This window comes from Corynebacterium aquilae DSM 44791 (assembly GCF_001941445.1).
GTDB lineage: Bacteria > Actinomycetota > Actinomycetes > Mycobacteriales > Mycobacteriaceae > Corynebacterium > Corynebacterium aquilae.
On record NZ_CP009245.1, the window covers coordinates 1,845,227 to 2,075,912 of the forward strand.

Consider the following 230,686-nt stretch of genomic DNA (forward strand, 5'->3'; position numbering starts at 1 on the left):
ATGCGCGGCTGGGTGGGCCCCTTCTTGGCGGGTTTGCGCTTGCCGTTTTTACCCTTGCGTCCCTTGGGCTTTTTCTTCGTGGCGCTGCGGGAACCACCCATCCCGAACTGGCCGGCCATCTGCCCCATCATCTTCTTGGCTTCGAAGAAGCGCTCCACCAGCTGGTTAACGTCGGACACCTTCACGCCGGAGCCTTCGGCGATGCGCTTGCGGCGGGAGGCGTTGAGGATCTTCGGGTTCGCGCGCTCTTCAGGGGTCATACCGCGAATAATGGCCTGGATGCGGTCGAGCTGTTTCTCATCGACCATGTCCGCCATCTGGTTCATCTGCTTGCCACCCGGCAGCATCTTCAGCAGGTTGCCGATGGGGCCCATGCGACGCACCATGAGCATCTGGTTGAGGAAGTCCTCCAGGGTCAACTCCCCGGACACCAGCTTGTTGGCGGTCGTCATCGCGTCTTCTTGATCAATGACGCTTTCGGCCTGCTCAATCAGGCTCAGCACGTCACCCATGCCCAGGATGCGGCTGGCCATGCGCTCCGGGTGGAACACATCGAAGTCTTCGAGCTTTTCGCCGGTGGAGGCAAACAGAATCGGCTTGCCGGTGACTTCACGGATCGACAGGGCGGCACCACCACGGGCATCGCCATCGAGCTTGGTGAGGACGACACCAGTGAAATCCACACCGTCGCGGAAGGCCTCGGCGGTGGACACGGCGTCCTGACCGATCATCGCGTCGATGACGAACAGCACTTCGTCCGGGTTGACGGCGTCGCGGATGTTGCGGGCCTGGGTCATCAACTCCTCGTCGATACCCAAACGACCCGCGGTGTCGACGATGACGATGTCGTGGTTGGTGCGCTGTGCTTCCTCGATACCGGCCTGGGCGACCGCCACCGGGTCACCGTGGCTGGTGCCCATCTCATGGTCGAGGGTGTCCAGCGCGGTGCCCGGGTCCGGGGCGAAGCAGTCCACCCCGGCGCGCTCGGCGACGATCTGCAGCTGCTGCACCGCGCCTGGGCGCTGCAGGTCGCAGGCCACCAGCATGGGGGCGTGGCCTTTTTTGGCTAGGTGTTTGGCGAGCTTGCCGGCCAGGGTGGTTTTACCAGCGCCTTGGAGGCCGGCGAGCATGATGACGGTGGGTGGGTTTTTCGCCAGGGTGATGCGGCGGGTTTCGCCGCCGAGGATCTCGATGAGTTCCTCGTTGACGATTTTGATGACCTGCTGGGCGGGGTTTAGCGCGGTGGAGACGTCGGCACCGTTGGCGCGTTCTTTGATGCGTTTGATGAAGGCGCGGACGACGGGGAGGGAGACGTCGGCGTCTAGCAGCGCGAGGCGGATTTCGCGGGCGGTGGCGTTGATGTCAGCTTCGGTGAGCTTGCCTTTGCCTTTGAGTCCGGTGAGGGCGCTTGTTAGGCGGTCTGACAAGGATTCGAACACGGTGGTTTTTCTCCCCTTCGATGTGGTGTGTGGGACGCGGCGAAACCGTTGGTGTCGTCACGGGCGCGCGGTGCAGCGGGGCTGGCACCGCAGGGTTTGTCTTCCCGGTGCGGTGGGGTGCGCGCGCCACAAGTTATTTTTTCGCTTGTGCCATCTTAGCGGCCGTGGGGCGCAGCGTGGGCAGTTAGCCCCACGGTACCCGGTGTTGGATTGGGTGTGTGTCCGGCTGCTTGTGGGGTGGTGGGGCTAGTTGCTTAGGCGCGCCATGTCTCGTTCCACCTGTGCGCGCTGGAATCCGCCGGCCAGGTGGGCGGTGGCGATCATGGTGGCGCCGGTGGTGGTCATCGATAGCCAGTTGAAGTCGGGTAGCAGTCCGATGACGGCACCGAGGAGGGCTTTTTGGTCGACGGCTCTGACTTCGATGGTGTTGCCGTGCCATACGGTGTTGACGGGTACGGGGGTGGTGGGGGGCAGCATGGAAAAGACCCCGGATTTGTAGGCCTGGATGAATTCGGCTTCGTCGAGGGTTCCGACGGCTCCGCGGACTTCGAATTCGGCCATGCAGGCCTTGGTGGTGCCGTCCGGTTCGTGGTGGTTGACCATGCGGGCTGCACTGATGGTGAGTCCTTTGGCGGCGATGAGTGCGAGCACGCGGACGGATTCTCGGGGGTAGTCGCCGGCCCAGTGGATGTTGTAGCCGCCGTCGATGCGGCTAAGGCCGAGGTCGTTGGGGGCGACGACGTAGGGGCGGGCGGGTGGCAGGTGGGTCATGTGCCTGCGGGCGTTGGCGCACAGGGTGAATACGTGGCGGGCGAGCCGGTGGGTCCACACGGTGGGCCCGGTGGCTTGGGCGTCGGCTTCGGCGAGTACTTCTAATAGGTCCAGGATGAGCGGGTTGTAGTGCACTGCGTCGAGGACTTGGTCGATGGCGTCTTGGTCGTTGGGGTCAATGGTTGCTGCCATGCGGGCCAGGAGGGTGTGTTCGGCGACGAGGGTTTGCACGATCATGATGTCGCGGGGGTTGAGCCCCATGCGGGCTGCCATGCGGGCGACTTGTTCGGCGCCGACTTGTTCGTGGGGGCGGTCGTAGCCTTTGCCGATGTCGTGGTAGAGGGCGGCGAGGAGTAGTAGGTCGGGGCGGGCGACGCCGACGGTGTTGTGGCCGAGCCGGGCGAGTGTGTCGAGGGTGTGGTGGTCGACGGTGTGGATGTGGCTGGGTTCGCGGGGCATGAGTCCGCGGATGTGGTCCCATTCGTTCACGATGGGTGCCCAGAGTCCGGCGTCGTCGAGGGTGCGTACGACGTGGTGGGTGTAGGCGGGGGAGGCCAGGGTTGCGATGAAGTCGCTGACGGCGGCTTTGGGCCATTGTGGTGGCAGTGGGGGCACGCTGCGCAGTTGGGACAGTGCTGTGGGTGAGATGGGCAGGCCGGTGCGGGCGGAGGCGGCGGCGACTCGCAGCACGAGTCCGGGGTCGCTCAAGTTGGGGGTGCGGGAAAGCCCGATGGTGCCGCCGATTTCGACGACATCGGTGTCTAGGGGGCGGCGTTGGGTGTGGCGTTGGGGGCTGGTGCGCCGCAGGATGGCGCGGGCTTGTCCGAGCGCATTGGTTAGTGCCTGGTCGATGGTGCGGGCGGCCAGGGCAAGGGCGCGGGAGAGGGCGTAGCGGTCGGGGTAGTCCAGGGCGAGGGCGACGTCGATGGCGTATTCGGGATCCAGGATGTCGCGGCGGCGCCGGATGGATTCGTGGAGCAGGGTGCGCGAGTCCAGCAGTAGCCGGTGTTCGGTGTCTAGGGGCGGGATGTCGCACACTTGCCCGAGGGCTAGTGCCCTGATCAGGGCCAGGTCTCTGAGTCCCCCGCGGCCGTTTTTTATATCTGGGCGGGTCATGGCTACCACGGATCCGGAGCGCCGCCAGCGGGCGATTGCGGAGTCGAGTACTTCGTCGAAGGTGCGCGGCAGGATCGTCCGCCAGTGTTTGAGGATGCTGGCGCGGGCGTGTTCGACGAGTTCGTGGGATCCCGCCATGTGGGTGAGCTCCAGCAAGGCTAGGGCGGCTGTGGTGTCCTCGTCCATCACCTGTAGGCATTGGGCGGTGGTGCGTACGGAGTGGTCGACTTTGACCTTGGCGTCCCACAGTGGGTACAGGATTTCGTCGACGGCGGCGGAAATGTCTGCGTCCGGGGCGGAGTCTGGGATGAGGATGACCAGGTCGATATCGGAGTAGTTGGTCATTTCCGCCCGGCCACAGGAACCGGTGACTGCCAGCGCCCACCCGTCTGGGATCTGCAGTTGTTGCAGCAGCCTGGCGGTGGCGTGTTGGCGCTGGGCGCGCAGGTGCGCGGCGTATTCCGCGCCGGATGGGGGAAAACCGGTCTCGGGTGGGGGCAGGGATGCCACGGGTGCGCCGTTTCTTGTGCGGGAAGGATTCTCTGAAGGGGGTCGGGCTGGCCGGGGTGGGGGTTAGATGGCTTGGACGCCACGTTCGCCGGTGCGGACGCGCACGATGTCTTCGACGGGGGTGACCCAGAGTTTGCCGTCGCCGATTTTGCCGGTGCTTGCGGATTCCACGATGGCGTCGATGACGTCTTCGACGTCTTCGTCGTCGACGACGATTTCGAGTTTGACTTTCGGGACGAAGTCGACGGCGTATTCGGCGCCGCGGTAGACCTCGGTGTGGCCTTTTTGTTGGCCAAAACCTTGGGATTCGGTGACGGTCATGCCGTTGATGCCGAGCTGTTCGAGTGCTTCCTGGACTTCTGCCAGGGTAAATGGCTTGATGACTGCGGTGATGAGCTTCACGAAAAACCTTCTTTTGTCCTAGTGCGCGGCGCCGGCGCGGGGCACGGTCTCACGGGGCGAAAGGGGCGGGTTGGCTGGTGGGTGCCCCGGGTGTGCTGTGTGCAAGTCTAGCTAACTGACGGGTCAGCGGCGGGAGTCTCGGGAGTGGATGTGTCCGCCGAACACGGCGGCGTGGGTGTCGTAGGCGGATTCGCCGTGGATGGAGGTATCGATGCCGCCGCGTTCTTCCTCTGGGTCGATGCGCCAGCCGACGGTGCGGGCGATGATGAGTCCGAGCACCCCGGTCACGAGTGCAGACAAGGCCATGGCTGCCAGGGCCACCAGGGTTTGGATGGCTACCAGCTTGGTGCCGGCGGCGATTCCGCCGCCGGTGAAAAGTCCCCTATCGGTGGCGACGAAGCCAACGGCGATGGTGCCCCACAGGGCACCGACCAGGTGCACGCCGACAACGTCGAGGGAGTCGTCGAAGCGGTAGCGGAATTTGAGGGTGACCGCGAGCGCGGCCAGCATGCCGCCGGTCAAGCCGAGAACCAGTGCCCATCCGGGGCGTACGTCGCCGGCGGCGGGGGTGATGGTGACCAGTCCGGCGATGATGCCGGAGGCGGCACCCAGGCTGGTGGCGTGGCCGTCGCGGATTTTTTCCACGATCAACCAGCCGCAGAGGCCGGCTGCTGCGGCCGCGGTGGTGTTGAGCCAGGCCAGCCCCGCCAGGCCTAGATCACCCAGGGCGGAGCCGGCGTTGAAGCCGAGCCAACCGAACCACAATAGCGCCGCCCCGAGCATCACCATGGGCAGGTTGTGGGGGCGGTGGGTGGCTGGGGGGAAGCCGCGCCGGCGGCCGACGATGATGGCCAAAACGAGTGCCGCAGTGCCGGCGGAGATGTGCACCACGGTGCCGCCGGCGAAGTCGATGGGGGCGATTGCGGCCTCCCCGTGGCTGGTACGGCCGAACAGCAGGGCGGATAGGGAGTCGTGGGACTCCGACAATAGGCCTGCGCCCCAGACCTGGTGTGCCAGCGGGTAGTAGCACAAAGATACCCACACGGCGGCGAACATCATCCACGCATCGAACTTCACGCGTTCTGCCAGCGCGCCGCTGATCAGCGCCACGGAGATCACCGCGAAGGTGAGCTGAAAGCACACGTCGATGATCTCCGGGTAGCCGTTGGCACCCCCGGCCGGGGTGTTCGCGAGGTGGCTGATGACCTGGTTGAGCATGAGGTTGTCGGCGGGGTTGGCCACCAGCCCGCCGAGCATGCTGGGCCCATAGGAGGCGGCGTAGCCGTAGGCGATGTAGGTGATGGTGACGATGCCTAGGGAGCTAAAGCTCATCATCATCATGTTCAGCACCGACTTTTGGCGGCTCATGCCGCCATAGAACAGGGCCAGTGCCGGGGTCATCAGCAGCACCAGGCAGGCGCTGATGAGCACCCAGGTGGCGGCACCGGTGTCGGTGGTGGCCGTGGGGGCAGCGGTGATGATGGGGGCGGTGTCCCAGTCCATGGGGTGGGCCATAGTGGTGTCCTCCTGTGGCGGCCGGGGTATGGGATGCGGATGTGGGTGGGTGGCAGGTGCTGCCAGCACCCACCCAATATCTAACTATAAGTCGATAGATATTTGCCACTATGCTTTTGACCTGCACTAACACCACACCTAAGCATGCAAAAAGGTGGCCGCAGCTCATGCTGCGACCACCTTAAGGCTGCGGGCTCGCTCAAGGATCTTTACTCCCCGGGCAACCGGTACACCGGGTTAGCAATTAGGAAGCGGAAGTCCCTAACAACGCGTCGACGAAGCTATCGACCTCGAAGGGGGCCAGATCATCGGCGCCTTCGCCCAGGCCCACCAGTTTCACCGGCACGCCCAGTTCTTCTTGCACCTGGAAGACAATGCCACCCTTGGCGGTGCCGTCCAGCTTGGTCAACACCACGCCGGTGATATCGACGACGTCGCGGAAGGTGCGCGCCTGCATCAGCCCGTTTTGGCCGATGGTGGCGTCGAGCACTAGCAGCACCTCATCAACTTGGGCTTTCTTTTCGACGACGCGTTTGACCTTGCCGAGCTGATCCATCAGGCCGACGGAGGTGTGCAGGCGGCCGGCGGTGTCAACGAGCACCACATCGACGCCTTCATCCACACCCCGGGCGACCGCATCGAAGGCCACGGATGCCGGGTCCGCGCCTTCGGCGCCACGCACGGTTTCCGCGCCGACGCGGCGACCCCAGGTCTCCAATTGGTCGGCGGCTGCGGCACGGAAAGTATCGGCAGCCCCCAGCAGGACCTTGTGCCCCATGGACACCAGCACGCGCGCCAGTTTGCCGGTGGTGGTGGTCTTTCCGGTGCCGTTGACTCCAACGACTAGCACCACGGCCGGTTTGCCCTCGTAGGGCATTGCCTTGATGGAGCGATCCAGCTCGGGCTTGCAGGCCTCGATCAGGGTCTCGCGCAGCATCGCGCGCGCCTCAGCCTCGCTGGACACGCCACGCGCCGCGATCTTGTCGCGGAGGTTCTCGACCACCTTCACGGTGGTTGCCGTACCTAGGTCGGCCATCAGCAGGGTGTCTTCGATTTCCTCCCACGCGTCCTCATCAAGGTCGCCGGCGGACAGGATGCCGAGCACGCCCTGACCGATGACGTTTTGGGAACGCGACAGGCGCCCGCGCAGGCGCCCCAGGCGGCCTTCCGCCGGAGCAATGTCATCCTGCAGGGCGGGCTGCTGGGCAGCCTGCGACACCTGCTGGGTGTCTTCCTGGGCCTGCGGGGACTGGGTGGTCTCCCGAGCGGCTGCCGCGGCGGCTGCTGCCGCCCCTGCCGCCAAGGCAGCTTCCTCAACTTCTGCGACATCAGCCTCACCGGGCTGGTGTTCAGGCTGCTCAGTCGCCTCGTCCGCCGGCGCGGCCGCGGATTCTTCCGCACCATCAGCCGGAGTAGCTGCGTCCTCGAGCACCGGCGCCGCGTCGGCGTCGCGCGTATCGGAGACTTCGCCCTGCTCTGCAGCGTTAAGAGCTGGCGCATCCCCCTCAGTGACAGCCGGCTCAGTGGTGACAGCCGGCTCAGTGGTGGCAGCAGCATTGGCCGCAGCGTCATCAGTGGCAGTCGGGGCTTGTTCTGCAGGATTGGGGTGCGGGGCCGCTTCGGCTTCTTGCACCGACGGGGCCGCCTCGGCGATCTCGGTGGCATCCGCACCATCCAAGGCGGCGGCAGCATCGCCGCCAGCTGCGTTTTCACGCGCAGCGTCCTCGACCGGGCGCACAGGGTCAGCCGCCACTTCTTCCGCTACGGCTTCCTCATCGGCAGATTCGGCCTCATCTACACTTGCAGACGGCGCGTCCGTTCCACCAAGCACCACCTCAGGCTGAACCGGATCCTGGGAGGGGCTGACCACCTCCACGGCGGGGGCATCCTCTACAGGTTCGCCCGGGTGAGCGGATACATCTTCAGCGATATCAGCATCAATGTCTTCCGGGCTCAGCTTCCGGCTGTGCGTCAGCTGTGCCGCATCCTCCGGGCACTGTGCCGGCTCGGGAGCTTCAGGGCCATCGGCGGCAGGCTTGACCTCCGGGACGACCGGATTGGCTGCGGGAGCTTCCGGCTGGGAAGGCTGCTGCGCACGCAGCTGCTCATTAACGCTATCGACCAGGTCATCTTTGGCCTGTTTTGCCGAAGCCGCAGAAGCTGCAGCCGCCCCGGCGGCCCCAGCTGCGGCCGCGGCAGCCGCACCCGTAGCCGCGCTGCGGGCGCGCTCCACCGGCTGCTTCGGGGTTGCCGGCGCAAAGTTGAAATTGCTTTTGGCCTGGTAGTTTCCAGACTTCTCTTCCTTGGTGAGCTCCTTGGGCTCTTCCTTAGTTTCGAAAGAAACAGTCTTTTGCTTCTTGCGGTTCAAACCGATGATGACGACCAAAGCAACCAGGATCGCAATAACGACCAGGGCTGCAACCGCAATCATCGCGGGGGACAAAGTTGAAAGATCCATGCCTTCTATAGTGGCAGGTTTTGGTGGTTTAGGTAATTTCTCCCCACAACTAGACAGTTCTGTCTATTTAAAATAGACTGCACCGTACTTTCGTTGTCGACCCAACCACAAAGCACATGAATACCCCACCCACAAAGCCCATCACCCGACGCACCGCCCTCCGCACACTCTCCGCCCTCGGAGCCGGCGCAACCCTAGCGCTGAGCGGATGCGCCCCACCACGCGCCCACTCACACACCACCCCCACCACCGAACTCACCATCGGCTACGTCCCCATTGCCTGCACCACCTCCCTGATCCTCGCCGACGCCCACCAACACTTCGCCGCCGCCGGGCTCAAAGTACGCCTGCGAAAATTCGCCGGCTGGTCCGAACTATGGTCCGCATACGTCACCCAAGACATCGACGTCGCCCACATGCTCTCCCCCATGCCCATCGCCATCAACAGCGGGGCCACCGGCGGGCGACGCGAAACCACCATCGCAGCCACCCTCAACACCAACGGACAAGCCTTCGTCCTGGCCAACAAACACCGGCACACGGTGCGCAAACTCGAAGATGTCCGCGGCTTTAGCCTCGGCATCCCCTTCGACTACTCCGTCCACGCGCTCCTGCTACGCGACGCACTAGCCACCGCAGGCCTCGACCCCGACCGCGACGTCAACCTCAGACTGCTGCGCCCCGCAGACATGGTCGCCCAGCTAGCCACCGGCACCATCGACGGCTTCGTCGGCCCGGAACCACTCACCCAACGAGCAATCGACCAAGGTTTCGGCCGCGCATTCGCCCTGACCAAGCAGTGGTGGGACAACCACCCCTGCTGCTGCATCGCAGTCGCCACCGAACTCACCGACAGCCACCCGCACCTGGTGGGGAATGTAAGAAACGCCCTAACCGCCGCCACCGCGCACCTCCCGGAGGCAACAACTCCCCACATCCTGGCCCGAGAAAACTATCTCAACCAGCCCGAACAATTCATCGCATCCGCTTTGGCCGGCCGCTACATCAACTGGTCCGGGCAACTGGTGGTCGATCCTGAACGAATGCGCTTCGATAGCGACACCGACGCGGCAGCGGTGACCTGGATGGCCGCCCAATTGGCTCGCTGGGACCTAGGGATCGCGCCGAAAGAAGCAGACATCATCTCCGCCGCACACAAAGTCCTCCCAGCTAATACCCCCAGCAGCTCAACCCTGCACATCTCAGGACAACCCTTCAACCCCCGCCAGCCACTATCCACCTACCAGCTCAACCCCACCTAAAAACCACCATGACTACAAAAACTGCGCTGCCCCAACCACACGCAACCACCAACTCCCACCCCACTAACGCACCTTCCGGCGACACCACCGCGAAAGCCCCCGGTGCACGGCCCCGCACCCGGGTTGGGATTCGGCTGCGACCCATCCACCTGACGCTAATTGCCACCCTGATCGCGCTAGCCACCTGGCATATCCTCAACCTCACCGGCGTGCTCTCCCCCATCGCCCCCACCCCGCAAGGAGTCGCCAAACGAGGATGGGAAATCCTCACAGACCCCTTCTACCAACGCGGCCCCGCAAGCGTCGGCATCTTCTGGCACCTGACCGCCAGCCTGGGACGGGTCGCCGCCGGCTTCGCTATCGCAACCGCAATCGCCATCCCCCTAGGTCTCACGGCGGGACTGCACCCCCTGATTCGCACAGCCACAGAACCCTTCGTGCAAATTCTGCGCCCCGTCTCACCGCTAGCCTGGCTGCCCCTCGGACTGGCACTGCTGCGCAACGCCGAGTCCACCGCAATTTTCGTCATCGTGCTCACCGCAATGTGGCCCACCTTCTTATCCACCATGGAGGCAGTGCGCAATGTTCCCACAACCTACCTGCACCTCGCCCAAACCCTAGGCACATCCAAGACAGCAACGCTGATCCACATCATTTTCCCGGCCGCACTGCCCGCCATCGCTACCGGCCTGCGCCTATCCCTATCCACCTCCTGGCTCGTGATCATCGCCGCCGAAATGCTCGTCGGCGGGCGCGGAATGGGCTTTTTCGTGTGGAACATGTGGAACCGACTCGACACCAACGCCATCGTCATCGCCATCCTCATCATCGGCGTCACCGGATTCATTCTTGATGCCGCCGTCAACGCACTCGAAAAGGCCCTCCGCCATGACTAACCCCCACCCCACCGCCACCAACACAGCCACAAGCATCCCCACCCCGGCAATCGAACTACGGTCGGTCGGCCAAAGCTACGGAAAAACCACCATCATCGAACCCACCACCCTCACGGTGGAACCGGGCGAATTCCTGGTCATCCTCGGCCCCTCCGGGTGCGGAAAATCCACGCTGCTCAACATCATCGCCGGGCTCAAAAAGCCCACCCAAGGCAGCGCCCACAGCTTCGGCCAGCCCATCACCGGCCCCGGGCCAGACCGCGCAGTAGTCTTCCAACACCACGCACTCCTTCCCTGGAAAACCGCCCACGCCAACATCACCTTCGGGCTATCCTCCGCACGGCCGGAACTCACCCGGGAACAAAGACACACCATCGCCGATCAAGCACTGGACATGGTGGGACTGTCCCACGCCGCGCGCAGGCGCCCCGATCAACTATCCGGAGGAATGCAACAACGCGTCGGCATCGCCCGCGCCTTTTCCCTCCACTCCGACATCCTGCTGCTCGACGAGCCCTTCGGGGCCCTCGACGCACTAACCAGGACGGAACTACAACGCCTGCTCAAACAAATCTGTGCACAACAAAGCACCACAGCTGTGCTGATCACCCACGACGTCGACGAAGCGCTATACCTGGCCGACCGCATCGTGGTGATGAGCGCCAGCCCGCATGCCAGCGTGATCGAAGACGTCCGGCCCGCACACTGGGAGCACGACGCCCTCAGAGAACACATTCTGAGCCTGCTGGGATACGGAAAATAACAACGGGGCCAACCACCACAACAGGTGGCTGGCCCCGAGCACAGCTTCAAGGGGGGTGTCGCCGACTAGTCGGAGAGCTCCGGGTGCAAAGCCGACAGCACCATAGCCTCAGCGGCAATCAAGTCGCCGGTCACCAGATCCGGAACCAACTCGGCAAGCTGAGCCCAGCCGGGGGTTGCTGCGGCCAGCACCTTTGACTTGCCCATCATGCCGTGAGCATGCATACGGGCCGACAACGCGAACACGATGGAAACCACCGGTGCCAGCGCCCAGCGGGCATCCGGGGAATCGGTGTCCACCCCGTCGAGCTTGTCGAAACGAATACGGGCAGCGGCAAACAGGTGGCGGTTAGCCCCACGCATCGCGCGCAGCAAGCTCACCGCAGCCTGAATCAACTCCTCATTGCCCAGCAGTGCAGCCACCTCCTCACGCTGATTAAAAGCCTCAAAGACAGCCAACAGGCGGGCCGAATCATCCATGATGGGGCCGGGCACAATGTGTGCTTGCTGGAAGAACATCTCCAACACCGCCTCTTGCTGGGCTGCGGGCATCTTCGCGATCGCAACCGTAGAGGCATCGATGCAGGCGGTCTCCAGGGTGGCATCGCGGCCGGTGCGCAGCGTTTCCGCCAAGCGGTCGCCCGCAACCGTAGAAATCTTTGCCAGTGCAGCACGCACCGCCTTCGGATCCACCGGCGAGGGCGCGACAGGCTCCGCAGCCTGCTGGTCATCCGTGGCGTTCTCAGCCACAGTGGGGCTGACCAGCGCCGGCAGATCAGCAAGGTGCTCCAGCGCGGCAATCCAGGCGGTCCGGTGCACCCCCTCACCCGAAGCCAGCGGCTGCTGGGCCGCGAAATCAGCGGTAACCAACCCGGTCTTAATCAACTGGCCGGGCTGCTTATCGGCAGGCACCTCACTGGCAGACAGGCCCGTGAGCGCACCACGCGGGTGCGCTGCCAAAGCAGCAATCGCCAAGGTCGCCGTCTGTCCGGCAGCCTCATGCCCGGTCACGAAATCCCACAACAGAGGCCACAGCGCCTTATCATCAGGCACCTGCTCGGTCAGACCAGCGAAAAACTCCGCCAACTGACTGCGCGCAGGATCAGCATCCCCAAAGAATCCTTCCTGCTCCACCAGGAAGGAACCCGGGCCGGGAACCAGCGGGGCACGCATCGAAGAAAAAGGATCCGCAGTGTGCAGCTGCACACTCAACGAGCCTGCACCGCGCAGATTCTCCGGAAGTTCAATGCGAGCATCGCTCACAGCCAACCGCACGCCGGCCGCCCAGGGGGCGGTCACCGGCCATACCCAAGCACCCAAAGCCCGGTCCTCGGCAACTTCCTCCAACAGGATCGCTGTCCCGTCTTCGGACAATTGCGCACCGGTAGCTGCGGGAGTGTTGGTGATTGTTGCCAGGTTCACCGAGACACGCTTGTCAGCCACCACATCGGTCCACTCCACGTCGAGGCGACCGGACACCATTGACCCCATCGCCTGCGACAGCGCCGCAAACGGTGCGATCATGGTGACAGGATCCTCCGCGGTCATCTTCACCGTCCGCAAAGGTGTGCCATGATGGTTGCGCACACTGACCTGGGCGTCTTTCAACGCACCCGGCTTTCCAGCTACCCGCACCCGCACAACGCCATCGGCGTCGAAGGAACGAGTGGAGGTCACCATGCGGGTTGCCCGCCACCGCGTCGGCTGCCCCACCAAGGGAATATCGAAGCGCAGTCGCGGGGGCTTAAACCAGATGGGCATCTGGTCGCCTTCTTCAGTGGCGACCGTGAATTCAGCACCCGGAGCATGACCGGCAACATGCACATTCTTCGGGGTGACCTGGAAAGGCTTCTCGCCACTGCGAACCGTCAGCGTCGCCTCCGACAAACCACCCTGGGCCGGAATCCGGAAACTGGAAGACAACCCTGCCGACTCATAGGTCGCAGACAAACCCTCCACGATGGCGTACTCGTGGCGGAAAGACTCGTTACGCGGACCGCGCAAACGCACCAGGTATTCGCCCACCCACGGGGCGTCGTACAAACCCGGATCGAAAATATCGAACACGCCGCCTTCGGCCGGAACAATCAACGGCTCCGCCGGGGCGACCTCTTCGCCAGAGTTTCCGGCACCCGCAAACGAGGAAATCGTCAAGAACCAGGTCTCCTCCTCGCCGGTAACCGTCGGTGGGAATTCCGCGATCAGGGAGCGGGCGTAGACCGGTAGTCGAGTCACGGAACGCAAACCAGCAACCGGCTGTTCCGGGTCGACGAAGCGCACCCGTCGCCGAGCATCCACACTGCGGATCGGGGCGGCCAAGGTGGCAGTGGCCCCGGGGGCGACGATCTGCAAACTCACCGCATTTTCGCACTCCACGGTGAGGGCCTCCCAGCCATCCCAGCCCACGACCTCGACGCGATCGGTAACGGTGAGCTGTTGACCCAACACGGTGTCATAAGCTTCGGAACCCGCCGGGGCGACAACCCGCACCGCCCCATGGTGCACGGAGCGCATCGCGGACAGGTTCTGCCCTTTAAGGCTAAAAATCAGCGCCGGATCGTCTTTTTCCGCCACCACAGCAACGACCCATTGGGTGCCGGTATCGGCATCGGTGACGGTGACTTCCCGGACCTGGCGCGCAATTGGCACATCGATGGCCTGGGACAGAAGATTGACCTCGCCCCAGGGCTTGCCGGTGCGGTACACCGTAGTGGTGCCGTCCACCCGCACCCGCCACGACCGCTGCTGAGCGGTATCAGACAAAGGCAATTCCGGCAGACGCAAACACACCTTCGAGCGCACCGCATCAAAAATGATGCGCGGCGCGATCTCGCGAGTGGCAGTGCCCACCGCGAACCGTCGGCCAACAGTACCGGCGGGTCGCTCCTTAAGTTCCGCCCGAACAGCATCCAACACATTCGGCGACAACACTGCCGCATCCCCGCTGGGAGTCACTGGGAAAGGGGCATCCGGATTTGCCGCCGAATAGCCGTACAGATCGGCTGCACCGCGAATTTGTTCCTCAGTGATCTTCTCCCCCGCCGCGGCACAAGCAAGTGCCACGGATAGCGGAGCGGCCAAGCGATCATCGTGGTCTTCGCCAAAATGCTCGGAAACATCGCCCGCGCGCAGCGCCTCAAGGATGATGCTGGTGCGCTGCTCCACGCTCAGCTCAGGACCCGGACACAAGCCGTCCATCAGCTCCAGCAAATCAGGAATGTCGCAATCAATCAGCCCGGCGTGCTGGCCGAGTAGTGCCACCTGGGCTGGGATCTGCAACTCGATCTCTCCGGTTGCGAAAGTGCTTCGCAAGCCGGCCATTGCGAGGATTTCCTCAACCAGCCCCAAGATGAGCTCATCTGGATTGTCTCCAACGAGTGCAGCATCGACGCCGAGACCGGCAAGCAATTCAGTGCCGAACTGGGCGGGGTCGACCAGTTTTTGTGCCCGGTAGGTCAGCACCACCGACATCACGGAGGGAACCAAGCGGACGAGCGCGGTGAAGTCACCTCCGGCAGTTAGCTGGCGGGTGATAAACAAACCCAGGAAGCGTTCGTAGACTTCCATGGTGTCGGTTTCGATCCGCGCTTGGGCGACAAAGTCGTGGGCAGAAAACGCCTGTTGGAGGGCAATCTCGGAGTTTGAGGCCCACCCCAAAAGGGAATCTTGGGGGTCGGCAATGGGCGAGGCTTCGCCAGCGTTCACAGGTTCTTACTCCCTTGGATGATGCAGTGGTTGCGTCAAGATGCAAAGCCAAAAATATATCAGCATCGCGGTGGCGCGGTGACGCGTGGTCGACACCAGGATTGTCTCGAATTAGGCGGCCGCGGATTTGCCTGGGAAAACCGGTTGATGGCGGAGATGCCGGCCACGGCCGCGGCGGTTGCGAGAACGGTGTCGCGCGTATTGCTGGCAAGTCTAGCGACAATCCCTCATCGCAGTTTCCCTGCAGCACAGGTGCAGCACATAAACTTGCGCTCTGGTCTGCGTGAATGCCGCGCCGGGGTTAGTCGGTGGTGACGGGATTCATGCGCTGGCTGATCACCCGGGTGACGCCGTCGCCACGCATGGTCACGCCGTAGAGCACGTTGGCGACATCCATGGTGGGTTTTTGGTGGGTGATCACGATGAGCTGCGAGCTGGCTCGCAGCTGCTCAAACAGGGCAATCAGGCGGCGCAGGTTGACGTCGTCGAGGGCGGCTTCGACCTCGTCCATGACGTAGAAGGGGCTGGGGCGCGCTTTGAAGATGGCGACCAGCAACGCCAGCGCGGTGAGTGATTTTTCGCCACCGGATAGCAACGACAGTCGGGTGACGCGTTTTCCTGGGGGCCGGGCGTGTACTTCGATGCCGGTGGTGAGCATGTCCTGTGGGTCGGTGAGCTCCAGCCGGCCTTCTCCCCCGGGAAACAGGGTGGAGAAGACCTCGGGGAAGGCCTTTTCGACATCCAACCATGCTTCGGTGAACAGGTTGAGGATCTTTTCGTCGACGTCAACGATGACTTGCTTGAGGTCTTTTCGGGCTTGTTCGACGTCGGCAAGTTGGGTGGCAAGGAAGTCGTAGCGCTCCTGGAGGGCTTTGTATTCTTCCAGGGCCAAGGGGTTGACTTTGCCGAGGGCGGCGAGGTCTTTTTCGGCTTTTTTAGCGGCGGCTTGGGTGGCGCTGCGGTCGAAGTCTGGCCCGGGGGCGTGCTCGGAGATGATGGTTTCTGCGGGCAGTCCCAGCTGTTCGACGATGGACGCTTCGGCTTGTTCGCGGCGCACTTGTGCTTGGGACAATGCGATTTCTGCGTCGTGTGCGCTGCTGGATAGGCGCGCTGCTTCCTGGGTCAGGGCGCTGGCTTTGTCTTTAGCTTGGCTCAGCTCGGTGATCAGCTGTTTGCGTTCAAAATCGACGTCGTCTTTGCGTTCGCTGGCTTGCTCCACGGCGAGTTGGGCGCGGTGCGCGATGTCGTCGGCCAGCTCGGCGATGACGCTGGCGAGTTCTGCTTTTTTAGCCCGGCGCGCCATGTTTTCTGCGTGTCGTTGGGCGGCTAGTTTTTCTTGTTGGGCTTGACGGTTGAGGCTGGCTGCTTGGTTTTTGGTTTGTTCTGCCCGGTCTTGGGCGGTGCGTAGCGCGAGGCGGGCTTCCATTTCCATCGCTTTGATTTGGGCGAGGGTTTCTTGGGCGGTGTCGCGGGCTGCGGTGGTGGGTTCTTCGGGTTCGTCTGTGTGCTCGACGCGGGCGAGTCGGTCGCGGGTGTCGGCGAGTTCTTTTTCGGCGGTTGCCCGGGTGTCGAGTGCTTGTTGTTCGCGTTGTTGGGCGCGGTTGTGGGCGCGTTTGGCGAAGTCGAGTTCGTTGCTGATGCGGGTGGTGTCGCTGCGGGCTTGGCTGAGGGTGAGGTCGTGTTCGTGGAGTGCGGCTTGGGCGGTGGCTTGGGCGACGGCGAGTTCTTCGCTGGCGGCTTGGGCGCCGGCGAGGGTTCCGGCGTGGTCGTTGAGGCTGGTGGTGAGTTTTTCGAGTTCGGTGCGGGCGGTGGCGATGGTGCCGGCGACGTCGACGGGGGTGGGGGTGGTTTGGCCGATGGTGAGCCATCCGGCGCCGACGAGTTGGCCGTCTGGGGTGACGGCGCGGAGTCTTTCGTCGGTGGCTACTGCGGCGCGGGCGGTGGCGAGGTCGTCTGCGAGGACGATGTCTGCGAGCATGCGGGCGATGGGTGCGGCGCTGGCTTTGAGGTGGATGTGGGTGTGTAGCCAGCTGCATCCTGTGGGCAGGGTGGCGTCGATGTTCCAGGTGGTGGTGTCGCCGGTGGCGGTGGTGTCTTCTGCGATGACGATGGTGCGTTCGCAGGAGGCGTGTGCGGTGTTTTCGACGGTGTCGGGGTCGAGGGGGCCGATGATGCCGGTGGCGACGTTTCCGAGGGCGGCGGTGACGGCTTGGGTGTGGGTGGGGTCGACTGTGAGGTGGTCGCTGAGGGGGCCGAAGGCGTCGCCGAGGAGTTCCGCGGCGGCGGCTTTGGGCATTTGGGTTTGGAGTGTTTCGATGCGGGATTCGAGCCGGGAGACTTTGCGTTCTGCGTCGCGTTCGAGGCTGCGGATTTCTTCGAGTCGTTGTTTGGCGCCGCGGGTTTCGGCGGTGGCGGCTTCGACGGCTGCGACGAGTGGTTGTCGGGCGGTTTCGGCTGCGGCGAGGGTTTCTTCGGCGGCGTGGAGTTGGGTGGTCAGTTCGGTGACGCGGGTTTTGGCTTCTTGGGCTTCTTGGGCCATGCGGGTGGCGTCATGGGTGGCTTGTTCGACTCGGGCTGCGAGGGATTCTTCGGCGGCGAGGAGTCGGACGACGCCTTCGCGCCGGTCGGCGATCGCGCGCAGCTGTGCCATGTGTTCTTTGTCGGCTGCTTCGGCGGCTTCTTGGGCGGAGGCGGCTTCTTCTTGGATGGATTCCAGTCGTGAGGAAGCTACTTCGACTTCTTGTTGGAGGCGCGCGTATTCTTCTTCGGCGCGTTCGGCGCGGGCAGCCAGTTGCGCGGGGTCGGGTCCGCGGTATTCTTCGACGCCTAGGTGGTTGTTGGCGCGTTCGCGGGCAATGCGCCCGGTGGCGGAGATGCGTTCTGCGAGCGCGGTGAGGTCGAAGTAGGCGCGTTGTGCTTGTTCGGCTTGGGGAGTGAGGGCTTGGAGCTGGGCGTCGAGTTCGTCGCGGGCTTCTACGGCGGCGTTGGCTGTTGTGTGCGCGGTTTCTAGGCGCGCTGTGATTTCCTCGAAGGTGGCGGCGGCTTTCTTTTCTGTCTCTGAGAGCCGGATGAGTCGGTCTGCGCCGAGGGCTAGGCGGGCGGCGCGCAGTTCGGCTTGTACGGTGGCGGCTTTGCTGGCGGCCTCTGCTTGGCGGGCGAGGGGTTTGAGTTGTTTGCCTAGTTCGCCTGTCAGATCCTGGAGGCGGTCCAGGTTGGTTTGCATGCCCACGAGTTTGCGTTGGGCTTTTTCTTTGCGGCGTCGGTGTTTGAGGACGCCGGCTGCTTCTTCGATGAAAGCGCGTCGGTCTTCGGGGCGGGCTTCCAGGATTGAGGCGAGGCGGCCTTGGCCGACGATGACGTGCATTTCGCGACCGATGCCGGAGTCGGAGAGCAGCTCTTGGATGTCCATCAAGCGGGCTTTGGCGCCGTTGATTTCGTATTCGCTGGCGCCGTCGCGGAACATGCGGCGGGTGACGGAGACTTCGGTGTAGTCGATGGGCAGCGCGCCGTCGGAGTTGTCGATGGTGAGGGTGACTTCCGCACGCCCCAGTGGTTTGCGGTCGCCGGCACCGGCGAAGATGACGTCTTCCATCTTTCCGCCGCGCAGTGTTTTTGCGCCTTGTTCGCCCATCACCCAGGCGAGCGCGTCGACGACGTTGGATTTTCCGGAACCGTTGGGCCCGACCACGGCGCAGATGCCGGGTTCGAATTTTAGGGTCGTCGCTGACGCGAAGGACTTAAAGCCTTTGAGGGTCAACGATTTCAGGTGCACGTCTTGGCAGTCTAGTAGATGTCGCGTATTGGTCCCGGTCGATAATGATCGCCGGCGGTGTTAGCGCATGTCGAAGCCTTCGACACCGCGGGGCTTGGCCCATTGTTCTACGACTGTTTGTACGCATCCGGGCCGCCCACTGTGGGTTTTAGGCTCCCGCAGTCTGGTGAGCATTTCGCGAACCGCATCGTTTTCGCCTTCGACGACGACGCAGACTCGCCCGTCTGGCAGGTTCGTTGCGGATCCTTGGAGTCCTAATTCCATGGCCTGGCTGCGGGTCCACCAACGAAAACCGACACCTTGGACACGACCGTGAACGAAGGCGGTGAGTCGAGTGGAGTCTGCGGGGGCTTCGGTTGCAGTCATGTCGGCGTGTCCTTGGTGTGGTGCGGATTCGATGATGGTTGGTTGCGCCAATTTTATCGCTGCACAGGAACTCAGTAGTGGGGATTGCTGGATTATTCTGTTGTATTTTGGCGCCGCGGTTGTGGTTTTTGGGCGCCGCTAGTGTGCACGAAATCCGTCGACGAGTTCTTCCAACCTGCGCAGCACCACCGGATAGTCTTCGGCCCAGTCGATGATTCGAAGGCCAGCAACATCGCGGTTGTATGGCTGGTCGACGATGATTGATTCGATCCCTTGCTTTTTCAAGGCCGCAATGTTTGTTGGTGCGTCTTCGATGTATAGGTCTGCATCGACGGAGTCTTTGAGTCCGGTGAAGCAGAGGGATCTGTAGGGAAAGCCGTTGTCGTCTAACCATTTCGCGGTGTCGCTGATGGCGATTTGGTGGTGGCCGGCAACCAGGAGTCGGTGGGTGACGATGCGGATGTGTACGCCTGCATCAGAGATTTTCTGCATGGCTTCTGCTGCCCCGGGGATGACCGGGCCTGTTGCAAACATGTGTTTACTGACTGCGTCTGTGTGACAGGCCAGGTAGTCCCAGTGGTCTTTGAATCCCCATGCCGTGGCGATGTCGTAGGTTTGTTGGTCGCCGAGGTTTTGCTCGGGCACGCGCAGCCAGCGGGCGGCGAAGGGGCGAAAGGCTTGGGAGTAGTCCATGCAGACCCCGTCGAGGTCGACTCCTAGAACGGGGCGTGCGGGTCGAGTTTTCATTGCGTCTCCTGGCAGGCTGCCGGTGTGTGAGATGGCTTTTCCGGGTGTGTGGTTCTTGTCCCGTCAGCGCGGTGGAAGGTGGGAAGAGTGCATGGGGCCTAGTCCAAGCAGGTGCGCAGCAGTTCCCAGTCCCGAGCTTTGTGGGTAGCTCGCGTACCCCAGTTGTCGTCGGGGCTGAAAAAGTGTGGACTGTCGAAAGCCCCTGTTTCCGTGGCGGCGATGACGTCTCGGTCATCGGGGGCGAAGGGGAGTCTTTTGTCGACGTAGATGCACACGTCGTTGAAAAACGATACGAAGTCTGCGTTTTCGTTTTTCCTCCGCCACCCGCGTGAGCGTTGGGAGATGCCCTCGGCTACTTTTTCTCCCCAGCTTTCGCCCAGTTTTGAGCGCCTGCGTGCCCGGGATAGTGCGCTGACGCGGTAGAGCAAGCTGATAAAGAAAGCTACCGAAATGCAGGTGACAGCTATCTTTGCGTCGAGCTGCCACGTTGAGTGTTCTGTAATGATTGGGGCTTTTCTCAGCAGATACACGATCGGGAAGATAGCAACGCTGAAGATGGTGGAGTGGTTCAAGATCGCTTGCACCGGCGAGTACAGCCTGCGGGTGACACGGTGCGTTCCGATGCTGAAAAATAACGCACCAAAGGTACCAACGAGCAGGGTGACTAGTGCGATGGTGACGCTAAGGTCAACTGCGTTCACGCACCAGAGGAAAGCCATCGCGGTGAGTAGGACCGCACACACCACTGCAGCGGCAATGTTCACCGCGCTGGTTCTGCTGGGCAGCAAATTGACGTAGAACACGCCGATGGGGTTCATCGGTTCCTTTGCTGCCACGATATGGATCGATTTTTGGGAAGAACGACACGACCCGTATTCCCCGTCGTCTGATTGGGGCGCGGTTGCGTGTCCACCGTCCTCAGGTTTTGGCCGGGTGTGGTCCCACCGCGTGTCGAATGCCTGGTGAAAGCCTGCGAGGGGGAATGGTCGACCGGAAAGCTCCCCGGCGGTAATACTTGCCAACCGTGCGCCGTCGGGAAGACCGATTTCCAGGTGGGTGCTGTTGGCGGACATGGCCGCGTAGCGGACAGGAACTGTGATTCCGATGTCGCCGCCGAAAAAGTTCTTCAGTCTGCTGGCGCCGGTGTCGTAGCCGGCATGGCGCCAGGAGTCGATTTCTGTGGTTTCGGCATCGCATGACAGTTTGATGATTTCCCTGCGCGCCACCGGCAATGCGGTGTTCTCATCGCGATCGAAGTCGATGGCTGCCGAAAAGAGGTAGTTTGTCGACAGTGTCGACAACAGGGTGCAGTAGAACTCAACTTGGCACAGCCTGAGCAGCTTTTCATCGACGTCGTTGAGATCGGGGCACGGATCCTGCGGTGGATTCTCGTCACCAGAACTAGACAGGTCTTCGAAGGACCGTTGGGACGTGGTCCACACCGGTCCAGCTGCTTGTTTCACCGCGTCAATGATGGCAATGGCCAAAAGGGTGACCAAGGGGGAAGAGTCGAGTTCTTCAACGCTGTCAGCATCTTTGGAATCTTTAGTCGCACACATCCAGGCGGTGATATCGCTGGCCCACTCGTTGCTGGAACGGTTGCCTTCAAGTTGTTTGTGCATGCGCGGAAGAAACAGCAGCCTGTTAAGCGACTCGAGGGTTTCTTTATCCGGTTTTTGGTGTGCTTCTGTGCTGTCTTTATCGCCTAGCTTTAGCTGTTGGCCATCTCCTTGCGGGATGCATCCGCACATGTGCTCTAGCGTGCGGCGTGCCACGAAAGCCAAGGCCGCTAGCGAACCAAACAGTCTTTTGCGGTAGATTTCCTGTTCCCTATTGCGCAGCCCGCCCCGGTATTTGGTCTTATCGACGTTGCGGCTCATGATGATGTCCAACAATGCGCCCTGGTGGATGCGGTTGGCGATTTCTGTGCTGCCTAGCTCGGGGCCCAATCGGTTGTTAATCAGCTGAGGTATGTTCAGCAACTCCCCCAGGTGCTGCAGTGGGTAGTAGGTCAAGACGGTGTTGTTTGCGGTGCCCAGGGATGGGATGGCCTCGCCGGCGGCGTTGACGAGGTCGAGATTAACCAGCATTCCTTTGCGCAAAAACGTCAAGGGAACGGCCATCTGGTTACTTCCCCCGCCCCGAATGGCAACTGTGCCGCGGCGGGTGGGATCCTCCTCGGAGTCGCCCTTTTTGTCTGCTTCACGGCCTGTCGTGTCATTGGGTTGCTGCTTATAAGCTGGGCTCGGTGGGTGCTTGCGAAACTGCCCGGCGACATAGTCGCCACTACTGCCCAGCAGGGGAAGCGTAAATTCTTCTTCTTGGTTGCTCAGGGTGAAGTCGAAGGTTAAACGCCTGCGGGTTTGGCGTTGGGTGTTGATGTCGATGCGTTCGTTTCGGCGGTCCATCCAGCGCCAGTCCACGAGCAGTCCGAGCATTCTTTGTGCCAACGCCTGGGTGCGGGAATCGTGATGTTCGAACTCCCCCAAGCTGGTGGCGGATTCCCATGGTTCGGGAAGCAGCGGCGGCAAGCGATGCTGGCGTGTTTTCTCCGCCGTGTTTTCTGCTTTATTCGAGCTAGCTGTACTGCCTGTGTTGTCGTGACTGCTATAGGCGCGCCAATGGTCGTTTAGCCGCTTCCACGCTTCCACCACGTTGTCGGCCTGATGATTCGCTTGCGTGGTGAAATCTTCGAAGGACATTTCTGTGGAAGTGTCGGCCATGGCGAACTTCTTTCGGCGAGGGGCGTGGGGCATGGGGTGCTGTGTGAAATCTTAAAACAGCTATTTGGCCTAAGAACATAGTTTGGGGATGCAAAAACGCCACCACGCTCCCCCACCGCAACCCGGTTGCGCGGGTGTCTTGGTGGATCGGGCGTGGTGGCGTGCGGGGTTTTATGCCCCTTAAAGCGTCGGGCGGAGGGTGGAAGCTTTTCTACTTTGCTTCGTATTCCGCGCGGGCCTGTGCGAGTACTGGTTCGTATTCTGCGGTGGTGTGGGTCAGCGGGTCGGTGCCATCCCAGCATTCCATGCCGTCCCAGCCACGGATACCGGGCACATCCTCGCGGCGGAAGATCGGGTTCAGGCCAGCGACGCGCTGGACGGTGAAGTTCTTCAGCACCGCCACGGCCACACCGCACAGCGGGACGATGGCCAGGAGGTTCACGAAAACCATCAGCGCGGAGAACACGTCGGCCAGCGACCACACCAGCGGCACCTTGCCGAGCGCGCCAGCAAACACGCACAACACGACGAGGAAGCGCACCACGTTTAGCACGGCTTTTTTGCCGGTGAGGAATTCGATGTTGGCTTCGCCGTAGTAGTAGTTGCCGATGATGGAGGAAAACGCCAGGAAGAGGATGACGATGGTCAGGAAGTGGATACCCCAGCCACCGACGCTATCGGCGAGGGCGTTTTGGGTCACCGCGATGCCGTCTTCCTCGGTGACCGACGGGTCGGCCAGCAGGATGATGAAGGCGGTGATGGAGCAGACGATGATGGTGTCGAAGTAGACGCCGAGAGTCTGGATCAGGCCCTGCTTGGCCGGGTGCGAAACGGAGGCGGTGGCAGCGGCATTGGGCACAGAACCCATACCGGCCTCGTTGGAGAACAGGCCACGCTTAACACCGGTCATGATGATGTAGCCCAGGGTGGCGCCGCCGAATTGGCGCAGGCCGAAGGCGTTTTCGACGATGTGGGCGATCATGGACGGCACCTCAGAGATGTTGAGGATGACGACGATGATGCCGACGATGATGTACAGCACAGCCATGACGGGCACGATGATCTGGGTGACGCTGGCGATGCGCTGCACGCCACCGAAAATCACGGCTGCGGTCAAAGCGGCCAGAACGATGCCGACGATGAGCTTGACCTGGTTTTCCGAGACCGTGTCGAAGGAGGTCACCATGGAGCCAGCAATCGAGTTGGATTGCACGGCGTTGAACACAAAACCGTAGGTGATGGTGATGAGGATGGCGAAGATAGTGGCCAGCCACTTCCAACCCAGGGCTTTAGTGATGTAGTAGGCGGGGCCGCCCCGGTAGGAATCGGTGTCGCGCACCTTGTACACCTGGGCGAGGGTGGACTCCACGAAGCTGGTGGCACCACCGATGATGGCGAGCATCCACATCCAAAACACCGCGCCCGGACCGCCGGCGGTCACGGCGATGGCCACACCGGCGACGTTGCCGGTGCCGACGCGGGAAGCGGCGGAGATGGTGAAGGCCTTAAAGGCGGAGATGCCGTCCTTGCCGGATTCCGACTGGGAAGGCTTTTCGGTGATGGCGCTGAACATCGCCGGGATGTAGCGCAGCTGCACGACAATGGTGCGCACACAGAAGTACAGGCCAGCTGCTACGAGGATGTAGACAAGCACGGACCACAGGCTGTTAGACGCACTGTCTACCAGGGTTTGCAAAAGTTCCATGCAGGCTACTTTAAGGTATCCACCCCACGTGCTGTTAATGCTGGTCAAGACAAAAAACACCAATACCTGTCGAGGTATCGACAGTGAGCTTTGGCGTTGGGTGGAGCCCACCCCGATTGACGTGGGTTTTTCGCAACTTAACCCGCCACAGTCCCGGTGATCAACGTTACAGTCCAAATGGGGTGCGCAGCCCTTGAGCGTTGTTCTACTACCCGCTTATGGGGGATAGTTTTCGTCAAGTGGTGACTGGATCCCACCGGGAGGCGCACTGTTTTAATGAGCCCGTTGGCATGTGGGGCAGAACGTGGCGGAACGCCCGCGAAACATTTCTTTCACCATCGGGGTCGCACACCGACCGCAGGGCAACCCGGCCTGACCGTAGGCGTTGAGCGAACGATCGAAATAGCCTGATTGACCGTTGACATTGACATAGAGGTCATCGAAGCTGGTGCCGCCTTGGGCAATGGCTTCGCTGAGCACATCTTGGCCACACCGCAGCAGGTTTTCGATGCGGGCAAGCGACAGGCGGGAGGCGTTTTGTTTGGGGCTGATCCCGGCCCGCCACAGCATTTCGTCCGCGTAGATGTTGCCGATGCCGCTCACCACGGTCTGATCCAGCAGTTGCACCTTGATCGGCGCTGTGCGGTTTTTGATGCTGCGCGCCAATTCTTCGATATCGGCAGCTGGGTCGACGAGATCGCGGGCGATGTGGTTGAGGGACTCGGGGATGCCGCCAACCAGGTCGCTGGTGCGCCAGTAGCCGAAGGTGCGTTGGTCGACGAACCACAGGGCATTGCCGTCGGAGAGTTGGGCGCGGGCGCGCATGTGTTTGTGGTTGGGGTCGCTGACTCCCGCGCGGGAGTCTTTGATGAGCATCTGCCCGCTCATGCCGAGGTGAACCACGAGCGATAGTGCACCGTCGGTGGTGTCGTCGTTGAGGGTGAACCACATGAATTTGCCGCGCCTGCCGGTGCCGGAGACGTGGGCGTTTTCCAGCAGGCCGGCGAGTTCTGCACGCCCGCCGAGGTTGTGCCGGGCGGTGCGGTCGTGGTGGATGGTCACGAATTCGAAGTTGCGCCCCACGACGTGGGTGTCTAGCCCGCGGCGGACTGTTTCGACTTCGGGCAGCTCTGGCATCGGTTCTCGCTTCCGGGTGCTGGGGTGGGTGGGGTGTGGCTATGGCCATTTTGCGGCGGGGTGTGAGGGGTTAGCGCACAGCACCACAGAAGGTGGGGCTGTGCAGGTTGTTCAGCCCCACCTTCTGTGGTGTCGTGGTGCGCGGATCAGCGCAGTTCGAGCGGGCACTGCTTGCTGCCCAGCAGGAGGAATGCTTGGTGTGCTGCTTGTTGCTCGGCTTTCTTTTTGTTGTGGCCTTCACCCACCCCGATTTCGATACCTCCGGAACTGACGTGCGCGGTAAACCAGCGGTCATGGTCGGGGCCGACACTGGTGGAGGTGTATTCGGGCAGTTGGTGTTTGCGTTCCGCGAGCCGTTCCTGGAGTGCGGTCTTCCAGTCTTGGGTGAAGTTGGAGGCGCTGGCGTGGTCGATTTTGTCGGCGAAAAGCCGCAGGATGACGGCGCGCGCGACCTCGAAGCCGTGTTCGCGGTAGATGGCACCGAAAAGCGCTTCGGTGGTGTCGGCGAGGATGGAGTCTTTGTCGTGCCCATCGGTCATGCGTTCGCCGCGGCCGAGCAGGATGTGTTTGCCGAGGTCGAGCTGGCGGGCGATGTCGGCGAGCCCGTAGCGGGAGACCATGCCGGCGCGCATTTTGGAGATATCCGATTCAGCGCGGGTGGGATAGGTGTCGAAGAGTTTGGAGGCTACGGACAGCCCGAGGACGGCGTCGCCGAGGAATTCGAGCCGCTCGTTGTTGGGCAGCATGCCGTGTTCGTTGGCGAAGCTGCGGTGGGTCAGCGCGAGGCGAAGCAGGTCGTCGGAGAGGCCGACTCCGAGGGCGTCGAGGAGGGGTTGGTGGTCGACGGCTTGGTAGGCCTTGGTGAGGATTTCTTCGCCGGTGAGTTTCTTTTTGGGGCTCACTTGAATTTCTCCAGCCCTGCCCAGCGGGGATCGAGGAGGTTTTTTTCGTCCTTGCCGGATTCGCCGTCGGGGGCGGGCACGTCGTCGTTGTTGCATTCGCGCCCGTAGTCTTCGCACACGGGGCTAAATGGCCAGCTGAGTCCGGCTTCGTCGATGAGTGCTTGGGTGAGGTCGACGTTGGTGCCGGTGATGGTTTCGATGCCTTCGTCGTCGCTAGCGTCACCATCGCCTTCGACGAAGTTGGGGTCGCTGGTGTAGACCCGGTTGACGTCGATGGTGGTGTCCACGGTGAAGGTTTCCAGGCAGCGGCCACAGTGCACGGTGATGGGGCCTGCGATGGTGGCGTAGGCGTTGAGGGTTTCCCCGCCGAGCGGGGTGAAGTGCGCGTTGACGGAAAGGGGTGCGTCTTTGTCGAAGGCGACCATGTTCAGGCCGATGCGCTCTGGGGCGGGCCCGGTGGCGTCAAGGTTGAGGGAGTTTCCCGATCCGCGGAGGACGGTGTTCACGTCGAAAACAAGTGGTGATGTCATGGCGCCGTTTAGCCTACCCGGCGAGTGCGCCGACTAGCTACACGTGTGTAGGCGTTGTTTTTCACTTAAGGCGGCTAACCTTTATCCAGGCTGCGGTGCGGTGTGATGGGTGTTTGTCACAAAGCTTCGCCCGGCATCACGGCGGGTGTGTGATGCCGGGCGGTGGTTGCTCTACCGGACGGTTGACCTAGCGAGCGCGTCCTGGGGTGTGGGCGGGCGGTGGATGTATGTTTTTTCCGTGCTGGTGTGTGCTGCCGCCGGCCCTTTTTTAAAGGGGTTTAGTCTTCGTAGTCGACGTCGAAGGTGTCTTGGGGGTCTGTGGTGTGGGGGCGGTCGTAGCCTTCGAAGGTGCCGGCGACACCGGCGCCGCGGCGCAGGGCGCTGCGGTCGCGTTCGATGCGGCGCAGGGTTTCGCTGAGGCTGGTTTGGAGTTCGCCGAGTTTGCCGTCGACGAAGTCGTCGCAATCGCGGCGCAGGGCGAGGGAGTCGGCGTGTGCGGTGTCGACGATGCGGTGTGCTTCGGCTTCGGCGCGGCGGACGACCTCGGCGTCGGAGATCAGGAATTCTTGCTGCTGGCGGGCGTCTTCGAGGATGCGGTTGTATTCGCTGTTGGCGTTTTCCAGCATGCGGTCGCGTTTTAAGGTGGCGTCTTCCATGAGCTCGTGGGCGTCGCGGCGGGCGTCGTCGACGGCGCGGGCGGCGCGTTCTGCGGCTTCGGCGACGGTGCGTTGGGCTTGTCGCTTGGCTTCTTCGACGGCGTCGGCGGCCTGCTGGCGGGCGTCTTCGAGGATGCGGTTGGCTTCTTCGTCGGCGCTGATCAGCAGGGCGTCGGCGCGGTGTTGTGCTTCGTTGAGGATGTCTTCTTCTTCGGCGAGGACCTCGGCGGCGTTTTCGAGGTTGTCGGGAAGATCATCGCGGATGGCCTCTAATTGGGTCAGCACTGTTGCCCGGGGCACCATACAGTTTTGGGAAAGTGGGACCTGGTGGGCGGTTTCGACGAGTTCGATGAGTTCAGACAGGTTTGATAGCACGGTATACATGCGCAAAATGTTACCGCGGTAGACCTATGTGACTGGTGATAACACGCAGGTGTGGGGGCGGAAAAACTGCTTTTGCGCCCCCTTTGGCAGCCCGGGTTTCCCCAAAAAACACGGATGCGTGCCGCTAGGCCACTATGGGCTGCCTTTGGGCGGGGCGCCTGCAGGTGCGCTGAAAACCCCGCTGCCCCGCCAGCGTGTTTAAGCGTGGCGGGGCAGCGGGGTTCTAGGAGATGCGCGCTTAGCGCGCGGGCGTGATGCCGGGTGTCTTTTTAGATGACGCCCTGGGCGATCATGGCGTCGGCAACCTTCTTGAAGCCGGCGATGTTGGCGCCGATGACGTAGTCGCCTTCGTGGCCGTATTCCTTGGCGGTTTCTGCACAAGCGGTGAAGATGTTGCTCATGATGTCGTGCAGACGCTCGTCGGTTTCTTCGAAGGTCCAGGAGGAACGGCAGGCGTTTTGCTGCATCTCCAGCTGGGAGGTGGCCACGCCGCCGGCGTTGGCGGCCTTACCCGGGCCGAAGTGGATGCCGCGCTCGCGGTAGACCTCGATGGCGTCGGCGGTGGAGGGCATGTTGGCGCCCTCAGCGACGAAGCGGCAGCCGTTGTCGGCCAGCTTGGCGGCGTGCTCGCCGTCGAGCTCGTTCTGGGTGGCGCAAGGCAGGGCGATATCGCACGCGAGATCCCAGATGGAACCGTCGGTGTGGTACTCCGCACCTTCGACCTCGTCGACGTAGGCGGTGACGCGCTCGCGGCGAACTTCCTTGATTTCCTTGAGCTTGGCAACGTCCACACCGTTGGGGGTGTGCACCCAGCCGGAGGAGTCGGAGAAAGCGATGACGGTAGCACCCAGCTCCTGGGCCTTCTCGATGGCGTAGATGGCGACGTTACCGGAACCGGAAACGATGACCTTGGCGCCGGAGAAGGAAGCGCCGTGCGCGGCGAGCATTTCCTTGGTGAAGTACACCAGGCCGTAGCCGGTGGCCTCGGTGCGGACCAGGGAGCCGCCCCAGGAAAGACCCTTACCGGTCAACACGCCGGAGTCGTGGGCGTTGCGCATGCGACGGTACTGGCCGAACAGGAAGCCGATTTCGCGGCCGCCAACTCCGATGTCGCCGGCGGGAACGTCGACGTTCTCGCCGATGTGGCGGGACAGCTCAGTCATGAAGGACTGGCAGAAACGCATGATCTCGGCGTCGGACTTGCCCTTGGGGTCGAAGTCGGAGCCACCCTTGCCGCCACCGATGGGCAGGCCGGTCAGGGAGTTCTTAAAGATCTGCTCGAAACCGAGGAACTTGATGATGCCCAGGTTCACCGAGGGGTGGAAGCGCAGGCCGCCCTTGTAGGGGCCGATGGCGGAGTTGAACTGGACACGGAAGCCGCGGTTGACCTGGACGTTGCCCTCATCGTCAACCCAGGGAACGCGGAACATGATCTGACGCTCCGGCTCGCACAGGCGCTCGATCAGACCGTTGTCGGCGTAGTGGGGATCCTTCTCCAAAACGATGGCCAGGGAGTCCAGCACCTCGCGGACGGCCTGGTGGAACTCGGGCTCGCCAGCGTTGCGCTTGAGGAGCTTGTCGTAGATGTCGGAGACCTGCTGTTCAACGGTCATGGTTCTACTCCTTTACGAAGGGGTTAAAAGCATCTCGCCCGGCGGTGTGCCACTCCCCTGCCAAGAAAACTAAGCCGAGGATGCTGCACCCGGTGGTGGGGGCAGTTCGGGTGGGCGTTACAGATACCATTCTGCCGTTCGATAGAAATTAACGCAAGTCGCCTAGCCCAAGGTGTAAGACACCGCATCCCGCTTCGTGGGATAAAAACCGAGTTTTCGCAGGTTATCCGCCACAGAAATATCCCCCATCCACGCCCCCAACGGCACCCGCGGACAGGCCACCCCCACCCCCACAGAACCCAACTGCTCAGCCGTTTTCCCCTCCAGCAACGCCACCACCACATCAATCGCAGTGGGGTTATAGGGCAAAAACATATGCCCACCCAAGTTGCCCGGACACACATCCTGAATCCACACATGACTTCCCGGACGCGACAACAACTCCTGGTTTTTCCCCTCCGGCATCATCTCATCGAACCGCGTACCAATCGTGTACCCCACAACCCCCTCCGGCAGCTCCCCACCAGCATTCAAACCCTCCACAAACGCACTACCGGCCACCAGCTCCAGCAACGCCGGCGAGACAAACGCCTGCCGCAGCCACGCCGGCAACACATCCACCATCGGCGCCAACCCATAAAACGACCCACCCCGCGTCGGCGACGCCAACCCAATAAAGCCATGCACCTGCCCCGGGCGGGCATGCCACTTCATCCACGCCCGCGCCACGCTCGCCCCCTGAGAAAAACCAATCACATCCACCTGCTGGGCCTTGGAACTCGCCATCGCGGCTCCCACCAACTCATCGACCTGCGCGGCAGACTGCTCCATCGGCTGCCACCCAAAACCATCGCCCTTTTTCGGACCCAAGCCATAATCCAGCCCAAAAACACACCACCCACGATCCACCAAAACAGGCCCCAACAGGGAATAATCCTCATAGAACGTGGAATCCGTGCCGTGCAACAACACGATCGCCCGTGGGTGTGCTGCATCCACCCGACAGTTCGGATCATTGGTTCCGCGCGGCTTTAACACCGGCTCCGGGGAACGCATCCGCAACCATTTCGCCTCCGCCAGGTTGTGTGCCTCCGGCCCATCCACCCCCACCGCACGCACCGGCCGCGCCTGGCCTTCGGCCCCCAACTCATCTCGCACCGTCGCCTGCGCGGGCAGCGGTGCCACCACCATTCCCACGGCCGCCACCAACACAACCAACACAACCAACGCAACCAACACCGGCCGCACAGCACTTCTAACCCCCACCGGCGGCAAACTCCAACCGCACACCCGCTTGCCTGCACGCCGCCTATCAGCCCCACCAGCTGGCAACTTCATCATCGAGCTCAACCTCTCATCCACTCCAAGCAGCGCATCTGCACAACACACAGGAAACAAACGCTGTGAAAAATAATTAAACAAAGACACACAACTTCAGGCACAACCACTGGGAAAACCCGCCGAAAAAGCGCTGTCTTCACGCACCGTAAAGCTAGGTAGGCTAAAAGTTACCAACACCACGCTCACGGCGTGCTCAGCTGCGCCGACCACACCAATCAGGACAACACACAGTGAACTATCTGCCCATCGCCTTCGCACTCGAAAAACTCGGCGACCTGACTCCCGGCGCCCTCGTCGAATGCGTCGACGCCACGATGGAATCTTTCGACACCATCGATTATGACGCCATCGCCTACGATCTTGTCTCCCAAATGACCGGCGATGAGATCACTTGCCCCACCGTCACCGCCGACGGGCGACTCACCGAGGCCACCTACCTGTTGGCTTCTTTTGAGGCTGAAGACGACAATGGCCAGCCCCAGCCGGCCGAGCTGCAGGCAGTCATCGACTGCGCACCCCTGACCCAGGAAAGCGAAGGCGACACCTACGGCGTCGGCGTGCTCATCGCCGACGCGCTCAGCCGGGGTGCCACCACCATCGCTTTGCTCACCGACGGGGTACACACCAGCGATGGGGGCACCGGCATCCTGGTTGCCCTCGGCGCACAGTTCTACACCGATGACGGCCGCATGGTTGCCCGCGGCAAGGTTGAAGACATCGCCACCATTGATGCCGCCCAGTTCAACATGCAAGCACTCGGCGCCAATTACCTCGTGCTCGGTGGCGCGGACGCGCTGCTGCCCGCCCCCACAAACTGCGCACAGGTCTGCAGCGTCCTCGACGTCGACGGCACCCAAGTCGGCATGGGGGCCGGCGGCGGTATCGGTTTGGCGTTGTCGTGGATTCGCCCCGACGCCGAGCACATGATCGCCCCCAAAGCGCTCTACATCGCCAACCTTGCCGGACACCTCGACCCCGATGTTCTTGCGATCGCCGTCGTCGATGAGATGACCGCCGAAGACATCACCGACCCCGCCACCGCGATTGGCGCGCTAGCAGCCGGCCAGGTTCCCATGATCGTGGTAGCCCGCAGTGTGCCCGCCGCCTTCGGCAAGACCGGCATCATCGCCAACATGCCCGTTCCCACCATGGTCGTCGAAGACACCACCACAAAAGCGGTCACCCAGACCCTCACCCAAGCAGTCCAGCACTTCCTCCGCGCCCAAGACGAAGCCAACGCTGCCCCGGAAGATCCCGCCTAAGCCGACAACGGGCAACAGACCACGACAGAAAAACCACCAGGCGCCCCCAAGGGCTGTGTGCCGCAAGCAGGAAAACCAGCAGCTCACAGCCAGATCCCCTGCGTGGTTTTCCTGAGAGGCCTGCACAGATCTTGTGCAATGAGCCCGGCATGACGCTTAAAAGCCACTGCCGGTCATGCCACTGTGACACCCAAAAAAGCTCGGCGAGTACAAACAGCACCTACGGGCCTTGGGTGTTACACGGTCTTCGCAGGAGCCCACGCGGATCTTCACCCCTGCTTCAACGGCGCCGACTAAGGCCTGGCACGCGAAGATGGCCTGGCCAGCCCACCTGGCAAACTTACGACTAGGGGCGAACCGACACCGTCCACGGGTAGGTGTCAGGAACCTCAAACAATTCATCGTTTTCACGCAAAGCAGCCTCCCCCGGCAGGGTTGCCGGTGGAGTCAGCAGACGAGCAAACCACATCGTCAATTCATTGAGGCTGCCGGCGTACCCCTGCGGCGACAGCGTGATGTCGTATACATCGGCGTCTTCCAAATCCATCTCGTCGTGCTGCTCGCGATAAATGGCGCGCAGCTGCTTATCGACCTCTCCCCCGCGTGCACGCGATTCGGCGGCGACAACGCCACAAGAGTCGAAACGGCCCTGAGCAGCCATGGCCGCTGAAAGGTTTTCGAACTGTGCGACCAGGGAGTCGAATTCGGTGGTGGGCACCAGTGCGGTGAAAATGATGGAAGGCATGGCACACACCTTATCCCACCACCACGCCAGGTGTAAGGGTGTCCTTAGACACAAGGCTTGCGGTTTCTAAAAGCCCAGTTAAGGGCGGTATCAGTCCTGCTTCAGCCGCGAAAAAGACTAGAATTGAAAACACTATGACTTCCTCGCTCCACGCCCGCCACACCCCCATGCAGACCATGGCGGACGGCACCATCAAACAGGTCAACCCGTTCTCCGGCACTGAAGTCTGGACCGTACCCGGTCGCGGAAATCGCCCCCTGGCCTCCAATCTTCCAGAACCCACCATGCTGGAAGCCGACGCCAACGCCACCACCTGCGCTTTTTGCACCGACAGGATGCTGGAAACACCCCCAGAAAAATCCCGCATGGTCTACACCGGGGCAGACAATGACCTCGATGGTTTCGACATCATCCAAGGCGTGCTGCCAGAGGAGCTTCACGCCACAACTCCCCTTTTCCGCCGGGTACCCAACCTGTTCGAAATCGTATCTTTCGATTACTGGGAGAAAAACTACGGGCGAGAGATGACGCCGCAGCAACAAGCGCGCATGGATGCCTACGTCAACGCCCCCGGGGGCTTCGAACACGTGAAGAAAATCGTGTCCACCAAAATGAAGGCCGCCCACACCACCGATGCCGACATTGCTGCGCTTTCCCGAGAAGATATCCTGCAGGCGTCGCGGGCCTTTTTCGCCGGCGGACACGACGTGATCATTGGTCGCCGCCACTATCAAGAAGACGCCGTCGATTCCACCCAACTGGCATCCTCCGGCTCCCTCAGTGTTGCCGAGCACCGCGCCCTGATCCGCTTCACCATCGCCGCCGCTGCAGATCTCTACGCCTCCAATCGCTACGCCCCCTACGTTGCGATTTTTCAAAACTGGCTCAAACCGGCCGGCGCCAGCTTCGACCATTTGCACAAGCAACTAGTCGCCATAGATGAGCGCGGCTTCCAGGCAGAGGAAGAAATCACCCGGCTGCGGGCAAATCCGAACATGTACAACGAGTGGGCCGTCGACTACGCCGGCTACCACAACCTCATCATTGCCGAAAACGACCACGCCGTGGTTTTCGCCGGCTTCGGGCACCGGTACCCAGCCTTGGAAGTTTTCTCCAAATCCGCCACCCCGGAGCCCTGGAAACAAACCCCCGCAGAGGTGGCAGCGATGGCCGACCTCATCCACGCCTGCCATGCGGCAGCAGGCCCCCACGTGCCCTGCAACGAGGAATGGCACCACAAACCCATCGACCTGGATATCCCCATGCCCTGGCGGGTGGTCATTAAATGGCGCGTGTCGACCCTGGCAGGCTTTGAGGGAGGAACGAAGGTGTATCTAAACACCATCTCCCCGCAAGACGCCCGCGATCGTATGGTCTCCGCCATGTATCGCCTACGCGACGAGGGAAAAATCGCCGCCGATATCCGGATTGCTACCGAATGCACGGTGGAAAGAAACAGCCTGAAATACAACCCCCTGCTGTAGGAGAAAAAGGCCCCAAGCCACCGGCGAGTAAGCAGCTGCCATCTGGCCGGTGTATCTGCACATACTCGTGCAATGTGCCATCGCTAGCGCTAAGTTAGTCCCTAGCGACCTCGGGTGCGTCGCAGCACACGTCGCTGTGCTAGCGCTGGACAAACAGCGCCCGGCGCATCCTGGCACGTTGCCCATTTGCGTTGAGCCTCCTGGGTTAAAAACCCATATGACTCAACAGCTTTTCCCAAAACCTTTTTCGATGATTTTTTCATAGCCAACCCCCAAAAGACTCCGCGCCGACTGCGCGTGGTTATAACGGGTGTCGTTGGAGTTAGGCACAACAAGCACACATGACTGCATATACCGCGATTTCACAACTTCTCGACAACCACGGCGTCGATTTGTCCTGGCAACAAGGGCTCTATGAGCATTTACACGCCAATCCCGAGTTGAGCCTGGAAGAGGAACAAACCGCCGAACGCATCGCGGAAAAACTCTCCGAATTTACCTGCCAAGTGGTCCGCAACATCGGCGGCCACGGACTGGTAGGAATTTTTAGCAACGGTCCCGGGCCGACGGTGCTGTTTCGCGCAGACTTTGACGGGCTACCAGTAACCGAAACTTCTGGCGCCCCGTACGCTTCCACCAAGGTCGTCACCCGCGTCGATGGCTCCACCACCGGGGTGATGCACGCCTGCGGTCACGACATGCACACCACATCTCTGTTGGGTGCCTGCGCCATCCTTGACGCCCGCCGCGATGCCTGGTCGGGCACGTTTATTGCACTGTTCCAGCCGGCTGAAGAAATCAGCGCCGGTGCGGAAAACATGGTCAACGCAGGCCTGGCAACCAAGATTCCCACCCCCGATGTGTGCCTGGGCCAGCACGTCATTCCCGGCCCAGCCGGTCACGTGATGACCATGCCGGGGCCAACGCTTGCCGCCTGCGACACCATTACCGTCACCCTGTTCGGGCGCTCCGCCCACGGCTCCATGCCGCATAACTCTATCGACCCCACCTACCTGGCCAGCCTGATCGTGGTGCGGTTGCAGGGCATTGTCGCCCGCGAGGTCTCCCCCTTCGATTTCGCCGTGGTTTCCGTGGGCACCTTGTCTTCCGGAAACACCAACAACACCATTCCGGCGGAAGCCACCCTGGTGTTGAACTGCCGCTTCTACTCGGAAGCTGTGCGCGACAAAGTGTATGCGGCCATCGAACGGGTGGTTCGGGCTGAAGCCGCAGCCTCCGGGTGCGAGAAAGATCCAGTGATCGAATGGTCCTGCCACGGTGAGCTCACCGACAACGACCACACCGCCTTCGAGACGGTGCGCCCCGTGTTCGATGAAGTCTTCGGCGAGGATTCCGTCAACGCCACCCCGTGGACGGCCTCGGAGGACTTCTCCAATATTCCGCGGCACTTCGGCTGCCCCTACCTGTTCTGGATGGTTGGTGTCACCCCGCGGGCCCAATGGGACGCCGCGGTCGCCCAAGACCGAGTAGCCCAACTGATTCCCGGCAACCACATGGGCGATTTCCTCCCCGACTACGAGCCCAGCATGCGGGCGTGCACGCTGGCCGCGACAGCTGGAGTGTTGGCCTACCTGGCGCCGAAGGCCTAACACAGCACACAGCCTAAAGAGTAAAGAAGTCTCCAGGGAATACACTGTTTTCTTCCGTGGGGACTTCTTCGCTTGTTGCGGTGGTGTTCGCACGGCCCACACTGGAGTCGGTATGTGTGCGGGCGCTATTGCCTTCAGCACCCAAGTACGGGTGTGACCTGCACCAAACTTGCGGGGTTCTAGGGGGTACTGCTGGGGCACTTTTTCACGCTGGCTACTAGGCTGGAGGGCTGTTGCGTCGTCATGTCCCCAACCCCGATTGTTGGTTGGGACGATAGCCTCGAGCCTCACCCGCATCCGGCGGGAGTAGCTGGCACAGCGGCGCCATACGCCGCTGCACGCTGTAGACGTGGCCACAACGGACTGCGTGCGCACAAGCTCACCCACAATGTAGGAAGTACTTCTCGTATGACTGAAAATTCCCATCCCCGCGCCCTCGACGCCAGCACCGTCGGTGGCTATGTTCGCTCCTATTCCGGTGTGATCCCGCAAGACGCCACGAACCGTAAATTCTGGTTCGGCCTGTCCGCCTCCGTGATGGAGCAGCTCGCCGACAACTGGGAGAAAACCACCGCTGCCTACCGCGCCACCCGCCAGCAGCACTACTTCTCTGCAGAGTTCCTCATGGGCCGTGCGCTGCTGAACAACCTCACCAACCTGGATTTGGTGGAAGAGGCAAAAGCCGCGGTGGCCGCCAATGGTCACGAGCTGGGCGATGTCCTGGAAGCTGAAAACGACGCGGCACTGGGCAACGGTGGCCTGGGCCGTCTGGCAGCCTGCTTCCTGGATTCCTGCGCCACCCAGGATCTTCCGGTCACCGGCTACGGCATCCTCTACCGCTACGGCCTGTTCAAGCAGAACATTGAGTCCGGTTACCAGGCAGAAGAACCCGATGCGTGGATGGAGGACGGTTACCCCTTCGTGGTGCGCCGCGAGGAGCAGGAACGCGTCGTCACCTTCGACGACATGGTCACCCGCGCGGTTCCCTACGACATGCCGATCACCGGCTACGGCACCAACAACGTCGGCACCCTGCGCCTGTGGAAGGCTGAGCCGCTGGAAGAGTTCGACTACGACGCCTTCAACTCCCAGCGCTTCACCGACGCCATCGTCGAGCGTGAGCGCATCAACGACCTGTGCCGCGTTTTGTACCCGAACGACACCACCTACGCCGGCAAGGTGCTGCGCGTGCGTCAGCAGTACTTCTTCGTGTCCGCCTCCCTGCAGGCCATGATTGACGCCTACATCGCCGAGCACGGTGAAGATCTGTCCGATTTCGCCAAGTACAACTGCATTCAGCTCAACGACACCCACCCGGTGCTCGCCATTCCGGAGCTGATGCGCCTGCTCATGGACGAGCACAACCTGGGTTGGGATAAGGCCTGGGCCATTGTCCAGCAGACCTTCGCATACACCAACCACACCGTGCTGGCCGAGGCCCTGGAGCAGTGGGAAGTTTCCATCTTCCAACAGCTGTTCTACCGCGTGTGGGAAATCGTGCAGGAAATCGACCGTCGCTTCCGAGAGGAACTGCGTGGCCTCGGCGTCGACGAGGGCACCATTCACTACCTGTCCCCCGTGCACGACGGCAACGTCTACATGGCGTGGATCGCCTGCTACGCCGCCTACTCCATCAACGGTGTGGCCGCGCTGCACACGGAGATCATCAAGGCAGAAACCTTGAAGCAGTGGCACGACCTGTGGCCGGAGAAGTTCAACAACAAGACCAACGGTGTCACCCCGCGCCGCTGGCTGACCATGTGCAACCCACGCCTGGCCGACCTGCTGACCCGTGAGCTCGGCAACGACGCGTGGGTGACCAACCTGGATGAGCTGAAAAAGCTCACCTCCCGCGCCGACGATGATGCGCTCATGGATGAGCTGATGGACATCAAGGCCGCCAACAAGGCCGATTTTGCCGAGTGGATCCTGGAACGCCAAGGCGAAAAGATTGATCCCTCCTCCATCTTCGACGTCCAGATCAAGCGCCTCCACGAGTACAAGCGCCAGCTGATGAACGCCCTGTACATCCTGGACCTGTACTTCCGCATCAAGGATGGCGAGCTCGACGTCAACGACGTTCCGAAGCGCACCTTCATCTTCGGCGCGAAGGCTGCCCCGGGCTACGTGCGCGCCAAGGCCATCATCAAGCTGATCAACGAGATCGCCCGCCTGGTCAACAACGACGAGGTTGTCTCCAAGGTTCTCCACGTCGTGTTCGTGGAAAACTACAACGTCTCCCCCGCCGAGCACATCATCCCGGCCGCCGACGTCAGCGAGCAGATCTCCACTGCTGGCAAGGAAGCCTCCGGCACCTCCAACATGAAGTTCATTATGAATGGTGCACTCACCCTGGGCACTCTGGATGGCGCGAACGTTGAGATTGTCGACGCTGTTGGCAACGACAACGCCTACATCTTCGGCGCCAAGGTTGAGGAACTGCCGGCGCTGAAGGCGTCCTACAACCCGCACGCAGTCTACGAAAACACCAAGGGACTCAAGCGTGTTCTCGACGCGCTCGTCGACGGCACCCTCAACGACGACCACTCCGGCGCTTTCCATGATCTGCGCGGCAGCCTGCTCGACGGCAACGGCTGGGAGACCCCGGACGTGTACTACGTCCTGGGCGACTTCGAGTCCTTCCGCGAGACCCGCGACCGCATGGCCGCCGACTATGTCGCCGACCAGCGTGCTTGGGCCCGCAAGTGCTGGATCAACATTTGCGAATCCGGTCGTTTCTCCTCTGACCGCACCATTAGCGACTACGCCCGCGAGGTGTGGAAGCTGGAAGCTACCCCGATCAACTAAGAGTCGATCGCCCCGATAGCCCACGTCCCGCCGACGTCCCAGCACCCGCTGTGACGTCGGCGGGTTTTTTATAGCCCCAAATTGAGCTCAACTATTCACCGGGCGCCGAGTACAGGCTCTCCAACCGCCGCTTGAAAGCATCATCGATGGGTTCCGGTCGCTTCGTGGCCGGATCCAAAACCACGATGGTGCTAGTGGAAAACACACGGGTAGTTCCTTCCTGTACCAGTTCATGACTGACCTGATAGGAGGTGCGCCCAATGCGGGAAATCCACGCGTAGCCATCCACGATGACCGGACCGTCGTCGTCCGAGTGGTAGTTCAACTCGTCGTCGTATCTGACTTCCAGCGTGCGCACGACCCGAGGATCACCGTGCGTTGCGCCCGGTTCCCACAGCGTGCCCGAACGCACGCGTAATTCCTCCAGCAACGTCACAATCGTTGCATTGTTCACGTGGTGATTCGCATCCTGATCCGACCACCGAAGCTCCATCGAGACGTGAACCGCCTCGGCGGGAACACTTTGTGGGCGTGTACTCACATCAGCCCCCTTCTTGAGATCTGCTTGGAAAAGTTTCATCGGGGGAAAACCAGCGTTGACGCAAGATTTCTCCCCACACCACAAGAAAATGTGGCGCAGCTTACTTTTTCTAACGTACCGTTGTTGACGCTTATTCACATCGTTTTTTGCCGCCATCGGCTCCGGCTTCGTTAATATCTTCCCCATGAGCGACCTGACTTTGCGTCGACTGCGCCCGGAGGACGAAGACGCGGTGCGGGCCATCCACGAAGAATTTAAGAAAGACAATTTCAAGTTCCTCCTGTTTGACGGCACCTGGCCGGAGGTTTTAGCAGCAGAGAGGAAGTACACCGAAGGTGTCAACCTCCCCAGTCACCGGGTTTCCGCAGATTTTTTTCTGGCCGTGCGCGATGACACCATCGTCGGGCGTGTTTCTATTCGGCACCGACTTAACGACAATCTGCTGTAATACGCCGGCCATATTGGATACGGCGTCGCGCCCGCTTTTCGCAATCAGGGAATTGCCACCGAAATCTTGCGACTCAGCATTGACAGGCTCCACGCAATGGGTACCCACCGCATTCTTGTCACCTGCGACGAAGACGACATCGCCTCGCGGAAGGTCATCGAAAAATGCGGTGGCGTGGAAGACGATGCGCCCCGTTCGCCTCGCTACCCGTCGACGGTTCGCTATTGGATCGACTCCTAATCCAGTGTGAGGCCACCCTGGCGCCTTCGTACGCAACCGAAGCGATACCCCGGTAAGGACGGGTGATTTTCATGCGGACTCCCCTGGGATAGTCTCGGGCCATGCGAGCCTGCGCTCGCCGAGCACTACCACCGAGATTGGCGAGGAATTGGGAGTCAACGATGACTGTTTTTTCACCTCGACTGCGGTTGAGCACGGTGTATCTCGGTGGGTTTATCGGGCCTTTCACCGGGCAGGCCATCGCGGCGATTTTGCCGAGCGTGTCGCGCACATACGGCATTAGTGTGGCGCAGGCGTCGATGGGTATCACCATGTATTTGGCACCGTTTGCGCTGACGATGCTTTTTTCTTCCGCGCTGGTGAAAGATCTTGCTCTGCACAGGGTGATTCGTTGGGCTTATGTGGTGATTACTCCTGCGGCTGTGTTGCAGGCATTCGGACAAAAATGGGCTGTGTTTTTGGCACTGTGCGCGGTGATGGGGGTGTGTAATGCTTTCACCACTCCCCTGTTTCAGATCATCCTTAAGTCTGTGGTGCCTGCGGATCGCTTGGGCACTGCCTTAGGCACGTATGCTGCGATGCAGTCTTTGGGACTTTTGAGCGCGCCGCTGGTGGCGGGGTTTCTCGCCGAGAATTTTTCGTGGCAGTACATCTATCTGATTGTGGCGGTGTTGTCTGGCTGGGTGCTGTTGGTGGGTGCGCCGTATGCGTCATTTTCGCATCGGCAGTCTGCACAAGGCGAGCGGATGAGGTGGGGGTCGACGATGGTGTTTTTGTTGACTTGTTTTGTTATTGGTTTGTGCGTTGTTGGCGAAGGCTTCATGGTGGCGCTGTTTGTGGGTGACTTTTTTGGTTTAACTCCTTCTGCGGTCGGCGTGGTGGTGGCTTTGGGTGGGGCTGCTGGTTTTTTGTTTGTTCGCTTAATTGGCCGTCAGGCGGATCGGCGCGGTCCGGTGCCGGTGTTGATTGTGGCGAATGTGGTGGGCGCTTTCGCCATGGGGGTTATTCCTTTTGCCCCGGTGGTCGCTGTTGCCGCTGCAGGGTGGGCCTTGGCGGTTCTTGCTGGTCAAGGTATGCAGATGAGCATTAATATGCTGGTGTTGCGTAGCCCGGGTGGCGCGTCGTTGATTTCTACGGTGCAGGCGTTTCGCTTTATCGGGGTGGCGGTGGCGCCGGTGGTGTTTTTGCCGTTGTACTTGTCGCATCCCGTGGCAGCGTTTTCAATGTGTTGTGGGGCTTTGTTGGTTGCGGCGCTGGTCAACGTTGGTTTGGCTCGTTGGGGAGGTGTCGCCGTCAAACAGTGAAAGGATAGAGTTTTTTGCTGCTGCAGTAGTGCGACTTCGTCGGCGTAGAATTGGCATCGAGTGGCAGTAATGGTCTTGCCTGGCAAAAGTTTTATGGTGCAACTGCACACGCCGTGCCGGGGTTGCGTGGCCTGAAGCTGTGGCCTTAAATCATCGGATTTTTTCACGAAGGACTGTGTGATGAATTCTTCCCCTCGCACGCACCACTGGATCGCCTTGTTGGTTGGTGCGCTTTACATCCTGACGGGTGTCATCATTTTCTTTAACCCGTTGTGGAATATGGCTTTAATGGGCGTGTATTTGTCGTTGATGATCACGCTGGGTGGATTTTTTGATTTGTGGCGTTATTTTGCGATTCCTAAGCGCTTCCGCCGTGCGACGAGTTTGCTGTTGTCGGTGGTCACCATCGTGTTGGGCATTGTGTTGTTGACGAGTTCTTTCGCCGAGCAGGTGACTTTGGTTCCGATCTTCATCGCGTTTTGGTTGATTTTCGCGGGCGCTTTCCGTATTTCGATGGGCGTGATGATTAAAAAGACTGCCCGGGATGCCGGCAAGCGTGTGATGTGGTCGGGTATTGGGGTGGTTGTTCTTGGTGTGGCGATGACTGTCGCTCCGGTGTTCTCCGCGGAGGTCATCAGTTACACGATCGCTTTTGGCTTTTTGACCATTGGTATTGCGAAGGTGGTTGATTTCTTCACTGGTCGTTCATCGATCAATGAGTTCAGCTGGCTCTAAGGCCTGTTGGTTTTCCTTTTAGCCTCTTTTGAGGCGTTCTTAAAGGAGGAAAGCAAAAGATGAGGGGTGTGGTTTCCACGTTTTGTGGAAGCCACACCCCTCATGCTGTGCGGGAAGTGCTGTTAGGAGCTACTTCTTCTTGGACTTCTTTTTGCCTTTGGACTTGGAGTCCTTTTTGGCGGAAGTTTCGGTGTTTTTGCCGCTGGCTGCGACGTCCGCTTTGACGGAGTCGGCGGGCGGCAGGTGGGTGTCTTCACCGAGCAGGTGCACGTGGATCATGTTGGTGTTACCAGCGACTCCCGGAGGGGTACCGGCAACGACGACCATCATGTCGTCGCGCTTGTACTCTTCCATGGCCAGCAGCTGGGAATCGACCTGACGCATCATATCGTCGGTGTCTTCGACCGGGTCGGTGAGGAAGGTTTGTGCACCCCAGGTCAGGGCCAGCTGGCTGCGGACGGCGATGTTCGGGGTGAACACCAGCAGCGGCAGGTGGGAATGCAGGCGTGCCAGGCGCTTGGCGGTGTCACCGGAGGTGGTGAAGGCCACCAGAGCCTTGGCGTTGAGTCGCTCAGCGATTTCGCGAGCGGAGTAGGAAATCACGCCACGCTTGGTGCGGGGCATGTGGCTCAGCGGCGGGACGTGGCCGTCGGACTCGGCGACACGCACGATGCGGGCCATGGTGCGGACCACGTTTTGCGGGTCTTTACCGACGGAGGTTTCACCGGAGAGCATGACGGCGTCGGCACCGTCGAGGACGGCATTGGCGACGTCGGAGGCTTCCGCACGGGTCGGGCGGGAGTTCTCGATCATGGAGTCGAGCATCTGGGTGGCCACGATGACCGGCTTGGCGTTTTCGCGGGCGATTTGGATGGCTCGCTTTTGGACCAGCGGGACGTCTTCGAGGGGAACCTCAACGCCGAGGTCACCGCGGGCGATCATAACGGCGTCGAAGGCCAGGATGATGGATTCGAGAGCGTCGACTGCTTCGGGCTTTTCCAGTTTGGCGATAACGGGGACGCGACGTCCCTCTTCGTCCATGACGGCGTGCACGAGCTCGATGTCGGCGGGGGAACGCACGAAGGACAGGGCGATGAAGTCAACGCCGAGCTTCAGCGCGAAGCGCAGGTCGGCGATGTCTTTTTCGCTCAGTGCGGGGACGGAGATGTCCATGCCGGGCAGGGACACGCCCTTGTTGTTGGAGACGGGGCCGCCTTCCACGACCTCGCACACCACGTCGTTACCTTCGACGTTGACGCACACGAGGCCGACCTTGCCGTCGTCGACCAGGAGTCGGTCGCCGGGCTTGGCGTCTTTGGCGAGGTTCTTGTAGGTCGTCGATACGCGATCGTGGGTGCCGGCCACATCGTCGACGGTGATGCGGACGGTTTCGCCGGTCTCCCAGTAGGTGCTGCCGTCGACGAAGCGTCCCAGGCGGATCTTGGGGCCCTGCAGGTCGGCCAGGACGCCGATGGCGCGGCCGGTCTCGTCAGTGGCCTCACGGACCCACTTGTAGTTCTTTTCGTGGTCCGGGTAGTCGCCGTGAGAGAAGTTCAGGCGGGCGACGTCCATGCCGGCTTGCGCCAGCCCAAGGATGCCCTCCTTGCTGGCGACAGCGGGGCCGAGGGTACATACAATCTTTGTTCGTCTTTCCACGTCCCCCACACTAGTGACCTTGGTGTGGTTTCTGCTATCGGTCACACTGTTGCAGCCTGCTGGTTATGCCCAGTGAACACCGCGAATCCGAAGATCCGGATCGTGCCGGAACTCATGCATCACATGCCCTTTGCCCACATAAACGGGCACAAACAAACATTTTGCCAACATTCCGAGGCCTTCCCGAGACCTGACTCACACCACCAATGCAGTCGGGTTTGATGTTCATCACATTTAGGGCGGAGGACGCGGAATCGCCGTCGGACCGTTATCGGTGGTCGTTTTCTCCGACCGGTGATTGCTAATTAGGACCCGACCACACCCAACGCAACCACGCCAGCCATGTACACCCCAGTGCCACCCACGAGGGCGAGCATCATCGACCGCCGCCACCACTGCAGCAGCACCGTGCACACTCCCGCGAACACCCCCAGCACGGGATGCTCCATACCCACCGCGCCGTCAACGGCAAGCACGGTCATCACTCCCAAGGGCAACACCACGCTCGCCCGTGACAAGATCTGCGAATGCTTGAGCGCATGGGCAGCCACAAAGGGCACCGCCCGGAGAACCAACGTCACCGCACCAACAAGGGCGACCACAGCAATCGCATGAGACAGTCGCACGCCCTCCGGCAATCCAAAACGACCCGGCGCGACCGAGGCGGCCGCCCACGTCACCGCCATTGCTTCACTCATTGTTTTGCCTTTGTCATCCGGCGGATTTTTGTGGTGGCTGGTTTCGTCGTAGCCAATCCGGGGGCCATCGCGATGGTTGCGTACATAACCAGTGCGATCATTAGCGCCGCGCTGGGTGCAGCAATGGTGGTTAGTGCGATGCACCCCACGGCCACAGCCACCAGGCGGGGTGCTCGGGCACTGCGGTAGGCTTCGGTCGCTAGCGCTGCGAATAGTGCCGGCAGGATGAAATCAATTCCTGGTAGTTGGCCGGGGATTCGGGCACCGATGATCGCGCCGATGATGCCGGGAATGACCCATGCGAGCTGACAGAAAAGGTGCAACCACACGAGTAGGCGTGGCGAGGTTTTGGTTTTTCCTGCTAGGAGCGCGTATGCCTCATCGGTGAGTGAGTACACGGTATAGGCGCCTGCTAGTCCCGTGGTTCGGGGATGGGTTAGTCCGTAGAAGATGTGGCGGAAATTTACTACTAGCGCGGTGACCGCTGCGGTCACTAGCCCCGCGCCGGAGCTGATGAGTCCCAGCGCTAGAAATTCCATGCTTCCCGAGTAGATCACGAGCGAGAGGATGGGCGCCCAAAACCAGGCGAAACCCGACTGGGTGACCACGATGCCGAAGGCTAGCCCTAGGGGCACTAGGCCCAGCAGCATTGGTGCGCACAGTTGGGCTGCTTGCCTGCATTCGCTGGGTTTTGGGGGTGTGGGCGTGGTGGGTTGGTTCATTGCCTTTGTCTGCAGCTTCTGACTGCTGTCGTGGGACAAAGTTCGAGGGCTCTACTTTGTGTACGGCGCTTGGGAGGGTGTGACTAGGACGTGTTCTAGCGTGTTTCTTGTGCGCCCGGTGTGTTGGTGGAGGTGGTCGCAGCGCCCGTAGCGGGGTCGGTGGTGGTCGCTGTTGGTGCGCGTAGTGGTTGCTCACCGCGGACTTGTTCGGGGGTTTCTCGCCATTTGCGCATCAGTACGAAGATCGCAAGGAATACGACGAACAAGACGGTGTACATCACCGAGTTGACGCGGAATCCGAAAAGCAGTGTGGCGGCATCGGAGCGCATGAGCTCGACAAAGAATCGCCCGAATGAGTAGGCCACCACATAGGCCACGAATACGGAGCCTCGGCCCAGTCGGAAGCGGCGGTCAATGAGAATCAGTGCGACGCACACGGCGACATTCCACACCAATTCGTAGAGGAAGGTGGGATGAACTACCGCGAGGACGTGGCCGTCAGAGTGCCCGTTGAGCGGGGCTAGCGCCCCGGTGGCGTCGACGCGTCGGTAAATTTCCAGGCCCCATGGCACATCGGTGGGGCGCCCGTAGAGTTCCTGGTTGAACCAGTTTCCTAGGCGGCCGATGCCTTGCGCCAAGATGAGGCCGGGGGCGATTGAGTCCGCCAGTGGGCCGAGGGGCAGTTTGCGGTAGCGCATCAGTGCCCATACGCCAAGCCCCCCCAGTACCACGGCGCCGAGGATGCCCAGCCCACCGTTGGTGATCTTGAATACGTCCCATGGGTTGCAGTCGGCACAGAAATACTTCTCGTGGTCGGTCAGCACGTGGTAGATGCGTCCGCCGATGATGCCGGCGGGAACGATGACTAGTGCGGCTTCATCGATGATGGCGGGATCGCCACCGCGTGCGACGTAGCGCTTCTTCGACAGCCACAATGCGACGAGGATGCCGGCAATGATGCACAGTGCGTATGCGCGCAAGGGAATGGGGCCCACATGCCACACTCCCTGTGGCGGGGAAGGAATCAGCGCGAGGTTGAGGGTATTCACAAGCACCTAGTGTGCCTTATTCCGCCGGTGCCCCGCACCGTTGGGTAGAACTTCGGTTTGCCGAGAGGACTTCATTTGTTTGCTGGGAGGTCCTCCCCCACCCCGGGCGGGGCTTTAGAAGCTACTGGGGCAGGCTGGGTGTTGGCCTGCTGCGACGAGCTGGCGGCACAGCGAGGCGGGTTGGGATGCGGTGACTAATTCTTCACCGATGACCACGGCATCGGCACCGGCGCCGGCGTATGCCATCAGGTCTCGGGCGGTGCGTACCCCAGACAGGGCGATCTTGACGACCTCCCGAGGAAGCCCGGGTGCGATGTCAGCGAAAGCTTCCCGGTTGAGGGTCATGGTGCGCAGGTTGCGGGCGTTCACCCCGATGACGCGGGCACCGGCATCGACTGCCAGGGAGGCTTCCTCCGGGGATTGGACCTCTACCAGGGCGACCATGCCTAAGGATTGGATACGGTCCAACAAGGAGGCCATGTGTGAGGGGTCGAGGGCGCTGACCAGCAAGGGCACCATGTCGGCCCCGAAATAGCGGGCCTCGTGGATTTGGTAGGGATCCACGATGAAGTCTTTGCACATCACGGGAACCTGCACGGCCTTTTTCACCGCTGCGAGATCCTCCAGCGACCCTTTGAAGCGACGGCGTTCCGTTTGGCAACCGATCATCGCTGCGCCACCCATTTCGAAGGCTTGGGCCAGGCTGGCGGCGGAATCGATGCGCGCGATCTCCCCTTTCGCGGGGGTGGCGCGCTTAATTTCGGCAATCACGGCACAGCCGGGAACCTTCAGGGCAGCCAGTGCGTCACGGGGGGCGGGAACACTGCGGGACATGGCTTTGATGTCCTGAAAACTCACCACCGCTTCGCGCGCTGCGACGTCTTCTCTGACTCCGGCGATGATCTGGTCGAAAACGGTGGTCAAGTCCTGCCCCCTTTCGTGTCCTCAAGGTCAGCTTGCTCTGTACGAGGCTGGGGTGACGGTGGAGTCACCACACGACCCTCGGTGTTATCTCCGACACTATCTGGCAAAAGCACTAATAGGAAATCGAATACGCATGCTTATTGAGCCGCCACCCATGATGGGAAAACTCCATCAGCACGGCTTGGGGGTCAAGCTGCGCCTTTGTGCCGCAACGTGGCTTCACCGGCCGACGCTAGGCAGTGGGATCAATGTCCGCGTCGAGCGCATCCCACATCACTCGGGGCGCATCACCGGTGGTGAGTTTTTCTTGTTTGATCTTTGCAACGTCCTCGCTGAGCCGCTCGCGACGCGCGGCGGTCGCCTCGTAGGCGTTGCGTTTAGCGGAATCCGTCCCCGGCTTGACCGCCACTACTAGCCCGCCAATCAGCGCGATGGCGCACCCCGCGAAGGCCAGGTAGGGGCCGGTGGGGTGCACGCTGATGCTTTCCACGGTGGCCCATTGGCTAATGCGCGCCTGGGTGGCTTGGCCGGTGGTAGCACCAGCGGTCAAAAGCCCTTGGGCGCGCTGCAGGGAGGGGCTGCCGGCAACGACCGCCAGGGGCGACCAGCTGGCAGCGATGGCGGCAACGGCGGCGATGCCCCCGACCACGCGACGCCCCAAGGCCCGCAGCGCGAAAGCCGCGATGGCCGCAACAATGACCACGAAAGCCAGGGCGGCGAGCTCTGTCGACCAGGTCGATCCCGCCAGCTGGTGGGTGGCGGTGCCGGATTTGTCGTCGAAGGATTCGACTGTCATCCAGTCCATGCGCCCGGCAGCCCACATGACGACACCACCGACGGCCATGGCAAGCGCCCCCAGGCGTGACGCCCGGCGGTTTTCGCTGGCGGCGGCGGTGCTGGGTGCGGTCGTGGGGGTGTCTGCCATGGGGTTTTCCTTGAAGGTGACGGCCGCGTCGCGGCGGGTCGGGATTTTTTAAGCAGGGGGGTTAAAAATGCTGCGCTCGTCGAAACAGGTGCGTTGGCCTGTGTGGCAGGCGGCACCGGTCTGTTCGACGGTCATCAGGACGGTATCACCGTCGCAGTCAAGGGCCACATCAATGACTTTTTGAAAGTGTCCACTGGTCAGCCCTTTGATCCAGTACTCCTGCCTGCTGCGGGAGTAGTAGGTGCCACGCCCGGTGGCCAGGGTGTAGGCCAAGGCGTGTGCATCCTGCCAGGCCAGCATCAGCACTTCGTTGTCGGTGGATTGCACGATGGCGGGCACCAGACCATCGGAGTTGAACCGCACCTGTGCACTGATATCGGCGGGTAGTTCGAAGTCGGCGGGGTTATCGTCGCTGGTGGCTCCGGTGGAATAACTGATGCTCATCGTCGTACCTCGTATCCTGCGTCGGCGAGGGTTTTCTTGCACTCGTCGATGGTGACTTGTTGGAAGTGGAAGATGGTGGCGGCGAGCGCCGCGTCCGCGCCGGCGGCGATGGCGGGCGGGAAGTCGGCGGCTTTACCGGCGCCGCCGGAGGCGATCACGGGAATGCTGACCCGGGCACGCACCTTGGAGATCAGTTCGGTATCGAAGCCATCGGTGGTGCCGTCGCCGTCCATGGAGTTCAAAAGAATTTCACCGACTCCGAGTTCTTCGCCGCGGGCTGCCCATTCGACGGCGTCGATGCCGGCGGAGCGGGTGCCACCGTGGGTGGTGACTTCGAATCCGCTGGGCTGGGGCTGTCCCCCCTCGGGCACTCGGCGGGCGTCGACGCTGAGCACGATGCATTGGGCGCCGAAGCGTTGGGACAGCTCGGTGAGCAGCTCGGGGCGGGCGATGGCGGAGGTGTTAACGCTGACTTTGTCCGCACCGGCGCGCAACAGCTGGTCCACGTCGTCTGCGCTGCGCACACCGCCGCCCACGGTGAGGGGAATGAAGACACAGTCTGCGGTGCGTCGTACGACGTCAAGCATAGTGCCGCGTCCGGCTTTGGAGGCGGACACGTCGAGGAAGGTTAGTTCGTCGGCGCCTTCTTGGTCGTATCGGCGGGCGAGTTCCACCGGGTCGCCGGCGTCGCGGAGGTTATCGAAGTTCACGCCCTTGACGACTCGTCCCATATCGACGTCAAGGCAGGGAATGATGCGTACGGCAACGCCCACGGATGGCTCCTTGTGGTGTTTGTGTGTGTTTGGATGCTGCTTGTGCAACACCGTTGTGTGTTTAGGCCGGCAGCGGGCACCGGGTGTGGTGGCGCGCGCTGATGCGGTTAGCGGTTAGCAGTGTATCGCGTGCAGGTATGCCCCTGAGGCTAGACGTCACCTAGCTGGGGTGTTCGGTTCTAGCGGGGGGCTCGCAGTCGCTGGCGGCGAGGCAGCCGATATGCGAGGAGATGGTGGCGTGTACTTCGTCTTGGCCGGCGATGATGCCCATTCCGCTGTCCGCGCGCCAGGGTTTGCCTTCCAGGTCGGTGACGGTGCGACCGGCGGCTTGGCACAGCAGGGCGCCGGCGGCATTGTCCCAGGCGTGGGGGCTGAAGGTGACGGCGGCATCGAAGACTCCCAGCGCGGTGAGCGCGAGGTCGACGCCGACGGAGCCGGTGATGCGCAGTCGCGGGTAGGTGACGGACAGGTCGCCGAGTAGGCGGTGGCGCAGCACTGTGGGGAAACGCGAGTCTGCGGGGGAGACGATGGATCCGAATCCGACCAGGGTGGCGTCGGTCAGTGGTTGGGGTACTGCGGGGGTGTCGGCGCGTTGACCGACTAGGGGGGATTGCCCGGCGCGCAGGTGCATGCCTTGGTTCCAGATGCCGGTGGTTCCGGCTTGGGCGCTGATCATGGTGGAAAACAGCGGTAGTGCGGTGACTGCGACGATGGGTTCGCCGTTTTCGATTAGGGCGATGAGGATGGCGCAGTTGGGGTTTCCGGTGGCGTAGTTGGTGGTGCCGTCGATGGGGTCGACGATCCAGAAGGTGCCGGTGGTTTGGCCGCCGAATTCTTCGCCGCAGACGTTGATGCCGGTGGCAGAGAGGGTGTTGCGGAGTTGGCGTTCGATGTCGAGGTCGGCGCCGGTGGCAAAGCCCCCGTCGGCTTTGATGATTTCGATGTCGCAGGTGGCCCTGGCTGCGATGAAGGTTTGGGCTGCTGCGTCGGCGGCGGTAATGGCGAAGTGGCGTAGTTCGCTGAGTTTTTCCGGCTGGTGGCGCAGGAGTGCGGTGTCGTTCATGGCTTGCCTTGGGGGTGTGACGCGGCGCGCGTGGGGTGTCCGTACCTTGCGGGTATGGGGGTGGTGTTAGTGGTTGAGGGCGTTGACCGCGTCGAGGGCTTCGCGGAGGGTGAAGCGGTTTTCGTAGAGGGCTTTTCCGATGATGGCGGAGTCGATGCCTTCGTCTTGGTAGGCGGCGATGTCGAGGACGTCTTGGAGGGTGGCGATGCCGCCGGAGGCGACGACGGGGGCGTCGGTGGCGGCGGAGACGTCGCGGAGCAGTTCGATGTTGGGGCCTGCCAGGGTGCCGTCTTTGGAGACGTCGGTGACGACGAAGCGGGCGCAGCCGGCGGCGTCGAGGCGTTCAACGACTTCCCATAGGTCGCCGCCGTCGGAGACCCAGCCGTTGCCTTTGGTGCGCCATTCGCCGTCTTCGTAGCGTACGGCGATGTCGACGGCGATTTTGTCGCCGTGTTGGGCGATGGCTTGGGCGATCCATTCGGGTTTTTCTAGCGCGGCGGTGCCGATGTTGACGCGGCGGGCGCCGGTTGCCAGTGCGCGTTCGAGGGAGGCGTCGTCGCGGATGCCGCCGGTGAGTTCGACGTTAATGTCGAGGTTTTTGACGATGTCGGCCATGAGTTCGTGGTTGGAGCCCCGGTTGAAGGCAGCGTCGAGGTCGACGAAGTGGAGCCAGGTGGCGCCTTGGTTTTGCCATTCGAGGGCCATTTCGAGGGGGGAGCCGTAGATTTTTTCGCTTCCGGCTTCGCCTTGGTTGAGGCGGACGGCTTGGCCGTTGACGACGTCGACTGCGGGCAGCAAGGTGAAGGTCATGGTGTTTTGGGGTCCTTGGGGTGCGGGGTGGGTTGTAAAACTCGGGAGAGTTTAGAGGATGTCGAGCCAGTTTTTGAGGAGTTGGGCGCCGGCGTCTGCTGATTTTTCGGGGTGAAATTGGGTGGCCCAGAGGGGGCCGTTTTCTACGGCGGCGACGAAGTCGCAGTTTTCGTGGGTGGCCCAGGTGACTTGGGGCGGGGTGGTCAGCCCGTCGTCTTCGAATTCCCAGTTGGTGACCGCGTAGGAGTGGACGAAGTAGAAGCGTTCCTCGGGGTCGAAGCCGCTAAACATTTGGGAGTTTTCGGGCGGGCGGACGGTGTTCCATCCCATGTGTGGGAGCACGGTGGCGTTGAGTTTTTCGACCGTGCCGGGCCATTGGCCGCAGCCGGTGGCGTCGACGCCGTGTTCGACGCCACGGTCGAACATGATTTGCATGCCGACGCAGATGCCCATCACGGGGCGGCTGCCGGCGAGGCGTTCGCCGATCATGCGTTCGCCGTGTACTGCGGTCAGGCCTTGCATGCAGGCGCCGTAGGCTCCGACGCCGGGGACGAGAAGGCCGTCGACGGCGAGCACGGTGGCGGGGTCGTGGGTGACGGTGACCTCTGCACCGACGCGTTCGAGGGCGCGTTGGGCGGAGCGGATGTTGCCGGATCCGTAGTCGAGGAGGGCTACTTTCTTTGCCATGTTCACCCATGCTAGTCGGCTGGGCTGGTTGGTTCCTGGTCGGGTCGTGGTGCGGTTGCTGCTGTGTGGGCCGCGGCGGGCGGGGGACGACGGGTGTGGGGGGTGTTTGTGCCGGTGCCTGACGTCGGCTTGGAGATGGAGTTGGGGTGGCAACGGGTGTGGTTGCGGTGGATGGAGGTGGTTGGGATGGGAGTCGGTGGGTAGGAGTTCCGGCGGCGAGGCATTCTCCCCCACCCACATCAATCACCCGTTCGTGCACCCCCCTCCCGCCTAGAGACACCCGCCCACACCAACTACACCGAAACCACTTAGTGAAAACAATCCCACCCATAATATGCTGCATGATTTTCATTAAGGTCTGCTTTTAGACAGCCCGAACATCCCACAACCCATACCCACAAACCACCCCCACCCACCACCAAGTTAAGGCTTAACGTCCGCTACTTGTCCCACCGGGCACTAACGTAAGGCGCGGATTGGTCTTGCACCGTGTTGACGATTGCCGCCCCGCCAACGCACCTCCCCCACTCAGGGAACACGCAACCGATCCTGCCGACTGTCACCCCGCACACAACCCTTCTCGGCCGCCAGAACAACCACCGGTCGCCGTCGTGCCACAAGGGTTTTAGGAGAGTGTGCCCACGCCCCGGTGATCCACAGCAGCAGGATCTGTGCGCCACGCCACCACCCCGGACGGAGGTGCACCTTCCAGCCACTGGAAGCGGGCCATTCACCCCCGCTGCGCACACGGCGCGCGGGAGGATAGTTCCACACGTTTTTCTTTCATAAAGGTTTTGCCATGAGTACCTCCGCCCTACCCCAGTCTTCGTCCGCCACCTGGAACCGACGCATGCGCCGCACCGCTCTGGCGGCAGTGCTTTCCTCGGCTCTCATCGCCACCGCCTGCTCCAACCCCGACGGCGGATCCACCAGCGCCGAAGGTGCCAGCGACGCCGACAAAAACGACACCGTTGTCCTACTGACCGGCGACGAGCTCGGCCAGTACAACCCCATCGGCGTCCACGGCCGCTCCGGCGACTCCCACATCTTCGAAGGCCTCTACCGGGTCGAACCCGGCGTCGTCGACAAGCAGCCGGAACTACAGCCGGTCCTGGCCGCCGGCCCCGCCACCGCCAACTCCGACAACACCGTCTGGACCGTCCCTGTCGCCAGCGGCATTAAGTTCTCCGACGGCACCGACTTCGGGCCTGAGGACGTCGTCGCCACCTTTAAAGCCATCCAAGATGAGCGCTCCGCCTCCGAAGAAGCCTCCACCTGGGATTTCGTCAAGAGCGTGGAAGAAAAAGACGGCAACGTCGTCTTCACCCTTGAGCGCCCCTTCGCCGAATTCCCCCGCCTGCTGCTCAACGGAATCGCCCCCTCCGAAGCCTTCGACTTCAACAACCTCGGCCCCGCAGAGGACTCCGAACTCAACACCAAGCCCGTAGGCACCGGCCCCTACAAGCTGGAATCGCTGCGCGCCGACGAAGCAGTGCTCACCGCCCGCGATGACTACCGCGCCGGCGCCCCGGAAGTGAAAAAGATCGTCGTGCGCCACGCACCCGACGAAAACTCCCGCGCCCAACAAATCAAGAGCGGTGAAGGCGACGGCACCATCCTGGAACCCAAACTCGCCCTCGACTTCGATGGCCAAGACGGCTACACCGTCACCGCCGCCACCTCCGCCGACTGGCGCGGCATCACCCTGCCGTCTGGCAACCCCTTCACCGGTGACGCCAAAGTCCGCCAGGCTCTGAACTACGCCATCGACCGCGACGCCATGGTGCGCGACGTACTCGACGGCAAGGGCCACGCCAACTCCACCTTCTTCGCATCCTTCTACGGCAAAGCCTTCGACAAGGACTCCCAGTTCACCCACGACCAGGAAAAGGCCGAAAAACTCCTCGACGAAGCCGGCTGGACCAAGGGCGCAGACGGCATCCGCGAAAAGGACGGCCAAAAAGCCTCCTTCGACATCATCTACTTCCCCAACCGCGACGCCGCCCGCCTCGACCTGACCCTGGCCACCGTCTCCGACCTGAAAAAGATCGGCGTCGAAGCCAACCCGGTTGCCATCGAACCGAAAAACATCTCCGCCGACCAAGTCCACACCACCCCGGTGATGCTCGGCGGCGGCGAACTGCCCTACACCGTCGACTCCCAGATCTACCGCCTCCTGCACGGCAAATACGCCGTCGCCGGCCAAGGCGGCAAGTTCGACAACGCCTCCGACTACTCCAACCCCGCCATCGACGCACTGCTCGACGCGGCACGCTCGGAGTCTGACGCCGACAAACGCGACGAACTCTACCGCTCCCTGCAGCGCGAATACATCGAAAACCCCGCCATGCTGCAAATCGCCTACGTCGACCACATGTACGTCACCCGCGACCAGGGCTACAAGACCTCCCCGCTGGTCCTTGAACCCCACTCCCACGGCGTGACCTTCGGCCCGTGGCTGCACATCAACGAGTGGACCAAGAAGTAACCCCTTCCCCACCACATCACACCCGCGGGAGCCCAGCCGGCTCCCGCGGGCCTTGAGACACCTCGCGCACCCACCGAAGGACGCCACCCCCAAGGCCGCGTGAAAGGAACCCTGCAGCTCGTGTCCACCCCTGAAACCATCCCACCCGACCAGCTCGGCAGCCCCACCGCCGCCGCGCACGCCACCGCCGCCATCAACCCCGGCCTGCGCGCCCGCATCACCCGGCGCCGCACCGACATCGGCCACATGGTGGTGCGCCGCCTGGCCGTGTTCATCCCACTGCTGCTACTGATCACCCTCGCCGTGTTCGGACTCGCCGCCGTCAGCCCCTTCGACCCCCTCGAGGCATACACCGGAGGCCGCGCCGGCAACCTCAGCACCGAACAAGCCGAAAAACTCTCCCACACCCTCGGACTCGACATCCCCTGGTGGCAAGCCTGGATGACCTGGATCGCAGACCTTCTCCGCGGAGACCTGGGAACCTCCCGCTACTACCGCATGCCAGTATCGGAAGTCCTCGCCCAACGCCTGCCCTGGACCCTGCTACTCGGCAGCCTCGGACTACTACTGGCCATCGTGCTCGCCGTCATCCTCGGCACCATCGCAGGCGTTCGCCCCCACTCCCCTACCGCCAAAATCACCGACGCTCTAGCCGGGCTGCTTCAAGCCACCCCGCCCTTCGTGCTCGCCCTCGGCGCCCTCAGCGTCTTCGCGCTCTACCTCCGCTGGGTCCCCACCGGAGGACTCACCGACCCCGGCGCAGACGTCACCTTCACCGGCACTGTCCGCCACATCATCACCCCGGCGGTGGTGCTAGGACTAAGCCAACTGCCATGGCTGGTACTCAGCCTCAAAGAATCCGTGCGGGCAACAATGGGCAGCGACGCCATTCGAGGCGCACGCGTGCGCGGCCTAGACGAAAAAACCATTGTGCGCGGGCACGTCATTCCCGCCGCCCTACCACCCTTTGTGGCGCTCATCGGCACCCGACTGCCGGAGTTGATTGTCGGTTCCACCCTCGTGGAGGCAGTGTTTTCCTGGCCCGGACTAGGATTCGCCCTGGTTCAGGCCTGCCAGTCCATGGACTTCCCACTCCTAGCGTTTTTGACGCTGGCCACCACCGCGGTGGTCCTCCTGGGAAACCTGCTCGCAGACATCCTGATCGTCGTCAGTGACCCACGGGTGGATGCCGATGTCTAACCAGGCCTGCCCCAACACAACCACCCGCTGGACCGCGCCCAAACCCGCCGATGCGACCCGCAGATTCTTCCGCCGCTTCGCATCCGCATCCTCCATGATCGGCCTGATCGTGCTCGTGGCCTTGACCACCTATGCGATCGTGGTGCCCATCGTCGCCCACATCGATCCCGCCATGACTGATTTCGCGAACCGGGGCTTAAGCCCCAGCGCAGAGCATCTATTCGGCACAGATTCAAAAGGACGCGACGTATTCGTGCGCCTCGCCGCCGGCTTAAGGATTTCACTGCTCATCGCGCTGCTCACAGCAATCATTTCCACCGTCGTCGGCACCACCATCGGCGTGGTCTCAGCACTGCTGGGCGGCGTGGTCGACCAGGTGCTCATGCGAGTGACCGACACGGTCAATGCGCTGCCTCACCTGCTGTTAGGCCTGCTGATCGTCAGCATGTTCCCCGGCAACATCGTGGCCATCGTGGCGTCCTTGGTGCTCACCCACTGGGTCAGCACCGCCCGCACCGTGCGTGCCCAAGTGCTGTCCGTGCGCACCGCTTCCTTCGTATCGCTGAGCTACCTGCAGGGCGCAAGTACCCAACAAGTCCTGTGGCGTCACTTTGTGCCGGCAGCAATGGGCCAGGCACTGGTCGGTCTGGTGCTGCTGATCCCGCACGCCGTCTGGCACGAATCAACCCTGTCATTCTTGGGTGTTGGCCTGCCACCACACCACCCGTCGCTGGGCACCATCCTGTCGGACGCCGAAGGCGCATTGTTGCTGGGGCACTGGTGGATCCTGGTGATTCCGGCAACCCTGTTGATCGCCACGACACTGTCGATCGGGGCCGTAGGCAAGGGGCTGGCTGCCGCCGCCCACGGCGTTGGAGGTGAATCACGGGTATGAGCAATTTCGATCACCGCACCCCTATCGTGAGCCTGCAAAATCTGACTGTGCGGATCCCGCTGGCAGACACCCGCCAGGTAGTGCACGCCGCCACCGACGTAAGCCTCGATATCTTCCCCGGCCAAGTTCTCGCCATCGTCGGTGAATCGGGCTGTGGCAAATCCATCATCGCCAGCGCGATGACCGGCGGGTTGCAGCTAGCCGCCAGCGTCACCGGAACAGTGTCCGCGTCCCTGCCCCAGCTGGGCACAGTCAACCTTGTCGAAGAAAACAAGCGGCTGGGCTTTTACACCCCGCCACGCGGTGTGCTGGGCCATCACATTGCCCTAGTGCCCCAATCAGCGGCCACCTTCCTCACACCGGTGCGCACCGTAGGCAGCCAACTGGAAGAAACTGTGGTCGCCCTGGGAAACAAAACCACCCTCGATGAGCTCTTAGAGATGGTCGAGCTCGAACAGTCCGTGTTGGGCCTGTACCCGCACGAAATGTCCGGCGGCATGGCACAGCGCGCCGCGATCGCTTTCGCCGTGGCGGGCCGCCCAGAAGTGATTGTGGCCGATGAGCCAACCGCATCCCTCGACCCAGAACGCACCCGCCACATTTTCACCCTGCTGGGTTCACTCGCCGCCGCGGGCGCGGCGGTAGTGCTCATCACCCACGACATCGCCGATGTCCGCCACACCAAGGTCGCCGACCGCGCGGCCGTGGTGTATGCCTCCCGCATCGTGGAGCACGGCCCGGCCGAAAAAGTACTGCGCACACCCAAGCACCCCTACACCAGGGATCTTCTCGCCGCATTACCGGAAAACGGCATGCACCCCATGCCCGGTGTTCCCCCAACGTTGACGGACTTAGCTGAGGACTACACCTACGACACTCGGCTGGCACAGCATGCCGAGCTCATGGCGCGTCTGGCCGGAAAGGACCCATCATGACCGAAACCAACCGGTGGTGTGCCCGCGACGTGGTTTATCGCGTACCTGGCGCGAACGGGCAGAAAAAGACCTTGCTTGATGGGGTGAGCCTGCAGATAAACCCGGGGAGCGTGGTAGGGCTGACCGGGCCGTCCGGGATTGGAAAATCGACGCTGGGCGCGGTGATGGCGGGCCTGGCGATCCCCGACTCCGGTGAAGTCACCTGTGACGGCCTGGCGGTGAAAAATGTGCGCAGCAGGCGCAACCCGGCACGTGGCCTGATTGGGATGATTGCGCAATCCCCACGGTTGAGTTTCGACCCACGGATCCGGATTGGTCGATCGATCGCGTTTTCGGCGGCTGCTGGCGCGGATGTGGACGCGCTGATGGCACGGTGCGCGCTCACCCCAGATTTGTTGAATCGTTTTCCGGCACAAGTCTCCGATGGGCAGCTGCAGCGCGCAGCCACCGTGCGCACGTTAGCAGCCCGCCCCCGCTACATCGTGTGTGACGAGGTTTCGGCAATGCTGGACGCAGCGACCGCTGCCGCCATCGTCAACGTGCTGCGTGAACAAGCCCAGACTGGGGTGGGGATTTTGATGATTAGTCACGACCACCCCCTGCTCAATGCCTGCGCGGATGAAGTCATAGATTTTTCCGCGCTGCTGTGATCCCAACCCCCAGCTGCTAAACGCCGGGTAGGCGATCCCTCCGACCCCCTGCCCGTCTGGATCAGTACCCTGACCTCTTAAGGCCCCAACCCCAACAGCTCGTTGTGGGATGGGGTCTTAAGCCATGACGAGGAGTTTGAACCCTTGGCACCGGTGATCCGGCACCTTGCCGTGTTTTGCCGGGGAGTTAGTTCTGGTTGGGGGCGTCCGGCTCAGAAGCGCGACGAGCTTTCTTTCGGCCCGGGCTGGCCTTGCGGGTGGCCAGCAGTTTGGTGGTGGGCTGCAGTTTCGGTTTCGGGGTCAGCTTGCCAACATTGGCGACGGTACGCACCGTGGATTTTGCTGCCGTTTGGGAGGCGAACAAGCCGGCTTTACCCATGGCTTTGGCGCCGCGCACCGCGGTGCGGGTGCCGCGCACGGCTGCGCGGGCCGCGGGCACCCGCCGCAGGGTAGCGCGGGTGTTGTTGTATTCGGCAATACGGTGGCGCCCCACCACCTTGTCGGCGATGGTCAGCATCAGTGCGAACACCACCAATAGGGCGGCCACGGTGTAGGCGCCGTTGTAGGCCAGGTGTCCGGCAACAATACCCAACACCGCAGAGCCCAGGCCGGTGCCGGAGTCGAAGGAGATGTTCCACAGTGCGGAGGCATCGGAGACGCGACTGCGCGGCAGTCGGGCGAACATCAGCATGAGGACTTCGTTTTGTCCCGCACCAAAGCCGAGTCCAAACAAGAGGGCTGCCAGGACGGTCAGCCACACCGACCAGCCCATGGTGAGCACCAGGGCGATGAGTCCCAATCCGGCGATGATCAGTACCAGGCAGGTGACCATGAGAGTGCCGGCTTCGGCGCGACGGTCGGCGATAACACCGGCGGTGTAGCGGGAGACCATTTGGGCGCCTCCGACCACGGACAGCACCAGGCCACCCACGATGGCACCGGCAACCGGGTCTTGCTCCTTGACGGCAGCCGCCAAGAAAGCAGAGATGGCACCGAAGCCCATGGCGGAAGCGCACATCGCCACGGCGGGAACGGTGACCAGCTTCCAGGTCGCGGCGGTGGGCACGCTGGAGGAGGATTCCTCCGACTGCTTGGGGTCGGCTTTGATGCGCGGAATCGTCGCACACATGAACCCCGCAACCAATCCGATGGCGGATCCGGCGAGGTAGACGACGTGGAAGCCGATGGAGTTGGCGAGGTACAGACCCAACGGCATGAAGGTCATTTGGGCCAGGCCCACGGTCAAGCCCAGCATGCCGGAGGCTTTACCCAAAAAGCGCAGCGGCACCAGTTCGGCGATCAGGGCAGACTCGGCGACGGTCAGCGCGCCGAAACCGACACCGCGGATTCCGGAAATGACCAGCACCGGTACCGGGGCGATGGAGAACACGTACAGCGCCGAGGGCACGCCCAACAGTAGCGCGGAGACAATCATCACGGGCACGTACCCGAAGCGGCGCAGCAGTTTGGGGGTGGCCATCTGGGTGAGCACGGTGCACAGCATGAACACGCCGGTGGTCATACCGGCCAGCGCGTCAGATCCGCCCTCGTTGAGAACGTTGAGGGGCACCACGGGAAGCAGCATGGACCAGGAGCCGAAGGCACTGGCCACAGCAATCAGCGTTGCAATAAGGCCGGGGCTCTTCCACATGCTGTCCAGCTGTTCAAGTTGGTCACGGGTAAGAGCCTGTTTAGCCACTATTCCATCGCTCCAATCATCCAAAAACAGGCTGCGGCGAAAGCCACCGCAGAAATTAACGTTGCAATCACGGTCAGGGCTTTATGGTGCCCGCCCTGATACGAGGCCCACGCACCGCCGGCGCTTAAACCGGCGATGGCGAACAAGGCATATACCCCGGCGTTGGTTGCGGGTGCCTGGGGTGTCTGTGCTGACCATTCCACAAAACGGGTGGTCGCTTCAAGTCCTAGGACTCCCCCACTCACAGAGAGCCTTTCGTGGAGGGAATGCCGGTGACCCGGGGATCAGGTTCGCACGCTTCGCGCAGTGCCCGCGCCACCGCCTTGTATTCGGCTTCGGTGATGTGGTGGGGGTCGCGGCCGTAGTGGCAGCGCACGTGCAGCGCGATGCGGGCGTTCATCGCCAGCGTTTCAAAAAAGTGCTCGTTGATGACGGTGGCGTAGTGCCCGCCGATCACCGCGGTGAGCATGTGGTCGGGTTCTCCGTTGATGACGAAGTAGGGGCGTCCGGACACATCAACGATGGCTTCGCACAGGGTTTCGTCCATGGGCAGCTGCTGGGAACCGAAGCGGCGGATCCCGGACTTATCGCCCAAAGCTTGCGCCAGGGCGGTACCCATCACGATGGCGGTGTCTTCGACGGTGTGGTGGGCGTCGATGTGGGTGTCACCATCGGCGTGCACGGTCAGGTCGAATCGGCCGTGGGAGCCGAATGCGGTGAGCATGTGGTCGAAGAAGGGCACGCCAGTGTTGATGTCGGTGACACCGGTGCCATCGAGGTTAATTTCGACGGTGATGTTCGATTCGCTGGTCGTGCGCTGCGCCCGCCCGATGCGGGGGGCGTTGGGGTGCACAAGCGCTGCAGTCATGGGTTAACCGATCCTTGGGAAAATCTGTCCTCTATGGGGTGGCCGCGTGGTGGGGTTGCCCCGCAAGGAAGATGGGTAAGACGCTGCATCCAGGGTAACGATCCCCGGGTGCGGTGGTGTGCTTGGGGGTGGGCCGGGTGTTAGCGTTCGGCGGCCAGGGCTTCGGCGACCGCGAGGAAAGCATCGTTTTCTTCCGGCAGGCCGATGGTGGTGCGCAGGTATCCGGGGGTGCCGACGTCGCGGATGAGGACCCCGTCGTCGAGGAAGCGCTGCCAGGTGGCGGCGGTGTCGGCGAAGTGCCCAAAGAACACGAAGTTGGATTTCGATTCGATGACGGCATAGCCCAGTTGCTCCAGGCGGGCGACCACCCGGTCGCGTTCTTGGGCGAGTTTGGCGACGGTGGATAGGGTGTCGTCGCTGTGCTTGAGCGCGACGGTTGCCGCCAGCTGGCTCAGGGAGGACAGGTGGTAGGGCAGGCGCACCAGGAGCACTGCCTCGACGAAGGCGGGTGCGGCCACGAAGTAGCCGAGCCGGCCGCCGGCGAAGTCGAAGGCCTTAGACATGGTGCGTGAGACCACCAGTTTGGTGGGGTATTGCTCGATGAGGGTGACGGCGGAGGGGCCGTCGTCGAATTCCGCGTAGGCTTCGTCGACGATGACGATGCCGGGGGCGGCGTTGAGGATGGTCTCAATGTCGGCCAGGCTGGTGGTGCCACCGGTGGGGTTGTTGGGGGTGGTCACGAAGATGACGTCGGGCTGGTATTCGGCGATGCCTGCCAGGGCTTTGTCGATGTCGATGGCGAAACCATTGGCGGCGTCACGTTCGATGGCGTGGAAGGTGGTGTGGGTACCCGCGGACAGAATTGGGTGCATCGAGTAGCTGGGGGTAAAGCCCAGGGCACAGCGGCCGGGGCCGCCGAAGGCTTGGAGCAGCTGCTGGAGGACTTCGTTGGAGCCGTTGGCGGCCCACAGGTTGTCCTCGGTGACGGCGACTCCGGTGCGGCGGGTGATGTAGTCGGCCAGGGCGGTGCGCAATTCAACGGCGTCGCGTTCGGGGTAGCGGTTGAGTTCCCCCATGATGCCGCGGGCTTGGGTGAGGAAGTCTTCGATAATCGCCGGCGAGGGCGAGTAGGGGTTTTCGTTGGTGTTGAGGCGCACGTCGACGTTGAGCTGGGGGGCTCCGTAGGCTTTTTCTTGGCGCAGTTCTTCCCGCAGGGGCAGCTCGGCCAGGGTGGTGGTGGAGGCAAGCGGGGTGGTGCTGGTGCTCATGTGTGGTGTGTTTTCTGCTGTGTGTGAGTGGTTGACGGCCCGTGGGCTAATGGGGCACGCCAGCCCCCGTCGGTGGGGGGCTGGCGTTGTTGGTTGGTGCGGCGCGGTGTGGGTTAGAGGGTTTCGAAGCGGGCCCGGATGGCTTCGCCGTGGGCGGGCAGCGCTTCGGCGTCGGCGAGGGTGACGACGGTGTCGGCGATGTCTTTCAGGGCGGCCTCGTCGTAGGAGATCACGTGCACCGCTTTGAGGAAGGTGTGGGTGGATAGCCCGGAGGAGTAGCGGGCGGAGCCGCTGGTGGGAAGCACGTGGTTGGAGCCGGCGGCGTAGTCACCGAGCGGTACCGGCGCGTAGTTGCCGACGAAGATGGCGCCGGCGCAGGTGACGCGGTCGGCTACGGCGGCAGCGTTGGCGGTGTGGATTTCGAGGTGTTCGGCGGCGTAGGCGTCGACGACGCGCAGGCCTTGTTCGATGTCGTCGACGAGCACGATGCCGGATTGGGGGCCGGATAGTGCTTGCTTGACGCGGTCGGCGTTGAGGGTGACCTGGTAGCGCTGTGCGACTTCGTCGCGCACCCGGTTGGCGAGTTCCTCGGAGTCGGTGACCAGCACGCTGGCGGCAAGCACGTCGTGTTCGGCTTGGGAGATGAGGTCGTAGGCGACGCACACCGGGTCGGCGGTGTGGTCGGCGAGGATAGCGATTTCGGTGGGGCCGGCTTCGGAGTCGATGCCGACGACGCTGCGGCACAGTCGCTTGGCGGCGGTGACGAAGATGTTGCCGGGGCCGGTGATCATGTCGACGGGGACGAGGTTTTCTGCGCAGTCTTCGTCGCCGTAGGCCATTAGGGCGACGGCTTGGGCGCCGCCAACGGCCCACACTTCGTCGACGCCGAGCAGTTTCGCGGCGGCGAGGATGGTGGGGTGGGGCCAGCCGCCGTGGTCTGCTTGCGGCGGGGAGGCGACCACCAGCGAGCCGACGCCGGCTTCTTGGGCGGGCACCACGTTCATGATGACGGAGGAGGGGTAGACGGCGTTGCCGCCGGGGACGTAGAGGCCGACGCGTCCGACGGGAATGAATTTTTCGGTCACCACGCCGCCGCTTGCGACGGTGACGCTGGTGTCGGTGGGGCGGGTGGCGCTGTGGACGGCGCGGACGCGGGCGATGGCTTCGTTGAGGGCCTCGATGACGGTTTCGTCGAGGCTGGCGGCAGCCTGGTCGATGATTTCGGCGGGGACCCGGATGCTGGTGGGGCGAATCTTGTCGAACTGTTCGCTGTAATCCTGGGCGGCGTCCGCGCCGCGCTGTTTGACGGCGTCGACGACGGGTTTGACGGTGGGGAGCACGGAGTCGATGTCGGTGCCGCCGCGGGGTAGGGCGCGGCGCAGTTGGCTCACGGTGGGGGTGGTTCCCCGCAGGTCGGTCACATCAAGCATGGGCATGGTGGGGTGCTTCTTCTTAGGTTTTGTGTCGAACAGGAGGATCCCTGCGCGCCGGCGCCGGGAGTGTTGGAACCGTCCGAGGGTGACTGCGGGGTTGCGGTGCGCTTTCCCACGGTCAGGTGGAGTTGGCGCAGCGTCGGTGGCCGGGTCGGGTCTCGGGGTGATGCTCTTTAGTGTAGCGGGAGGTGCCGGGGGCATTTTTGCCCGGGTCACTAGTTGGGGGTGCTCGGTGCTGGTTCTTCGCTGTGGTGGTGTGTGGTGTGGTGGCCGGGCCGGTCTTGGATGTAGCGGATGGCGAGGTAGATCCACAGTGATAGGCAGGCCATGGCGGGTGCGAAGGCCAGCGCCATGCCGGGTTCAATGAACATGATTGATGAGACCTGGCCGGGCTGGTCGCCGGGTGGTGCGGGATAGCGTTGTGCGGAGATGAAGGAGCCGAGAAACCAGGCCAGGGCGGTGAGTCCGGTGGTGTAGACGCCCATGAGGAAGATCGTTGCGGGGTTGTGGGCGAAGATGGGTTTCATCCCGACATAGGGGCCGGTGAACACGCCGAGGGTGCCGGTGGCGATGACGAAGATGAACCAGGCGCGCACGTCGGGCCAGTTGACGCCGTCGAAGGCGACGTAGGTGCCGTCGGTATCGACGGGGGCGATGGTCAGGCCCCAGATCAGGGCGAGCACAAGGTAGGCGGCGGCGAGGCTGGCGCCGGTGCGTCCGAGTGCACGGCCGGTGGCTCCCATGTGGTGCCGGGTGGTGGCGCGTGGGGGTTCGGTGGTGGCCTGGCTGCTGGTCGTTTCCATGGTGACCTAGCTTAACCCGGCGGGTGGGTTTAGCGTTGGCCGAGGTAGGCGGAGTCGACGGCGCCGTGGCGGGAGCAGGCGGCGTCCCAGCCGTCGGGGCGGACTTGGACGACCATTTTGCGGCCGCACAGTTGGCAGTAGCGGGGCGCTTCGAGTCCGGCGCGGGCGGAGGGGGAGAGTTTAATCTCGACGCCGTCGGCGATCTGTTGTCCGGTGTTGGGGTGGTAGATGGGTTTATCGCCGGTGACCATGGCGACGAGCAGGTCGTCGCAGTCTGGGATCCTCATGGTGGTGTGGGGGTTTAGGCTTTCGCGCGGTGGTGGGTGCGGTAGAAAAGGGGCGCCCGCCCCGACGCGGTGTGAGCGTCGGGGCGTTGGCGGCTGGGTTTTTAGACGGTGGCGTTGAGCGCCTTGATGGGCAGACGCAGTTTGCCCATCATTTCCAGGTCTTGTTCCTGGGGGCGGCCGAGGGTGGTCAGATAGTTGCCGACGATGATGGCGTTGATGCCGCCGAGTAGGCCTTGTTCGGCGCCGAGGTCGCCGAGGGTGAGTTCGCGGCCGCCGGCGAAACGCAGGATGGTTTTCGGCAGGGCGAGTCGGAAGGCACCGATGGCGCGCAGCGCGTCGGCGGTTTCCATGACCTCGTAGTCGGCAAAGGGGGTGCCGGGGCGGGGGTCGAGGAAGTTCATGGGCACTTCGTCGGGTTCCAGGGCGGCGAGGTCGGCGGCGAATTCGGCGCGCTGTTCGAGGGTTTCGCCCATGCCGAGGATGCCGCCGGAGCAGACTTCCATGCCGGCTTCTTTGACCATGCGCAGGGTTTCGCGGCGGGTTTCCCAGCTGTGGGTGGTGACCACGTTGGGGAAGAAGGAGCGGGAGGTTTCCAGGTTGTGGTTGTAGCGGTGGACGCCGGCGGCGGCGAGCCGGTCGACCTGCTCCTGGGTGAGGATGCCGACGGAGGCGGCGACCTGAATGTCGACCTCGGCCTTGATGGCTGCGACGGCTTGTTCGAGCTGGCTGAGTAGCTTCTCGTCGGGGCCTTTGACGGCGGCGACGATGCAGAATTCGGTGGCCCCGGTTTTGGCGGTCTGCTTGGCGGCTTCGACCAGGGCGGGGATGTCCAGCCACGCGGAGCGCACGGGGGATTCGAACAGGCCAGACTGGGAGCAGAAGTGGCAGTCTTCGGGGCAGCCGCCGGTCTTCAGCGAGATGATGCCCTCAACTTCGACTTCTTCGCCGCACCACTTCAGGCGCACCTCGTGCGCCAGGCCGAGCAGTTCTTCCAGGCGATCGTCGCCGAGTTGGAGGACCCGCAGGGTTTCTTCCTGGTTGAGTCCTTCGCCGCGGCCTAGGACCTTGTCGCGGGCGATGGCGAGGATGTCGCGGTCTGCGGTGTCGTGGGCTGTGGTCACGCTGGGGCCTTCTTTTCGGGTCGGGTGCGGTGATGTCTGTGAACCAAACTACCCCGATACTTAAACGCCGTTCAAACAAACGGGGGTGACGCCCATCACCCCAACGCTTTCTTATGTATCCCGGACAGGCCGCCCCACGCCCCTCTCCCCCACCCCATACCAACAGCCTTAGCAATGACCAACGCCCCGCGAAGCCCTGTTTCCTTTCAGGGCCCCACGGGGCGTAGCAGATGAGCGCTGTAGTGCCGCTCACCTCACAGCACCCGGCACCATCACGGCACCATCACGGCAACTGTGTCACAAAAATTAGTCGCACAGCTTCCACTGGCCGCCCTCACGGGCAAAGCGCACGGTACCGGAACGCTCCTGGCCACCAGAGTTGGTGGTGACCTGTGCGGACATCTCATCGCCATCGACGACAACATCGTTGATCGCGCCGACCGTGGTCGGAGCGTAGTCGGGCAGCATGGTCACCGGAATATCCGGAACCGCGCTGATATCAAACGCGGCAGCACCACCGTTTTGATCCAATACCCGCGAACAGGTGCTGTTCTTCAGGGTGTTGAGCACCTCGTGGGTGGTCTTGCCGGAGTTAATGGTCTCCATCACGCCACGCACCGCGGCCTCATCCTCCGGGGTGCCGGGCTGGCCACCCGCAACCGGGGTCACCGGCGGGATAGCATTGAGGTCAATACCCGCCGGAGCCGGAATCGGCGCCGGAGCGGGCTCGGGGGCGGGCGCATCCGGGGTCACGGTGTCAGCCGGAGGCTGATCCGCCGGCGGCTTCTCGCCGGTGTCCTCAGGCTTGTTCTCCTCGCTCGGAGCAGCCTCCGACGTCGCCGGAGCCTCAGAAGTAGCAGTCGTCGTGGTCGTGGTGGTGGTCGAAGTCGCCGTGCTGCTGGGAGTCGCAGAGGCTTCGTCATCCTTGCTTCCGCAAGCGGTCAAAGCGACCGGCGCAAGAAGCACGGCGCAGGCAGCAGTCGCGCGGACAAAAGAGTGTCGAGAGTTCAAGTGTTTCTCCTAGATTTACGGCAATGATAATCACGCCACCGGCCACGCAATCGCTTCCGGGCACAAGCCCCGCGACCGCCGGCAGCGGCCCATAGATTAAGCCACTCACACACAGTGAGCACTCACCTCACGCAACGGCCCACCACGACCCAAAGTTCCACCCGGAAGACAACAAAACCCAACCAGGAAAACAACGAGCCGCAGGCAACCGCCGACGAAAAGTCCCGTCGCACCACATCACCACCAACAGCACCCGACACAAACCATGCCGCGCACCCGGTAATGCAATGCCACGTATCTATTACACAAGTCATAACCCTAGCACCGCCCACCTACTATGCCCCCGCAAACCACACCACCAACCCCCACGCCCCACGCCCCACCCACACCACGCACAAGCCAAAACCCACCCCCTGAACCCACCACAAAACCCGCCTCCACAACCCCAGCGCGGCGGTATGCTTAACCCCGTGCAACTCACCCGCCCCGCTATCCTCACCGCCGCGATCGCCATCCTCGACGAGTACGGACTCGCCGACACCACCATGCGCCGCATCGCGAAACAGCTCGGCGTAGCCCCCGGGGCCCTGTACTGGCACTTCCCCAACAAACAGGCCCTACTCGCCGGCATCGCCGACGAACTCCTGCGGCCCCTGCTAACCCACGCCGACGAACCCGCCGACAGCCAGCCCCAAACCAGCTGGGACCAAGGCCTACACATGGCCGCCACCAGCCTGCACGACTGCATGCTCAGCGTCACCGATGGCGCCGACGTCATCGCCACCGCACTCGCCAACCCCCAACTGCGCCAACGCGTCCTCGCCGCCTGCGCCGCACCCCTGGCCCAGCACCCCACCATCAACGTCGACGACCCCCTCGCCCTAGAAGCAGCCGCCACCATTGTCGACTACGTCGTCGGCGCCACCATCGGCGAACAATCCCGCCTCCGGCTCGCACAATTCGCCACCACAACCACCCCCAAAGACAACAAGCCCAACACCCCCAACACGCCCACCAGCGACCCCGCACCCACCACCCCCACCATGCGCGTTAGCGACGGCGTCAGCATCATCATCGACGGCATCACCACCCGCCTCTAACTCCCACTCCCCACCACGGCCACCCCAGCGCCCATCCCCAGCCACCCCAGCCACACCAACCCCTTCCCCACAACCACCCGCACAAGGTACCCCACCAGCCACCCGGCAAGGACCCGCCAGCGCGAGTTGTTTGACGCACCCGCCACGGTTAAACGTAGGATGACTAGCTATGGAAGGCGAAATGGCTCACAACTTGCAAATATGGCCCGGCGAAGCGTATCCCCTGGGATCCACCTACGACGGCGCCGGCACAAACTTTGCGCTGTTCTCGCACGTCGCTGAAGCAGTCGAACTCTGCCTCATCGACGACGACGGCACCGAAACCCGCGTCCCCATCGACGAAGTCGACGCCCACATCTGGCACTGCTACCTCCCCGGCATCGGCCCCGGCCAACGCTACGGATACCGCGTCCACGGCCCCTACGACCCCTCCCAAGGCCTGCGCTGCGATCCCAGCAAACTCCTCGTCGACCCCTACGCCAAAGCCTTCGACGGCGAATTCGACGGCCACCCCTCCCTGTTCTCCTACGACATCACCGACCCGGACAACCCCCACGGCCGCAACACCGAAGACTCCCTCGGCCACACCATGCTGTCCGTCGTCATCAACCCCTTCTTCGACTGGGCCAACGACCGCAGCCCCCGCACCCCCTACCACGAGACCGTCATCTACGAAGCCCACGTCAAGGGCATGACGATGACCCACCCCGACGTGCCCGAAGAACTCCGCGGCACCTACGCCGGTCTCGCCCACCCTGCGATCATCGCCTACCTCAAAGACCTCGGCGTCACCGCCATCGAACTGATGCCCGTCCACCAGTTCCTCCAAGACGACCGCCTCCGCGAACTCGGCCTACGCAACTACTGGGGCTACAACACCTTCGGATTCCTCGCACCCCACCACGACTACGCCGCCTCCTCCACCCCCGGCGGCGCCGTCAGCGAATTCAAACGCATGGTGCGCAGCTTCCACGAAGAAGGCATCGAAGTCATCCTCGACGTCGTCTACAACCACACCGCCGAAGGCAACCGACTCGGCCCCACCATCGCCTTCCGCGGCATCGACAACGCCGCCTACTACCGACTCGTCGACGGCGACAAGCAGTACTACATGGACTACACCGGCACCGGAAACAGCCTCAACGTCCGCCACCCCCACACCCTGCAGCTCATCATGGACTCCCTACGCTACTGGGTCACCGAAATGCACGTCGACGGCTTCCGCTTCGACCTGGCCTCCACCCTGGCCCGCGAACTCCACGACGTCGACAAGCTCTCCGCCTTCTTCGACCTCGTCCAACAAGACCCAGTAGTCAGCCAAGTCAAACTCATCGCCGAACCCTGGGACGTCGGCGAAGGCGGCTACCAAGTCGGCAACTTCCCGCCCCTGTGGACCGAATGGAACGGCAAATACCGCGACACCGTCCGCGACTTCTGGCGCGGCGAACCCGCCACCCTCGGCGAATTCGCCTCCCGCCTCACCGGCTCCTCCGACCTCTACGCCAACAACGGACGCCGCCCCACCGCCTCCATCAACTTCGTCACCGCCCACGACGGCTTCACCCTCAACGACCTCGTCAGCTACAACAACAAACACAACGACGCCAACGGCGAAGGCGGACGCGACGGCGAAAGCCACAACCGCTCCTGGAACTGCGGCGTCGAAGGCCCCACCGACGACCCCGAAATCAAAAAGCTGCGCGCCCAACAACGCCGCAACTTCCTCACCACCCTCCTGCTGTCCCAAGGCACCCCCATGATCGCCCACGGCGACGAAATGGGCCGCACCCAAATGGGCAACAACAACGTCTACTGCCAAGACTCCGAACTGTCCTGGATGAACTGGCAACAAGCAGAAGACAACGCCGGACTCGTCGCCTTCACCAAACGACTCCTGCGCATCCGCGCCAACCACCCCGTCTTCCGCCGTCGCCGCTTCCTCGCCGGAGGCCCCCTCGGCGACGACGAACACTCCAACCGCGACATCGCCTGGCTGGTACCCTCCGGCAAACTGATGACCCAATCCGACTGGGACTTCACCTTCGGCAAATCCCTCATGGTGTACCTCAACGGCGACGCCATCGTCGAAACCGACTCCCGCGGACAACGCATCACCGACGACTCCTTCATCCTGTGCTTCAACGCCCACTACGAAGCACTCGAATTCACCCTGCCGTCCCTCCGCTTCGGGCGCTCCTGGAAACTCATCGTCGACACCACCGAAGAAACCGGCTACCCCCTCGAAGACACCGTCGTCGAAGCCTGCGGCTCCATCGTGGTACCAGCCCGCTCCACCGTCATCCTCAAACAACTCGAACCCCCCGTCTTCGACGACACCTGCCTCGAATGCGAACACCTCGTCGAAAACGACCCGATCGATGACTCCGACAAACAAGTCACCACGATCGACATGAGCGAGGACCAAGCAGCCGCCATGCGCGAAAAAATGGCCAACCACGGCCCAGACACCACCCCGCGCAGCCACCCCCACGGCGTCGCACCCACCGTCGACGACGACGAGTACCTCCGCGACGACAACTCCTACTAAACACCCCGCACCCGCGGCCCCACCACAGCGAAACTTTCGCCTGCGGTGGGGCCTTGGCCCTATCGACCCACCCGACAGCCACCTGCCCACGTTGGCTAAACTGACGACATGCCCGCATACGCCCACGGCACCACCATCAGCGTGTCCCGCCCCGATCACCGCGTCCACCTCACCCCCAGCGACCTGCAGGCCAGTCTCGGCGCCACCCGAAAAGACTTCGACCTCAGCGCCATCACCCAGGTGAGCACCACCGCACCCACCGCCCTGATCGACGGGGAAATCTTCCTCCACGGGCCGGATATCGCCATCACCTTCGCCCCCGGGCAAAAAGACGCCGCGGAACAACTCGCCCGCGACCTCACCGCCATCATCGCCGGGGGCAGCGCACCCAGCCTCATCGACGGCGACACCACCACCGGCGAGCCCATCCCCGGCTTCAATTTCGTCGCCCTCGACGTCGAAACCGCCAACGCCGACAACGGCTCCATCTGCCAAATCGGCCTCGCCCGCGTCATCAACGGCCACATCGTCGAAACCTTCAGCTCCCTGTGCACACCCCCAGGTGCGCTCAACCACTTCGAAGAAGGCAACATCAACATCCACGGCATCCACCCCGAAGATGTCGCCAACGCTGAGGATTTCGCCACCGTCTGGCAGCGCGCCGCCGAATTCATCGGCGACGCCCTCGTCGTCAGCCACTACGTCCAATTCGACGCCACCGCCGTATCCCGCGCCCTCGACGCCGCCGGAATCACCACCGCACCCCTAACCACCGCCTGCTCCCTAGCACTGTCCCGCGCCACCGACGTCGGCCAAGAACGCAACGGACTCAAGCCCATGTGCGCCGCCCTCGGCATCGACCTACGCAACCACCACGACGCCGAAGCCGACGCCGTCGCCTGCGCCGAAATCTTCATCCGACTGGCCCGCAAAGACAACTTCACCGGCAGCGCCCACGACTACTTCCACCACCGCGGATTCACCCTCGGCGGCGTCGACGGATCGCTAGTCACCCCCGTGCTCAAAGACATCGATGAAACCAAAATCCCCGCCCAAAGAAACGAGCTGGGATTAGCACCCCTGCCCGGGATGGACCCCACCCCCACCCAAAAACCGGCCCAGAAAAAGACCTCCGGCGGGCGCAAACGCCCCGCCTGGGCCAAAGCCCGCACCCCAGACACCATCCCCGAACCCAACCCCACCCCGGACGAAAACTCCCCCTTCATCAACCAAGTCGTCGTCTTCACCGGCGACTTCGGCGACAAGGACAAAGGTGAACTGTGGGCCAAAGTCGCCGCCCTCGGCGGCCAAGTCGCCAAAAACGTCACCAAGAAAACAACCATGCTGATCCTGGGCGCCTGGGAAGGGGTCACCACCAAACAAAAACGCGCCGAAGAACTCATCGCCAAAGGCCAAGACATCCACCTCATCAGCGGGGATGAACTGCTCGACATGCTAGGTGCGTTCCCAGAGGTCGAAAACGTCGGGGTTCCTGCCACCGCCACCGATGGTGGCGACGGATTCACCCCAGAGGATCTCACCCCACCGTTTTAAAAAAACACGGGCTCACCCCCGGGGGAACACCTCCGCGAACCGAAAACAGCGCACAGCGCATCAGACGGGATGAAAGAAATCGTCCACCTCACCCACGGTGGCTCATCCCCCACGATGGCCCACCGCGTGTTTTTAGGGTTTGCCACCATGTCACCTCACCTTTTGCCCCTCCACCCCGACCGGGCACGCACCAGCCTGCCCCGCCTGGTCGCCCGCGGCCAACACCCCACCCAGCCTGAAAGTCGCCACAGCGCCGCCCAAGTCGCGTTATCGCACAGCCTGGCCACGCAGCTTCACACCGCAGACGGACCCATCACCTGGGACCAGCTGCGCCACCTGCCAGGTTCCACCATCAGCTGGTGGAACCGCAGCGCAGAAAACCTCCTCAGGACAGCATCTAGCGGGGATGTTCCCTACCAATTCATCGCACTGCGTGGGGTACTACCCCGCCGGGAGCGCCACAGCCACACCCCGGCGGCGAACCCACCGAAATTTTTCGAGGTTCACACCACCGAAGCCCTGCAAGCCAGCTCCTGGCTCAGCCACCCCGCCTGCTTTCAGCTACTCCACGATGCAGCCACCCAAAGGCTCAAGCACGCACCGTTTTTCCTCCCCTTGGCCTCCGGTCAGCTCCTGGTCGCATCCACCCCAAATCAACGGCTGCTCCACGCGGCAGCCGAGGCGGTAGGCGATAGCCCGCTCACAGCGGGCCCAGTGCAATGCCACCACGGTTTCCCAGTGGTGGTCGGGCAGGATCGGGTCCCGCCAGTGCGGGGAATTCACCCCACCTTGCGTGGTCCGATGGCGCATGCCAACGCCGCCTAAACCCCACAACAAGTTACCCTTGGTCAGTTTTTCTCCCCGCTAGGGTGCGCTGAGCCCCAACCCGAAACCTTGTCAGCACTATGCTTGACCCTGCCATGCCACACAAAAAGATTCCCGCGCTCAAGGCCAGCTACAACGAATTCCGCCGCACCTATCCGCTCGCGGCGGATGATTTTGTCGACGCCATCGAAGAGCTCCTGTCTGATGCCGGTGTGAACTACGACCGGGTCACCGCCCGCGTGAAACAATGGCGCTCATTGAAGGCCAAAGCCCTAAAGAAAGGCGCCGATGGCCACCCGCTGTACGGCGATCCCTGGCACGAGATCGTCGACATCGTCGGAGTGCGCGTCACCACGTACAACTCGACCGCCATCCCGGATGTCATTGGGGTGCTCAAGAAATCTTTCGCGGTGAAAAAGCAGGTCGACAAGGCCGCCCAGACCCGTATTTCCGGTGGCTTCGGCTACGGCAGCCACCACCTCGTGCTGCAAGTGACAGAGGCTTGCGAGGATCTGCAGGATTACCTTGGCCTTGTCTTTGAGGTGCAGGTGCGCACCGTGCTGCAGCACGCCTGGGCGGAATTCGAACACGACATCCGCTACAAGGGTGCTGGGGGCGAGTTCGACCCCCGCGTCGACCGCGCGTTCACTCTCGCGGCCGGCCTGATCGAATTGGCGGATCAACAATTCGACCAGATCGCCGCCATCCAGCAAGAAGTACCGGCGGGCAGTAAGGATGTGGAATTGTCTGCAGACACTTTGCCCGGCATCCTGACGATGCTGAACGGCACTCGCTTCCCGCGCGCCAAGACGGAGTACTACCCGTGGATGGAGGACCTCCTTATCAGCAACGGGGTCACCACGGTCGCCGATTTGAAAAAGCTGCTCAACGAAGCCGACATCAGTGCCGTGGAGTCCAGCATGAAATACCGTTTCCCGCCATCGCAGCTGCGCATTATTGATGACCTGTTGCTTCGCAAATTCGGAACCGCCTACATTGAGCGCACCAAAGACACCGGCAACCGTGCCTCTCAGCGGGCGGGGCGTTTGCGTAAGCGGCTGAAGATCATGCAGGCCGCCGGGGTGCTCGACAGCGATAAATAATCACCTGCAAGGTGTGTGAAACCTGGCAATCCCCTTGGGGTGTGGCGTTTTCCGCCCACCGCAGTCCCGTATGGGGGTAGGGTTGAAGACCACGCGAACGTGTGATGGTTTCTCGCCGAGGGCGGCGAAGAAATCATCACGATGTGTTAGGAGAATCTCGGTTTTATGTCTTTGCAGGATTTCCCCCAGGTTGCCGATTTTGTGCATGTGTGGGCTCTGTCGATTGCCGACTTCTTCCGCGGGTTTGGCATCGATTTTCCGCCCGCCCATTGGGGCACGCACGGCAGTAGCTAGGCATACCGGCCGCTAAGGCTGGCAGCTGAAAGCCACGACAAAGGGGTGGTGGTGAGAACTCGTTGGTTCTCACCACCACCCCTTATTTTTTGTTTTGTGCTTAACTGCGTCCACGGAGCTTGTCGAGTTCTCGACGTTCTCGCTTGGTGGGGCGCCCCGCACCACGATCGCGGCGCGGAATACTAGCCAGAATCTCCTTCGGTGGTGGGGGTGGCGAATGGTCGATGTAGCAGGTACGAGCAATAGCTGCTCCGACTCGTTTGCTGATGACCTCCACAACTTCTACGTCGTGTTCCCGGTGATCAACCCACACCCGCACCCGGTCTCCCACGGTGACTGGCTGGGAGGGTTTTACGGCTGCGCCGTTGAGTTTCACGTGGCCGGCTTTGCAGGCCGTCGCGGCTTGGGAGCGGGTCTTCATTAAACGAACCGACCACACCCACGCGTCGATGCGGGCAGAAGATGCCACGTCCTTCGACCTCCTTGTTGCGTGTTAAACCATCCCATCACGTCCCTTGACCTCATGATGGGCGAGGCGGATCTGCGGCGCGGTTGTTTATTGCGGGTCGCGGTGGTTGATGATCTTGTTGACCCGGCTGTAGTTAACGAATCCTCCGGCCACCGCGATGACCAGGCCCAGGATGAACAGAGTCCAGGAACCAGCCAGCAGCCCCAGGGCGATACCACCGATGAGGCCGCCGGCGACCTCGATGGTGCCACGGGTGGTGTAAGTGCGCACTGCTTGCTTGCGCTGTTCAATCGGGTTGTGGGGATATTGCTGCATGCTCATGATGGGGACTAATTCTACCCGCCGAATGTGGAAGGTGTTGCGAAAGATCCTTACTGACCTGTCCACCACAAAATTTGGTCAAGCATGAGGGTGGCACGCAGTAGGCTGCGAAGTTATGAAGACCATCTCGCCCTCGCTTGCTTTTCGGCTGCTTAGGTTTGTTCGGCGCCTGCGGAAAAGCCGTCGCGTGGTGGTGTATTTCCACGGTGGGGGCTTTCGAGATGCCTTTGACGACAACCATGTGCAAATCAGTCGTTGGGTGGGCCGGTGTTTGCACGCACGGGTGCTGGTGTGCGAATACCCCTTGGGAGTGGATGCGGACTGTGTGCGCGTCGCAGCAGCCGAACAAGTACGCCTGGCTAGTGCACGCGGCCCCGTCGTGGTCGCCGGGGATAGCGCCGGGGCAAACCTAGCGCTGTATGTGGCACAAACTTCTCCGGACAAGGTGTGCGGGGTGGTGCTGCTGTGCCCCTGGCTGGATTTGACCCTCAGCGCGGTAAGCCGGCAACGGGATGCGGTGCTTGATTGCCGGGAGCTTAAAAACATGGCGACCCCTTTCATCGGGGACAGGGAACTGAACGATCCTGTCGTCAGTCCCCTGTTTGGCCCTCACTGCCAGCAGCCGGTTTTTGTAGCGACTGGGGGTGAGGATCTGTTGGCCCCGGATGGGCAGCGATATGTGGCTCAACACCCAACAACTGCCACCGGTATTCATCGCCGGAGGGGTTTTCACGACTTCATGGCAGCGTGGTGGTCTGTCGATGCGCTGGCGGTATGGGTGGCTTTGCGGCGCTGGGGCAGGCAGGAATTGTAGGCAAAAGGTGGCCGGGGCCTGCCGGTCTCCTTGGATCTTTGTCGACTTTTAAGTGGGGGTTTCGACCCACCGTTGACCGGCTGCGCGGGGTTGTACTTCCCCACTCGTTAGCCCGGCAAGGGTTCCGGCAAGAGCTTCGCCGGCTCCCGGCTGACAGGCGATCGACAAGGTTACTTCGGCACCGTATTCGGTGTCGATGATGCTAAATCCGCGGCCGCGTAGCTCGGCATCGATGCGTCCGGCAGTGGCGTGATCGAGGCTGACGCTGAAAATATCTTGCACACTGCGGGTGGAGGTGGTCACCTGTGACAGCGCCTGGGCAGTGGCGTCGGAGTAGGCGCGAACAAGCCCGCCGGTTCCTAGTTTGACGCCCCCGAAGTAGCGCACCACCACGGCAGCGATGTCGAGGAGTCCGCTGCCGCGCAGCACATCCAGCATGGGCATTCCGGCAGTGCCGGACGGTTCCCCATCGTCGCTGGAACGCTCGACTGGGTTGGAGTTTTCTACGTGATAGATGAAGGCGCTGCAGTGGTGCCGGGCATCTGGGTATGCCTGTTTGATCTCATGAATAAATGCCCGGGCTTCGTCTTCGTTTCCGACCCGGCGCAGGTGAGTGATAAATCGGGAGCGTTTGATCTCAAGCTCGGTGAGAATATCTGTGCCCGGGGCGGGGCAGTTATAGCTTTGGTTCACTTCACGTTCCTCATCACTGCGGCGAACATTCCGGCAGCCATGACAGCGCCAGTGATACAGGCTGCGACGACACCATAGGAAAATGCGTCGTTGACTTGGGCTAGTACGCCTGGGGTGGGGGCAAGTTGCTGTGCTTGAGTCAGTGACTGGGCGGCTTGTTTCGGCAGTTCATCGGGCAAGGTGGCGGCAAAGACTCCCATGAGAATTGAGCCCAACACAGCGGTGCCCAGGGCGCCTCCGAGTTCGTATCCGGTTTCGCTCAAAGAGGCAGCGGCCCCGGCCCGCGCCGGTGGTGCGGCTTCTAGGATGAAGGCGTTGGATACCGGGTCGATCATTCCAAGCGAGCAGTTTAAGAAGATAAAGGCGACGGCGATTGCCAGCCCGCTTTCCCACCATGCGCCCAGGCCCATCAGTAGGCAGCCAACTCCGGCCCCGATGAGTGCTGCTAGCAGGAGCCGGCGCGCTGAGCGGTAAGCCATGACTCGACCGGTAATCAGGGTGGATACCACCACCAGAACCAAGCCAGGAAACATCAGCCATCCGGCCTGGGTGATGGTGTACCCGGACACTGACTGTAAATATTGGGAGAGGAAGAACAGCACACCCAGGTAGAGGAACATGCTGGCTCCGTTGACGGTGACGATGGTCGCGAACTTGGGGTTGCGGAGCAATTCCACGTCGATGACTGGGTTGGTGGCTGTTTTGAGATGCTTCAGCAACGCCACGGTCGCGATGAGGGCAAGGATCGCGGAGACGATGACTAAGCGGGTTAGCCCTTCGTGGGGAAGCATCTTCATGACGTAGACGATGCTCAACAACGCCACGATGGATAGCAGTGCCCCAAAAACGTCGAGGGTGGGCGGGTTGTTTGCTCTTGAGGTGGGAAGGAAAAGCAACCCGCCGATGATCACGATGATGCTCAACGGAACGTTGATGAAGAAAATGGCACCCCAGTGGAAGTGGTTGAGCAAAAATCCACCGACAAGGGGGCCTGCGGCGGCTGCGGCCGAGTAGGTGGCGACCCACACAGACACTGCTTTGGCACGTTCCCGCGGGTCGGCAAACATCGCCGAGATCAGTGACAGGGTTGAGGGCATCAGGCACGCGCCTGCCGCGCCCTGAATGAAGCGGGCGATGATAAGCATTTCCGGGGTGGTGGAAAAACCCGCAGCCATGGAGGAAATCCCGAAAAAGGCGGTGCCCCACAGCAGCACGTTGCGGCGTCCAAAGCGGTCGCCAACATTGCCCATGGTCACGAGCAAAGCCGCCAATGCAAAGGCATAAATGTCGACGATCCACAGCATTTCCGGGGCAGTGGGGTTCACATCGGCGGTAATCGCCGGGATTGCGAAGTTGAGGGCGGTGGCGTCGATGGCTAGCAATGCAAGCGCGAACATGAGGACGACGACGCCTTGCCAGCGTTGAGGCCACGACTGGCGGGTGGTGGTGTCGGCCTCGGGGTGCACTATGGGCTCGCTTTCTAGGGTGACTGTGGTGTGTCCGCGAAAAATCACCCCGTCATCTACGGGTACTCCTGAAGCCAGAGGCGACGATGACTGGGGTGTTTTGTTGTTTCTAGCCTAGCTGGCAGTAGTTTTTCCCGCTAGCTGGGTTTTCTTGGAGAAAACACAACGGCTAAACGGTGGTGTTTTCTCTGCGGCAGATACGGGGATTGCAAAGCCACGAAGCTTATGTGGGTATTGAAAAAGCGAGTACCCGTCGATTTTGTGACGGGTACTCGCGACTAGAGGGGCTTGATCGCCTGCGGAGTTTTTTAGGTGAGGAATTCGTATTCGGGGGATCCCGGCTGCAGCTGTTGACAGGAAATACGGGAGTTCGCCATGCGCTCGAGGAGGGGTTCGAGATCGGTGGCGGAGCCCAGCTGCAAGCCGACCAGCGCGGTTCCAGTTTCACGGTTGTTACGTTTGAGGTACTCGAACAGCGTGATGTCGTCGTTGGGGCCGAGGATTTCTTCGAGGAACATCCGCAATTGGCCAGGTTCCTGGGGGAAGTTCACCAGGAAGTAGTGCTTGAGTCCGCGGTGCACCAGGGAGCGTTCGACGATTTCGTTGTAGCGCAACACGTCGTTGTTGCCGCCGGAGATGATGCAGACAACCACCTCACCAGGACGGGTTTGTAGCTGGGTGAGCCCGGTGACGCTCAGCGCACCGGCGGGCTCAGCCACGATGCCTTCGTTTTGATACAGGCCGAGCATTTCGGTGCACACGGCGCCTTCGGAGACGGACATCATGTGGACGCGGGATCGATTGGCGTCGATGACCTGGTAATTGGCGTCGCCGATGCGTTTGACGGCGGCACCGTCGACGAACGGGTCGATTGCTTCCAGAGTGATAGGGCCGTCGTTGTCGAGAGCTGCTTGCATGCTGGCTGCGCTGGCAGGTTCTACGCCGACGATCGCGGTGTGAGGCGCCATGTCGTGCAGGTAGGAGGCGACACCGGCGATCAGTCCACCACCGCCGACGGGCACAACGATGGTGTCTGCTTGCTTGCCCATGGCGGTGAGCTGGGCCAGGATTTCCGCGGCCACGGTGCCCTGACCGATGATGGTGTTCCTAGCATCGAAAGGTTCCACCATGGTGGCCCCCGTTTCCAGGGAGTACGCGTGGGCCGCGGCGGAAGCTTCGTCGAAGCTGTCGCCAGTGACAATTACCTCCACCCAATCGCCACCATGGACCATGATGCGGTCGCGCTTTTGCTTCGGGGTTTGGTTGGGGACGTAAATGCGCCCGGTGATTTCCAGGGTGCGGCAGGCATAGGCAACGCCTTGGGCGTGATTGCCGGCGGATGCGGCCACGATGCCAGCACCGCGTTCTTCAGCGGTTAGCTGGCTGATGTTGTTGTAGGCGCCGCGGATTTTGTAGGAGCGGACGTCTTGGAGGTCTTCGCGTTTCAGGTAGACCTCCGCGCCGGTTTCTTCCGACAGTCGCGGGCAGTACTGCAACGGGGTCGGCGCAATGACGGCGGAAATTCGTGCTTGAGCCAACTGGATGTCTGCTGCGTGAATATCTGTCGTCTGTGCGCCGGTGGCGCCCTGGGCTTGCGAAGTCATGGGCAAAAGTATAAACCGCTTGGTGCCTAGGTGCGTTGTTCCAGGGCTCCCTTAGGCGGGAAGATCACACAGTGGGGTGAGTTTTAGGCCCCGAAGATCACCCCGGCGGCATAAGTGATAGCCAAGCCGATGGCACCTCCGATGACCAATCGTGCGATGGAGCGCGACGAAGAGGTTCCGGACAGCCGGGCGGACAAGAAACCAGTCAGCGCCAGGGTTCCCAGGGTTGCGACGACGAGCACCGCCATCGCTTGTGCTTGCGGGCTGAGCAGCACGGCGATCATCGGGAGCGCTGCACCAATGGTGAAAGATATCGCGGAGGCGAAAGCTGCGACCCAGGGGTTGGTGAGTTCTTCCTCGTCGAGTCCGAGTTCCAGCTGGAGATGTGCTGCCAGCGGGTCGTGGCGCTCGATGTCACGGACTGCTTTTTCGGCGGTAGCGTTCTCGATGCCATAGCTGGCAAGAATCCCCACCAACTCGTCGTGTTCTTGCTGGGGGATGGTGGCGAGTTCGTGTTTTTCTTTAGCGATCAGGGCGGACTCGGTATCGCGTTGGGCGGAAACCGAAACGTATTCTCCTAGCGCCATAGAAACGGCGCCAGCGATGGTGGCTGCCAATCCTGTGATGAGCACGGTGGTGCTGTCAGCGCGTGCGGCGAGCACGCCCATTAGCAGTGCTGCAACACTGACGATGCCGTCGTTGGCGCCCAAAACTCCTGCCCGCAGCCAGTTCAGTTTGTGGCCGAGGTCTTGCCCGTGTGGTTCTTCCGGGTGTTGGGCGGGCTGGGTTGAAGCTGCTGCAGTTGGCGTGCTCATAGTCACACTCAAACAGGCAAAAACCCCCGCCCGCAAGGGTGATACGCCTAGCCTTTCTACTGGCAGGCGCACGGTCGGTGGCTAAGCCTAAGATCACCGTGGCACTGGAAAACCTCCAATGCCAAGGGTGCAGTGTTAGCTGTCCGTCTGGTTTTTCGAGGCTTTATTGTCGGGATCGAGTTTTTCTGCCGCAACGGCGAGCGTTTGGGCCATTTTGCGCTTTCCGGCGGTTGCGGCTTCTTGACTTTTGTCCTGAACGTATTCGGCGCTGCTGCCGATGGCTTTTGTTGTTGCTTTGGCCATCCGCTTAGTCTTTTCAGCGTTGGCTTGCACTGCGTCACCAGCAGCTTTGAACCAACCGGGGATGCCTTCGAAATTTGGGCTTTCCAGCTCGAGTTCGACAAAACGGGCAAAGGTTAAAAGCTGCTCACGACTGACAAGAAGGCTGGTATGCGCTTTTATCGCGACACGTGGATGGAGCAGCTTTAGTTTTGCAATCTTTGTCGAAGCGTCCGCTAACTGAGCGAATAGCGTGTTGAGGTGCTCGCGTATCGCTTCGAGGCGTTGCTTTCGGGCAGCGTAAACACCGTTTGTGTATTTTTCGATTTCCTGGATGTTTTCGCCGAGGGCCCGTTCTAGCTCAAGGCGTGAAAGTCGATCATTGAGAATGAGTGAGTTGGCGATGTAGCCCAGCCAGTGCTGAAGTTCGGATTCGAGGGTGCCGAGTGCTTTGGTGAATTCGTTTGTACTGCTGGCGCGTTGAAGTTCTCGGGTCAGGGAGTCGATCTTGCGGAGTGAGTATCCGCGGACACCGCCGAGTATTTGGGCGTTGCCGCTGAGTTTGGACCAGGCGGTTTCGGAAACGCTGCCAGTTTCGCGTTGAATGATTTCCGCTTCGACGATCGTGTCCAGGACTCCCGCGAGGTCTTTTACGGTCTGATCTTTGTGATCTTCGAGGAGATGGTCGAGCTTCTGATCGATGGTTTCGAGGTATTCCGACACTTCCGCCATGGCTTGTTCGAGGGCAAGTTGTGCCATGACGGCACCTACTCCCCCAACAGCTGCGGGGCTGATTTTTGCTGTTGGGTCGAAGTGGAGTTGTTTCGCGAATTTTCCGTGTGCGTCGCGAAGAACTCCTACGCCCTCTTTCATGCCATATTTTTTGACGTCGGCGGCTGATTGCTTGGTTAGTTTTACCCAGCGCCCGCTGTGTTCCATTGCTTGAGCGGCTAGATCGAGTGTTTGACCAGCAATGCGGGTGGTATTTGCGTCGAAGGCTTTTGCGGATAGGCCTTCTTGTTTGAGAAAACGGTCAACGGTTGCGGGATGTCCGAACAGTGCTAGGCCGTAGTCGTCGCGGATGAATTGGATCTCGTCGGAGTGTTTCTCGTCGGTCATGGGATCTTTCTGGCGCTGCGGTGGTGCTGCTGATCATCCTAAGACTAAACGGGGAGCCATTTTCTGGTTATTTTCAGTCCGTGGTGTGGTTCTGTTCCTGAAATAAGTGTGCCAGGGCAGGAACTGGTGTTTCTGCCCTGGCTTGCGGATGGATGCTTGCTAGCTGATAGTTTCGCCGAGGATGCCGGTTCCCATGGTGGCTTTGAGGTCACCCATCAAGGATCCGGAACGGTTGACGCGGAGGTTTTCTCCGAGCACGACCATGGTGGTTTGGTCGGCGCAGGTGAGGTTGACGTATACGTCGGATTCACCGGGGTGGGCGGTGAGGACCTCTTTGAGTTTGATGAGGTTTTGGGGGGTGCACTGTTCGGTGCGGAGAGTGAGCTTGAGGGGTAGTCCCCCTCCGTTTCCTGCGCCGAGGTCTGGGGATTTCAGGTCGTCGCAGAAGACGCTCATGCGGTCGTCGCGGATACTGATGTGGGCTTTGGCGAGGACGATGTTGTCTTCCACGATTTGGGTGGAGACCATGGAGTAGACCTTGTTGAAGACCAGCAGTTCGACCTGGGCGCCGTTGTGGTCTTCGATGGTGACGATGGCCCAGGGGGAGCCGTCTTTTTTGGAGAACCTGCGGTCGACGCCGCTGATGATGCCACCGATGATGATTTCGGTGCCGTGACTGAGTTCGCCGCCGAGCACGGTGGTCAGTTCGGTGTTGGTGTGGGCGGCGAGTGCGCCTTCGAAGCCGTCGAGCGGGTGGCCGGAGACGTAGAGGCCGAGCATGTCGCGTTCTTCGGCGAGTTCGTATTTGCGTTCCCAGCTGTGGTCGGGAATGTCGACGGTGAAGGCTTCGGCGAAGTCGTTGGCTTCGTCGCCACCAAATCCGGCGAACAGGTCGTATTGGCCTTTGTCGGCGGCTTTTTTGGTGGATAGGACGCTGTCGATGGCGGTTTCGTGGATGTCCCACAGGCCGCGGCGGGAGTGTTCGAGGGAGTCGAAGGCGCCGGCTTTGATCAGTGAGCCGGTGACGCGCTTGGAGCAGGCGGCGGTTTCGATTTTGTTGATGTAGTCGGAGAAGGAGGTGAATTTTCCTTTTTCTTCGCGGGTTTTGACGATGCTGGCCACGACGTCTTCGCCGACGTTGCGGATGGCGCCGAGGCCGAAGCGGATGTCTTTGCCGACGGCCTGGAAGGTGAGCTTGGATTCGTTGACGTCTGGGGAGAGCACGTGGACGCCGAGGTGGCGGCAGTCTGCAAGGTAGATGGCGGATTTGTCTTTTTTGTCCGCAACCGAGGTCAGCAGTGCTGCCATATATTCCGCGGTGTAGTTGGCTTTGAGGTAGGCGGTCCAGAAACTGACCAGTCCGTAGCCGGCGGCGTGGGATTTGTTGAACGCGTAGGAGGCGAAGGGCTCGATGGTGTCCCACAGGGCTTTGATGGCGGCGGAGGAAAAGCCGTTGTCCTTCATGCCTTTTTCGAAGGTGATGAATTCCTTGGCGAGGACTTCGGGCTTCTTTTTACCCATGGCTTTACGGAAGCCGTCTGCTTGGCCGGCGGTGTAATTTGCGACCTTTTGGGAGATCCTCATGATCTGCTCCTGGTACACGATGAGACCGTAGGTCTCTTCCAGGATTTCTTTGAGGGGTTCTTCCAGTTCGGGGTGGATGGGGGTGATTTCTTCGCGGCCGTTTTTGCGGTCGGCGTATGCCCAGTGGGCGCCCATGCCCATGGGGCCGGGTCGGTAGAGTGCGAGCGCGGCGACGATGTCGTCGAAGCCGGTGGGCTCCATTCGTTTGAGCAGTTCGCGCATGCCGCCGGAGTCGAGCTGGAAGACGCCGAGGGTGTCGCCGCGGGCGAGCAGTTGGTAGGCGGCTTCGTCTTCGGTGGTCAGTGCTTCCAGGTCGAGGTCGATGCCGCGGTTGGCTTTGATGTTGTCGATGCAGTCGCCGATGACGGTGAGGTTGCGCAGGCCGAGGAAGTCCATCTTCAGCAGGCCGATGGCTTCACAGGCGGGGTAGGGCCAGCCGGTGATCAGTGCGCCGTCTTGGGCGCGTTTCCACATGGGGATGCAGTCGAGCAGCGGCACGGAGGCCATAATCACGGCGCAGGCGTGCACACCTGCCTGGCGGACCACGCCTTCGAGGCCGAGGGCGGTGTCGTAGATTTTTTTCAGCTCGGGGTCGCCCTCGATGAGATGGCGGACTTCGCCGGCTTCGCCGTAGCGGGGGTGGTCGGGGTCAAAGATGCCGGACAGTGGAATGTCTTTGGCCATGATGGCTGGTGGCAGGGCGGCGGTGATGGTTTCTGCCATTTTGTAGCCGGGCTGGCCGTGTTGCACGCGGGCGGAGTCTTTGAGCGCCTGTTTGGTTTTCACGGTGCCGAAGGTGATCACCTGGGCGACTTTGTCTTCACCCCAGTTGTCGGCGGCGTAGCGGATCATTTCGCCACGACGACGATCGTCGAAGTCGATATCGATATCGGGTGCGGAGGGGCGTTCGGGGTTGAGGAATCGCTCGAACAGTAGTCCGTGTTCGATGGGGTCGATGTTGGTGATCGTCAGGGCGTAGGCGACGAGGGCGCCGGCGGCGGAGCCACGGCCGGGTCCGACGCGGATGCCGATGGAGCGGGCGTGTTTGATGAGGTCAGCGACGATGAGGAAGTAGGACGGGTAGCCCTTCATGTCGATGACTTCGATTTCGTAGTTGGCGCGGTCGACGTATTCCTGGGGGACCTGGCCGCCGTTGAAGCGGTCTTTGAGGCCTTCCATGACTTGGTGGGTGAGCCAGGAGGTGGGGGTGTGTCCACTGGGCACATCCGCGATGGGCATGCGGTCGTGGGTGTGGGGTTCCCAGATGGAGGAGTAGTCCTGGACGCGTTCGGCGATGAGCAGGGTGTTGTCGCAGGCGCCGGGGACGAGGTTGTCCCAGGTGTCGCGCATTTCGGCGGCGGATTTGATGTAGTAGCCTTCGCCGTCGAATTTGAAGCGGTCGGGGTCGGCGAGGGTTTTGCCGGTTTGCACACACAGCATGGCCTCGTGGGCTTTGGCTTGTGATTTGAGCACGTAGTGGCAGTCGTTGGTGACCAGTGGCGGTAGGTCGAGTTTGCGGCCGATTTCGAGTAGTTCGTCGCGGACGCGGCGTTCGATTTCGATGCCGTGGTCCATCAGTTCGAGGAAGTAGTTTTCTTTGCCGTAGATGTCTTGCCACATGGCGGCCGCTTCGAGTGCTTCGTTGAATTGGCCGAGGCGCAGACGGGTTTGGACGTCGCCGGAGGGGCAGCCGGTGGTGGCGATGATGCCGGTGGCGTTTTCGGCGATGATGTCGGCGTCCATGCGGGGCCATTTGCCGAGTTGGCCTTCGTAGGAGGCCATGGAGGACAGGTAGAAGAGGTTGTGGAGGCCTTCGGCGGTTTCGGCGACCATGGTTTGGTGGAGGTAGGCGCCGGAGGCGGAGACGTCGTCGCTTTTCTGGCTGGCGTCGCCCCAGCGGACGCGTTGTTTGTTGAAGCGGGAGTCGGGCGCCATGTAGGCCTCGATGCCGATGATGGGTTTGATACCGGCGTCGGTCATGGTGCGGTAGAACGCGTCGGAGCCGAACATGTTGCCGTGGTCGGTCATGCCGACGGCGGGCATGCCTTGGCGTTGGACTTCTTCGGCCAGAAGCTCCACTTTGGCCATGCCGTCCAGCATGGAGTATTCGGTGTGGTTGTGCAGGTGGACGAAGGAGGAGCCGCTCATGGTTGGCCATCTTAATGGTGTGTGGGCGTGTAGCCTACCTTGCTGGTCGGGGCGCATTTCGGCGGTGTTGGGGCTGGCGCCCAGCTACTTTATTGGACTTCGGTGTCGATTGCTTAAGGGGGTCGCCGGGACAGTTTCGGGGTTTGGGGCAGCGGTATTGACATGTCGGAAAGTCCACATTTTCTTTTCGTGAGATCGCGGTCACTTACAGCACTATCCTTGCGACGCCTCACCTGTTTTTTGGGGCGCCTAGCTGGGTTTTTGAGGGGCACATCACAGACAACTGCGGGTGCGTACAACATCATAGATTTTTTGTTTCTTTTTGCCTTCCCGTGGCTAGACTTTCCGATTTGCGCGGAAATAGAATCATTCCCACATAACCGGACATGCCGCGGTTGCTTCCCATCACCACGGCCTGCCCAATGAATTCCCTTTTGTCTGTTGAGAAAGAACCCCGTTTTTCACCATGTCGCTGTTTAGCTTCCCGTCTTTGGTCACCGCCTCCACCGAGCGTTTGGCTGCCCTGCTGCCGTCGGCACAGATCGGCGCACAGGCCGCACCGCGCCCCTTTGACGGCTCCCGCGACCGCGAGGTCGTCGACGGCTGCTCTCGCGACTGGATCTAAACCTCTAGGGGTTGTACTAACCGCCACCTTCCCGCAACCTGCCACTGGTTGCCAGGAGGGTGGTTTTTGTTTTGTCTTTTTAAAAACACCGCGCCGGTGCCTTGGTGTCGTGATTTTTTAAGCCCCGACTGGTGTCATCGCCTAAAGTGTGAGCAATGTTCTATGGGTTAGCTGCTTACATCTTGTGGGGGGCGTTTCCGGCCTACTTCCCGCTGCTTCAGCCGGCGTCCCCGTTTGAGATTTTGGCGCACCGGATTGTGTGGACGGCCGTCGCCATGGTGATTGTCATGGCGGTGCGTGGCACCTGGCGAGAATTGTTGCGCATTGATGCGAAAACCTGGGCTACGACCGCGTTGCTTGCGGTGCTGATTGCCACGAACTGGCTTTTGTATGTCATCACGGTCAACAGCGATCACGTGGCCGAGGCCGCGTTGGGTTATTTCATTAACCCTTTGGTCTCAATCGCTTTGGGCATGCTGATTTTGAAGGAGCAGCTGCGCCGGCTGCAGGCCGCCTCGGTGGTGTTGGCGGCGATCGCGGTGGGCTATTTGACGATTTTGGGCGGTCATCCGCCGTTGCTGGGTTTGGGCTTGGCGTTTTCTTTCGGCCTATATGGTTTGGTGAAAAAGCAGATCAAGCTCAATGCCACCGCGTCTTTGGCTGCCGAAACTGTCTTTTTGACCCCGCTGGCGTTGGGCTATTTGTTGTTTCTTTCGGCCACGGGGCGTGGCACTTTCACCAGCGAAGGCCCCGGGCACATGCTGCTGTTGATGTCGACGGGTGTGGTCACCGCGGTGCCACTATTGTTGTTTGGCATTGCGGCGAAAAAGATTCCCCTTTCCACCGTTGGCATGCTGCAGTACATCACCCCAACTTTGCAGATGTTGTGGGCGGTGTTTGTGGTCAACGAGCATCTTGATGCCAATCGCTGGATCGGGTTCAGCATTATCTGGGTGGCGGTGGTGTTGTATCTCGTCGATACCGCCACTCACGCTGCCCCGCGGCGAACACGGCGGCGCGATCGGACTAGCTCCTCCCCTACCCCGCCCGCCGGATAGTGCTGTGTCTGGCCGGCGGTGAACTGGTGGGCGGCCAGCCTTGGGGGGTGTGCGTATTTATTTGGGGTGCGGTTTAACGCTGAGGTTGTTCTTCGAGCCGTTTGACGGGCTGGATGCCGAAACGGCCCCACACCGCACCTTCCGGGGCGGGGTCGATGGCGATTATGCCGCTTTGCCCTTCGAGCTTTTTCAACTGGCCTGCCGTGGCGTACACCACCACCCCGTCGATCCCTTTGACGTCGAGTCCGGCTCGACGCGCCCGCTGGAGCCATTGTTCGAACACGTCGGAGCGGGTGGCTCCTGCGGTGGGTTCTGGTAGGGCGAGTTCTTTGGCGCCGTCGAAAACCATGGCGTCGACGCGTTGGAAGCCGATGGGTTCGAGGATGCCGCCGGCCTGTGCGGGGGTGAGTGGCTGGGAGAAGGTGATCAGCGCGAACACGGTGCGATCGTCGGGTATGTCCGCCAGCGCACGGTGAGTGCGGGCGGTGTAGTCGGCCATGGTTTCTTGATAATCACGGCCGATGACGTCACCGTTAGGAGCCATGGGTTTGGAGGTTTTATCCGAGTTCATCAAGAATGCCCCGAGGGTGAGAATGAGGGCGATGATGAGGATGAGCGCGCCGATGCGGCGGCGCCGGTAGATGATGTCGGGGTGGCGTGGTGGCTGGCGGCGGGGTTGCCGGGGACCGGGGGCTTGGGTGCGGGCGTGGTGGGATGCGGTGGGGACGATGACCCGCCGCGCCCTCGGCGGGGTGTGTTCGCTCATGTGCGGTGGCCTTGGGTGCTGTGAAAGTGCCTGGGTGGGGTGATGTTGTGAGGTTATTCGCTGCGCAGCACGTCGAGGGCGTGCTGGAGGTCGTCCGGGTAGGGGCTTTCGATGGTCATGGCGCGGCCGTCGGCGGGGTGGGTGAAGCCGAGGCTGACGGCGTGGAGCCATTGGCGGGTCAGTCCGAGTTTTTCGTTGAGGCGGGGGTCGCTGCCGTACATGGGGTCACCACAGCAGGGGTGGTGGAGGGCGGAGAAGTGGACGCGGATTTGGTGGGTGCGGCCGGTTTCGAGGTGTACGTCGACGAGGGTGGCTTCGCGGAAAGCTTCGATGGTGTCGTAGTGGGTGACGGAGTGTTTGCCGTCGCTGGTGACGGCAAATCGCCACCCGGCGGAGGGGTGCCGGCCGATGGGTGCTTCGATGGTGCCGGTCAGGGGGTCTGGGTGGCCTTGGACGAGGGCGTGGTAGGTCTTGGTGACGGTGCGGTAGCGGAAGGCGCGTTTGAGGTGGGTGTAGGCGCGTTCGCTGGCGGCGACGACCATCACGCCGCTGGTTCCCACGTCGAGGCGTTGGACGATGCCTTGGCGTTCCGGGGGCCCGGAGGTGGAGATGCGGTAGCCGGCGGCGGCGAGTCCTCCGACGACGGTGGGACCGTCCCAGCCGACGGTGGGGTGGGCGGCTACTCCGACGGGTTTGTCGACGGCGATGAGGTCGTCGTCGGAGTAGAGGATGTTCATGCCTTCGACGGGTTCGGCGGTCGGCATGAGGGGTTTGGGTGCTTCAGGCAGGGTGACGATGAGGAAGGCGTCGGCTGTGAGTCGGTCGGATTTGCCGACTGCTACCCCGTCGAGCAGGATGTCGCCGGCGGTGGCTAGTTCTGCTGCCGCGGTGCGGGAGATACCGAGCAGTTTGGCGATGCCGGCGTCAACCCGCATGCCGGCGAGTCCGTCGGGTACGGGCAGCTGTCGTACGTCACGCATGGGCGGTGTCCTCCTTGGTGGTGCGGCCGGGTGTGTCACTGGGGTGTTTTTTGTCGCCGATGAAGCTTAAGAGCACGAGCAGGGCCGCGCCGCAGGTAATCGCGCTGTCTGCCACGTTGAAGATGGCGAAGTTGCCGATGGAGATGAAGTCGACGACGTGGCCGAAGCCGAAACTTGGGGCCCGGAACAGCCGGTCGATGAGGTTGCCGGCGGCGCCTCCGGCGATCAGGGCCGCGCCGATGGCGTTGGCGGGGCTGGTGATGTAGCGGGAGGCGATGGCCACACCGATGACGAAGGCGGCCTGGATGAGGGTGAAGATCCAGGTGTGGCCGCTGCCCATGGAGAACGCGGCTCCAGAGTTGAAGGTCAGATACAGGCGGGCGAAGTCGCCGATGACTGGGGTGGGCACGCCCGGGGTTTGGGTTGCGAGGATGAGCCACTTGCTGAGCTGATCCAAGGCAACCACGACCAGCGCGATGGCCAGCATTAAGAGGGGAATTCTGCTGCGTTGGGGCACCCCGCCATCTTTTCACATCGTTGACGTTGCTTCACCTTTCGGCCACCACTGCGTGTCTTTGGGTGGGCTGGTGCTCGGGTGGGTGCTTCTGGTGGGCTGGCGGGTTGGGGGTGATTTCCCCGTCGCTCGTGGGGCTGCCATGTATGTTGGGGCTTATGGTTATGTCGCGGAATTTTGCCTTGTCCACTTTCAGCGCTGTTACCGTGTGCGCCCTGGCTTTTGGGGTTGGGGCGTGTGGTAGCGCTACCGAGGAGTCGACTCAGGCGGCGGCGACGGCGACTGAGGATGCGGGTGCGCTCAACGTTGATGCGCCGAAGCTGACTCTGGTCGATGAGGGCACCGGTGAAAAGCGGGTGTTGGAATACGACCTGACGGGCAAGAAAGATGTGGTGGATTCCGGCCACCTATATGTGGCGCAGGGCTTTAGCCAGCAGATGCTTCCTGCAGAGGGGCTGAATCCGCTTCCCCCGGAGCAGTCCGATGTGATCGGGCTCAACGCCGATTATGAGGCGACTTCGGTGTCTTCGCCTGATGCGTCCATGGTGGATATTGTGCTGGCATCGAGTCGTTTTGATGATTTGTCGCGGGCGGAGCAGGTGCAAAGCGCGGCCGATGGTTTCGATGTGAAGCTGTCGACGTTGCCGACAGGTCAGATCCGCACGGTGTCTTTGACGGCACCGCAAGACAGTGCGGATGAGGGGCGTGCCGCGGTGGAGTCCTTGGTGATGGCGTTGCTGGCTACCCCGGTACAGTTTCCGACCGATCCGGTCGGTGAGGGTGCCGTGTGGGAGTTGGATTCGCGGGTTCCGGGTAGCAATGCTTTGTTGCAGAAGACGACGCTGACTGCCACGAAGATCAGCGATAGTGGTGTGGATCTGGAGGTCAGTATCCAGCAGCGCCCCACGCAGGGGGCGCTGGATTTGGGTGATGTTGGTTTGACCGGTGAGTTGAAGGTGCAGTCCAGCCAGACGTTGTCGCGCGGAAAGCTGCATGTTGATTTCACCAAGCCGGTGCCGACTTCCGGCAAGGTGGAGTCGATCACTCGTATCGTCTATGGCCGTGCCGGCGATGAGGGGGCCGATTCGACTCGCGTGGTCCAGGACATGTCTACCCAGGTGGAATACTCTTAAAAACCTGTCTCCCCCACCGCTGTTTCTTGGCGGTAACACGCAGCTAGCGCGGGACGGCATGGCACCGGCGATGGTGCCTTGCTGCGACGTGGGGGGTGCGCGTAAAAAGACGCCACCGCGCCTCGAAACTGATTCGGCGGCGCGGTGGCGTCGTTGCTTAGCCCGGGCTGCGATGCGGCGGGCTTGGGTGTTAGTTGGCGGGTGCTTCGGCCGGTGCGGGCTGCTCGCCCTCGGCCGGTGCCGGCTGCTCACCTTCGGCCGGCGCGGGCTGCTCACCTTCGGCCGGCGCGTCGGCGGCGGGTGCAGGCATCGGGGCGACCTCAGACTGGCACATCGCCGGGACCTGATCCGGGGAAACGGTGTTGGTGATCAGGGTGCACGCCCAGGAGCGAGACAGCTTCCACTGTCCATCTTCGTAGACGAACTCCACGTTTTTGGCGATCTCGGCGGGGCGCTCCGGGAGGGTGTAGGAGACGCTAGCCAAGACACTGTTGGGGGCGTAGCCCGGCAGCACCGGGTTGACGACCTGGAAGTCCGCGCCGGATTCTTCCTTGGAACGGGTCATGGTCTCAAACAGTTCGGGGGCGCTGTCGCCGTCCTGCACGGTGGAGACCTTTTCTTCGACCGGCAGGTTGGGGTCGGTGGCGCGCGCCAGAACCTCGTTGAGTTCTTCCGCGGTCGGCATCGGAGCGACTTCCGCGGCGGTGGCCGGGGCGGCCTCGGCGGCGCTGGTGGCGGCCGCGGTGGTTTTGGCGGCCTCGTCAGCGTCGTTGGAGCAAGCGCCAAGGGTCAGTGCGCACGCCATCACGGCAGCACATGCAGCAGCAGGGGTGATCTTCATATCTCTCCATTGAGCCTTACCCATTCCCCACCCCCAAACCGGGTGGCGGGAAACTAAGCAACGGCGTTGTTCGATGTTCGCGCGGATTGTCGTTGTAGCTGGCGCAGCCTGCGAGATCGCTGGATCTCCTGCCCCTTAGGCAGCTGAGCTGGCCGAGACGAACAAACCTCAGATTGCTTTGATGGTGGCGTTAGACAGCCACACATAACGATGCCATGTTACACCTGTGACTGGTGTGAAACTAATAAACTCGTGGGTTTTTCGTGGGGAGTGTGGGATAGTACACACGAAAAACAGCGGGGGCTAAGCTCCCGCAGGGGTAATAAACCACTGCCCCGAAGCACAGAAACTGTGGCACGATGAACCCATGACTTCAGCCGCATCCAACGCATCGGACAACCCCCAAGACACCACCACCGAGGCCGTGCCGAAAAAAATCGTCGTATTAACCACCGGCGGCACCATCGCATGCACCCACGCCCCGGGTGGTGAGCTGCTTCCCACGGTCTCCGGGGAAGAACTTGTCGCACCCGTGCGCGCCCGTTTCGAATCAACCGGCGTCGACATCGTCGTCCGCGAACTCAACCGGATGGATTCCTCCTCCATGACCTTCGCCGACATCGACGAAATCGTCGAGGCCGTCCACGACGCCCTCGACGACGAAGATGTCACCGGCGTGGTCGTCACCCACGGAACGGACTCCATGGAGGAAACCGCCGTGGCCGTCGATACCTTCCACAACGACCCTCGCCCGGTCATTTTCACCGGCGCCCAGCACTCCTTCGACCACCCCCAAGCAGACGGGCCCGGCAACCTGTTTGAAGCCATCGTCATCGCCGGCGACTCCAGCGCCCGCGATATTGGTGCGCTGATCGTCTTCGGACACGCCGTCATCCCGGCGCGCGGCGCGACAAAGTGGCACACCTCCGATGAGTTGGCCTTTGCCACCAATGGCCCGGAGGAGCCGACCCGCCCCGATCCGATCGCCCCGCACAAGCTGGCGGATGTTCGCGTCGACATTGTTCACGCCTACGCCGGCGCGTCTGGTGACGTGGTCGACGCCCTCGTTGAGGCGGGTTCTCAAGGGCTGGTGGTTGAGGCCATGGGCTCCGGCAACGTCGGATCCGCAATGGGGGCGGCCCTTGCCCGCGCCATGGATAAAGACATCCCCGTGGTGATTTCCACCCGCGTTCCCCGCGGTGAGGTTTATGGTGCTTATGGCGGCGCCGGCGGCGGGGCCACCTTAAAAGCCAAGGGGGCGACGGGGTCGACGTATATGCGCTCCCCGCAGGCCCGCGTGCTACTGGCCATTGCGATTGCCACCGGCCACCACCCGGCCACCCTGTTCTAGGCTGATATCGGTCAACACCAAACCCCCGCTCTTCTTCCCACCGCCCATCGCGAGCTTTATTCGCGGTGGGCGGTGTTGTTGTCATTTGGCAGCAGGGGGCTGCTCGCCTACATCCAACGCTTGGGCGCGTTGCTTTTCGCGCGGCCCCAGTCCCCACTCCAGGCTGTCGAGGGGATCCGCGGGCTCAAGCAGCGGGTCATCTACCCTAAACGACCGGGTTACTCCGCGGGTGGTGGTGCGGGTTTCGAAACGCACACTGACCACCCCCAGCCCACTGCCCTGCACCCACCCATGCCCAAAATCTGGGTGGTACACATCCCGCGTCGGCCACCATTGATGCGAGGAATCCTGCCCTTGCACCGACTGCAGAGCATCACTACCCCCAGCCAAAGTCATGGAAGCTTCCATATCTTCCTCGCTGAGGCTTTCTGTCTCCTGACGGGTTGTCACCAAAAGCCGATCCAGCTCCGGGAACATCACCTGCTGGTTCATGTCCTCCAGCCCAGAAAAACTCACCCCCACCAGTCGGATCGGTCCGGTGTCTTTGGGGTAGCGGATGAGGTTTTGTGCCTGCATCCACAGCAGCTCGCGATCATCGGTGGGGTGCGGCAGCGTCGCCGAGCGGGTGTGCTGGCTAAAATCCGCCAGCTTCATCTTCACCGTCACCGTTTTCGCGCCCCGGCGATCCTTAGCGAAACGCACAAACGCCTGCTCAAACGCGCGGCGCAACGCCACATCGACCTCGGCGACGGTGAGCAAATCCTGCGCATAGGTGTGCTCAGCGCCAATGGACTTCGACTCCGCCCGCGGGGCGGTGGGGCGCTCATCCACGCCGCGTGCCAGCGCGTGCAAACTACCCCCCACCGTCTTGCCCAACACTGCCCGCGCGGTATCGGCATCCATGGCGGCAAATTCCCCAATCGTGCGAATGCCCACCTGATGAAGTTTGCTTTCAGCCACCGGGCCTATGCCCCACAGCTTGCGCACCGGCAGCGGATTAAGCACCTGCGCCTGCTGCTCATGGGTGATCACCCGCACCCCATCAGGTTTTGCCAAACCAGAGGCGATCTTGGCGTATTGCTTTCCTGAGCCAGCCCCCACCGAGGACGGCAGGCCGGTAGCTTCCTTGATCGCAGCCCGCAGGTCTTGTGCCCAGGCTTCTACCTGGGAGGCTGTCGCCCCCTGTAGGTGGGCGGGCTCCAAAAAAGCCTCGTCGATAGACAGCTGCTCCATCACCCCGGCATGACGGGCCACAATGTCAAACACCTTCCGCGAGGCCGCCACGTACACGCTGCGCCGGGGGCGCACAATCACCGCAGAAAAACCCGCCCGCTTTTTTGCTTGCCACATCGGCATCGCCGAGTGCACCCCGAAGCGTCGCGCTTCATAGGACGCACCGGCCACCACTCCCCTGCCGGACACCCCGCCCACCAAGACCGGTCGGCCCCGCAACGTCGGGCGGGTTAGTTGCTCCACCGAGGCGAAAAACGCATCCATGTCGATATGCAAAACCCACCGGCGCGGCCTGTGGTCACTGCCGGTCGAAGACATCGAAGACGAAAAATCTGGACGGGACACTATGCGCCCCAGTCTATCGTTGAAGCTTTAGGGCTGCGGGTGCGGGGAGTCGTCTCCATCGAACAACTCCGGCACATCGGTGGCGGTGACTGTTCCCATCGCGGTGGCCGCCATCGCGATGGTCGCCTGCGGCTGCTGCACGTCAGCAATAGCCTCGGCTGCATCCCAATCGGCAGGATCCGCCTGGGGCGCCAGCTGAGGCTTGGTGGAAATCTCCGCCGGGCTAGAGCTGCGGCGGCTGGCTACCGCGATCACCACCAACGCGATTCCGAACATCTCCCACAGCGACAGGCTTTGGCCCAACACCACCACCCCCAACACCGCAGCAGTCACCGGGTAAAGAGCCGACAACACCGAAAACACATCACGCCCCGCCAAGCGCATGGCGTACTGATCGCACAAGGTGGGCACCACGGTCGACAAGAAAGCCAAAGCCACAATCAAGCCACCAAGCTTTCCGGGTGACACCGTCCAGCCGGGCCAGTAGTAGATCATGATCGGGCTGGTGATCAGCGCCGCGTACACAAAGGCAATGCCGAGGCTTTGCTGGGACAGCCCCGCGCCCGCAATCTTGACCCCCGCGATGATGTAGAGCGCCCAGCCGGCGGCCGAACCTAAGGCAAACAGCACCCCAATGGGGCTGCCAGCCCACTGGGCGCCTGAGACGATCACCACGCCCGTCACCGTGGCGACCAGGATCATCCAGTCCCGCACCGTACGGCTACCCAAAGCCGCCACCACCGCAGGTCCCAGAAACTCGATCGCCACCGCAGTACCCATGGGGATGCGATCGATGGCCTCATAAAAAGTCATGTTCATCGTCACCATGGCCAGCCCGAACACCACCGCAATTCGGCCGGCGCGCCCCGTGAAGTTTTCTTTTTTGGGGCGAAAGACAATCAGCAGGATTACGCCGGCGACAAAAATTCGCAGCCACGCCACCACCAGGGGGCTCAGGGAGGCAAACAAACCAATGGCCACGGCCGCACCGCTATACAGCGAGGTGGCCGACGCCACCATCAGCGCCGGTGCTGCCAGGCGTGAGCGGACCATAAAACTACCCCTAGAACCCTTCTCATGGCGGTTGAGCGCCACCACTTTTATGATGCTGAAGCGCGTTGAATCAGACGCAAACTATCGCAGCATACCGAGGCGGGGATATTTTTCATAGACACGTGTGAGCACACACAAAAAGACCCGCGTAGTGTGACTGCCTCGCCGCGCGAGCGCGCCAAGTTGCCGGTTCAACCACCACCTGTGTGCCCCTGTGTGCCTGGATGCCTGTGTGCCTGGGGGCCTGGGTGCCGACGGCATGATCCGCATCCCCGCACCCAGCGCGAACAGATCGCTTTTGGGGTTGTTGTTGCAGCTTTGGGGGTTTCCTGGGCAACCGAGGGTGTCTGGTGGGTTCATCCGCCCCTTTGCCCCGAGATATGCCAAACCCCACCCGTATCCCCGCGGCTGGCGCGGGGATACGGGTGGGGCTAGTAAAGCTGGCGAGCTACTCGCTGGCTGTGCTTAGGCCACAGTGGAGCACACTGCGGTCACCCCGGGGACGATGTCGTGGGCGCCGTCGGCGAGCGCGTCGGTGACGATCTCGAATTCGGTGGCCAGCACCTCACCGGCGATAAGGTCCTTGTGGCGGTTAGCCCACTCGAGGCGTTCTTCCGGCACCGACAGGGTCACAGAAATCCGGTCGGAGACCTCGAAGGCGTTGGCCTTGCGGGCGTCTTGCAGTCCGCGGATCACATCGGCTGCCCAGCCCTCGGCCTCGAGTTGTTCGGTCACCGTCATGTCGAGCACCACCAGGCCACCGACGCCTTCGATTTGGGCGGTGGAGTCGGGGTCTTCGGCAACGAGTTTCTCGGTGAACTCGCCGGGATTCAGGATCAGCCCATCAGCGACGACGGTGTCGCCCTCGCGGGTGTAGTTGCCGGCCTTGACGGCCTTGATGGCGCGCTGCACGTCGCCGCCGAGGCGCGGGCCTGCCACCCGGGCGTTGACGACCACGTCAAAGCGGCCGACGGAATCCACATCGTCAGTCAGGGATACTTCCTTGACGTTGACTTCGTCGCGGATGATGTCCTTGAAGGGGTCCAGGGCGGCAGAGTTCGGCAGCGCCACGGTCAGCTTCGGCAACGGCAGGCGGTTACGCAGCTTGTGGGACTTGCGCACGCTGGAAGCGGCAGAACACACGGCGCGGGTTTCGTCCATGGCGCTCACCAACGCATCGTCGGCCGGGTAGTCGGCCGGGTTGGGGTAGTCGGTCAGGTGCACGGAGCGCTCGCCGGTCAGGCCCTTGTACATCACCTCGGTGGCGTAGGGCAGCAGCGGTGCAGCCACGCGGGTGAGGGTTTCCAGCACGGTGTAGAGGGTGTTGAAGGCCTCCGGGTGTGCCTCATCGCCGGCCCAGAAACGCTCGCGGGAGCGGCGCACGTACCAGTTGGTCAGCGCGTCACAGAACCAGCGCACCTCGTCGCAGGCGCGGGCGATGTTGGTGTCGTCCAAGGCCTCCTGCACGCTGGCCACCAGGTTGTGGGTCTTAGCCAGGATGTAGCGGTCGAGGACGTTGGTGGAGGAGGTATCGAAGGTGGCTGCCTTGGTGGAGTACAGCGTCAGGAAGGAGTAGGCGTTCCACATCGGCAGCAGTGCTTGGCGCACGCCCTCACGGATGCCTTGCTCGGTGACGATGAGGTTGCCGCCGCGCAGGATCGGCGAGGACATCAAGAACCACCGCATCGCATCGGAGCCGTCGCGGTCGAAGACCTCGTTGACGTTGGGGTAGTTGCCCTTGGACTTACTCATCTTCAGTCCGTCGTCGCCGAGCACGATGCCGTGTGCGACGACCTTGGAGTAGGCGGCCTTGTCGAACAGGGCGGTGGCCAGCACGTGCATGGTGTAGAACCAGCCGCGGGTCTGGCCGGAGTATTCCACGATGAAGTCCGCCGGGAAGTGCTCCTCGCACCACTGCTTGTTTTCGAAGGGGTAGTGCTTCTGGGCGAAGAACATCGAGCCGGACTCGAACCAGCAGTCCAGCACCTCCGGGACGCGACGCATGGTGGACTTGCCGGTCGGGTCGTCGGGGTTGGGGCGGGTCAGCTCGTCGATGTAGGGGCGGTGCAGGGAGGTGGGGCGAACCCCGAAGTCGCGCTCCAGTTCGTCCAAGGAGCCGTAGACGTCGACGCGGGGGTAGTTGTCGTCGTCGGAGACCCACACCGGGATGGGCGAGCCCCAGTAGCGGTTGCGGGAGATGTTCCAGTCGCGCGCGCCTTCCAGCCACTTGCCGAACTGGCCGTCGCGGATGTGGGCGGGCATCCATTCGATCTGTTCGCGGTTGAGTTCGACCATGCGGTCGCGGAACTTGGTGACGGCGACGAACCAGGAGGGCAGCGCCATGTAGATCAGGGGCTCCCCGGAGCGCCAGGAGTGCGGGTAGGAGTGCTCGATGGTCTGGTGGCGCAGGACGCGGCCGGCGGACTTGAGGTCCTTGATGATGTCCTTGTTGGCGTCGAAGACCAGCTGGCCTTCGTAGTCGGGCACCAGGTTGGTGAATTTGCCGTCCATGTCGACGGGGATGACCAGCTCGATGCCGTAGGCGGCGCAGGTGTTCATATCGTCTTCACCGAAGGCGGGGGCCTGGTGGACGATACCGGTGCCGTCTTCGACGGTGACGTAGTCGGCGGACAGGATCTGGAAGGCCTTGGGGTGGTCGGCGAAGTAGTCGAACACCGGGGTGTAGGTCAGGCCGACCAGCTGGGCGCCGGTGAAGGTGGCGAGCACCTCGTGGTCCTTGCCGAATTCCTTGGCGTATCCGCCAAGAAGCGGGGCGGCGATGAGGAAGGTGCGGCCGACGAATTCTGCCAGGCCTTTCTCCCCTACTTTCACCAGGGCGTAGTCGACCTCGGGGTTGACGGCCAGGGCGAGGTTGGACGGCAGGGTCCAGGGGGTGGTGGTCCAGGCCAGGGCGGCGGCGTCGGCCAGCTCGGGGTGGGCGGCCAGCGTGTCGACGGCGGCGGAGCCGTCGACGGCGCCGGTGATCGGCAGGGTGACCGTCAGTGTCGGGTCCTGGCGCATGCGGTAGGAGTCGTCCATGCGGGTTTCCTGGTTGGACAGCGGGGTGTGCTCCGCCCAGGAGTAGGGCAGGACGCGGAAGCCCTGGTAGATCAGGCCCTTGTCGTAAAGGGTTTTAAAGGCCCACATGACCGATTCCATGAAGTCCATGTCCATGGTTTTGTAGCCGTTGTCAAAGTCGACCCAGCGGGCCTGGCGGGTGACGTATTCTTTCCATTCTTCGGTGTAGCGAAGCACGGAGGTGGCACAGTAGTCGTTGAACTTTTCCAAGCCCATGGACTCGATTTCGCCTTTGTCTTTGATGCCGAGTTGCTTTTCGGCTTCAAGTTCTGCGGGCAGGCCGTGGCAGTCCCAGCCGAAAACACGGCCGACTTTTTTGCCACGCATGGTCTGGTAGCGCGGGATGATGTCTTTGACGTAGCCGGTCAGGAGGTGACCGTAGTGGGGCAAGCCGTTGGCGAAGGGCGGGCCGTCGAAGAAGGTGTATTCTTCGCAGCCGTCGCGCTGGTCAATGGAAGCCTGGAAGGTGTTGTCCGAGTTCCAGAACTCGAGCACGTGGGCTTCCATGTCGGGAAAGCGGGTGGAGCCACCCGTCAGATCGACTTTGGGGTAGACAGAACCGGTATTTTCGGCCATCGCTAAAGGTTGTCCTTCATTCCTCGTTGGCGCGGCGGGAAACGATCCACACGGTCCTCCCACGGGGTGGGTGGTTGTGTTTTCTGCCCGCCGGGCGCTTTTTGTCGGCAAGTCCCCCACCACTGCGCGTTTGTTGCCACAAGATGCAAAAACGCGCATAACCTCGCAACACAGTGCCGGGCTCATCGGATGATGGGTCTGGCCACAGCTGTGAGACGGTGTGGGTTATGCGCACTGAACAGGGACGCGTGCGAATCGCGGTACCACCCTGCTTGGATTGCCGTCAAAGGGATTCTTTGGTGGCAATCCCACTTCGTTTGTTTGCTTTGTGGGCATTAAGGCGCGTGGTCGTGCCTTCGAGGAATATCGGATCCATAGCCGCCCGGTTCTACTTCCCAGCTGGTGGGGTTCTTCCGGGGCGCTCCCCAGTGATGGCTGGATCAAAGCGCACGTTTGCCTAAAAACTACCTGCGCTTGGCGAAGTGGTCAAGTGCGAAAAGCACTAGTCCGATGAGCACATCGATGATGAGGAGGTACAGCCACACATCCGAGGTGGATTGGACGGCGAACACCAGCAGTACGAAACCGATGATGGCACAAGCGATTGCTGCCACGAGCATGACGGTGGTTTACTCCCCTAGCGCGAGTTGAAAAAGGTGATCGGTGGGGCGCATCTGCCGCCTACACCGGTGTGGGCGGGGTGAGAAAAGGGTGGGATGCGCAATGCTAAACCCCCGACCGCCAAAGCGTCGGGGGTTGTACAGCATGGGGGTTAGGAGTTTTCCGGGTTGCCGGCGGGTGCGGCGGTGCCACGGGTTGCGAGCTCTTCGAGCTGGCTCTCCAGGTAGGTCTTGAGGCGGGTGCGGTACTCGCGCTCGAAGGTGCGCAGCTCGGCGATGCGGGCTTCGAGTGCGGTCTGCTGCTTCTTGACGGTCGCCATGATTTCGGTGTGCTTGCGCTCGGCGTCTTCCTGCAGCGCGTTGGCCTTGTCGGTGGCCTGCTTGATCTGGGCCTCGGACTGGGCGTTGGCCTCGGCGATCATGGTTTCGGACTTTTCCTTAGCCTGAGCAACCATGGTCTCGGACTTCTCGGTGGCCTCGGCAATCGCCTTGTCGGCGCGTGCCTTGGCGTCAGCCAGGGTGGAGCTGGCTTCTGCGTTGGCCTTGTCGACGGTGGCCTTGGAGGAGGCGTTGGCCTCGGACAGGGTCTTCTCCGCGGCGGCGCGAGCCTCGTCCAGCATGGACTTGGACTCGGAGCGAGCGTCGTTGGTGAGGCGGTCGGCCATTTCCTGAGCCAGGCCCAGGACGCGGGCGGCCTGCATGTGGGTTTCGGCGGTGGCCATCTCCCCGGCTGCCGGGTCGGCGACGGCTGCTGCGGCGGCCGGCTGGGTGGCGGCTGCCTTGCCGGCATCCTTCTTGGCTGCGGCGGCTTCTTCGCGCGCAGCCTTGGCCTCGGCCTGAGCCTTTTCGGTGGCCTTGGTGGCTTCAGCGAGCTTCTTGTCGTAGTCGGCACGCAGTTCAGCTTCGATCTCCTTGCGGAGGGCGGCTGCGTCAACCTTGGAGTCGGCCTTGGCGTCGGTCTTGACTGCGGCTGCTGCGGGGGCGCCACCCTTGCTCTTCAGCTCAGCTTCGAGCTCTTCGACGTGCTGGCGAAGATCGGCGTTTTCTTCCTGCAGCTGTTCCAGAGTGTCTTCAACCAGATCGAGGAACTGGTCGACCTCATCCTCGTTGTAGCCACGCTTTCCGATCGGCGGCTTGCTAAATGCGACATTGTGCACGTCGGCTGGAGTCAGCGGCATGAACGGTACCTTTCCTACACGGTATGACGGCGGAAAATTTTTCCGCTGCCGAACCTATTCTAAAAGCTTCTTTGAAGGTGTTACCCGACAAGTGTACCCAGGCGCACCCGTCGACGTGTGTAAACCTATGCCAATTGTGTGGCGTGTCGACAAAAACCTCAACTTTTTCTACGCTTTTCTCCCCCGTATCGGGGTTAGTGTCGCGCGGAAGTCTCCGGTCGCCTGGAAGTCGCCACAAATGTTACACCCATGTGTGGCTTTAACAACAGTGGCCAGCTATTTCTGGGGCACTTTGAGCCTTTAAGCCTTGCGCCTTATACCCCGAAGCCCCCTCACCCGAACAGTGTAAATGGGTGGGTTGTTGGTGAATATTTTTCTCCTGGAAAAAATTCACAACACAGCCCTTTTCCAGTCAAGAAGCTGCACCCCCACCCCCTTTAACATGCTTACTACAGCATGGTTCGCAGCAGGATTTGGGCCAGCATGATGGCGAGGAACAGCACCATGACCGATAGGTCCAGGCCCACATTGCCCATCCGCACCGGGGGAATCAGGCGACGCAGGGCACGCACCGGCGGATCAGTAATGATGAATAGCGGTTCGCTGATGAGCGCAAACCAGCGGGGCGGGCGGAAATCGCGCGAAAAGGACGCGATCATCTCCACGATGATGCGCCCGAGCAGGATGTAGCTAAACAGCTGCAGCGCGATGATAAGGATCGAAATTACGGTCGTCACAGTTGACCACCCTACAAAAAATCCCACCCGAACTCCCGCCCCACCCGCCACACGCCGAAAGTCAGCTGGGCACAAAGCGATTGCTTGCGGCAGGTATAGACATGAATAAACCCCACGTGGGCTGCCTCGCCGGCGCGACCGCGACAGTCGCGCAGACGCCTCAAGAAAAGTCAGCCACGTGGGGTGGAAAAGGTGCGGGGCGCGCCCCGCCGACCGCAGGGTTTAACGCTGGAAGAAGGTTTCCTGCAGGTCGTGGTCGCTGAAGGGGGTGTTCTTGTCCATCAAGGCCCACACCCCGTCGGTCACCTTCCGCAAGGTGCCACTGAGCGCGAAGGCCAGGCCGGTGGCGAAGTCGAAGATGCGGTTGCGGTCAGCCGGAGACATTCCAGCCATGTCGAAGATCACTGCATCGCCCTCGGTGAAGGGGGTGCCGATCTTCGGGGCGTCCTCGTAGCGGTTGACAACCACCGTCACGATGGCGTTCGTGGTCGGGCGAATGTAGTCGCGCGGGGAGGAAAGCTCCTCGCGGGGGGCAACATCGGCGTAGTCGTCGTGGTACTCGTTCGGGTTGAGTCCGAAGAATTCTTTGACGGAGTTCATCATGGTCATGAGGTTCCTTAATGGGGTGTGGTTGGGGGTGCGCGCCAACGAAGAAGAAAAAGCTTCACCAGTCAATGCAAACGCCGCAAGCGCTTTAAACAACCGGGCCTGAAAAGCTCAAGCGCAATGGCGGTAAAAAGCCCTCAAAGCGACCGCGTTTTCCTGCTTAAGGCTAGTCAGCAGCTCGCTGTGGAGTGTGCGTGACACGCGCGTGAATGGGACAAGTTGTCAATGAAATTTTTAGTGGTTTTGCCGCCACCGGCCGGGCACCTACCGGCCGGTCGCGAACAACGCCCGGCACTTAGATGGCCTGCAGTGGCTGACCCGTCAACCAGGTCACGCACGCCTGCCGGCCACAGGTGCCTTGGCGGCGGTAAGAGAAGTAATTCTCATCCGCAATGGTGCAGTCGGGGTTGACGGTGACATTGTCGACACCCAACTGCCCCAGCTGGTGCAGCACGCCCCGCCGAATATCCAATCCGGTAGAGCCCGCCACCGTGGTGGTGCGGCTGCCCGGCAGTTTGGCTTCAACGTCGCGGGCCATCGCCTCAGGCACCTCGTAGAGCGCCCCAGAGGCCGCAGCACCCAACAGGGCGTGCGTGGTCGCCGGGTCCGCGCCGAGATCCCGCATGGCTTCCACGGTGCGACGCACGATCCCGTTGCGCGCACCGATCCGCCCAGCATGCACGGCAGCTACCACCCCATGCACCGGGTCGCTAAGAAGCACCGGCACACAGTCCGCGGTCAACACCACCAAAGCCAAGCCACTGCGGGTTGTAACAATGGCGTCGGTTGCGGGCACGATGTGCTGGCTGCCGTCGACCTCAGTGACAGTGTTGGTGTGCAGCTGCTCCATGTAAATCACCTGCTGCTCATCAACCCCAATAATCTCGGCCAAGCGGCGCCGATTCGCGGCAACACTTCTCGGGTCGTCGCCGACATGATCGCCGAGGTTAAAAGAGTCATAAGCCCCGGAGCTAACACCACCATGACGGTTGGTGTAGACGGTACGCACCGGCCGCGCATCGGCTGCCGACTGCTGAAACTGTTCAACCATGCTGGGGTCGTCAGCTCCTTTCACAAGTGAGGGGGTGTGGGGCGGCGGTGAGGAAGAAAAGCTCAACAAAAGTTCCTCACCACAGCCCACGAGGCTCGAGGTGCGGATTAGCGCAGGAAGTCCGGAACTTCCAGATCGTCCTCGCCACCGCGGTGGCTGCTGTATCCGGAACGACGATCGGTGTACATCCCGCCACGGGAATGCTCCTCACGCACGCTGCGGTAAATCGGCTCCTGCGGCACCTGACGCGGCTCCGCCACCGGCTGCTGCGGCTCCTCCGGCTGCTGCGCCGGCTGTGCCGGGGCCTGCTGCTGGGACTGGAAGTGCTCAGCGCGGTGCGCGCCCGACTGGCTGAAAGACAGGCCAGCAGCCGGAGCTTCCTGCTGCGGCTGTGCCTTCGGGGCGGGAGTCGGGTTCGCATCGGCAGCGGGCGCCTGGAACGCAGCGGCCGGAGCCTGCTGCGCCTGCGACTGAGTCTGCGGCTGCGGCTGTGCCGGGGTGGTGGCGGCCAGCGTCGGGCTTTGCGCCTTAGCCTCCTCATTGAAACCAGCGGCGATGACAGTGATGCGCACCTCGTCGCCCAGGTTGTCGTCCACCACAGAACCGAAGATGATGTTGGCGTCCTCGTCGCACAGCTCACGCACCACAGAAGCAGCCGCGTTGACTTCCTTCAGTCCGATATCGGAGCCACCGGCAATCGACATCAGCACGCCACGAGCACCGTTCATGGAAGACTCCAGCAGCGGCGAATTGATCGCATCGTGCACAGCCTTGGTCGCACGGTCCTCACCGCGCGCAGAACCAATACCCATCAGGGCGGAACCAGCATCCTTGATCACGGAACGCACATCGGCGAAGTCCACGTTGATGATGCCGGGGGTGGTGATCAGGTCGGTGATGCCCTGCACACCGTTGTGCAACACATCATCAGCCTTGCGGAAAGCCTCCATCATGGACAGATCGTCCACGTCCAGCTCCAGCAGACGATCGTTTGGAATCACGATCAGGGTGTCACACACGCTCGCCAGCTCAGTGATGCCCTCCTGCGCCTGGCGGGTACGACGCTTACCCTCGAAACCGAAGGGGCGGGTGACCACGCCGACCGTCAAAGCGCCCAGCTTCTTGGCGATAGCAGCCACCACCGGGGCAGCACCGGTACCCGTGCCACCGCCCTCACCGGCAGTCACGAAAACCATGTCCGCACCCTTGAGGGACTCCTCAATTTCCTGCTTGTGATCCTCAGCAGAGGTGTGACCGACAGAAGGATCGGCGCCCGCGCCCAGGCCACGGGTCGCTTCACGTCCAATATCGAGCTTGATGTCCGCATCGGAGAACATCAAAGCCTGCGAATCGGTGTTGATGGCAATGAACTCAACACCTTTGAGGCCCTGATCGATCATGCGGTTGACAGCGTTGCAACCGCCACCGCCGACACCGACAACTTTGATGTCGGCGAGGTAATTCGGGCTAGCCATACTTGGCGAAGTCATAGGGGAAAATCTCGCTTTTCGAGTGGGGGATCTTGGTTGGTTTACATCTTGAAGCACGAAGCTGGAAAAACTCTGGACATTTTCCCGCGTGTTGCACTCTCAACCATTACTTTAAGGTTAGTGACCAGGGCTTTTAATCCAATCTGCCCCAAACTTTTCTCCCCACCAACCCCCCTGCCACCACACCCCCACTCCCATCAGAACCACCCACCAAACACCAACACCACATACAAGCACTCACCACCACCGAAAAAACAGGCCCCACGCTAGACAAAAGCGTGGGGCCAAACGTCTTCGCGGCGTTTTAATCCTTCACCGTCACCAAAAACGGGTCAGACACATTCCAATGCTTACCCGGCTGCGTCAACACCGTCCCCGTCACCTTCGCCTTGGCCTCCGCCTCATCACTACTACCCCAATACACACTGCGATCCTCAGGCGCCAACAAGGTAATCCGATCCGGGGAAGCAATATCGATCGCGGAAATCTGCGCCCGCACCTCAGGTGCTAAAGAACGCACCACCTTCGCCGCCACCTGAAGCGTCTCCGGATCATCCTCGACAGTTCCCAACACCTCCACCGCGCCGGCAGGCGGCGGCGCAATCACAAACGGCACCCCCTGATCATCGATGAGATGATCCCCATCCGCCCGGTGCGCAAACAGCAACGGCGTGCGCTCATGCACCTCAATGTTGATCGTCGACGGAGCCTGCCGCTCCACCCGCACCTTCGAAATCCACGGCAAATCATGCACCCGGCGGGAAGCCTGCGCCACATCCGCCGTCAACAGATTCTGGCCCTCCGTCAAACCGCTCGCCTGCAACACCTCCTCATAAGTGGTGTTCTCATTGCCCTCCACGGTGATGTTTTTCACCGTCAAAATCGGAAAACTCACCAAACACGCCACCAGCACCCCCAACACAACCACCACAGCCACCGCCGAGGTCGCGAACTTCTTCGCGGTGCTCATAGAGGAGAAAAACGCGCGCATAGGAAAACAGTCCGTCCTAGAAAAAGAAGGCAAAAAACAAAGCGGCCGAACACTTAGTTCGCAGTAGCCAGACGATCCAAAATCTCATCCGCGAGCATCGTCACGCTGCCCGCACCCATCGTCAAAATCAAATCATCCGGCTGCGCCAAGGACGCAACCACCTCAGCCACCCGAGAAAAATCAGGCTCATACACCACATCAGCAGTGACCTTATCCGCGATGATCCGGCCATCAACACCCGGAACCGGCTGCTCACGGGCACCATAAACATCCAACACCACGACCTTATCCGCCAAAGACAACGCCTCAGCGAACTGCTCAGAAAACTCCATCGTGCGCGAATACATGTGAGGCTGGAACACCACCACCACACGACCCGTGTTCTGCGCCTGCACCTTCGAATGACTTGCCCGCAACACCGCAGCCACCTCCGTGGGATGATGCGCATAATCATCAAAGACACGCGCCCCCGCAAACGGACCATCAGCAATAGTGCCACGGTGCTCAAAACGACGACGCACACCGGTAAACCCGCTCAGCCCCTCCGCCAGCTTGGTCACATCGCCACCAACAATGCTGCCAGCAAGCAACGCCGCCGCAGCATTAAGCATCATGTGCTCACCCGGCACATGCATATCCACAGTCACAGTCTGCGGCGCACCTCCCGCAACCGCCGTCACCTCGCACTCAAAAGACGTGCCAAAATCAGTCACCGTCGACGACGTAATCAACCCACGGCACTCAATATCAGGCCACTGCTGGGCAGCCTGCACCGTGCCATAGCCCGCAACCCGAATACCCCGCTGCGCAGCCCGCTGCCCCAACTCCGCAGCATGCGGATCATTCAAACACACCACCAACGTGCCATCCTCAGTGATCCGATCAGCGAACTGATCGAACACCTCAAAATAAGCCTCAGCGGTCTTGAAATAATCCAAATGATCCGGCTCCACATTCGTGACCACCGCAACCTTCGGCCGATAACGCAACAGCGACGCATCCGACTCATCAGCCTCCGCCACAAACACATCCCCCGTGCCGTGGTGAGCATTAGTGCCAGCCTTATTCAACTGCCCACCAATCGCAAAACTCGGATCCAGGCCAGCAGCCTGCAAAGCCACCACCGTCATCGACGTCGTAGACGTCTTTCCATGCGTGCCAGCCAACAACAGCTCAGTGTGCTCACTCATCAACTCAGCCAACAAATCAGAACGACGCAACACCGCAATACCGTTCTCCCGGGCCGCCACCAACTCCGGATTATCCTGCGGAATCGCCGCAAAACTGGTCACCACAGCCGTCGGCAACTCACCGGTCAAGCGCAAATTGTCCGCATCATGACCGATAGCGATCTGGGCCCCCATCGACCGCAACGCCAAAATCACGCGCGAATCCTTCGCATCAGAACCAGTGACAGTCGCCCCCTTCGACAACAAAATACGGGCAACACCCGACATGCCGGCACCACCAATACCAATCAGATGGACACGCGACAGGTCAACAGGAGAAGTGGTGGAAGAAGAATCTGCGGAGCTCATGGAAGTCCTTCACAATAAAAAAGGGATGAATGCAATCAACTGTGCCACAGGCACACAACAAAACCACAGCCCAAACACCAGGAAACAACGCACCCGGCGGCCGTGAGAAAACTCAACTACTGCGCCGGCGCCACCCCAACAGCCTCAGCAACCATTTCGGCAATCACCCGGGCAGCATCCCCCACCCCACTAGCACCCGCCGCAGCCTGCATCACGGCGGCAGTATTCTCATCGCCAAGAATCTCACGCACCTCACGCACCACCCGATCCGGGGAAAGATCCGCATCCGCCACCAGCCGGGCCGCCCCAGCAGCCACCACATCGGAAGCGTTCAAAGCCTGCTCCCCATTGCCGTGAGGCAGCGGCACATACACCGCCGGCACCCGAGCTGCAGTGGTCTCAGCCACCGTCATCGCCCCGGAACGACAGATCACCATGTCAGCCACCGCCAAGGCCAAATCCATATTCGAAATATAGGGCACCGGAACATAACCCGGCTGGGCGGCCGGAAGCTCATTTTTCTTACCCACCGCGTGCAACACCTGAAAACCAGCGGCCGTGATCTCAGCAACCGCCCCAGCGACCGCAGTATTGATACTGCGAGCCCCCTGGGAACCACCGGTGACCAACACCGTCCTTTTCGCAGGATCCAAACCAAAAAGCTCATAGCCCGCGGCGGCACGCGCAGCACGCTCCGCCGGATCAGTCGTGGCCAAGCCGGCACGAATCGGCACCCCCACAACCTCGCCTGGCAAACCGGAATCAGCCACCGCATTCAAACCGCGACCGCCCAAAGCAACACCTAGCTTGTTCGCCATACCGGCCCGGGCGTTGGATTCGTGCACAAAGAAAGGAATCTTTTTCGCACGCGCCGCCAAATACGCCGGGGCGGACACATAACCGCCAAACCCGATCACCGCATCCGCTTCATGCTCCGCGAGGACCTTTTTCGCCTGGCCGACCGCCTTGAGCACCCGGCCGGGAAGCTTGAGCAGATCCATGCTGGGTTTGCGGGGAACCGGCACCGGATCAATCAACCGCAGCTCGAATCCGCGCTCCGGGACCAGGAAAGTTTCCAAACCTTTTGTGGTTCCCAACGCCACCACTTCGGCGCCATAATGCTGCTGCAACGCCTCGGCGACCGCCAACGCAGGCTCGATGTGTCCAGCGGTGCCACCGCCCGCGACGACAACCCGGAACTTCTTCGTATTCACCTGGGGATCAACCACCTTTACGTCGTGTCTGTGTGCGGTGCGTGGCCAGCGACCACAGCTGCCGACAGCGAAAAATTCTGACTATCAGAAAACTTTCTTGCACCCCGGCAACAAGTGCCTAGAGATAGTGCTTCCGAGTCTAAGCGCGCAACCCTCACTCCTGCTGCTACGAAACAGCTTTCGTGGCAATTCACCGACAAGCTAGAGCACGCAACCGGGGCATAGACAAAGGAAAACCACCACGCCAACAGCGTGGTGGTTTTCCTCAAATCACAGCCCCCGGCTAGCTGCGGCGGCGACGCCGCTCCGGCGAACCCCCAGTACGTCCACCAGGTGTGTGCGGACGACCAGAACCGGTGCGCCGAGACTGGCTCGGGCGCGGCCGGGGTGGGACAGCACCGGATCCTTTATCGCCTGCCGGCGGCGTATCGCGTCGCGCGTTTCCTCCCGCCACACCTCTCCCCGACCGGCGTTGACGCTCATCGTCACTGGACACGCGCGCCCTGCTGCTGCGGTCGCCGCGGATTGTTTTCGACCGCGCCGTCACCGGAAGCTGGCGGGCAGTCTTGTGAGAATCCTCATCCGCACCGTCCCGGCGTCCACGTCCGGCCACGCCAGTGTGGCGACGCTGGAGGCTATCGTCTGCCGGTGCAGCCGGCACAAAAGGCTTCGGCGCCGGCAAGAACAACCACTTATCAAAGTTCGAACGACCACGATCCTGGATGGCAGACACCGTTTCCGGTTCGTGGCGGGCACAGTTAGCCACCAAGCCAAGTGACGCCAACGTGATGATGGTGGAGGTACCGCCCACAGAAATCAGCGGCAGCTGAATACCAGTCACCGGCAACAGACCCACCACGTAGCCGATGTTGTACATCGCCTGGAACACAATGCCCAGGGTCAAACCACCCGCCAGGAGCCGCAGATAGGGGTCAGCGTTGCGAGTCGCGGCCCGCATCCCAAAAAATCCCAGGCCAGCAAACAGCAGCAGCACCGCGATCGCGCCCACGGTTCCCAGTTCCTCACCGACGATGGCGAACACGAAGTCGTTTTTCGCCTCCGGCAGATAAAACCACTTCGCGCGCGACTGGCCCACACCAACACCAAACAGTCCGCCCTCCGCCAGGGACAGAAAACCCTGATACGACTGAAAGGCCTCGCTTTGAGTGTTGGTGAAGTTTCCGGTGAACGCGTCGATGAACGTCGTCAAGCGGGAAGCGCGGAAGTTCGATCCGCCGCCGTGGCCCCGCAGGATGTAGAAGATGGCGACGGCACCACCGAAAGCGCCGGCACCGGCAATGGTGGAGTAACCAACACCTGCCAAAAACGCGACGATGCCACCGACCACCAACACCGTGATCGCCATACCGAGGTCTTTTTCCAGCAGAATGAGAACCACAATGAGGACCAGCATGACGGTGTAGGTGGCCATGGAATCCCACCGCCGCGGCCGGTTCCGGCGTCGCGCAGCCGTAGCGCTAATACCGGCAAGAATATCTGCCCCCCACATCACCAACGCCAGCTTTGCGACCTCACTGGGCTGCAAGCGCAGCGGACCGAGCTTGAGCCAAGACTGCGAGCCTTTTTCCGCCTCGCCAATACCGATGGGGGTGAACACCAACAGCAGCAGGAACAAGGCCAGCCCAATCACCCACGGCGACAAGCGCCGCAGCGTGGTCGGGGGAATACGCAACGCGAAATAGAAAGACACCAAGCCCAAGGTCACCATGATGGCCTGGCGGAAGAACTGCCCGTAGACGCTGGCGCCGGAAATATAGCGCCCGGAGTCGTCATAAAACGAAGACGGCCCGGTAATGCTGGCCGCCATAATCAGGCCAATAAAAGTCAATGCGCCCGTGATGATGAGCAGCATGGTGTAGTCGACGCTGGGGCGGGATAGAAAGTCCGACAGGCGATCGCCAATCTTTCCCACCACAGAAGTACCCGACGGGCGCGCAGCAGCCACCGCCTGCACCCCAGAGTCCTTCGGCGCGGCAGATGGTTGAGCCACACCTTGGCGTGTGGGGCGCCCACTGCGGGCAGCGGTGCGCTGGCGAGGCTCAGTAGTTCTGCCTTGCGCGCGCTGCGCACTACGCGCCTGGGTGCGGCGGCCGGGGCGTTGGGATTTACTCATATACTCCCCTGTCTCCTTAGCTGGTGGCCGTCAAAGCGCGGGCGGCATGCGCGAACATGTCTCCGCGCTGGCTCATCCCGGTGTACATGTCCAGTGAGGCTGCCGCCGGCGCAAGCACCACCGCAGCACCCGGCTGCGCATAACGCAACGCCGCCTGCATCGCCTCATCCATCGCCTGCGCCGGGTCGGTGGTAGCAACCACCGTATACGGCACATCCGGGGCGTACTCATCAAGTGCAGCGGCAATCAGCGGCGCGTCGACACCGATGATCGATACTCCCAACAAGCGGTGGGCATGATCGCGCACCAACCCGGCAACCTCAGCACCTTTGAGTTGGCCTCCGGCCACCCACACGAGCTTGTCGTGGCCTGCCAACGCCTGGTCGGCGGCGTGCGGGTTGGTGGCCTTGGAGTTGTCGATAAACACAATGGGAGGCAGGTTTTCCTCAACCACCACGCTGTGCACGATTTGGCCCCGGTGCTGGGACACTTCGAAGCTTTCCAAGGCGGAAACGATATCGGCCGGCGGAATCGACTGAGACAACGCCACCGCGGCCGCCGCTAGCGCATCGCTGACACCTGCGGGACCGGGCGGGGAAATGCCTGCCGCAGAACACAACGCACCATGGCCAAAGGCATTGTCGTAGAGCATTCCATCAACCACACCCAACTGGCCTTCAGCAGGCGCACCTAAGGTGAAACCCACCACGGTGGTGTTGGGATCGTTGAGTCGCTCCAGCTGAGCCACCGCGGCGGGGCAATCCAGCCCCACGACCGCCACGTCACCGGTTAACGCCTTAGCTTTCGCCGCCGCATAGCCCGGCATGCCGCCGTGCCAATCGAGGTGATCCTCAGCGATGTTGAGCAAGACTCCGGCAGCGGGGTGCAAAGTATCCGACCAGTGCAGCTGGAAGGAGGACATCTCCGCGACCAGGATGTCGATCCGCTCCGCCGCGGTCAAAGCATCACCAATGGCAACCCCAATGTTGCCGACCGCTTGGGCTTTGGCTTGCCCGGTATCCATCATGGCGGCCAACATGGCTGTAGTGGTGGTTTTGCCATTGGTTCCGGTGACCACCAGCCAGGTGCGGGGAGCGCCGAAGCACCCAGCCTGATCCAACTGCCACGCCAACTCCACATCGCCCATGACGGTGTGTCCCGCCTGCTGAGCTTTTTGCAGCAGCGGGCTAGCCGGGCTCCAGCCCGGAGAAGTCACCACGGCGCTAAACGAGTCCATGCGCTCGGCGGCGGTGGCGGTGTCAATACCGCGCGCCCCGGTCGCTTCAGTGACCCGCAAAAGCGCGGTCTCATTGTCGTCGGCGACAACGACATCCACTCCTAAGGTGGTGAGCATGTGTGCGCACCCGGCACCGGACACGCCCGCACCGCACACCAACACGGTGCCCTGAAGATTACTGGGCACTTGCTGGGAAAATTTTTCGTTCGACACGATACGGAAAACACAACCTTTCACCGACGCATAGGTGGTCTATACCGTGCCGATACTACTGCCCCACCCACCACAATCGTCCCGCTGACACAGGTAGCACCGCGCATTTTTCATCCCACCCCAAGGCTTTCGCAACAAAAACAGGTGCCCTCCCCCACCTTGAGGGAAGAACACCTGCCACAAAACTCACTACACGCGGGCTACACGCTGACTGCTGTCAACCATTCCGAGTAGAACAACGCGATACCCACCAAGCACGCCATCGCGGTAATCAGCCAGAAACGGATAACCACAGTGGTTTCCGCCCAGCCACCATTTTCGAAGTGGTGGTGGAAGGGAGCCATTCGGAAAAAGCGCGTACCGCGGGTCTTGAAGACAGCCACCTGGATGACCACGCTGGCGGCCTCCATCACGAACAGGGAACCGATGATGATCATCAGCAGTTCGGTGCGGCTGGCCACCGAAATACCGGCGACCAGACCACCGAGTGCCAAAGAGCCGGTGTCGCCCATGAAGATCTTTGCCGGGGCGGCGTTCCACCACAAAAAGCCCAAGCATGCGCCCATGCCAGCAGCGGTCAAAATTGCCAGATCCAAGGGGTCTCGCACCTGGTAGCAGCCCGGCTCGGCATGCACCGCACAAGAGTTACGGAACTGCCAGAACGTGATCAACGCATAGGCGCCCATCACCATGGCCGTCGAACCGGCCGCCAGGCCATCCAAACCATCAGTCAGGTTGACCGCATTCGACCAAGCACTGATGACAATAGTGATGAACACCAGGAACATCACCAAGCCCAAGACCGTCACCGAAACCTTGATGGGGAAAGTGTCAATGTCGCGGATAAACGACAGCTTCCCGGAGCCGGGGGTCAGCCCCTGGGCGTTGGGCAGCTGCAGCACGCCCCAACCGAAAGCCAAAGACACGCCAAGCTGACCGATGAGTTTGGCCTTCTTGTTCAGACCAAGGTTTCGTCCCTTTGCGAGCTTGATGTAGTCATCGGCAAAGCCCAGAAGACCTAAGCAGACAGTCAAGCCCAAGACCATCAATCCGGAGGCGGTAAACCCGCCGGTGCCCCGGGCTAGGGAAATCAGGTTGGTCACCACATAGGCGACAACGATGCCAGTCAAGATGGCAATGCCACCCATGGTGGGGGTGCCACGCTTACGCAGGTGGGATTTCGGTCCTTCCTCGCGGATCTCTTGGCCCAAACCTTCGGCGCTGAAAAAGCGGATCAAAGCTGGGGTGAAGAAGATCGACACCAGGAAACTTAATGCCCCACTGATAATGATCTGTTGCACGTGTAGTCGGTCCTTTGGGTGGTTGAGCTAAGTGGCGTGTGGTTGTTTTCGTTCACTCTGAACTGCCGTGCGGTGCGCGACAGCAAAATGAGTAGTTTAGGCCGGGTTCCCGACGAGTCCGTGTGCGACTCGCCACAGTCCTTCGGCGTAGGAGGCCTTCACCAAGACCACTGGGGAGGGTACACCGTCGGCAATCACCGTGGCGAGTTCGTTTTCGACGAGATTGATGGCGGCATCCACACTGTCGGCGGTCATGGTGTGAACTCCGATCTCGGCGGCGCGGTTCGCCAAAGCCCCAGTGTGCACCCCAGTTCCCACCGCGACCAGCGTGCTAATACCACGCTCGTGCAGCACCTCCGCCAGGGCGACGTGCTCCTCGGTGGAGGCCTCGCCGAGCTCGCCCATTTGGCCCAACACGGCGATGGTGTGTGCCCCACCACGTGCCGCGCTAATTCGAGCCAGCGCATCAATGCCGGCGCGCATGGAGTCGGGGTTAGCATTGTAGGAGTCGTTGATCACGGTGAGCCCATCCGGGCGGGACTGGATGTCCATGCGGTTGGCACTTGCGGCGGTGTGGTGTGCCATCGCCTCCACCGCCTTTTCCAGGGCGATCCCGGATTCCACGGCGGCGGCGATCGCGGCCAAGGCATTGGCAACCTGATGTTCACCGGAGACGTGCAAGGTCAGCGGGATGCGGTGCTGTGCATGGCACACCACGAAGCTGGGGCGCGCCAGTTCGTCCAAGGTGATCTCGTCAGCGAAGTATTCGGCTGCCGGGTCTTGGGTGCTAAATCGCACCACTTTAGCTTGCGTGCGCTCAGCCATCGCGGAGACAAAAGCATCGTCGGCGTTGAGTACCGCCACCCCGCCGTCGGCTGCTGCGGGCAGTGCTTCGACGAGTTCGCCCTTTGCTTGGGCGATGACTTCGCGACCGCCGAATTCCCCCAGGTGTGCCGTGCCGACGTTGAGCACCACGCCGATGCGTGGGGGCGCAACCTGCGCGAGGTGGGCGACGTGCCCCAGCCCGCGGGCGGACATTTCAGCAACCAGGTACTTGGTTGTCCGGTCGCACTTCAACACCGTGTACGGGTGGCCGATTTCGTTGTTGAAGCTTCCCGGCGGCGCCACGGTGGGGCCGGCCGCGGAAAACACGGTAGCCATCATGTCCTTGGTGGAGGTCTTACCCGCAGAACCGGTGACCCCAATGATGGTCATGCCGCGGTGCACCAGATCGTCGGCGACGTGGCGGGCTAGTGCGGACATGGCGGCCAGCACTGTCGCTGCAGCACCGGTCGGATCGTTGGCGAAGGCTTCCGCGTTGTCTTCGGGCTGCTCTTGGGCGGGCGCGATGACCGCTGGGGCGTCCACGGGACGGGCAGCCAACGCGGCCACCGCACCATGGTTTTTTACCGCGTCGCGGGCGAAATCGTGACCGTCGACCCGTAGTCCCGGCAAGGCCACAAACAACCCGCCGGGTTGCAGTTTGCGGGAGTCGAATTCCACCCCGGCGGTGACCTGGATGCTGGGATCGTCGACAAGATCGCAGGTTCCACCGGTGATGGTTGCAATCTCGTCCAGAGTTAAAGGAATCATTGGTCTCGCCTCATGGTTAAGCTGGTGCGCCCCACACATGCCTAGCGTCCCGCTAACGGGGGCGTAGGACAATGTGCAGGCTGGTGTGGGCGGTGGCGCCACTAGTTAGTGAAAAATCTACCGGCAGCAGCCGGCATAGGCTCAAAGGCGCAGTGCAACGCCCCGGAAAACTTCGGCGGGCGTACACCCACGCGACCTTTCCTTAAAGAAATCTTAGAATACTGGACGCATGGGGAACAGCGCCGCCGGCCCGGACGGGTTATTTTTTGTTAAAACCTCAGCGCCGGTGCCCCTTCGCGTCTTGTGCCCGGGCAAGCCACACCGGGGAGACAGTGAGCTGTGGGTGGTTTTTATAGTCGGCCACGCTGAGCGCGCTGCATCAGGGAGCGTCGCAGCTCTACCCGATCGTCGAAGGGGTGGGTTACCCCATTAATCAACTGGCCGGTTTCGTGTCCTTTTCCGGCGACCACGATGGCGTCACCTGGTTGGGCCCAGTTGACGACCGCGTCGATGGCGCGGGCACGGTCCCCAATGACGACGACGTCGACTTCCCGGTCGAGTTCGCGGCGGGCGGCGTGGGCGCCTTCTTCCACCGCATCACGAATCAGCTCGGGGTCTTCGCTACGCGGGTTGTCATCGGTGATCACCACGAAATCGGCGCCTTTGACTGCCTCGGCACCCATGATGGGGCGTTTGCCAGCGTCACGATCGCCGCCGGCGCCGACGACGATGCCGATCCGGCCCGGTACTTGGCCGCGCAGAGTTTCCAATACAGCTGCGATTGCAGCGGGCTTGTGGGCGTAGTCCACCACGGCGATGAACCGCTGGCCGACGTCGACGCGTTCCATCCGGCCGGGTACCGCCAGCTCGCGCAGTGCGTTCGCACACGAGTGCAGGTCTTCGCCCACCTCGGCCAGCATGCCCAGGGCGAGCGCCGCGTTGGCGACGTTGAAGCGGCCGGGCAACGGCAGGGTGACCACGGTTTGTTTGCCGGTTTTTTCGTCCACGAAGGTGAAACTGTGCCCGCCACCCTCGGTGGGGATGGCATCGCGAACGACGAAGCGTGCGGGAGCATCGATGCCCGCGTTGACGTCTACGGCGTCGGCGAAGTCGGCGTGTTCTTCGGCCAGTCGGGCACCCCACTGGTCGGCGAGGACCACCACGGCTCGGCAGTCGTCGTTGAGGTCGGTAAACCATTGGGCTTTCGCCTCGTAGTACTCCTGCATGCTGTGGTGGAAGTCGAGGTGGTCTTGGGAGAGGTTGCTAAAACCTTTGACCGCGAAGCGGGTGCCCGCGACTCGACCGAGGGTAATAGCGTGGGAGGACACTTCCATGACTACGTGGGTGACCCCCTTGTCGACCATGGTGGCAAACAGCTGCTGCAGGGTCGGGGCCTCCGGGGTGGTCAGGGAGGTCGGGATTGGTTCGCCGTTGATGCGGGTGCCGGTGGTGCCGATCAAGCCCACGGAGTGTCCGGCTTTCATCAGCGCTGCCTCCACCAGGTAGCTGGTGGTGGTTTTGCCACTGGTTCCGGTCATGCCGATGATGGTCAGTTTGTGGCTGGGGTTGCCGTAGAGTTCGGAGCTGGTCGGCCCCAGGACGCGGCGAACGTTGTCGACCACCACCAGGGGGCGGGTATCGCCGGCGGCTTGCAGGATTGCGGCGCCGTCGGCGTCGGTGATAATGACCCCGGCAGCGCTGTCGGCGGCATATTCAGCGCCGTGGGCGCGGGTGCCGGGGACGGCCGCAAATACGTCTTGCTGGCCGCATGCCTGGGCGTTGATGCTGATTCCGGCGACGGTTAGCTCGGCGGGGTGAACAATACGGCCACCGGCAACTTCAGCGAGATGCTCCAAGGTAATCGACACGCTGCTCCCTCTCTTCGTTCCTCTCAGTGCGCACCGTCGCCCTTAGGTGTTTTCAACCACTGGGTGAGCGGCCCGGTGGGTCTGGTGCGCGCCAGCCATGCCATATGCATGGCTGTGTTCTAGTCGTCTAAGCCTAGCCGAAAAGATGAATGTGCCGAAGATGATCAGGCAGTGTTGCCGGTGCACTGCGGTAGTGTTCGCACTCCCGGCGGGCAGTGGGCCTTGGGGGTTTGAAAAGCTTCACCCCACCGCATCGGCGGGTTGCCGATGCGGTGGGGTGGGGTTGTCAGTTGGGGGCTTGCAGAATCAGTTGGCCCGGGGGCGGCGGCGACAGGGGCACGTTGTCTCGGTCGAGTAGCCAGGAGGCAATGTCGTGGAACAGCGGCGCGGCGGATTGTCCGCCTTCACCGTGGACGCCGCGCTGGGGGTTATCGAGCATGAGCGCGATGACGAAGCGGGGGTCGTCTGCGGGGGCGATGCCGGCGAAGGTGATCCAGTAGTTGGAGTTGGAGTAGCACTTGCAGTTGGGGTCGATCTGCTGTGCGGTGCCGGTTTTACCGGCGATTTGATAGCCCTCGACGCCGGCACCCGCGCCGGTGCCTTGTTGCACTCCGGTGGGGTCGCGTTGGATGACTGCCTGGAACATGCTGCGGAGGGTGGCGGCGGTTTCTGGGGAAATCACCCGGTGGCTGGGGGCGGGGTCTGGGGTGGTGACGGTGCCGTCGGGTCCGATGACGTCTTTAATGATGCGCGGTTCGACGCGCACGCCGTCGTTGGCGACGGTTTGGTAGATACCGGCCATTTGGAGCAGGTTCAGGGAGAAGCCTTGGCCGATGGGGAGGTTGGCGAAGGTTCCGCCGGACCATTGGTCTTTCGGGGGCAGGAATCCGGGGTTTTCTCCGGGGAGTTCGATACCGGTGGGGGTGCCGACGCCGAATTTTTTCAGCAGGCTGGCGAAGCGGTCTTCGCCGACGCGCTGGGCCAGCATCAGGGTGCCGACGTTGGAGGATTTTCCGAACACGCCGGTGGTGGTGTACGGAACCACGCCGTGTTCCCAGGCGTCTTTGACGGTGGCGGATCCCATGGTGATCTGGCCCGGTACTTGGAGCACTTCGTCGGGGGTTGTTTTGCCGTCTTCGATGGCGCCTGCCGCGGTGACGATTTTGGCGACACTGCCGGGTTCAAAGGCGGCGTAGAGGGATTCGTTGGTGAAGTCTTTGCCCTCTTCAAGCTGTTTGGCGACGTCACCGTTGGGGTTGACGGTGCCGGAATTAGCCATGGCGAGGACGGTGCCGTTTTTGGCGTCGAGGACGACGGCGGAGGCGGTTTTTGCTCCGGAGTTCGCGACGGCTTGTTCGAGCTGTTGCTGGACGTAGGCCTGGAGGTCGATGTCGAGGGTCAGTTCGATGGAGGAGCCGTTGGTGACCGGCAGGGTTTCTTCGAGGGAGCCTGGGATGACTTGGCCGCGTACGGAGACTTCTTGTTTGCGCATGCCGGCGTGGCCGGACAGGGTGGAGTCGGCGCTGGCTTCGAGTCCGAATTGGCCGACGCCGCTCATTTCTGTGCGACCGATGATGTTTTCGCCGATGGCCCCGTTGGGGTATTGGCGGATGTCTTGGCGGTCGGCGGCGACTTCGGGAACATCGCGGGCGACGAGGGTGGCGATGTCGGGGTCGACGTTGCGGATGAGGACTTCGTACTGGCTGTCTTTGTGCAGGGTGTCCAGGATGTCGTCGACTTTGACTTTTTCGGCCATGGCGGCGCCGCCGTATTGGGCGACGGCGTCGTGGATTTTGTTGGCCAGCGTGGTCAGTTGTTTGTCGACGGTGTTGGCCGGGTTGTAGCGGGCGGGCTCTTGGGCATCGAGTCGCACTCGGTTGGGGCTGATCGTCAGGGAGCGGGCGGGCAGCGTGAACGCGAGGTTCGCCCCGTTGCGGTCGAGGATGGCGCCGCGCCGTGGGGGTTCATTGTAGATGCGGGTGCGCTGGTCGAGGGCGTTGGCTTTGAGTTCGTTGCCGTGGAAGGCGTGAAGCCAACCGATGCGGATGACGATGAGCACCACGAGGGTGAGCACCACGAGTTGCAGGATGCGGGAGCGGGAGGAAAAGGTGGTGCTGGCGTTGCGATGTTGTTGGGTCGCCGGATCGTAGGTGAGCTGTTGCCGTACCTTGCTCAGCAGGCTGGGCGCACCTTCGGCCCGGTTGTGGGGTGCGCTGGAAACACCACGACCCCCCTGACCGGCGCCTGTGGTGCGGCGCTGTTGGGGGGTTTGGTTGGGTGCGGGGCGTGGGGTTCGTCGCCGCGGGTTACGCTCGTCGCGTGGGCTCACTGATTATCCCTTCGCGTGGCCTCGTAGGGTGCGGTTGCTGGCAGTGGCTGCAGGTTGGCTCCTGCCCCGGGGATTGCTTGGGGTGCGGGGACGACCTGGTCGGCGACTGCGGCAACGTCTGCCGGGTTGGTGGTCGGTGCCAGTGGCTTGATTTTTTCGCCGTTGATGTCGACCAGCGGGCGGGTCTTGGACGGGTCCGCTTCTCGCAACTGTACGACTTCACCCTTATCGTTTACTGCCAAAACACCGGGTTGATCCGGAACAACCATGCCCATTTCCACAGCGCGCCGTGCGATTTCGGCGGCACTGCCGGCGTTGCGGACGTTGCGGTTGAGGGTATCGATCTGGTTGTCGAGGAGTTCTTCGTTGGCTTTGAGCTGGGCTAGTTCGAAGGATTGTTTGGTGGCTTGGCCACTGAAGAACATGGTGATGGCGACGCCCATGATGAGGAGCGCGGTGAGGATCACGGCGAAGCGGATGAACGCCGGATCGGATTTCGGCATCGGCACTCGCCGGCCGCGGGTGCGGCTGGGCAGTACGGTGGTGCCGGTGGTGTTGGGCAGCGTAGTGGGGCGACGCACACCGGGTGTGGCCGGTCGGGTGCGCAGCGCCGCAGGCCCGGTGGTGCGCAAGGGCCGGGTCGTGCTGACGCGTGCGGTGGCCTGCTGGGACTGGTGAGGTGCTGCCATGGTCATCGCGGTTTACGCTCCCTTGATGGTGTCGGGGGTGTCTGTCAGTTGTTCGGCTCGTACGCGCCGTGCGGCGCGGACTCTGACCGGCGCGGAGCGGGGGTTTCTGTCCACTTCTTCCGGGGTGGCTTTTTCTGCACCCCGGGTCAGTAGCTCATAGTCAGGTGCGGTGCCGGGCAGGTCGATGGGCAGACCCGCCGGGGTGGTGGAGGTGGTGAGGGTTTTGAGTGCCTTTTTGACGATGACGTCTTCGAGGGACTGGTAGCTCATGAACACCATCGTTGCCCCCACCGCCATGTGTGCGCTCATGGTGGGGATGAGTTGCGCCAGCGAGTCCAGTTCGCTGTTGACCTCCACGCGTAGCGCCTGGAAGGTGCGCTTGGCGGGGTGGCCGCCGGTGCGGCGGGTGGCGGCGGGAATGGTGTTGTAGAGCAGTTCGACCAGTCGCGCAGAGGTGGTGAAGGGCTGCTTTTCACGTTCCTTGAGCACCGCTGACGCGATTTTTCCGGCGAATCGCTCATCGCCGTATTCCTTGAGGACTCGTGCGAGATCGCCGTGGCTGTAGGTGTTGAGGATGTCGGCGGCGGTGACGTTAAGGCGTTTGTCCATCCGCATGTCCAGGGGCGCATCGACCCGGTAGGCGAAACCTCGCTCTTCCTGGTCGAGCTGCATGGAAGAAACCCCCAGGTCGAAAAGTGCGGCGGCGACCCCGTGTGCGCGAGCGGCGTCGAAGGCCGGCCCCTGCCCTTCAGCTAGGACCTCGGCAACCCCATCGAAGCGGGTGTGCACCCCGACGAAGCGTTCGCCAAAGCCAGCCAGCCTTTCACGAGCCCCGCTGAGCGCGATCTCATCCCGGTCGAGCCCGATCACGAAGGCGTCGGGGAAGGTCCGAAGGAAATGCTCGGTGTGTCCACCAGCACCTAAGGTTCCGTCGATGATGACCGCGTTGCTGCCCAGGGCTTGCACCCCGGGGGCGAGCAGTTCGGTGACTCGATCCCGCATCACGGGGACGTGACCATGGTTGGCCTGCAAATCGGCATGAATGTCGTGCTGATCAGCCATGATGGCACCCCCCTTAAGGCAAGGATTCGTGGTGTGAACTAGAGAAAAATGTGGCCGCCCCGGGGCGGCCAGGCAGAGTGCGTACAGAGCTCCGCTCGGACGTAGTGACCCTCTGATGTTGGGGAAGTGCACCAGAGATTGGTCCCTTACAGCCCGAGCAGAGTTCGTACACGCACTCTGACTCGAATCTCACCGCAAAAACGCGGTGAAGAATTCAGGTTGTTTAGTTGTCGAGGTTGTCCCGCTAGAGCAGTTCCATCAGCACAGCATCCTCGCCAGCGGAAAACGTTGCTTCGTTTTCCTTCTGGTAGGTCGCCCAGGCTTCCGCATCCCAGATTTCGAGGAAATCCACGGAACCGATGACCACGCAGTCTTTCGTCAAGCCCGCGTATTCCCGGTGCTCGGCGGACAACTTGATGCGGCCGTTGCCGTCGGGGCGCTGCTCATCGGCGCTGGCCGCCAACGTGCGGATGAAGGCACGCGCCTCCGGATTGGACCGCGACTTTTCGGCCACTTTGCGCAAACGCTGCTCGAAAGCTTCCTTCGGATGCACCGCCAGGCTGCGATCCTGCCCCTTAACGATCGCCAGTCCGCCGGCAAGTTCATCCCTGAACTTGGCGGGCAAAGTCAATCGCCCTTTGTCATCCAGCTTGGGCGTGTAGGTGCCAAGAAACACTGAACTGGCACCGTCCTTCCCATGCTGCAGAGTCATGATCGTCACCTGAAGGCCAAAACCTCCGGGCTGCGCAGGCGTCGTATCTCCCCGTCTCACCTCGCCGAATAGCCGAAGCAGCCAGCGACAGATATGAAACTTTGAGACACTCTTCCTTTACGCGTCCCCCACAATACCCCACTTTGCCCCACATTCGGAAGAAAAAACACCAAAACTTCTTTCAATTAAGCATTAAAGCGCTGGTCAACTACAGGAACTTCAGGTGGGGCGCCAACCCCACAGCACCCCCACCCAAACCACGCAACACCTCCCCCACCCACCCACAAACCCACCACCCTACAAACCCAAATAGAGCGAATAACCAGCACTTTTACCCACAGCACGAAGCAAAAACCCAAACATGCCCCACAGCAGATATGACTGGCGTGGGGCAAAGTGGGGCAAAAGGGAGAAATCGCAAAAACCCGCGTCCCGGTGGGGCGCGGTGGGCCAGTGTGGGGCCACAACGCTTCAGGCATAAAAAAAGAGGGCCAGCATCACGCTGACCCTCTGCGCGGTTGCTACACAACCAACATCACAGACGTTACTGTTCGAAACGCTTGCGGAAGTTATCCTCCATGCGCTGACCCAAGCCCGAATCCCCCGCAGACTTCGGCATCTTGCTCACCCCACGCGGACCACGCGACAGCGAGACGGAAGCATCCTCGGCATCATCGGAGGATCCCCCCTGCAAAACCCAAATACCGGTACCGAACATCACCACGAAGCCGACCACAGACAGCCACATAAAGTAATGCGAAATGGTGAACAGGGCGATACCGCCAATCAGCAGCACCAGCCCGAGCAGCCCGAACGCCACAGCCTTAGCGCTGAAACCCGGCTTGCGCGCACCAGCGCCACCAAAGGCCGGATCGTCAGCATACAACTGGGCTTCAATTTCGCGAAGCATCCTCTGCTCCTGCTCAGATAGAGCCACTGTTCCTCCTGTATGCAATGGGTAATGCAATATCGTTTGGCCTGCACTCCATTGTAGGACGAACGCAAATACCGACCGAAACGGCATCGACCTTCACCCGCCAACAGCAACGTGCACGCGGTGCCCGTGCGCCAACCATCACCACTTCCCCAACAGCCCAACACGGGGCCTGTCGACGAGTGGGCGTGTACTGCGGTGGTTTCACAGCATGGTGCGCACAGGCGGTTTATTCATGTAACGACAACACTACCGACAAAGTTCCGGCCACAGCGAACAATTCACAGAAGTTCTACCCCAGCCTTAACACCCACAAGGATTGTCACCGCTATGCAGCAGCCGCAGTGTGACCTTCTCCACCAACAGTCTGCGCATTGAAATCCTGCACCAGCGCGATGAGCTCATCTAGCACGTCCACAGGCACATGCGGCTCAATGCCACTGGCAACACGCGAACGAATCCGCGAAAACGAACCCAACTTTTCCGCCCACGCGGCAGATTCCGCACCGACGAGAGCCAACTGCTCCCACGCCCCGGAAGGAAGACGCTTGCGGGCAGCAATCACCGGGGAGGAGGCAATGCGGGCACCGGCAGTACGCAAACCCGCCTGATACGCATACTCCAAGGCAGTAGCCAGATCTTGTGAAGCTCGCGCCGCCAGCGCCTGTTCAAGCAAGGCATCGGCGCTTTCCAAGAAAGATTCACGGCTTCGCGAACGCGTACCAGCCTTCGCAGAATGACGAATTTTCGACAGCGTCGCCGAGGGAATGCGCACCGGCGCGCGGTCATGCCCCTGCACAGCCTGTGCCGGGACCACAAAAAGTGCATTCTCCTTGACAGCCATGGCCATCTCCTTTTCGTCAAACTCTTATCACCGCGCTCACCCATTGGCGCGAGCAAGCATGTGGTGTTTTTGTTAGCCGTCACTCTAAGAGGACGTCCGCAAGACCATTCTACAAATCTTCGAACAAGTTTTCTATCCCCTGTGGAAAACCATCCCTCCCCCACCTCGCTTCTCTCGAGCAAAAACCCCGCCCAATCGAAACACTGCTAGTCCCCCAATCCCGAACAAGCTGGCGAAGACCCCAAAAGCACAAAGTAGCACCACCAACCGACTGCACTCCGGGGAAGAAATCCAGTAATGCCCAGACAAAAATCTCCACACGTGCCACGATGGAAAAGTGAGTTTTTCCGTCGAGCACGTTGCACCCCACCAGTTCGCGGCCCTATGCCCCCGACTGGTGGACATCTATCTCTCGGCAATGGACTACCCCAAAGAGATGTTCGACCACCGAGTCCCCGCCTGGATCCGGGCTATCTACCAGCCGGGTTTCAGCGCTGTTGTGGCCTTCCACACCGAGGTCGACGACCCCAATAGCCTCCCAACCCCCATCGGCGTGGCCTACGGCTCCCTCGGCACCCACCTCGACTGGTGGCACAGCAACGTCCGCCAAGGACTCATCGAACGGGGCTTAAGCACCGACGTCCTGCACAACTACTTCGAACTCACCGAAGTTCACGTCCACCCCACCCAGCAGGGACAAGGCATCGGCAGGCAACTGATCGAAAAACTTGCCCAGACCACCAGCGCTGAGAAAATACTGCTGTCCACACCGGAAGTCCCGGATGAGCACAACAGGGCCTTCCACCTCTACCGGGATCTGGGTTTCACGGACGTTCTCCGACACTTCCACTTTCCCGGCGACGAACGACCCTTTGCCATTTTGGGCGCCCCGCTACCCCTCGCCGAGCGCCAACCCCACCCCTAAGTCGCACCCGACAAGAACAACAGGGGAAATTAACGCAAAACGTCCTGGCCGTGGGCTGCATCCCACGCCGGCGCCATACCCAAATTGTGCAGCACCTCCTGCGTAGCGCGCGCAAAGTTCAGCGTCATGAAGTGCAAGTCCGGCACTCCTTCTGCAATGAGACGCTCCGCCATCGCGGTGGAATATTCAATACCCACCTTGCGGATGTCATCGCGATTGGCTTGTTCATCGCCACGGGCGGCCTTTTCTAGACGCTCCTCCAACTCTCGGGGAAGGTGTGCACCCGACAGCTCGACCTGGCGACGCACGGATCGTAGAGAAGTAATCGGCATCAGACCAGGAATGATCGGCTTTTCTCCCTGCACCGGATCCAAAGCTGCGATCCTGTCTCGAAGCCGCAGATAGTACTCCGGGTCGAAAAACATCTGAGTGATGGAGTAATTCGCGCCAGCCCGCAGCTTATTGACCGTGTGCAAAGTATCTTCTTCGAGAGTGCTCGCCCGATAGTGACCTTCGGGGAAAGATGCGATACCGATATCAAAGTGCGCGCACTCATCAATCGAACGCACCAGCTCGATCAGTTCGCTGGCATAGCGCAGTCCGCCTTCAACCGGAGTCCACTCCCCCAACGGGTCCCCGGGCGGATCGCCGCGAAGCGCCAGCAGATTAGATAAGCCCGCGTGAGCGTAAGCCTTGAGGATGTCACGCAACTCGTCTTCAGTGTGCTCCACCAAAGTCAGGTGCACGAGAGTCGTTAATGGCTTCTGGGCAAGCTGTTCGGCAACACGCTGCGTGCGTGCCCTCGTGCTGCCGCCGGCACCATAGGTGACAGAGACGAAACTTGCACCCAAGTCATGGAAAGTTGCTGCGGCACGATTCAGCCGCTGTTCGGCAGTGTCGTCTCGTGGTGGCATAAATTCCACCGAAAAAGGCACCCGACCAGCCGGTGTCCTGCGGAGCACGTCCGTGATTCCGAGTTGATAATTTTCCATAAGTGGACTTTGTGATGACATAGACGCCCATTCTAGGTGCCAAAAGACGATTGTGTACAGCACAAACACACCCTTAATGGACAGCTTTGTTCAGTTTTACTTGCCCAAGCTGTTCACATGCGGTTAAGCACCCCAAAGTCCCAACGACACCACCACCCCACTACGACCAGCAATACCCCCAGTTACCCCCATTCGGGCGCCGACGCAGAACTTCAGCAGTTCCCACAACACTAACAAACAGCCAGGCATATACGAGGGGCAGGTACCCCCGCGGTCCGTTGCTGGGCCGGTGGAAAAACATGGAAGAATAGGAAGCCATGAGCACCGCTGACGTTTCCGCCCTCACCCCAGACAACTTGCCTGCCGCTGTCACTCAGCGCCTGGACGAATTCCTCACCGCCCAATGCGCCGTTGTCGATGACATTGACAATTCTATTTCTTATGCGGGTCAACTGCTCAAGGATTTTTGCCTGGGTGGCGGTAAACGCATTCGCCCCTTGTACGCATGGGCCGGTTTCGTTGGCGCCGGCGGACTCGACACGTCAATCAACCCCGATCACGTGCTTTCCGCTATCTCCTCCCTGGAACTCATCCAGGCCTGCGCGCTCATCCACGATGACATCATTGATGCCTCCGATACCCGCCGCGGGCAGCCCACCGTGCACAAAGCGGTGCAAGCCCGCCACTCAGCCCACAGCCTCGCCGGGGACGGCGCAGACTTCGGCGCCGCCGTGGCCATCCTCCTCGGAGACTTAGCCCTTGCTTGGTCGGACGACATGCTTTTAACCTCCGGCTTGGACGGGGAAATCCTCGCCCGCGTGCGCACCCCTTGGCAGGCCATGCGCACAGAGGTCATCGGTGGCCAGATCCTCGATATTTCGGCCCACGCCGCCGGGGACGAATCCATGGAGGAAGCCTGGAAGATTAATCGCTTCAAAACAGCGGCGTACACCATCGAGCGCCCGCTGCACATCGGGGCCGCTATCGCCGGCGCCGACGCCGACATCATCCAGGCCTACCGCGCTTATGGCCGCGACATCGGAATCGCTTTCCAGCTACGCGATGATCTCCTCGGCGTTTTCGGCGACCCCGCCGTCACCGGCAAACCCGCCGGCGATGACCTGCGCGAAGGTAAACGCACCGTGTTGTTCGCCACCGCCGTGCAGCAGGCCGACAAAACCAACCCCGAAGCAGCTCGCTACCTGCGGGACAACATTGGACGGGTGGAAACCCCCGAGGACATCCGCACCATGTCCAACCTCCTTATTGAACTTGGCGCCGTCGACCGGGTAGAAGAACACATCTCCCAGCTAACGGCTTCGGGGCTTGCCGCCCTGGAAAACGTCACGCTGGCTGAAGGTGTGGGAGAAATGCTCACCAACCTGGCCATCAAAGCCACCGCCCGGCGCGCATGAGGACCGCTCAGGTGAATGAGACCGCCGTGGCATCGGGTGCCGCTGATAGTGGGGAGTTTCCCGATGCTGCGCATTCGCGCCTGCTGCAGGTTGCGGGTGTCGTTGGTGCGGTAGGTGCTGCGCTGATTGCGCTGGGTTCTTATGGTGCTGGGGCGATTCGTTACCGGGGTGGTGTGGCGGATGCTGTGGGCTTGGTGTGGTTGACCTATGGCCATGGCGCGAATGTGTCCAACGTTGCTTTTTGGTCTGGTTTGACGTTGCTTGTCGCTGGCTGGGTGTTGTTGGGCAAGGGCGCCATTTTTGATGCTGGTGGGGTGGTTGTTGAGCATGTGTTGCGTACTCGGGCGGTGGTGCGTTGTGTGGTTTTGTGGACGGTTCCTTTGGTGTTTGCGGCCCCGGTGCTGAGTAGGGATGTGTATTCCTATTTGATGCAGGGCGCGATGACGCGTGATGGTTTTGATGCTTATAGCCAGGGCGCGATTGCGGATCCGGGTGTGTATCTCTATGAGGTGTCGCATGATTGGCGCACTACGACGACGCCTTATGGTCCTTTGCATTTGTTTATTGGCAAGGTGGTGACCAGCATTGCGGGCGATAATGTGTCGCTGGGTGTGGTGTTGTTTAAGGCGTTGGCGGTTTTTGGTTTTGTGTTGATTGGGTGGACGTCTGCGCGGATTGCGGTGGAGTTGGGTGGGAATCCGGCTTTGGCTTTGTGGTTGGGGGCTGCGAATCCGGTGGTGCTGACGCATTTGATTGGTGGTCTGCACAATGAGGCGTTGATGGTGGGGGCCTCGGGTGTGGCGGTGTTGTTGGCGGTGCGGCGCCGGTTGGTGTTGGCGACGGCGGTGTTGGCTGTGGCTATTGCTATTAAGGCGACGGCGATTATTATTTTGCCGTTTTTTGCGTGGATGGCTGTGGATCGTTTGGTGGCGTCGCGCTCTTTGGGGTGGGGTTTTCCGGCCCGGGTGGGTGCTGCTGTGGGGGCTGGGGTGGCTTTGGCTGCGGAGTTGTTGGCGGTGTTGGCGGTGATTACTGCTGTGACTCGTACGAGTTGGGGGTGGGTTGGTGAGATTAGTGGTAATGGGAAGGTGATTAATCCTTTGGCGGCGCCGTCTTTTGTGGCGGGTGCGGTGATTCCTTATGTTCGGCTTTTTGATGAGGATGCGTCGTTTAACACGGTGTTGGCGCTGACCCGGGTGGTCTCGGGTGTGTTGTTGTTGGTTGGTTTGGCGGCGTGTTGGTTTGTGTTTCACGGCTCGGCGCGGCGTGCGGTGGCTGGCATGGTGGCGGCTTTTGCGGTGGCGACTGTGTTTAATGCGGTGGCTTTGCCGTGGTATTACATCAGCCCGTTGGCGTTGGTGGGTGCGGTTCGTCCTTCTCGCCGGGTGGTGGGTTTTGTGGTGTGGGCGTCGATTGTGGTGGGGATGTCGTTTACGGCGTCGGGTAATCACAAGTTGTATGACGCGCCGTGGATTGTGCCGTTGGGGTTGTTGGCGTGGGGTGTGACGTTGTGGTTGTTGGGGGCGCGGGTTCCGCTGAGTGTGCGGGTGGGGTCAGCCTCGCAGCGTTAGGGCGCGGGTGCGGCGTTTGAGGGGTGCGGATACACTACAGCCCGGCCTGGCGGTTTCCCTGTGTGGGTAACTGCCGGGTCGGGCTGTGCTGTGTGGTGGTGGGTTAGAGGGCCATTGCTTGGGCGCGGCGCATGACTTCGCGGGCGAGGTGTCCGTGGAGGGCGTCGACGGGGCGGCCGGGGAGGGAGTCGTCTTCGGTGAAGAGGAATTGGAGGATTTCTTCGTCGGTGTAGGAGCCGTCGGAGAGGAGTTTGATGACTCCGGGGACGAACTTGTTGATGGTGCCGTCTGCGTGGAAGTACTTTTCTGGCAGTTGGGCGACGCCGTCTTTGGTGACGGCGATGAGTTCGTGTTGTTTGAGGAGGTTTTGCAGGCAGGTGACGACGACGCCCATGCGTTCTGCGGCATCTGGCACGGTGATGACGGGTTCGCCGTCGGGCAGGATGCTGTAGTCGGGGCGGCTAGCGACGGCGGGTGCGAGGTCTTTGTCGTCTACGCTTCCGCGGAGGTCGCGGCCTTGTCCGCGGGGCACGAAGGTCATTTGTGGGCGACGTCGGCCGCGGGCGGAGTTTTTGAGGGTCTTTTTCTTTCCAGACACGTTTCCCAACATTAGTTGTTGTTGGTGTGTTGGTGGCAATTTTTGGGGTGTTTTTGGATGCGTGGTGGTGGGTTTTGGGGGTTGGGTGGTGTGCCGGAGGTGTCGTGGCGGGGGATGTTCTGTAACACTTGGCGTATGGCTTTGCTTAACCAGGGTGATCTTCTCGACGGTCGTTATCGTATTGATACTCCGATCGCTAAGGGCGGTATGTCTGTTGTGTACCGCTGTATTGATATGCGTTTGGGGCGTGCTGTTGCGGCGAAGGTGCTCAATGAGGAGTTTGCGGGCGATGAGCTGTTTCGGGCGCGGTTTCGGCGGGAGGCGCGTTCGATGGCGCGGTTGTCGCATCCGTGTTTGGTGAATGTGTATGACACGTCGTCGTCGGGGGAGCATGTTTTTTTGATCATGGAGTTGATCACGGGGGGCACGTTGCGGGAGTTGTTGGCGGAGCGTGGTCCGATGCCGCCGTATGCGGCTGCGGCGGTGTTGCGCCCGATGTTGACGGGGTTGGCGGTGGCGCATCAGGCCGGCATGATTCACCGCGATATTAAGCCCGATAATGTGTTGATTAATGCTGATCATCAGGTGAAGTTGGCTGATTTTGGGTTGGTGCGGGGCACGAATCGGGGTGATGAGGTTGAGCAGACGATTATGGGTACGGCGGCGTATTTGTCGCCGGAGCAGGTGCGTGGTCAGCAGTTGTCGCAGTCTAGTGATGTGTTTGCCGCTGGGGTGGTGCTGTATGAGTTGTTGACGGGGCAGACGCCTTTTGGGGGTGATTCTTTGAAGGAGGTGGCCTATGCGCGGCTGTCGCAGCGGGTGCCTGCACCGAGTGGGGTGATTGATGGGGTGCCGCCGGAGTTTGATGAGTTGGTGTTGCGGGCGACCGAGCCGGAGTCTTTTGATCGTTTTGGCGATGCTGGGGAGTTTTTGGAGGCGCTGGATGGGGTGGCGCGTGCAGTGGGGTTGCATGATTTTGAGGTGCCAGTGCCGACGAATGCGGCGGCACATCGGGCGAGTGCGGTGCCGACGGAGTTTACGGATTTGTTGACGGCTCAGATTGATCGTTGTGGTGAGCAGTCTGACGGGGTAGCGGATGCGGCGACTGAGGTGTTGCCGCAGTCGGCGGCGGGGGTGGCTGCTGATGCTGAGCCGACGTCGATAATCGCTGGGCACCAGCCTGGTGCGCAGCAGGTGTCCGGGGTGGATGAGACGGCGGTGATTCCGGCGCAGGAGTATTACCCGGAGGTTGAGCCGGAGACGGCGGTGTACCCGTCTTCGCAGCCGGCGGCCGAGGTGGATGTGGCGCCGGCGCAGGCGCCGCGCCCGCATTATGTGCGCCACGATGAGCAGGAGGGGTTGGCCGGCCCGGGCCGGTTGCCGCAGGCCCCTGCGGTGGTTGATGAGCCGCCGGAGCTGGCGCCGGTGCGTAATCGTTCGGCGGTGTCGGTGGTTTTGTGGATTGTGATTGTGGTGTTGTTGTTGGGCACGTTGGGTTTGGGGGGCTGGTGGTTGGGTTCTGGTCGCTATGGGGATATTCCGATCGTGGTGGGCCAGGATTCTGCGCAGGCGGTGGTGTCTTTGGAGCAGGCGGGTTTTTCCCCGGAGACGGTCAAGCAGTATTCGGATACGGTGCCGGTGGCGGAGGTCATCGGTACGGAGCCCGCGGGTGGTGAGCGCCTCCCAAAAGGTAGGACGGTCCGGCTGCTGTTGTCGCTGGGCCGGCCGACGGTTCCGGATTATCCTGCAGATCGCGATGTGCAGGCGTTTTATGAGCAGTTGTCGCAGCGCACGTTGGTGCCCACCCGTGGGGAGGATAAGTTCAGCGATGAGGTTCCGGCGGGTCAGGTGGTTTCCACTGAGCCGCCGCCTGGCGCCGCGTTGAACGTCGGCGCTAAAGTGATAGTTCACGTTTCGAAGGGGCCTGCGCCGGTGAAGGTGCCGGACCTGAAAAACGTCACTGTTGACAAGGCACGTCAGCTGCTGGACAAGGCCGGACTCATCGTGGGAAACACCCGAGAAGAGTTCGACCCCAACGCCGACGGCGGCAACGTCGCCGGTTCCTCCCCGGCCGCCGGGGAGGAACTCCTGCGTGGCTCTAGCGTCGACTTGATCGTGTCCACCGCGCTCAAGGTCCCGAAGGTCGCTGGCCTGTCCAAGGATACGGCCGAGAAAGCCCTGCAGGATGCTGGGCTGCGCGTCGGTAGCGTGACCTACTCCGATAAGCCGGCCCGTGCTGCCACCGTCGTCGAGTCCTATCCCGCCGCCGGTGAACGCGTGGATCCCGCCTACCCGGACGTGGATTTGGTGCTGCCCGCCAAGGTGCAGGTCCCTTCCGTGACGGGCAAGAAAGTCAAAGACGCCCGCAGCGTGTTGGAAAAGGCCGGCTTTAAAGTCGACGCCGACGGCGCCGGCGACGGCGCCAGGGTCATCACCACCAGCCCCAAATCCGGTGAGGATGCCGCGGCCGGGTCAACAGTGGTTTTAAAAACGCTCGGATAAAAAAGAGGTACCGGTGACGTCCTTTGCGGCCAGAAACCACACCATCGCCCGCTGGCTAACCCGACCCTTCGTGGCCTACCTTCTCGGGTTGGCCGGCATAGCCGGGTTCTTCCTCTTTCACCCCTGCCCCACCGGGCCCGGGCTGTGTCTGAGCATTCGCCGCGTCATCGACACCGGTGTTTACTGGGCGGGCGCCCGCGCCTTCATCACCGGCGCGCCCCTCTACGACGTGGGTTTTCCCACCGTCGGCACCACCCTGCCGTTTACCTATCCCCCCAGCGCCGCCCTCGCGTTTGTGCCGCTGACCATCTTCAACCAAGACACCGCCGGCTGGGTGTTCAGCGCCGTCAACCTGTGCTGGCTTGCGGTGATCCTCCGGATGCTGCTGCCCCAGGCCAGCCCCCGGCTCCGGGCCTGGCTGTGGTGCCTGGCACTGCTGGCAGACCCCGTGATCAACACCATCGGCTACGGCCAAATCAACCTCGCCCTCATGGCCCTGGTTCTGCTCGACATCACCCGCGGCCGGGGCCTCGGTCGCGCCCAAGTACTTATCAAAGCCATCCCACCCGGAATGCTCATCGGCGTGGCCGCCGCCATCAAACTCACCCCCTTAATTTTTGTGCTGGTCTACCTCATCCGCCGTGAGCCCAAAGCAATCCTCGGCATGATCGCCGGCGCCGGGATCTCCATCGCCGCCGCAGCAGCACTACGCCCCAGCCTGACCTGGACGTTCTACACCAACACCATCTTCCACGCCGGGCGCATCGGCGACCCCGCCTACGCGCTCAATGTCTCCGCCCGCGCCATCGCGGTGCGCGCCACCGACAACCCCACCACCCAACTGCTGCTGTGGGCGGTCTTGTGTGCCACCACCCTGCTGCTAGTCAGCTGGGCCGGCTGGCGCCACCGGGCAAACCCCACCACGCTAACCACCATCGTCGCCCTCGGCGGGCTCATCATCTCCCCCGTCAGCTGGGCCCACCACTGGGTCTGGCTCATCGCTGCCGCCATCGTGTGCTGGGCGAGCGCCCGCTGGTTAAGCGTCTGGATCGCCATCGCCACCATCATCGCCCCCACCCACGACTTCCTGCCGCGGGGCAACATGGTCGAATACACCTACACCGCAGCCCAGCAACTCGCCTGCGCCCACTACGTCATCCTGGCACTAATCATCTGCCTCACCCTCGCCATCCGAGGTCCCGAAAAGCCGGGCACTCACTGCAAGAACTCATCCACCTCGGCCACAAACTTCATGATCTCAAAACGCAACGGATGAGAGACCAGCTCCGCGTCGGAAAAACACTCCAACGCCTCCATGGCTAAACTGCGCGCCTGCTCCAGTGCGCCCTGCGAACCCGCAATACGGCCCCGCACATACAACACCTCAGCCCGCTTCACCGCGAAACCAGTCTGCTCGAACCCATCTACGGCGGCCACCAAGAAATCCGCCGCCTGCGTCGGATAGCCCGCATTAAAACTGGCCAACCCCATCTCCAACGCCCACTGCGCCTCCCGCGCCACCGGTGTGGTCTCCGCATCGCCCGGAACATTCGCGATCTCCGCACCATGCACCGGATCCAGCAGCAAACGCCGGCGCCTATCCATCAGCTCCTCAATGGTTGCCATATCCTCCACCGACGCCGTACCCGGCCGCTGCGACAAGCCAGAAACCAACGCCAGCAGCGCATCCGCATACTCCCCCATCACTCCCTCATCACGATCCGGCGCCTGGGAAAGGCGCTGCAAAATGTGCACCGCCTCCCGCAAACAACTCACCCCCTCGTCGTACAACTGCGCCTCGAAGAACTGACGCGCAGCCATCGACAACGCCTCCTGGCTGCTGCGCGGCGACTCCACCTGGCCCGCCAATTGGGCCTGCTCCACCAGGGCGCGGGCTGCGGTCTCGTGGTGGCCGAGTTCCACACTCGCATTAGCCAACGCGCCATAAAGATGCGCCCGCACCAACACCGCATCCCCCGCGAACCCGGCGCGCTCGCACGCATCCAAGGCATTCTGGGCCACATCGGCGGCCTCAATAAATCGCTCCTGCCGGTCCAGCAGCAGCGACAAACTCAACCCCGCGGCGGCGTGTGCGAAATTCAGCCCCGCGGCCGCTGAGAGGTTGACCATGTGGCGCAAGTGCTCAGCCGCGTCCCCCAGCTCTCCCAAAGCCACCGCGGCGCGGGAGGAGAACCGGGCGGCACAAAAACGCACCGCCAGGCTGGATGTGGTTTCGCTGCGGCAGGCCCGGTCGCTGGCCTCAATGACGGTGGGGAAATCGTCATACATCAAGGCGGTGGCGGCCTCCACTAGTGTGGCCCATGCCGGCTCCATCTCGTGGGGTTCCTGGCCGATGACGTCCTCGAGCTGTTCCAGGCTGGGGCCTCCCACCACCCGCTCGATGGGGGCCAGCCACAGGGCTGCCCGCAACGCGTTAAAGGCGTGCAGCCAGGCTAGGGCCTGCAGTTCGGAGAGCTGGTCGACGATGTTGGGGTCTTGCAGTGCGCTATCTGCGGCGATTTTTTCGATGGCGACCAGGGTGGCCATGTCGGTGTACAGCATCCCGCGGCGGGCCATGTCGTCGAGGAGTTGTTCAAATTGCCAGCCCAGTTCCGGCGGGTGTACGTCCAGGGCCACGTAGGGCTGCTGCTGGGATGCCGGATCTTTCGGGCTGGTTGCGGTGTCGCCACTGCTCGTCGGTGTCTTTGAGGCAGCGGTGGATGGTTGCCAGGCGGCTGTCATGCCGCTGACGTCGGCGACTTGGTTTGCGCTTGCACCCGTTGGGGCGGGTACGGGTTCGACATCGTAGAGGGCGTCGATTTCTTGGGTTGCGAGATAGGGGTGTGGGTGGCCTGGGCGCGCGTCGAAAGCTTCGGCGATGTCGCGGGCGAGGGTTTCGAAGAAGCCGCGGGCTTGGGCGACGGTGGGCTGTTCCAGATCGGCCCGGGCGAAAAAGGGCAGGCTGGCGCCGGGGATGGTGGTGCTAAGGATTTGGTCGGGGTGGGTGCTTTCGACCGCGTGGAGGAGCAGCGCGGCGGCGGTGGCGGCTTCCAATAGGACCAGCGGTGATTCGGCGTGTTTAAACCAGGGCATGTGGCGCTGCAGGATGCGCACACCACGGTCGAGCCGGTCGGGGCGGCCAGCCGCCCCGGAGATCGCCAGGTAGCGCAGGTGCAGGGGCAAGCTTTCGAAGAAGCGGGGCGATTGTTGGTAGCGGCGGTAGGCCCGGATGTGGGCGGCCCAGGCCCGGTCGTCGCGGCCGGTGCGCAGCCAGGGTTCCAATAGGATGCTCAGGAGTTCTTCCGGGTTGCGGTCGCATTGGGGGGCGTCGACGGCGAGTGCCTGGTCGCCGAGTTCGACAGCTTTTTCCCATTGCTTGTCCCTGATGGCGTGCATGATTTCGTAGCCGGGTTCGCAGCCGAGGCAGTCGCTGAGTTCGCTGCGGGGGGCTGCGAGGTATTTGTGGAAGTAGGTTTCGGCGGCAGCGGTTTCGCCCATTTCGCGCAGCCAGCTGTAGCGGCGGATGTAGACGGGGCGCAAGGATTGGCCGCGGGAGAGGTAGAACTTCTCCATGTGGTCGAAGATGTCTTCGCACTGTTGGTAGGGCACCGTGGGCACGGAGCGGACGGCGACGAGGACGTACTTGTAGTACCAGCCGACGTCGTTGCGGGCGTCGTCGTCGAAGAGTTCCGGGTGGCTGTTCAGCGTGGATTCTAGCCACACGAACGGGGCGATGACCTCGGTGAGTTGGCCGCCCATGGCATAGGCCCCGCAGAGTTGGCTGTAGCAGTAGACGGCGAGTTCCATCTCGCCTGCGTCTTCGGCGGCGGTGGCGGCTTGGGCCCATAGGGCGGAACAGCTCGGCCCCCAGGGTGCGCCGAGCGCACGGTCGATGAGGTCGTCAAGATCGCGGTCGGGGCTTTGGGGGTTTTGCTGTTCGTCCATACCCAAAACTTACCCGTTTGCGGGGTTGGTTTTTGTACTTTGCGGGTCGTGGTGTGGCGGGGTTTAGCCCGGTGTTAGGTGGATAGGCAGCGGGCGATGAGGGTGCTGAAGACACTGGTGGACCAGGATCTAGCTTGGGCGTTCATGGGGTGGCGGCCCGCCAGGAGGGCTTGGACGTAAAAGCCGCGGATGGCGGAGAATACGATTTCTTCGTCGCTGATTTTGCCGGCGAGTTCGTAGACGATGGTGGCGTGGGCGTTAAAGACGAGCATGCCGCGCCCCCGGCTGGCGGAGGTGGCGGAGCGGGCTTTGTCCATGGCGTCGACGAGCCCGGCGAAGGGGCCACTGGCGGTGTCTTTGGATTGGGTGGAGATGACCCGGCCGGCGATGTCGGCGTCGGGTAGGAACAAGACCGGCAGGGTGGTGGGTTCGAAGCTGCGGATTTCCACGGTGATGTTTTGTCCGGCCAGGGCTCGTTCGGCGAGTGCTTTTAGTGGCAGCAGCGCGGCTTCGTCGGCGATGTCTAGCGGGTCGAGGACACCGATGATTTCTTCGATATCCAGGGCGCTGATGCGTGCCTGTGGCCGGTCGAGGGCGTATTGGCCGAGGAGTTGTTCATCGAAGGCGTATCCGGCGTTGATGATGCATAGCCCGTTGGCGGCCGCGACGGGTTCGATGGTGCGGAATTGGGTGTCGTTGGGGCAGTAGCGAACGGCCCCGTATTCCTCGATGATGGCGTCGAGGGTTTTGCTGCCGACGGTGGTGCTGAAGGGCACGGTGCGGGCGATCAGGTCGCGGGTGTCGCGGTCGGCGATGGCTAGCGATTTGAGGCCTTGGATGTGGGCGGCGGCAAAGCGGGAGAATTTTTCGGGGTTGCTGTCGGCGAGGGTGTTGAGCCAGTCGCGGATTTGGGCGCCAAGCGCCTCGCGGGTGTCGGCGAGGAGTTCGTCGTCGAAGAGTTGTTCCCGGGAGGCGGTGGGTTTGAGTTGGTCGCTGTCGATGACCAGTCGCACGAAGTAGGCCCAGGGTGGCAGCAGGTTGGTGATGTTGTCGCCGAGCAGCATGCGGCGCAGGTAGACGCGGTGGTTTTGGATGGAGCCGGGGGCTACTCCCCCATCGACGATGTAGGCAACCCCCACCAGGCCTGCGGCGGGAACGTCGACGGTGAAGGAGTCTAAGGGGTTAAAACCGAAGTTGCTGGCGCACCAGGCGTCGCGTTCGCGGCTGCGCATCTCAAAGGGGGCGGGCTGGCGGCACAGTTGTGAGGAGGTGAAGCTGTCGCTTGCGCGTTCCACGGTGACGTCGAGCGGGAGGTAGCGGCCGTAGTGTTCGATCAGGCGGCCGAGTACGCCGATGGTGTTGAGGCGGTCGCCGGGGCGCAGGGTGAGTACGACGGCGGTGCCGGCTTCGGGTAGCTGGGTGGGGGCGGTGTCGGCGGCTGCTTGGCGCACGCTCCAGGTGCCGCCGGCGTGCCCGGACCAGACGATGGTGTCGGGGTTGGGGGTGCGGGCGCTGCGGGAGTAGACCTCGATGGTGGAGGACACCATGAAGCAGGACAGAAGGCCGATGCCGAATTGGCCGAGGAAGTCTTGGCGGGCCATGCCCCATTCGTCTTTTTTCGACGATGCCCCGATGGTGGACAGGAGCTGTTCGGCGTCTTCAAGAGTGAGCCCGATGCCGGTGTCGATGATGGTGAGGGTGGTTTCGCCCAGGATGAAACGCATCCGGGTGGGGCAGTCGGGGTCGATGTCTTGGCGAGCGGTGATGGCGTCGAGCCCGTTTTGGAGTAGTTCCCTGACGAATACGGTGGGCCCCGAATAAAGGTTGGTGCTGAGCAGTTCGACGATGCCTGCGAGATCCACTTGGAAGTTGTGAACAGGTGTGGTCATGCTGGGTTACCAACCTTTCGTGCGTCTTAAGGTGTCGGGGCCGGGTGGGTGGGTTGGGGGTTAGGGTGCGGCGATGAGTTGGGGGTCGAAGGTGGCGACGTAGTCTTCCATGCTTTCCAGGCAGGCGGCCAGGGCGGTCATGAGGAATTCTTCGAGTTGCTCGTCGGTGAGTCCGTGGCGGACTTCGAGGTTGCATTCGACGCGGGCGAAGATGTGGCCGCTGTCGAGTTGGTCGGGGAAGGCCATGCCGTAGACGGTGGAGGCGTTCCATTTGTTGGCCCACGCCGCCAGCGAGGATAGGGCTTCGGCGGGCAGCATTTTGTTGCTGGAGGCCATCGACACGGTCAAAAAGGGGCTTAAGGTGGCGGGGTCGATGATGGTGCCGAAGGAGGAGAAGGCGGTGACGATGAGGTTGGGGTTGTCCTCGCTGGTGTCGTAGCGGACGTTTTTGTTGTCGAGCAGCTGCGTGACACGGGCGCGGGTGATTGCTGGGGTGTTGTCTGCCATGGTGCTAGTTCTTTTCGCTGGTGTCGTTGAGGTTCATGCCGGCGTTGCCGCGATTGCTGTCGGCGCTGTCGGGTGCTGGTGGCGCGATGTCGGGGAAGTGTTCGGCTAGCCGTTGCGCCATGTGGCCCATGCTGCCGATGGAGGAGCGGAAAAAGCCGGTGAGTTGCTCATCGGTGGCGCCGGTGCGGGTGGGAAGTGCGGTCGACATGAGGATGCGGGAGGGTTTCTCGTCGACGATGCACAGTTTTGGCACCAGCATTTCTTTGTTGAGTTCGGGTACGAGCCGGTGGGCGCGGGTGAGGTGTTCGCCGGTGATTTCTGCTTGCCACATGGCGTAGATGTGCAGGTAGTTGTCGGTGATTTTGACCCAGGTGACCAGGTTGATGAAGGGGATGATGATTTCGTCGTCGCCTTCGGGCCGGTAGTTGAGGTTGTCGGCGGCCGCGATGGCGGCGATGCGTTGTTGGGTGCAGGCTGGCAATGTCATTGTGTGTCCCTTGGGGTGGCGGGCTGTGGGCGACGGTGGGGTTCGCCGTGGGGTGGTTGTCGCGGCTTACAGTCGCCGGGTTGTGGCGGGCCCTGGGCCGGCTGCGGCTGGCTGGGCGGGTGGTTTCTAGTGTATCGGCGTCTTTGTGGCCAACTGGGGTGGTGGGTGCTTGGGTGGGGCGGGATATGCCACACCCCGCAGGCGCGGGTTGGGTGCGCGTGCGGGGTGTGGGGGCTACCGCGTGGTGCGGCGGGGGTTTTAGGCGCCCTTGCGGGTGTTGCGGAGCATTTCTGCGACGAGGAAGGCCAGCTCCAGCGACTGCTGGGTGTTCAGGCGGGGGTCGCAGGCGGACTCGTAGCGGCCCGGCAGGTCGATGTCGGTGATATCTTCGGCACCGCCGAGGCATTCGGTGACGTTTTCGCCGGTGAGCTCGATGTGGATGCCGCCCGGGTGGGAGCCCAGTGCGCGGTGCACCTCGAAGAAGCCTTGGACTTCGTCGATGACTTTGTCGAAGTGGCGGGTCTTGTAGCCGTTGGAGGAGGTGGTGGTGTTGCCGTGCATGGGGTCACACTGCCAGACCACTTTGTGTCCGCTGGCTTCGACGGCCTGCACGATGGCAGGCAGCACGGAACGGACCTTGTCGTGTCCCATGCGGGCAACCATGGTGAGGTGGCCGGGCTCGAAGTTCGGGTCGAGGCGGTCGGCGTAGGCGACGGCTTCTTCCGGGGTGCAGGTGGGGCCGATCTTGATGCCGACGGGGTTGCCGATCAGGGCGGCGAAGTTGACGTGGAAGTCTTCCAGGCCGCGGGTGCGTTCGCCGATCCACACCTGGTGTGCGGACAGGTCGTACAGTTCGGTGTCGCCGAACTCGTTTTCGGCTAGGCGCAGCATGGCGCGCTCGTAGTCGACCAGCAGTGCTTCGTGGGAGCAGTAGATGTCGGCGGTGCGCAGGTTGTGGTCGGCCACGCCGCAAGCGGCCATGAAGTTCAGGCCGGCTTCGATTTCGCTGGCCAGTGCTTCGTAGCGGGCGCCGGCCGGGGAGTTCGCGACGAATTCGCGGTTCCACTCGTTGAGGCGATGCAGGTCGGCGGTGCCGGAGCCGGTCAGGGAGCGCACGAGGTTCATGGCGGCAGAGGAGTTCGCGTAGGCGCGAATCATGCGGGCCGGGTCGTGGCGGCGGCCTTCCGGGGTGGCTTCCACGGAGTTGACGATGTCGCCGCGGTAGTTCGGCAGGCCGTTTTCGTCCAGGTCGGAGGAACGCGGCTTGGCGTACTGGCCGGCGATGCGGGCCATTTTCACCACCGGGGTGGAGGCACCATAGGTGAGCACCACGGCCATCTGGAGAAGGGTCTTAATGTTTGCGCGGATGTGCGGTTCGGTGTTCGACTCGAACGTTTCGGCGCAGTCGCCGCCTTGGAGCAGGAAGGCGCGGCCGAGGGCGACCTCGGCGAGCTGCTGCTTCAGCCGGATAATTTCGGGGGCGACGACGATTGGCGGCACCGATTCGAGGATCTTGCGGACCACGTCGGCCTGCTTCTGATCCCAGCTCGGCTGCTGCTTGGCGTCGCGGCCAACAACATCGTTAAAACGTTCCTGAATGGCGCCGGGCAACGGCGGCAGGTCGGGAAGCTCTTCTACAGGTAAATCTACGGTCCAACTCACGGGACTATTTGTACCACGCCACCACCCTTGCAGCCGAAGTTGGGGCTACCCTTCCTGCGGGTTTTGCGGCTATCTTTCCCATAGTGCTGCAGCAGTTGTGCTGGTCGCGGGCGTTTTTCTGCGCAAAAATACCCGGCTGTTTGCTCAGGGCACTGCCGTTAATCCCGGCTGGTGCGGGCGGTGCCGTCGGGGCGCAAGTTCAAGGTTTTAGAGATGACCTCGTATTTGGCTTTGTTATGCCGGGCATCGACCAGTGCGTCGTGGGCGCCCTGCGGGATGGGGGGAAGCTGGGGCCGGCCGGCCAGCACCCACAGTTGTTTCAGCTCCCCGGTGTAGTGGGGCAGCCCCTTGGGCATATCCGGCATCGCCCCATACAGTTGCGCCAGCACGACGTGGTCGTAGGACCCCACCCAGGCAAACAGCTCGCAGCGCCCTTTGGCGGTGAGGAAGTCTTTGACCTCCCGGGCGATGGTTTCTTTGGACCGCCACGCCTTATCCGCCGGGCTGGGCAGCTGGTTCAGCACGTGGGTTTTCACCCACGAGTTGGCTTTTTTCGCATCGAAGTCCGTGGACACGGCGTAATATTCGCGGCCGTCTTCGGCAACGATTCCGATCGAGACCAGCTCAATGGTGGTGCCGTCTTCGATGAACTCCGTGTCGTAGAAATAGCGCATGGCCACCTACTCTAGCCCCGGGTGGATCGGCGGCCAGCGTTTAGCCCCACTCGATCGGTGCGGATCCCCACTATCGGCACCGCGACCGTCCGCCATCAGCCCCGTGGTGTTCAACGCCAAAAAGGTAGGGCGGCCACGGAGGTGAGGGGTTCGTGGCAGCTGGGCTATCCGGTGGTGGTTGAGGTGCGGGTGGCGGGCGCGCCGGCAGCGGCGGTGGTGGGAGTAGCCGCCCCAGCGCCGCGGAGGCGGGGGAAGAACTTCGCGATCGGTGGGGGCGCCACGATCCAGCCCGCCACCGGCACCATGGACAGAAAGTACACGGCGGCACACCCCGTGAGGCACATCGCCAGCTGCAGCAGGAACCACAGGTTCAGGTGGGGTTCGAAGTCGATGCCGCGCACCGTGAAAAGGTGCATGAAGGCGAACATGCCCAGCGGGTGGCCAATGTAGAACACCAAAGTGTTGCGCCCCAAAAACTGCACAAAGGTGGTGATTCCGGGCAGCTTACTGACCACCACCGCCACCGCCACCGCGGTGGGAATTAACGCCAAACGGTAGATGAATTCCACCAGGATATTGACGTCGTTTTGGTCGATAACGGCAGGACCCAAAACCATCGGATCGAACAGGGCCCCGTCGCTGGACAGGCCCCGAAACACCCGATACCGGGCCTCAATGAGAACCCCCATGGCAATCAGCCCGGTCGCCACCAGCGGATGGTGGGAAAAGTCCGCGATCACGGTCACCAGGTCTTTACCGCGGGCACCCAGCATGAAGATCGGTACGAACACCATGATCTTGAACTGCCAGTCCGGCACCATCTGTTCCTGGGCGAGCAAGAGCAGCGGCGCCAGGGAGGCGATGAGAACGAAGAAGGTGTTCAGCCTGCGGGTCAGCCACAAAAAGAGGTTGGCGACCACCAGCATCTGGAAAAACCAGTACACGGTAATGCCCTGGAGCACCCGGTCACCCCAGGCTGCAAAGGTTAGGGCACCGGTGGACTGCATTGCGGTGGATGCTGCCGCAGATTGCACGATGTCCACGCTCGCCCACACCAGGTAGGGCACCAGGAAAAACCACAGGCGCTTCACGCACAATTCGCTCAAACTTTGGCGCAGCACCTTGCCGGAAAAATAGCCACTGATGAGGAAAAATAGCGGCAGGCGAACCGGGGTGAGCGCCTCGTTAAGGGGCTGGATGATGGTGGAGGATTCCGCCGGAATCGAGGTCGAGGCGTGCAACAGCACCACCCCCAGAATCGACAGGCCACGACCAATGTCCGGCCACGCCAAACGCCCCCCGGAGCGTTGCGCTGCGGGGGTGGGGGTGATGGTGCGTTGCTTCGTTAGGAAAGAGATGACGGCTCGGCTCCCTCGGGGTAGCCCAAGCCTTGCGCCAGGTGGGCTTTCACATCGGCGGCGTACATGTCGACGTACTCGTTGCCGGTCATGTCGGTCAGAATGCGCTGCACATGATCCGCCAAGGCGCGCTGCGCCTCGCGGGAGGCGGGATCCAGCCCCTTGGACTCCACGTAGGCGATCGGATCAATCGGCGCGCCCAAAGCGATGCGCACCTTTGCGGGGCGCACGATCCACGAGCCGATGGGGTTGGCCTTGCGGGAACCAAACATCGCCACCGGAACGATGGGAGCGCCAGTGTTCAGCGCGATGCGGGCCATGCCAGTCTTCGCCTTGTAGATGCGGCCATCCGGGGAACGGGTGCCTTCGGGATAAATGCCCAACACATCCCCCTTGGCCAGCACCTTCTCCGCCGCATCCAGGGCGTCCTTGGCGGCGCTTTCGTTGCCACGCTCAATCGGCACCTGGCCCACGGAGGTGAAAAACCAGCGCTGCAGCGCGCCGACGAAGCCAGTGCCAGTGAAGTATTCGCTCTTGGCCAAGAAGGTGATCTGCCGGGAGACCAGCAGCGGAAGATAGAAGGAATCCATCACCGACTGGTGATTGGACGCCAAAATGGCGGGTCCGGAGGAAGGGAGATTAGACAAACCGGTGATTTCGGGCCGGTTGTACACCCGCAAAGCGGGGCCGAACAGGATGTTCTTAAAAACCCAGTACCACTTGTTATGCATGGTGATTGGCTGCCTTCCGAAGCTCGCGTGGGGTGAAAAGTACCCCAGTAGTTGCCCAAAAACCCTACCCCGCCGCGGGGGATGATGCCCTACCCGCAGGGGTGATTTCAGGGGTAGTAAAAAGATTGATTAGGGGCGGGTTTTTTCTCATTTACTGCCGGGGGTCGCCCGCAGCATCCGCGCTGGCGGCACGCCGCGCCAAATCCGCCACCCCAATGAGACCCGCATGCGAACCCAAAGCCGCCACCTCAACCACCGGTTTCGGCCGGAACTGTCCCCCCACCATCGTCTGTCCCATCACCTCCACCGCACGCTGAAGATACATATCAGCATCACCAACCACTCCCCCACCCAACACGATCAACCCCGGCTCAACAATGTCGGCAACCATCGCAAAACCCCGCCCCATCCAGGTCGCAAAATCCGCCACCGCAGCCTCAGCCAACTCATCACCTTCCCGGCAGGCCACCATCACGTCCTTGCCAGAGACCGCATCCGCAGTCAACCGCGTCGACAGTCGCCCCTCATGAATCAGCTCCACCGCGGTCGTCGCCAAAGCCGTACCCGAACAATAACGCTCCAAACACCCCCGCTTCCCGCAAGAACAGGGACGGCCATCCGGAACTGCCGCAATGTGGCCGAACTCCCCCGCCGTGCCAAAAGCACCGCGCATAATGCGCCCATCAATAACGATCGCACCCCCAATACCGGTGCCCACCGCAAACAGCACCCACATATCCTGGCCCTGGGCCGCGCCATAGCGGTACTCGCCCCACGCCGCCGCATTAGCGTCGTGCTCCAGCACCACCGGCAGGCCCAACCGGGCACTCAAACGCTGCTTCACCTCGGTATCGCGCCACGGCAAGTGCGGGGCAAAACGCACCGTGTCACACTCACGGTTCAAAAAACCCGCCACCGCCAACCCCACAGCATCCACCTCATAAGAGGCACGCAAAAGGTCAACAACCTCAACGATCGCATCAAACAAGCCATCGGAATCCGCCGGGGTGGGCCGCTGCACCTGCGCAATAATGCGGCCCGCGCTATCGACCACCCCACCACGCAAATTCGTGCCGCCAATATCAAAACCGATGGTCAACGGCAGCTGCGCATCCGCGCGCAACACCGCGATCTCATCAAGGGCCTTGGGCAACTCACGACAGGACTGGGAAATCATGAAAAAAAGTCTTTGCTTTCAAAAAAGGGACGGGCCACAGGGGATCATGGCTGGCTAGTAGGGTACCCGGATTCTGCTAGGGAACAGCAATCCCCTCAAAGCCCCAATGCCCGCTTAAGCCGCGCGCACTGGCGGCCCCACGACCACTGCTGTTGCACATGCTGCCGGCCAAGCCGCCCCATCGCCCGTCGATGCTGTGCAGGCGCCGACAGCAGCTCGATGAGCTGATTGGCCAACTCAACGGTGTCACGGCCGGACACCACCACGCCCGCCCCATCCCCGACGGTTTCCGGCGCCCCACCGGAATCCCCCGCGATGACCGGAACGCCACAGGCCTGCGCCTCCAAAAACACAATCCCCAAACCCTCCACATCCAAACCGGCACCCCGGGTACGGCACGGAGTAGCCGCCACCCATGCGCTAGCCAAAAGATCCCGCATCTCCCCCCGATCCAAACGACCGCAAAACATCACGCTATCGCGACACTGCTCCGGCAAACCCGCACGCAGCTTCTCCAATCGGCCACGATAAGGCCCTTGACCGACGAACAATAGATGCGCGTCCCCCGCCACCTGACGCACCGCAGGCCACGACCGGATGAGTTGATCCTGCCCCTTGCGGGCAACCAGCCGCGAACAGCACACCACCAGCGGTGTGGACGCGTTTAAGCCAAAACGCCTAAGGACAGCATCGCGCGCCTCATCCGACACAGGGGCAAAAAAGTCAGCATCGACCCCGCTGGGCATGCGCATCCACGTGGTCGCAGGGCCAAAAGCGCCCCGCAGGCGCCCAAGGGTGTAATCGGAGATAAACGTGACCACATCGCAACCGGATCCAATGCGCCGGAGCAGCTGGCGGGCCACGGGCACCATTGACCACCCCACCTCATGACCGTGTGTAGAGGCCACGATGCGGCGGGCCCCCGCCGCACGCGCTGCTGAGGCCAAAAGCCCCAACGGGGCCGCCGCCCCGAACCACACCACCTCGATCCCCTCCGCGGCAATGAGCTCCCGCATACGGCGCGCCACAGCAGGCGTCGGCAGCATCACCGCACCCGGATACCGCACAACCCGATACGGCACCTGAGCGTCATACGCGCGGGCGGCCTCCGCATCCTGGGTAGAGGCGAAAACGATAACGCTGTCCGGATCCAAACAGCCTACAAAATCCGCCAAGTACGACTGAATCCCGCCCACAGTGGGCGGGAAATCGTTAGTTACCAGCAGAATCTTCGGTCCCGGCGCATGCTTTTTCACACCAGCCATGCTAGTGAAAGCCCCTAGCGGACTCTAATAGCGACGTGCGCCGACAAAAGGCATCGCATCGAAAGAGACGACCTGAACCGGAATGCCGTAGTCGGCAGCGTGAACGACCTTGCCGTCACCGATGTACATGCCCACGTGGGTGGCGCCCGGGTAGTAGCCGATGAGGTCACCCGGCTGAAGTTTGTCTTTGGGAATCGGGATACCCGAACCCATCTGCGCCTGGCTGGTTCGCGGAATGGACTTGCCCTGCTGTTGGTAGGCCCACACCATCAAACCCGAACAGTCAAAAGCATCAGGTCCGGTAGCGCCCCAGGAATATGGGGAGCCAACTTTGCTCAACGCCGCCTTGACTGCATCGACACCGGCGGGGTTCTCCCCGTTAATCAGCTCCGGATCGAACTCGAAGGTCGGGCCGTTTTTATTCTCCCAACGCTGACGCTGCTCTGCTTCTAAAGCATCAACCCGGGAACGAATTTCGTTGGTGCGCTGCTCCAGCTCGGCGCGTTTCTCGTCGAGAGTTTCGCGCTCTTTGCGCAACTGGGCCAGTTGGAACTGGGCCTCGGCCTGCGCACGAGAAGCCTGGCTATGCGCCTCAGAAGCCTCCGCAGCAGCCTTTTCTAGCTCTTTACTGGCATGCTCGGTGCGGCGTGCAAGAGCCTGCAAGTAGGCGGTGCGATCGATCGCCGATTGGGGGCTAGTAGCGGAAGCCACTGAAGTAATCGGGTCAACGTTGGCGCCACGATACTTCGCCAGCGCAATACGATCGACTTCTTCCTGGGTACGACGGGCGTTTTCCTTAGCCTCGTCGGCCTTCTTGGTGGCCTCATCGACGCGTCGCTCATAGTCGGCGACCTCGGCCTCCTTGGCCTCCAGGTCCTGCTCCAGGTGCTTAACTTGCTCAGCCTGCGCCTCAGCCTCGCGGCTGACCTGCTCCATCGTGGCAATTAGGGTATCCAGGTTTTCCGGATCGCCGAAGGCGCTCGGAAGCGGGGCGAGCCCGATGACGAGTGCGGTAGCGACGGAAATGGCACCGAGCCGCAAACGGTGACTGGTCTGCACGACGAGCGTCCTCAAATCTTTTGAGCAGGAGAAATCTTGATTCCTAAGAATAGCCTAAGTGTGAGCGCGTGAGCAACACCTTCAAATTCCATCGGTGGTATTTGCGCGAAAATCACCCCAAAATGGGGTTTCCCCCGGCCAGAGAGACGAAAAGAGCGCGAAAACCCCGCCAGTGGAACCAAGAAAACCATGCACCCAGCCTTAAAAATGTTCAGCAAAGCCCCCGCATTCGGAACGAACACACAGCAAAGAAAAAAGGCCAGCCCCAAAAGTAGGGACTGGCCTTGCACGCTAGGCGCGCAACTCAGCTTCGCTTAGAAGCGGACAGCAGAGTGGAAAGGCATGTAGTTGACGCTGGTCTCGCCCAGCGGAGTGCCGGAGTTGATGGCGTGGATGACGGTGCCGTGGCCGGTGTAGATACCGACGTGGGAGGCGCCAGAGTAGAAAGCGACAATGTCGCCAGCACGCATGGCGTTGAAGGGAACCGGGGTACCCTGTGCGGCCTGCGCGTAGGAGGTGCGCGGAATGTGCTTACCAACCTGAGCATATGCCCAAGAGGTCAGGCCAGAGCAGTCGAATGCGTTCGGGCCGGTTGCGCCCCACACGTAGGGAGCGCCGATCTTGGAGGCTGCGGCGTTGACGATGGCCTGACCCTGATCGGGGGCCGGGGCCGGAGCCGGAGCAACGAAGTTGGCAACGGCGTTGTAGTTAGCCGGTGCAGCCTGGTTTGCGAGGGAGGGAACCCAAGCGGCAACGCCAGGAACGTTGGCGATGTTCGGAACATTCTCGAGGCCTGCAACCTCGAAGCGGATGTCGCTGTTAGGAACAACGACCTCAGCGGCCTGTGCCGGCTGCGCCAGGCTGGCGGCGGCACCAATGGTCAGAGCAGATGCAACGGCGGTGTTGCGAGCGGTGCTCGACGTCCGGCGGCTGTGCTTACCCACGAATAATTCTCCAAATCTTCCTGTTTCCTACCGGGTTAGCTGTCGGGTTCGGAAACAGAAAGCTCCCTACCTCTTCACTCCACTCCGACGTGTCGTCGGCAGCTCTCGTATTAAAGAAGAGGATTCACCCCAGAGGAATTCTTGGTTCCCCGGCCCGCCACCATCCTTCGGCGGCGGAAAGGTATATCAAATTGTTCGGTCATGAAGCGAACCGCCCTTAGGGGGCTGCTGCAATGTCTCGATAAGGTTACGAAACGGTCACGGGCACTGTCCAACGGTTTGCCAAAACTCGGCTTGTTATCAGTTCGTTATCAAGCCGTGTCCAAAGCGCCACAAACTCCCCCATTGGTCTGACAACACCGCCCCAAAGAGAAAACTCGGGGACGGATAGCTCCACGTCATGAAACCCTTTTCAGCCTGCTTTCAGGAATTGTGACGATTCGACAATACTGCGTCAGCAGTCTTTCGCAGCACCTTCAAAAACACTATTGTGTTCCTTATCACACAACCCCTAGGGGGAGCGGTTTGCCCGGTTTTCGGCTCGAAAAACTCGCCTCCAGCCCACCTAACAACAGTGCACAAAAACCTCACAAACCACAGTAATTAGACCGGTATAAACCGCAGCCCAGAACACCTTTCCCCCCAAAAATGCACTTTTGGTCACTAAGCTGCATCTTTCACCATCCAACGACCACCGCAGGGCTTTAACACCGATCCCCAACCCACACGCTGTGGCACCCCACAGGTAATTCGCCTGGCTCAAAAGTTGCGAAGTCTTGACCTTTGCACGATTTTCACCCCGGATCTCCTCTGCATTATCTAACTGATCCGGCGCTACACATGAACGTGCGCCTACGGACTGAAGTCCCTTTATAGAGACCTCCGACGTTTGCGCCAGGACAAAAAGGGCTCCTCCCCCACTAACCAGCCGTGAATTCGGGAGACTTGCTCCCCAAAACACCCCAGACTCCCCGCCCGAGAGCGCCTAAAGTTCTCGGCGCTTGCACGGCACCTATATATAGGTATTAGGGAGTGTGTCAAGTTTTTTGTGTGTGAACTTCGGCTTACAGGTAAGGCTCGAACCGATCCGGGTAATGTGCTGACAGCTGATTGATGGCCGCAACCCACCCAGTCACACGCACCCCCTCAACAAACCGGCTCGTTCCCGCACGGGCACGCCCGGCCTTCTTTTTCGTTTTCTCCGCCTGCCGGTCCTCGATGTGGCAGATCATCAACCACAACGCCTTGACCGCGGCAGCATCATTAGGAAACTGCCCCCGATTCCTTGTCGCTTTACGCAACTGCGCATTCATCGACTCGATCGCATTCGTGGTGTAGACAACCTTCCTCGCCTGCGGCGGGAACTGCAAAAACGGTATGAAACGCTCCCACGCATCCCGCCAAGCCTTCACCGCCTGCGGATACTTCAGCCCCATGTCGCTGGCATCAAACTCGTCCAAAAACGCAAGCGCCTGCTCTGCCGTTGCAGCGGTGTAGATCTTCTTCAAAGCAGCCGCGACCGCGCTACGGTCCTTTGCCGCCACCCACCGCAGTGCGGTGCGGATCAGGTGCACCACACAGGTCTGCACCATCGCATCAGGCCAGGTGGCCTGCACCGCCTGTTCGAAACCTTTCAGCCCATCACAGCAGACGATGAACACATCTTTGACCCCACGGTTAGCCAACTCCGCACAGACCTGGGCCCAAAACGCCGCGCCCTCATTGTTTGCGATCCACAGCCCCAAGATCTGCCGGGTACCCTCCATGGTGATGCCGACCGCCATATAGCAGGCCTTGTTGACGACCCGGGCACCATCACGGATTTTGATGCGCAAAGCATCCAGGTAGATCACCGGGTAGAACTCCTCTAAGTCCCGGTGCTGCCAGGCAAGTACCTCATCTAGGACCTGGTCGGTGATCTGGGAGATCGTCTCATGCGACAAATCCACACCCAACGTGGTGGCCAGGTGGTGCTGGATGTCACGAAGGCTGGTGCCTGCGGCATACAGAGAGATGATCAGGTCGTCGACATCGGTGATCCTGCGGGCTCCTTTGGGCACCATCCGTGGGGTGAAGCTGCCGCTGCGATCCCTGGGCACGGTGATGTCGATAGGCCCGTACTGGGACTGGACGGTTTTGTTGTAGGAGCCGTTGCGGTGATTGTCGGCCGTGCCGTGGCGGGCTTTGCCTGTGCGGTCTCCTGCTTGGTAACCGAGGTGGGCGTCCATTTCGGCTTGCAGTGCGGTGTTGATCCCGGTCTGGATCATCGAACGCACCATGTCGTTGATGTCGGTTGATGATGTGGCGAACTCTTTGAGGATCTCGGCGAGTTCAGGGCTGGACATCAGTCGCTTCTCTAGTTGTTTAAGCCGGGCTTTGTCTTGCGGGTCGCGGGTGGTCATGGTGGTCATTGTGGAGCATCCTCCTCGATGGGTGGTGATTTAACACGTCACACACAAACCATCTGACACTCTCGTATTAGGTTTCTGCGGAACTACCGCGCCTTCTGTGATTAAAGACCTGTCGTTAAACCAGTTGTCCACAGCGTGCTCATGTAGCGGAAGAATTCGAGATTCGCTCGGAAAGCACCCCACGGACCTGAGCACAGACGAATTCCTACAGCTGGGTCCAAAGCCGTGCACCGCACTTCTTCAGCGTTGCATTGCTCATACAGATAGGGGGAGTTCCCGCATGAACCGTCAGGCAGGCATTGAGAGCGCTTTACCGCCCCCAACCCGATGGAGGCGCCATAGCGCCGATGAAGACGTTTTAGCTGTGCAGTATCCACCCCGTCGGACCCCAAAACCGAGAACCTGGAAAACCGTACGGCAGACAGTGCGCGAGAGAAATGATGAAGGGCATTACGAGCGCTTCGTTCTACCGTGGCTTGTAGCACGTGAATCGGTGGTCACTTTGCTATGGAGTTTGTAGCGAAGCCTCCGCGGGACTCATTTCTTGCGCCCTAGTCCGACAACGGAGTCTCGAACGAGTATGCAGCTAGCAGCGCTGTGCGCGATTTGGGCTGATGTTGTGGCTAGGACTTCCGGGGTATTGATTAGTACGCAACGCCGAAGCCCCCAAGCTCTTCCGGGGAAGGGCTTGGGGGCTTGTGAGGCAGTTGGTACGTTCTATCCCTCGCAGTGGTGGGGATGAAACGAACTGTTTAGTGCTTCTCGGCGTCGGCTGCGCGGTTGCGCTCGTTGAGAGCGTCGAGCATTGCAACCTCTTCTTCGTGGTTTGCGTGCTCGATGGCTGCAGCCTTGTCGGCAATCTCCTTGGAGTCGGGGCTGAAGAAGGAGCCACGACCCGGGTGACCGGCGAAGCCGAGCTGGTTCATCTGCTTCGGGACAGCAGCACCGGCGTACTCGAGCGGGATCGGGTGACCGTGCTCGTCGACCGGACCCAGCGGCTGGTGAACCTCGATGAAGGCACCGTTGGGCAGCTGGTTGATGACACCGGTCTCGATACCGTGCTCCAGGACCTCGCGGTCGGAGCGCTGCAGGCCGATGCAGATGCGGTAGGTAGCCAAGTACACCAGCGGCGGAACGATGATCAGGCCGATACGACCAACCCAGGTCATCGCGTTCAGCGAGACGTGGAAGTGGTAGGCCCACAGGTCGTTACCACCGGAGAGGGTGAGCAGGGCGTAGAAGGACAGTGCCATCATGCCCAGGGAGGTACGAACCGGAACGTCGCGGGGACGCTGCAGGATGTTGTGGTGTGCGTCGTCGCCGGTGATCTTCTTTTCGATCCAGGGGTATGCGAACAGCAGGACCACGAGGATACCGAGGAGAACAGCGACCCAGAACACGGCCGGGACGGTGTAGTTACCGAGGTAGAGCTCCCATGCCGGCATGACACGAGCAGCACCGTCAGTCCACAGCATGTAGATATCCGGCTGGGAACCAGCGGAGACCTGAGACGGGTTGTAGGGGCCGAGGTTCCAGATGGCGTTGATCTGGAAGGCACCTGCCATGAAGGCCAGAAGGCCGAAGGTGATAGCACCGAAGGCGACGGACTTGACGGCGAAGACCGGCAGGATGCGGACGCCGACGACGTTGTTCTCGGTACGACCAGCGCCCGGGAACTGGGTGTGCTTCTGGTACCAGACCAGAGCCAGGTGGGCTGCGATGAGGCCGAGCAGGATGCCCGGAATCAGCAGCACGTGGGCGATATAGAAGCGGTCCAGCATGATTTCGGACGGGAAGTCGCCGCCGAAGATCATCCAGTGCATCCAGGTACCGATGACCGGGATGGAGATGACGATTGCGGACATGATTCGCAGACCAACACCAGAGAGCAGGTCGTCCGGCAGGGAGTAGCCCATGAAGCCTTCGGCCACGGACAGCAGCAGCAGGACGCAACCGATGATCCAGTTGGCCTCACGCGGGCGACGGAATGCGCCGGTGAAGAAGATGCGGAACATGTGGACCATGATGGACACGGCGAACATCAGTGCAGCCCAGTGGTGGAGCTGACGGATGAACAGGCCACCACGAACCTCGAAGGAGAGGTTCAGTGCGGTCTCGTAAGCACGAGACATCTCCACACCACGCAACGGCAGGTAAGCGCCGTCGTAGATGACCTTGGTGATGGAGGGGTCGAAGAACAGGGTCAGGTAGATACCCGAGAGCAGCAGCACTACGAAGGAGTAGAGCGCGATCTCACCCAGCAGGAAGGACCAGTGGGTCGGGAAGACCTTGTTAATTTGGGTACGCAGGCCGCCAGACAGGGTGTAGCGGGAGTCTACGTTGTTACCGATTTGGGCTAGTTTCTTGTTGCTCATGAACGACGCTCCCAGAATGCCGGGCCGACGGGCTCGACGAAGTTGCCGGCGGCGACGAGGTACCCCTCGTCATCAACGGTGATGGGCAGCTGCGGCAGTGCACGAGCGGCGGGGCCGAAGACCGGCTTGCCGTAGTGCAGCGCGTTGAACTGCGACTGGTGGCACGGGCACAGGATGCGGTTGGTCTGCTGCTCGTACAGAGACGTGGGGCAACCGATGTGCGTGCAAATCTTGGAGTAGGCGTAGTAATCGCCGTAGTGGAAGTCCTCTTGGCCTTCACGCTGCACAGCCTTGAGCGCATCTTCGGTGCGCAGGCGGATCAGCATGACGGGGTTACGGGGACCGTGCACGGAGTGCATCTGCATCTCGTAGACGTCGCGGTTGGGGTCGTAGGACTCGCCATCGTTGACGTACTCAGCGGGAAGCGGGAAGACGGTTTCCATGGAGCCGGCGGACAGATCCTCCGGGCGCATACGGACCAGGCGGGAAATGCCCTGGGTGCTGTAGTGGCCGTGGTGCTCCTCGGCGATGGCGCCGGTGTCGCGACCTAGGTACAGCTTGACGCCTTCGTTGGACAGGGTCCAACCGGAGGTCCACAGGGTGCCGTCGCCCTGGATGCCCAGCGGGCCCTTCTTCCAGGGGTTCTTGATCATGCCGCCGAGCGGAGCCATGACAGCCAAGCCGGCGAGCACTGCGCCGCCAGCCATGGCACCCTTGAGCACCTTGCGGCGACCCAGGGTGGAGGTCTCCCAAGAGTCGTTCAGCAGTGCGACCAGGGTACGGCGGTCGACCTCTTCGGAGGGGCCGTCGTGGCGACGCTGAACGGAAATCTCTTCCGGAATGAACTTCTTGACGTACTGCACGGCGCCCACACCCATGGACATGATGGAAAGACCCATCGTGATGCCCAGCAGCGGGGTGTACAGGGTGTACTGCCAGAGGCCTTCGGATCCAAGATCCTTGTAGTGCCACGGCCAGAACAGGTAGATGGCCATGAATGCCAAGGCGAGGACGATGCCGAGCACGAACCAGATGGTGATGGCGCGTTCTGCGCGCTTTTCAGCCGGGTCGTTGGCGATCGGGAAGCGTTCCTTGCGGTACGCAACGGTGACCTCGTCGAGCTCGGTGCCGAGGCGGGCGAGCTCTTCGTTACTCATGGAGTTCAGCTCCTGAGTGGTGTACTTCTTTTGTTCTTTACTCATGAGCGGGATCCAATCCACAGTGCTGCGACAACACAAACAACGATGCCGAAGAGCCACATCATCAGACCTTCAGCCACGGGGCCGATGCCGCCGAGGCCCCAGCCACCCTGGGAGGGGGTGTCCTTCTGGGACTTGATGAAGGCGATGATGTCCTTCTTCTCGTCAGCGGTGAGCTGACGATCGGAGAACTTGGGCATGTTCTGCGGGCCGGTCAGCATAGCCTGGTAGATCTCCTGCTCGTTTGCGGGATCCAGAACCGGGGCGAACTTACCGGAGGACAGTGCGCCACCACGACCGGTGAAGTTGTGGCAAGACGCACAGTTCAGGCGGAAGAGCTCGGAGCCACGGGCAACGTCGGCCGGGTCGATCTTGCCGTCTTTGTAGTGAGCGCCACGGAGGTCTTCCATGGCGATGGTGCCGTCCTCGTTGCGGACAATGCCGGGGCCGCCACCGTTGGCGTCAACGTAAGCGGCGAGGGCGAGGGTCTGCTCCAGGTTGTAGCGAGGCGCCTTGCGCATCGCCTGGGAGCTGTTGCTCAGCATCGGCATACGGCCGGAGTGCACCTGGAAGTACACTGCGCCTTCGCCAACACCGATGAGCGAAGGGCCGCGGCCCTTGACGCCCTGCAGGTTCGCACCGTGGCAGGTGATACAAGCAACGTCGTAGAGGTCTTTACCCTCAGCGACGAGGGCTTGCTTGTCCTGGCTTGCGGTGGCGACCTGTGCATCGGGGGTAAGTGCGTTGGCCAACAGGCCAGCGCCGGTCAGACCCAGGGTCAGCGCAGCAGCACCAGCGATGGTGCGGCGGGCCTTCCGGCGGGCCTTGACCTTTTTCGCCGAGGCGGCTGCCGGAGCAACCTTCTCGGTGGTCTCGGGGGTGGTTTCCATCATTTCCCTTATGTCTCTGGTCGGAAAGTGAAGGGCTGTAGGCCGCAGGTCTCGCTCCTCCCCTGGGTGAAGGGGCGGGCGTGGCCTGTTGCCACTACGGCCTACTTAATGAAGTAAATGGTGATGAACAGGCCGATCCAGACGGCATCGACGAAGTGCCAGTAATAAGACACAACCATCGCTGCGGTCGCCTGGGCCGGAGTGAACTTCGACTTCGAGACGCGAAGAAGCACGACCACGAAGGCGAGAACACCAGCCAGAACGTGTGCTGCGTGGAAGCCGGTCGTAATGAAGAAGACCGATCCGTAGACACTGTTCTGAATGGTGAGACCCTCGTGAACGAGGTGGTAGTACTCGTAGCCCTGTGCACACAGGAAGACTGTGCCCATCAGAGCCGAAAGTGCGTACCAGCGTCGAAGTCCGAAGACGTCACCGCGTTCAGCCGCGAATACGCCTGCCTGTGCCGTAAAGGAGGAACTGACCAGAATGATCGTTGCCACCGTGGCATAGGGGACGTTGAGATGGCCGGCGTCGACCTCCCACTGGTTTCCCTGGCCGTTTGCGCGAGATACGAAGTACATCGCGAAGAGGCCAGCGAAGAACATCAATTCCTGAGACAGGAACACAACGGTGCCGACACTGACCATATTGGGTCGGTTCAGTGCCGCAACACGTTGTGGTGCTGCCATATCTGTGTTTCCAACTGCGCTCGTCACGCCTTCTAGTATGGCGGTTTCACTACGCAATGTCACCTCGTTTGGGGGCGAGTTTTCCACAGGCGACTGACAAAAATGCTGGTTGAGGGCTGACAGGTAGTTCTCAAAATTTTTTTGAAACTTTCGGGAACTTTTTGCCCGAGCTAAACGACGGCTTGTTTATGCAGGTTGATTAGCCATTCGCGCGAACCAGCCACATTCGGGGGCAGTTTTTCACACCTGGTTTGAACATTGGGCGAGTTTTTTCAATTTTCCCCCACCCCGACCGGGCGTGATACATCTCTCAATCCCATACGGGAACTGGCACACGTGCATACAACTTTCGATTGATAATGGCCTCATACCTTAGCGTGTAATGGGGGCTAATCCAACGGGCTATTGCCTACCGCCCCTCCCCTACCCGTCCCGAACGCGACAGCATCAAAGGTTAGCGCTTGCGCCACTCGCAGCAGCCAACCGAAAGCATCGCCGGTTTCCCTTTTAAGCAGTTCTAAAATCAGCTTGCACCCCTTCACAACCCAGCGCTTCCAATGACCGGCAGTCGGCCCAAAATCAAGGCCCACGCATAGAAAAGCCCGCCACATGAAACATGTGGCGGGCTTTCGACTCACCTCGAAGGCATCATCGAGGCGGGGAAAGTTCTAGTGCTTCTCGCGCGGAAGACCGTACTGCAGGTTCAGCATGGTGCCGGCCCAAATCAGAACCACGGCACCCAGAACGATCAGCCAGTAAGCCATGAAAGCGATACCGTAACCCATCAGTGCGACAGCGACGGTCATCACGAAGGGCCAGATGGAACCCGGGCTGAAGAAGCCCAGCATGCCGGCACCGTCTTCGATCTCTGCCTCTTCCCAATCCTCAGGAAGAATGTCGATGCGACGCTCAGTGAAGTGGAAGTAAGCGCCCAGCATCAGAGTCAGCAAGGTGGCCAGAACCAGGCCAGTAGCACCAGCCCACTCGAGACCTTCAATGCTGCCGGTGTCTGAGACGTGCTTGGTGGCCAGGATGTAGATCACGGTCATCACGGCGAGGAACACCGTCACACCGTAGAAAATTTTGGCGGAAGACTTCATGTCAGCACATTCCTTACTTGTTCAGGTCGACCGTGTTGCTGTCAGCCTCAACACCACGAGTGTCGGTACGGCCGGACAGGAACGGGCTGGTGGAGGTTGCGTAGGCAGCCTCGCCGATGGACTTCAGAGCCTCAGAGTTCGGAGCATCCGGGTTGTCCATGCGGAACTTCATGTAGTCCTTGAACTTCTCCGGAGAAACAACACGAATCTCAAAGTTCATCATTGCGTGGTAGGTACCGCACATCTCAGCACAGCGACCAACAAAGGCGCCTTCCTTTTCAATCTTCTCGATCTGGAAGACTCGCTGAGACTTGTTGCGCTCCGGGTGCGGGAAAGCATCGCGCTTGAAGAGGAACTCCGGAACCCAGAAGGAGTGGATCACGTCTGCGGACGCAAGGTTGAACTCGATCGCAGTGTTGGAGGGGAGCACCAGAACCGGAACCTCATCGGTGGAACCGAGGGTCTCGATCTTGTTGAAGTGGAGGTAGCTCATGTCCTCCTTGGACTTGCCGTGAATCGGACCGACCGGCTTCTCGTGACCCTCAGCCTCACCGTGTGCGGTGCGGGTGGTGTCGACGAAATCTGCAGCCTTGTCGAGGTGCTTCTGTGCAGCCTCATCGGTGCCGTTGTAGGCCTGGCCGGTCGGAGACAGCTCAGGAGCGATCTCGTTGTAACCGAACTTCCAGTTCCACTGGAACGCGGTGACGTCAACGGTAACCTTCGGATCCTTATCCAGCGCAGTGACCTTGTCCTGCGTCTGAACAGTGAAGAAGAACAGGCTCATCACGATGATGATCGGGATGATGGTCAGCACAATTTCCAGCGGAACGTTGTACTCGAACTGCTTCGGGAACTCGCCCTTGCCAGCCTTTTCAGCCTTCTTAGCGGAGAAAGCCACCAGGCACCACAACATGAGTGCCCACATAATGATGCCGATAATCCAGGCAGTCACCCAGGTCCAAACCCAGAAGTTGCCCATTGCCGTTGCCTCAGGGGTAATACCCTCTGGCCAGCCCATACGAAGGGCCTTGCCGAAGCTGCCACCCGGAGGGGCAACGTCACAGCCGGCGAGGACCATGGTGCTAGCGCCGGCAGTGGCGGCAAGCATGGCCTTGCGCGAAAATACTCGCGTAAAACGCTGTTTCACGTGTGTCTGCCTTCCTGTCCACACAGTACTTAAGAACTTTCCAAAACGCCCCGTGACCTGGGTTAATTAGCCTCCAAAAGGGGGCCATTTCCGTGTCACAAGGCAGCAACAGGCAATAAAAGTGCCCGTTAAACACCTGTGAGTTTACTGCATGCGTCCATATTGCACCCAACAGGTTCCGGGCCGTTGTTGCACAACTCACACCAGTTTGTGCTGATAGATAGGGCAGCCCACCCCAAGCAGCCCGAGCACTACACCCCTTTAGCCATGCCCTTTAGCCCACACCCCCACCCACCACCTCCACATCCATCCCACACGCACCCAGACCGACGCAGCGGACCTAGCCAGCACCCACAGCGCCCAGCTACCCCCATTGGGGGGCACTCTTATTGTTGATACGTTCTTGTGGCACTGCCAAAACTCGCGGAAATCCTCACCCACCCAACCCCACCGAACCAACCGCCAGCGCCACATCGCCCACCACAGCGTTTTGCGCACCTTATATATAGGCATATATAGACAACATTCCACCCACGCCCCCAGGCCTGGCGCGCCAAGAAAACCTTCTCGTGCGTCGAAGCGTAAAGTGTATGCAACACACCCGCCCACGCCAGCAGCTATCTGCCTCACAAAAGGCTTCCCAGACACTGCCCAGGCGCGTGGGCATTGTCACGAATGAATTGAGGACACCTAGTTCTATGTGCGGCCTTCTCGGACTCCTCACAGCCCACGGCAATGCCGGAGAATTCACCTCCGCTATCGAAACCGCCCTGCCCTGCATGCGGCACCGCGGCCCTGACGAGGCAGGCACCTGGAATGACGGCGACGCCATTTTCGGGTTCAACCGACTGTCCATCATCGATCTGGAACACTCCCACCAACCCCTCCAATGGGGTCCGGAGGACGAACCGGATCGCTACGCAATGACCTTCAATGGCGAGATCTACAACTATGTAGAACTCCGCGAAGAGCTCACCCAGCTCGGCTACACCTTTAATACTTCCGGTGACGGCGAGCCCATCGTGGTTGGTTTCCACCACTGGGGCGTCGACGTCGTCAAACACCTGCGCGGCATGTTCGGAATCGCCATCTGGGATTCCAAAGAGCGCAAACTCTTCCTCGCGCGCGACCCCTTCGGCATCAAGCCCTTGTACTACGCCACCACCGACGCTGGCACCGTTTTCGCCTCCGAGAAAAAGTGCATTCTCGCCATGGCTGAAGATCTTGGTCTCGACCTGAGCCTGGATTTCCGCGCTATCGAGCACTACGTCGACCTGCAGTACACGCCAGAGCCAGAAAGCCTGCACGCCAACATCCGTCGACTAGAGTCCGGCACCTACGCGCTGGTTTCCCCCGGCGGTCAACTGGAACAGCACCGCTACTTTGAACCCACCTTCCCCGCAGTGAAGGTCACCAAAGATAAGGAGCAGGATCTTTTCGACCGCATCGCGGCCGCACTGGAGGACTCCGTTGCCAAGCACATGCGCGCGGATGTCACCGTCGGCTCCTTCCTGTCCGGCGGCATCGACTCCACCGCCATCGCGACCCTTGCCAAACGTCACAACCCCAATCTGCTGACCTTCACCACCGGCTTCGAGCGGGAGGGCTACTCCGAGGTTGACGTGGCCGCCGAATCCGCAGCCGCAATCGGCGCTGAACACATCGTTAAAGTCGTCTCCCCAGAGGAATACGCCGACGCAGTACCGAAGATTATGTGGTACCTGGATGACCCGGTGGCGGACCCCTCGCTGGTTCCGCTGTACTTCGTCGCAGCTGAAGCCCGCAAACACGTCAAGGTCGTACTTTCCGGCGAAGGCGCCGACGAATTGTTCGGCGGCTACACCATCTACAAGGAACCGCTTTCCTTGGCGCCTTTCGAAAAGATGCCCTCTCCCCTGCTCAAGGGACTTAACAGGCTCAGCCAGGTATTGCCCGACGGCATGAAGGGCAAGTCTTTGCTGGAACGTGGCACCACCCCCATGGAGGAGCGCTACTACGGCAATGCTCGCTCCTTCAATTGGGAACAGCTCAAGCGAGTACTTCCTGAAGCCCGCCACGAATGGGATCACACCGATGTGACTGCCCCCATTTACGCCAAATCCAAGGGCTTCGACCCGGTGGCTCGCATGCAGCACCTGGATCTGTTCACCTGGATGCGCGGCGACATCCTGGTCAAGGCAGACAAGATCACCATGGCCAATTCCCTGGAATTGCGCGTGCCTTTCCTCGACAAGGAAGTTTTCGCCGTCGCGGAAACCATTCCCTACGATCTCAAGATCACCGAAGGCACCACCAAGTACGCACTGCGTAAAGCCATGGAGCAGATCGTTCCGGCACACGTGCTCCACCGCAAGAAGCTCGGCTTCCCCGTCCCGATGCGCCACTGGCTGGCCGGTGAGGAGCTCTACGGCTGGGCACAAGACCAGATTCAGGCCTCTGGCACCGAGCACATCTTCGACAAGAAGGCCGTGCTGGAAATGCTTGCGGAACACCGCGCCGGCGTCTCCGACCACTCGCGACGTCTGTGGACCGTGCTGTCCTTCATGATCTGGCACGGCATCTTCGTCGAGGATCGCATCGACCCGAAGATTGAAAACAAGGACTACCCCGTCAAGCTCTAAGCAGGACAGTCCTTTCGGCCCCCACGACATTGGATCGATACATCCGGTGTGTGGGGGCCGCACCATTTCCGCCCGCGCAAAAGGCCCGGGTGGGGCAGCTGAAACTATCCCACCCGGGCCTAAAGGATTTACTGCGACAACCGGCCCCAGCCTAAAAAGCTAAGGAGGCAGCGTCACAGCGTCTGCAATGTCTTAGTTGAAGGAGTCACCGCAAGCGCAGGAACCCGAGGCGTTCGGGTTGTCAATGGTGAAGCCCTGGCTCTCAATGGTGTCGGCGAAATCGATGCGGGCACCGGTCAGGTACGGGGCGCTCATCTTATCCACGACCAGGCGTACACCGCCGACTACGTCGACCTTGTCACCATCGAGGTCACGATCGTCGAAGTACAGCTGGTAGCGCAGGCCAGCGCAACCGCCGGGCTGCACGGCAATGCGCAAAGACAGATCGTCACGGCCCTCTTGGTCGAGAAGGGCCTTCGCCTTAGCGGCGGCAGCGTCGGTCAGGATGACACCGGTTGCGGTCTCGGGAGCAGTCATAGGAAGCTTTCTCCTTGAAGTGTGGTTGTTCGTCAGCGTGCTCAGCCTTTGGTGCACACAACGCCCGCCACCCGAAGGAATATTCCATACGAGAAGCAACGTCGAATGTTCAAGCCAGCGACGCTAGCGTCGCGACACGCTCACTGAGCGTCGATACCCCTGTGTTTAACTCCACAAGACGATGGCACCGGCTCATTGATAACACACCACGGTACTACGCGATTGCTTTCCCCGCAGCGCTGTGGTGAACAAAACCTTAGTTTTTTCAAACCATCTCCTACCCGAGGCCCACGGCGAGGCGCCCCAGTGCACACCACAGTCATTAATGGGGTCTTCCACCCCGCCTACATCACAGTGACCTTTATGCTGCTGGTCGGCCTCATCGGCTACCGCCGGGTAGTCATTTTTCCTACGCTACTGCCCCCGCCCACAGCTTCTTTCGACATCTTCCACCCTGGGCGAGAAATGTAGTGTCGGAATAGCGCTAAGCCACCAGGGGCGCATGTGGCGTTGTTCCCAAGCCGATTCCGTTGGGCGATCACCATAGCCGTGTTTTCCGCAGTGGGATCATCGGCGAGGCTTTAGGCGAGCCAAACTCACCGTTGTTGGCTTGAGCCTTGTAGCCTTATGCCTGTGAAAAACAGCGAATCTGAGCACGCAAACGAAAGCGCGAAGACCGACGCGGAGCAGACCCTGCCCAAGGGCTACACCCCTCCCAAGGGTCGCCCGACACCGAAACGCAATGAGGTGGAAAGGGCGCACGGCGTTCGTCGTGGGCCGGTCAAGCCCCCGGAGACCCGCGCCGAGGCACGTCGTCGCCGCAAAGAACTGAAAAATTCCATGTCCAAGGCCGAGTACAAGGCCCTGAAGGATAAGGAGCGCGAAGAGCGCCTGGCGCACCGCAAGGCGGTGCAGGCCGGCATCGACCGCGGCGATGAACGGTACCTCCTCGAGCGCGACAAGGGAGAAGTCAAGGCGTTTGTCCGCGATTGGGTCGACGCCCGCCGTTTCGTCAACAACCTGGTCATGCCCGCCGCGCTGGTGCTGTTGGTGCTGATGCTGGTGTCCCAGTACCAAACCCAAATCGCCGGCCCCATGGCCTCGGTCGCGCTGATCGTGATGGCGATCTTCTTTATCGAAGGCATCATCATCGGCTCCCGCGCCAACCGGGCTGTCCGCGCAAAGTTCCCGAAGACCACCGAAACCGGTTTCGGTCTTGGTTTCTACGCCTACTCCCGCGCAAACCAGCCCCGCAACTGGCGCTCCCCGAAGCCCCGCGTCGCCATCGGCGACAAGGTTTAGCAGCCCCCACACTCCGTACGAAAGCGGTGGCAGGCGATGACGAAAACTCTCGTTTTAGGTGGGGCGCGCTCGGGTAAGTCCGACCACGCGGAAGGTCTCATTGGGGATCGTCCCTGCACTTATGTCGCCACGGCACGCCCCTGGCCGGGTGATGCGGACTTCGCGGCCCGCATCGCACGGCACATCCAGCGTCGCCCAGCACACTGGGTGACCGAGGACCGCATCAACGCCACCGAGGTTCTCACCCACCCCGAAAACACGACTGGCTGCGTGCTCATTGACGACATGGGCACGTGGCTAACCCACCTCATCGACGAGCGCGACGCCTGGTCCAAGCCCCGCGGAACCGTAGCTGACGCGGCAGATGCGTTCCTTGCGGCGCTGCGGGACTGGCCGGCGGACCGCGACGTGGTCATCGTGTCCCCCGAAGTCGGGATGGGGGTCATCCCAGAACACGCCTCCGCCCGCCTGTTTCGCGACGAGATCGGTTTGCTCAACGCCCGCATCGCCCAGGAATGCGACCACGTGCTGTTAGTGGTTGCAGGTTTAGCCCTCGAATTGAAGTAAGAAGCCGGCACAGTTTTCGCTGTCCGCACGTTTTTCATCTACGACCCACGATTCCTCGCGGGCCTTGTCCCACTCACTCTTAGGAGTACCCCATGATGCAAGCAGAACTGTTCCCCCTAGTGGACGCCCCGCAGGAATCGGTGGCCGCCGAAGCGCGCGCCCGACAGCTGATCTTGACCAAGCCCGCCGGTTCGCTCGGACGGTTGGAGGAACTCGGGGTGTGGATGTCTGCCTGCCAGGGCCAGTGCCCGCCGCGCGCTATCACCTCCCCCAAAATCGTGGTCTTTGCGGGTGACCACGGCGTCGCCCAAGCCGGGGTTTCCGCGTTCCCCACCGAGGTGTCCATCCAGATGGCCGCGAACATCGCGGGCGGCGGTGCAGCCATCAACGTGCTGGGCAGGGCTGCCGGCGCCAGCGTGCGGGTCGCCGATATTTCCCTCGACCACGACACCGATGCTCCGGAACATCTGCAGCGTTCCTGTGGCAACATCGCCGTGGAGGATGCCATGACCCAAGAGCAGGTCGTCGCGGCCATCAAAATGGGCATGAAGATCGCCGACGAGGAAGTCGATTCGGGGGCCGATCTGCTGATCGCCGGCGATCTCGGTATCGGCAACACCACCCCGGCTGCCGCCCTGATCGGGGCGCTAACCAACGAAGAACCCGTCGTGGTGGTAGGCCGCGGCACGGGCATCGATGATGAGGGCTGGAAGCGCAAGGTCGCAGCGGTGCGCGACGCGATGTTCCGCGTTCGCACCCACACCCACGATCCCATCGCCGTGTTGCGCATGATCGCCTCCCCGGATTTGGCCGCCATGGCCGGCTTCCTGGCGCAGGCCGCTGTTCGCCGCACCCCCGTCATCCTCGACGGGGTGGTCGTTACCAGCGCCGCACTGGTCGCCAACAAGCTGGCTCCCGGCGCCCGCCGCTGGTGGGTAGCTGGGCACAAGGGCGCGGAACCGGCTCACTCTTTCGCGTTGAACAAGCTCAAGCTGGAACCGGTGGTGGAGTTCGAGATGCGTCTGGGCGAAGGCTCTGGCGCCGCGGTTGCGTTGCCGATTGTGAAGGCTGCGACCGATATTTTGATTGATATGGCGACCTTCGAGTCTGCCGGCGTGTCCGATAAGGACGCTTAAGGTCGAATGCGCTTATGCCCTCGCTGTGTGCGGGGGCAGCGCTGTTTTTCTAGGAGGCGTGGTTCGTGTCCGGTAAAGCTGGTCCCGAAAACATCTCAGGTGTGCATGGCCCGGCCGTGGTCGAGGGCCTGGGTACTGCCTTTGCGTGGTTGACGGTATTCCCTGCCCGGGGTGCGCAGGTGTTCGACACGATCACCGGTCGTCGCGCCATGTTGAGCATGCCGGTAGTCGGCGCGGTGATTGGGGTGATTTTTGCGGTGCTTAGCAGCGCTGCGGTGAGGCTGAATCTGCCCGCTTTTTTCACCGCCGCTGTGCTGGTCATTGTGGGCGAATTGCTGACCCGGATGATGCACCTTGATGGTTTAGCGGATGTGGGCGATGCGCTGGGTTCTTATGCGGAGCCGGTGAAGGCTAGAGAGATTCTTGCCGATAAGTACACCGGCGCGCTGGGGTTCGGTGCAGTGTTGTTAACGCTTGGGGGCCTGTGGGCGGGGTTGTCCGCATTGTCCGCGGTGGGGCCGCTGGCGGGGTTGTTGGTGGGGTGTGTGCCTTTTGTGGCGCGTTTGGCTGCGTTGGCTGGGTGCACGGTGGCGTATGCGCCGTTGTCCGCGACGGGCTTTGGGGCGTTGGTTATTGGGACGGTGCCGTCGCTGTGGCACCGGGTGTGGGTCGTGGTGGGGGTGCTGGTGTGTGGCGGGGTGTCGGCCGCTGCCCTAGCCCCGGTGCTTCCACTGTCCTCGTGGGTGGTTGCGATGGTGGTTGTGGTGGTGGTGTTAGTGGTGTTGGCTCTGGTCAACGGGTTGTTGATGCATATGAGGCGTCGTTTTGGCGGTTTGAATGGGGATTGTTTGGGGGCGGCTATCGAAATTGGTGGCGCGGTGTGTGCGGTGTTGTTGACTGTGGCTGTCTATGGTGTGGCGGCGGTAGCGACCGTCTAGGTGGGGGCTGCTAGCACTTTGGCCCCCACCACAGTGAGTGTGGTGGGGGCCAAAGTGTTGGTGTTTGTTCGGGGGTGTCGTTTAGTCGACGAGGGTGACCATCCAGTTGTGGGTGTCGGCGACGGTGCCGCGTTGGATGCCGGTGAGGGTTTCGCGCAGCTGCATGGTGATGGGGCCGGTGGCGGCGTTGTTGATGTCGAAGTCGCCGCCCTTGCTCTTGACGTGGCCGACGGGGGTGATCACGGCGGCGGTGCCGCAGGCGAAGGTTTCGCTCATCTTTCCGCTGAGGGCGGCTTCTTGCCATTCTGCGGTGGTGATGATGCGTTCTTCGGTGGCGTAGCCGAGGTCGCGGGCGACCTGCAGCAGGGAGCGGCGGGTGACGCCGGGCAGCAGGGAGCCGGACAGTTCCGGGGTGACGATGGTGGCGTCTGCGCCTTCGCCGAAGACGAAGAAGAGGTTCATGCCGCCCATTTCTTCGACGTTGGTGTGGTGGATGGCGTCGAGCCAGACGACTTGGTCGCAGCCTTTTTCGGCGGCTTGTGCTTGTGCCAGCAGGGAGGCGGCGTAGTTGCCGGCGAATTTTGCTGCACCGGTGCCACCGGGGCAGGCGCGCACGTAGTCTTCGCTGAGCCAGACGCTGACGGGGTTGATGCCTCCGGAGAAGTAGGCGCCGGCGGGGGAGGCGATGACTGCGTAGGTGTAGGAGTTGGCGGGGCGCACACCCAGGGATGCTTCGGTGGAGATCATGAAGGGGCGCAGGTAGAGGGATTCTTCACCGCCGGCGGCGGGCACCCAGTCCTGGTCGACCTCGACGAGGACGCGCAGGGATTCGATGAAGTCCTCCACCGGCAGCTCGGGCATGGCCAGGCGGCGGGCGGAGTCGTTGAGGCGTTGGGCGTTGGCTTCAGGGCGGAAGGTTTTGATGCTGCCGTCGGCCTGGCGGTAGGCCTTAAGGCCTTCGAAGATGGCCTGTCCGTAGTGCAGGACGCTGGTGGCCGGGTCGAGGCTGAGGTTGTGATAGGGCTCGATGCGGGCGTTGTGCCAGCCTTTGTCGGCGGTGTAGTCGATCAGTGCCATGTGATCGGTGAAGACGCGACCGAATCCGGGATTTGCCAGGATGCGTGCGAGTTCCTCGGCGCTGGTGGGGTGTTCGGTGCGGGTGATGGTGAAGTTCAGGTTCGACATGTCTTTAAAACTTACACTCACTGGGCTGGGCGCGCCCTGGAGAAGGGGGCACTTTTGCTTGGTGACTGCTGTGAGTCGCACGCATTGTTGGTTGGCGGGCGACGCATATGGGTTGGGTGGACTACGGTGGGTATCGATGGCGTGACGGCGCCCACCCTCGGCGGGTTTTCTGCTGGGTGTGTGGTGGGCCGTGCCAAGCGCCTGTCGAATCTATTCCCGCAGCAGAAAGTTTGTTTTCGTCGTGTCTGAAACCTTTACCCTTCCTTCCCAGGGCCACTTGCCCACCATTGCGGTGGCCGCCGAGCTTCCCGCTGACGCTGACGCGCTGATCGTGGCGATGCTGTCCGGCGAGGATGGTCTGGAGCTTCCTTCCACTGGTCTCGGGGAGAGCGTCGATCGGGAAATCCTGGAGTCTTTGACCTCTTTGCAGGCCACCGGCAAGCCGCAGCAGGTGGTGAAGATTCCGGCGCCGAAGGAGCTGGATGTCAACGTGGTGGTCGCCGTCGGTCTTGGTGATGGCGATGACGTGGATGAGGAGACTGTGCGTCGTGCGGCGGGTGTTGTGGGCCGCCAGTTGACTGGTGTGCATCACGCGGCATCCACCCTGAACCTGTTCGGCTTGGAAGAAGCCATCACTGGCCTGTCTTTGGGCGCCTACACCTACCGGGGTCGTAAGACCGATGAGGTTGATGCTGCGAAGGCCCCGCTGGGCGCGGTGACTTTCCTTGGGGATCCCGCAAAGGATTCCGATGTGGTGTCTTCCACGGTGGCGTTGGTGGAGTCGGTGGCGTTTGCCCGCGACCTGGTCAACACCTCTTCTGATGCCTTGTACCCGGAAAGCTATGCGGCGATCGCGCAGGCTGCCGGCGAAAAGGTCGGTTTGAGCGTGGAGATCCTGGACTACGAGGCGCTGGTCGCTGGTGGTTTCGGTGGCCTGGTCGGGGTGGGTAGCGGTTCTTCCCGCAAGCCCCGTCTGGTCCGGTTGAGCTGGAACCCGGAGGGCGCCACGAAGAAGGTGGCGCTGGTCGGTAAGGGCATCACCTTCGACACCGGCGGAATTTCCTTGAAGCCCGGCGCCCAGATGGATCACATGATTTCCGACATGGGTGGTTCGGCATCGGTGGTGGCTTCGGTGATTGCTGCCGCCCGCCTGGGCCTGAAGGTTGCCGTGACCGCGACGGTGCCGATGGCGGAGAACATGCCGGGCGGCCAGGCTTACCGCCCGGGTGACATCCTCACCCAGTACGGCGGAAAGACGGTGGAGGTGCTCAACACCGACGCTGAGGGTCGCCTGGTGCTGGCCGACGCGATCGTGCGTGCCTGCGAGGACCAGCCGGATTACCTCATTGAGACCGCCACGCTGACTGGCGCACAGTTGGTGGCGTTGGGTTCGCGGACCTCTGGTGTGATGGGCAGCGAGCAGTTCCGTGACCGCGTGGCCGAGATCGGCCGCGGCGTGGGCGAGCAGGCCTGGGCGATGCCGTTCCCGGAGGAAATCGGCGAGCGCTTGAAGTCCCCCGTCGCCGACCTGCGCAACATCACCCAGGATCGTTTCGGCGGCATGATGGCCGCCGGCATGTTCCTCGGCGAGTTCGTCGCCGAGGACGTGCAGTGGGTGCACATCGACATCGCCGGCCCCGCGTTTAACACCACCGCACCGTATGGCTATGTCTGTGAGCGCGGCACCGGTGTTCCGGTCCGCACCATCGTCGCCACCCTGGCCGATATCGCCGACAACGGCTAGCTTCAGCGTGTGCCCCCTTGTGGGGCAGCTGGGGTGAACCCGCATTCACCCCAGCACGCTCAACCCCACCCCCGCACCCGGGTGCTCCCCTGGATCCCAGGGCGAGCGCCACGCGGGGGTTGCTTTTTGCCCGTACACCCACAAGGTGGGTCAAAGGCTTCACCTACCCCGCACAGCACAATGGTGGCCCCGTGACCAGGGCGCTACCACGCCCCTAGCCGCCAAGGTGGTGGCTAAACCTCCTGGACCTACTGGGCTTGATGACTAGGAGGATTCACCAGTGCTGTTGCGCTGCTCCCACTGCTTGCGACGCTGCGCCTGCTCCTGGCGCTTGCGCAACAGCCTCTCCCGCTCAATACGGTCGCGCATCCGCTGCGGGTAGCCGGTTTCTTCCACGTCATACAGGTCCACCCCGAGTTCCTTGGCAATCACGTCAATGCCCTTCGGCCCGCCAATGGGGCGTCGAATGAACTCCCCTGTGGCATCGACAAGCACCACCGAAAGCTCATTGACCAGTGTTTCTGGCTCAATAAAGCCCTCGACGAGCACCCGGTCAGCCGCCCACTGTTGTAGGTCAGCCAAATCGTGGGCGCGCACCGTCTCCCCCGGCGCACGCGGCGGACGGGGGCCTTGTTTTTTCTTGCCTCGGGACAGAAAGTTGAACACATCAACACTCTATATGCGCAGGCCTTACCCCCGCACCCGGGCTAACGCGACATAGAGGGATTAAACCTAGTAGTCTTTGTGAGTATTGCTACTGCAGTTTTATCTTTAACCGCACCACGATCCTGATACCTAGGAGTCTGACACACATGGCGTTCTCTGTTGAGATGCCCGAACTGGGCGAATCCGTCACCGAAGGCACGATTACTCGCTGGCTGAAGAAGGTCGGCGACACCGTTGCTGCCGATGAGCCGTTGCTGGAGGTCTCCACCGACAAGGTTGATACCGAGATCCCCTCCCCGGCCGCTGGTGTCCTGCTCAAGGTCCTCTTCGACGAGGACGACACCGTCGATGTTGGCGAAATCATCGCCGAAATCGGCGAAGAAGGCGAAGCCTCCGAGGCTCCCGCCAAGGAGGAGCCCAAGGCCGAAGCTAAGGACGAGCCCAAGGCAGAGGAAAAGGCAGCACCCGCCGCCTCCGGCGATGCCACCGACGTTGAAATGCCCGAACTCGGCGAATCCGTCACCGAAGGCACCATCACCCGCTGGCTGAAGAAGGTCGGCGACACCGTCGACGTCGACGAAGCCCTCCTCGAGGTCTCCACCGACAAGGTCGACACCGAAGTGCCCTCCCCCGTCGCAGGCACCATCCTTGAAATCCTCGCAGACGAAGACGACACCGTCGACGTCGGCTCCGTGATCGTCCGCATCGGCGACGCCAACGCAGCACCCGCCAAGGAAGAACCCAAGGACGAGCCCAAGGCCGAAGCCAAGGCAGAGGAAAAGACCGAAGCCAAGGCAGAGGAAAAGGCAGCACCCGCCGCCTCCGGTGACGCCACCGACGTTGAAATGCCCGAGCTCGGCGAATCCGTCACCGAAGGCACCATCACCCGCTGGCTGAAGAAGGTCGGCGACACCGTCGACGTCGACGAAGCCCTCCTCGAGGTCTCCACCGACAAGGTCGACACCGAAGTGCCCTCCCCCGTCGCAGGCACCATCCTCGAAATCCTCGCAGACGAAGACGACACCGTCGACGTCGGCTCCGTGATCGTCCGCATCGGCGACGCCAACGCAGCACCCGCCAAGGAAGAACCCAAGGAGGAGCCTAAGGCCGAAGAAAAGACCGAAGCCAAGGCAGAACCCAAGGCAGAGGAAAAGAAAGACGAGCCCAAGGCTGAGCCGAAGGCCGCAGCCAAGGTCAACGAGGGCGACGACCTGCCCTACGTCACCCCGCTGGTCCGCAAGCTCGCCGACAAGCACGGCGTCGACCTGCGCACCGTCACCGGCACCGGTGTCGGCGGCCGCATCCGCAAGCAGGACGTGCTGGCCGCCGCCGAAGGTGGCTCCGCCGCCCCGGCCGAAGCCAAGAAGTCCGGCTCCGCCATCTCCACCAAGTCCGTCGACCCGGAGAAGGCCAAGCTGCGCGGCACCACCCAGCGCGTGAACCGCATCCGCGAAATCACCGCCAAGAAGACCCTGGAGTCCCTGCACTCCGCCGCCCAGCTCACCCAGCTGCACGAAGTCGACATGACCAAGGTTGCGGACCTGCGCAAGGCCAACAAGCAGGCCTTCCAGGACAAGTACGGCGTGAACCTCACCTACCTGCCGTTCTTCGCCAAGGCCATTGTCGAAGCACTGGTCAGCCACCCGAACGTCAACGCGTCCTACAACGCAGAGACCAAGGAAATGACCTACCACGAGCAGGTCAACCTCGGTATCGCCGTCGACACCCCGGCCGGCCTGCTGTCCCCGGTCATCCACAACGCCCAGGACATGACCCTGCCGGAGCTGGCCCAGGCCATCGTCGACATCGCCACCCGTGCCCGTGAAAACAAGCTGAAGCCCTCCGACCTGTCCGGCGGCACCTTCACCATCACCAACATCGGCTCCGAAGGCGCACTGTCCGACACCCCGATCCTGGTTCCGCCGCAGGCCGCCATGATCGGCACCGGCGCCATCGTCAAGCGCCCGGTCGTCGTCACCGAAGAAGGCGCCGACGCTATCGCCGTGCGCCAGATGGTGTACCTGCCGATGACCTACGACCACCAGGTCGTCGACGGCGCCGACGCCGGTCGCTTCATGACCACCGTCCGCGACCGCCTGGAGACCGCCGACTTCGACTACGATCTCGGCCTGTAACCCCAGTCGCTCAAGCGCAAGCGCTACAGCGTCGCCCCCACCCACACCAGGTGGGGGCGACGCTTTTTGCATAGAACCACCTCTTGGCCAACCCGTGGCCCCAGACACCGGGAACAACTCCCCCACCCGATATCGTTAAAGACACTATGACTGCACCCCGCGCGCCATTTATGGCCCCCGATCAACCCATCCGTGATCTTGGCCAACCACTAGAGATCAAAAACCTCGGCGAAATGGACTACCAGCAGGCCTGGGAATACCAGGCCGCACTCGCCGCCGAGGTCGCCGCCGGCACCAGCCCGGACACCATCCTGGTGCTTACCCACCCCAGCTGCTACACCGCCGGCAAACGCACCCAAGACTCCGACCGGCCCACCAACGGCCTGCCCTGCATCGACGTCGACCGGGGTGGACGCATCACCTGGCACGGCCCCGGCCAGCTCGTGGCCTACCCGATCATCAAACTCGTCACCCCCATCGACGTCGTCGACTACGTGCGCCGCGTAGAAGAAGCACTCATCCAAGTCGTCGGCGACGCAGGGCTGCCCCAAGCAGGCCGCATCGACGGCCGCTCCGGAGTGTGGCTGCCGGAAGACCACAAAGGGCCTGCCCGCAAAGTCGCAGCCCTCGGCATCCGCGTCACCCAGGGGGTCACCATGCACGGACTATCCCTGAACTGCGACAACAGCCTGGATGCCTACCATGCGATCGTGCCCTGCGGCATCGCAGATGCCGGGGTGACCACCATGAGCCAAGAGCTTGGCCGCGAGGTCACCGTGGAGGAAATGATCGAGCCGATGTGTGCCGCCCTCGACGACGCTTTCGCCGGACGCCTGCAAGTCGCAGAACACCATTTGGGCAGCGCGCCAGACCCGTGTGCTGGGACGTTGAAGCTCAAGGCCCCGGGCAAGTAGGGTGTGCCTGTGACTATCTCACCACCTGCCGGCCGCAAGATGCTGCGCATCGAGGCCAAAAATTCCCAGACGCCCATCGAAGTGAAGCCGCGTTGGATTCGCACCACCGCGAAAACCGGCCCGGAATTCGCCGACATGAAAAAGCGTGTCTCCGGAGCTTCTCTGCACACCGTGTGCCAGGAGGCGGGCTGCCCCAACGTGCACGAATGCTGGGAGTCCCGCGAAGCCACCTTCCTGATCGGTGGTTCCCAATGCTCCCGCCGCTGCGACTTCTGCCAGATCGACTCCGGCAAGCCGGAACCCCTGGACCGCGACGAGCCCCGCCGCGTCGCCGAATCCGTCCGCGAAATGGGCCTGAACTACGCCACCATCACCGGCGTGACCCGCGACGACCTCGAGGACGAAGGCGCGTGGCTCTACGCCGAGGTGGTGCGCCAAATCCACGCCCTGAATCCGAACACCGGTGTAGAAAACCTGGTGCCGGACTTTTCCGGCAAGCCGGATCTGTTGCAGGAAGTCTTCGAGGCACGCCCCGAAGTGTTCGCCCACAACATCGAAACCGTGCCCCGCATCTTTAAGAGGATCCGCCCGGCCTTCCGCTACGAGCGCTCCCTGGATGTGATCCGTCAGGCCCGCGACTTCGGTCTGGTGACCAAGTCCAACCTGATCCTCGGCATGGGTGAAACTCACGAGGAAATCACCCAGGCTCTCAAAGACCTGCGCTCCGCCGGCTGCGACATCATCACCATCACCCAGTACTTGCGGCCCGGGCCGAAGTACCACCCCATCGAGCGGTGGGTGAAGCCGGAGGAATTCGTCGAGCACTCCGAAACCGCCAAGGAGCTCGGCTTCACCGGCGTCATGTCCGGCCCGCTGGTGCGTTCCTCCTACCGTGCCGGTCGCCTGTACGCCCAAACCATCGCCGCCCGCGGCGAGGAGCTGCCGGAGAACTTGAAGCACCTGGCCGAAACCACCGAGGGTTCCACCGCCCAGGAGGCCTCCAGCCTGCTTGAGCGCTACGGCGCCAGCGAAGACACCCCGGTGTACTCCCGCCAAGGCTAAACCGCTAAGAAGGCCCGCTGCCCCTGATATAGCGGCATCTACACCAGCACCCGCGCCCCCTCCACCGCTTGGGGAGCGCGGGTGCTGTCGTTATCAGGGGCAGGTATGCGCGAGGCTTATTTCATCGTGGCCGACACCTTGGGGTGGGCTGACAGTTTTCCTTCACTGCCCCGTGGCCTATTGTTTATGGCATGGCAGATGCGAAGAAAAAGGCCCGAGAGGCCAATAAGGAAGCTAAGGCCCTCAAGCGCGCCCAGCGTAAGCAGACCCGCCAACAGCTGTGGCAGGCATTCAACATGCAGCGCAAGCAGGATAAAGCCCTAGTTCCGATCATGCTGGCATGCGTGATCGGCCTAGGCTTGCTGTTCTTCCTGATCGGCTTGCTGTTCGGTGGCCAGTGGTTCATGCTGATCATCGGCCTGATGTTCGGCATCATGCTCGCGTTCTACATGTTCACTCGTCGCCTCGAGTCCTCCATGTACGACCGCGTGAGCGACCAGCCCGGTGCTGGCGGATGGGCCCTGGAGAACATGCGCAACGGTGTTGGCATGGTGTGGCACACCAAGACCGCCGTCGCCGCAAACCGGGAAATGGACGTCGTGCACCGCGTCGTCGGCAACCCTGGCATCGTGCTGGTTGGCGAAGGCGACGAAAAGCGCCTAAAGCCGCTGATGGCACAGCAGAAGAAGCGGTTGACCCGCGTCGCGGGCCAGCACCCCATTTACGAGATCCTCGCCGGCGAAGGCGAAGGCCGGGTGCCGATCAAGAAGCTGCAGCGCGAAATGATGAAGCTGCCGCGCAACCTAAGCAAGGATGAGGTCGCTGCCCTGGCTGCCCGCGTGGAGTCTATGGACAATCTGGCTGGCGGTATGGCTGGGCTGCCGAAGGGACCAGTTCCGGGCAACGCCAAAATGTCCGGCATGAACCGCCGCGCCCGCCGCGCCCAGCAGCGCAACAAATAACTTTCGCGCACAGCCCCTGCACGAACACTAAAAGGGTGGTGCTGCAAGACCGTTGTCTTGCAGCACCACCCTTTTGGCATATGGCGGGCTATTCGCCACGATGCGATTGCTCTAGCCGAAGATGACCGCCGTCTGGGTGACGCGGTCGTGCAGCCCACGGCCGTCGGAGTCCACCAAGATGGGCGGCAGGATCAGCACGGTCAATAGTGCGCGGACGACGGCGCGCCCCACACCCACGCGGGCATTAGCCTCATCAATGCGGGCAACACCCATTCGGAAGATGGCTTGGCCGGGGGTGCGGGCAAACAAGCTGACGGAAATGATGCTGATGATGAAAAACGCAATCAGTGTCACGGTGGACATGCCACCAAAGAAGTCGGTGATTGATTCCACGATGGTGGCTGCCAACATGGCGATGATCCAGTCGGCCCACAAGCCACCGCAGCGGCGCAGCACACTGACCAGAGCCCCGGGGCCTTTTTCCGGCAGGCCAAGGAACTCTCCCGGCCACCGCGCCTCGCGGAAGTCGGCTTCGCCGGCAATGGTTGGGGTATCGAGCCAAGATTGATCTTTTCGCGCCATAGGCTCATACCTTATCGGGTTTTGCCTTCGAGCTTGGGTAAACGGGCCCGCGACAGAGCCGATGCTAAGACTTATGGACTAGCCGACAGTGTGGACCACGTGCCGGGAGCGGCAAGCTGGGTAAAAAAGTCTGCACGGCATCGAACGGATGCTGTAGCGCTTGTGGGGGATGGGGGTGGGGTGGAATCTGGTCGACTTATAGAAATTCGACTAGAATTGTTTGGCAATGCACGTCACCGTCGTGTTTCCCTGTGAAGCACGCAGGTGGACTGCACCGCCCGTGGAGGTTCCAGCGCCCAGCGCTCCTACCCTATTCCCGCCGAACTGACAGCCAATAGTCGTTATCTACCCAACGAACGAGCATCGATGTGAATAAGGTGGACTGTGGGCTTCCACCGAGGCGCACCGGCTGGTGACCGCCAACCGCTGTGCGTGGGCCCGGCTATACCCGAACAATTTTTTCCTCCCAAGGAGACACCGTGGCATTTGAGACCACCGAAGATGTCGTAGCATTCATCAAGAACGAGGGTGTCGAGTTCCTCGACATCCGTTTCACCGACGTCCCGGGCGCCGAGCAGCGCATCACCATCCCGGCGTCCACGTTCACTGAAGAAGCCGCCGAGGAGGGCTTCGCCTTCGATGGTTCTTCCATCCGGGGCTTTACCTCCATCGACGAGTCCGACATGAACCTCCTTCCGGACGTCACCACCGCACGGGTGGATCCTTTCCGCAAGGTCAAGACCCTGAACATGAAGTTCTTCGTCCACGACCCCTTCACCCGTGAGCCTTTTAGCCGCGACCCCCGCAACGTTGCCCGCAAGGCCGAGGAATACCTCGCCTCCACCGGCATCGCCGACACCTGCTTCTTCGGCGCTGAGGCCGAGTTCTACCTTTTCGACAAGGTCTCCTACGCCACCGACACCAACGTTGGTTTCTACGAGATCGACTCCGACGCTGCATGGTGGAACCGCGGCACCGATGAAAACCTCGACGGCTCCCCGAACCGCGGCTACAAGACCCGCCTCAAGGGCGGCTATGGCCAGACCGCACCCCACGACATGTTCGAGGATCTGCGCGACGAAATGACCATGCTGCTCGCGCAGAACGGTTTCGAAGTTGAGCGCGCCCACCCCGAGGTCGGCACCGGCACCCAGCAGGAAATCAACTACAAGTTCAACACCCTGCTGGCCGCCGCCGATGATCTGCAGACCTTCAAGTACATCATCAAAAACGCTGCCTTCCGTGCCGGCAAGACCGCAACCTTCATGCCGAAGCCCCTGGCCGGCGACAACGGTTCCGGTATGCACGCCCACCAGTCCCTGTGGAAGGACGGCAAGCCACTGTTCCACGACGAGGCCGGCTACGCAGGCCTGTCCGACATGGCCCGCTACTACATCGGCGGTATCCTGCACCACGCAGGTGCGGTGTTGGCATTCACCAACCCGACCCTGAACTCCTACCACCGCCTGGTTCCCGGCTTTGAGGCCCCGATCAACCTGGTCTACTCGCAGCGCAACCGCTCCGCAGCAGTCCGCATCCCGATCACCGGCTCCAACCCGAAGGCCAAGCGCATCGAGTTCCGCGCCCCGGACCCGTCCGGCAACCCCTACTTCGGTTTCGCCGCCATGATGATGGCCGGCCTCGACGGCATCAAGAACCGCATCGAGCCGCACGCACCGGTCGACAAGGATCTCTACGAGCTGCCCCCGGAGGAAGCCGCCTCCATCCCGCAGGCACCGACCTCCCTCGAGGCATCCCTGAAGGCGCTGGAAGAAGACCACGACTTCCTCACCGAGGGCGACGTGTTCACCGATGACTTGATCGAGACCTACATCCGCCTGAAGAACGACGACGAGATCGCTCCGACTCGCCTGCGCCCCACCCCGCAGGAATTCGAGATGTACTTCGACTGCTAAAAGCCCCATAAGCTCGCGAACACTGCCCGTCGGGTGGTTTGAGCGAGCCCCTAGGCGCACACAACCCCGTGCCGCCAGAACCCTCCAACAGGGCCTGGTGACACGGGGTTGTTTTATGCTTTTGTCTTTTCTTCGATGCAACCCGGCAGCTAATCAGCGTGCCGAGCAAAAACCGAAAGCTTCAACGACAACAGACGGCATCAGCGCATCAACACGCTATAGCGGCGCGTGGACGCAGTCTGCTTTCTCCAGCACCCAAAGGGGCTTTAAAACTGCCCCGCCTGGCCCCCACGCCGCTAATAGGATCCCCTCTAGCGCAGCTTTTCCACAACGGCTGCAGCAGCCGCAATGTCCTGCCAGCTCATACCGGTGCCCTTAAACACGTTGGGACGATCGGTGGCGCGGGAAACCGCACCTGTGACGACCTGCTTCATGGTAACCAAATCGTCTTTGTGGCACTTGCCATCATCGATCGGGATGATCACGTCGCCCGCTTCGGCCAACGCGGTGTGCTTGGCTTCCACGGCGACTAGGCTGCGGCCGATCAAGCAGCCCGGTAGTTCTCGGGCATCGGGCGTGTGCGATCCCATCGCGACAACGCAAGCGCCATCACGCACCAGATCGCCCTTGAACAGGGGCTCTTTGGCGCTGGTGCAGCAGACGATGATGTCGGCCTCTGGGATGTCTTCTCGGCTGCCCGCACGAGCCGGCAGGCCTTTTTCTGCAAGCTTCTCGGCGAGCTTGGTGGAGCTGTCCTCACTACGGCCAATGATGGCAATGTCTTCGAGATCGCGTACCTCAGCCATGGCATAAGCGTGGTGCTCTGCCTGCAGTCCGGTACCGAAGATGACGCAGCGCTTGGCATCTTTGGCCGACAGGTAGTCGACGGCGACAGCGGACATGGCGGGGGTGCGCACCGCGGTGAGCACACTGCCGTCGAGCACCGCATAGGGGCGCAGGGTCTCCCGGTCGAAAATGCAGTACAACGCGTTGATAAGCGGCAAGCCCTTGTCCGGATTGTTGGGGGCGACGGTGGCTAGCTTGCAGCCAGCCCAATCCCCCAGTGCGCTGGGCATGGTCAGCAGTTCGCCGGTGCCAACGTTCGTGCCGGTGCGTGCGGGATCATCAGCGGGGTCAAAGTCACTCTTAAGTGCAGCCTCGAGGGTTTCGCGACACAGCTTCGGGGTCAGGGTTTCTGCGACTTGTTCTGCGGTGTATGTGATCAGCTTTTCGGTCATGGCACCCAAGTCTAGGCAGAAATGCGTCCACGGTGACCGAAAGCCCCAACCTTTCAGGTCAAGGCTGGGGCTTAGGTGGCTCTGCTGAGGGAATGTATTTAGCTCTTTTTCACGATGGAGGATTTGAGCTGCATTTGGCCGAATCCATCGATTTTGCAATCGATGTTGTGGTCGCCGCCATCGGGGTTAAGCCGGATATTGCGCACCTTCATTCCGGCCTTCAGCGGCTGTTGTGCGCCTTTGACCTTCATGGTTTTGGTGATGGTAACGGTATCCCCGTCGCTGAGGGGGTTGCCGACGGCGTCCAGGATCTGCGCTTCGCCGGCTGCGGAGTCATCGCTTTGGGTGAACTCGTGGGCGCATTCGGAACAGATGATCAGCGCGTCGAGTTCGTAGGTGTATTCACTGTCGCATTCGGGGCAGTGCGGAATGGGGGTGCTCATAGAGTGTTAGTTTTCCATTGTTTTCCTCCAGGCGTGGAATTAGGTGCCCCCGTAAACTGCTCTCCCCCGCCCACAAAATGTGATATCACTTTATTTATGACTAATTCCTACGATGATTCCACCATCCCCCCGGAGGTCGCTGAGGTCTCCAGCGAGCCCGTCGGACACCAGGGCACCAATGTCACCATTTCCGAGTACCCCGCAAAAACTGGTGGCCCCATCCCAGCCTTCCTGACGCTGGTACTCGCCTTTGGCATGCTCGTCGGCTCTGTGCTGCTGGCAATCATTGGATTCACACTCCCCAAATTCTTCCTGGTCATTGTGGCTGGACTCGTGTTCGTCCTCAGCCTGTTCGTCTTCGGCATGGTCGAGATCAACAGCCCCGGACACACCCGCGTGCTGCAGCTGTTCGGCAAGTACTACGGCACCAACCGCCGCACCGGCCTGTCGATCGTTCCCCCTTTCACCAGCTCCACCAAGGTTTCGGTACGTGTCCGCAACTTCGAGACCAATGAGATCAAAGTCAACGATGCTGGCGGTAACCCCGTTCAGATTGCCGCCATCATCGTGTGGCAGGTCTCCGACACTGCCAAGGCCACCTTCGCAGTCGAAGACAACGAGGAGTTCATCCACGCCCAGGCTGAGTCCGCACTGCGCCACGTGGCCACCAGCCACCACTACGCGCCGACTGGGAACTCAACCACTTCCCTTTCTGGTTCCACCGACTTGGTGAGCCGCGAGATTGCCGACGAGGTCGCCGAGCGCGTGGCGGTCGCAGGCCTGGAAATCGTCGAAGCCCGCATCAGCTCCCTGTCCTACGCCCCGGAAATTGCCCAGGCAATGCTGCAGCGCCAGCAAGCAAACGCCATCGTCGACGCCCGCGAGACGATCGTCGAAGGCGCAGTGTCCATGGTGGAAACCGCGCTGGCTCAGCTCGAGGAGCGCGAAATCGTTGACCTTGACCCCGAGCGCCGCGCCGCGATGGTGTCCAACTTGCTCGTCGTCTTGTGCAGCGAGAACAACACCACCCCTGTCGTGAACGCAGGCAACATGTACCCATGATGGCACGCAAACAAGTTCCCTTGCGCCTTGATGAGAAAGTGTATGAGTCCCTAGCTCGCTGGGCGGCAGACGAACTAGTCAGCACCAATACGCTGATTGAGCGTCTCCTGCGAGACAGCCTGCAGGCCGCCCACCGAATGCCTCGGGATGCAGGAGCACTTCCGCGCAGGGGCCGGCCACCTAAAAGCGCCGTCTGACACCACCAGCCACGTATCCACCCACAGCAGGTTTTCACTGCGGATACGTGGCTGGTGTTTTTGTGCGCTGGAGACGTCGCTAGGCCCAAAGTCTCTTGTGGGGGCGCTACGCGCGCTAGGGTATCCACTATGACTTCCGCCACCTCCTCCCCCGCCGTTGAACGCATCTCAACCCGGGCGATCGTGGTGTGGTTGGCGGCCACCGGCGCCTACGTTATGGCCATTTTGGGGCGCACCAGCATGGGTGTGGCCGGCGTCCAAGCCATGGATCATTTCCACATCGATGCCTCACGGCTAGCGGTGTTCACCTCAGTGCAAGTCGGCGTGTACGCCTTGGCCCAGATCCCCATGGGCATGGCCATTGACCTTTTTCAGCCCCGCAGAATGCTGGTAGCGGGCGCAATCATCATGGCAGCCGGCCAGCTGATTTTGGGCCTTACTAGTTCCTACCCGGTGGCCATCTTGGGGCGCGTGCTGGTGGGCACCGGTGATGCCAGCGCATTTCTCTCGGTGATGCGGTTGTTGCCCGCCTGGTTTCCCCTGCGCAAAACCCCTTTGTTTAGCCAACTCACGGCCTCTTTGGGTCAAATCGGCCAGTTTCTGTCCGCGGTGCCTTTTCTGGCCTACTTGGAGCATTCCGGCTGGCGGCATGCTTTCGTCGCTATTGGTGCCCTGGGAGTGTTGGTGGCTGCTGCATGCGCAGTGGTGGTGAGGGATAGCCCCGATGACTCCCCGCGACATGCGCACGCGAGCACTGCCACGTCTCTACGCCAGCGGCTGCGCACAGTTGTCCGTGAGCCGGTGTGCTGGGAAGGGTTTTTCACCCACTATGTGGGCCTGATGCCCAACCTGGTTTTCGCTTTGCTGTGGGGGCTACCGATGATGACGCTGGGGCAGGGCCTAACAACCGCGCAGGCGGGCAGCATCTTTGTGATCGGAACCGTGATTAATGTGGCGGTCTCCCCACTTCATGGCATCTTGTCCAGCCGGTTCGGGTCGCGCCGCTATCGGCTAACCATTGCGATGAACCTGGCGTATTTTGTGGGGCTGGGGTGGTTTTTCAGCTCCGCCGAGCCACGTGGCTACGGGGCGATCCTGGTGGCTGCTGGGGTTGGTTTCGCGGTGGTTCCGTCTTCTAATTTTGGCTTCGACTCCGTGCGCGAAAGCCTGGATCACCGGGTGCTGGCAGCGGGTACTGGGCTGGCCAACATGGGTGGCTTCGTTGCCACGATGATCGCTGGACAGTTGATGGGCGTAGTGCTCGACTCTCAGTGTTCGGATGGCTCGTACACCTGGTCGTGCTTTGGTGCGGCGTGGTGGTCGGTTTTCGCAGTGTGGTTGGCCGGAGTGGTGGCACTGGTGATCATTGCTCGCCGTCAACGTCGCACAAGGCTTCATGTGCAGTTCGCGGACTAGCCCCGTTTTGAGATACTGCTTGGGGGTCTAGTAGTGGGCGCGCCAGATTGCCTGGATGACGCCTAAATCTTCCTCACCGTGGCCGGCGGGCTTGGCCACCACTAGCGGTTGTCCAACCTGGGTGGCGGGGATGCTTTCCCACGCAATGGTGTCGGTGTTGAGGGCACGTCGTTGCTGGCGATAGACGGTGGTTTTTCTACCGATGCTGACTCTGGTGTCGTCGCTTAGCTCAACCACATACACGGTGTCACCGATGCTGGTTCGGTGTAGTTCGGGCAGGGCGTTTTCAGCCAAGGTTGTTTGGGTACGCGGGCTCATGCGTGCAATGACCCCCAGTTTGTGGATGTTTCCCTCTTCGTCTGCGATCGTCAGTGGCCCGGAAACGGTTTTTGTCACCAGGTGGCTATAGGCCCACACCGAGGGGCGGCGCGGGGTTGTGGACAGTGCCCGCACGATGACGTGGTCGCGGTCAACGGCGATGTCGGCGGTTGAGGTGACGATGTCGTATGCGCCACGGGCGCGGCCGTGGGCGTCAACGTCGACGGTGTGGGGAAAAATGTGGCGCAGGTTCGCGATTGCCAACAGCACGTCCTCATCGCTGCTTGCGGGGCTCACACCAGCGGCTTCTAGTTGGGCCAGCACGTCGACGAATCGGCGATCGGGTTGGGCTTCCCAGAGGTAGCTCAGTTCGCGAAGAAACTGCGGGATTCGAGTGGGGTCGGCATTCACAGTCCGAATTGTATGCGCCTAGCTGGCTGTGGGCACAGCACTGGGCAGTGGTGGTTGCTCAGTTGCCGAAAGAGGGCAGTCTGCAGGCAAAAGCCCCAAATCGAAGGCTTTTTGTACGCTGCTGCGTTCTTCTTCGGTGATTTTGCCCTGCTGGACTGCGTTGTCGAGTTTGGCGGCCAAGTCTTGTTGGGTTGCGGAGACATTTTTGGCTTTGAGCGGGCTGGGGATGGATACGGTGGTGTGGGTGACCGTGACTTCTGCGTGGTGGAGGTTGTCTTCACGGGTGCACGCGGCGGTGCTTCCGATGATGAGCATGCCTGTCATGCACAGGATGATCCAATGCTGGTGTGATGCGCGATCTGTTTGGGGCGCCATCACTTTCCTCCTCGCTGGGGTAAGGACTCGGTTTACCTACTCGAAGAAACGAGCGGGTGAAAACCGTGGGTGTCCGCGCGGTGAGCTGCTGGTGGTTCACCGCTGTTGCTCGTGCCTGTTGTGCACAGGGTGTGGTGTGGCATGGGCACAATCCTGGGGAAGTGTTGTGCCCATGCCACACGAGACCTCCTGTGGGCACGTGGCGCGAGTGTCAGCGATGCCAGTTGGTGAACCACAGGCGGCTCACCGCGCGGGTGACGGCCACAGGGTTATCAACTTCCGCGAAAACTTCTCTTACCGCCACTGCGCGGTTCACTGTCGTGCTAGGTCCCGCGCGACAGTGTTTTGCGCTTCCCAACGACTGTGGGGCTCTTGGTGCTGTGGCGGGATGTCGCAGTCCGCCGTTGCAAGCTGAGCCGTACAGCATCGTTGGGATTGTTTATGTGGCGGGTTATAGGGGTTGTCGTTTCTGTCAGATAACCCTGTTGTGCCGTCTACGAAGTCAATGTAGGGCCTGGACTTGGAAAACTTCCGCGCCTTCGGTGTGTGTGCGCTGTGAATTTTCTTCGTGTTTGTCGCTGACTGGGGGAAATGACAACGCCGGCCCGGGATGGTGTTGTCCTGGACCGGCGGCTGTTTGCTGGTTTATTTGTCCTCTTGTTCGCGAGGATCGTTATTTTTTGGGGTGTCTTCGTCGCGATCGATGTGGCTTTCGAAGGGGTGATCCTCTGGGGATGAGTGTTTGCCACTGTTCGGGGTGAAAGGATCGCGGCGGTCTTGTTCCCGGGAGCGGGTGGGGTCGGAAAATCCGTTGCGGAAGCGTTTTTCTGGTGGGGTGTTAAACCAGCTGTCCCCGAAGCTGTCTTCGGTTTCTTCTTCCTGGTTGTGGCGGGATTCTTTGAGCTTTTTGGCTAGTTCTTCGTCGTTTGCGGGCACGAAGGGGTTGTGTTGCGCGGGTGGTTTGTATTCCCCGGTGTCGATGTCTTCGTCGATGAAGCGAGAGGTATCTGTCTCGCGGGTGGGGGTCGTTGGATCTTTGCGGGCATTTGGGGTGTTGCCCCCGGTGACGTCATCGATGAAGCCTCTGAGCGCCCTTTCGGCACGTTCGACGAGCATGGCTTCGCCGCGGGTGGCGGCGAAGTCGCGCATCATTTTGCTGACGACGTCGACTGGTGTGTCTTCTGCGGGGCGGTTGCTTGCGCGCGGTGTGGGGCGTTGGGGGGCTTTGTGGTGTGCAGATGTTGTGAAGGTCAACTGTCCGCGTTCCGCGTCGAAGGTTAGTGCGGTGTTGTCGTCGCCGGTGATGTTGCGAACCATGTCAACGAAGGCGGACAGTTCGGCGACTGTTGCGCCTGCGAGGTTCATGCTGAATGTCGTGGCCATGGGGATCATCCCTTTCCATCGCGTCGCGGGTGACGTGGCGATGTTGCGTGCGCACTGCTCGGTGGTGCGCACTGGTGCGCTTTTGTTCATAGCCTAGTGCTGTGGGCACTGGATGGGGAGGTTTTTGGGGTTTTGCGCGTTTTTCTGAGCGTTTGGCACATGAGAAAACGCCGATGGCTGCCTCCGTGTGGGGCAGTAGCCAGCGGCGTGAAGGGGTTGTGCCCCGGGAGCTGTCGCGCTATGCGCGGGCTTGCCCGAGCGCGTTGAACAGGTTGAGGTTGTACAAGAAAGCGTCGGTTGCTTCTGCGAGCAGGCGCTCACGGTCGCTGTCCGACAGCGGCAGTGCGTCCAGCTTGGCGCGGTAGTCGTCCTTGTAGGGCTTGACCTTGGGGATCTCGGCGAAGCGGTAGAAGCTTACTGCGTCGTCGGCGACGTCGTAGTGGCGCTGCATCATCCGTCCGATGACCTGTCCGCCGGAGAGATCTCCGAGGTAGCGCACGTAGTGGTGGGCGACCAACCGGGCAGCGTCTTTGGTTTCTGCGATCTCGTTGAGTCGGGCCACGTATTCGGCGGTGGCCGGCAGCGCGGTGACGTTGTTGCGCCATTCGGTAGTGCCGTGGAGGTGATCCAGGTCGGCTTCCAGGGCGGGAACTCGTTCCAGTTTGGCGTCGACCACGTCGGCTGCAATCGGGTCGTCGGCGACGGCGCGGGCGGCGTTTTCTAGGGCGGTGTAGAACAGCCAGGATTGTTCCTGCAGGGCAATGAAGTCGGCGACACCGAGGCGTCCGCCCAAGAGCTCGTCCATGAAGGTGGAGTGCTCGGCGCGCTCGTGAGCTGCGGCGGTGGAGGTCTTCAGCTCGACGGACAGCTGGGAGGTGGTGTTCTCGAGGGCGGTTGTCATCGTGGTGTTCTCTTCCTCATGACGGGCGAAACGGCTGAAAGGGTCAGGCGCGGCGCGCGTGGGGTGCCGAAAAGTTTTAGCGGCGTTATTCCTAGCTAAAACAGTAGCTAAGGTTAGCCTTGCATGTAATCAAACTTTTTGCTTATTTTTAGGGCCACCTAACCGCACCACCCCTCGCGACATTGGTAGAGATATCAATCAACAGCTATTAAACAGACAGGCCTATTCCACCTGCTCATGACTTACTTTTGCGCCAGCTTCGGCACCAACGCCGGTGGATTCGCCGGCATCCCCCGCTAGATGAAAGCGCCGCCGCCCCACACCTTTAGGTGGAGACGACGGCGCCTGATGACAACGGGGCTTTAGGGATAATCCACCGGTGCTGGATCCGCGTGCCCCAAGGAGTAAGAGTTTGCCCGTTCGGCGAGCAGGTGCATCAGTTTGATTTCGGCCGGCACAGTCGAGTCTTTCAAAAAACCAATGCCCTGTCCGTAGCGCATGCAGGCACGCTCCCGGGAGCCGGATACCAAAAATTCCACGAAGCCAAGCTGCTGCAAGGACTTAACAACCAGGGCTCGCATCGCAATATTCGGCGATTTGCGCGCCTCAGTAATCACGAAAGCGAAACAGTCGATCGCTTCTTTAAAGCAGCAGGCCCCAGCGAGCTCACCACCCAGGTAGAACATCCACCGGCAGGCGTCCGCGCGCGCAGCTTCCGCACCCGACGCCTGGGAGGCAACCGCGGCTTTCGCGAAGCCCCACACCAGCCGGGATTGCTCCTCAAGCTGCTCGGTCATCTCCAACGCGGGGATCGGGCCATTCATCGCCTGCTCCCCCATGGGCAGCAACTGATCGCTGCCCTTGATTTGGGTGGCCTCCCAGCAGCGCAATCGCGCGGTCCACGCGTGGGTAATCGCGCGCCGTGCAGAGGTTGATTGGGCTAACTCATCATCGCCGGCCATGGAGGAACGGATGCGGTTAAACGCAGTGGCGGTCCCGTCGCAATCACCCATGTCGGCGGAAATGTCGGCGACCTTTGCCAACACCCACAGACACCGCAGGGTGATTGCCAAATCGTTGGAGCTGGTGTCGCTGACGGCGTGGATTAACTGATCACGGGCCTCGGGCAGGTTCCCTACCCCAATAAGCGCGTCCGCCAAATGGTTGTGCAGCATCAGCAACGCAGCCGCGTGCGTCACGTCATCGCTGTGCGCTAGCCGGGTGGCGCTCGACAGTGCGGCTTGTGCGTACACCCGCTTGTCATCGCCTGCCGGCAGGTGGGCCAGGTAGTCGTTCATCGCGTCGGCTGCCTCGCGGAACACTGCCGGATCGGCGCTGGTGTGGAAGGTGTCCCACAGCGTCAATCGGGTTTGGCCGGCGAGTTTTGCAAAGCGCTGGCGGGCGGCCATGTCGTCGGTGGTGCGCGCCCAGTTGTCGGCAGCATCGGCGCGGTGCCGTAGTGCACGCGCCAGCATCAATTCGGTTTCCGGAACAATCGAGCCGACGTGTGCATCGATCAGACGATTGCAGGCACGAATGATTTTGAAGCATCCGTCCGGGGTTGCCGGGTCTACCAGTGCCAGCGTGAAGTCGACCGCGCGCCCTTGGGCACGCGCCAGCCACAAGCGATTCTCCTGGGAGGACTCCCCGCTGGCCAGGGCGATCAGGGCGCTGGTGTGATCGAGCGCGGTGCGCACATCCCCCACCGCGGCACAATCCTCGGCGAGCGCCAATTTAGCCTCATAGGCCACCGCCCGTGCCCGGTCGCCCGGGCTGGTGGAGGCGTGCTGCCACATCGCTGCCAGCTCGGCGTGCGCATCGTCGAGCTGCCCCACCTGCGCTAAAAGTTCCGCCCGCAGCAGCATCAGGTATGTCACCCGGGCATACAGATCCGGGTATTCCGACAGGGGTACGGATTCGAAGCGGGTGAGCAGTTCCTCGCTGCGGTGCAACACCTGGCGGCGCATCGCATCTGTTGTCGCCAGCGCATCGAGGGCTTTGAGCTCCTGCAGAGCCGTCCAGGCGAGCAGCTCTAGGGCTTCCGGGTCTTTGGTGTGCTGATAGGCTTCCGCGACCGCGTTGCAGGTATCGACGATGTCGTTATAGCTTCCGCGAACCCTATAAACGAGGATTTTTTGGCACACGTCGCTAAAGCGTGCCGGATAACTATCCATTGCTAAAGCGTTCACGGTTGGCGGTCTTTCATCGCATGCGCGCCGCCATGGAAAGCGACACGTGGGGTTGTCGATACGGTGTGTGGTCCAGTGTTAAAGATAATGCACTGCGGACGTTTTTCAGCACTGCATTGGCTAATAGTGCTTGTGCTGTGTTTATTTCACCACATTTCGCGCCCGCGGGGGTGACTAGCGGGGGTTATTTGTGTACCCGGGCACTCACCGACCGCGGGGCCACTACCCCGGCGCGCGGCCACGAATCCGGGGTAGTTGCCCCCTAGGTGTTAGGGCTCGAACGTGGTTTCTCCCCAAAACACCTCGTCGACGACGCGGCGTGCCCGCCGGGTGACTTTGAGGTAGTTTTCGAGGAATTCTTGGTAGTGGTGTTTGTCCCAGCCGGCGGCGACGGCGACTTGCACGAGTTGTGGCCCTGGTTGGGGTAGTTGGTCGGTGCGTTTGCCGCGTACGAGGACGAGTGCGTTGCGGGCGTGGGTGGCGGTTAGCCATGCTGTGCGGAGGGTCGCGACGTCTTTTTCTGGGATGAGTTGTGTGTTTTCGATGATGTCGAGGGCGGTCAGTGTCGAGGGGGTGTGCAGCTCACTGATGGTGTGGGCGTGTTCCATGGTGAGTAGTTGCACGGTCCATTCGATGTCGGTGAGTGCGCCGCGGCCGAGTTTGGTGTGGGTGTTTTTGTCCGCGCCGCGGGGGAGGCGTTCGTTGTCGACGCGGGCCTTCATCCTTCGGACTTCGCGGACGGTGGCGTCGTCGATGCCTTCTGGCGGGTAGCGCAGGGGGTTGATGGCGTCGATGAAGGCTTGTCCGACGTCGGCGTCGCCGGCGACGGGGGCGGCGCGGAGCAGTGCTTGGATTTCCCAGGTTTCGCCCCAGCGTTCGTAGTAGCTGCGGTAGGAGGATACGGTTCTGACGACGGCGCCGCTGCGGCCTTCTGGGCGGAGCCCGAGGTCGACATCGAGTGGGGGGTCGATGCTGGGTTTGGCGAGGCGGCGGCGCATGCGGTCGCAGATGCCGATGGCCCAGGCCACGGCTTCGGAGTCTTCTACCCCGTCGGCGGGTTCGCAGACGAACATGACGTCGGCATCGGAGCCGTAGCCTAGTTCCCATCCACCGAGTCGCCCCATGCCGATGACGGCGATGCGGGCGGGTGCCACGACTTGTGGGTCTTTGGTGGGGGTGGGTTGTTCGTCGTTGTCTGTGTGGGCGGCGTCGGCGACTGCTTCGGGGTCGATGTCGTCATCGGTTTCTTGGCTGTTGACGATGGCGGCGACGGCTGCTTGGGCGGCGGCGTCGGTGGCTGCCCGGTCGGCGGGTTGTTGGGGGTTGTCTGCGTCGGTGTGTGCTGGTGGTGTGTCGGTGGCGGGTTGTTCGGCGCGGGAGGCGTGTTCGGCTGCCAGGGCGTCGACGGCGGCGCGGATTTCGGCGTTGAGTGCCGCATCCAAAACTGAACACCACACCAGTGACAGGGAGTGGCAGACGTCTTCGACGCTCATCATGCCCAGAAGGTCGGCTGCCGCAACCCGCGCCAATTCGGCCCGGCGGAGAGAGCGCGCGACGGTGATGGCTTTATCGGGGTCTGCGTAGCGGTTGGCTGCTGCGACAAGGGAGCGGTTAACCGTTTGGGGGTCGGCGTTAAGCAGCTTTGGGCCGTGGGCGCCGTCGCCGAAGAGTTTGACGACATCGGGGGTGTGCAGGATCAGGTCTGATACATAGGGCGAGGTGCCCAGGATTTTCATCAGGCGCTGCCCCACGACTCCTTCGTCGCGCAAGGTGCGCAGGAACCACGTTTTGTCCTCGCAGGCTTCGGACAGGCGGCGGTAGTTCAGCAGGCCCGCATCTGGGTCGGCGGTGCTGGAGAGCCATTCCATCAGGGTGGGCAGCAGCATCGCTTGGATTTTGGCTTTGCGGCTGGAGCCTGCCGCCAATGCGGTGAGGTGTTCGTAGGCGCGATCTGGGAATTGGTAGCCCAATGCCGCCAATTGTCGGCGGGCGGATTCTGCCGACAGACGCAGGGTGGCCGTCGGCAGGGCCACCACGGAGTTCAGCAGCGGGCGGAAGAACAGTTTGCGGTGCAGGCCGGCGATTTTGAGGCCGATGCGTTTGTATTCGGCCTGGAGGGCCTCCGCGGAGGTCATGTTTTCTTGTGAGCGCAGCCCGCAAGAGCGCGCTAAGACCCGCAACGCTTTGGTGTCTTCGGGTGCTGGCATGGTGTGGGTGCGTTTCATGCGGTGCAACTGGAGGCGGTGTTCCAGCAAGCGGAGGAACTCGTAGGCACCAATGAGGGCGGAGCCGTCCTCGCGGCCTACATAACCGCCCTCAATCAGCGCCCCCAGCGCGGACACGGTGTCTTTGACACGCAAAGATTCGTCGCTGCGCCCGTGCACCATTTGCAGCATCTGCACGGCAAATTCGACGTCGCGCAGACCACCGCGCCCAAGTTTTAGTTCGCGGTCTTTGAGGTGGGCGGGAACATTGTCGATGACCCGGGTGCGCATTTTTTGCACATCCTCCACGAAGCTTTCCCGCTGGCTGGCCTCCCACACCAGGGGCGCCAAGGCCGCCACGTAGGCATCACCCAGGGCGCGGTTGCCAGTCATGGGGCGGGCTTTGAGTTGGGCCTGAAACTCCCAGGTGTGGGCCCAGCGGGTGTAGTACGCCACGTGGCTGCTCAAAGTGCGCACCAGTGCCCCACGTTTGCCTTCCGGGCGCAGCGCCGCATCCACTTCGAAAAAGCAACTGGTGCCAATGCGGATAAACTCCCCTGCCAGGCGGGTCACCTTCGCGGTGGCGGGTTCGGCCGCGAAAATCACGTCCACATCGGAAATGTAGTTCAGCTCCTGGGCACCGCATTTACCCATGGCGATCACCGCCAGCTTGGAATCAACCGGATCATCGCCGTAGACGTTGCGCACCGCCACCGCCAACGCGGCAGTCAACCCGGCGTCAGCCAGGGAGGTCACATCCGCCGCAACGGTGGTAAAGGGGATCTTCTCCCCCGCTGGGCGGCGGGGCGAATCGAGATACGTGCCGGCCAGGTCGGCGGCCGCCAACTGCATCAAAATACTGCGGTAGCAGGTCTTGAGGATTTTTTCGGCGTCCCGGCCACCAATGCCAGCAACATAGGTGCCCGACGTGGACAGGTACTCGTTGGCCCCGTCCTCACCACTCTCCCACTCCCGAGAAACCTCCACCGCACCGTCTAAATCCTCAGACTGCGCCGGCTCAACTGTTGCGGCAGTCGCATTAACCGCAGACAGCATCCGCTGCATCATATCCGCAAACGTTGGGGTGGGCTCCGCGAGGCTGGGCCACAGGCCAGGGTTAGCGATGAGATGATCCCCCAGGGCGCTACTGCCACCAAGCAGCGCCATCAGACGAACCCGCAGCACCGGGTCTTGTTGCATCTGCGCGGTCAACACCTCGCCCCGCAGGCTGGGATCCTCCAGCTCATCAAGCGCGGCATACAGCCGGATGAGGTTGTTGAGCGCCATATCCGGATCCCCAGTGCCACTGATCGCCCACAACAGGTCGACGTGCTGCTCATTGAGCCAGCCCAGCTCTTTAAGGTCTTTAGCTGCGTTCGGGCTGGTTAGGCTCAACGCGCCGGGGGTGGGCACGCGGTTTCGGGTGGATCGGGGGCCGGTCAACATGGATAAATCGCCTCGCTGCGGGGTTGGTCGGTCGAATAGTCGTTGCGGTGCAAAAATGCTGCGCTAACGATCGGGTCAGTAATCCAGGTTGCTGCGCAACTCCCATTGGGTGATCTGGGACTGGTATTCCTGCCATTCGCGCCACTTGTTGCGGAGGAAGAACTCAAAGACGTGCTCTCCCAGGGTGTCCGCGACTAGTTCGCTGCGTTCCATCAAGCGCAGCGCCTGATCCAGGGAGCTCGGCAGGTCCTCGTACCCCAGGGCGCGGCGCTCCCGGCGGGTCAGGGAGGAAATGTCGTCTTCGGCAGGGGCTTGCAGCTCGTAGCCTTCCTTGATGCCTTTGAGTCCGGCCGCCAGCAGCACGGAGTAAGCCAGGTAGGGGTTGCAGGCCGAATCGAGGGAGCGGACTTCGATGCGGCGGGAGGACACCTTGCCGGGGCGGTAGGTGGGCACGCGCACCATGGCGGAGCGGTTGGACACTCCCCAGGTGGCCGCGGTGGGGGCCTCGTTGCCGAACATCAAGCGCTTGTAGGAGTTTGCCCACTGGTTGGTGACGGCGGAAATTTCCGGGGCGTGGGTGAGGATGCCGGCGATGAACTGCCGTGCGGTCTGCGAGAGGTTGTATTCGTCATCCGGGTCGTGGAAAGCATTGATGTCGCCTTCGAATAGCGACATGTGGGTGTGCATCGCGGAGCCGGCGTGGTCGGTGAACGGTTTCGGCATGAAGGTGGCATACACGCCGTTTTTCATCGCCACTTCTTTGACCAGGTAGCGAAACGTCATGATGTGATCACTCATGGTGAGCACGTCGGCGTAACGCAGGTCGATTTCCTGCTGGCCGGGCGCAGTCTCATGGTGGGAGAACTCCACCGAGATGCCCATGTTTTCTAGTGCGGCGATCGCGTCGCGGCGGAACATGGGGGCGTCATCGTGAACGGCCTGATCAAAGTAACCACCGTTGTCGGTGGGAACCGGGGGCCTGCCGTCGGTGTCCAAGGACTTCACGAGGAAGAATTCGATTTCGGGGTGGATGTAGCAGGTGAAGCCCTCGTCGGCGGCGGCGTGAACCTGGCGGCGCAGCACCTGGCGCGGATCAGCCCAGGAGGGCTGGCCGTCGGGCATGGTGATGTCGCAGTACATGCGAGCGGAGTTCATGCCGGAATCGTCGACGCCCAGTGGCATTAACTGGAAGGTGGAGGGGTCGGGCTTAGCGATGGTGTCTGATTCACTCACGCGGGAAAAGCCCTCGATGGCGGATCCGTCGAAGCCGATACCTTCTTCGAAGGCGTTTTCCAGTTCTGCGGGGGCGACGGCAACCGATTTGAGGTAGCCGAGGATGTCCGTGAACCAAAGGCGCACGAATCGGATGTCGCGTTCTTCTACTGTGCGGAGCACGAACTCCTGTTGGCTGTTCATGTTGTTCAAGGGTAGTTGCATTGCGGGGGCTTGTGGCTGTCCGCTGGGTGTGGGGGTGTCGCGGGGGTGGGTGCGGTTTGCGGGGTGTTTTTTAGGCTTCGTGGTGTCATGTTGGCGCGATTGCGTGGGAGGTTTTGTGGCGGGTTGTTTTGCACCTGGTGATTGTTGTGGTGTGGGCGCGGGTGGGGTGCGGGCGGCCCGGTTGAGTGGGGCAATGCGGTGGCGGGCGCGGCGGCAGCTTGAAGGGGTGGGTGATGTCACGGTGGTGGCCCGGGTGATGTGGCAGCTTGCTGGTTTGCCGAGGGCGGGCGCAATGCCGGACGACGGGCACGTGGTGTGTGGTGTGGTTCCGGTGTTTTCGGCACCGCGGTGGTGGGTGCGTCGATGTGCGCGGGTGGTGGCCTCATGGTGTGGGGTGCAGGTAGTGGAGAGTTGTGGCGGGCAGTGTTTTGTGGGGCCGGGGTCAAGGGTGGCGCAGGCTGTGCGTTTGGTGGGCACCGCGCAGCATGTGCGGGCGTTGTGGGTGGAGTTGGAGGCAGTGGCGGGACGTCGCGTCGATGGGGAGCGGGATTCTCAGCTGTTGGGGGCTGTGGAGGATGGATTGTTGGATTGTTGGCCTGGTGGGCGTTAGGTGTACCTGATGGGGGTGTTGGTGCTGGGCAGGTGGGTGTTTTTGGCGCGGGCTGCGGTTTTACTCATTAGAATTGGCGCCCATGAGCCCCAAAGATGCTTCCTCGAAGAAAACCACCTCGTCCTCGCTTGAAATTGAGTTGAAATTCGCTGTTGATGATGCGGTGGAGGTTCCTCCGTTGGCGACAATTGATGGGGTTGCTCGGGTGTCTTCGTCTGCGGTGCACGAGTTGTCTGCGGTGTATTTCGATACCCCTGATTTGCGGTTGACCCGTAACAAGATCACCTTGCGGCGCCGCACCGGCGGTAAGGACGATGGGTGGCATGTGAAGCTGCCGGATCGTGGTTTTGGTCGCCGCGAGATTCGGGCGGAGCTCGGCCCGTATGAGTTCACGCCTCCGGGGGAAATTTTGGCGGTCATCCGCCCGTTTGTGCGGACCTTTGAGCTGGATCCGATTGCCCAGATTGATAATGAGCGGCATGAGCATGTGTTGGCGGATGCCGACGGGGTGGATGTGGCGGAGTTCGTTGATGATCACGTCACGGCGTATTCCTTACTTCCGGGTGGGGATATTTCTTCCTGGCGTGAGTGGGAGATCGAGCTGGTTAATGATGAGCAGGGGCAGCCGCGTGGTGGGGATCGGTTGTTGGATTCTGCCCGCAAGGTGTTTGAGCAGGCGGGTGCGGCGGTGTCGTCGAGCCCGTCGAAGTTGGTGTTGGCGTTGGGTGAGTCGGTGCATAATGCCCCGGAGTTGGAGCGCCCGGCAACGTTGCCGAAGTCTTCTCCCGCCGCGAAGGTGTTGAAGGCGTTGGCGAAAAATCGGGACAAGATTATTGCTTATGACCCGCGGGTTCGGGCTGATGAGCCGGATGCGGTGCACCAGATGCGGGTGGCTACTCGTGAGCTGCGCAGTCACATGTCGACGTTTAGTGGGATTTTGGTCGGCGACGACTATGTGCACACCGCGAAAGAGTTGAAGCATTTGGCGGCAATTTTGGGCCATGCCCGTGATGCTGAGGTGGTGGCGGAGCGTTTCCGTCAGGCGTTGGCTGCGGAGGATCGGGATGTGGTCGATGAGCAGACCGCGCAGGGACTGATTGAGGGCATTGAGCGGATGTACCGGCAGGCGCACGCTGATGTGGTGGAGTTTTTGGATTCCGAGCGCTACGCGGAGTTGCTCAATAGCTTGGACCACATTTTGGCGCATCCCCCGCTGGCGGAGCAGCAGCAGTCGAGCCAGGAGGAAACGGCTGTGGCAGATACCACCCAAGCCGGCCAGGAGGCTTCGGCGGCAGCGAACTCTGGTGACAATATTGCGGCGGGTGAGGATGCCGAGCGAGGTGAGCCGTCCGATAGTGCTGGGGCTGATCCCAAGCCCGCCCCCGAAGCGGAGCAACCGGCTGCGACAGACAAAGGCCCCCGCCAGGCTCGCAGCGCGGAGGATATTCTGTTCCACCACCTCACGCAGGCGATGCGGAAGGTGCGCAAGCTGCATGCCACGGCGATGCGTCAGTGGAAGGACACCTCGGTTCCGCTGGAGCAGCGTGAGGACAATGTGCACGCGGTGCGCAAGGCGGTGAAAAAGCTGCGCTATTCCGCGGAGGCCGCGGGTGAGGCCACGGATTTGAAGACCGGCAAGCTTTATCGGGCGTGCAGCGATGCGCAGGATATTTTGGGCACGTTCCAGGACACGGTGACTGCCCGTGATGCGTTGGCTGATGTGGCGCGGCGGGCGCATGAGCAGGGCGAGGACACGTTCCTGTACGGGTTGCTGTACCAAAAGGAGCGGGATGCCGGGATTCGGGCGTTGCGTGATTACCCGAAGGCGATGGATGAGCTGATTCGGGTGTACGACAAGCTTGAGGCCAAGCGGTCGAAGCTGGCCCGTAAGCGCCGGGAGGCTTTGGCTGCGGAGCGCAAGGCCCAGTTGAAAAAGGAAGCAAAGGCGCAGCGCAAGCTGGAAAAGGCCCGCGCGAAAAAAGAAAAGAAGGCTCGCGGCGCCTAGCAGGCACGCGGGCTGTGTGAACAAAAAACACTATCGGCCGTCCCGGCGCGAATGCGCGGGGGATGGCCGATAGTGGTGTGTTGAGGCTGGGGTTTACTTTTCCCAGGAGGGCTTTTCGCCCCAGTCTTCGCCGGCCTCGTCGTAGGCTTCTGCTTCTTCGACGCGCTTTTCGGCGATCTCGAGAGCTTCGCGGGCTTCGGCCTCGGTGTCGTAGGGGCCCATGCGGTGGGTGGAGTCAAAGACGAGTCCCTGAGCAACCTCGCCGGTTGCGGTGTTGTAGTACCACTTGTTGTCTTCGCTTGCCATCGTGTGTTCACGCTCCTTGAGAGGAAAGGGTTTATCGCCCCCATCCTAGTTGGTTCTTTCATTGGGGGGGCGCAACCACCGTTGGGATTCTTGGTTCAGGGTCAGCGCGTTCTCGGGCAGAATGATTCGATAGAGTCTTTAAGGATTGGATGTGCCGGTAGGAATCGCATCTGCAAGTGCAGATGGTCTATGCGCACCGATAGCCGTTGATTTGTGACGGCTTTGGTGCAGCCAGCACGAATGCCGATCATGATTTTTGTTTTTGTTTTGTCGGCGTAGAGGAGCCCCCATGCCAGCGAGCACCCATCGAACTTTGGCCGATGTGCAACAGGCAGCACGGGCCGCCCACCGTGAGCACTTTTCGTCCACGCCATCGATGTGGGCTGCGGCGCCTGCGAGTTGGTTTGCCATCGGTGAGCACACCGATGCAGCCGGCGGTGTGGTGGTGTGTGGCCTGACTGAGTGCGGTGTGGCTGTGGCGGTCACTCCCCGCAGCGACCAGGTGGTCAACGTGGTCTATGTTGATGCCTCCGGCGCTGAGACGGTGTCCCAGGCGTCGCTGGCTGAGGAGCAGCCTTTTGGGGTGGCTGCACCGACGTACGCGGGGGAAGCGGCGTTGGATTGTGCCCGCCGAATTGCGGGGCTGGTTTCCACCGCCACGGGCCGGCAGTTGATTGCTCGCCAGATTCGTGGCGCGGATGTCACGGTGGTGTGCGATATTCCTGCCGGCGTTGGCCTTGGGGAGCGGGCCAGTGTGGAATGCGCGGTGTTGCTGGCGATGGCGATGTCGACGAAGGATCGGGATGAGGCGCCGATTCGGGCGCGCCTGGTGGAGGTGGCGGTCTCCGCTGCGGCGAGCTACTCCCCGGAGCCGCCGGTGCGGGCCCGGTATACCGCGATCATGCGGGGTGCGCCCGGTAGTTTGCAGGTTATCGACTATCACGATGGGTCGCTCACTCATACTCCCCACTTGGTGGATGCGGGCTGTGTTCCCTTCCTGTTGGCGCTGCCCGATGCTGCTTCGTCCCAGGTGGATGTGGCCGAGCTGCGGCAACGGGTCAGTTTTGTGCAGGATGCGTCGAAGGCGTTCGGGGTGGAGTCTTTGCGGCATTTGCCCGATGCCTCTCCGCGGGTGACTGCGTGGCTGGCGGCGATGCATGGCGCGCAACGTGGCAATGGGCTGCCCAGTGCGGATAAGGCGAATGCGTGGCTGGATTTCTTCGAGGTGGAAACCACCTACGCCACGGATTTCGTGTCTTCGATTCGTTCCCGCCGCCATAACGCCGCGGTTACCAACATTGATCGTTCCCGGGAGGCTACCGCCGGCGCCTTGGGGCTGGCGTCTCAGGTTTCGTCCTTGGCGGAACTTGCCCGCCAGTGGGGTGCCGATGCGGCGCGCCCAGCTGCTGCGGGCTTGTGTTCTGCGGTCATCGGCTACGCGCCGGCGTCGACGGTGGAGGACCTTTCTCAGCGCGCACAGGAGCACAATTTGCGCTTCATCGTGTTGTCCCCCGGCAGCACGGTCGCAGGATAGTCATTCCCGCACATTGTCTCCCCCTGGGTGCTTCCAGCGTGCGGGGAGCAGAGGTGAAAACACCCCGCCGTGAAGATCCCTTTTTTAGGGATGTCACGGCGGGGTGTGTTGTTTTGGGGCGACTGCACAGCCCCTATAAGCCGGATTCTGTTCGGCCACACGTTGGTGGCGTCGGCGATCATCCATCTAGGGGCACCATTGCTGGTGCCCTCAAGCTGCCTACCTGCGCGCGTTGCTGGCGAGTGCCCAGCCCCGCAAGCCGGTGAGGGCTTGCGGTGTGCGCGCACGCGTCACGTTCAACGTGTCGCGTCTTGGCATTGCTCCCGGTGGGGTTTACCTAGCCAGCCCAGTCACCTGGGCTGCTGGTGCGCTCTTACCGCACCGTTTCACCCTTACCCCCTCCCGCCGTTGGGGCGGTGGGGGCGGTCTGTTTTCTGTGGCACTAGCCCGCAGGTCACCCTGGGTTGCCGTTAGCAACCACCGTCACTCTTGAAGCGGAGTCCGGACTTTCCTCGACCGCTGGCCACCAGCAACGCTGTGGTTGTTGGGGTTCCATCAGTCGCGATCGCCCGGGGTTGATGCAGTCGCGGCGTTTACTCTACCCCACCGTCGGCGTGGAGATGAGCGGTCTCCCCGACGAGGCGGACGCTGGTGGGGCCGTCGGCGTAAAACTCGGCGATAGATAGGCTTGCAAGGTCGAGGTGGAGGCAGTGGTAGATGCTGGGTCCGGCATCGAGCCCCAGGCGGATGAGGCCTTTGATGGGGGTGACGTGCGAGACGACCAGCACGTTGGTGGCGCCACAGGTGTCGATGATCTGGCTGAGGGTTTTCTTTGCTCGCCGGTAGGCCTGCTGGAGGCTTTCCCCGCCGGGTGGGGCGACGGAGGTGTTGGTGAGCCATTCGGTATGGGTTTCTTCGTCGGAGGCGCGAGCCTGGGCGAAGGTGAGTCCTTCCCACGATCCGAAGTCGAGCTCGCGCAGATCGTCGAGGGTGATGACGTCGAGGCCGAGTTCTTCGGCGCAGGCTGCGGCGGTTTGTTGGGCGCGCAGTTGGGGGGATGCCACGATGTGGGTGATGTTTTCTCCCCGCAGGCGCCTGGCTAGGGCGCGGGCCTGGGCCTGCCCGGTGTCGTTCAAGGGCGGGTTAGAGTTGCAACCGCTGTAGACCCCTTTGACGGAATCGGCGGTTTGGCCGTGACGGGCCAAAAATAGGCGGGTGGGGGTGGTGGTGGCGCCATTCCAGGCGGCCGGTGATTTTGCGCCGCCGGCGCCGGGTTGTGTGCTGTTGTCGGCGTTGGCTTTGTCGCCAGTGTCGCCAGTGTCGCCGTGTGGGGCGTTTGTGCGGGCGGGCTGGGCTGGGGGGTGGGTTTCGATCATTCCGACTGCCGCACCTTGTGCCCCGGCATCCATGGCTTTATTGGCGAGCTCGTCGGCGCGGGAGTTGTTTTTGCGGGGTACCCATTCGTAGGTAACCTGCCCGATTTGGGTGGCGATGGTGCGGCATTTGAGGGCCAGTTCGCGCATGTCGGGGTGTTTGATTTTCCAGCGCCCCGACATTTGTTCAACTACCAATTTGGAGTCCATGTACACCGCCACGGAGCTTGCGCCGCGCTCGAGGGCGGCGTTAAGCCCGTTGAGTAGGGCGTGGTATTCGGCGACGTTGTTGGTGGTGCTGCCGAGGTATTCGCTGATGCGTTGAATTACTTCGGTTTTGTCGGCGTTGAGTACCACCGTGCCGGCGCCGGCAATTCCGGGGTTGCCGCGGGAGCCACCATCGGCCTCGATACACAGGTGCATGAAAAACCTCCGTGGGGGTTGGGGGCGAGAAAAAGGGAGAAAGAAGAAAACGGTCGCACCCCACAGTGTGTGGTGGGGCGCGACCGCGTAAAAGCTGCGGTTGTGTTCTAGCCTAGCTTTCCCGGATGAGAAGCGAGCCGCACTCAGGGCAGCTGGGCAGTTCATCGGCGGGGTAGGCCATGATTTCCCGGATGGCGTTCGGGGCGAGGATGACATTGCAGCCGCGGCAGATCCGCCCGGTGAACAACGCGGCCCCTACGCCTAGGTCTTCGCGCTGGGTGTCGTATTCCGCGAGGACTTCGCTGGGGAGTTGGTCGCGGAGGGATTTGATGTGGGCTTCCCGCTCGGCTTGGGTGGCGTCGGCGGCGTCGCGGGCCGCGTCCAGGGCGCGTTTGGCAGCGGCGATTTTTTCATCCAGTTCGTCGCTGTGGGCGCCGGCGCTGCCTTCGTTGAGGTTGTGGGCGGCGATGCGACGTTCCACCTCGACGCGCTGTTGCTGCAGTTTTTCGAGCCTGCGGCGGGTGGAGATGAGGTCGTGTTCCAGGTCGCGGCGGGTTTCCTGGTCGAGGGTGGCGCCAAGGCCTTTGATGTTGGCTTTTTCGCGGCGTTGGAGTTTCGCGATGTCGGTGTCGATGCGTCGCAGTTCGGTTTCGGTGTCTGCGGCACGCATGTGGCTGGCGGCGTGGCTGTCGCGCAGGCGGGCGCGCTCGGCGATCAGCTGGCGGTACTGCTCTTCTTCCGGCAGGTCTTGGGTACCGGTGCGCTGCACATCGGCGGTGGCCAATTGCAGCAGAATGCGCTGTGCATCGGGACGAAGCTTCACGAAGTGTTGTCCTTGTTCATCAAACCGACCACGCACGAGGCGATAAGTGCTGTGCGGGTGCTACGAAAAAAGTTGTGGGTCATGCGTGACTCGAAGACACACAGATGACACCGTGGTGGTGCCCGGTGAGGCCATGGTGGCCCCGAAGTATTTAGCCTAGTCCTGCGCGGCACGGGGGCAAAAGCCCCTGAAGCTGCGCCGGGGCGGGCGAGCCGGGGTGCAGCCCACCTGGTGGTGGGCCGCACTGGTGGCCGCGCGGCGTGGGTTAGCTGCTGCGGTGCGCGGAGATCTTCCAGGGGTCGGTGCGGATGTCGATGATGGTGGTTTCAACATCGGCCGCCTCGGAAACTACCTGTTGTGCCTGGTAGACCCAGGGGAATTCGCTGGCCCAGTGGGCGGTGTCGATGACTGCAGGGCCGCCAGCTCGGAGGTATTCGTCGACCGGGTGGTGGCGCAGGTCGGAGGTGAGGAGGCAGTCCACGTCCATGTTTTTCACCGTGTCCAGGAAGCTATCTCCGGAGCCTGAGGCGACTGCGACGGTGCGGATCATCGCATCCGGGTCGCCGGCGGCGCGGACTCCCCATTCGGTTTCCGGCAGCCGGTCGGCGACCCGCTGGGTGAATTCCCGCAGGGTCATCGGCTGGTCGAGGGTTCCCACTCGGCCGATGCCTAATGCTTGGTTGGGGTCTTCGACCGGGGCTTGGGCGACCACGTCGAAGGCGGGTTCCTCGTAGGGGTGTGCCTGAAGGATGGCCGCACGGATGGCTTCCCGGCGCGAGGAGGGGGCGACGAAGCTGAGTCGGACTTCTCGGGCGAGGTGGCGGGTGCCGATGGTGCCGGCGGTGGGGTTGGCGCCGGGTAGGGGCGTGAATTGTCCGGTGCCTTCGACTTGGTAGGCGCATTCTGCGTAGTCGCCGATGGTTCCGGCGCCGGCGGCGAAGATTGCGTCGTGGATGGCGCCGACTGCTTCTGGGGGGACGTGGACGCCCCAGAGGTCGTTGGTGCGCGGGGTTTTGGGTGCTAGGGGTGCGCCTGGGGTGATGCCGAGGATTTCGGCGAGTTGGTCGTTGACGCCGGGGCGGGCGGAGTCGGCGTTGGTGTGCGCGGAGAATAGGGCCACGTTGCCGGTGATGAGGGTATGGATGACTTTGCCTTTGGGAGTGTCGGCGGCCACGCTGGTCACGCCCCGCATCAGCAGGGGGTGGTGGACGACGAGCATGTCGGCGCCGCAGGCGACGGCGTGTTCTGCGACTGCTTGGGTGCAGTCGAGGGCGAATGCGACTTTGCGGACTTCGGCTGCGGGGTCGCCACAGACTAGGCCGACTGCGTCCCAGGATTCGGCCAGGTGGGGCGGGTAGGCCTGGTCGAGGATGGTGCGGATGTCTCCTACTGTGGTCATTGTTTTTGTCCTTGTCGGTGGTGGCTGGGTGTGGTTTTGCCCCGGGCGGTGGGGTGGTGTCTAGCTGCCCATCCTAAACTCTGTGGGTTTTTCGCGGGGTGGTGTGTGCTGGGGTGTTTTAGGCGGCTGGGAGCTGTGTGAGGCAGGCGGCGAGTTGGTGGCAGAAGTCGTCGACTGAGTCTTGGGGGCGCACTGCGAGCCGCCACCAGGTTTCGTCGAGCCCGGGGAAGGTGTCGCAGCGTCTGATGGCCACTCCGCGCTGTTTCATGGCGATTCGTATGTGGCGGGCGGTGGTGGCGTCCCAGGGTAGTTTGAGCAGTACGTAGGGTGCGTGGGAGTGGGTTGCGGGGTGGATGTCGAATGGTGCGAGCGCGTTGATGAGGTAGTCGCGCTGGGTGGCGATTTCGGTGGCGATGTGGTGGAAGTCGTTGGCGGTGTGGTGGTGGGCTACCCATTCGAAGGCGGCGAGTTGCAGGCTGGAAAGTGGCCAGTGGGGGCGGCGGGCTGCCATGGGTGCTAGCAGGGTTGTGTCGGCGATGAGGATGCCGCAGCGCAGTCCGGCGAGGGCGAAGGTTTTGGTGAGGCTTCTGAGCACCACGACGTCGTTTCTGGTGGCGGCCAGTGGCAGGGCGGTGGTGATGGTGGTGGCAACATCGGCGAAGGCTTCATCGATGACGGTGATGGCGTGGGGGATGATGCGGGTGATGGTGTCGACGAGGGTTGTGGGGTCGACGGTGCAGCCGGTGGGGTTGGCGGGGTTGCCGATGATGACCAGGGGGCGGGAAAGGTTTGCTGTGGGGGTGGTGTGTACGGCCTGGGTGAGGCTGTCGTGCAGGAGGTTTTGGGTGTAGGGGGCGGGGAGCACCACTTTGGTGAGTGGTACCTGTTGGTCTGCCAGGGTGTCTTCGGGTTCTGAGAATCCGGGGTGGATGATGAAGGCGTGGGTGGGGTTGAGTGCGCCAAGCAGGCTGAAACCTTCTGCGGCGCCGGCGGTGAGCATGGTGCGTTCGGCGGGAACCGATAGCCAGTTCGCTATGAGTTGGTGGGCGGCGTGGTTGCGTTGGGCGTTGGGGTAGCTGCCCAGGGTGTGCAGTTCTTGGGTGAGCGCTGCCAGTAGTTCGGGTCCGGGTGCGGATGCGCGGACGTTGACGGCGAAGTCGAGCCTGGCGCCGAGGGCGTCAGTGTCGCCGTGGTGGCGGCGGGGGGTGGTTTCGTGCACGGGCGCTCATTTTACCGCCGGGCGGCTGGTTGTCGGCGCGGTGGCTTGGCCTGGTGGCACACTGGTGCTTATGCGAGCAGTTTTGATGGACGTTGATGGCACGATGATTGATTCTTATCCGGGGGTGGTGGCGAGCTATTTGGCCGCTTTGGAGCAGGTGGGGGCGTCTCACCCGGAGGCTAAGCCTTTGCGGCAGGTGTTGGGGCCGCCGATGGTGGAGTCTTTCGCGGAAGCCGGGGTTGTCGGCGCGGATATTGAGAAGGCGCGTCAGGCGTATATGGATGCCTATCGGGCTGATGGGTGGACGAATGCTTCGGCCTATGAGGGGGTGGGTGATTTTTTGCAGGCGATGAAGGATCAGCAGGTGGTGTTGGCGACGGCGACGTCGAAGGGGGATTTTTTCACCCGGAAGGTGCTTGAGCGGGCTGGGCTGTTGGATTTTTTCGATGTGGTGGCGACAGCGGGCATTCCGGGGGTGCGGGAGTTTCCCACCAAGGCGGATGTGGTTGGTGATGCGGTGGCCCAGGTTCGTGCGGTGGCGGCTGCGCGTGGGTTGGATGCGGATGAGCCTATTGATTTTGTGATGGTTGGGGACCGTCATCACGACATCAGTGGTGCGAAAACTCATGGGATTGACACTGTTGCCGCCACGTGGGGCTATGGTGATGAGGCTGAGTGGGCGATGGCCCGCGCACGCGCAAAGGATTTTAGTGAGTTGGGAAGGGTTATCGATGGGCTCTGGTAGTCGCAGCGATTTTGAACGCACGGAATCCGTGTATGTGGTGTTTGTGTGCACTGGCAATATTTGCCGCTCCCCGATGGCCGATGTGATGTTTGCTGACGCCATCGATGATGCCGGTCTGGCTGATCAGGTGAAGGTAGCTTCGTGCGGTATGGGTGGCTGGCATGTCGGTCAGGGCGCGGATCGTCGCGCGGTTGCCCAGCTGGCAGCGTTGGGTCACGATGGCACCCGCCACCGGGCGGCCCAGTTGGGTGCCCAGCACGAGGATGCTGACTTGTTTGTGGCTATGGATAGTGGGCACGTGCGTGGTTTGCGGGATGCGGGGATTTACCCGGAGAAGATTCGCTTGCTGCGTAGTTTTGATCCGCAGTCGCCTGCCCGCGCGGAGGTGGCTGACCCCTATTACGGCGATGACAGTGGTTTCGTTGAGGTCGGCGAGCAGATTGAGGCGGCGATTCCTGGTTTGTTGGAGTGGGTGCGCACCGAGTTGCAGGATTCTTCCGACCGCTAGCTGCCTGCTTTCTCCCCCACTGCCCTGGTGCGTTCTGCGCGCGGGCGGTGGGGGTGTGCTGTGTTGTGGGCGCATGGGGTGCGTTGGGGTGAGTGTGGTGGCGGTGTCGACTAGACTTGGGCGCCGTGTCCAAGGTGCTAAAAGTTTTTGCCAAGCCCGGCTGGGTGATTACCGCTGTGGCGGTGATTGCGTTTGCGTATCTTGCGTTTACGGTGTTGGCGCCTTGGCAGTTGGGCAAGAATGCCCGTACCAGCGAACGCAACCACAATATTGAGATGGCTTTTGAGAAGGCCCCGCAGCCGGTGGGGGATGTTTTCGCGGCTGATGGTTCTTTGAAGGTCAATGAGTGGACGCGGGTGGAGTTGCGCGGTCATTATGTGCCGGATGCGCAGGTGTTGGTGCGGATGCGCCCGATTGATGGCCAGCAGGCGTATCAGTCTTTGTTGCCGTTTCGTAGCGATTCTGGCCAGGTGTTGATGGTCAATCGCGGTTTTGTTCCGGCGACTCCGAACGTTGCCCCGGTGGTGCCGCAGCCGCCCAGTGGCGAGGTGTCGGTGGTGGGTTTTGCTCGCGCAAGCGAGCAGGTTCCGTCCAATCCCCCTGTGCAGCGCGATGGTTTCACCCAGGTCAGTGGTATTTCCACGGAGGAAGTGTCGGGGCTGACGGGGATGGATTTGGGCCGTGATTATGTGCAGTTGGCGCAGGATCAGCCGGGTGGTTTGACCGCTATTCCGCTTCCCCAGTTGGAGCCTGGCCCGTATTTGTCTTACGGCATTCAGTGGATTGCTTTTGGCATTATGGCGCCGTTGGGCTTGTTGTATTTCATCCGGGCTGAGCTGAAAGAGCGGCGCGAGGACGAGTTGTTGGCTCAGCAGGCCTCAACTGCTGCGGATGCGGCCCCGGCCGCTGAGGGCGCAGTACCCACCCAGGAGTCGGCCGCTCAGGCCAGTGAGGCCTCTGATGGTGCTGCTGATGAGAGTGCTGCGGTATCTAAGGCTCAAGCGCCGTCGGAGGATTCGCGCCAGGCGCCGCCGCGTCGGCGGGCGCGCTATGGGGGCCGGCAGGATCATTTCCGCCATATCAGCGACGATCAGCAGCGCTTTTAGCGCCTGCTGTGGGGGCGTTGGGGTGTGGTGCGCGGATTAGTTGAGCAAGTCGCGGATGAATCCGATAAGGATGACGGCGGTCATGGCGTCGAGTGTGGCGCAGCCTTCGGTGAAGCGGGCGAGGGTGATGGCGTCGGCGATGGTGTTGGTGGTGGGGGCGGGCCCGTAGCCGAGTTCGGGGCGGTGTTCAACGCCGTGGGCGTAGACGGTTTTTCCGCCCAGGGTGACTCCCAGGGCGCCGGCGGCGGTGGCTTCGACGGGGCCGGCGTTGGGTGAGGGGTGGCGGCTGGCTTGGGTGCGCCAGGCGTTTTGGCTGTGTGTGCCGCGCCCGACGAGGTAGGCGTAGCCGAGGTGGTAGCAGGCGGTGATGCGGGCGGGGAGCCAGGCGAGCAGGTCGTCGCAGCGGGCGGCGGCGGTGCCGAAGTGCCGGTAGGTGTCGTTGCGGTAGCCGACCATGGCGTCGAGGGTGTTGACTGTGCGGTGGAGGACAACTCCGGGGGTGCCGAGGATTGCTGCCCACACGATGGGGGCGATGGTGGCGTCGGAGGTGTTTTCTGCCAGGGATTCCACGGTGGCGCGCGCCATGCCGACTTCGTCGAGCAGTTGCGGGTCCCGGGAGCATAGCCACGGCACCCAGCTGCGGGCGGTGTCGATGTCGTGTTCGTCGAGGGCTTTTTTCATGTTGGCCCCGGTGTTTTCCAGGGTGCGGGCGCCGATGGCGGCCCACAGGGCGGGGATGAGGCTGAGGTTGGGCCAGGCGCGGGAGATGAGGAGGCTGGCGGCCATTGGGGGGATGGTGGTGGCGGCCAGGTAGGCGAGCCCGGCGCTAAAGCTGTCGCGGTAGAGGCGTTTTTCGACCTTGGTGGCGTAGGTGCCGAACCAGGCGACGGGGTGGTGGCGGCTGGGGTCGGCGATGAGCCGGTCGGCGAGTACTCCGGCGGCGATCGCAGCGGCGCGTTTGAGGGCGCGTCGGCGGTGGGGGTGTGTGGTTTTGGGGGTGTTCATGCGCTGTCTTTGTTAACGCTGGGGTTAGTCCGTGCTGTGTGGGTTGGTTGGGGTGGGGGTGGGTTCGCGGAGGGCGTCGAAGGCGCTGCGCAGGAAGCTGAGGGTGTTGGTGCGGCTGGAGATGGCGGCTTTGCCGCGCCCGGCGGGGGTGCCGCCGACGAGGACGCGGTGGCCGTAGAGGCTGGCGGTTTTGGTGTGGGGGATCCCGGTGAAGGTCATGGGGTAGCCGACTCCGTAGCCGGCGTTGTGGTAGTCGACGGCGAAGACGTTGTCGTTGAGTCCGCGGAGTTTTTCGACGATGCGGTCTTGGGAGGAGTGGGAGTGCCAGACGGGGTCTTCGTCGCCGGCGGTGAGCAGCAGTGGGCAGCTGATGTTTTCGACTTTGATGCGGGCGGCGGTGACGTCGTCGTGGGCGCGGGCCGAGTGGTAGTACTCCCCTAGTTGCCAGGGTTTTCCTTTCAGCGCGGGTTGGATGAAGGCCCGCCAGTCGGAGCCGGCGTCTTTGATGCCGGGGGCGGTTAGGGCGGTGGTGTCGAAGTGGGGTTGGGTTTCTGGCTGGTCGTCGTCGGCGATCCAGGTGGGGTGGGAGCCTTTGCGGCTGGGCTGTTGGGTGCGCACGTCGCTGGGGCTGTGGGCGACGACTGGGCCGGTGTGGTTGAGGGTGCTGGCGATCATCAGGGCGAGTTCGGCGCCGCGCCCCACCCCGATGATGCCTAGCGGCAAGGTGGTGTCGATGCCGGGTAGTCGGGTGAGTCCGCGCAGGTGTTTGCTGATGTTGCTGAGGTTGCGTGGGGTGTTGTCGGCGGGCACCCAGTTGGCGGCGATGGCGACGAAGCCTTCGCCGGCGAGTTCTGCTGCGGCGGCGTTGCAGGCGGTGCCGGTGGCATCACCGATGAGCAGGACTGCGGGGTGCTTGGCGTCCCCATCGGGCAGGTAGACGGTACCGCCGCCGAGGCTGGCGGGCGCGTTGTCGAGGGCGTGGATGCCGCGGGGGAAGTGGCGCTGGGCTTTGGCCTGGAGCCCGGGCTGCCCGCTGGTGCGGACGGTGACGGTGAAGGTGATGGGGGTGGTGTCCCGGAGGGTGAATTCGTTGCCGTCGCCGGTCATGGTCCACAGGATTCCGGCGGCGCTCGGCGGGGTCCATTCGGCGCTCAGTGGCAGGGTGTGGGTGGTGCTGACGGTGCCGTCCGCGCCGACGGTGAAGTCATGCTCGCCGGTGAATGTTTGGCCGGCGTGGTCGGTGGTGGCCACAGCGATCCGCACCGTTGTCCCGGGTTCGGCGTCACCCACGATGATTTCAAAGGGGGAATTGATGGGGCTCAGCGGTGGGACTTCCAGGTACATGTTCACCGATTCTAGTGCCCTTTTTTAGCTGTGGCAGGCAGCTTGGCTGGGGGTGTTTGCCACCACTATGTCCACCCGTGTGCTGACAATGAGCTGGTGGTGTGTTGGTGCGCACCGGTGGCGCGGTCATGACGAAGACGGGGCAGCAACCAGCGGGCGGGCGCCATGCCGCGGGGGTGGTTTAGGGGGTGGTGGGTTGTTTTCAGCGCGACAGATAGGGGTTTACCTGAGGTTGATATTAGAGTGGGCTGTGAAAAGTAGGTGCATCACCAGCTTTAGTCGCGTTGATCCGGTATGCGGATGCAAGCGGCTTGGGTGGTGGTGCGGTTGATATTAGCCCCCGTTGTGGTGGGCAGGGTTCGTGGAGTCGTTGTGTTTCGCTCAAGCAAGACTGCGGTAGTCGCCTGTGGCGTTGTGGCTGCGTGCGCGCTGGTGGCGGGGTGTTCCGAACAGGCCACCGAGTCGGCAGCCACCAGCAGCGCGGCAGCGGTGCTGGCGCCGATGACGTCTGTTTCCGTCGATGACCTCGCCGCAGAGCGCGCCGATTCGCAGGTAGTTGGCCCCAATTCTGATGTGGAGCTGCCGACCTCGGCCCGCAAGATTGAGTGCCAGCATTTCGCGGTGAATTCCGACGGGACGGTGCAGCAGCCGATCGACCGGGGGCCGGTTAATTTTGTGGCGCTGGATGAGTCTTTTTCCAAAGGCCCGCAAGTGACGTTTTATCTCAACGATTTTTTGCCCGCCGACTTCACCGCCACCGTAGTAGAGATCGCAGGCTCACCGACGGATGAATCCACCGCCCAGGATCAGCAGAATCCGGCGGTGCGCCGGTTGATCGTCCAGGATGCGCAGCAGCGGGCGAATTATTTGAAAAAGGGCACTCAGAACCTGACCATCGTGGGTGATTTCTACACCCTATCCCCCGACCAGGGGCGGGTGGCGTTGGTGATTCCCAACCAGCAGTCCGAGCTATTTACCTTCGATCAGCACACGGTGGCGGCGTTTATATCCGGGGAGCAGATGAGCCGTTGCTCGATGAAGCAGACCCCCGCAGCCGAGCCCCAGCCTAAGGAGGAGGGGCAGGAACAGCCAGCGCAGCCGCCCGCCGAGGCAGCTGAGCAGGAGCCGGCGCAGGACTCGCCACAAGACCAGTCAGATCAGCAGCACGATGACCAAGGCGGTGACCCACAGCCGGCAGCCGATGAGGCGACAAACGGCGAGGGTTCCTAAGCATCAGCCACGTAAGTACGCATCTGCCGCGTGCACACAACAAAGGACACCAAAAAGGGCTTGGCCTGGCCGAGAAAAACTTCGGCCAGGTCAAGCCCCTTGTCGCGCTTTGCCCACCTAGATCAAGTTGGTGCCTTCACAGGCGGGCGTTGCCTGCGCTCTATCCGGCGAGCCTTTCATCCTCATACAGTGAGGTTAATTCGCTCTGACAATAGGGGTCGTTGTACTTGTTGACCCGATAGAACAGGTCTTCTGGGTTGCGACGGCTGCCACGTCCGCCCAGTGCCGGACGACGGTGACGGTTGGCCACCTTGGTGTCATCGTTGAAGTCGATGATGGTGGCGTGGCGACGGTTGGTGTGAGTGCTGGAGGTGTTCATGACGTTTAACCTATGAGCCCTTTCTGGGGATTATCTGGCAGGAAACCGGTAAGTCAGTTAGGGGTTCACTGTCTATTCGCCGGAACGCAAGATGAGGGATGTGGCGCTGGTTGCGTGCCCAATGGGTGTGCAACCCCGCATGGATTATTAGGTAATTACCTTTGACTCTTAGCCTACTCAACATAAATCCCTATATCTACTGCTAAGTAGCTATATATGGAATTGCGAATCCTTATTGAATACCCCTGGCGGTATCGGCTCACCGCCACCAGCCAGCACAAATAGGAAACCTGCAACAATCACACCACATAACAAAAAGACCCCAATAAGTGTCGGAGATCATATCCGCCCGCCAGCTCAACCCCACACAAAACCAGCCCACCACCACGAAACCCACCCCCTCACAACCAAAAACCCACGCCCTCCTGCACCTGCAACTCCCCTAATCCCCCAACCGGCCCCGCAAGCAATACGCCCCATACGTACCGCGCCACCAATGCAGACTCACCCCACGAACACACACTTTCACGCACAGCCCCTCATCTAAGTGCACCCGGCCAGCGCAGACATCTAAGGTCAGCCCTGATGGGGTTCGAACCGCCGACCCGCTGGGTGTCAACCGAGGTTGATTTCGACGGCCTAGTGGGCGGCAACCGTCAGACTTTCATCCGGCCACCGCACCTGGCCCCCGCCAGTCTTTAAACCATCACACTTCAGCCGATTCCGGTTCCAGGACGGCCCACCGCCGCTTTGCGGTCAGCTTTTCCTTGGCGACGGTTTTGGCCTGTTTGGCGACCTGCCGAAGCTAGTTGCGCCCCGCGCGGTACTTTGCGGCTTCGCGGCGGACGTTTTCCAGCTCACGCTGGTAGTCCTCCACGCTCATCTGGGGCTTGTCGCCCCGAGTGCCGGCCGGGGCCGAGTCGGTAGTTTTTGCGGCCACCTCGTCCGGGGTGGGGGTGCTGTCGGTGGTGGTATCCATGGCTCATCCTCCTGGGATGACTGGAAAACAATGGTCAAAGGGCATAAAGAAAACCCCACAGTTGTGGGGGTTAGCTGCTTCACAAGGACTCGAACCTGCACAAACCCACGGTCTGGGCTGTGAAGCACAAACCCACCCCCGTAGTGAGGGTGGGTTTAAAAGCTGGCTCTCAAGAGACTGACATCGCGGTTTGGTCAATCACATAGATGTCCGTCTCGTCGTCAAAGGGAAGGTCGGGTTCAGGAAAACGCTCAGTCGGACGGTACCTGTTCGGCGTCTCCTCGGATTCATAGGCCGTGAACAACTCCCAATCGAAAGGAGTGGCAGCACACAACCAGTCATAAAGACTTTTAACGTGCACGTACGCGCCAGGATCTTTCGGCGACTGACCCAGAATGTTGATGTTCAGGGAAACCGATCGGCGGCCGTCTTCAACCTCCACGATGGAGTCGCCGAACGAAAAAACCGACGTCTCTATAGGAGCCAGAAGTGGGCAGGCGTCAAGCACCGTCTTGACCTGACCGTTCTCCAACAGCTCTTGAGAATCAAGCGCAAAACTATTGCTCACCCGACACCACCTCCATCAGAGTAGTAAATCTGTCCGTCCGAACCACCAACAATTACCCAATCAAAGAGCCCCTCGAAATCCATGGCGAACTGAGCTAACGCTTTCTGCACGTGACAGTCATTGACACGGTCTTTCCCGTGCAAGCTGACGTAAACGACTCGCGCCAGCTGCGGTCCTTCACGCATCGTACGCCGGAACGATCGAGGCGAGTTCCCTTTGGGAGTCTTCAGCTCAACAACCACGCCATCAGCGATAACGTCCAGGGTTTTCCGTACTCCCTTCCGGCCCCCAGCTTAAGCACCTCAGTCACGCCCAGTTTTAGCAGCTGCTTCATTTGATGCTGCTCAGCATTGATCCGGTGAGCCTCATTCACGTTCGGGTCGTTTTAGTCTTGCTGCGCAGCTGATCGCTCGCTAAGTCAACTTCGCCAGGATGGGTAAACCTATTTCGGACAAGCCCCATTGAGAGAAGCTTGGCACGCGTGGGAGGCGGATCTGCGGGTTTCACCTATTGCGAAACACCAGTTGGCCCAACATACACCGCGTCTGCTGGAAGCCAATGGCCCATGGAGGATGAATCGAACCGCGCGCCTTCCGCGTCGATAGGATCCGGCCAAGCCCTCGCCCCAGGAGATGGACCGAAGGCTTTACGGGGTTCTTCTTCGCTCGGCTCACTTTGGCCGCCACCACCTGTGGGCGGCATCGGCGACTTCGGGGGCTTACCTCCCCCACCAGCCGACGCCCGGCGCACCTCAAGCTCCTTCAGCGCCATCGCCGGGGCCTGGGACAAATCCACACCCTCCGGCAAATCACGCTCACCATTCGGGTGAGTCAAACGCACGTGCGCGCACCACAACTCCGCCTTATCGACGTTGCCCGGCGCGCCACGCATCACCGCGTTCCACTCGTCCTGCAGCACCTGGTTAATTTCCGGTAGGTCCTCACCAGGGCGCACCAAACGCGCCTGACAATCACAGTGGCCGTGATACCGCTGCGCCTCGGAGAAGAGTTGACCTTTTCCTTTGCGCCGACCGTGCTGGCGGAGTACACCGCGCCACGCGACGCCAGCATCAGGCAGAAGGCGCAGGCCTTAGGCCCCGGCACCCGCACGCATCACACAACACGTCCCCCGCACGCATGGCCTCCGACGCCACAGCATGCCCATGCGCACCCACCACAGCAGCAAACATGCCCGCGCCCGCTTCTTGGGGCTTAACCCCCTAACCCTGACGTGGGATTGTCGTGGGATTGGAAAAAGCCACTTCTCACGTTTCGTGAAAAATGGCTTTGACTTTGTGCGCCCTGACGGGTTCGAACCGCCGACCTGCTGGGTGTAAACCAGCTGCTCTTCCAGCTGAGCTAAAGGCGCGCGATAAACCGCACAGTCGACGGGAGTCGACGCAGCAGTTTAAGCAACGAGGAGATATCTTAGCACGCCGCAGCCGCGGCGCCATATCCCAAGCTAGTAGGCGCACTGAGCGCCACCGTGGCTGCTAGCGGCCGCCACCTTTGACCATGCAGGCCCCCTGCCAATCGCCGAGACGCTCAGAGGTGGTCTGCACCATGCCGGCGGTCTGCGCGGCCTCCTGGATAACGCCCGGATCGATCGAACCCGGCTTGCCAGCCCCCGGAGACACCAGCCAGACGCGACCATCGTCGCTCAGGGAGCGCAAAGAATCGACCAGACCATCGGTGGGGTCGCCATCTTCCTTGCGCCACCACAGCAACACCACATCGACCATCTCGTCGGTGTCCTCGTCGAGAAGCGCATCGCCGATGACATCCTCAATGGCCTCACTGATAGCCGTATCGCAGTCTTCGTCCCAGCCCACTTCCTGAACCAGATCCTCGGCTTTGATGCCCATCAGGCCTGCGTAATCTTGGGCGGCGATCATGCCTGCGCGCGAAGCGTCAGCCACAGTGTTTGTTCCTCCTTGGGTGTCACCGTCAAACGGTGGTGAAAGTAAAAAGAAAAAGCTGCATGATACATATTCACTTCACACAGCATGTTTACTTTTCACACCCTACCCTGAACCCCTGCCCACATTCAGCAACACGTGGCCAGGTCAACAAACATTTTTCGCCCCACACCCGGCGACACCGCAGGGCAACCCACCTTTCTCCCCTACCCGCACACAGCAAAGACAACGCATACGCCCGGGGGTAAAACACATCCCGGCAGCAGGCCGACTGCACAGCCTCTACCTGCATAGATAAGCCTGACTATAGGAAACTGGCTTACCCCCATTAGAGTTAGACAGGACGTGCACACGTAGCGCGCAGCATCGACACCGCGTAAATCCCACATCCTGGGATCACAGCGTCGATGTTTCGTGCTGGTCAATCCCACCCACGACGCAGCCCACGGGAGTTGGAATGAGTAAAAAACCGACTCCCCCACCCATCCCCGATGGCCGCAGCCGCAGCCATCGTGGCCGGTCGTGCGGGATCTGCCGTCGTGACGGCTATCTTGGCGCGTATCATCGCGCATAAAGTGCGGCACATGTGTGCCGACAAAAGTCTGTGACGTGACGCTGTGACCACCACGTGCCGACACACGCTTTCTCCTAGCACCCCTGTTTTTTACGAGGGGGACGACAAACAACAGGGGTGCGTGGTTTTTCGGCACGTGGCTGCGCTGTGACATCACACCCGTGTTTGGGCCCGCCACGAGGCGGTTCCATGCCGGGAACTCAACGAAATTTTGTTGATGCGCAGGTGCAACGACACACAATGTTTTTACCTACTAGGAGGATCTGCCCATGGCCGACACCGAGCCCCGCAACCCCCAGGATGACAGCAACTTTGCCCTCATTCGTGACGGCGTTGCTTCTTACCTGAATGACTCCGACCCGGAGGAGACCCGCGAGTGGCTGGAGTCCCTGGACGGACTACTGGACCGCTCCGATCTCGAGCGCGCACGCTTCCTCATGCTGCGCCTGCTTGAGCGCGCCACCGCCAAGCGCGTCCCGCTGCCGCCGTTGACCAGCACCGACTACGTCAACACCATTCCGACCTCCATGGAACCGGACTTCCCCGGTGACGAGGCCATCGAGAAGCGCTACCGCAAGTGGATCCGCTGGAACGCAGCCATCATGGTGCACCGCGCGCAGCGCCCCGGCATCGGCGTCGGCGGCCACATCTCCACCTACGCATCCTCCGCACCGCTGTACGAAGTCGGCATGAACCACTTCTTCCGCGGCAAGGATCACCCGGGCGGCGGCGACCAGATCTTCTTCCAGGGTCACGCCTCCCCCGGCATGTACGCCCGCGCCTTCCTCGAAGGCCGCCTCAGCGAAGACGACCTCGACGGCTTCCGCCAGGAAGTCTCCCGCGAACAGGGTGGTATGCCCTCCTACCCGCACCCCAAGTGCATGCCCGACTTCTGGGAGTTCCCGACAGTGTCCATGGGCCTGGGCCCGATGGACGCCATCTACCAGGCGCGCTTCAACCGCTACCTGCACAACCGCGGCATCAAAGACACCTCCCAGCAGCACGTGTGGGCCTTCCTCGGCGACGGCGAAATGGACGAGCCGGAATCCCGCGGCCTCATCCAGCAGGCAGCCGTGAACAACCTCGACAACCTCACCTTCGTCGTCAACTGCAACCTGCAGCGCCTCGACGGCCCGGTGCGCGGTAACACCAAGATCATCCAGGAGCTCGAATCCTTCTTCCGTGGTGCCGGCTGGTCCGTCATCAAGGTCGTGTGGGGACGCGAATGGGACGAACTGTTCGAAAAGGACAAAGAGGGTGCCCTCGTTGACCTGATGAACAAGACCACCGACGGCGACTTCCAGACCTTCAAAGCCAACGACGGCGCCTACGTCCGCGAGCACTTCTTCAACCGCGACCCGCGCACCGCGAAGCTCGTGGAAGACATGACCGACGAAGAGATCTGGCGCCTGCCGCGCGGTGGCCACGACTACCGCAAGATCTACGCCGCCTACAAGCGCGCCATGGAAACCAAGGATCGTCCCACCGTCATCCTGGCCCACACCATCAAGGGCTACGGCCTCGGCCACAACTTCGAGGGCCGCAACGCGACCCACCAGATGAAGAAGCTCACCCTCGACGATCTGAAGCTGTTCCGCGACAAGCAGCAGATCCCGATCTCCGACGAAGTCCTCGAAAAGGACCCCTACCTGCCGCCGTACTACAACCCCGGCAAGGACTCCGAGGAAATCAAGTACATGCTTGAGCGTCGCAAAGAACTCGGCGGATACCTCCCCGAGCGCCGCGACACCTACAAGCCGCTGCCCGTGCCCGCCCTGGAAGACCTCAAGATCCTGCGCAAGGGCTCCGGCAAGCAGGAAGTCGCCACCACCATGGCCGTGGTGCGTACCTTCAAAGAGCTCATGCGCAACAAGGAACTCGGCGAGCGTTTCGTCCCGATCATTCCCGACGAAGCCCGCACCTTCGGCATGGACTCCTGGTTCCCCACCCTGAAGATCTACAACCCGCACGGCCAGAACTACATCCCGGTCGACCACGACCTGATGCTGTCCTACCGCGAAGCAATCGACGGCCAGATCATGCACGAAGGCATCAACGAGGCCGGCTCCATGGGCGAATTCATCGCCGCCGGCACCTCCTACGCCACCCACGGCGAAGCCATGATCCCGCTGTACATCTTCTACTCGATGTTCGGCTTCCAGCGCACCGGCGACTCCGTCTGGGCCGCCGCCGACCAAATGGCCCGCGGCTTCCTGCTCGGCGCCACCGCCGGCCGCACCACCCTCACCGGTGAAGGCCTGCAGCACATGGACGGCCACTCCCCCATCCTGGCCGCCACCAACCCCGGTGTCGTCTCCTACGACCCGGCATTCGCCTACGAAATCGCCCACCTCGTCCGCGAGGGCATCGACCGCATGTACGGCGAAGGCCGCGGCGAAGACGTCATCTACTACCTGACCATCTACAACGAGCCCACCCCGCAGCCCGCGGAGCCGGAAAACCTCGACGTAGAAGGCCTGCACAAGGGCATCTACCTGTACCAGGCAGCCGAAGGCGGCGACAAGGTCGTCAACCTCATGGCATCCGGCATCGGCATGCAGGCAGCCCTGAAGGCCGCCGAGATGCTCGACGAGCAGTACGGCGTCAAGGCCAACATCTACTCCGTCACCTCCTGGTCCGAGCTCGCCCGCGACGGCCAGGCACGCGACAAGGAACAGCTGCGCAACCCGGCCGAAAAGGTCGAGCAGCCCTTCCTCGCCAAGCAGCTCGACGGCGCAACCGGCCCGTTCGTCGCCGTCAGCGACTTCGCCACCGACCTGCCGGAAATGATCCGCAAGTGGGTTCCGGGCGACTACACCACCCTCGGCACCGACGGCTTCGGCTTCTCCGATACCCGCCCGGCCGCCCGCCGCTTCTTCAACACCGACGCAGAATCCGTCGTCGTTGCAGCACTGGCCGGCCTGGCACGCGAAGGCAAGTTCGACCTGGATGCCGTCCAGAAGGCCGCTGAGGAATACAACCTCTCCGACCCGACCAAGGCATAACCCACGCCTTAACCACCAAATGCCTCTGGGGCACCTTCACACCGAAGGTGCCCCAGAGGCATTTTTATGTCCTCCCCACCACACAGGTCCCTGATACAGCTCTTACTGGCCCTCGATCGCGCGCGCAGTGCGCTCATCAATCACCGGTTGCACCGCTTCCGCCCCGGCAGGCCCGCACCCACGCTTAAATACCAACAGGGTGCGCTCACAGGTCATCACCACCGTGCCATCTTGCCGATAGCCCATGGTTCGGACCCGCACGATTCCGGCATCTGGGTGGGATGCCGACGGGCGTACCTGGAGCACCTCGCTGCGGGAATAGAGCGTGTCTCCCTCAAACAGTGGGTTGGGGCACCGCACCCGATCCCAGCCCAAATTCGCCTTGATCCGCAGCGATAAGTCGCCCACTGATTGCCCGGTGATCACGGCCAGAGTGAAAGTGGAATCAACCAGGGGCCTGCCCCAGGCCGTGCCCGCACTGTAATGCGCGTTGATGTGGAGTGGGCCTTGATTTTGGGCGATCAGACTCGACCAGATGTTGTCGGCCTGGGTAATAGTTCTGCCCAAAGGATGCACAAAGACATCTCCTACGGAGAAATCCTCAAAGCTACGCCCGGCAGGAATAGCAGACGGCTGCGTGGGAGGCACGTTATCGCTACACATAGCCAATAGGCTATCGGCTTTTTGCCAGCACAAACCCCGAAAGTTCAAAAAATGCTTGCAACGCCGGACAAAATCCCATCATTGCCGGCAAAACCGCAGAAAACCACCAGGAAACACCGTCAATTTTCGACCGCTTTCTCCCAGCAAAGCTCTACAGAATAGTTCTCAAGCGCCGCAGCAATCCCAGCGCAAAACACCCACCAAGGGTGAGATCCTGGGGGCGGCGTGAGGCCGGCTCCCGAGACATTTCCGGCACCATCCACCCACCGTTAACCAAACATCAACCCCACATCATGTGGACTGGCAGTACCTGCCCGGTGGGCGAATGATATGAAAGCCCGAGGCCCCTTAAATGGTTCCCTCTGACCTCCTTGTTCCCGCCATCGACGCGGCCGCCATCGCGGCCCTCATCGGCGGATGTTATCTCCCCCGCCACAAGCGTGGCGATCTTGCTGTCGCCCTGGCAACAGTAAACGTCGGCGTCTTTGCCGTCACCCACGTATTGTCCTCCGATACGGTCGGCACCGGGGTGGGGTTAGGACTTTTCGGAGTCCTCTCCATCATCAGGTTGCGCTCTACCGAAATTTCCCAACGCGACGTCGCCTACTATTTCGCAGCACTGGCCGTAGCTCTTTGTGCGGGACTATCCCCCACCCCGCTGCTGGCCTGTGTGCTGTGTACCGCCGTGGTGGCGGTCATCGCAGTCCTTGACTCCTCCCGCGTTCTTCCCACCACGCACCCCATCACCTTGGTTGTCGACGAAGCCATCGGTGATGACAGCGAACTTGCCCGCCGCGCCGAGATGGCGCTTGGTCAACCGGTGAGTTCGGTACAGATCACCAAACTTGATCAGGTCAATGATCTCACCCACATTGTGGCGTTGGTGTCGGATACCGGTGTTGCACGCGGTTCGCATGCGCGGCTGCGCCCGGCTGTTTCTGCACGCGCATGAGCGCGCTACTCCAGGCCCCGGGCTCTGCCTGTGCGGTCATAGCAGAGAGCGTTAACGGTTTCGACCAGGTCGATCTTGCAGGCATGAATGCTTGCGCGCGTTTGCAAACACGGGTGGATCGCAAATATGTCCTTCCTGCAGCCAGCGTCGCGGACATAGTTGCCGCCGTGGATCGCGCCGTTGGGGTGCGAGTGTTGGATGTTGATGGTTGTCGAGTGCAGCCCTATGAGTCCTGCTACTTCGACACCCCAGATGGCGTGTTATTTCGGCAGGCGAGCACTGCTCGGCGGCGCCGAATGAAGGTGCGCCTGCGGCACTATGCCAACTCTTCGGCGTGTTTTGCTGAGGTGAAACTTCGCGGCGTGCGTGGGGTTACGGCGAAATCTCGTGTGCCGTGCGCGGTGGATTTCCCCGCAGTTGGTGCCGGGTTTTCCCTCGGCGACCTCGATGATGCTGCCTCGGCGTGGGTCACAGATGAGGTGCGCCGGTGCGAGTTGATAGTGGCCGATGAGTTATCGGCTGTGTTGTGGGGCGGCTACCACCGCGCAACATTGCTGGTGGGCGACGGCCAGCAGCGCATGACGATTGATGCTGGTGTGTCTTTTGCTGATGCGCATGGTGCTGTGTGCGCTCCTGATGCCGTGGTGGTGGAGACCAAGTCTGGCTCAAAGCCCGGTGCTGCCGATGTGGCGTTGTGGCGTGCGGGGTTTCGCGATGTCCGCTTGTCGAAATTTGGGGTGGGGATGTGCGCGCTCAATCCTGGGGCACCAAGTAATCGTTGGCGCCGTGGAAAGGGCCTGTTGGGGCTAGTCGCGGTGTAGTTCACAGCCAAAAGCTGTTTGTTTGTTTTTCTTCTTTTCCTAGCCGAGGTGCCTGTTGTGCATTTCTCGGCGAGTCCATTGTGCCGTGTCCTGTGACTGGGACCGGCGTGAAAGGTTTTGTCATGTTTTCTTTGTCTTCTCGTCGTAGTTTTTCTCACCGCGCCGCTGCCGCTGGTATCGCCGTTGTGTTGGCGATAGGTGTTGCAGGGTGTGAGTCCGAAAAGGTCAGCAGCGCGGTGGTATCGGTACCAGCTGCGTCTGCTAGTAGCTCTTCTGGCGTAGCCTCCCATAGCGATGCGGTGGGGGTGGTGTCCGATGTGGATGTTGCGGCGCAGGATTTTCCTGCGGCTAGTGAGGACGTGCGTGAGCTTCCAGCTTCTGCTGAACAGGTAGTGATTTCCGAGGGTGGTACCTACCGGTTGAGTGGTGCGTATCCGGCCGGCGTGCGGGTGAGTACCAAAGATCCGGTTGTGTTGATCGTTGATGGTGCAAGCGTTGGTTCGCAACAGTTGGATGCGGCTGCGCTGCAGGCCGATGGGGTGGTGACTGTGGTGGCACGTGGTGAAGGCAATTCTTTTGCCTCAGGGGGCTCGCATGCGGTGTCTTCTGAAGCGGCGGTGGCGTTGACCGGTGATGGTGCGGTGAAGCTTCTTGGCGCAAAAGATGGGGTTCATGCCGCAGGCCAGGTGTTGGTCGATGGCCCGTCGATTGTGGTGACTGCCGATGATGATGGTTTGTCTAGTGATGCCAGCGTGTTGGTGGCCAGTGGTGAGGTGACTGTGTCGGCGCAGCAGGATGGGGTGAAGGCATCTTCGGACAAAGATGATTCTGAGGCGGGGACGTGGGTGGCGATCACTGGTGGAAAGGTGTCGTTGACGGTGGGCGATGATGGTGTGGTGGCTGACAATGTGGTGGCAACTGGTGGCGAGATAGCTATCGTTGCTGGTGGGGGCCATAGCAATGCGGCGGCACACCAGGAGCAGAATCAGCCACCGGCAGGCGGTGTTCCGGGTGGGCCGTTAGATGAGTTTGGGGATGGGCCGGCAGGTGATGTGCGCCCGCCGGAGCCGCCGGAGGGTTTTGGGCACCGGCCTGTAGAAGGTGAACAAGTACCGGATGGGTCCGCTGCGCCGCAGGCACAGGGTCACAAGCAAGTCCAGGACCAGGCCCCGGCGAACCCCCAGGAACAGTCGCTCGAGTCCGATTCGAGCGGGGATTCGGATGAGTCGAAGTCGAAGGGATTTTCGGCTGAGCATGATGTGCTGTTGGGTGGGGCGAGTGTGTCGATTGACGCTAGTGATGACGGTATTCATGCCGCCCATGGGGTGCGGGTTAGTGGCGGCAAGCTGGATATCGCCGCCGGCGATGATGGTATTCATGCCGATGGGGCTCTGGTCATCGACGATGGTGAGGTGACGGTGTCGGATAGCTATGAGGGGCTGGAGGCACCGCAGATTTACGCCACTGGTGGCACCTCTTTTGTGACGGCCTCTGATGATGGGTGGAATGCGTCCGCAAGTGATGATGCGTCCGCGCAGGTGGGGGTGTGGATTTCTGGTGGTTCCCACACGGTCGATGCTGGTGGGGATGGTGTTGATGCGAACGGTTCCATTGAGCTTTCCGGTGGCAGCCTGGTGGTGAATGGTCCGGAAAATAACGGCAATGGTGCGCTTGATTACGATTCGGCGTTGACGATTTCTGGTGGTCAGTTGTTTGCGTTGGGTTCCGAGGGCATGGTGGCGGATCCGTCCGATGGGTCTGCTCAGGGTTGGATTAGTGCGAGCGCCTCGGGTGCTGCGGGGGCGGTGGTGCGGGTGCTGGATTCTTCCGGCACGGTGCTGGCCACGGGTACGGCCCAAAAGAGTTTTGCGCACGTGCAGGTCAGCGCTTCGGGGATGGTTGCTGGCGCGTCGTATACCGTGGAGGTGGATCAGGGTGGGGATACGGTGTCGACGACGGTTGTGGCCGGCCAGTCCAGTGGTGGGCACATGATGCCTGGTGGCCCGGGCCAGCAGCGCAGCCGCTAGTGGCCGCTATAGGCGGGGTGAGTGCAACACGTGGTGGCTCACCCCGCCTGTGTTTTTAGGCGCTGGGGGTTAGGCACTGAGAGTAAGGCGCTGGGGGTTAGGCGTGGGTGGTGCTTCCGGTCAGGCTGGGCAGGGTGCGGCCGACAAGTTTGCCGAGATAAGCGTTGAGGCTTTCTGGGTCTTCGAGGATGACCATGTGGCCGACGTCTTGGAGGATGTCCTTGTCGGCGCATCCCCAGAGTTTGCAGATGAGTTCGGTTTGGCCGACGGGGGTGAAGTGGTCTTTGTCGCCGACTACGCAGGCGCCACGAATGTCGGACAGGTACTGACTGGCGGCGGTTTCTTCGTGTTCTTGGAGGTCGTCGAAGAAGCCGACGATGGTCTCTAGTGGGGTGTCGTGGATCATCGAGGCGTGGAATTCGATGATGTTGTAGGGGGTGCTGTCGCGGTAGAAGACGGTGGCGGCGAGCGCGGGGGCGAGTAGCTCGGCTACGTCGTTGCGGAAGGATTGCGCGAGCTCGGGGGCGACCTCGAGTTTTTGGTGGACGAGGTTGGCCACGGGGCTGGCGAGGACTTGGGGCAGGCCTTGGCTGGCGAGGGATTCGATGGCGGTGGAGATCAGCAGGATGCCTTTGATGCGGGCGCGGAGTGTGCTGTCTGCGCGGCGCAGCAGGTTGAGTACTGTCATCCCGCCGAGGGAGTGCCCGACCAGGATGAGGCGGCCGGTGGGGGCGTGTTGGGCGATGGTGGCCATGACGTCGTCGGCGGTGCCGGAGATAGTGCACAGTTCTGGTTGCACTTCGCCGGTGCGGCCGTGTCCGCGGATGTCGACGAGCAGGCTGGTGACTTCGGGGTAGTGCTGTTGGAGGTAGTCGACTTGCAGGAAGAAGGAGTCGGCGGCCAGGGTGAAGCCGTGGACGAAGACGACGGTGGTGTGGTTGTCGTCGTTGACGGCCGGCCCGACCCGGTAGTAGGCGAGCTCGATGGGGATGTCGCGTGGGGGTTGGCCGGGGGTGGTGATGGTGCCGGTGGTGCGGACGGTGCCGCGGTCGTCGACGTGGTGCAGTCCGGGCCGTGAGGTGGGTGCCTGGATGGCGGCTTGTTCGATGGCGATGCGACGTCGCCCCTGTGGGGTGAGTTGTTTGAGGAATCTGCGCGCTATCCGGGTGGAGATTTTTCCGGCGTGTACGACATCGATGGGCATGGGTGATACCCTACCGCGCCCTGTTGTGAGGGTGGGTGGGGTGCTGTGGTGTGTGCTTACGTGCCTGGTTGTGCGGTGTGTGGGGCGGTGGTTGTGTGGTGTTGGTGCCTGGGCTGGCGGGGTGGATTTCTTGGTGTAGGCGCTGCGCTAATACTGTGGGGAATGTATTTTGATATTTTTCGCGCCTGGGGTTTTGTCCGGGCGTTGAGCCTGTGTGAGAAAGTGTGACCCCTCATGGCTGCTGTGTCCCCGAAGCTGTCGCTGTTGATCCGCGAGACGATCGCGGAGGCTACTGGCCTAGTTGTTGATGAGATCCCGGAGGGCGCGGATTTGTCCAAGGATATTGGGGTGGATTCTTTGTCGATGGTGGATATCGCGGTGCGCCTGGAGGATTCTTTTGGGGTGCGCATGGATGATGGCGTGATGGCCGGGTTGAGCTCGGCGGCTGATCTTGCCGAGTTTGTTGCCTCTCATGCGACGCGGGGTTTGCCGGAGGACTAGTCCGCGGCCTTGCTTGCGGTATCGGTGGTGGGTTAGCCGATGTCGGCGCGGTGTTGTTCTGCTGGGGTGTGGCCTGGTGGGGTTGTGGCGTCGAGGCCGAAGCTTGCGCGCCAGCTGGGGGCTGGTTCGAGGGATACCGCTATTTGGTGTTCGCGGGCGTAGTGGGAGAGCGCCTGGGCGAGGGCGTCGATTTGCGCTGGGGGTGCGTCGGTGAGGTGTTGGCAGCTGGTGTGGCCGGGGGTGGGGCCTGGGCGCCAGGGGATGAACCACCCGTGTGCCGCAAATAGGTCTATGCCGACGTGTGCGGAAAGTGTTGCGGGTTCTATCAGGTGGGTGGCCACGAGGTGTTCGATGGCGGCGCGGTGGTGGCGGGGTATATCGCTGGCTGTGATGACGGCGAGCCGGGTGTTGGTGGGTGCCATGAGGGGAAGTTCTTGCCTTGTTCTACCGGGGGTGGATTGAGCTTTGTTCTACGCAGTGGCTCGCACGGGCGGGTGCGCCACAAGAAGTGGCGGGTTGTCCGGTGGGCGCGGCTGCGTGCGGGGTGTGGCATCGTCTTCCCCAACGATGCCGCACCCCGTGGTTACAGGAGTTTTTGTGTTCACCATGGGCGCTGCCTGCACGTGCGGGTTATGTGCCGCGGTGCGGTGGTGGCAGGCCACTTAGTGGGTTCTATTGTTTGCTAACTTTTACCCCACTGGCAACTCTCAACCACTACTTTAACCCCCGCCCCAGGGGTTTCTTTGCGCTGTTAGAGGGGCTTTTTCATGGCTTGGTAGAGGGCGTCGTTAAAAGGCGCCCACAGGGGTTTGGCCCACGGCCCGAAGGGCTTATCGGTCAGCGCGATGCCCGCCCTATCGCCGGGGACGTCGACCCACAGGAAGGTGCCTGCTTGGCCGAAGTGGCCGGCGGTGTGCGCCGGCATGCTCGTACCGGTCCAGTGGGGGTTTTTGGTGCCTTTGATTTCGAATCCCAGGCCCCAGGGGCAGGGGCGGTACATCCCATAGCCGGGGACCACCCCGATGGCATCCGCATCGACGATGCTGAGCATCGCGTCGCGGGTGCTGGGGTGAATCAGGGTGGGGTGGATAACCTCGCGGGCGAAGGACACGAGGTCGTTGAGGCTGGCCTGCGCGCCGTGCCCGGCGGATCCGGTGAGGGTGGTCGATCGCATGTTAAGGGGCTTGCACACTGCTTCGTCGAAGTAGTCGGGAAAGGAAAACCCGGTGGCGTTTTCGATCGTTTCGGCAAGGATCTCAAATCCGGCGGAGGAGTAGATGCGGCGCTGCCCGGGTTGTTTTTCCAGCTCGCGGCTGCCGAACCCTACTCCCCCGAGGTGGGCTAGGAGTTGTTCCACTCTGGCCCCGCCGGGGCCGACTGCATCGTCGAGCTCTAGCGCGCCTTCCTCCACCGCGATCATCACGGCGTATGCCACAAGCGGTTTGGTGACGCTGGCCAGAGCGAAGATGCGCTCGGCATCGCCGTGGGTGAAGGTGCGCTCCCCCACGATGGCGGCGGCTGCCGCATGCTCGCTGGGCCACTGGTCGATGCGTTCCAGCACATCTGTGATGCTGTCGGCACCTTCGGTGGCGTGTTCGGCGATGATGCGGGGGGCCAGCATAGCTGGGGCCGCCCCAAAGGCAGTTGCGGTGTTCATGCCGTTTATTCAACCAAAAGCACACCTTGGGGACAGCGAAAACCCCGCCTGCAGCCAGCGCCCACACAAGGGCAGCCACAAGCGGGGTCTATAGGGGGTGTGTTTAGGCGTAGTCGTTGCGGGCGGGCTGGTTGAAGATCTCTTCGTCGAGAATCTTTTCCCGGCGCGCCACCACGACTGGGACCAGGGCTTGTCCGGTGACGTTGACGGCGGTGCGCCCCATGTCGACGATGGGTTCGACGGCGAGCAGCAGGCCGACGCCTTCCAGTGGCAGCCCCAGGGTGGATAGCGTCAGGGTGAGCATGACGGTTGCGCCGGTGGTGCCGGCGGTGGCGGCGGATCCGATAACGGAGACAAACACGATGAGCAGGTAGTCGGTGGCACCCAGTGGCAGGCCGTAGAACTGGGCGACGAAGATTGCTGCGATGGCCGGGTAGATGGCCGCGCAGCCGTCCATTTTGGTGGTCGCTCCCAGGGGCACGGCGAAGGAGGCGTATGCCCGGGGCACGCCGAGGCCTTTTTCTGTCACGGTTTCAGTTACGGGCATCACGCCCATGGAGGATCGGGTGACAAAGCCGAGGGAGGTTACGGGCCATACCTTGCGGTAGAACTGGGCCACGCTGATGCCGTTGAGTTTGAGTACTAGCGGGTAGATCACGCCAATGACGATGGCCAGGCCGAGGTAGATCGCCAGGACGAAGCGCCCGAGGGAGCCGATGGCGTCCCAGCCGTAGACGGCTACCGCTTTGCCGATTAGCGCCGCGGTGCCAATCGGTGCGAGGCGGATGATCCACCACAGTACTTTTTGCACGATCGCAAGGACGGATTCCGCCAGGGCGATAGCTGGTTCTGCGGCTTTACCAACCTGCACTGCGGCGATGCCAAAGGCGATGGACAGCAGCAGCAGTTGGAGGACATTAAACGAGGGGCTGGCGGATAGTGCGCCCTCGGCACTTTGTTTTACTCCGACGGATAGGCCCAGGATGTTGCTGGGAACCAGGCCTTGGATGAAGGCCCACCAGGATCCCACGGTGGAGGGGGCTTGGGCGGCATCTGCCGCAACACTGGCGCCCTTGCCGGGGTTGAGGAGCAGGCCAACTCCGATGCCGGCGCTGACGCTGGCTAGGGCGGTGATGGCGAACCACAAAATGGTCTTCCATGCCAGCCGGGCGGCGTTGGTGACCTGCCGCAGGTTTGCAATGGAGGTCACAACGGCTGTGATGACCAGCGGCGGGATAAGCAGCTTGAGCAAGCTGACATAGGCGGATCCCACCCCCGCCAGCAGGCTAGTGAGCCAATTATCTGGGGCCATACCACGGGCCACCACGCCCAAAATGAGGCCCACGATCAGGCCGAGTACGACCTGGAATCCGAAGTTGGAGAAAATCCCCCAGGAAGATCGCTTCGCAATGTTGCGTTCTGGGGTGGGCACCGAATCTTTGTCGGCGCGCACAACTGGTGCTGACATGTGTTTCCTTTTGTTTCGCTTGAGCTAAAGACCAGCGCTTTTAAAACGACTGGTGAATCTTTTGTTTTGCGCGCGTGCGCGTTGCAAACAAACTATTACAAACTAAGCAGTTCGCACAAACTAGACCGTCCAGTCTAGTTTGTGCGCGATCCAACCCCGCCCTCCCACACAAAAGCGCACCCCACACCCCCTTTTCACACAAAATGCGGCGCGCCACCTCCCCGCAGACAACCCGGTCTACAAGCGACCAATATCACCACCCCCAGCCCCAGTAAGCCGCACCACACCACCCCACACACCCCCACACAATCCCGCACAATCCAACACCACCCTGCACAAGATCACGCACCCCCCGAAACCCCTACCTAGGTAGCCCCACCACCACGCGCACGATCCTCAGCCTCCAGCACCTCCCCCTCCACAGACACCGAACCCTTCTCCCCCGACGGCAAATGCCCCTCCCCCACCGCACGACGCCAACGACGCCGCTCCGAAGAACGCCCCTTAGTCTCCGCGCGGGTCAATGCACGACTCAACTGCTTCGCCGTCATATTCACCGGCGCCCACTCCTGATTCGCCGGCAACACCCACCCACGCCAAAACGCCATGATCGCAAAACCAGCCCCCACCGTCGTCGCCACCAACATACCCACCGCATCAAAACCCGCATAGTGGAAAGCGACCATCGTCGCCGAACCAAACAGCGCCGGCGTCGCATACAACTTGTTGCCACCAAAAATTGCCGGAATATTACCCGTGGCAATATCACGAATCATGCCACCACCCACCGCAGTCAACATCCCCATAAACAAAGCCGACGCCCAGGGCATCCCATAAGTCAACGCCTTCGTCGAGCCCGTCACCGCCCACACCCCCAAAATCACCGCATCGGCGTGCGCCTCAAACAACTCCCACGCCCGACCACGAAGATGCACAAACATCGCCAACAAACCACCCGCCACAGCAAAACCCATATAAATCGGCTCCGCAATCGCCGCAGGAGTACCCCGCTGCATCAACGTGTCGCGCAACATACCGCCACCCAAGGCAGAAAACAGCGCCAAAAACGAAAAACCGATGATGTCGAAATTGCGCTGACGCGCAATCGTTCCACCGATGGCACCATTCAAGACCACACCAATAAGGTCCAAAATGCGGTAGATCGCAAGAATCGTGGGATCAACTGTAGGCATGGCTCACATCATGCCAGCAACATGTGGCCCATCTCATCATTTAGCCAAACTTTTCCCTCCCCCACACACCCACACAACACGCCAACCCAGGGCAGAAAAACACCACAGCCCCTCACCCCAACAGCTTTAAAACTCCAAAGCCACCGCACAGCAACGCCCAACAAGATGCCAAAGACCCCAGCCACCAAAGCCCACCACAGCCCACCAAAACCGCCTCCCAGCTGCCAGCGCACCGATATGCTGTGCCTCATGTACACCATTGAAGAAGCTGCCCGAAAGGTAGCCGACCGGCTACCGGAAGGCGTGAAACTGTCTGACAAGATTCAACGCCACGGCGATTGGGTCTTATTCAACCCCTACGGTCGGCCAAATATGTGCGGTGTGCACCCGCAAGATTTCAACTTACGCACTGGCGAAATGCCCCGGAGAGGTACCGCGCTCGATATGTTTCCAGATTGGATTTGGACCACGGAAGCCGAGTCGCTTGCCGAAGCCATCGCCAAAGAACGCAGCGCCCACACCGACACCGAATGAACCCACCACGGCACTGGGCGCATAATCAGGGCGCAGAATAACGCCTTGCGAAGACGCTTGGTGAAAGCGTTTCTGATGTCGTGAGATTCTCGCGCGATGAGGCCCCCGCGGACCGCGCAAGATAGGGGAATGCCCCCTCGCCAGAATGTTTGGCGAGAGGGCTTAAGTGGGGCCACCGGGGCTCGAACCCGGGACCAACGGATTATGAGTCCGTAGCTCTAACCGACTGAGCTATAGCCCCACATGCGACGCCTGAGCGCGGCACGCGAAACAGTATAACCGCCCCAACAGATCCCCCAACCCCCTACCCCACCAACAGCAACCACCACTCGAGCGTCGACGCCGGGCGCACTGTTTTTCGCCCAACCCTGAATCGCACACGCCCTACAACAACCGCCCATAAACACCCTCTGATGTGGCGATTTGCCACGATCAAGCGCAACCCATTATAGTTCTATCTCGTTGCACAGCCCGCCAGGGCGGCAGATATTCCCCCATAGCTCAATTGGCAGAGCATTCGACTGTTAATCGAAGGGTTACTGGTTCGAGTCCAGTTGGGGGAGCAAATACTATCAAGCGCCTCAAGATTCTTGAGGCGCTTTTTGTATGCCAAAAGCTCGGGAACTTCCCCGCCCTATCGCTTCGTTGGGTAGGGTGAGAAAACACGTGCCCACACACTTGTGCTTGTGGGTTGTTTAAGAACGAAGTTTTAGGAAAGTACTCCGCGGAAGGCGTGATCGAGGACCATGATTCAGTTCGTTGTCGGCGCAGCAGCCGGCTATGTCTTTGGAACAAAGGCTGGCCGCAAGCGCTATGAACAGATCAAAAAGGGCTATCAGGCCGCTGTTTCTTCCCCCGCGACCAAAAAGGCCGTGAGCGTGACGCGCAAAGCCATCGCGGAGAAGCTGGATCCGACTCCCCGTATGAAGGAAGTCAAAAACGTTCGCACCGTCGATGGCAACCAGGTGTTGGAGCCGGACGACGATTAGAGCTCATCCTTTCGGGGTCGCCCTTTCATGTGAGGCCGACCCCGTTTTTCGCATTTCAGCCCCTGTTGTTTGCGTGCTGAAAACCTGACCGTGGGTGTTTGATTCCATCAAAATCCCCCCCAAAGTCGCACACAGACTTCCGTTTTCAGGTAGGAAAAGTACAGTGCCCGACCACGCCCCTGCACCCGGCGCCTGTCCGCGCCGAAATACACGTGACGACGTGGATCTGGCACCTGAGCAACCTATTTCTCAAAAGATTCTGGAGTACCCCATGAGCACTTTCCCGGTGATCAACCCGGCAACTGAACAGCACCTGGCTGACGTGCACGACGCGACCAGTCAAGATTGGATGCAGGCGCTCAGCGATGCTGTCACCGCCGGCCAATCCTGGTCGCAAGTTACTCCCCGACAGCGCGCGACCGTCCTCAACGACATTTTTGCCGCAGTCGCCGAGCGGGAGGATGATTTCGCCACCACCATGACCAAGGAAATGGGTAAGCCCTTGCGCGAAGCCCGCGGCGAGGTCGCCTACGGCAACGAGTATTTCCGGTGGTTTGCTGAGGAAGCCGTACGCATCGATGGTCGCCTGGCGCAGTCCCCCGCTGGTGTAGGCACCATTTTGGTCACCCACGAGCCGGTGGGCCCGGTCTTGGCGATTACCCCCTGGAACTTCCCCCTGGCGATGGCGACCCGCAAGATTGCCCCGGCGCTGGCCGCCGGCTGCTCCATCATCGTCAAGCCCGCCCAAGAAACCCCCTTGACGATGGTTCTGCTGGGAGAGGTCATCGCTGAGGTGCTGCGCAAGCACAACATTGACGAGAAGCTGGTTCAGGTCATCACCACCAGCCACGCCAGCGACATGTCCAAGGAGCTCATGGCCGACCCGCGCCTGCGGAAGGTCACCTTTACCGGTTCTACCGGGGTCGGCCGGCACCTGGTTCGCCAGTCTGCCGATAACCTCCAGCGCACCTCCATGGAGCTCGGCGGCAACGCACCGTTTGTGGTCGCCGAAGATGCCGATTTGGATTTGGTGCTGACCTGCGCGCTGCAAGCAAAGATGCGCAACGGCGGCGAGGCCTGCATCGCCGCCAACCGCTTCCTGGTGGCATCCTCCATCGAGGAAGAGTTCACCAAACGCCTAACCGAACACATGGAGGGAGTGGTCATGGGTGACGGCATGGACGATGCAACCACCCTGGGCCCCATCATCACCAAGAAACAGCGCGACGGCATCGCAGAGCTCGTCGACGACGCAGTATCCAAGGGTGCACAGGTACTCACCGGCGGCACCATCCCGGAGGGCAAAGGCTTCTTCTACCCCGCCACGGTGCTGACCAAGCTGCCGAAGGACGCCCGTATCCTGTCGGAGGAAATCTTCGGCCCCGTCGCCACCGTCACCACCTTCGACTCCCTGGATGAGGGTATCGCCATGGCCAACGACACCGAATTCGGTTTGGCAGCCTACGGCTTCAGCGAAAACATCCACACCGCACAAAAACTCGCCAAGGAGCTCAAAGCCGGCATGGTGGGCATCAACCGCGGCGCCATCTCCGACCCGGCCGCCCCCTTCGGCGGCATCAAGCAATCCGGATTCGGTCGCGAAGGCGGCTCGGAAGGCATCGAGGAATACCTCGACATCAAGTACATTGCGCTGCAATAAGCGACCACCACGCAGCTAAAACATGAATAAGGCTCGCACCCCACCGGGTGCGAGCCTCTTATGTGTCTACTGGTCAGTGCGCCTAGTCCGCGAAAGCGCGATCGCGCAGATCCCTACGGGCCTGCTCCAAGGCGATGAGATCGGCAAACAAGCTGTTATACGCCACCTCATCATCGCTGGGGCGCATGCGCTCCAATTGAGATTTCAGGTGAGCAATCTGGTCGCCCACTCGCATTTCCTGTAAGCGGGAGAGCACCTTGTCGGTGTAGCCGGTCAACTGCTCAGGCTCAACACGGATATCCTCCACCGCCAATTCGGAAATAAACGACCGGCCCATCAGATCATCCATCTCCCCTGCCACGCTCGCCAGCCAATCCACCGACTCCGTGTGGCCCTCGCAGCCACCGGCCTTATCGATAGCCTCACGCACCGCCCGATACGCCGGGTGGGTAAAACACTCCTCATCCAAGCCGTCGAAATAGGCGCCCGCATAAGCCGGCCACTGCAACGCAATCTTCAGCGATTCCCGTTGCGGCCACAAATAGGGATCCCCAGGGGCGGGAGTCACAAACGCCGGTGCCTGCGGCACCGCCACATCATCAACACGCTTACGGGCCTTCAACGGCTGCGCCTGGGCGCGCGGATTGCGCGCCGCGGCACGCACCTCCCGAACCACGTCGGCGGTTTCCTGCCACCCCACCCAGCCGGCCAGCTGGCGGGCGTACTCGTCACGCAAAGCCGCATCATGAATCCCCGCCACCACCGGCACCGCACGCCGCAGCGCCTGGCGGCGCCCATCGGTGTGCTCCAAAGGGAAACCGGAAATCATGCTGCGCACCACGAACTCAAACATAGGGATACGACGGGCAATCAGATCCCGCACCGCCGCATCACCATGCGCCAAGCGCAAATCGCACGGATCCATGCCGTCGGGCGCCACCGTCACATAAGACTGCCCAGTGAACTTCTGATCGCCCTCAAAGGCACGCAACGCAGCTTTCTGGCCGGCCTCATCCCCATCGAAGGTGTAGATGATCTCCCCACGGAAATAGGTGTCATCCAACATCAACCGGCGCAGCATCTGCAGGTGCTCCTCGCCGAAAGCGGTACCACAGGACGCAACAGCGGTTGTGATGCCGGCGGCATGGCAGGCCATCACATCGGTGTACCCCTCCACCACCACGGCCTGGTGGCCAGCCGCAATGTCTTTTTTCGCCATGTCGAGACCGAACAGCACCTTCGACTTTTTATAAAGCAGGGTCTCAGGCGTGTTCATGTACTTGCCGAGCTTGTCATCGTCGAACAATTTTCGGGCGCCGAAACCAATGACCTCACCGGAGATGTTCTTAATCGGCCACAGCAAGCGGCGGTGGAAACGATCAATCGGACCGCGCTTACCCATCGTGGAAATACCAGCGGCCTGCAATTCCTCAAAGGTAAAACCCTGCTTCAACAGGTACTTGGTGGCGGTGTCCCACCCGCCGGGCGCATAGCCGCACCCGAACTGGTGGGCGTGCTCCGCCGAAAAACCCCGCTGGGTTAAAAAATCCCGCGCCGGCTTAGCCTCCGCAGACTCCAGCTGCTTCATATAGAAGGCGTGCGCGTGCTTATTGACGGCAATGAGCCGCTTGCGGGTGCCGGGTTCCTCCCGCCGGCCCGGACTACCCCCCTCGTAGCTGATCTGGTAGCCGATTTTCTCGGCGCACATTTCCACAGCCTCAGGAAAAGAGACGTGTTCCATCTTCATCAGGAAGCTGAAAACATCGCCGCCTTCCCCAGATGAGAAGCAGTGGAAATAGCCACGGTTGGGTCGGACATGGAAAGACGGAGTCTTTTCATCCTTGAACGGGGACAGGCCTTTGAGCGAATCCGCGCCTGCCGGCTTGAGCTGCACATATTCACCCACAATGTCCTCAATGGGGGTGCGCTCGCGGATTGCTTGGATATCACTGTCCGGGATCCGACCTTTCGCCATAGGGACTAACAGTAGTCGACGTGTAAAGATGGTGCTTATGGATCAACAACCGAGCGGCCGCAATCGTGGGATTCTCGCGACAATTGGTGCGATTGCCCTAGCCGCAGTGGCTTCGTATTTCGGCTTCAATGGCCAAGGAACTAACGACAATGTCGCCGCATCCCAGACCGCGGCCACCGCGCCAACCAGTGCCACACGTAGCGCATCCGAGCCGACGTCCGCCCGTTCGGAAAAAACACCTCAGGGCAAGACCCCTGCGCCCGAGGCTGTGGCTAAAGACAGCAAGGCCCCCAAGGGAATGGAGACCTGCCCCTTAGCTTCGCTTCCCCCTCAAGCCAGCGATGTTGCAGAAGCCATCGTCCATGGTGGCCCGTTTGAGCACCCTGACAATGATGGGGTGCGCTTCGGAAATTACGAGCAGGTTTTGCCGAAGCAGAATCGCAACTATTACCGCGAGTACACGGTCGATACGCCTGGGCTCAAGCACCGTGGCGCGCGCCGCATCGTCACTGGCGGCGGCTCCAAAACAGATCCCGATCAGTGGTTTTACACCTCTGACCACTATGAGACTTTTTGTTTCATTCCCGACGCTGAGGACGTGGTGAAGTAAATGAACTCCCAAAACGATTCCCATTCGGGTTGCGCCGATTGCGGTGGTTTCCACACCCCCACCACCCCGGTATTAGAGGGGAAAATCGCCTCAAAAACAGAGTTCTTCCGGGCCCTCTACGCGGCAACGGTGCTGCCTTTGGGGCAGCCGACGAACTACGATGCGCTAGCCGACTACTGCCGGGAGCTAAAAAAGGCAGGTGTTGTTCGAGTAGATGCTCCCACGGCCAATTTGCCCCTTAGTGACACTGTGATCCTGTGCGAGATTTTCCGCGAAGCCGGAGTGGGGTTGAAGCTGGCCTGAGGTGGTCTGCGGGCGGGTGACTTCACTGCGGGCTGTTAGCTGAAGAATCCGGCGTAGGCGCCGGCTTGCCGAGCTACCGCTTCCAGCCGAGATTCGGTCATGGAGGCAATTTGGTCGATGATGACACGACAGCGCTCATGGTCACTTGTCGCCTGTTCGTAGAACATGGCGAAGGAGGGATCGAGTGCGCCGGGGGCCCCGTTGTTGAGGTAGTCGAACACGGTGTAGATGCGATCGCGTTGGCGGTCTTGCCGGGTCAGGTGGTGGGGTTCGTCCATGACGTAGAGCACCGCGATGGTTTTAAGCAGCATGACTTCGGCGGCGACTTCTGTGGGAACAATAAGTTTGCCGTGGTAGCGGCCGATGGTGTCGGGGTTAGCGGTGCGGGTAGCGGAGACGATGCTTCCGACGAACCGGCCAACGAGTTGGCTGGTCAGTGCTTTCAGGGTGGTTAGTGATTGGAAGCTGCCGTCGAAATCGGCGGCGGCTGCAACAACGTCAATACCCCGCAGCCGGGCGGCAGCTTCGACGAGTTCGATGGCGTCTCCACCGAAAGCGCGCGCACCTTTTTCAGCCAATGCCATCAGCTCCGCGAAGTCCCACAGCACTTTGAGATCGATATTGCCGGCGAGGATCCCGTCTTCGACGTCGTGCACGCTGTAGGCGACGTCGTCGGAGCAGTCCATGATCTGCCCCTCCATGGGAGGGGTGGTTCCCGTGTGCCCGTCGAGGACCCAGGTAAGGATGTGGGCGTCCTCGTCGTAGCAGCCGTATTTGCGAGCAATGCTGCCGTCGGCGGCGGTGCGGGTCCAGGGGTATTTGCAGGCTGCTGCGAGTGCTGCGCGGGTGAGGTTGAGCCCGTAGGAGGTTTTATCGCGTAAAACTTTGGGTTCGAGCCGGGTGAGGATGCGCAGTGTTTGGGCGTTGCCTTCGAATCCGCCGCAGTCGCGGGCGCATTCGTTGAGGGCTACTTCCCCGTTGTGCCCGTAGGGTGGGTGCCCGATGTCGTGGCACAGGCCTGCTAGTTCGGCAAGATCGCCACTGACTCCGAGGCCTTGGCCGATACCGCGGGCGATTTGGGCGACTTCGAGGGAGTGGGTAAGCCTGGTGCGCGGGGTGTCGCCGTCGCGGGGTCCGACGACTTGGGTTTTATCTGCCAGCCGGCGCAGTGCGGCGGAGTGGAGCACACGGGCCCTGTCGCGTGCGAAGGCGTCGCGGTTGTCGACGTGCCCGCCGTCGAAGCTTGCGGGTTTAGCGGGTTCGTCGATCATGCGGCTGATGTCGGCTGCGGTGTAGGGGTACTGGGCTTCCACGCGGCTTAGGGTAGCGCTTTTTGTGCGCGTGGCGCT

At 61.8% G+C, this 230,686-nt stretch carries 191 protein-coding genes, 3 tRNA genes, 1 other RNA gene and 1 riboswitch (1 of these 196 only partly in view); of the genes, 64 read left to right on the forward strand and 131 right to left on the reverse strand.

Annotation, left to right across the window (positions count from 1 at the left end; all coding sequences use genetic code 11):
- The 5 genes from ffh to ftsY all read right to left on the reverse strand — a co-directional run.
- On the reverse strand, window positions 1-1,439 hold the 5' portion of the coding sequence (ffh, locus tag CAQU_RS07795) for a signal recognition particle protein (protein WP_075726680.1). It extends 211 nt beyond the left edge of the window; 1,439 of the gene's 1,650 nt are visible here — the first part of the coding sequence; the start codon lies at window positions 1,437-1,439; its stop codon lies off the left edge, out of view.
- A gap of 246 nt (window positions 1,440-1,685) precedes the next feature.
- A complete protein-coding gene (locus CAQU_RS07800; protein ID WP_245797230.1) occupies window positions 1,686-3,836 on the reverse strand; it encodes a [protein-PII] uridylyltransferase in 2,151 nt (716 codons plus the stop codon).
- Window positions 3,837-3,899: 63 nt separating this feature from the next.
- The gene (locus CAQU_RS07805) at window positions 3,900-4,238 is read right to left on the reverse strand and encodes a P-II family nitrogen regulator (RefSeq protein ID WP_075726681.1); all 339 of its coding nucleotides are present in this window, start codon (window positions 4,236-4,238) and stop codon (window positions 3,900-3,902) included.
- 123 nt (window positions 4,239-4,361) lie between these two features.
- Window positions 4,362-5,741 carry an ammonium transporter gene (locus tag CAQU_RS07810; protein WP_075728560.1) on the reverse strand — a complete coding sequence of 460 codons (1,380 nt, stop codon included), beginning with the start codon at window positions 5,739-5,741 and terminating at the stop codon, window positions 4,362-4,364.
- Between the two features lie 256 nt (window positions 5,742-5,997).
- The gene (ftsY, locus tag CAQU_RS07815; protein ID WP_075726683.1) at window positions 5,998-8,211 is read right to left on the reverse strand and encodes a signal recognition particle-docking protein FtsY; all 2,214 of its coding nucleotides are present in this window, start codon (window positions 8,209-8,211) and stop codon (window positions 5,998-6,000) included.
- 116 nt (window positions 8,212-8,327) lie between these two features.
- On the opposite strand from ftsY, the gene CAQU_RS07820 reads away from it, so the two are divergent.
- From CAQU_RS07820 to CAQU_RS07830, 3 genes are read left to right on the forward strand one after another with little or no spacing between them, the layout of a single operon-like run.
- The gene (locus CAQU_RS07820; RefSeq protein ID WP_075726685.1) at window positions 8,328-9,473 is read left to right on the forward strand and encodes an ABC transporter substrate-binding protein; all 1,146 of its coding nucleotides are present in this window, start codon (window positions 8,328-8,330) and stop codon (window positions 9,471-9,473) included.
- Window positions 9,474-9,481: 8 nt separating this feature from the next.
- Window positions 9,482-10,369, forward strand: coding sequence for an ABC transporter permease (locus CAQU_RS07825; RefSeq protein ID WP_084562920.1), 888 nt, complete (start codon window positions 9,482-9,484; stop codon window positions 10,367-10,369).
- Window positions 10,362-11,132, forward strand: a complete 771-nt coding sequence (locus CAQU_RS07830) for an ABC transporter ATP-binding protein (protein ID WP_075726687.1) — start codon at window positions 10,362-10,364, stop codon at window positions 11,130-11,132. Before CAQU_RS07825 ends, CAQU_RS07830 begins: the two co-directional genes overlap by 8 nt.
- Before the next feature lie 65 nt (window positions 11,133-11,197).
- Here CAQU_RS07830 and CAQU_RS07835 read toward each other — a convergent pair whose 3' ends face one another.
- The 12 genes from CAQU_RS07835 to CAQU_RS07890 all read right to left on the reverse strand — a co-directional run bounded on the left by CAQU_RS07835 (window position 11,198) and on the right by CAQU_RS07890 (window position 30,712).
- Window positions 11,198-14,836 carry a hypothetical protein gene (locus tag CAQU_RS07835; protein WP_075726689.1) on the reverse strand — a complete coding sequence of 1,213 codons (3,639 nt, stop codon included), beginning with the start codon at window positions 14,834-14,836 and terminating at the stop codon, window positions 11,198-11,200.
- A 301-nt stretch (window positions 14,837-15,137) separates the two neighbouring features.
- Window positions 15,138-18,608, reverse strand: coding sequence for a chromosome segregation protein SMC (smc, locus tag CAQU_RS07840; RefSeq protein WP_075726691.1), 3,471 nt, complete (start codon window positions 18,606-18,608; stop codon window positions 15,138-15,140).
- A gap of 60 nt (window positions 18,609-18,668) precedes the next feature.
- Window positions 18,669-18,974 (reverse strand): acylphosphatase, encoded by a 306-nt coding sequence (locus CAQU_RS07845; protein WP_075726692.1) that lies wholly within the window; start codon window positions 18,972-18,974, stop codon window positions 18,669-18,671.
- Window positions 18,975-19,112: 138 nt separating this feature from the next.
- Entirely contained in the window at window positions 19,113-19,721 is a 609-nt protein-coding gene (locus CAQU_RS07850; protein ID WP_075726694.1) for a 5' nucleotidase, NT5C type, read from the reverse strand.
- 98 nt (window positions 19,722-19,819) lie between these two features.
- Complete coding sequence (locus CAQU_RS07855; protein WP_075726696.1) at window positions 19,820-22,444, reverse strand: hypothetical protein; 2,625 nt, start codon at window positions 22,442-22,444, stop codon at window positions 19,820-19,822.
- A 211-nt stretch (window positions 22,445-22,655) separates the two neighbouring features.
- A complete protein-coding gene (locus CAQU_RS07860) occupies window positions 22,656-24,149 on the reverse strand; it encodes an alanine/glycine:cation symporter family protein (RefSeq protein ID WP_075726698.1) in 1,494 nt (497 codons plus the stop codon).
- Between the two features lie 273 nt (window positions 24,150-24,422).
- A complete protein-coding gene (gene mutM / locus CAQU_RS07865; RefSeq protein WP_075726700.1) occupies window positions 24,423-25,286 on the reverse strand; it encodes a bifunctional DNA-formamidopyrimidine glycosylase/DNA-(apurinic or apyrimidinic site) lyase in 864 nt (287 codons plus the stop codon).
- A gap of 146 nt (window positions 25,287-25,432) precedes the next feature.
- Window positions 25,433-26,188 (reverse strand): ribonuclease III, encoded by a 756-nt coding sequence (gene rnc / locus CAQU_RS07870; RefSeq protein ID WP_075726702.1) that lies wholly within the window; start codon window positions 26,186-26,188, stop codon window positions 25,433-25,435.
- Window positions 26,185-26,718, reverse strand: coding sequence for a YceD family protein (locus CAQU_RS07875; RefSeq protein ID WP_075726704.1), 534 nt, complete (start codon window positions 26,716-26,718; stop codon window positions 26,185-26,187). The genes rnc and CAQU_RS07875 overlap by 4 nt, the downstream gene beginning before the upstream one ends.
- Before the next feature lie 278 nt (window positions 26,719-26,996).
- The gene (locus tag CAQU_RS07880; protein WP_075726707.1) at window positions 26,997-27,758 is read right to left on the reverse strand and encodes a DivIVA domain-containing protein; all 762 of its coding nucleotides are present in this window, start codon (window positions 27,756-27,758) and stop codon (window positions 26,997-26,999) included.
- A gap of 269 nt (window positions 27,759-28,027) precedes the next feature.
- Window positions 28,028-29,371: an NADP-specific glutamate dehydrogenase gene (gene gdhA, locus CAQU_RS07885; protein WP_075726709.1), complete on the reverse strand. Its 1,344-nt coding sequence runs from the start codon at window positions 29,369-29,371 to the stop codon at window positions 28,028-28,030.
- Between the two features lie 162 nt (window positions 29,372-29,533).
- Window positions 29,534-30,712 (reverse strand): esterase/lipase family protein, encoded by a 1,179-nt coding sequence (locus CAQU_RS07890; RefSeq protein WP_084562922.1) that lies wholly within the window; start codon window positions 30,710-30,712, stop codon window positions 29,534-29,536.
- A gap of 230 nt (window positions 30,713-30,942) precedes the next feature.
- Here CAQU_RS07890 and CAQU_RS07900 point away from each other — a divergent pair, with 230 nt between their 5' ends.
- A complete protein-coding gene (locus tag CAQU_RS07900) occupies window positions 30,943-31,974 on the forward strand; it encodes a glycerate kinase (protein WP_075726715.1) in 1,032 nt (343 codons plus the stop codon).
- Between the two features lie 346 nt (window positions 31,975-32,320).
- On the opposite strand, the gene CAQU_RS07905 is transcribed toward CAQU_RS07900, so the two are convergent.
- Entirely contained in the window at window positions 32,321-32,719 is a 399-nt protein-coding gene (locus CAQU_RS07905; protein ID WP_075726717.1) for a hypothetical protein, read from the reverse strand.
- A gap of 134 nt (window positions 32,720-32,853) precedes the next feature.
- On the opposite strand from CAQU_RS07905, the gene CAQU_RS07910 reads away from it, so the two are divergent.
- The 3 genes from CAQU_RS07910 to CAQU_RS07920 all read left to right on the forward strand — a co-directional run bounded on the left by CAQU_RS07910 (window position 32,854) and on the right by CAQU_RS07920 (window position 38,621).
- Complete coding sequence (locus tag CAQU_RS07910) at window positions 32,854-34,203, forward strand: DUF4921 family protein (RefSeq protein ID WP_075726719.1); 1,350 nt, start codon at window positions 32,854-32,856, stop codon at window positions 34,201-34,203.
- 341 nt (window positions 34,204-34,544) lie between these two features.
- The gene (locus CAQU_RS07915; protein ID WP_075726721.1) at window positions 34,545-35,813 is read left to right on the forward strand and encodes an amidohydrolase; all 1,269 of its coding nucleotides are present in this window, start codon (window positions 34,545-34,547) and stop codon (window positions 35,811-35,813) included.
- 408 nt (window positions 35,814-36,221) lie between these two features.
- Window positions 36,222-38,621, forward strand: coding sequence for a glycogen/starch/alpha-glucan phosphorylase (locus CAQU_RS07920; RefSeq protein ID WP_075726723.1), 2,400 nt, complete (start codon window positions 36,222-36,224; stop codon window positions 38,619-38,621).
- A 91-nt stretch (window positions 38,622-38,712) separates the two neighbouring features.
- Here CAQU_RS07920 and CAQU_RS13100 read toward each other — a convergent pair whose 3' ends face one another.
- Window positions 38,713-39,348, reverse strand: coding sequence for an acyl-CoA thioesterase (locus tag CAQU_RS13100; RefSeq protein ID WP_245797231.1), 636 nt, complete (start codon window positions 39,346-39,348; stop codon window positions 38,713-38,715).
- Between CAQU_RS13100 and CAQU_RS12955 the strand changes: the two genes are divergently transcribed.
- The 4 genes from CAQU_RS12955 to CAQU_RS07940 all read left to right on the forward strand — a co-directional run bounded on the left by CAQU_RS12955 (window position 39,347) and on the right by CAQU_RS07940 (window position 41,889).
- Window positions 39,347-39,610: a hypothetical protein gene (locus CAQU_RS12955; RefSeq protein WP_211276112.1), complete on the forward strand. Its 264-nt coding sequence runs from the start codon at window positions 39,347-39,349 to the stop codon at window positions 39,608-39,610. The two genes, CAQU_RS13100 and CAQU_RS12955, sit on opposite strands and share 2 nt — an antisense overlap.
- A 12-nt stretch (window positions 39,611-39,622) precedes the next feature.
- Window positions 39,623-39,850 carry a GNAT family N-acetyltransferase gene (locus CAQU_RS12960; protein WP_211276157.1) on the forward strand — a complete coding sequence of 76 codons (228 nt, stop codon included), beginning with the start codon at window positions 39,623-39,625 and terminating at the stop codon, window positions 39,848-39,850.
- Window positions 39,851-40,011: 161 nt separating this feature from the next.
- Entirely contained in the window at window positions 40,012-41,154 is a 1,143-nt protein-coding gene (locus CAQU_RS07935) for an MFS transporter (RefSeq protein ID WP_075726725.1), read from the forward strand.
- A gap of 180 nt (window positions 41,155-41,334) precedes the next feature.
- Complete coding sequence (locus tag CAQU_RS07940) at window positions 41,335-41,889, forward strand: HdeD family acid-resistance protein (protein WP_075726727.1); 555 nt, start codon at window positions 41,335-41,337, stop codon at window positions 41,887-41,889.
- A 129-nt stretch (window positions 41,890-42,018) separates the two neighbouring features.
- Here CAQU_RS07940 and pyk read toward each other — a convergent pair whose 3' ends face one another.
- The 11 genes from pyk to hisH form a co-directional block, all read right to left on the reverse strand.
- Window positions 42,019-43,545, reverse strand: coding sequence for a pyruvate kinase (gene pyk / locus CAQU_RS07945; RefSeq protein ID WP_075728566.1), 1,527 nt, complete (start codon window positions 43,543-43,545; stop codon window positions 42,019-42,021).
- 305 nt (window positions 43,546-43,850) lie between these two features.
- Window positions 43,851-44,243 carry an AzlD domain-containing protein gene (locus tag CAQU_RS07950; RefSeq protein WP_084562924.1) on the reverse strand — a complete coding sequence of 131 codons (393 nt, stop codon included), beginning with the start codon at window positions 44,241-44,243 and terminating at the stop codon, window positions 43,851-43,853.
- Window positions 44,240-44,965: an AzlC family ABC transporter permease gene (locus CAQU_RS07955; protein WP_157108948.1), complete on the reverse strand. Its 726-nt coding sequence runs from the start codon at window positions 44,963-44,965 to the stop codon at window positions 44,240-44,242. The genes CAQU_RS07950 and CAQU_RS07955 overlap by 4 nt, the downstream gene beginning before the upstream one ends.
- Window positions 44,966-45,060: 95 nt before the next feature.
- Complete coding sequence (gene lgt, locus CAQU_RS07960; protein ID WP_075728570.1) at window positions 45,061-46,014, reverse strand: prolipoprotein diacylglyceryl transferase; 954 nt, start codon at window positions 46,012-46,014, stop codon at window positions 45,061-45,063.
- Window positions 46,015-46,128: 114 nt separating this feature from the next.
- Window positions 46,129-46,938: an indole-3-glycerol phosphate synthase TrpC gene (trpC, locus tag CAQU_RS07965; RefSeq protein WP_075726731.1), complete on the reverse strand. Its 810-nt coding sequence runs from the start codon at window positions 46,936-46,938 to the stop codon at window positions 46,129-46,131.
- A gap of 232 nt (window positions 46,939-47,170) precedes the next feature.
- On the reverse strand, window positions 47,171-47,863 hold the full coding sequence (locus CAQU_RS07970) for a TIGR02234 family membrane protein (RefSeq protein WP_075726733.1): 693 nt from the start codon (window positions 47,861-47,863) through the stop codon (window positions 47,171-47,173).
- A 48-nt stretch (window positions 47,864-47,911) separates the two neighbouring features.
- Window positions 47,912-48,307 carry a phosphoribosyl-AMP cyclohydrolase gene (gene hisI, locus CAQU_RS07975; protein ID WP_075726734.1) on the reverse strand — a complete coding sequence of 132 codons (396 nt, stop codon included), beginning with the start codon at window positions 48,305-48,307 and terminating at the stop codon, window positions 47,912-47,914.
- Window positions 48,304-49,080, reverse strand: a complete 777-nt coding sequence (hisF, locus tag CAQU_RS07980; RefSeq protein WP_075726736.1) for an imidazole glycerol phosphate synthase subunit HisF — start codon at window positions 49,078-49,080, stop codon at window positions 48,304-48,306. Before hisF ends, hisI begins: the two co-directional genes overlap by 4 nt.
- A gap of 160 nt (window positions 49,081-49,240) precedes the next feature.
- Window positions 49,241-50,143, reverse strand: a complete 903-nt coding sequence (locus tag CAQU_RS07985; RefSeq protein ID WP_075726738.1) for an inositol monophosphatase family protein — start codon at window positions 50,141-50,143, stop codon at window positions 49,241-49,243.
- 66 nt (window positions 50,144-50,209) lie between these two features.
- The gene (gene priA / locus CAQU_RS07990) at window positions 50,210-50,953 is read right to left on the reverse strand and encodes a bifunctional 1-(5-phosphoribosyl)-5-((5-phosphoribosylamino)methylideneamino)imidazole-4-carboxamide isomerase/phosphoribosylanthranilate isomerase PriA (RefSeq protein ID WP_075726740.1); all 744 of its coding nucleotides are present in this window, start codon (window positions 50,951-50,953) and stop codon (window positions 50,210-50,212) included.
- A 51-nt stretch (window positions 50,954-51,004) separates the two neighbouring features.
- Window positions 51,005-51,640, reverse strand: a complete 636-nt coding sequence (hisH, locus tag CAQU_RS07995) for an imidazole glycerol phosphate synthase subunit HisH (protein ID WP_075726742.1) — start codon at window positions 51,638-51,640, stop codon at window positions 51,005-51,007.
- 799 nt (window positions 51,641-52,439) lie between these two features.
- Between hisH and CAQU_RS08000 the strand changes: the two genes are divergently transcribed.
- The 5 genes from CAQU_RS08000 to CAQU_RS08020 all read left to right on the forward strand — a co-directional run bounded on the left by CAQU_RS08000 (window position 52,440) and on the right by CAQU_RS08020 (window position 57,808).
- Window positions 52,440-54,128 (forward strand): ABC transporter substrate-binding protein, encoded by a 1,689-nt coding sequence (locus tag CAQU_RS08000; RefSeq protein WP_245797233.1) that lies wholly within the window; start codon window positions 52,440-52,442, stop codon window positions 54,126-54,128.
- A gap of 120 nt (window positions 54,129-54,248) precedes the next feature.
- Window positions 54,249-55,328, forward strand: coding sequence for an ABC transporter permease (locus tag CAQU_RS08005; RefSeq protein WP_245797234.1), 1,080 nt, complete (start codon window positions 54,249-54,251; stop codon window positions 55,326-55,328).
- A gap of 94 nt (window positions 55,329-55,422) precedes the next feature.
- Window positions 55,423-56,223 (forward strand): ABC transporter permease, encoded by an 801-nt coding sequence (locus CAQU_RS08010; protein ID WP_075728576.1) that lies wholly within the window; start codon window positions 55,423-55,425, stop codon window positions 56,221-56,223.
- Window positions 56,220-57,158, forward strand: coding sequence for an ATP-binding cassette domain-containing protein (locus tag CAQU_RS08015; RefSeq protein ID WP_075726744.1), 939 nt, complete (start codon window positions 56,220-56,222; stop codon window positions 57,156-57,158). The genes CAQU_RS08010 and CAQU_RS08015 overlap by 4 nt, the downstream gene beginning before the upstream one ends.
- Window positions 57,155-57,808, forward strand: coding sequence for an ABC transporter ATP-binding protein (locus CAQU_RS08020; RefSeq protein WP_084562928.1), 654 nt, complete (start codon window positions 57,155-57,157; stop codon window positions 57,806-57,808). Before CAQU_RS08015 ends, CAQU_RS08020 begins: the two co-directional genes overlap by 4 nt.
- A gap of 187 nt (window positions 57,809-57,995) precedes the next feature.
- On the opposite strand, the gene CAQU_RS08025 is transcribed toward CAQU_RS08020, so the two are convergent.
- The 8 genes from CAQU_RS08025 to CAQU_RS08065 all read right to left on the reverse strand — a co-directional run bounded on the left by CAQU_RS08025 (window position 57,996) and on the right by CAQU_RS08065 (window position 66,298).
- Window positions 57,996-59,459: an MFS transporter gene (locus CAQU_RS08025; RefSeq protein ID WP_084563219.1), complete on the reverse strand. Its 1,464-nt coding sequence runs from the start codon at window positions 59,457-59,459 to the stop codon at window positions 57,996-57,998.
- A gap of 289 nt (window positions 59,460-59,748) precedes the next feature.
- Entirely contained in the window at window positions 59,749-60,375 is a 627-nt protein-coding gene (hisB, locus tag CAQU_RS08035) for an imidazoleglycerol-phosphate dehydratase HisB (RefSeq protein WP_075726749.1), read from the reverse strand.
- Between the two features lie 140 nt (window positions 60,376-60,515).
- On the reverse strand, window positions 60,516-61,643 hold the full coding sequence (locus tag CAQU_RS08040; protein WP_075726751.1) for a histidinol-phosphate transaminase: 1,128 nt from the start codon (window positions 61,641-61,643) through the stop codon (window positions 60,516-60,518).
- Window positions 61,644-61,756: 113 nt separating this feature from the next.
- Complete coding sequence (hisD, locus tag CAQU_RS08045; RefSeq protein ID WP_075728580.1) at window positions 61,757-63,073, reverse strand: histidinol dehydrogenase; 1,317 nt, start codon at window positions 63,071-63,073, stop codon at window positions 61,757-61,759.
- A gap of 218 nt (window positions 63,074-63,291) precedes the next feature.
- Complete coding sequence (locus CAQU_RS08050) at window positions 63,292-63,879, reverse strand: hypothetical protein (RefSeq protein ID WP_075726753.1); 588 nt, start codon at window positions 63,877-63,879, stop codon at window positions 63,292-63,294.
- A gap of 29 nt (window positions 63,880-63,908) precedes the next feature.
- Window positions 63,909-64,166 (reverse strand): biotin synthase auxiliary protein BsaP, encoded by a 258-nt coding sequence (gene bsaP, locus CAQU_RS08055; RefSeq protein ID WP_075726755.1) that lies wholly within the window; start codon window positions 64,164-64,166, stop codon window positions 63,909-63,911.
- A 101-nt stretch (window positions 64,167-64,267) separates the two neighbouring features.
- Window positions 64,268-65,287: a biotin synthase BioB gene (gene bioB / locus CAQU_RS08060; protein WP_075726757.1), complete on the reverse strand. Its 1,020-nt coding sequence runs from the start codon at window positions 65,285-65,287 to the stop codon at window positions 64,268-64,270.
- Between the two features lie 306 nt (window positions 65,288-65,593).
- Window positions 65,594-66,298 (reverse strand): hypothetical protein, encoded by a 705-nt coding sequence (locus CAQU_RS08065; RefSeq protein WP_075726759.1) that lies wholly within the window; start codon window positions 66,296-66,298, stop codon window positions 65,594-65,596.
- Window positions 66,299-66,756: 458 nt separating this feature from the next.
- On the opposite strand from CAQU_RS08065, the gene CAQU_RS08070 reads away from it, so the two are divergent.
- The 6 genes from CAQU_RS08070 (at window position 66,757) to CAQU_RS13205 (ending at window position 73,722) form a co-directional block, all read left to right on the forward strand.
- On the forward strand, window positions 66,757-67,398 hold the full coding sequence (locus CAQU_RS08070) for a TetR/AcrR family transcriptional regulator (protein ID WP_169836033.1): 642 nt from the start codon (window positions 66,757-66,759) through the stop codon (window positions 67,396-67,398).
- A gap of 181 nt (window positions 67,399-67,579) precedes the next feature.
- A complete protein-coding gene (gene glgX, locus CAQU_RS08075; protein WP_211276113.1) occupies window positions 67,580-69,946 on the forward strand; it encodes a glycogen debranching protein GlgX in 2,367 nt (788 codons plus the stop codon).
- Window positions 69,947-70,054: 108 nt separating this feature from the next.
- Entirely contained in the window at window positions 70,055-71,500 is a 1,446-nt protein-coding gene (locus CAQU_RS08080; protein WP_075726762.1) for a 3'-5' exonuclease, read from the forward strand.
- Window positions 71,501-71,647: 147 nt separating this feature from the next.
- On the forward strand, window positions 71,648-72,325 hold the full coding sequence (locus tag CAQU_RS08085; RefSeq protein WP_157108949.1) for a hypothetical protein: 678 nt from the start codon (window positions 71,648-71,650) through the stop codon (window positions 72,323-72,325).
- Between the two features lie 95 nt (window positions 72,326-72,420).
- On the forward strand, window positions 72,421-73,428 hold the full coding sequence (locus CAQU_RS08090) for a GTP pyrophosphokinase (RefSeq protein WP_075728582.1): 1,008 nt from the start codon (window positions 72,421-72,423) through the stop codon (window positions 73,426-73,428).
- A gap of 165 nt (window positions 73,429-73,593) precedes the next feature.
- The gene (locus CAQU_RS13205) at window positions 73,594-73,722 is read left to right on the forward strand and encodes a hypothetical protein (RefSeq protein WP_281247954.1); all 129 of its coding nucleotides are present in this window, start codon (window positions 73,594-73,596) and stop codon (window positions 73,720-73,722) included.
- 100 nt (window positions 73,723-73,822) lie between these two features.
- On the opposite strand, the gene CAQU_RS08095 is transcribed toward CAQU_RS13205, so the two are convergent.
- Window positions 73,823-74,191 (reverse strand): RNA-binding S4 domain-containing protein, encoded by a 369-nt coding sequence (locus tag CAQU_RS08095; protein ID WP_075726766.1) that lies wholly within the window; start codon window positions 74,189-74,191, stop codon window positions 73,823-73,825.
- 87 nt (window positions 74,192-74,278) lie between these two features.
- Window positions 74,279-74,512 carry a hypothetical protein gene (locus tag CAQU_RS08100; RefSeq protein ID WP_075726768.1) on the reverse strand — a complete coding sequence of 78 codons (234 nt, stop codon included), beginning with the start codon at window positions 74,510-74,512 and terminating at the stop codon, window positions 74,279-74,281.
- 115 nt (window positions 74,513-74,627) lie between these two features.
- Here CAQU_RS08100 and CAQU_RS08105 point away from each other — a divergent pair, with 115 nt between their 5' ends.
- The gene (locus tag CAQU_RS08105; protein ID WP_075726770.1) at window positions 74,628-75,326 is read left to right on the forward strand and encodes an alpha/beta hydrolase fold domain-containing protein; all 699 of its coding nucleotides are present in this window, start codon (window positions 74,628-74,630) and stop codon (window positions 75,324-75,326) included.
- 48 nt (window positions 75,327-75,374) lie between these two features.
- Here CAQU_RS08105 and CAQU_RS08110 read toward each other — a convergent pair whose 3' ends face one another.
- The 6 genes from CAQU_RS08110 to dnaE all read right to left on the reverse strand — a co-directional run bounded on the left by CAQU_RS08110 (window position 75,375) and on the right by dnaE (window position 85,034).
- On the reverse strand, window positions 75,375-76,019 hold the full coding sequence (locus tag CAQU_RS08110; protein WP_075726771.1) for a YigZ family protein: 645 nt from the start codon (window positions 76,017-76,019) through the stop codon (window positions 75,375-75,377).
- Window positions 76,016-77,485: an MFS transporter gene (locus tag CAQU_RS08115; RefSeq protein WP_157108950.1), complete on the reverse strand. Its 1,470-nt coding sequence runs from the start codon at window positions 77,483-77,485 to the stop codon at window positions 76,016-76,018. Before CAQU_RS08115 ends, CAQU_RS08110 begins: the two co-directional genes overlap by 4 nt.
- Before the next feature lie 308 nt (window positions 77,486-77,793).
- Window positions 77,794-79,089, reverse strand: a complete 1,296-nt coding sequence (ilvA, locus tag CAQU_RS08120; protein ID WP_075726773.1) for a threonine ammonia-lyase IlvA — start codon at window positions 79,087-79,089, stop codon at window positions 77,794-77,796.
- 83 nt (window positions 79,090-79,172) lie between these two features.
- The gene (locus tag CAQU_RS08125) at window positions 79,173-79,904 is read right to left on the reverse strand and encodes a VIT1/CCC1 transporter family protein (protein ID WP_075726775.1); all 732 of its coding nucleotides are present in this window, start codon (window positions 79,902-79,904) and stop codon (window positions 79,173-79,175) included.
- A 135-nt stretch (window positions 79,905-80,039) separates the two neighbouring features.
- A complete protein-coding gene (locus tag CAQU_RS08130) occupies window positions 80,040-81,302 on the reverse strand; it encodes a hypothetical protein (RefSeq protein ID WP_075726777.1) in 1,263 nt (420 codons plus the stop codon).
- Window positions 81,303-81,461: 159 nt separating this feature from the next.
- A complete protein-coding gene (gene dnaE / locus CAQU_RS08135) occupies window positions 81,462-85,034 on the reverse strand; it encodes a DNA polymerase III subunit alpha (RefSeq protein ID WP_075726779.1) in 3,573 nt (1,190 codons plus the stop codon).
- A gap of 466 nt (window positions 85,035-85,500) precedes the next feature.
- Here dnaE and CAQU_RS12655 point away from each other — a divergent pair, with 466 nt between their 5' ends.
- Window positions 85,501-85,659 (forward strand): hypothetical protein, encoded by a 159-nt coding sequence (locus tag CAQU_RS12655; RefSeq protein WP_157108951.1) that lies wholly within the window; start codon window positions 85,501-85,503, stop codon window positions 85,657-85,659.
- A gap of 155 nt (window positions 85,660-85,814) precedes the next feature.
- Complete coding sequence (rarD, locus tag CAQU_RS08140; protein ID WP_075726781.1) at window positions 85,815-86,717, forward strand: EamA family transporter RarD; 903 nt, start codon at window positions 85,815-85,817, stop codon at window positions 86,715-86,717.
- 73 nt (window positions 86,718-86,790) lie between these two features.
- Here rarD and CAQU_RS08145 read toward each other — a convergent pair whose 3' ends face one another.
- Genes CAQU_RS08145 through lspA form a run of 3 tightly spaced genes read right to left on the reverse strand, consistent with a single transcriptional unit; the run spans window position 86,791 to window position 88,950 of the window.
- Window positions 86,791-87,483, reverse strand: coding sequence for a hypothetical protein (locus CAQU_RS08145; RefSeq protein ID WP_084562936.1), 693 nt, complete (start codon window positions 87,481-87,483; stop codon window positions 86,791-86,793).
- 53 nt (window positions 87,484-87,536) lie between these two features.
- Entirely contained in the window at window positions 87,537-88,463 is a 927-nt protein-coding gene (locus tag CAQU_RS08150) for an RluA family pseudouridine synthase (protein ID WP_075726783.1), read from the reverse strand.
- Window positions 88,456-88,950, reverse strand: a complete 495-nt coding sequence (gene lspA / locus CAQU_RS08155) for a signal peptidase II (protein ID WP_075726786.1) — start codon at window positions 88,948-88,950, stop codon at window positions 88,456-88,458. Before lspA ends, CAQU_RS08150 begins: the two co-directional genes overlap by 8 nt.
- Window positions 88,951-89,159: 209 nt before the next feature.
- Here lspA and CAQU_RS08160 point away from each other — a divergent pair, with 209 nt between their 5' ends.
- Window positions 89,160-90,110: a hypothetical protein gene (locus CAQU_RS08160; protein WP_157108952.1), complete on the forward strand. Its 951-nt coding sequence runs from the start codon at window positions 89,160-89,162 to the stop codon at window positions 90,108-90,110.
- Window positions 90,111-90,300: 190 nt separating this feature from the next.
- Here the strand turns inward: CAQU_RS08160 and CAQU_RS08165 are convergent, their stop codons facing one another.
- Window positions 90,301-90,951 (reverse strand): WKL family lipoprotein, encoded by a 651-nt coding sequence (locus tag CAQU_RS08165; protein ID WP_075726790.1) that lies wholly within the window; start codon window positions 90,949-90,951, stop codon window positions 90,301-90,303.
- 367 nt (window positions 90,952-91,318) lie between these two features.
- Between CAQU_RS08165 and CAQU_RS08170 the strand changes: the two genes are divergently transcribed.
- Window positions 91,319-92,302: an asparaginase gene (locus tag CAQU_RS08170; protein WP_075726792.1), complete on the forward strand. Its 984-nt coding sequence runs from the start codon at window positions 91,319-91,321 to the stop codon at window positions 92,300-92,302.
- 81 nt (window positions 92,303-92,383) lie between these two features.
- Here the strand turns inward: CAQU_RS08170 and CAQU_RS08175 are convergent, their stop codons facing one another.
- From CAQU_RS08175 to CAQU_RS08280, 23 genes are all read right to left on the reverse strand, one after another.
- Window positions 92,384-93,853 carry a DNA polymerase IV gene (locus CAQU_RS08175; RefSeq protein ID WP_075726794.1) on the reverse strand — a complete coding sequence of 490 codons (1,470 nt, stop codon included), beginning with the start codon at window positions 93,851-93,853 and terminating at the stop codon, window positions 92,384-92,386.
- Window positions 93,854-93,907: 54 nt separating this feature from the next.
- Window positions 93,908-94,933 carry an EamA family transporter gene (locus tag CAQU_RS08180; protein ID WP_075726796.1) on the reverse strand — a complete coding sequence of 342 codons (1,026 nt, stop codon included), beginning with the start codon at window positions 94,931-94,933 and terminating at the stop codon, window positions 93,908-93,910.
- A gap of 465 nt (window positions 94,934-95,398) precedes the next feature.
- Window positions 95,399-98,587 carry an isoleucine--tRNA ligase gene (gene ileS, locus CAQU_RS08185; RefSeq protein ID WP_075726798.1) on the reverse strand — a complete coding sequence of 1,063 codons (3,189 nt, stop codon included), beginning with the start codon at window positions 98,585-98,587 and terminating at the stop codon, window positions 95,399-95,401.
- A 464-nt stretch (window positions 98,588-99,051) separates the two neighbouring features.
- The gene (locus tag CAQU_RS12835; protein ID WP_169836005.1) at window positions 99,052-99,201 is read right to left on the reverse strand and encodes a hypothetical protein; all 150 of its coding nucleotides are present in this window, start codon (window positions 99,199-99,201) and stop codon (window positions 99,052-99,054) included.
- A gap of 158 nt (window positions 99,202-99,359) precedes the next feature.
- A complete protein-coding gene (locus CAQU_RS08190) occupies window positions 99,360-100,385 on the reverse strand; it encodes a DivIVA domain-containing protein (RefSeq protein WP_075726800.1) in 1,026 nt (341 codons plus the stop codon).
- 449 nt (window positions 100,386-100,834) lie between these two features.
- A complete protein-coding gene (locus CAQU_RS08195) occupies window positions 100,835-101,122 on the reverse strand; it encodes a YggT family protein (RefSeq protein ID WP_075726802.1) in 288 nt (95 codons plus the stop codon).
- 222 nt (window positions 101,123-101,344) lie between these two features.
- Window positions 101,345-101,731: a cell division protein SepF gene (locus tag CAQU_RS08200; protein WP_075726804.1), complete on the reverse strand. Its 387-nt coding sequence runs from the start codon at window positions 101,729-101,731 to the stop codon at window positions 101,345-101,347.
- A gap of 292 nt (window positions 101,732-102,023) precedes the next feature.
- The gene (pgeF, locus tag CAQU_RS08205) at window positions 102,024-102,779 is read right to left on the reverse strand and encodes a peptidoglycan editing factor PgeF (RefSeq protein ID WP_075726806.1); all 756 of its coding nucleotides are present in this window, start codon (window positions 102,777-102,779) and stop codon (window positions 102,024-102,026) included.
- A 107-nt stretch (window positions 102,780-102,886) separates the two neighbouring features.
- A complete protein-coding gene (ftsZ, locus tag CAQU_RS08210; protein ID WP_425429707.1) occupies window positions 102,887-104,254 on the reverse strand; it encodes a cell division protein FtsZ in 1,368 nt (455 codons plus the stop codon).
- A gap of 319 nt (window positions 104,255-104,573) precedes the next feature.
- Window positions 104,574-105,260: a cell division protein FtsQ/DivIB gene (locus CAQU_RS08215; RefSeq protein WP_075726810.1), complete on the reverse strand. Its 687-nt coding sequence runs from the start codon at window positions 105,258-105,260 to the stop codon at window positions 104,574-104,576.
- A gap of 53 nt (window positions 105,261-105,313) precedes the next feature.
- Window positions 105,314-106,798 (reverse strand): UDP-N-acetylmuramate--L-alanine ligase, encoded by a 1,485-nt coding sequence (murC, locus tag CAQU_RS08220; RefSeq protein WP_075726812.1) that lies wholly within the window; start codon window positions 106,796-106,798, stop codon window positions 105,314-105,316.
- A gap of 116 nt (window positions 106,799-106,914) precedes the next feature.
- On the reverse strand, window positions 106,915-108,012 hold the full coding sequence (gene murG, locus CAQU_RS08225; RefSeq protein ID WP_075726814.1) for an undecaprenyldiphospho-muramoylpentapeptide beta-N-acetylglucosaminyltransferase: 1,098 nt from the start codon (window positions 108,010-108,012) through the stop codon (window positions 106,915-106,917).
- 283 nt (window positions 108,013-108,295) lie between these two features.
- The gene (locus CAQU_RS08230; RefSeq protein WP_084562938.1) at window positions 108,296-110,146 is read right to left on the reverse strand and encodes an FtsW/RodA/SpoVE family cell cycle protein; all 1,851 of its coding nucleotides are present in this window, start codon (window positions 110,144-110,146) and stop codon (window positions 108,296-108,298) included.
- A gap of 16 nt (window positions 110,147-110,162) precedes the next feature.
- The gene (murD, locus tag CAQU_RS08235; RefSeq protein ID WP_075728588.1) at window positions 110,163-111,599 is read right to left on the reverse strand and encodes a UDP-N-acetylmuramoyl-L-alanine--D-glutamate ligase; all 1,437 of its coding nucleotides are present in this window, start codon (window positions 111,597-111,599) and stop codon (window positions 110,163-110,165) included.
- A gap of 197 nt (window positions 111,600-111,796) precedes the next feature.
- Window positions 111,797-112,897, reverse strand: a complete 1,101-nt coding sequence (gene mraY, locus CAQU_RS08240) for a phospho-N-acetylmuramoyl-pentapeptide-transferase (RefSeq protein ID WP_075726818.1) — start codon at window positions 112,895-112,897, stop codon at window positions 111,797-111,799.
- Window positions 112,898-112,993: 96 nt separating this feature from the next.
- Window positions 112,994-114,490: a UDP-N-acetylmuramoyl-tripeptide--D-alanyl-D-alanine ligase gene (locus tag CAQU_RS08245; protein WP_075726819.1), complete on the reverse strand. Its 1,497-nt coding sequence runs from the start codon at window positions 114,488-114,490 to the stop codon at window positions 112,994-112,996.
- A 350-nt stretch (window positions 114,491-114,840) separates the two neighbouring features.
- Window positions 114,841-116,358, reverse strand: coding sequence for a UDP-N-acetylmuramoyl-L-alanyl-D-glutamate--2,6-diaminopimelate ligase (locus tag CAQU_RS08250; protein ID WP_075726821.1), 1,518 nt, complete (start codon window positions 116,356-116,358; stop codon window positions 114,841-114,843).
- Between the two features lie 286 nt (window positions 116,359-116,644).
- Window positions 116,645-118,447: a peptidoglycan D,D-transpeptidase FtsI family protein gene (locus CAQU_RS08255; protein WP_075728590.1), complete on the reverse strand. Its 1,803-nt coding sequence runs from the start codon at window positions 118,445-118,447 to the stop codon at window positions 116,645-116,647.
- A 236-nt stretch (window positions 118,448-118,683) separates the two neighbouring features.
- Entirely contained in the window at window positions 118,684-119,376 is a 693-nt protein-coding gene (gene ftsL / locus CAQU_RS08260; protein WP_157108954.1) for a cell division protein FtsL, read from the reverse strand.
- 12 nt (window positions 119,377-119,388) lie between these two features.
- Window positions 119,389-120,438, reverse strand: a complete 1,050-nt coding sequence (rsmH, locus tag CAQU_RS08265) for a 16S rRNA (cytosine(1402)-N(4))-methyltransferase RsmH (protein WP_075726825.1) — start codon at window positions 120,436-120,438, stop codon at window positions 119,389-119,391.
- A 244-nt stretch (window positions 120,439-120,682) separates the two neighbouring features.
- Complete coding sequence (mraZ, locus tag CAQU_RS08270) at window positions 120,683-121,114, reverse strand: division/cell wall cluster transcriptional repressor MraZ (protein WP_075726827.1); 432 nt, start codon at window positions 121,112-121,114, stop codon at window positions 120,683-120,685.
- A gap of 580 nt (window positions 121,115-121,694) precedes the next feature.
- The gene (locus CAQU_RS08275; protein ID WP_075726829.1) at window positions 121,695-122,087 is read right to left on the reverse strand and encodes a DUF3040 domain-containing protein; all 393 of its coding nucleotides are present in this window, start codon (window positions 122,085-122,087) and stop codon (window positions 121,695-121,697) included.
- A gap of 325 nt (window positions 122,088-122,412) precedes the next feature.
- Window positions 122,413-122,928, reverse strand: coding sequence for an SAV_6107 family HEPN domain-containing protein (locus CAQU_RS08280; protein WP_169836034.1), 516 nt, complete (start codon window positions 122,926-122,928; stop codon window positions 122,413-122,415).
- Window positions 122,929-123,265: 337 nt separating this feature from the next.
- Between CAQU_RS08280 and CAQU_RS08285 the strand changes: the two genes are divergently transcribed.
- Window positions 123,266-123,853: a GNAT family N-acetyltransferase gene (locus CAQU_RS08285; RefSeq protein ID WP_075726831.1), complete on the forward strand. Its 588-nt coding sequence runs from the start codon at window positions 123,266-123,268 to the stop codon at window positions 123,851-123,853.
- A gap of 29 nt (window positions 123,854-123,882) precedes the next feature.
- Here CAQU_RS08285 and metF read toward each other — a convergent pair whose 3' ends face one another.
- Window positions 123,883-124,845 (reverse strand): methylenetetrahydrofolate reductase [NAD(P)H], encoded by a 963-nt coding sequence (gene metF, locus CAQU_RS08290; RefSeq protein WP_075726833.1) that lies wholly within the window; start codon window positions 124,843-124,845, stop codon window positions 123,883-123,885.
- A gap of 317 nt (window positions 124,846-125,162) precedes the next feature.
- On the opposite strand from metF, the gene CAQU_RS08295 reads away from it, so the two are divergent.
- Together CAQU_RS08295 and CAQU_RS08300 are read left to right on the forward strand one after the other, a co-directional pair.
- Complete coding sequence (locus CAQU_RS08295; protein WP_075726835.1) at window positions 125,163-126,260, forward strand: polyprenyl synthetase family protein; 1,098 nt, start codon at window positions 125,163-125,165, stop codon at window positions 126,258-126,260.
- An 11-nt stretch (window positions 126,261-126,271) separates the two neighbouring features.
- Window positions 126,272-127,831: an alpha-(1->6)-mannopyranosyltransferase A gene (locus CAQU_RS08300; protein ID WP_245797237.1), complete on the forward strand. Its 1,560-nt coding sequence runs from the start codon at window positions 126,272-126,274 to the stop codon at window positions 127,829-127,831.
- Between the two features lie 103 nt (window positions 127,832-127,934).
- On the opposite strand, the gene CAQU_RS08305 is transcribed toward CAQU_RS08300, so the two are convergent.
- The gene (locus CAQU_RS08305) at window positions 127,935-128,372 is read right to left on the reverse strand and encodes an Rv2175c family DNA-binding protein (protein ID WP_169836060.1); all 438 of its coding nucleotides are present in this window, start codon (window positions 128,370-128,372) and stop codon (window positions 127,935-127,937) included.
- 192 nt (window positions 128,373-128,564) lie between these two features.
- Here CAQU_RS08305 and CAQU_RS08310 point away from each other — a divergent pair, with 192 nt between their 5' ends.
- Together CAQU_RS08310 and CAQU_RS08315 are read left to right on the forward strand one after the other, a co-directional pair.
- Window positions 128,565-130,931: a PASTA domain-containing protein gene (locus tag CAQU_RS08310; RefSeq protein ID WP_075726837.1), complete on the forward strand. Its 2,367-nt coding sequence runs from the start codon at window positions 128,565-128,567 to the stop codon at window positions 130,929-130,931.
- Between the two features lie 13 nt (window positions 130,932-130,944).
- Window positions 130,945-132,207 (forward strand): glycosyltransferase 87 family protein, encoded by a 1,263-nt coding sequence (locus CAQU_RS08315; RefSeq protein WP_075726839.1) that lies wholly within the window; start codon window positions 130,945-130,947, stop codon window positions 132,205-132,207.
- Here CAQU_RS08315 and CAQU_RS08320 read toward each other — a convergent pair.
- From CAQU_RS08320 to ctaC, 19 genes are all read right to left on the reverse strand, one after another.
- On the reverse strand, window positions 132,147-134,876 hold the full coding sequence (locus tag CAQU_RS08320) for a hypothetical protein (RefSeq protein WP_075726841.1): 2,730 nt from the start codon (window positions 134,874-134,876) through the stop codon (window positions 132,147-132,149). The two genes, CAQU_RS08315 and CAQU_RS08320, sit on opposite strands and share 61 nt — an antisense overlap.
- Window positions 134,877-134,950: 74 nt before the next feature.
- Window positions 134,951-136,765: an HSP90 family protein gene (locus tag CAQU_RS08325; RefSeq protein WP_075726843.1), complete on the reverse strand. Its 1,815-nt coding sequence runs from the start codon at window positions 136,763-136,765 to the stop codon at window positions 134,951-134,953.
- 60 nt (window positions 136,766-136,825) lie between these two features.
- Window positions 136,826-137,272 (reverse strand): YbjN domain-containing protein, encoded by a 447-nt coding sequence (locus CAQU_RS08330; RefSeq protein ID WP_075726845.1) that lies wholly within the window; start codon window positions 137,270-137,272, stop codon window positions 136,826-136,828.
- Between the two features lie 4 nt (window positions 137,273-137,276).
- Complete coding sequence (locus tag CAQU_RS08335; RefSeq protein ID WP_075726847.1) at window positions 137,277-137,759, reverse strand: YbjN domain-containing protein; 483 nt, start codon at window positions 137,757-137,759, stop codon at window positions 137,277-137,279.
- Window positions 137,760-138,017: 258 nt separating this feature from the next.
- The gene (locus CAQU_RS08340; protein ID WP_075726849.1) at window positions 138,018-139,421 is read right to left on the reverse strand and encodes a class II 3-deoxy-7-phosphoheptulonate synthase; all 1,404 of its coding nucleotides are present in this window, start codon (window positions 139,419-139,421) and stop codon (window positions 138,018-138,020) included.
- Window positions 139,422-139,579: 158 nt separating this feature from the next.
- On the reverse strand, window positions 139,580-140,095 hold the full coding sequence (locus CAQU_RS08345) for a polyadenylate-specific 3'-exoribonuclease AS (RefSeq protein WP_075726851.1): 516 nt from the start codon (window positions 140,093-140,095) through the stop codon (window positions 139,580-139,582).
- Between the two features lie 164 nt (window positions 140,096-140,259).
- The gene (locus CAQU_RS08350; RefSeq protein ID WP_075726853.1) at window positions 140,260-141,387 is read right to left on the reverse strand and encodes an acyltransferase family protein; all 1,128 of its coding nucleotides are present in this window, start codon (window positions 141,385-141,387) and stop codon (window positions 140,260-140,262) included.
- A 53-nt stretch (window positions 141,388-141,440) separates the two neighbouring features.
- Window positions 141,441-142,184, reverse strand: a complete 744-nt coding sequence (locus CAQU_RS08355; protein WP_075726855.1) for a lysophospholipid acyltransferase family protein — start codon at window positions 142,182-142,184, stop codon at window positions 141,441-141,443.
- 151 nt (window positions 142,185-142,335) lie between these two features.
- Entirely contained in the window at window positions 142,336-143,361 is a 1,026-nt protein-coding gene (locus tag CAQU_RS08360) for an ROK family protein (RefSeq protein WP_084562944.1), read from the reverse strand.
- Window positions 143,362-143,456: 95 nt separating this feature from the next.
- A complete protein-coding gene (locus CAQU_RS08365; RefSeq protein WP_075726856.1) occupies window positions 143,457-144,626 on the reverse strand; it encodes a glycosyltransferase family 4 protein in 1,170 nt (389 codons plus the stop codon).
- 24 nt (window positions 144,627-144,650) lie between these two features.
- Entirely contained in the window at window positions 144,651-145,685 is a 1,035-nt protein-coding gene (locus tag CAQU_RS08370; RefSeq protein ID WP_075726858.1) for an NlpC/P60 family protein, read from the reverse strand.
- A 314-nt stretch (window positions 145,686-145,999) separates the two neighbouring features.
- The gene (locus CAQU_RS08375; protein WP_075726860.1) at window positions 146,000-146,629 is read right to left on the reverse strand and encodes a C40 family peptidase; all 630 of its coding nucleotides are present in this window, start codon (window positions 146,627-146,629) and stop codon (window positions 146,000-146,002) included.
- A 9-nt stretch (window positions 146,630-146,638) separates the two neighbouring features.
- A riboswitch (cyclic di-AMP (ydaO/yuaA leader) is annotated at window positions 146,639-146,818 on the reverse strand.
- Between the two features lie 875 nt (window positions 146,819-147,693).
- Window positions 147,694-149,040 carry an IS256 family transposase gene (locus CAQU_RS08380; protein WP_075724155.1) on the reverse strand — a complete coding sequence of 449 codons (1,347 nt, stop codon included), beginning with the start codon at window positions 149,038-149,040 and terminating at the stop codon, window positions 147,694-147,696.
- Between the two features lie 752 nt (window positions 149,041-149,792).
- Window positions 149,793-151,415 (reverse strand): cytochrome bc1 complex cytochrome b subunit, encoded by a 1,623-nt coding sequence (qcrB, locus tag CAQU_RS08385; RefSeq protein WP_075726862.1) that lies wholly within the window; start codon window positions 151,413-151,415, stop codon window positions 149,793-149,795.
- Window positions 151,412-152,617, reverse strand: coding sequence for a cytochrome bc1 complex Rieske iron-sulfur subunit (gene qcrA / locus CAQU_RS08390; protein ID WP_075726864.1), 1,206 nt, complete (start codon window positions 152,615-152,617; stop codon window positions 151,412-151,414). The genes qcrB and qcrA overlap by 4 nt, the downstream gene beginning before the upstream one ends.
- On the reverse strand, window positions 152,614-153,507 hold the full coding sequence (gene qcrC, locus CAQU_RS08395; protein ID WP_211276114.1) for a cytochrome bc1 complex diheme cytochrome c subunit: 894 nt from the start codon (window positions 153,505-153,507) through the stop codon (window positions 152,614-152,616). The genes qcrA and qcrC overlap by 4 nt, the downstream gene beginning before the upstream one ends.
- A gap of 98 nt (window positions 153,508-153,605) precedes the next feature.
- Window positions 153,606-154,220, reverse strand: a complete 615-nt coding sequence (gene ctaE, locus CAQU_RS08400) for an aa3-type cytochrome oxidase subunit III (RefSeq protein ID WP_075726868.1) — start codon at window positions 154,218-154,220, stop codon at window positions 153,606-153,608.
- 641 nt (window positions 154,221-154,861) lie between these two features.
- The gene (gene ctaF / locus CAQU_RS08410) at window positions 154,862-155,293 is read right to left on the reverse strand and encodes an aa3-type cytochrome oxidase subunit IV (protein WP_075726871.1); all 432 of its coding nucleotides are present in this window, start codon (window positions 155,291-155,293) and stop codon (window positions 154,862-154,864) included.
- Window positions 155,294-155,306: 13 nt separating this feature from the next.
- Complete coding sequence (ctaC, locus tag CAQU_RS08415; RefSeq protein ID WP_075726873.1) at window positions 155,307-156,440, reverse strand: aa3-type cytochrome oxidase subunit II; 1,134 nt, start codon at window positions 156,438-156,440, stop codon at window positions 155,307-155,309.
- A 698-nt stretch (window positions 156,441-157,138) separates the two neighbouring features.
- On the opposite strand from ctaC, the gene asnB reads away from it, so the two are divergent.
- Entirely contained in the window at window positions 157,139-159,061 is a 1,923-nt protein-coding gene (gene asnB, locus CAQU_RS08420; RefSeq protein ID WP_075726875.1) for an asparagine synthase (glutamine-hydrolyzing), read from the forward strand.
- 192 nt (window positions 159,062-159,253) lie between these two features.
- Here asnB and CAQU_RS08425 read toward each other — a convergent pair whose 3' ends face one another.
- Window positions 159,254-159,598 (reverse strand): HesB/IscA family protein, encoded by a 345-nt coding sequence (locus tag CAQU_RS08425; RefSeq protein WP_075726877.1) that lies wholly within the window; start codon window positions 159,596-159,598, stop codon window positions 159,254-159,256.
- A gap of 306 nt (window positions 159,599-159,904) precedes the next feature.
- On the opposite strand from CAQU_RS08425, the gene CAQU_RS12660 reads away from it, so the two are divergent.
- The 5 genes from CAQU_RS12660 (at window position 159,905) to CAQU_RS08445 (ending at window position 163,541) form a co-directional block, all read left to right on the forward strand.
- Window positions 159,905-160,069 (forward strand): hypothetical protein, encoded by a 165-nt coding sequence (locus tag CAQU_RS12660; RefSeq protein ID WP_157108955.1) that lies wholly within the window; start codon window positions 159,905-159,907, stop codon window positions 160,067-160,069.
- Window positions 160,070-160,225: 156 nt separating this feature from the next.
- Window positions 160,226-160,900 (forward strand): DUF3043 domain-containing protein, encoded by a 675-nt coding sequence (locus CAQU_RS08430; protein ID WP_075726879.1) that lies wholly within the window; start codon window positions 160,226-160,228, stop codon window positions 160,898-160,900.
- Window positions 160,901-160,936: 36 nt separating this feature from the next.
- Window positions 160,937-161,467 carry a bifunctional adenosylcobinamide kinase/adenosylcobinamide-phosphate guanylyltransferase gene (locus CAQU_RS08435; protein ID WP_075726881.1) on the forward strand — a complete coding sequence of 177 codons (531 nt, stop codon included), beginning with the start codon at window positions 160,937-160,939 and terminating at the stop codon, window positions 161,465-161,467.
- A 92-nt stretch (window positions 161,468-161,559) separates the two neighbouring features.
- The gene (cobT, locus tag CAQU_RS08440) at window positions 161,560-162,603 is read left to right on the forward strand and encodes a nicotinate-nucleotide--dimethylbenzimidazole phosphoribosyltransferase (RefSeq protein ID WP_075726883.1); all 1,044 of its coding nucleotides are present in this window, start codon (window positions 161,560-161,562) and stop codon (window positions 162,601-162,603) included.
- 65 nt (window positions 162,604-162,668) lie between these two features.
- Entirely contained in the window at window positions 162,669-163,541 is an 873-nt protein-coding gene (locus CAQU_RS08445; protein ID WP_075726885.1) for an adenosylcobinamide-GDP ribazoletransferase, read from the forward strand.
- Window positions 163,542-163,622: 81 nt separating this feature from the next.
- Here the strand turns inward: CAQU_RS08445 and CAQU_RS08450 are convergent, their stop codons facing one another.
- Entirely contained in the window at window positions 163,623-164,726 is a 1,104-nt protein-coding gene (locus tag CAQU_RS08450; RefSeq protein ID WP_075726886.1) for a branched-chain amino acid aminotransferase, read from the reverse strand.
- A 241-nt stretch (window positions 164,727-164,967) separates the two neighbouring features.
- Here CAQU_RS08450 and CAQU_RS08455 point away from each other — a divergent pair, with 241 nt between their 5' ends.
- On the forward strand, window positions 164,968-166,470 hold the full coding sequence (locus tag CAQU_RS08455; protein ID WP_075726888.1) for a leucyl aminopeptidase: 1,503 nt from the start codon (window positions 164,968-164,970) through the stop codon (window positions 166,468-166,470).
- 264 nt (window positions 166,471-166,734) lie between these two features.
- Here the strand turns inward: CAQU_RS08455 and CAQU_RS08460 are convergent, their stop codons facing one another.
- Entirely contained in the window at window positions 166,735-167,136 is a 402-nt protein-coding gene (locus tag CAQU_RS08460; RefSeq protein ID WP_075726890.1) for an oxidoreductase, read from the reverse strand.
- 146 nt (window positions 167,137-167,282) lie between these two features.
- On the opposite strand from CAQU_RS08460, the gene sucB reads away from it, so the two are divergent.
- The 4 genes from sucB (at window position 167,283) to CAQU_RS08480 (ending at window position 172,209) form a co-directional block, all read left to right on the forward strand.
- A complete protein-coding gene (gene sucB, locus CAQU_RS08465; protein ID WP_075726892.1) occupies window positions 167,283-169,271 on the forward strand; it encodes a 2-oxoglutarate dehydrogenase, E2 component, dihydrolipoamide succinyltransferase in 1,989 nt (662 codons plus the stop codon).
- A gap of 146 nt (window positions 169,272-169,417) precedes the next feature.
- Window positions 169,418-170,185 (forward strand): lipoyl(octanoyl) transferase LipB, encoded by a 768-nt coding sequence (gene lipB, locus CAQU_RS08470; protein WP_075726894.1) that lies wholly within the window; start codon window positions 169,418-169,420, stop codon window positions 170,183-170,185.
- Between the two features lie 39 nt (window positions 170,186-170,224).
- On the forward strand, window positions 170,225-171,247 hold the full coding sequence (lipA, locus tag CAQU_RS08475; RefSeq protein WP_075728600.1) for a lipoyl synthase: 1,023 nt from the start codon (window positions 170,225-170,227) through the stop codon (window positions 171,245-171,247).
- Between the two features lie 191 nt (window positions 171,248-171,438).
- Entirely contained in the window at window positions 171,439-172,209 is a 771-nt protein-coding gene (locus CAQU_RS08480; protein ID WP_075726896.1) for a DUF4191 domain-containing protein, read from the forward strand.
- Between the two features lie 111 nt (window positions 172,210-172,320).
- Here the strand turns inward: CAQU_RS08480 and CAQU_RS08485 are convergent, their stop codons facing one another.
- Window positions 172,321-172,791, reverse strand: a complete 471-nt coding sequence (locus CAQU_RS08485; protein ID WP_075726898.1) for an RDD family protein — start codon at window positions 172,789-172,791, stop codon at window positions 172,321-172,323.
- A 479-nt stretch (window positions 172,792-173,270) separates the two neighbouring features.
- Here CAQU_RS08485 and glnA (CAQU_RS08490) point away from each other — a divergent pair, with 479 nt between their 5' ends.
- Window positions 173,271-174,707: a type I glutamate--ammonia ligase gene (glnA, locus tag CAQU_RS08490; protein ID WP_075726900.1), complete on the forward strand. Its 1,437-nt coding sequence runs from the start codon at window positions 173,271-173,273 to the stop codon at window positions 174,705-174,707.
- Window positions 174,708-175,018: 311 nt separating this feature from the next.
- Here the strand turns inward: glnA (CAQU_RS08490) and CAQU_RS08495 are convergent, their stop codons facing one another.
- Complete coding sequence (locus tag CAQU_RS08495; protein WP_075726902.1) at window positions 175,019-175,945, reverse strand: ornithine cyclodeaminase family protein; 927 nt, start codon at window positions 175,943-175,945, stop codon at window positions 175,019-175,021.
- A 98-nt stretch (window positions 175,946-176,043) separates the two neighbouring features.
- Entirely contained in the window at window positions 176,044-176,388 is a 345-nt protein-coding gene (locus tag CAQU_RS08500; RefSeq protein ID WP_075726904.1) for a zinc ribbon domain-containing protein YjdM, read from the reverse strand.
- A 96-nt stretch (window positions 176,389-176,484) separates the two neighbouring features.
- On the opposite strand from CAQU_RS08500, the gene CAQU_RS08505 reads away from it, so the two are divergent.
- On the forward strand, window positions 176,485-177,450 hold the full coding sequence (locus tag CAQU_RS08505) for an SPFH domain-containing protein (protein WP_075726906.1): 966 nt from the start codon (window positions 176,485-176,487) through the stop codon (window positions 177,448-177,450).
- A 326-nt stretch (window positions 177,451-177,776) separates the two neighbouring features.
- Window positions 177,777-179,063 (forward strand): MFS transporter, encoded by a 1,287-nt coding sequence (locus CAQU_RS08515; RefSeq protein ID WP_075726910.1) that lies wholly within the window; start codon window positions 177,777-177,779, stop codon window positions 179,061-179,063.
- A 27-nt stretch (window positions 179,064-179,090) separates the two neighbouring features.
- Here the strand turns inward: CAQU_RS08515 and CAQU_RS08520 are convergent, their stop codons facing one another.
- The 7 genes from CAQU_RS08520 to glnA (CAQU_RS08550) form a co-directional block, all read right to left on the reverse strand.
- A complete protein-coding gene (locus tag CAQU_RS08520) occupies window positions 179,091-179,792 on the reverse strand; it encodes a hypothetical protein (protein ID WP_075726912.1) in 702 nt (233 codons plus the stop codon).
- An 18-nt stretch (window positions 179,793-179,810) separates the two neighbouring features.
- Window positions 179,811-180,116, reverse strand: a complete 306-nt coding sequence (locus CAQU_RS08525; RefSeq protein ID WP_157108956.1) for a hypothetical protein — start codon at window positions 180,114-180,116, stop codon at window positions 179,811-179,813.
- A gap of 696 nt (window positions 180,117-180,812) precedes the next feature.
- Window positions 180,813-181,550, reverse strand: a complete 738-nt coding sequence (locus CAQU_RS08530) for a hypothetical protein (protein WP_157108957.1) — start codon at window positions 181,548-181,550, stop codon at window positions 180,813-180,815.
- Window positions 181,551-181,788: 238 nt separating this feature from the next.
- Window positions 181,789-182,451 (reverse strand): biliverdin-producing heme oxygenase, encoded by a 663-nt coding sequence (locus CAQU_RS08535; RefSeq protein ID WP_075726917.1) that lies wholly within the window; start codon window positions 182,449-182,451, stop codon window positions 181,789-181,791.
- A gap of 362 nt (window positions 182,452-182,813) precedes the next feature.
- Window positions 182,814-184,640 carry a hypothetical protein gene (locus CAQU_RS08540; protein WP_157108958.1) on the reverse strand — a complete coding sequence of 609 codons (1,827 nt, stop codon included), beginning with the start codon at window positions 184,638-184,640 and terminating at the stop codon, window positions 182,814-182,816.
- A gap of 269 nt (window positions 184,641-184,909) precedes the next feature.
- Entirely contained in the window at window positions 184,910-188,290 is a 3,381-nt protein-coding gene (locus CAQU_RS08545; protein ID WP_075726922.1) for a bifunctional [glutamine synthetase] adenylyltransferase/[glutamine synthetase]-adenylyl-L-tyrosine phosphorylase, read from the reverse strand.
- 75 nt (window positions 188,291-188,365) lie between these two features.
- Window positions 188,366-189,706 carry a type I glutamate--ammonia ligase gene (gene glnA / locus CAQU_RS08550; RefSeq protein ID WP_075728602.1) on the reverse strand — a complete coding sequence of 447 codons (1,341 nt, stop codon included), beginning with the start codon at window positions 189,704-189,706 and terminating at the stop codon, window positions 188,366-188,368.
- Window positions 189,707-190,187: 481 nt separating this feature from the next.
- Here glnA (CAQU_RS08550) and CAQU_RS12665 point away from each other — a divergent pair, with 481 nt between their 5' ends.
- Both CAQU_RS12665 and CAQU_RS08555 read left to right on the forward strand, forming a co-directional pair.
- Complete coding sequence (locus CAQU_RS12665) at window positions 190,188-190,337, forward strand: hypothetical protein (protein ID WP_157108959.1); 150 nt, start codon at window positions 190,188-190,190, stop codon at window positions 190,335-190,337.
- Between the two features lie 82 nt (window positions 190,338-190,419).
- Window positions 190,420-192,342: a CYTH and CHAD domain-containing protein gene (locus CAQU_RS08555; RefSeq protein WP_075726923.1), complete on the forward strand. Its 1,923-nt coding sequence runs from the start codon at window positions 190,420-190,422 to the stop codon at window positions 192,340-192,342.
- 93 nt (window positions 192,343-192,435) lie between these two features.
- Here the strand turns inward: CAQU_RS08555 and CAQU_RS08560 are convergent, their stop codons facing one another.
- Entirely contained in the window at window positions 192,436-192,648 is a 213-nt protein-coding gene (locus CAQU_RS08560; RefSeq protein WP_075726924.1) for a hypothetical protein, read from the reverse strand.
- A gap of 289 nt (window positions 192,649-192,937) precedes the next feature.
- Between CAQU_RS08560 and CAQU_RS08565 the strand changes: the two genes are divergently transcribed.
- Window positions 192,938-194,182, forward strand: a complete 1,245-nt coding sequence (locus CAQU_RS08565; RefSeq protein WP_075726926.1) for a galactokinase family protein — start codon at window positions 192,938-192,940, stop codon at window positions 194,180-194,182.
- A 120-nt stretch (window positions 194,183-194,302) separates the two neighbouring features.
- Here the strand turns inward: CAQU_RS08565 and rnpB are convergent.
- From rnpB to CAQU_RS08590, 5 genes are all read right to left on the reverse strand, one after another.
- An RNA gene (gene rnpB, locus CAQU_RS08570) (RNase P RNA component class A) lies at window positions 194,303-194,764 on the reverse strand.
- Between the two features lie 11 nt (window positions 194,765-194,775).
- The gene (locus tag CAQU_RS08575; RefSeq protein WP_075726928.1) at window positions 194,776-195,978 is read right to left on the reverse strand and encodes a bifunctional RNase H/acid phosphatase; all 1,203 of its coding nucleotides are present in this window, start codon (window positions 195,976-195,978) and stop codon (window positions 194,776-194,778) included.
- 112 nt (window positions 195,979-196,090) lie between these two features.
- The gene (locus tag CAQU_RS08580; RefSeq protein WP_075726930.1) at window positions 196,091-196,801 is read right to left on the reverse strand and encodes a zinc ribbon domain-containing protein; all 711 of its coding nucleotides are present in this window, start codon (window positions 196,799-196,801) and stop codon (window positions 196,091-196,093) included.
- Window positions 196,802-197,066: 265 nt separating this feature from the next.
- Window positions 197,067-198,200, reverse strand: a complete 1,134-nt coding sequence (locus tag CAQU_RS08585; RefSeq protein ID WP_075726932.1) for a Nif3-like dinuclear metal center hexameric protein — start codon at window positions 198,198-198,200, stop codon at window positions 197,067-197,069.
- A 118-nt stretch (window positions 198,201-198,318) separates the two neighbouring features.
- Window positions 198,319-199,419: an aminotransferase class I/II-fold pyridoxal phosphate-dependent enzyme gene (locus CAQU_RS08590; RefSeq protein ID WP_075726934.1), complete on the reverse strand. Its 1,101-nt coding sequence runs from the start codon at window positions 199,417-199,419 to the stop codon at window positions 198,319-198,321.
- Between the two features lie 70 nt (window positions 199,420-199,489).
- Between CAQU_RS08590 and CAQU_RS08595 the strand changes: the two genes are divergently transcribed.
- The 3 genes from CAQU_RS08595 to CAQU_RS08605 all read left to right on the forward strand — a co-directional run bounded on the left by CAQU_RS08595 (window position 199,490) and on the right by CAQU_RS08605 (window position 201,778).
- The gene (locus CAQU_RS08595) at window positions 199,490-200,164 is read left to right on the forward strand and encodes an HAD hydrolase-like protein (protein WP_075728604.1); all 675 of its coding nucleotides are present in this window, start codon (window positions 199,490-199,492) and stop codon (window positions 200,162-200,164) included.
- On the forward strand, window positions 200,151-200,672 hold the full coding sequence (locus CAQU_RS08600) for a low molecular weight protein-tyrosine-phosphatase (protein ID WP_075726936.1): 522 nt from the start codon (window positions 200,151-200,153) through the stop codon (window positions 200,670-200,672). Before CAQU_RS08595 ends, CAQU_RS08600 begins: the two co-directional genes overlap by 14 nt.
- A 125-nt stretch (window positions 200,673-200,797) precedes the next feature.
- Window positions 200,798-201,778, forward strand: coding sequence for an SURF1 family cytochrome oxidase biogenesis protein (locus CAQU_RS08605; protein WP_169836035.1), 981 nt, complete (start codon window positions 200,798-200,800; stop codon window positions 201,776-201,778).
- A 36-nt stretch (window positions 201,779-201,814) separates the two neighbouring features.
- Here the strand turns inward: CAQU_RS08605 and cbiB are convergent, their stop codons facing one another.
- Window positions 201,815-202,783 carry an adenosylcobinamide-phosphate synthase CbiB gene (gene cbiB / locus CAQU_RS08610; RefSeq protein ID WP_075726937.1) on the reverse strand — a complete coding sequence of 323 codons (969 nt, stop codon included), beginning with the start codon at window positions 202,781-202,783 and terminating at the stop codon, window positions 201,815-201,817.
- 24 nt (window positions 202,784-202,807) lie between these two features.
- The gene (locus CAQU_RS08615; RefSeq protein WP_157108961.1) at window positions 202,808-204,127 is read right to left on the reverse strand and encodes an acyl-CoA thioester hydrolase/BAAT C-terminal domain-containing protein; all 1,320 of its coding nucleotides are present in this window, start codon (window positions 204,125-204,127) and stop codon (window positions 202,808-202,810) included.
- Window positions 204,128-204,499: 372 nt separating this feature from the next.
- On the opposite strand from CAQU_RS08615, the gene CAQU_RS08620 reads away from it, so the two are divergent.
- A complete protein-coding gene (locus CAQU_RS08620; protein WP_157108962.1) occupies window positions 204,500-205,357 on the forward strand; it encodes a hypothetical protein in 858 nt (285 codons plus the stop codon).
- A gap of 160 nt (window positions 205,358-205,517) precedes the next feature.
- On the opposite strand, the gene CAQU_RS08625 is transcribed toward CAQU_RS08620, so the two are convergent.
- The 7 genes from CAQU_RS08625 to CAQU_RS08650 form a co-directional block, all read right to left on the reverse strand.
- A complete protein-coding gene (locus tag CAQU_RS08625) occupies window positions 205,518-205,736 on the reverse strand; it encodes a hypothetical protein (RefSeq protein ID WP_075726944.1) in 219 nt (72 codons plus the stop codon).
- Window positions 205,737-206,541: 805 nt separating this feature from the next.
- The gene (locus CAQU_RS12670) at window positions 206,542-206,715 is read right to left on the reverse strand and encodes a hypothetical protein (RefSeq protein ID WP_157108963.1); all 174 of its coding nucleotides are present in this window, start codon (window positions 206,713-206,715) and stop codon (window positions 206,542-206,544) included.
- A 169-nt stretch (window positions 206,716-206,884) separates the two neighbouring features.
- On the reverse strand, window positions 206,885-207,283 hold the full coding sequence (locus CAQU_RS08630) for a hypothetical protein (RefSeq protein ID WP_075726946.1): 399 nt from the start codon (window positions 207,281-207,283) through the stop codon (window positions 206,885-206,887).
- A 507-nt stretch (window positions 207,284-207,790) separates the two neighbouring features.
- Window positions 207,791-208,237, reverse strand: coding sequence for a hypothetical protein (locus tag CAQU_RS08640; RefSeq protein WP_075726949.1), 447 nt, complete (start codon window positions 208,235-208,237; stop codon window positions 207,791-207,793).
- On the reverse strand, window positions 208,174-208,353 hold the full coding sequence (locus CAQU_RS13335; RefSeq protein ID WP_483862389.1) for a hypothetical protein: 180 nt from the start codon (window positions 208,351-208,353) through the stop codon (window positions 208,174-208,176). The genes CAQU_RS08640 and CAQU_RS13335 overlap by 64 nt, the downstream gene beginning before the upstream one ends.
- Window positions 208,354-208,578: 225 nt before the next feature.
- A tRNA-Val gene (locus CAQU_RS08645) sits at window positions 208,579-208,651 on the reverse strand.
- Window positions 208,652-208,775: 124 nt separating this feature from the next.
- The gene (locus CAQU_RS08650) at window positions 208,776-209,177 is read right to left on the reverse strand and encodes a DUF3052 domain-containing protein (protein ID WP_075728608.1); all 402 of its coding nucleotides are present in this window, start codon (window positions 209,175-209,177) and stop codon (window positions 208,776-208,778) included.
- Window positions 209,178-210,044: 867 nt separating this feature from the next.
- Here CAQU_RS08650 and aceE point away from each other — a divergent pair.
- Window positions 210,045-212,780: a pyruvate dehydrogenase (acetyl-transferring), homodimeric type gene (gene aceE / locus CAQU_RS08655; RefSeq protein ID WP_075726952.1), complete on the forward strand. Its 2,736-nt coding sequence runs from the start codon at window positions 210,045-210,047 to the stop codon at window positions 212,778-212,780.
- Between the two features lie 102 nt (window positions 212,781-212,882).
- Here aceE and CAQU_RS08660 read toward each other — a convergent pair whose 3' ends face one another.
- Window positions 212,883-213,443, reverse strand: coding sequence for a MaoC family dehydratase (locus CAQU_RS08660; RefSeq protein WP_075726954.1), 561 nt, complete (start codon window positions 213,441-213,443; stop codon window positions 212,883-212,885).
- Between the two features lie 352 nt (window positions 213,444-213,795).
- Between CAQU_RS08660 and CAQU_RS08665 the strand changes: the two genes are divergently transcribed.
- The 3 genes from CAQU_RS08665 to CAQU_RS08675 all read left to right on the forward strand — a co-directional run bounded on the left by CAQU_RS08665 (window position 213,796) and on the right by CAQU_RS08675 (window position 217,243).
- A complete protein-coding gene (locus CAQU_RS08665) occupies window positions 213,796-214,395 on the forward strand; it encodes a DUF4956 domain-containing protein (RefSeq protein ID WP_075726956.1) in 600 nt (199 codons plus the stop codon).
- Between the two features lie 83 nt (window positions 214,396-214,478).
- Window positions 214,479-215,216: a VTC domain-containing protein gene (locus tag CAQU_RS08670; RefSeq protein WP_281247957.1), complete on the forward strand. Its 738-nt coding sequence runs from the start codon at window positions 214,479-214,481 to the stop codon at window positions 215,214-215,216.
- Window positions 215,217-215,338: 122 nt separating this feature from the next.
- Entirely contained in the window at window positions 215,339-217,243 is a 1,905-nt protein-coding gene (locus CAQU_RS08675; RefSeq protein ID WP_084562952.1) for a carbohydrate-binding domain-containing protein, read from the forward strand.
- A gap of 97 nt (window positions 217,244-217,340) precedes the next feature.
- On the opposite strand, the gene CAQU_RS08680 is transcribed toward CAQU_RS08675, so the two are convergent.
- Window positions 217,341-218,447 (reverse strand): alpha/beta fold hydrolase, encoded by a 1,107-nt coding sequence (locus CAQU_RS08680; RefSeq protein WP_084562954.1) that lies wholly within the window; start codon window positions 218,445-218,447, stop codon window positions 217,341-217,343.
- A gap of 234 nt (window positions 218,448-218,681) precedes the next feature.
- On the opposite strand from CAQU_RS08680, the gene CAQU_RS08685 reads away from it, so the two are divergent.
- Window positions 218,682-218,948: an acyl carrier protein gene (locus CAQU_RS08685; RefSeq protein WP_075726959.1), complete on the forward strand. Its 267-nt coding sequence runs from the start codon at window positions 218,682-218,684 to the stop codon at window positions 218,946-218,948.
- A gap of 32 nt (window positions 218,949-218,980) precedes the next feature.
- Here CAQU_RS08685 and CAQU_RS08690 read toward each other — a convergent pair whose 3' ends face one another.
- The 4 genes from CAQU_RS08690 to CAQU_RS08705 all read right to left on the reverse strand — a co-directional run bounded on the left by CAQU_RS08690 (window position 218,981) and on the right by CAQU_RS08705 (window position 223,266).
- Window positions 218,981-219,370, reverse strand: coding sequence for a hypothetical protein (locus CAQU_RS08690; protein WP_075726961.1), 390 nt, complete (start codon window positions 219,368-219,370; stop codon window positions 218,981-218,983).
- A gap of 329 nt (window positions 219,371-219,699) precedes the next feature.
- Window positions 219,700-220,605, reverse strand: coding sequence for a serine hydrolase domain-containing protein (locus CAQU_RS08695; protein WP_425429692.1), 906 nt, complete (start codon window positions 220,603-220,605; stop codon window positions 219,700-219,702).
- A gap of 103 nt (window positions 220,606-220,708) precedes the next feature.
- Complete coding sequence (locus CAQU_RS08700; protein WP_084562956.1) at window positions 220,709-222,073, reverse strand: dicarboxylate/amino acid:cation symporter; 1,365 nt, start codon at window positions 222,071-222,073, stop codon at window positions 220,709-220,711.
- A 365-nt stretch (window positions 222,074-222,438) separates the two neighbouring features.
- A complete protein-coding gene (locus CAQU_RS08705) occupies window positions 222,439-223,266 on the reverse strand; it encodes a trimeric intracellular cation channel family protein (RefSeq protein ID WP_084562958.1) in 828 nt (275 codons plus the stop codon).
- 249 nt (window positions 223,267-223,515) lie between these two features.
- On the opposite strand from CAQU_RS08705, the gene CAQU_RS08710 reads away from it, so the two are divergent.
- Window positions 223,516-223,800: a hypothetical protein gene (locus CAQU_RS08710; RefSeq protein WP_157108964.1), complete on the forward strand. Its 285-nt coding sequence runs from the start codon at window positions 223,516-223,518 to the stop codon at window positions 223,798-223,800.
- A 167-nt stretch (window positions 223,801-223,967) separates the two neighbouring features.
- Here CAQU_RS08710 and CAQU_RS08715 read toward each other — a convergent pair.
- Window positions 223,968-224,041: transfer RNA gene (locus CAQU_RS08715), tRNA-Ile, on the reverse strand.
- Between the two features lie 249 nt (window positions 224,042-224,290).
- Between CAQU_RS08715 and CAQU_RS08720 the strand changes: the two genes are divergently transcribed.
- The 3 genes from CAQU_RS08720 to CAQU_RS08730 all read left to right on the forward strand — a co-directional run bounded on the left by CAQU_RS08720 (window position 224,291) and on the right by CAQU_RS08730 (window position 226,449).
- Window positions 224,291-224,363 (forward strand) — tRNA-Asn (locus tag CAQU_RS08720).
- 183 nt (window positions 224,364-224,546) lie between these two features.
- Complete coding sequence (locus tag CAQU_RS08725; protein WP_075726965.1) at window positions 224,547-224,789, forward strand: hypothetical protein; 243 nt, start codon at window positions 224,547-224,549, stop codon at window positions 224,787-224,789.
- Between the two features lie 271 nt (window positions 224,790-225,060).
- Window positions 225,061-226,449, forward strand: a complete 1,389-nt coding sequence (locus CAQU_RS08730; protein ID WP_075726967.1) for an NAD-dependent succinate-semialdehyde dehydrogenase — start codon at window positions 225,061-225,063, stop codon at window positions 226,447-226,449.
- A gap of 82 nt (window positions 226,450-226,531) precedes the next feature.
- Here CAQU_RS08730 and dnaG read toward each other — a convergent pair whose 3' ends face one another.
- The gene (gene dnaG / locus CAQU_RS08735; protein WP_075726971.1) at window positions 226,532-228,424 is read right to left on the reverse strand and encodes a DNA primase; all 1,893 of its coding nucleotides are present in this window, start codon (window positions 228,422-228,424) and stop codon (window positions 226,532-226,534) included.
- A gap of 37 nt (window positions 228,425-228,461) precedes the next feature.
- Between dnaG and CAQU_RS08740 the strand changes: the two genes are divergently transcribed.
- The gene (locus CAQU_RS08740; protein ID WP_075726973.1) at window positions 228,462-229,034 is read left to right on the forward strand and encodes a guanyl-specific ribonuclease; all 573 of its coding nucleotides are present in this window, start codon (window positions 228,462-228,464) and stop codon (window positions 229,032-229,034) included.
- Complete coding sequence (locus CAQU_RS08745; RefSeq protein WP_075726975.1) at window positions 229,035-229,337, forward strand: barstar family protein; 303 nt, start codon at window positions 229,035-229,037, stop codon at window positions 229,335-229,337.
- 35 nt (window positions 229,338-229,372) lie between these two features.
- On the opposite strand, the gene CAQU_RS08750 is transcribed toward CAQU_RS08745, so the two are convergent.
- Window positions 229,373-230,608, reverse strand: coding sequence for a deoxyguanosinetriphosphate triphosphohydrolase (locus CAQU_RS08750; protein ID WP_075728618.1), 1,236 nt, complete (start codon window positions 230,606-230,608; stop codon window positions 229,373-229,375).
- Window positions 230,609-230,686: the final 78 nt, after the last annotated feature.

What these genes read in the sequence shown, in the direction of transcription:
- CAQU_RS07810 (WP_075728560.1), bottom strand. Translation starts at nt 5,741, where the DNA reads ATGGACTGGGACACCGCCCCCATCATCACCGCTGCCCCCACGGCCACC.
- ftsY (WP_075726683.1), bottom strand. Translation starts at nt 8,211, where the DNA reads ATGGATCTTTCAACTTTGTCCCCCGCGATGATTGCGGTTGCAGCCCTG.
- CAQU_RS07820 (WP_075726685.1), top strand. Translation starts at nt 8,328, where the DNA reads ATGAATACCCCACCCACAAAGCCCATCACCCGACGCACCGCCCTCCGC.
- CAQU_RS07825 (WP_084562920.1), top strand. Translation starts at nt 9,482, where the DNA reads ATGACTACAAAAACTGCGCTGCCCCAACCACACGCAACCACCAACTCC.
- CAQU_RS07830 (WP_075726687.1), top strand. Translation starts at nt 10,362, where the DNA reads ATGACTAACCCCCACCCCACCGCCACCAACACAGCCACAAGCATCCCC.
- CAQU_RS07845 (WP_075726692.1), bottom strand. Translation starts at nt 18,974, where the DNA reads ATGACTGCAACCGAAGCCCCCGCAGACTCCACTCGACTCACCGCCTTC.
- CAQU_RS07850 (WP_075726694.1), bottom strand. Translation starts at nt 19,721, where the DNA reads ATGAAAACTCGACCCGCACGCCCCGTTCTAGGAGTCGACCTCGACGGG.
- CAQU_RS07855 (WP_075726696.1), bottom strand. Translation starts at nt 22,444, where the DNA reads ATGGCCGACACTTCCACAGAAATGTCCTTCGAAGATTTCACCACGCAA.
- CAQU_RS07860 (WP_075726698.1), bottom strand. Translation starts at nt 24,149, where the DNA reads ATGGAACTTTTGCAAACCCTGGTAGACAGTGCGTCTAACAGCCTGTGG.
- mutM (WP_075726700.1), bottom strand. Translation starts at nt 25,286, where the DNA reads ATGCCAGAGCTGCCCGAAGTCGAAACAGTCCGCCGCGGGCTAGACACC.
- CAQU_RS07875 (WP_075726704.1), bottom strand. Translation starts at nt 26,718, where the DNA reads ATGACATCACCACTTGTTTTCGACGTGAACACCGTCCTCCGCGGATCG.
- CAQU_RS07880 (WP_075726707.1), bottom strand. Translation starts at nt 27,758, where the DNA reads ATGTATACCGTGCTATCAAACCTGTCTGAACTCATCGAACTCGTCGAA.
- gdhA (WP_075726709.1), bottom strand. Translation starts at nt 29,371, where the DNA reads ATGACCGTTGAACAGCAGGTCTCCGACATCTACGACAAGCTCCTCAAG.
- CAQU_RS07890 (WP_084562922.1), bottom strand. Translation starts at nt 30,712, where the DNA reads ATGATGAAGTTGCCAGCTGGTGGGGCTGATAGGCGGCGTGCAGGCAAG.
- CAQU_RS07905 (WP_075726717.1), bottom strand. Translation starts at nt 32,719, where the DNA reads ATGCCTTCCATCATTTTCACCGCACTGGTGCCCACCACCGAATTCGAC.
- CAQU_RS07910 (WP_075726719.1), top strand. Translation starts at nt 32,854, where the DNA reads ATGACTTCCTCGCTCCACGCCCGCCACACCCCCATGCAGACCATGGCG.
- CAQU_RS07915 (WP_075726721.1), top strand. Translation starts at nt 34,545, where the DNA reads ATGACTGCATATACCGCGATTTCACAACTTCTCGACAACCACGGCGTC.
- CAQU_RS07920 (WP_075726723.1), top strand. Translation starts at nt 36,222, where the DNA reads ATGACTGAAAATTCCCATCCCCGCGCCCTCGACGCCAGCACCGTCGGT.
- CAQU_RS12955 (WP_211276112.1), top strand. Translation starts at nt 39,347, where the DNA reads ATGAGCGACCTGACTTTGCGTCGACTGCGCCCGGAGGACGAAGACGCG.
- CAQU_RS13100 (WP_245797231.1), bottom strand. Translation starts at nt 39,348, where the DNA reads ATGGGGAAGATATTAACGAAGCCGGAGCCGATGGCGGCAAAAAACGAT.
- CAQU_RS07935 (WP_075726725.1), top strand. Translation starts at nt 40,012, where the DNA reads ATGACTGTTTTTTCACCTCGACTGCGGTTGAGCACGGTGTATCTCGGT.
- CAQU_RS07940 (WP_075726727.1), top strand. Translation starts at nt 41,335, where the DNA reads ATGAATTCTTCCCCTCGCACGCACCACTGGATCGCCTTGTTGGTTGGT.
- CAQU_RS07950 (WP_084562924.1), bottom strand. Translation starts at nt 44,243, where the DNA reads ATGAGTGAAGCAATGGCGGTGACGTGGGCGGCCGCCTCGGTCGCGCCG.
- CAQU_RS07955 (WP_157108948.1), bottom strand. Translation starts at nt 44,965, where the DNA reads ATGAACCAACCCACCACGCCCACACCCCCAAAACCCAGCGAATGCAGG.
- CAQU_RS07970 (WP_075726733.1), bottom strand. Translation starts at nt 47,863, where the DNA reads ATGGCAGACACCCCCACGACCGCACCCAGCACCGCCGCCGCCAGCGAA.
- hisI (WP_075726734.1), bottom strand. Translation starts at nt 48,307, where the DNA reads ATGAGCATCAGTTATTCCACCGGAGCCACCAGCGACGATAACCCCGCC.
- CAQU_RS07985 (WP_075726738.1), bottom strand. Translation starts at nt 50,143, where the DNA reads ATGAACGACACCGCACTCCTGCGCCACCAGCCGGAAAAACTCAGCGAA.
- priA (WP_075726740.1), bottom strand. Translation starts at nt 50,953, where the DNA reads ATGACCTTCACCTTGCTGCCCGCAGTCGACGTCGTCAACGGCCAAGCC.
- hisH (WP_075726742.1), bottom strand. Translation starts at nt 51,640, where the DNA reads ATGGCAAAGAAAGTAGCCCTCCTCGACTACGGATCCGGCAACATCCGC.
- CAQU_RS08000 (WP_245797233.1), top strand. Translation starts at nt 52,440, where the DNA reads ATGAGTACCTCCGCCCTACCCCAGTCTTCGTCCGCCACCTGGAACCGA.
- CAQU_RS08010 (WP_075728576.1), top strand. Translation starts at nt 55,423, where the DNA reads ATGATCGGCCTGATCGTGCTCGTGGCCTTGACCACCTATGCGATCGTG.
- CAQU_RS08015 (WP_075726744.1), top strand. Translation starts at nt 56,220, where the DNA reads ATGAGCAATTTCGATCACCGCACCCCTATCGTGAGCCTGCAAAATCTG.
- CAQU_RS08020 (WP_084562928.1), top strand. Translation starts at nt 57,155, where the DNA reads ATGACCGAAACCAACCGGTGGTGTGCCCGCGACGTGGTTTATCGCGTA.
- CAQU_RS08025 (WP_084563219.1), bottom strand. Translation starts at nt 59,459, where the DNA reads ATGTGGAAGAGCCCCGGCCTTATTGCAACGCTGATTGCTGTGGCCAGT.
- hisB (WP_075726749.1), bottom strand. Translation starts at nt 60,375, where the DNA reads ATGACTGCAGCGCTTGTGCACCCCAACGCCCCCCGCATCGGGCGGGCG.
- CAQU_RS08040 (WP_075726751.1), bottom strand. Translation starts at nt 61,643, where the DNA reads ATGAGCACCAGCACCACCCCGCTTGCCTCCACCACCACCCTGGCCGAG.
- hisD (WP_075728580.1), bottom strand. Translation starts at nt 63,073, where the DNA reads ATGCTTGATGTGACCGACCTGCGGGGAACCACCCCCACCGTGAGCCAA.
- CAQU_RS08050 (WP_075726753.1), bottom strand. Translation starts at nt 63,879, where the DNA reads ATGGAAACGACCAGCAGCCAGGCCACCACCGAACCCCCACGCGCCACC.
- bsaP (WP_075726755.1), bottom strand. Translation starts at nt 64,166, where the DNA reads ATGAGGATCCCAGACTGCGACGACCTGCTCGTCGCCATGGTCACCGGC.
- CAQU_RS08070 (WP_169836033.1), top strand. Translation starts at nt 66,757, where the DNA reads ATGCTTAACCCCGTGCAACTCACCCGCCCCGCTATCCTCACCGCCGCG.
- glgX (WP_211276113.1), top strand. Translation starts at nt 67,580, where the DNA reads ATGGCTCACAACTTGCAAATATGGCCCGGCGAAGCGTATCCCCTGGGA.
- CAQU_RS08080 (WP_075726762.1), top strand. Translation starts at nt 70,055, where the DNA reads ATGCCCGCATACGCCCACGGCACCACCATCAGCGTGTCCCGCCCCGAT.
- CAQU_RS08085 (WP_157108949.1), top strand. Translation starts at nt 71,648, where the DNA reads ATGTCACCTCACCTTTTGCCCCTCCACCCCGACCGGGCACGCACCAGC.
- CAQU_RS08090 (WP_075728582.1), top strand. Translation starts at nt 72,421, where the DNA reads ATGCCACACAAAAAGATTCCCGCGCTCAAGGCCAGCTACAACGAATTC.
- CAQU_RS13205 (WP_281247954.1), top strand. Translation starts at nt 73,594, where the DNA reads ATGTCTTTGCAGGATTTCCCCCAGGTTGCCGATTTTGTGCATGTGTGG.
- CAQU_RS08100 (WP_075726768.1), bottom strand. Translation starts at nt 74,512, where the DNA reads ATGAGCATGCAGCAATATCCCCACAACCCGATTGAACAGCGCAAGCAA.
- CAQU_RS08105 (WP_075726770.1), top strand. Translation starts at nt 74,628, where the DNA reads ATGAAGACCATCTCGCCCTCGCTTGCTTTTCGGCTGCTTAGGTTTGTT.
- ilvA (WP_075726773.1), bottom strand. Translation starts at nt 79,089, where the DNA reads ATGACTTCGCAAGCCCAGGGCGCCACCGGCGCACAGACGACAGATATT.
- CAQU_RS08125 (WP_075726775.1), bottom strand. Translation starts at nt 79,904, where the DNA reads ATGAGCACGCCAACTGCAGCAGCTTCAACCCAGCCCGCCCAACACCCG.
- CAQU_RS08130 (WP_075726777.1), bottom strand. Translation starts at nt 81,302, where the DNA reads ATGACCGACGAGAAACACTCCGACGAGATCCAATTCATCCGCGACGAC.
- dnaE (WP_075726779.1), bottom strand. Translation starts at nt 85,034, where the DNA reads ATGAGCGGCTCCTCCTTCGTCCACCTGCACAACCACACCGAATACTCC.
- CAQU_RS12655 (WP_157108951.1), top strand. Translation starts at nt 85,501, where the DNA reads ATGTCGCTGTTTAGCTTCCCGTCTTTGGTCACCGCCTCCACCGAGCGT.
- rarD (WP_075726781.1), top strand. Translation starts at nt 85,815, where the DNA reads ATGTTCTATGGGTTAGCTGCTTACATCTTGTGGGGGGCGTTTCCGGCC.
- CAQU_RS08145 (WP_084562936.1), bottom strand. Translation starts at nt 87,483, where the DNA reads ATGAGCGAACACACCCCGCCGAGGGCGCGGCGGGTCATCGTCCCCACC.
- CAQU_RS08150 (WP_075726783.1), bottom strand. Translation starts at nt 88,463, where the DNA reads ATGCGTGACGTACGACAGCTGCCCGTACCCGACGGACTCGCCGGCATG.
- lspA (WP_075726786.1), bottom strand. Translation starts at nt 88,950, where the DNA reads ATGCTGGCCATCGCGCTGGTCGTGGTTGCCTTGGATCAGCTCAGCAAG.
- CAQU_RS08165 (WP_075726790.1), bottom strand. Translation starts at nt 90,951, where the DNA reads ATGAAGATCACCCCTGCTGCTGCATGTGCTGCCGTGATGGCGTGCGCA.
- CAQU_RS08170 (WP_075726792.1), top strand. Translation starts at nt 91,319, where the DNA reads ATGACTTCAGCCGCATCCAACGCATCGGACAACCCCCAAGACACCACC.
- CAQU_RS08175 (WP_075726794.1), bottom strand. Translation starts at nt 93,853, where the DNA reads ATGTCTTCGACCGGCAGTGACCACAGGCCGCGCCGGTGGGTTTTGCAT.
- CAQU_RS08180 (WP_075726796.1), bottom strand. Translation starts at nt 94,933, where the DNA reads ATGGTCCGCTCACGCCTGGCAGCACCGGCGCTGATGGTGGCGTCGGCC.
- ileS (WP_075726798.1), bottom strand. Translation starts at nt 98,587, where the DNA reads ATGGCCGAAAATACCGGTTCTGTCTACCCCAAAGTCGATCTGACGGGT.
- CAQU_RS08190 (WP_075726800.1), bottom strand. Translation starts at nt 100,385, where the DNA reads ATGCCGCTGACTCCAGCCGACGTGCACAATGTCGCATTTAGCAAGCCG.
- CAQU_RS08200 (WP_075726804.1), bottom strand. Translation starts at nt 101,731, where the DNA reads ATGACCATGATGAACTCCGTCAAAGAATTCTTCGGACTCAACCCGAAC.
- pgeF (WP_075726806.1), bottom strand. Translation starts at nt 102,779, where the DNA reads ATGGTTGAACAGTTTCAGCAGTCGGCAGCCGATGCGCGGCCGGTGCGT.
- ftsZ (WP_425429707.1), bottom strand. Translation starts at nt 104,254, where the DNA reads ATGGCTAGCCCGAATTACCTCGCCGACATCAAAGTTGTCGGTGTCGGC.
- CAQU_RS08215 (WP_075726810.1), bottom strand. Translation starts at nt 105,260, where the DNA reads ATGCGCGCGTTTTTCTCCTCTATGAGCACCGCGAAGAAGTTCGCGACC.
- murC (WP_075726812.1), bottom strand. Translation starts at nt 106,798, where the DNA reads ATGAGCTCCGCAGATTCTTCTTCCACCACTTCTCCTGTTGACCTGTCG.
- CAQU_RS08230 (WP_084562938.1), bottom strand. Translation starts at nt 110,146, where the DNA reads ATGAGTAAATCCCAACGCCCCGGCCGCCGCACCCAGGCGCGTAGTGCG.
- CAQU_RS08245 (WP_075726819.1), bottom strand. Translation starts at nt 114,490, where the DNA reads ATGATTCCTTTAACTCTGGACGAGATTGCAACCATCACCGGTGGAACC.
- ftsL (WP_157108954.1), bottom strand. Translation starts at nt 119,376, where the DNA reads ATGGCAGCACCTCACCAGTCCCAGCAGGCCACCGCACGCGTCAGCACG.
- rsmH (WP_075726825.1), bottom strand. Translation starts at nt 120,438, where the DNA reads ATGGCTGATCAGCACGACATTCATGCCGATTTGCAGGCCAACCATGGT.
- CAQU_RS08280 (WP_169836034.1), bottom strand. Translation starts at nt 122,928, where the DNA reads ATGGCTGTCAAGGAGAATGCACTTTTTGTGGTCCCGGCACAGGCTGTG.
- metF (WP_075726833.1), bottom strand. Translation starts at nt 124,845, where the DNA reads ATGGAAAATTATCAACTCGGAATCACGGACGTGCTCCGCAGGACACCG.
- CAQU_RS08295 (WP_075726835.1), top strand. Translation starts at nt 125,163, where the DNA reads ATGAGCACCGCTGACGTTTCCGCCCTCACCCCAGACAACTTGCCTGCC.
- CAQU_RS08305 (WP_169836060.1), bottom strand. Translation starts at nt 128,372, where the DNA reads ATGACCTTCGTGCCCCGCGGACAAGGCCGCGACCTCCGCGGAAGCGTA.
- CAQU_RS08310 (WP_075726837.1), top strand. Translation starts at nt 128,565, where the DNA reads ATGGCTTTGCTTAACCAGGGTGATCTTCTCGACGGTCGTTATCGTATT.
- CAQU_RS08320 (WP_075726841.1), bottom strand. Translation starts at nt 134,876, where the DNA reads ATGGACGAACAGCAAAACCCCCAAAGCCCCGACCGCGATCTTGACGAC.
- CAQU_RS08325 (WP_075726843.1), bottom strand. Translation starts at nt 136,765, where the DNA reads ATGACCACACCTGTTCACAACTTCCAAGTGGATCTCGCAGGCATCGTC.
- CAQU_RS08330 (WP_075726845.1), bottom strand. Translation starts at nt 137,272, where the DNA reads ATGGCAGACAACACCCCAGCAATCACCCGCGCCCGTGTCACGCAGCTG.
- CAQU_RS08335 (WP_075726847.1), bottom strand. Translation starts at nt 137,759, where the DNA reads ATGACATTGCCAGCCTGCACCCAACAACGCATCGCCGCCATCGCGGCC.
- CAQU_RS08345 (WP_075726851.1), bottom strand. Translation starts at nt 140,095, where the DNA reads ATGCGCTATTTCTACGACACGGAGTTCATCGAAGACGGCACCACCATT.
- CAQU_RS08355 (WP_075726855.1), bottom strand. Translation starts at nt 142,184, where the DNA reads ATGCATAACAAGTGGTACTGGGTTTTTAAGAACATCCTGTTCGGCCCC.
- CAQU_RS08360 (WP_084562944.1), bottom strand. Translation starts at nt 143,361, where the DNA reads ATGATTTCCCAGTCCTGTCGTGAGTTGCCCAAGGCCCTTGATGAGATC.
- CAQU_RS08365 (WP_075726856.1), bottom strand. Translation starts at nt 144,626, where the DNA reads ATGGCTGGTGTGAAAAAGCATGCGCCGGGACCGAAGATTCTGCTGGTA.
- CAQU_RS08380 (WP_075724155.1), bottom strand. Translation starts at nt 149,040, where the DNA reads ATGACCACCATGACCACCCGCGACCCGCAAGACAAAGCCCGGCTTAAA.
- qcrB (WP_075726862.1), bottom strand. Translation starts at nt 151,415, where the DNA reads ATGAGCAACAAGAAACTAGCCCAAATCGGTAACAACGTAGACTCCCGC.
- qcrA (WP_075726864.1), bottom strand. Translation starts at nt 152,617, where the DNA reads ATGAGTAAAGAACAAAAGAAGTACACCACTCAGGAGCTGAACTCCATG.
- qcrC (WP_211276114.1), bottom strand. Translation starts at nt 153,507, where the DNA reads ATGATGGAAACCACCCCCGAGACCACCGAGAAGGTTGCTCCGGCAGCC.
- ctaF (WP_075726871.1), bottom strand. Translation starts at nt 155,293, where the DNA reads ATGAAGTCTTCCGCCAAAATTTTCTACGGTGTGACGGTGTTCCTCGCC.
- asnB (WP_075726875.1), top strand. Translation starts at nt 157,139, where the DNA reads ATGTGCGGCCTTCTCGGACTCCTCACAGCCCACGGCAATGCCGGAGAA.
- CAQU_RS08425 (WP_075726877.1), bottom strand. Translation starts at nt 159,598, where the DNA reads ATGACTGCTCCCGAGACCGCAACCGGTGTCATCCTGACCGACGCTGCC.
- CAQU_RS08430 (WP_075726879.1), top strand. Translation starts at nt 160,226, where the DNA reads ATGCCTGTGAAAAACAGCGAATCTGAGCACGCAAACGAAAGCGCGAAG.
- CAQU_RS08435 (WP_075726881.1), top strand. Translation starts at nt 160,937, where the DNA reads ATGACGAAAACTCTCGTTTTAGGTGGGGCGCGCTCGGGTAAGTCCGAC.
- cobT (WP_075726883.1), top strand. Translation starts at nt 161,560, where the DNA reads ATGATGCAAGCAGAACTGTTCCCCCTAGTGGACGCCCCGCAGGAATCG.
- CAQU_RS08450 (WP_075726886.1), bottom strand. Translation starts at nt 164,726, where the DNA reads ATGTCGAACCTGAACTTCACCATCACCCGCACCGAACACCCCACCAGC.
- sucB (WP_075726892.1), top strand. Translation starts at nt 167,283, where the DNA reads ATGGCGTTCTCTGTTGAGATGCCCGAACTGGGCGAATCCGTCACCGAA.
- lipB (WP_075726894.1), top strand. Translation starts at nt 169,418, where the DNA reads ATGACTGCACCCCGCGCGCCATTTATGGCCCCCGATCAACCCATCCGT.
- lipA (WP_075728600.1), top strand. Translation starts at nt 170,225, where the DNA reads ATGCTGCGCATCGAGGCCAAAAATTCCCAGACGCCCATCGAAGTGAAG.
- CAQU_RS08480 (WP_075726896.1), top strand. Translation starts at nt 171,439, where the DNA reads ATGGCAGATGCGAAGAAAAAGGCCCGAGAGGCCAATAAGGAAGCTAAG.
- CAQU_RS08485 (WP_075726898.1), bottom strand. Translation starts at nt 172,791, where the DNA reads ATGGCGCGAAAAGATCAATCTTGGCTCGATACCCCAACCATTGCCGGC.
- CAQU_RS08495 (WP_075726902.1), bottom strand. Translation starts at nt 175,945, where the DNA reads ATGACCGAAAAGCTGATCACATACACCGCAGAACAAGTCGCAGAAACC.
- CAQU_RS08500 (WP_075726904.1), bottom strand. Translation starts at nt 176,388, where the DNA reads ATGAGCACCCCCATTCCGCACTGCCCCGAATGCGACAGTGAATACACC.
- CAQU_RS08505 (WP_075726906.1), top strand. Translation starts at nt 176,485, where the DNA reads ATGACTAATTCCTACGATGATTCCACCATCCCCCCGGAGGTCGCTGAG.
- CAQU_RS08515 (WP_075726910.1), top strand. Translation starts at nt 177,777, where the DNA reads ATGACTTCCGCCACCTCCTCCCCCGCCGTTGAACGCATCTCAACCCGG.
- CAQU_RS08525 (WP_157108956.1), bottom strand. Translation starts at nt 180,116, where the DNA reads ATGACAGGCATGCTCATCATCGGAAGCACCGCCGCGTGCACCCGTGAA.
- CAQU_RS08530 (WP_157108957.1), bottom strand. Translation starts at nt 181,550, where the DNA reads ATGGCCACGACATTCAGCATGAACCTCGCAGGCGCAACAGTCGCCGAA.
- CAQU_RS08535 (WP_075726917.1), bottom strand. Translation starts at nt 182,451, where the DNA reads ATGACAACCGCCCTCGAGAACACCACCTCCCAGCTGTCCGTCGAGCTG.
- CAQU_RS08545 (WP_075726922.1), bottom strand. Translation starts at nt 188,290, where the DNA reads ATGTTGACCGGCCCCCGATCCACCCGAAACCGCGTGCCCACCCCCGGC.
- glnA (WP_075728602.1), bottom strand. Translation starts at nt 189,706, where the DNA reads ATGAACAGCCAACAGGAGTTCGTGCTCCGCACAGTAGAAGAACGCGAC.
- CAQU_RS08555 (WP_075726923.1), top strand. Translation starts at nt 190,420, where the DNA reads ATGAGCCCCAAAGATGCTTCCTCGAAGAAAACCACCTCGTCCTCGCTT.
- CAQU_RS08560 (WP_075726924.1), bottom strand. Translation starts at nt 192,648, where the DNA reads ATGGCAAGCGAAGACAACAAGTGGTACTACAACACCGCAACCGGCGAG.
- CAQU_RS08565 (WP_075726926.1), top strand. Translation starts at nt 192,938, where the DNA reads ATGCCAGCGAGCACCCATCGAACTTTGGCCGATGTGCAACAGGCAGCA.
- CAQU_RS08575 (WP_075726928.1), bottom strand. Translation starts at nt 195,978, where the DNA reads ATGCACCTGTGTATCGAGGCCGATGGTGGCTCCCGCGGCAACCCCGGA.
- CAQU_RS08585 (WP_075726932.1), bottom strand. Translation starts at nt 198,200, where the DNA reads ATGACCACAGTAGGAGACATCCGCACCATCCTCGACCAGGCCTACCCG.
- CAQU_RS08595 (WP_075728604.1), top strand. Translation starts at nt 199,490, where the DNA reads ATGCGAGCAGTTTTGATGGACGTTGATGGCACGATGATTGATTCTTAT.
- CAQU_RS08600 (WP_075726936.1), top strand. Translation starts at nt 200,151, where the DNA reads ATGGGCTCTGGTAGTCGCAGCGATTTTGAACGCACGGAATCCGTGTAT.
- cbiB (WP_075726937.1), bottom strand. Translation starts at nt 202,783, where the DNA reads ATGAACACCCCCAAAACCACACACCCCCACCGCCGACGCGCCCTCAAA.
- CAQU_RS08615 (WP_157108961.1), bottom strand. Translation starts at nt 204,127, where the DNA reads ATGTACCTGGAAGTCCCACCGCTGAGCCCCATCAATTCCCCCTTTGAA.
- CAQU_RS08625 (WP_075726944.1), bottom strand. Translation starts at nt 205,736, where the DNA reads ATGAACACCTCCAGCACTCACACCAACCGTCGCCACGCCACCATCATC.
- CAQU_RS12670 (WP_157108963.1), bottom strand. Translation starts at nt 206,715, where the DNA reads ATGGATACCACCACCGACAGCACCCCCACCCCGGACGAGGTGGCCGCA.
- CAQU_RS13335 (WP_483862389.1), bottom strand. Translation starts at nt 208,353, where the DNA reads ATGCTGGCGTCGCGTGGCGCGGTGTACTCCGCCAGCACGGTCGGCGCA.
- CAQU_RS08650 (WP_075728608.1), bottom strand. Translation starts at nt 209,177, where the DNA reads ATGATCGCCGCCCAAGATTACGCAGGCCTGATGGGCATCAAAGCCGAG.
- aceE (WP_075726952.1), top strand. Translation starts at nt 210,045, where the DNA reads ATGGCCGACACCGAGCCCCGCAACCCCCAGGATGACAGCAACTTTGCC.
- CAQU_RS08660 (WP_075726954.1), bottom strand. Translation starts at nt 213,443, where the DNA reads ATGTGTAGCGATAACGTGCCTCCCACGCAGCCGTCTGCTATTCCTGCC.
- CAQU_RS08665 (WP_075726956.1), top strand. Translation starts at nt 213,796, where the DNA reads ATGGTTCCCTCTGACCTCCTTGTTCCCGCCATCGACGCGGCCGCCATC.
- CAQU_RS08670 (WP_281247957.1), top strand. Translation starts at nt 214,479, where the DNA reads ATGAATGCTTGCGCGCGTTTGCAAACACGGGTGGATCGCAAATATGTC.
- CAQU_RS08675 (WP_084562952.1), top strand. Translation starts at nt 215,339, where the DNA reads ATGTTTTCTTTGTCTTCTCGTCGTAGTTTTTCTCACCGCGCCGCTGCC.
- CAQU_RS08680 (WP_084562954.1), bottom strand. Translation starts at nt 218,447, where the DNA reads ATGCCCATCGATGTCGTACACGCCGGAAAAATCTCCACCCGGATAGCG.
- CAQU_RS08685 (WP_075726959.1), top strand. Translation starts at nt 218,682, where the DNA reads ATGGCTGCTGTGTCCCCGAAGCTGTCGCTGTTGATCCGCGAGACGATC.
- CAQU_RS08690 (WP_075726961.1), bottom strand. Translation starts at nt 219,370, where the DNA reads ATGGCACCCACCAACACCCGGCTCGCCGTCATCACAGCCAGCGATATA.
- CAQU_RS08695 (WP_425429692.1), bottom strand. Translation starts at nt 220,605, where the DNA reads ATGAACACCGCAACTGCCTTTGGGGCGGCCCCAGCTATGCTGGCCCCC.
- CAQU_RS08700 (WP_084562956.1), bottom strand. Translation starts at nt 222,073, where the DNA reads ATGTCAGCACCAGTTGTGCGCGCCGACAAAGATTCGGTGCCCACCCCA.
- CAQU_RS08705 (WP_084562958.1), bottom strand. Translation starts at nt 223,266, where the DNA reads ATGCCTACAGTTGATCCCACGATTCTTGCGATCTACCGCATTTTGGAC.
- CAQU_RS08710 (WP_157108964.1), top strand. Translation starts at nt 223,516, where the DNA reads ATGTACACCATTGAAGAAGCTGCCCGAAAGGTAGCCGACCGGCTACCG.
- CAQU_RS08725 (WP_075726965.1), top strand. Translation starts at nt 224,547, where the DNA reads ATGATTCAGTTCGTTGTCGGCGCAGCAGCCGGCTATGTCTTTGGAACA.
- CAQU_RS08730 (WP_075726967.1), top strand. Translation starts at nt 225,061, where the DNA reads ATGAGCACTTTCCCGGTGATCAACCCGGCAACTGAACAGCACCTGGCT.
- dnaG (WP_075726971.1), bottom strand. Translation starts at nt 228,424, where the DNA reads ATGGCGAAAGGTCGGATCCCGGACAGTGATATCCAAGCAATCCGCGAG.
- CAQU_RS08740 (WP_075726973.1), top strand. Translation starts at nt 228,462, where the DNA reads ATGGATCAACAACCGAGCGGCCGCAATCGTGGGATTCTCGCGACAATT.
- CAQU_RS08745 (WP_075726975.1), top strand. Translation starts at nt 229,035, where the DNA reads ATGAACTCCCAAAACGATTCCCATTCGGGTTGCGCCGATTGCGGTGGT.
- CAQU_RS08750 (WP_075728618.1), bottom strand. Translation starts at nt 230,608, where the DNA reads ATGATCGACGAACCCGCTAAACCCGCAAGCTTCGACGGCGGGCACGTC.